Raw genomic sequence first — 230686 nt, 5'->3', positions numbered from 1 at the left:
GACCGGAAAACGCCACAGGCGGCTTTTTCACCACGCGCGACGGCAAGAAGATACGTTACGGCCTGTTCGCAGCGGTGGCGCGTCCAATGCGCGGCACCGTTGTGCTGCTTGGCGGCCGCAACGAGTGCATCGAGAAATATTTCGAGACCATCCGCGACCTTGCCGCGCGCGGCTTCGGTGTCGCCACCCTCGACTGGCGCGGCCAGGGCGATTCCGACCGGTTGATCCGCGATCGTCAGCGCGGCTATGTCAGGTCGTTCCGCGACTATACGGCCGACCTGGAGCAGTTCTTCGAGGAGATCGTGCTGCCGGACTGCCGCGGACCCTACTACATCCTTGCCCATTCCGCCGGCGCTGTGATCACGCTGCTTGCCGCGCCGTCGATGGTCAACCGCGTGCGGCGCATGGTGCTGATCGCGCCATTCCTGACATTGCCCGACCTGCCGGTCTCGATACGGACGGTGCGCCGGGTCTGTTCGCTTTTCTGCGCCCTGGGGCTCGGCAGGCTCTATGCCGCGTGGGGTCCACGGCCGAGACACACCCTACCCTTCGAAGTCAACAAGGTGACGTCGGATCCACAGCGCTATCGCCGCAACACGCGCATCTATGAAGAATATCCGCAACTGGCGCTTGGCGGGCCGACGATCCGCTGGCTGCAGGCGGCGGCGAAGGCCTCTGAAGCCATCAGCGACCCCGACTTCATGGCCCGCATCCAAGTGCCTCTGCTGATCATCGCCGCCGGCGCCGACCAGGTCGTCTCGACCAAGGCGGTGGAAAAATACGCCAGAAGCCTGAGGCTCGGTTCGCTGTTGATGATCGACGGCGCCAAGCACGAGATCCTGCAGGAAGTCGACCTCTACCGCGAACAATTCCTCGCCGCCTTCGACGCCTTCGTCCCCGGCTCGGACGATCCGACGGCCTGACCAGTGCCTTAGGTCTCTTCGAGATAGCCTAGCTGACACCCCGTTGTCAGGAGGAGCGCACAGGCCAGGTCCCCAGTAGGCAAACTGCTAAAGATTCTGACAGTCCGCGGCAGCTCCGGAATGCTCATCTGCATGCGTGGAATTGAACGCTATGGAGATGAGATCATGACCGAGAAAACCTGCGCCGCCTGCGATTGCCAACTGGACGCCAACCCGATCCGCGTGAAGGTCGGCGGCAAGACCGTCGAGGTCTGCTGCGAGGAATGCGCGCAGGCGCTGAACGAAGCCGGCGCCTCGGCGGCCGGCACGGGCGAGGATTGAGCGATGCGCCCCGACCACACAACCGTACACGGCCTTGCCGGCCGGGCGCCGGCAGTCCGCGCAGCGACCACCAAGCAGTCATTGCGTGCCCACTGTATTGCGGCGGCAAGATGGTTCGGCCGCCAGATGGAGAAACGAAGGAGCCGCCTTGCCTTGCTCGAAATGAGCGACGAACAGCTCAAGGACATCGGTCTTTCGCGTGGCCAGGCCTATGCGGAATTCAGGCGCCGCTAAGCGCCTGTCGAAAGTCTCCTGACAGGACTGGGCAGTCCGTCTGCGTAAAGTGGTCTCCGCAATTCCGGACTCGTTTCCGGCGCGAGGAAAGAGCGCAACGGACATGTCGCAATTCACGGTGCAGCCGCTTCTCGACACCGGCACCGTCAGGGTCAGGGACGTCGTCTGCGGCGGCGAGTGCCGGCACAGGAGCGATGAGGAATGCACCGCGGCCACGCATCTGGTGTTTCCCTATCGCGGTGTCTTCGTGCGCCATGTCGGCCGCAACGACGCGGTGGCGGAAGCCAATCAACTGCTGTTCTTCAATGAAGCCGAGCCTTATCAGGTCAGCCATCCCATCGAGGGCGGCGACGCCTGCCTCGACCTCGTCATCGAGGACGGTCAATTGCGGGAGCTGGCGCCGAAGGATCAGCTTCGCTCCGGCGGCACGCTGGCGTTTCGTCGTCAGCGCCGGCGCATCGACCCGCGCGCGCAGGCGCTGGTGGCGCTGCTGCGCCACAGCCTGAGCCGCAAGGTCGCCGAAACGCTGGAGGCCGAGACGCTCGCCCTGACACTGGTACGGCGCTCGCTTGGCGAGCGCACCTCGCATGTCGCGGGCGCCAGCCCTGGCCGGCAGAAACTGGTCGACCGCGCCAAGCTCGTGCTGTCGTCGGACCTGTCACGGCGCTGGACGCTGGCCGGGATTGCCGTCGAGGTCGGCGTTTCGCCGGTCTACCTGACGCAGGTGTTCCAGCAGGTCGAAGCCATGCCGCTCTACCGCTATCATCTGCGCCTGCGGCTGGCGCGTGCGCTTGACCTGCTTGGCCGTTACGACAATCTGACCACGCTGGGCATGGATCTCGGCTTCTCCAGCCACAGCCATTTCAGTGCCGCGTTCAAGCAGGTCTACGGGCGTACGCCGGCGGAATTCCAGCGTTCGATACGGTCGCGCTGACCGCAGGCGATGTCAGCCGCGCAGGGCAGCCATGGCGGCGGCATGAAGCTCCGGTGTCGCCGCCGCCAGCACATCGCCGCCATTCTCCGCCGGCCCGCCGTCGAAGGTGGTGACGACACCGCCGGCCTTCTCGATGATCGGGATGAGCGCGACGATGTCGTAAGGCTTCAGGCCGGGATCCGTGACGATGTCGACGCTGCCCGAGGCGATCATGGCGAAGGCATAGCAGTCGGCGCCGTAGCGGGCGAGTTGGACCTGTTTCTCGAACGCGTCATAGCGCGTGCGCGCTTCGCCCTTGAACAATGCCGGCGTGGTGGTGAACAGCGTCGCCTCATCGAGTTTTGTCGTCTTGCGGGTCGACAGTTTTCGCGGACCGCCCGGTCCCTCGTAATGCGAGCCGGATCCATTGGCGTAGAACAGCTCGCCGGTGAAGGGCTGCGCCATCATGCCGGCAACCGCGTCGCCGTCGACCGTCAACCCGACCAGCGTCCCCCACACCGGCAGGCCGGAGATGAAGGCGCGCGTGCCGTCGATCGGATCGATAACCCAGACATGCCGGCTGGAGATGTTCTCGCTGCCGTGCTCTTCGCCCAGGATACCGTGATCGGGATACTCGGCCGATATCAGCGCCCGGATGGCGCGCTCGGCCTCGCGGTCGGCCTCGGTGACCGGATCGAAACTGCCCTTTTCCTTGTTGGCGACCGCGCCTTGGGCGCGAAAGCGCGGCAAGGTCTCAGCCGCTGCCGCTTGCGCGATACGGCGCATGAAATCGACGCTGATGTCCAACTGATTCTCCCGCGTTGCAGCATGCCCAGACAGTCGTTTGCCGTCACTTTCGTGCCAAAACAAGGGTGTTCGAGAATTTTCCGGCAGCGACACCTGTTGCTGAAATGTCACGTTTCTGTCAACGAAACGCAATTTCCACATCACTCTGAATTAAAAAAGCCTGAACGTCGCTTGACATTTGTGCGCTGCACAATACCCTCATTCTCGGATAGGGTTTCCTGTCCATGCCCTCCTTGGGCGTTTCCTCCCTAGACTTCGACCGTATCGTGCAAACGATGCGGTCTTTTTTTCAGCCGCTCCCGAAGCGTACCGCCCAAAACCACACGAGGGATCTTCGGGCAGTCGCACGCATGGAACAAGGCGTGATCTTCACTCCGCGGCCAGCGGCAGGTCGATGAAATGGTGATCCGGCATCGCCATCAGGTCGGCCGAAAATCGCGTCAGATCGTCGGCCAGCGCGTCGAAGCCGGCGGCTTTCTCGAATGTCCGCTCATTCATGTAGAGCCCGCGATTGACCTCGATCTGCAGCGCATGCAGATGACGCGCCGGGCGGCCGTAATGTTCCGTGATGAAACCGCCGGCATAAGGCTTGTTGTGAGCAACGGTATAGCCCATCGCGGTCAATAGGCCGATCGCGGTTTCGGTCAGGGCCGCGGTGGCCGAGATGCCGAAACGGTCGCCGATGATGAAATCCGGCCGCAGCCCGTTGTCGCCGACACGGATGCTCGCCGGCATCGAATGGCAGTCGATCAGCACGGCAAAGCCGAAACGGGCGTGGGTCCGGGTCAAAAGCCGCTTCAGCGTTTCGTGATAAGGCTTGTAGACGGCTTCGATGCGGGCAACCGCCTCGGCGAGCGGCAAGCGGCCCGCATAGATGTCGAGCCCCTCGCCCACCAGCTTCGGCACGGTGCCGAGCCCGCCGGCCACGCGCGCGGAGCGGATGTTGCAGAAGGACGGCACCGGCTCGGCGAACATGCGCGGGTCGAGTTCCCATGGCTCGCGGTTGACATCGAGATAGGCACGCGGAAAATTTGCCGCCAACATCGGCGCACCCAGCGCCACGGCGCCGCCGAACAGCTCGTCGACATAGCAATCCTCCGAGCGGCGGATGGCGTTGCGATCGAGCCTTGCCATGGCAAGGAAGCGTTCAGGATAGTAGCGGCCGCTATGCGGTGAATTGAAGAGGAAGGGGACGCGCTGCTCGGCGCCCGACCGGATTTCGAAGGGTGGAAAGACCGAAAAATCCTCGGCTGCCGTCTTCAATTTGAACGAACCCGAAAACACCAGTGCATCATGGCATGAAACTGCCACCTTGCTGGCCGCATGTCCAGCATTTCAGCCGTCGTGCCGCTTGGCAAATGTGGGGCAAGCGCGTCGGTGTTCACTTGATGTTTACTCTCACCTCCTCATATACAGGATGGTTAACGGGCCTGCCCCTCGGCAGTCTCGGCGGGTGATTCGGACGGGACAACATGGCACGCATTCTTCTGGCGGAAGACGACGACGATATGCGTCGGTTCCTCGTCAAGGCGCTGGAGCGCGCCGGTTATCAGGTCAGCGATTTCGACAACGGCGCCAGCGCCTATGAGCGGCTGCGCGAAGAACCATTCTCGCTGCTTCTGACCGACATCGTCATGCCGGAGATGGACGGCATCGAATTGGCGCGCCGCGCCACCGAGATCGACCCCGACCTCAAGGTCATGTTCATCACCGGTTTCGCCGCCGTCGCGCTGAACCCGGATTCCAAGGCGCCGAAAGACGCCAAGGTGCTGTCCAAGCCCTTCCACCTGCGCGACCTCGTCAACGAGGTCGAGAAGATGCTGCACGCGGCCTGAGCCGCCTTCCGCAAGCCGCCGGGTCAGTCCACAGCCGCGGCGAGACGACGTGTTTTTCCTCTTTTCCTGCTATTGACGCGCCTGACCAAAAATGGTGTATGCGCGGCTTCGGATGGGCGTGTAGCTCAGCGGGAGAGCACTGCATTGACATTGCAGGGGTCACAGGTTCAATCCCTGTCACGCCCACCATCCAGATCCAAACCAGCTGAGTCGAAGAGATAGGGCGTAAGGCCTGGCCGCCGCTGCGTGCCCTGATTCCCCCACTGCCCTATTCCCTCATCGAATCATTGCGGTGTCGGGTCAGGCTATTCCCAGGCCTGTCAGCGAGTTTTGCGAAGGGGCAAGCCACAACACTCGAGTTGGCGGCCGCGGCCAACCTGTGTGCCACTCAGACGCCCGCGACGGCGCAGAGGCTCTTCATCCTGGCAACCGCCATCTCCGGGTCGGCCAGCAATCCAGCCTGATCGGCAAGGCGGAAGACTTCGGCATAATGGCGGATGCCGCGCGCCGACTGCATGCCACCGACCATCGCGAAATGGTCCTGGTGGCCGTTCAGCCAAGCCATGAAGACAATGCCGGCCTTGTAATATTCGGTCGGCGCCTCGAAGATTTTTCGCGACAGCGGCACGGTCGGCGCCATCAGCGCGTCGTAGCCGGCACGGTCGCCGTCAGCCAGCTTCGCCAGCGCCGCATTGGCAACCGGCGCGATCGCGTCGAAAATGCCGAGCAGCGCGTGCGAGTGGCGCTTGCCGTCTCCGGCGATCAGTTCGGGATAGTTGAAGTCGTCGCCGGTGAACATGACGACGCCGTCCGGCAGCCGGTTCCTAAGCGCCACCTCCTTGCCGGCGTCGAGCAGCGAAATTTTTATCCCTTCCACTTTTCCGGCGTGGCGTTCGATGATGGCGACGACGGTGTCGAGCGCGGCCTCGAAATTCCCGCTGCCCCAATAGCCTTTCAACGCCGGGTCGAACATGTCGCCCAGCCAGTGCAGGATGACCTTGCCGGAGGCCTGAGACAGGATGCGGTCGTAGACACGCGCATAGTCGTCCGGGCCCTTGGCGACGGCGGCCAGCGCGCGGCTGGCCATCATGATCGCCTTGCCGCCTTGCCCTTCGATGAAAGCGAACTGCTCCTCATAGGCGGCGATCACATCATCCAGTGTCCTGGCCGACGCCGGCGCCAGATGGTCGGTTCCGGCGCCCGAGGCGAGGTCGGCGTCAGCGACGGTCCTCGCCTCCGCGATTGATCGGCGGATCAATTCCCTCGCGCTCCGCCAATCGAAACCCATGCCGCGCTGCGACGTGTCCATCGCCTCGGCGATGCGGAAGCCGAGCCGCCAAAGATGATGGCGAAACGCCATCGTCCTATCCCAGTCGACAACCGGCCGCGACCATGGATCGGTCATTTCCAGGGGATCGGCGACGACATGCGCGGCGGCATAGGCGATGCGCGGGAACCGTGCGCCGATCACCGGCTGGACCGGCTGTCCGACAAGCGCGTAGCGTGTGCTGCGGCCACCCGCGCCGGGCAAGGCAATGTCCATCGATCTCTCCGTTTTCGGCATTTACTAAATGGAACGTTCCAATAAATCAAGAACCTTTAAGATTCGAAAGCGGCCGCCGACCAATGCTGCGTTGCAACACATGAAGCCTTGAATGGTATATCGTTGGACCACGTATGATCGCCTCGCTGGATCGAGAAAAAATCCCGATTGACTCATCCACGGAGCAGGGATTAGAACGTTCCAATAAATTCGATTGAGAAAACCGGGAGGAGACATCTGGATGGCCAGCCGCGCCAAGGCGACGATCTTCGACATCGCCCGCGAGGCAGGCGTGTCCAAATCGACGGTGTCGCTCGTGCTCCAGGGCAGCGGGCTGATCCGCCCCGAGACCGCGGTCAAGGTTCGCAAGGCGATCGAGGATGTCGGCTATGTCTACAATCGCGGCGCCGCCAATCTGCGCAAGGCCCATTCCAACGTCATCGGCATGGTCATCAACGATCTCACCAATCCGTTCTTCGCTGAACTGGCAGTGGGCATGGAGCGCGTCTTCCAGTCGGCCGGCATCGTGCCGTTCATCGCCAACACGGCGGAGAACCCGGTGCGCCAGGAAGAAGTGTTGAAATCGCTGATGGAGCAAGGCGTCGCCGGCCTCATCGTCTCGCCGGCGCGCGGCACCACGCCGGGTGCCTTCCGGCGGCTGGAGATGGCGGGCGTTCCGGTCGTCTTCGCCATGCGCCGCTTGCCGGAAAGCCGCATCCCGGTGATCACGCCCGATAATCATCGTGGCGCCTATCTCGCCACCGCTCATCTCGTCGGCAAGGGGCATCGCCGCCTGGCCTTCTTCGGCGGCTCGTCCGACCTCATCGTCTATCATGAGCGCTTGGGCGGCTTTCGCGAAGCCTGCGAAACGCTTGGCATAGACCCCCGCGACGCGCTCATCATCGAGGGCGAGACCAACCGCAAGGGCGGCATGGCCTGCCTGGAGACGTCGCTCGCAATGGCCGAGCCGCCAACGGCGGCGCTCTGCTTCAACGATGCCGTCGCCTTCGGTGTCATGCTGGCGCTGCGCAAACGCGGACTTGAGCCGGGCGCGGATTTCGCCGTCGTCGGCTTCGACGATGTGGTCGAGGCCGAACATTACATGCCGGCGCTAACCAGCGTCGCGGTGGACTCCGCCGGTCTCGGCGAACGCGCGGCCCACGTCATGATCAAGATGATCCAGTCGCGCACCACGCGCGCCGAGGACCATATCGGCGCCGTCAATCTCGTGGTCAGGGAAAGCTGCGGCCCAGATCGCCGCACGCGAAACAGGCCCGCGGCAACGGGAGCCGCAAGATGAGCATCAAATGGGGGCTGATCGGCGCCAGCACGATCGCCCGGCAATTCATGATCGACGCCGTTCGCGCGCAAGCCGATGGCGAGATCGCGGCTGTAATGAGCTCCAGCGAGGAACGCGCCGCGGCCTATGCAAGGGAAAATGGCATTCCGGCCGCCGTATCAAACCTCGATGCCTTGCTCGGATCCGACATCGACGCCGTCTACATCTCGACCACCAACGAACTGCACCTCGAACAGGCACTCGCCGCGATCGAGGCAGGAAAGCATGTGCTGTGCGAGAAGCCGCTGGCGCTGACCAGCGACGACGCGCGTAGAATGGTCGCCGCGGCCAAGGCCGCGGGCATTGTGCTCGGCACCAATCACCATCTGCGCAATGCCGGGGCTCACCGGGCGATGCGCGAGGCGATTGCCGCCGGCCGCATCGGCCAGCCCATTGCCGCGCGGGTCTTCCATTCCGTCTACCTGCCCGAGAACCTGCAGGGTTGGCGCATCGCCAGGCCCGAGGCCGGCGGCGGCGTGGTGCTCGACATCACCGTGCACGATGCCGACACGCTTCGCTTCGTGCTTGGCGACGATCCGGTCGAGGTTTCCGCGTTCACGCAATCGGCCGGCATGGCCGGCAGCGGGTTGGAAGACGGCGCCATGTGCATCTGGCGCTTCAAGTCGGGCCTCATCGCGCAATCGCATGAAGGCTTCACCACCAGATTTGCCGACACCGGTTTCGAGGTGCACGGCTCGCAGGGTTCGCTGATCGCCCGCAATGTCATGACGCAGAAACCGGTCGGCACGGTGACGCTGCGCACCGCGGGTGGCGAGGAAGAATTGAGCTTCGACCGCGACAACCTCTATGCCAGGTCGGTGGGCCGGTTCCATGCCGCGATCCGTGGCGAGGACCAGCCCTCCGCCACCGGCGAGGACGGCATCTGGTCGCTCACAGCGGCCGAGGCGGCATTGCAGTCGGCCAATTCCGGCAGAGCCGTCAAGATCGACCCGAAACTCGGGAGCATGAATTGAGCAAGGTCGTTTCATCGGCGCAGGCAGCCAGCCTGATCAAGGACGGCATGGTCGTCTCGGTGTCCTCGTCGAGCGGTCTTGGCTGTCCGGACGCCGTGCTCGCCGCCATCGGCGAACGCTTCGACAGCGAAGGCCATCCGAAGGACATCACCACCCTGCATCCCATCGCCGCCGGCGACATGTATGGCATCAAGGGCATCGATCATCTGGCCAAGCCCGGCCTGTTGAAGCGCACGCTGTGCGGCTCCTATCCGTCGGGGCCCTCCTCGGCCGAACCGCCGCAGATCTGGAAGATGATCGGCGACAATTCCGTCGCCGCCTATAACGTGCCGTCCGGCATCCTGTTCGACATGCACCGCGAGGCCGCCGCCAAGCGGCCGGGCGTGCTGACCAAGGTCGGCCTCGACACTTTCGCCGACCCGCGCCACCAGGGCTGCGCCATGAACGCCGCCGCCGGCGAACCGATCGTCTCGGTGCAGCAATTCGACGGCGAGGAATGGCTCTATTTCCGCGCCATCGTGCCGCAAGTCTCGATCATCCGCGCCACCACGGCGGACGAGCGCGGCAACCTGACCTACGAGCATGAGGGCGCCTATCTCGGTGGGCTGGAACAGGCGCTCGCCGCCCGCAACAATGGCGGCATCGTCATCGCGCAGGTCAAGCGCGTCGTCGAGAACGGCACGCTGAAGCCGCATGATGTGCGCGTGCCGGGCGTGCTGGTCGACCATATCGTCGTGGCGCCCGACCAGTTACAGACGACGCTGACGCCTTACGATCCGGCGATTTCGGGTGAGATCTTCCGGCCGCTGTCGACCTTCCGCAACGCGGAGATGAACGTCCAGAAGGTGATCGCGCGCCGCGTCGCCATGGAGCTGCGCGACGGCATGGCCGTCAACATAGGCTTCGGCATCTCGGCCAACGTGCCGCGCATCCTTCTGGAAGAAGGCCAGCACGGCAAGGTCACCTGGGTGATCGAACAGGGTGCCGTCGGTGGCGTGCCGCTGCTCGACTTCAAGTTCGGTTGCGCCTCCAATGCCGAGGCGATCATGCCCTCGCCGCACCAGTTCATCTATTTCCAGGCCGGCGGCTTCGACGCCTCGCTGCTCTCCTTCCTGCAGATCGACCGCCACGGCTCGGTCAATGTCTCGAAACTTTCGGCGCGGCCGCATGTCACCGCCGGCGCCGGCGGCTTCGTCGACATCACGTCACGGGCGAAGAAGATTGTTTTCTCTGGCTTCTTCAACGCCGGGGCAAAGCTCTCGCTGGCCGATGGCGGCATTCGCATCGATGCGGAGGGCAAGGTCAAGAAAGTCGTCAATGAGGTTGAGCATATCTCCTTCTCGGGCAAGCGTGCCGTCGCTCAAGGGCAGGACATCACCTATGTCACCGAGCGCTGCGTGATGAAGCTGACGCCCGATGGGCTGATGGTGACGGAACTGGCGCCCGGTATCGACCTCGAGCGCGATGTGCTGGCACAGGCCGAGATCCCGCTCAACGTGGCCAATGACCTCAAGGTGACGCCGGCCGCGCTCTACCAGGATCGGCCGATCGGCCTGTCACTCAATGGCGGCGCCTCGCTTGGAGGCGCGCATGGCTGAGCGCCTCGTCACCTTCGAGCGGGATGGCGCGATCGGCATCGTCACCTTGCGCCGGCCCGAAAAATTCAACGCGCTCGACATCCCGATGCTGCGCGCGCTGGAGGCGGCTCTCGATGAGGCGGAAAGCGCCGAAGATGTCCGCGCCGTCCTCATATGCGGCGAAGGCAAGGGATTTTGCGCCGGCGGCGATGTCGAGGCCTGGGGCGGCATGAGTGCCGCAGATTTCCAGGTGCAATGGGTGCGCTACGGCCACCGTGTCTTCGACCGGCTGGCACGGCTGCGGCAGCCGACCATCGCCGTTCTGTCCGGCCATGCTCTCGGCGGCGGGCTGGAACTGGCTGTCGCTTGCGATTTTCGCGTCGCCGAAACCCAGGTGAAGCTCGGCTTCCCCGAGACCTCGATCGGTGTCGTCCCCGGCTGGTCCGGCACGCAACGCGCGGTGCGCCGCTTCGGCGCCCAGACGGTGCGTCGCATGGCTGTCGGTGGCGAGATTTTTCTGGCGGCTGAAGCGCTCGTGCTTGCCATCGTCGACCGCGTCGTCGAAACCGGCAAGGCGTTAGACGAAGCCAAGGCCTGGGCTGGGAAAATCGCCGAACGCGGGCCGCTGGCGACCGAAGCCGCCAAGCTGATGATCGCCGTTGCCGAAGGCGAGGAAAGCGCTGCCGCGACCGAAGCCCTGGCCAGCGGTTTCATAGCGCTCACCGGCGATCTCAAGGCCGGCGTCGGCTCCTTCAAGACCAAGCAGAAGCCCGTGTTTTCGCGTTCCTAGGACAGAGTGGAAATCACATGAATGCACCTCTGAAGATTTCCATGCCCGCCGAGGCTTCCGCCGCGCCCAAGGCGTACAAGCTGCTGATCGACGGCAAGCATGTCGATGCCCGCGACGGCCGTATGCTGGAACGCAAGAGCCCCGGCCACGGCTTCACCGTTTCACACTATGCTCAGGCAGGGGCTGCCGAAGTGGAAGCCGCGATGCAGGCCGCGCACAGGGCGTTCGAGACCGGTCCTTGGCCGCGCATGAAGGCGGCCGAGCGCGCCGCGATCCTGCTCAAGGCGGCCGACCTGATCGAGGCCCGGCTGGAAGACATCGCCCGCCTCGATGCGCTGGAATCCGGCAAGCCGATTACCCAGGCGCGCGGCGAGATTGGCGGCGCCGTCGACATCTGGCGCTATGCCGCCTCGCTTGCCCGCACGCTGCATGGCGAGAGCTACGCCAATCTCGGCGACGCCATGCTGGGCGTCGTGCTGCGCGAGCCGATCGGTGTCGTCTCGATCATCACGCCGTGGAATTTCCCGTTCCTCATCGTCAGCCAGAAACTGCCTTTCGCGCTGGCCGCCGGCTGTACGGCCGTGGTCAAGCCGAGCGAGATGACGTCGGCCTCGACCTTCGTGCTCGGCGACATCCTGATGGAGGCTGGCCTGCCCGCCGGCGTCGTCAACATCCTCGCCGGTCTTGGCGCCGATGTCGGCGCGCCAATGGTCAGCCATCCCCTGGTCGAGATGGTGTCGTTCACCGGTTCCACCCGCGTCGGCAAGATGACCATGGCGGCGGCCGCGAATTCCCTGAAGAAGGTTTCGATGGAACTCGGCGGCAAGAACGGCCAGATCGTCTTCCCCGATGCCGATCTCGAGGCGGCCGCCGATGCAGCGGTGTTCGGCGGCTTCTTCAATGCCGGCGAATGCTGCAATGCCGGCAGCCGGTTGATCGTGCACGAAGCGATCGCCGACGATTTCCTGGCCGCCGTGAAGGCGTTGACCGCAAAGGTAGCCGTGGGCGATCCACTCGATATCAGGACCAAGGTCGGTGCGATGATTTCCTCCGACCATCTGGCCAAGGTCACCGATTACATCGCGGCCGCCGCGAGTGACGGGGTCCGCATCTACAGCGGCGGCGGGCAACTCCCTTCCAATGCCGGCCAATATCTCGATCCGACGATCTTACGCAACGTCACCGAAAACATGGCCGTCGCCCGCGAGGAAGTGTTCGGGCCGGTGCTCTCGGTGCTGACTTTTGAAACGATTGAAAAGGCGTTGCACATCGCCAACAACACGCCCTATGGTCTGTCGGCGGGTGTGTGGAGCGCCAGCATCGACACCTGCATGTCGGTGGCGCGGGGCGTGCGTTCGGGGACGGTCTGGGTGAACACGTTCATGGAAGGTTATCCAGAACTGCCGTTCGGCGGCTACAAGCAGTCGGGCCTGGGCCGCGAACTCGGCAAGCGCGCCGTCGAGGACTATACCGAGGAAAAGACAATCCAGTTTCATCGCGGCCAGCGCACCGGTTGGTGGGTCGGCTGAGTTGGGAGACCCCGGCGGCATCCGCCGGTCACGTGAGTTGCAACAAGGGAGGAAGTACATGTTGCGCAAACTGCTTATCGGAACGGCTCTCGCTTCGGGCCTGGCTTTCGCGGCCCATGCCGAGGACGTCAAGGAAGTGCAGATGCTGCATTGGTGGACGTCGGGCGGCGAAGCGGCTGCCCTCAACGTGCTCAAGCAGGATCTGGCCAAGGAAGGCTATGCCTGGAAGGACGTGCCGGTGGCCGGCGGCGGCGGCGATGCCGCCATGACCGCGCTGAAGGCGATGGTCGCGGCCGGCAACTATCCGACCGCCTCGCAGATGCTCGGCTATACCGTGCTCGACTATGCCGCGGCCGGCGTGATGGGCGACCTCACCGAGACGGCGAAGAAGGAAGGCTGGGACAAATCGGTTCCGGCCGCCCTGCAGAAATTCTCCGTCTATGACGGCAAGTGGGTTGCCGCTCCGGTCAACGTCCACTCGGTCAACTGGCTGTGGATCAACAAGGCGGTGATGGACAAGATCGGCGGCGCCGAGCCGAAGACCTTCGATGATTTCATCGCCCTGCTCGACAAGGCCAAGGCGGCCGGCGTCACGCCGCTCGCGCTTGGCGGCCAGAACTGGCAGGAAGCCACCATGTTCGATTCCGTCGTGCTGTCGACCGGCGGGCCGGAGTTCTACAAGAAGGCGATGAACGACCTCGACGACGCCTCGCTCAAGTCCGACACGATGAAGAAGTCGTTCGACAACCTCGCCAAGCTCGTCACCTATGTCGACCCGAACTTCTCGGGCCGCGACTGGAACCTCGCCACCGCCATGGTCATCAAGGGCGATGCGCTGGTGCAGGTCATGGGCGACTGGGCCAAGGGCGAGTTCCACGCCGCCAACAAGACCCCGGGCACCGACTTCCTCTGCTACCGCTTCCCGGGCACGGACGGCTCGGTGATCTACAACTCCGACATGTTCGGCATGTTCAACGTCCCCGACGACCGCAAGGCGGCCCAGGTCGCTCTGGCCACAGCCACGTTGTCGAAGAGCTTCCAGTCGGCCTTCAACGTCGTCAAGGGTTCGGTTCCGGCCCGCACCGACGTGCCTGACACCGACTTCGACGCTTGCGGCAAGAAGGGTATCGCCGACCTGAAGAAGGCCAATGAAGGCGGCACGCTGTTCGGCTCGCTGGCCCAGGGCTATGGCGCCCCTCCGGCTGTCGCCAATGCCTACAAGGACGTCGTCTCCAAATTCGTCCACGGTCAGATCAAGACCTCGGACGAGGCCGTGACCGAACTGGTCAAGGCAATCGACGACGCCAAGTAAGCACTAGGCACCCAACCACCTTCCCCGCTCCGGCGGGGGAGGTTCCCGGTCCGTGAGGCCGGTCGGCCGAACGCCGACGGGAGGAACCCCATGAGCACAGTTGCGACAACCCAGATCAAGCTGACGCCGGAGCATGCCCGCCCGCGGGCCTCGGTGCGCTCGCGGCTGCAGGACGCCTTGCCCAAGATCGTGCTGGCGCCGAGCTTCGCCGTCACCGTCGTCTTCGTCTACGGCTTCATCCTGTGGACGATCTACCTGTCCTTCACCAACTCCAAGACCTTTCCGTCCTACGCCATAACCGGCGCGCGCGCCTACCAGCGGCTGTGGAACTGGACCTTCGACACCGATCCGCCGTCGAGCTGGTACACATCGATCACCAATATGGGCATTTTCGGCTTTCTCTACATCTTGATCTGCCTGGCGCTCGGCCTGTTCCTGGCCATCCTGCTCGACCAGAAGATCCGCGGCGAAGGCGTCTTGCGTCCCATCTACCTCTACCCGATGGCGCTCTCCTTCATCGTCACCGGCGTCGCCTGGAAATGGTTCCTCGACCCTGGCCTCGGCCTCGAGCAGACGCTGCACCAATGGGGCTGGACGAGCTTCCATTTCGACTGGATCAAGAACAAGGATTTCGTCATCTACACCGTGGTCATCGCCGGCGTCTGGCAGGCCTCCGGCTTCATCATGGCGATGTTCCTGGCCGGCCTGCGCGGCATTGACGGCGAGATCATGAAGGCGGCGCAGATCGACGGCGCCACCACCTTCCAGCTCTATCGCCGCATCGTTATTCCGCTGCTGCGGCCGATCTTCCTGTCGGCCTTCATCGTGCTCGCGCACCTTGCCATCAAATCCTATGACTTGGTCGTCGCGCTGACCAGCGGTGGCCCCGGTGGCTCGGCATGGCTGCCTTCGAACTTCATGTATGAGTACACCTTCAAGCGCAACGAAATGGCCGTCGGTTCGGCAAGCGCCGTGATCATGCTGATGACCATCGTCGCCATCATCGTGCCCTATCTCTATTCGGAACTCAGGGAGAAGCCGCGATGAGCGCTATGACCACTCCCGCCCGCCAGGCCAGCGGCGGCATGAACGTCAAACTCGTCAACCGCATGGTCATCTACGGACTTCTGGCGCTGTTCGCCCTGTTCTATCTGATGCCGTTGTTCGTCATGCTGGTGACCTCGTTCAAGACCATGGACGAGATCCAGAACGGCAACATGCTTTCGCTGCCCAAGGCGCCGACCTTCGATCCCTGGCTGAAGGCCTGGGGCGAGACCTGCGTCGGCCTCACCTGCGCCGGCATCAAGGGCTATTTCTGGAACTCCATCAAGATGGTGGTTCCCGCCGTGCTGATCTCGACCATGCTCGGTGCGCTCAATGGCTACGTGCTGACCAAATGGCGTTTTCGCGGGGCGACGCTGGTGTTCGGGCTGATGCTGTTTGCCTGCTTCATTCCGTTCCAGTCCGTTCTGCTGCCGATGGCGACGATCCTGGGCAGCGTCGGCCGCTTCGGCGTGACGCTGCAAAACTCGATCGGCACCAGCTTCGGCCTCGGCAATTCGACGGTCAATCTGGTCTTCGTCCACGTCGTCTACGGCATCGGCTTCACCACGCTGTTCTTCCGCAACTATTACGAGGCGTTCCCGACCGAACTGGTCAAGGCCGCCCAGGTCGACGGCGCTTCGTTCTTCCAGATCTTCCGGCGCATCATGCTGCCGAACTCGATGCCGATCTTCGTCGTCACCGTCATCTACCAATTCACCAACATCTGGAACGACTTCCTGTTCGCCTCCGCCTATGCCGGCACCGGCGATGCGATGCCGATGACGGTGGCGCTCAACAACGTCGTCAACACCTCGACCGGCGTCGTCGAATACAACGTCAACATGGCGGCGGCGATGATCGCCGCACTCCCCACCCTTCTCGTCTATGTGCTCGCCGGCCGCTATTTCGTGCGTGGCCTGATGGCGGGCGCGGTCAAAGGATAACCCAATGGCTTTTCTGGAAATTGATGGTCTGAGGAAGCGTTTCGGCCAGGTCGAGATCCTGAAAGGGATTAACCTCGAGCTGGAAAAAGGCGGCTTCCTGGTGCTGGTCGGTCCTTCCGGCTGTGGCAAGTCAACCTTACTCAACACCATTGCCGGACTGGAGACGATCACCTCTGGCGATATCCGCGTCGACGGCCGCACCATCACCGATCTTCATCCGTCCAACCGCGATATCGCCATGGTGTTCCAGAGCTATGCGCTCTACCCCAACATGACGGTCGCCGGGAACATCTCCTTCGGCATGGAAATGCGCGGCGTGCCGGCCGACGAACGGCAGAAGGCGATCGACAAGGTGGCCAAGGTCCTGCAGATCGGCCATCTGCTGCAGCGCAAGCCGAGCCAGCTCTCCGGCGGCCAGCGCCAGCGCGTCGCCATGGGCCGGGCGCTGGTGCGGGACCCCAAGCTGTTCCTGTTCGACGAGCCGCTGTCCAACCTCGACGCCAAGCTGCGCGTCGACATGCGCATCGAGATCAAGCGCCTGCATGCCACCACGGGTACAACGATCGTCTATGTCACCCACGACCAGATCGAGGCGATGACGCTGGCTACCAAGATCGCCGTCATGCGTGACGGCGAGGTGCAGCAATTCGGCACGCCGGCCGAAATCTACAACAACCCCAGCAATGTCTTCGTCGCCGACTTCATGGGGTCACCGGCAATGAACCTGATCCCGGCCACCATCGGCGGCAATGGCGGCGATCTGGCCGTCGTGCTCGATCGCGAGGCACGCCAGCCGATCACCTTGCCGATGGCCAACGCGCCGGCCGGATTGTCGGCATTCAAGGGCAAGCCGATCATCTTCGGCGTCCGCCCGGAGGCGCTTACCGATCCCGAAGGCGCGGAACGCAACGCCTCGCAAATCGCCACCGCCGATTGCCATATCGAGGTGGTGGAACCGGCCGGTTCCGACACTTTCGCCGTCACCAATCTCGGCGGCAAGGGCGTGGTGGCACGGCTGCGCGCCGATGCCAACATCCAGCCGGGCACCAGCACGCCGCTGGCCTTCAACCTGACCAAGGCGGTGTTCTTCGATCCGGCGACCGAGAACCGTATTCGCTGATGCGTGTCGCCAAAAGTGGATCCGGTTTTGGGGCAACGACATGCATCAAAACAAAGGACCTGAAGCGCGTCGCATGTGTCAATTCAATCGCGGCGCGCTTTAGGTGATGGCAAACCCCGATATCGTCATCATCGGTTCCGGCATCGGCGGCGCCACGATCGCTGCCGGTCTGGCCGGCAGCGGCGCCTCCATCCTGATGCTGGAGCGCGGCGAACCCTTGCCGGCGACCCCGCATGCGCGCGACACGCGCTCGATCTTCGTCGACGGCCACTACCGGCCGAAGGAGATGTGGCGCGAGGCCGGCGGCGGCGCCTTCAACCCAGGCAATTACTACTATGTCGGCGGCAACTCGAAATTCTTCGGCGCGGTGCTGATCCGCTATCGCAAGCAAGACTTTTCCGACATGGAGCACTTTGGCGGCGTGTCGCCGGCCTGGCCGTTTTCCTATGACGAATTCGAGCCATGGTATTCGAAAGCAGAGCAGCTTTTCCGCGTGCGCGGCGCGCTGGGCGAGGATCCAACCGAGCCATTTCATTCGGTTCCCTATGCCTTCAAGCCGGTGCCCGACGAGGCGCCGATCGCGCGTGCCCGCGCCGAGCTCAAGGGACTGGGCCTGCATCCGGCCTCCCTGCCACTCGGCGTCGACATAGAGACATGGCTGAAGGAGGGCAGGACCGGCTGGGACGCCTTCCCAAACACGGGCCAGGGAAAGATGGACGCGCAGACCGCACCGCTGGCAGCGGCATTGACCGATCCGAACATCAAGCTCGAGACCGGCGCCTATGTCGAATATCTCGAGACTGCCCCGGACGGCAAATCCATATCCGCCATACATTATCGCCAGAACGGCGAGCTGAAAAAGCTGTCGCCGAAACTGGTCATCCTGTCGGCCGGCGCGGTCAATTCAGCGGTCATCCTGCTACGCTCGCCCTCACCCGGTAATGGCAAGGGGGGCGACAAGGGCCTGGCCAACCGCTCCGACCAGGTCGGGCGCAATTTCATGAACCACAATTCGAGCGCCATGCTGGCGATCGATCCGCGCCGCAGGAATGATGCCGTCTACCAGAAGACGCTGATGCTGAACGACTACTATTTGTCCGACGGCAAGGGCGGCAAACCGCTCGGCAATGTCCAGCTTCTCGGCAAGATCGACGGCAACATGCTAAGGGCCAATGTGAAGCGGGTGCCGAAATTCGCGCTCGATTACATGGCCAGCCATGCCGTCGACTGGTACCTGATGTGCGAGGACCTGCCCGATCCCGAAAGCCGCATCATGGTCGACGGGAAGGACATCGTCATGCAGTGGCGGCGCTCCAACATGCAGTCGCTCGATGGGCTGACCAAGGTGATGCGCGCGAATTTTCGCGCCTGCGGTTATCCCATCGTGCTGTCGCGCCCTTTCGACAAGCGTACGCCCTCGCACCAGTGCGGCACGGTGAAAATGGGCGACGACCCGGCGACATCGCCGCTCGACCCCTTTTGCCGCGCCTTCGATCACCAGAACCTGTTCGTCGTCGACGCCAGTTTTCTGCCGAACTCGGCGGCGGTCAATCCGGCGCTGTCGATCGCCGCCCAGGCGCTACGGGTGGCGGACCATATCCGCAAGAGCGAACTAGCATGACCGGTTTGCGCCGCCCCTCATCCGCCTGCCGGCACCTTCTCCCCGTGAAGGACGGGGAGAAGGGACCTGGCCGCAACGCCGGCGACCTTTTTGCAGCGCTGGCGATTGGCGAAAGCGGCGATGACAGCGTCCTTCTCCCCGTCACTATACGGGGAGAAGTGCCCGGCAGGGCGATGAGGGGCAGCGCTAGCATTCGCAAGGCTAGCGCCCCATGACGCGCCCTGCCGCCATAGTCACCGGCGGTGCACGCGGCATTGGATTGGCCTGTGCCGAGGCGCTCGCCGACGCAGGCTTCGATATTCTTGTCGCAGACCTAGCCGACCAAGCGCCGGCCAATCTCGCCGCCAATATCACCGCGCGGGCTGCAAAATTCGCCTATATCAGATGCGACATCGCCAATCTCGAAAGCCACGCCGACCTCGTCGATATCGCCATGCGTGCCTTCGGCCGCATCGACTGCCTGGTCAACAATGCCGGCATCGGCGCCGTCGTGCGTGGCGACCTGCTGGATCTCAAACCCGACAATTTCGACCGCGCGCTCGGCATCAACCTGCGAGGCACCGTCTTCCTCAGCCAAGCCGTCGCCAAGGCGATGCTCCGCCAGCCCGGCGATCATGCGAAATCGATCATCACCATCACATCGGTCAGCGCCGAGATGGCCTCTCCAGAACGCTCCGAATATTGCATGTCGAAGGCAGGGCTTTCCATGTGGGTGAAGAACCTCGCGCTCAGGCTCGCCTCGGAAAACATCGGCGTGTTCGAGCTGCGGCCGGGCATCATCCGCACCGACATGACGGCGGGCGTGACCGCCAAATATGACGCGCTGATCGAAGGTGGATTGGTGCCGGCGAAACGCTGGGGCGAAGCCTCCGACATCGGCGCCATGGTGGCGGCGCTCGCTGCCAGCAGACTGGGCTTTTCGACCGGCTCGATCATTAATGTCGACGGCGCGCTCTCGGTGCCGCGGCTGTGAACGGATGAGACAATGACCGACTATATCATCGTGGGCGCCGGTCCGGCCGGCTGCGTTCTGGCCAACCGGCTGAGCGAGGATCCCTCCAATTCCGTGCTGCTGCTCGAAGCCGGCGGCAAGTACTGGCACCCCTATATCCACATGCCGGCGGGTTTCGCCAAGATGACCAAGGGCATTGCCTCCTGGGGCTGGTCGACCGTGCCGCAGAAGCACATGAAGGATCGCGTCTTCTGGTACACGCAGGCCAAGGTGGTCGGCGGCGGCTCCTCCATCAATGCGCAGATCTACACGCGCGGCAATGCCCGCGATTACGACGCCTGGGAGAAGGAGGAAGGGCTGGCCGGCTGGGGCTACCGCGACGTGCTGCCCTATTTCAAGCGCGCCGAGAACAACCAGCGTTTCGCCAACGATTTCCACGGCGACCAGGGCCCGCTCGGCGTGTCGAACCCGATTTCGCCGCTGCCGATCTGCGAGGCCTATTTCCGCGCCGGCCAGGAGATGGGTATCCCTTTCAACCCGGATTTCAACGGCGCTGCCCAAGCAGGCGTCGGCTATTACCAGCTGACCCAGAAGGATGCCCGGCGCTCTTCCGCCTCGGTCGCTTACTTGAAGCCGATTCGCGCCCGCAAGAATCTCACCGTCAGGACCGACGTGTTGGTCACCCGCATCGTCGTCGAGAAAGCCCGCGCTGTTGGCGTCGAGGTTGTAGATAAGCCGGGGGGTGAGACAAAAATCCTGCGCGCCGACCGCGAGGTGATCGTCTCGTCCGGCGCCATCGGCTCGCCGAAGCTGTTGATGCAGTCGGGCATCGGCCCGGCCGACCATCTGAAATCGGTCGGCGTGACGCCGGTGCACGATCTGCCCGGCGTCGGCTCCAACATGCAGGACCATCTCGACCTGTTCGTCATCGCCGAATGCACCGGCGATCACACCTATGACAATTACGCCAAGCTGCACCGCACGGCCTGGGCCGGCCTGCAATATCTGCTGTTGAAGAAGGGTCCGGTGGCTTCCAGCCTGTTCGAGACCGGCGGCTTCTGGTACGCCGACCCGACCGCCGCCTCGCCCGACATCCAGTTCCACCTGGGTTTGGGATCCGGCATCGAGGCCGGCGTCGAGAAATTGAACAACCCGGGCGTCACCTTGAACTCGGCCTTCCTGCGCCCGCGCTCGCGCGGCACGGTGCGGCTGAAAAGCGCCAACCCCGCCGACCATCCGCTGATCGACCCCAACTACTGGTCCGATCCCTATGACCGCGCCATGTCGCTCAAGGGACTGCGGCTGGCCCGCGAAATCATGCGGCAGGAGGCGCTGGCCCCATACGTGCTGCGCGAGGTGCTGCCCGGCCCATCGCTCGCCGGCGACGATGAACTGATCGACTATGCCTGCCGCACGTCCAAGACCGACCACCATCCGGTCGGCACCTGCCGCATGGGCCATGACGAGATGGCGGTGGTGACGCCGGATCTCAGGCTGCGCGGCATCGACGGCTTGCGTGTCTGCGACGCATCGGTGATGCCGCGTGTGCCTTCTTCCAACACCAATGCGCCGACCATCATGGTTGGCGAAAAGGGTGCTGATCTGATCCTTGGCCGCGAGCCGCTGGCGCCGGCGGTGTTTTCCGGCAATCACGCTGCTTAGGGAGTGGTAAAATGATCAGACACTGTGTTTTCGCCAGATTTCGTAGCGATGTGTCCCCGACCGAGCGCACGGCCATCCACGCCGACCTCGAGGCCTTGCGACAGGTGATCGAAGGCATGGAGACGGTTCATTTCAGCGCCAATGCCAGTCCGGAGCCTTTCGCACGGGGTTTCACCCATGGCTTCACCATCGACTTCCGCGATGCCGCGGCGCGCGACGCCTATCTGGTGCATGAGGCTCATCAGCGTGCCGGCGCCCGGCTGGTCGCGGCCCTCGAAGGCGGCACGGACGGATTGATGGTCTTCGATCTCGACCTTACGAAAAAGTGACCGCCGACCTTTCGAAAGCCGGCTGATCGCTGTTCTCTTTTGCCGACAAGGCGACATATCGTTCCTTTGGGGGCACCAAAGGAGGATGCCTTGAATCTCACTGCCGAGCAGAAGAAAACCGTTCTGGCCTCGTTCCTGGGCTGGACGCTCGACGCTTTTGATTTCTTCCTTCTGACATTCCTGCTCACCGATATTGCGAGTGAATTCCAGACCGATGTCCCGGCAGTCTCGAAGGCACTGTTCCTGACCTTGGCGACGCGCTTCATCGGCGCGTTCTTCTTCGGCATGCTCGCGGACAGATACGGTCGCAAGCCGATCCTGATGCTCAACATCGTCAGCTACTCGGTGATCGGGGCGCTGGCCGCCTTCTCTCCCAATCTCGGCATTTTCCTGGCGTTGCGTGCCCTGTTCGGCATCGCCATGGGCGGCGAATGGGGGCTCGGCTCCTCGCTCGCCATGGAGTCCATTCCGCCGAGCGCGCGCGGCATGGTCTCGGGTATCCTGCAATGCGGCTATCCCGCCGGCTACCTGCTGGCGGCGGTAGTCTATGGCTTGCTCTACCAGCAGACGATCGGTGGCTATACGATCGGCTGGCGCTTCATGTTCCTGCTCTCCTTCATCCCGGCGCTGATCGTACTCTTCATCCGCTCGCACGTCCCGGAATCACCCGCCTTCGTCGAGGCGCAGAAATCCGTCAAGCCGGGGCTTCTGGAGACGCTGCAGAAGCACTGGGGCGTCGCGCTCTATGCCGTGGTGCTGATGATGTTCTTCAATTTCTTCAGCCATGGCACGCAGGATCTCTACCCGACCTTCCTGAAGAAGCAGCATGGCTTTGATCCGCATACGGTGAGTTGGATCACCATCGTCGCCAATATCGGCGCCATTGTCGGCGGCCTGGCGTTCGGCGCGCTGTCGGAGAAGATCGGCCGCATCAATGCCATTACTTTGGCCTGCATCATCGCCCTGCCGGCCATCCCGCTATGGGCCTACAGCTCAACGCCCTTCATGCTGGCCATCGGCGCCTTCATCATGCAGGTCGCGGTCCAGGGCGCCTGGGGCGTCATCCCGGTGCATCTCAACGAGCTTTCGCCCGGCGCGGTGCGCGCGACCTTGCCCGGCTTCATCTACCAGGCCGGCAATCTCGCCGCCTCTTATGGCGGTCCCTATCAGGCGGGGATCGCCGAGGCGCCCGGTGGCAGCTATGGCTACGCGCTGGCGCTGTTCGCCGGCGTGGTCGCCGTCTGCATCATCGTCGTCATCCGCTTCAGTCCGGAGCGGCGCGGCCAGGTGATGACCGTGCTGGGTTGAGGACGCTCACCCCAGCCGGAGCGCGATCACTCCGGCGACAATGCTGAGCGCGGCCGCACCGCGCCAGCCCGTCATCTTCTCGCCGAGCGCGTAGACCGAGATCATCATGGCGAACAGGATCGAGGTCTCGCGCAATGACGCCACCGAGGCGATCGGCGCCTTGGTCATGGCCCACATCACGATCCAGTAAGCCGCGCCGGAAAGCACGCCGGTGAACAGCCCGGTCTTCCAGTCGCGCGCCAACACCGGCAACGCCTTGGGCCCCCGGAAAACGAGGCACAGCACCAGCGCCCCAAGCGCATCGCAGATGAACAGCCAGGCGGCATAGCTTTGCGCGGTTGCCGCCAGCCGCGCGCCGCTGCCGTCGGACAGGGTGTAGCTGGCAATGAACACCGAGGTGCCGAAGGCGAAGCCGACCGCCCGCAGGTTCAGCTTCTCCAGATGCGCGCCGCCGCGAAACGACATCACCAGCGTGCCGGCCGACAACAGCAGGATGCCGACAATGGCGAGCGGCGCCGGCACCTCGGCGACGACGAACATGCCGCCGACCGCGGCCAGCAGAGGGGCCGTGCCGCGCGCCAGCGGATAGGTCTGGGCGAAATCGCCGGCCTGGTAGGCACCGATGAGGAAAGTGCGGTAGCCCATGTGGAAGATCACCGAGGCGATGATATAGGGCCAGACTTCCGCCTTCGGCACCTCGACAAAAGGCAGCACCACGAGGCCCGCGACCCCCATGCCGAGCGTCATCAGCGTGATCGACAGGAAGCGATCGAGATGCACCTTGACCAGCGCGTTCCAGATCGCATGCATGGCGGCGGCGGCAAGCACCGCGAAGAAGACGAAAAGCGTCATATGGGGCTCATCGACCTCCCGGGCCGAATGGCGTTTCGAGATCGATGTCGACCCGGACCGGGAAGTGATCGGACGCCACCTCGCCGATATCGGCGCCGATCGATTTCACCCGCCCGGCCAACATACCACCGACGAAGCAATGGTCCAGCCGGCGCTTTGCCAGCCTGCCGTCGATGATCTTCTCATGCGTGTGGAAATCACCAGCCGGTTCGACCGCCACGGCTGCGGCATCGACGAAGCCGCCAAGATAGGCAGCACCCCGATGGTAGGGCGTGCTGCCGACGATGCGGCGGTGTTCGGCGCTGCCCGGCTCCATGTTGAAATCGCCCAGCCAGATCGCCGCCGGTGGATTTTCCGGCTCTGATTCTCCATGCGTCCAGTTGCGCGAAGGCTCGTCATCGGTGCCGCTCCACGGACCGCCTTCCGATGGCGCCCGGCGGTGCTCGGCCAAGAGATAATCAATCTGCTCCAGCCGCTCTTCCGCCGCGATGTGCGCGAGATGCAGCGAAAGCACCCTGACCGGCCCTGCCGGCGTGCGGATCATGCATTCGAGCGCGGCGTTGCGCGTGTTGAGCGGACGCAACGTGCGGCGCATCGGCAGCGCGTGCAACCGCGACCAGACAATCGGCAGTTTCGACAGAACCATGGTGCCGAACTGCCGGCGCCGGTTGACCAAATGGCCGTCCCGCCATTCGCTGGCATCCATGTCGAAGGCCGGGCCATACACCCAGTGATAACCAGGCAAAAGGCGTGAAAGCATTTCCGCCTGGTCGTCGAAATTGCTGCGCTGCCAGTGCCGCTCGATCTCCTGCAAGGCGATGATGTCGGCGCCGGCGACAAGGCGCGCCGCGCGCGAAAGATCGTAGCGCGTGTCGCTGCCGAACCCGTACTGGATGTTGTAGCTGACCAGCTTCATTGCTTATCCGGCTCACTTCTCGGCGTTGGCAGTAACGGTTCGGTCGATTGCTTGCAATGTGCAGGAAGACGGACGGGGCTTGGGCCAGCAGGGCGGTTGAGACTCGGTATCTGCTAGTCGGTGGTCAGCGGCTGGAAGCGGCCGGCGGGCGACGCCGCCAATTCCGCCCAGTCGATCTCTTCCTCCAGCCGGTGATAGGCCTCGTCACCGATCGTGCCATTGCTGCGCAGTTCCTCCAGCGTGTCGCGCTGGCGGTTGATGGCATAAAGGCGCAGCCGGTCGTATTCGGTCGCGGCCTGCGCGTCGTCGGGGTTTTCAGCGATCACACGCTGAGCCTCATACTGCTCGCGCACGACGGCGGCCGCCGCCGAGGTCTTGCGGTTCAGCACGTCCAGCGCTGCCTGCATGATGGCGACGCGCGCCTTCGCCACCTCATTGTCGACGGTTCTGTCCTTGTCGAAGTTGATCCAGCGCAGCAGCGGCTTTAGCGTCATGCCCTGCAGCACCAGCGTGCCCAGAACCACCGCGAAGGCGGCGAGCACGATCGGATCGCGGCCGGGAAAATTGGCCGGCAGCGCAATGGCCACGACCAGCGTCACCAGCCCGCGCATGCCGCACCAGCCGACGAGAACGGCGCCTCCGAAAGTCGGCAACTCCCGCCTTGCCTCTTTGCCGCCGAAGCGGGCAATCCATCGGATGATCGCGACGTAACTCGCCACCCAGGCAAGACGTGCGACGATAACGACGACCAGCACCGTTGCGGCGAAAAGGAATGCTTCGCCTTGCCCGTCTCCGGCCAGCCTGCCGACGATCGTGCGTGCCTGCAGGCCCATCAGCACGAACGCCAGCACATTGAGCACGAACACCGCCGACTCCCAGACCGAATAGGTGCTGACGCGGCGTCTCGCCGACGAGTGGCGCGGTCCCCTGCGTGCAATGGTCATGGCATAGACGACAATGGTGATGATGGCGGAAAGACCGAGCTTGTCGGCGATGATCCAGACGGCAAAGGTTCCGGCAAACTGGACCACGGTGCTGCTCGCCGCATCCTCGATGCGGGTGAGCGCCAACAGCGACACGCGGCCAAACAGATAGCCCGCGACAAGACTGCCAATCGTCGCCAGCAGGATCACCGGAATGGCGTTGCTCAGCATGATCGATCCCAGCGCTGCCGAAACCGCCAGCCGATAGATCAGCAGCGCCGTGGCATCGTTGAGCAGGCTCTCGCCCTGCAGTATGGCGGTGATGCGGTGCGGCACCTTGAACTGCCCGAGCACCGCCGATGCCGCCACCGCATCCGGCGGCGCGACGATGGCGCCAAGCGCGACCGCCGCCGCGATCGGCAGTCCGGCCATCTTCCAGCCGACGAAGGCAACCACGACGGTGGTGAAGACCACAGCGCCGAGCGCCAGCAGCACCAGCGACAGCCGGTAGCGCTTCAGGTCGCGCAGCGACGTGTCAAAGGCGGCATCGAGCAGCACCGGCGCGATGAACAGGGCAAGCGCCAGTTCCGGGTCGATCTCGATCACTGGCGCGCCCGGCACGAAGGCAATCGCGACGCCGGCCAGGGCCAGCAGGGACGGATAGGGAATCTCCAGCCGTCGCGACAGCGCCGTCAGCGCGACGGCGGTCAAAAGCAGGACGAGGGTCAGTTCAAAAAGAGCCATGGGCGGTTACTTCTGGAGACCGGATTGCCGACGCGGATATTCCCGCAAGATGCGGTGGATTGGCCATCAAACTCAAGCCCTCTGGCCGCACGTCTCAAACCGCCTCCTGCCCCGCATGATCCTCGTCGGCTGCTCGGGATATCATGGACGCCGCGAAAGCCATCGTCGAAAAACATCGCCGGGCTGTAACACGCATGTAAACGGTGGCCCTCTGTGAGCGTGACGGGCCTCCATGAAAGGCCGCACGCCCATCAGAAAGCGTGGCACCCTGATCTGGATCGGTTCCGCTGGGGCGAAATGACGCCCTGAGAGAGGCGTTGGGACCCTTGCGGTGCGCTTGATGTTGTATCTGGGTACGAGCAGCGCACTCGTTGGCACGTTGTTTGGAGGGGTTGGAACTGTTATGATCCGTACCGAGGCTCGGCCCAGCGACCACACACAGCAAGGCAGCATGCAGACCGCCGGAAGGACCCTTACGCGGCGCACGCCGAAGCAGCAACGCTCGCGGCAGACCGTCGACGTCGTGCTAGAGGCGGTACAGCTTGTAGCCAAGCGCCACGGGACACTGGCGATTACCACCAATCGCATTGCCGAGGCCGCCGGCGTCAGTGTCGGATCGCTGTATCAGTACTTCCCCGACAAGCGCGCGATCTTCACAGCTCTTCACGACCGGCACGTCGATGAGGTGCGGCGGGTCATCAAGCAGACGATCACCGACTGCGCCTCGGCTTCGCTGGAGGAATTCGCGCGCGAACTCGTCCTGGGCCTGGTGAACGCGCACGCGGAAACTGCCGAACTGCACGACGTTGTCGCGTCCGCTGTTCCGCACAGCGCTCTCGGCTTCAAGAATGCGCTGCATCAGACCTTCGGACAAGTCCTGTCACGCGCCGAGGACCCGGAGCGGTACAGCCTCGACGAGACGGAGCGGATGCTTTTTGTCCTACCTCGCATGGTGGAAGCGCTCGTGCACGGAGGACAGCACGCGCCCCTCTCGCGCGATGGTGCAAGGAGCGAGGCAATCCGCACCGTACTGGTCTACGTGAATTCCTTTCAGGGCAGCGCTCCGAAAGACTACTGAAACGACGCGGTATTCTCGGTGGCCCACTGGTCGAACGGGATTGGTTCCCGTCCGGTTATCTCCTTTACGCCATCCGTCACTGTATCAAGCCGGCCCTCGCGCACCGCCCGCCAGATGTCCTCGAGCGCATCCGCATAGGCGCCTTTCCCGGCCCATTCGACCGTGCGTGCGTATGCCTGACCGTCCGTTATTTCCTCGAAGCGAACGGGCTTGCCGATGGCTCTACCGATCGTATCCGTCATCTCCCCATACGACAGCGCCTCAGGGCCGGTGATCACAAGTGCCTGGCCGTCGTAGTCGCGTGTGGTCAGGGAGGCTGTGGCGACGGCAGCGATGTCGTCTGGATGGATGAATGCGATCTTGCCCCCACCCGTGGATGAGCGCAGCACGCCCTCTCGGCGGATGGACTCCGACCAACCGAAGGCGTTGGACATGAATCCGGCTGCTTGAATGAATGTGAACGCCACCCCGCTCTCCCGAACGGCATTCTCGCCCCGTGCATGCCACGGACCGGTGCCGATTCCGGTTCGCACGTCTAGCGTGGAGAGCTTGACCACATGTCGGACGCCTGCGCGGTTGGCAGCGCAGGAGACCGCGCGATCTCGCTTCTCGAGATCCAATCCATCCGTGACGAGGAATATCCCGTCGACTCCAACCAGCGCCCTGCCCAACGAGGGACCTGGATTCTCGAGGTCTCCGACATGAATGTCGACCTGGTCGCAGAAAAGGGCTTTGGCCCTCTTCGTGGAGCGGACAAAAACGGACGGGCGTGCCCCCGCATTAATGAGGCGCTGAACTACCCGGGCGCCGATGTTTCCCGTAGCGCCGATGACCAGGTATTTCACTTGAGTTTGCTCCAGCCACGGATCACCTCGAACGCCATTTGCTTCTGGCCAGCCAGGGTGAAATGCAGACCGTCGCTTATGAGGAAGTCCGAAGGAGGCGGGCTCCCCAAAATAGAGAAGGCGTCGATGACGGGCCCGTCGCCGTCGCGAATAATCTTGGCGACTCGCTCAAGATCTTGGTTGCGGAACCGAACCCCGAACCTGGCAAGGCCCGGATGCGTCGCGACCTGCGCTTCGTTGACCGCTGGCGGGGTGATCCAAACGCAGCTCGCCTTGGTCTCTCGGGAAACGCGCTGGCGCAACTCCGCGATGTTGCGCGCGGTCTCCTCGTGATGGACGAGTGTCTTGGTGGGGTGCGGGCCCTGCGTGCGCGCATCATTGGTACCGAACAGGAAGAGGATCCAGTCGGGCCGGGCATCGGTAATCTCTCTGACACGCACAAGACCGTGCGTGGTCGTCTCGCCCGCCACCGCGCTGATGGTCAGCGAAATCTCCTCGGCACCTCGGCGCATCGTCAGCATTTCCCTCAGGATCACCGCCCAGGACTGGGGCTCGGATGTCAAGCTGTCGCCGAACACCACTACTTTGGCCCCTCTGCGAAGCGGAAGGCGATCGACCATCGATGCCACGGCCTGGTCCGCAAGCAGGGCGCTAGCCGCTTCCGAGGCCTCCTTTTGCATGCGGCCAAGTTCGGCCGCGTAAACCTCGACCGGAAGGCCAAGTAGCGCTGCATGAGCGTCCTGGCCGAAATTCGCACCTCCGGGGAGGGAGGCCAGACTCCGCTCGGGTTGGATGACCTTCAAAAGCCAGTTCACCTGTTCATTCGACATCGATTCACCTCGCACCTGAATTCATCCGCACAGGTGATAGATAGCCGCGTCCCAGGAACGCCGCTACTCGCGTTATCGGGTCGATAAGGATTTGAAAATACTGATAAATTTTGCAACATCCGGAGTCTTCATCAGGTTCCAGCTCCTGCGGACACCGCTCGCTTTCACCGCTGACAGCCGACAACCAGGGGGACTTCATCGACCCGTTGCACGACATCGCGTACTCACAAACGACATTCGCGCCCGCGAAGTAGAGACCTGGAAGTGTTGGCGAGCCAGGTGAACGGATCGACGCCGCTCATCTTGGCGGCCTGCAGGATCGTGGCGATCGTCGACCCTGTCTGCCACCGCCATCAGACCCGGCGAAGACCGCATTCTTGCGTTTGATTGTGTGGGGCCGAATGGCGCGATCCACCGTGTTCGAACCGATGTCGAGACAGCCGTCGGCGACGCTCATCTCGGGCTGGTTTCGCTGGCGGGCTCCTAGCGGGAGGCCGGCAATTGCAGGCCGGCTCACCTGAATATCCGCTGAGCTTAATGCAGCACCAGCATATCGCTCGACGAGAACGAAATCTCGGCCTTCTCGCCGACTGCGGGCGGCGGGGTGGCGGAGTTGTTGAACGTGTCGAGCGACACCATGTTGCCGCCGATGCCGACGCGGACCCGGATCACCGAGCCGAGAAAATGCACTTCGGAAATCTCCCCGGTCAGGCTGGCGTCGCGGCCAGGCTGGCGGCCGAGCGAAATTGCCTCGGGCCGCAGCGCCAGCGACAGCATGTCGCCGGACTTCGAGCCGTTGAGCTTGCCCTTCAGTTCGACTTCCTGGGTGTTGACCTGCACCTTGCCGGACGCGGCGTCGGTGACCTTGCCTTCGAGCACGTTGAGCGTGCCGACGAAATTGGCGACGAACTTGGTCGCCGGCCGGTTGTAGATCTCGAACGGCGTGCCGACCTGCTCGGCCTTGCCGCCATACATGACCGCGATGCGGTCGGAGATCGACAGCGCCTCTTCCTGGTCATGGGTGACGAAGATTGTGGTGATGCCGAGCCGCTTCTGGATCGAGCGGATTTCCTCGCGCAGCGACACGCGCACCTTGGCGTCGAGCGCCGACAGCGGCTCGTCGAGCAGAAGCAGCTTCGGCTTCGGCGCGATCGCGCGCGCCAGCGCGATGCGCTGCTGCTGGCCGCCCGAGAGCTGGTAGGGGTAGCGGTCCGCCATCTGCGGCAGCTTGATGATGCCGAGCATCTCGGCGACACGGGCATCGATGTCCGCCTTGGGCATGCCCGCGACCTTCAGCCCGAAGCCGATGTTCTGCGCCACGGTCAGGTTCGGGAACAGCGCATAGGCCTGGAACACCATGCCGACATTGCGCTGGTTGGGCTTCAGCCTTGTGATGTCCTTGCCGCCTACGACGATCTTGCCGGCGCTCGGCTCCTCGAAGCCGGCCACCATGCGCAGCACCGTAGTCTTGCCGCAGCCGGATGGCCCGAGGAAGGAGACGAATTCGCCGCGCTCGACGTCGAGATTGAAATCCTCCACGACCGTGGTGGCACCGAAGGATTTTCGAACGTGCTGGATGGAGAGGAACGGGTCGGCCATGGCTTTTTCTCTCAGGTCAATTCGGGCGGTTCGCCGATTTCGGCGCGAAGCGGGACAGGATCTGGATCAGCGACATGCAACCCCAGGTGATGGCGAAGGCAATGATGGCAAGGGCTGCCGGCTCATAGGCCCGGTTGGCGCCGATGTTCTGCAGATACGGGCCGAAGGCCGGCCGGTTGAGCAGGCTCGCCATGGTGAATTCGCCGATGACGATCGCGAACGTCAGGAACGCGCCCGACAACACGGCGATCAGCACGTTGGGCAGAATGACGCGGCTTATGATCGTACCCCAACCGGCGCCCAGGATCTGCGCCGCTTCCGTTAGTGTGCGCACATCGATGGTCCGGAGGCCCGTATCGACAGCTCGATACATATAGGGCAGCGCCAGCGTCGCATAGCCGATGACCAGCAAGGCATTGGTGCCCGTGTCGGTAGCCAGGAACGGCAGCGGTGAATTCGAGCCATACATCCTGATATAGCCGAAGACGATGACGATGGCCGGGATCACCAGCGGCAGCAGCGTGATGAATTCGACGATCGGCCGGAGCTGCGGCAGGCGAAGCCGTATCCAGTAGGCAGCCGGCACCACGATGAGCACGCCGAGGACGATGGTGAAGACGGCGGCAAGCACCGAATAGCCGAACGTCGCCTGGAAGCGTGCGTCGCCCAGTACAACCTTGTAGGCGTCAAAGGAATAAACGCCGCGCCGCATGCGCATGGAGAACTCCACCGTCGCGAACAGCGGAATGAAGAAATAGGCCGCGCCCAGCGCAAAGACGAGCCAGGCCCAGAACCTGCCAGCCTTCATTTGAGCCACCTCTCGGAGCGGGTGCGGAACCAGATGTAAAAGACATTGGCAAGACCGGTAATCAGGATCATGCCGAAGGCTATGGCATAGCCGAGATGGGCATTGTGCAGCACGTCGCCACGGATCTGGGCATAGAGCAGGATCGGCACGATGTTGAGCGACGAGCCGGTCAGCGCATAGGCGGTGGCTATGGCACCGAAGGCGTTGGCGAACAACAGGATCACGGTGCCGAGGAAACTCGGCCAGATCACCGGAATGACCACCATGCGCCAGTACTGCGACATGGTCGCGCCCAGCGTTGCGGCGGCTTCGCCCCATTCCTTCTTCAACCCATCTATGGCCGGCACGATGATGACCACCATCAGCGGAATCTGGAAATAGACATAGGTCAACGTCAAGCCCCAGAACGACAGGATGTTGAAGCCGTGTGCGTAGATGTTGAGGCCGAACAGGGTGTTCAGGATCACCGTCGCAAGGCCGAGCCGGCCAAGCGTGGCGAGGAAGGCGAAGGCCAGCGGCACGCCGGCAAAATTCGAGGCGACGCCGGAAAACGTGAGTGTCGCCGAGCGAATCCAGTCTGGCAGGCCGCCGCGCACGATGGCGATGGCAATCGCCAGCCCAGCAAAAGCGCCGATCAGCGACGAGGCCAGGCTGACCTTGATCGAAATCCAGTAGGCGGCGACGATCGACGGCTGCGCCAGTTCCGCAATATTCTCGAAGGTGAACTCACCTGCATCGTTCTGGAACGCGCCCAGCATCAGGTAGAGCGTGGGCAGGATCAGGAACATGATGGCGAAGATGAAGAACGGCGCGACGCCGAGCCATTGCGTCGGCAGCTTGAGGCTACGCGCCTCGGCGGGAGGCGCGGTCTTTCCGGCAACAGCGTGATCGGAAAATGAGAGATCGGTCATGCGCCGGCTACCGTCTTCAAGAGGAAAAACCGGGCAGCCGTGAAGCCGCCCGGTGGATTTCAAGTCTTACTTTACATTGGCGCCGACAACGGCGTCCCAGTTCTTGGTGATGGCTTCCTTGGCCTTGCCCTGCTCGTCGAGCGTCGGGAACACCGCGGCCGCATAGGACTCGGCCGGCGGCAACTTGGCCAACACGTCCGCCGGGATCTTGCCGTTCTTGGCAAGATCGTTGAAGCGGATCGGGTGGCAATAGCCCTTCAGCCAGGCGACCTGGCCTTCGTCGGAATAAAGGTATTCCAGCCAGAGCTTGGCCGCGTTCGGATGCGGCGCGAAGGCGCTGATCGCCTGCACGTAGACGCCGGCGACCACACCGGTCTTCGGCACGACGACGTCGACGGGCGGGTTGCCCTTCAGTGTGTCACGGCCGGCGAGCGCGTTGTAATCCCAGGTGATCAGGATCGGGGTCTGACCCTGGGCGAGCGTGGCGGCCTTGCCGATGACCGGCACGAAATTGCCGGCGGCGTTAAGCTTCTTGAAGAAGTCGAGGCCGGCGGTCCCGGCAGCTTCACCAGCGGCCGCACCAGACGACAGACCAGCGGCATACACCGCCTGGATGGCCTGGTTCGAGGCGCGCGGGTCACCGGCAAGGGCTACCGAGTTGGCGAATTCCGGCTTCAGGAGGTCGGCCCAGTCCTTCGGCGATTCCTTGATCAGATCCTTGTTCACCTGGAAGGACAGCACGCCGTAATAATCGCCGGTCCAGAACCCTTCCGCATCCTTGGCGCTGTCGGGGATCGAGTCCCAGGTCGACACCTTGTAAGCCTGGATCAGACCATCCTTCTTGGCCGACGGGCCGAAGGAGAGGCCGACGTCGATGACGTCGGGAGCCTGCGGGCCCTTGTTGTCCTTGTTGGCCTTGATCGCCTCGACTTCGTCGCCGGAACCGGCGTCCGGGTTGAGCTCGTTGATGGTGATTTCCGGATATTTCGCCTTGAAGCCGGCGATGACGTCGCCATAACCACACCAGTCATGCGGCAAAGCGATGGTGGTGAGCTGGCCTTCAGCCTTCGCGGCCTTGACGAGATCGTCCAGCGAAGCCGCGGACGAAATCACCGACGACACCATCAGGGTCGCGGCCGAAAGGGAAAGCACCTTCCCCGTGAATTTGAACATGTGTTCTCTCCGTTGAACTGGCGCCGTTGGACGCCTGCGATGCGGTATCGTTTTCGTGTGACAGCCAGATGAAAGCTTTGTGAAACCAGCCGTCAGCAGCGCGAAAAGTTAACTCTTTTTAACAGGCTGTAGCAATTAGCCATCACTTAATTTTCCGGCTAATCATTAATCCGCCCGTCTTTCGCCCTTCCCCTTTCCTTTCCCCTCGTTTCCCGATCAACTTCCGCCCCCCCGGAACCGGCCTCAGACCGTCCCGGCGATGGCGTTTTCGAGCAGTGTCAGCGCGGCCTTCTTGGTCAGCTTGACCGGGTTGCCGCCGGCCGTCGGATCGACCACCGCCATGTCGGCGATCAGTCCCTTGCGCTTCTTGTCCATGTCGAGCCCCTTGATCAGGCCCGGCAGTGCGTGCGGCACCTTCAATTCCTTGCGCAGCTTGATGACAGCCTTGGCGAAGCCGTCGAAACCGCCCTTGATGCCGCAATAGGCGGCGAGCCGGGCAATACGCTCCTCGATGGAGTCGCGGTTGAAGGCCAGCACATAGGGCATGAACACGGCGTTGGTCATGCCGTGGTGGGTGTCGTAGAGCGCGCCGATCGGATGAGACAGTGAGTGGATGGCGCCCAGCCCCTTCTGGAAGGCCGCGGCGCCCATGGCCGCCGCGCTCATCATATGGGCGCGGGCGACAAGGTCCTTGCCATTGGCATAGGCCTTCGGCAGGTTTTCGAAGACCAGGCGCACACCTTCGACCGCGATGCCGTCAGCCATTGGATGATAGCCCGGCGCGCAATAGGCCTCGAGGCAATGGGCGAGTGCATCCATGCCGGTGCCGGCGGTGATGAAAGAAGGCATGCCGACCGACAGCTCCGGATCGGCGATCACGATCGCCGGCAATAACTTCGGATGGAAGATGACCTTCTTGGTATGCGTCTCCTCGTTGGTGATGACACCAGCGCGTCCGACCTCCGAGCCGGTGCCAGCTGTGGTCGGCACCGCGATGATCGGAGCGATGGCGTCGGAATTGGCGCGCGTCCACCAGTCGCCGACATCCTCGAAATCCCAAACCGGCCTGACTTGACCGGCCTGAAAGGCGATCAGCTTGCCGAGGTCGAGCGCCGAGCCGCCGCCGAAAGCGATGACGCCGTCATGCTTGCCCTTTTTGAACACCGCAATGCCGGCGGTGAGGTTGGAGTCCACCGGGTTCGGCTTCACCTCGGAGAACACGCCATAGGGCACCTTGGCGTCGTCGAGAATCCTGAGCGTCGTGGCGACGACCGGCAGCTTGGCCAGCCCCGGATCGGTGACGAAGAGCGGCCGCTTGATGCCGGTGGCCGCCAGCACCTCCGGCAGTTCCTTGATGCGGCCAGCGCCGAAGCGGACTGTGGTGGGGTAGTTCCATTTGGAGATGAGCTTGGACATTTTTGTCTTTCGAAAATTAGATGGCTTCACGCAGATGAAATGATTTCGGCCTCGTCAGATTGTCGTAGCCGATGGCCGACAGCCCGGCACCCTTGCCGGTGTCCTTGACGCCGGTCCAGACCAGCGCCGGATCGAGATAGTCGCAGCGGTTCATGAACACCGTGCCGGTCTCGACCCGGTCGCCGATCGCCACCGCGTGCTCGGTGTCGCGTGTCCAGATCGAGGCGGTCAGCCCATAGGCGCTGTCGTTCATCAGCGCGATCGCCTCATCGTCGTTGCGCACTTTCATGATGCCGACGATCGGGCCAAAACTTTCCTCGCGCATGACGCTCATCTGGTGGTCGACTCCGGTCAGCACCTCGGGCGCCAGATAGGGCGAGCCGGGCTGGTCGTTGGCCACCTTCATGTTGATGTGCGCCACCGCACCCTTGCGCAGCGCCTCGGCCTTCTGCTCGCGGATCAGGTCGGCAAAACGCGCCTGCGCCATCGGCCCCATCGTCGTCGCCTGTTCCAGAGGATTGCCGACGACGTAGTTCTTCGTCTCGGCGATAAAGCCTTCGACGAATTCGTCATAGACCTTCTCGTGCACATATACGCGTTCGATGCCGCAGCAGCATTGGCCTGAGTTGTAGAAGGCGCCGTCGACCAGATTGGCCACGGCGTGGTCCATCTTGGCATCGGCCAGCACATAGGCCGGGTCCTTGCCGCCGAGCTCGAGGCCAAGCGTCATGAAGGTGCCTGCCGCCGCCGTTTCAATGGCGCGGCCGCCGGCGACCGATCCGGTGAAATTGACATGGTCGATCTTGCCCGAACCCAGCAGTTTTTCGGTCTGGGCGTGATTGAGAACGACGTTCTGGAACACGCCCTTGGGCAGCCCGGCCTTGTCGAAAGCCTGTTGGAAGCGCTCGCCGACCAGCAATGTCTGCGCCGCATGTTTCAGGATGACGGCATTGCCGGCCATCAGTGCCGGCACGATGGTGTTGACGGCTGTGAGATAGGGATAGTTCCATGGCGCGATCACCATGACCACGCCGAGCGGATCCTTCTTCACATAGCGGCGGAAGCCGTCCTTGGGATTGGAAGCCGGCACGGATTTCAGCGCCGCCTCGGCGATCTCGACCATATAGGTGGTGCGCTCCTTGACGCCGCCGAACTCGCCGCCATACCGAACCGGACGCCCCATCTGCCAGGCGATCTCCGGCACGATCTCGTCTGATTTCGCAACCAGCGCTTCGAGCATCGCCAGCATGTACTTGCCGCGCTCGACGATCGGCGTCTGCGCCCACTTCTCCTGCGCCGCCTTGGCACGCTCGACCGCGGCATTGATCGCCTGGTCCGTCGCGACCGGACGCTCGGCATAGATCGAGCCGTCGATGGGAGATTTCAGTTTGACCGTTTCGGTCATCGTTTAAGTCCTCGCACTTCTGTAACAATCGAAAAATCACATGGCTTGGCGCTGCCCCTCATCCGCCTGCCGGCACCCTTCTCCCCGTGTAGCGACGGGGAGAAGGGAAACGCTCCAGCGCTGGCATCCCTCTCTCACCGTTCTTCACGGGGAGAGGGTAAGGGTGAGGGACGGCGCTAACGTCGTGGCAATCTAGTACCGCTCGAACCCCCTGTGCAGTTCCCAATCCGTGATACGGCGGTCGTATTCGAACTGTTCCCACTTTGCCGTGTGGACATAGTGTTCGAGCACATCCTCGCCGAGCGCCTGCTTCAGCATCTTCGACTTGGCCAGCGTCTCGGTGGCATCGCGCAACGTCTTTGGGATCTCCGGCAGGCGCGAAGCCTGGTAGGCATCGCCGACGAAAGGTTTTTGCAGTTCAAGCTTCTCGTCGATGCCGGCCAGCCCGGCCGCGATCAGGGCTGCAAAGGCAAGATACGGATTGAGGTCGGCGCCGCCGATGCGGCATTCCATGCGGATGCCCTTGGTGCCTTCGCCGCACAGGCGGAAGCCGGCGGTGCGGTTGTCCTCGCTCCACATGATCTTGGTCGGCGCGAAGGTGCCGGCCTGGAAGCGTTTGTAGGAGTTGATGTAGGGCGCCAGGAACCAGGTGAATTCCTTGGCGTACTTCAACTGTCCCGCCGCCCATTGCTGACCGAGCGTGGACAGGGTCCAGTCGGCTTGTCTGTCGAAGAACAGCGGCGTCTTGCCGTCGGCGCTCCACAGCGAATTGTGGATGTGGCTGGAATTGCCGGCGAGCCCGTAATTGTACTTCGACATGAAGGAGATCGCCTTGCCTTCGGACTCCGCGATCTCCTTGGCGCCGTTCTTCAGGATGACGTGGCGGTCGGCCATGTCGAGCGCTTCGGCATAGCGCACGTTTATCTCTTCCTGGCCGGGGCCCCACTCGCCCTTGGAATTCTCGATCGGAATGCCGGCCGCTTCCATCTCGTTGCGAAGCCGGCGCATGACGCCTTCTTCCTTGGTGGTGATGCCTATCTGGTAGTCGCCGATATAGGGCGACGCGGTGTCGAGACTTTGCCAGTGCTTCTTGCGGGCGGAATCGTAGGTCTCGTTGAACAGGTAGAATTCGAGCTCGGAAGCGAAATAGCCGATATAGCCACGCTCCTGCAGCCGCTTCACCTGCTTCTTCAATATGGCGCGCGGCGAGTGCGGCAGGTCGTCATGGGTATGGTGGTCGAGCACGTCGCAGATCACCAGCGCCGTCTTTTCCAGCCAGGGAATACGCCGCAGCGTCGCAAGGTCCGGCTTCATGACGAAATCGCCATAGCCCTTCGACCAGCTTGCCGCCTTGTAGCCCGGCACCGGCTCCATATCGATATCGGCCGCCAGCAGGTAGTTGCAGCCATGCGTTTCGTCATGCGCGGAATCGACGAAGTACTGCGCTAGGAACCGTTTTCCCGCCAGTCGGCCCTGCATGTCGACGATGCATGCCAGCACCGTGTCGATCTCGCCATTGGAGACCGCTTTCTTCAACTGATCGAACGAGAAATTTCCGGCCATTCCTTTGGCACTCCAGCGCTTGGTCGTTTCGGGCTTGTCATATTGAACGGGAAAAAACCGTGGCGAGCGAACCCGCCACGGTTTGATTGGCTGTTTAGGCGGATTCGCCGACGGCCTTTTCGGCCGCTGCGATGGTCGCCCTGCGCTTGGCGATTGCCGCCTCGCCGATGGGAGGCCCCTGGAAGCGGCGGTTTTCAACGGCGAACCACAAAACGACGAGCAGAATGATCAATCCAATCGCATAGTTGATCAGAATGTCGAAGGGCGGCTGGATGCCGGCATACATCAACACCAGGACACCAAGCACGGTGATGATGGCGAACGGCTTTGACCAGATGCCGAGCCGGAACGGTCCGAATTCGGTCCAGCTCTTTCCTTCCGCAAGAAGTCCCGCTGCGATCGGCATGGCATAGGAGACGTAGAGGAAGAGAGCGCAGCCGGCTGCAAGCGCCGCGAAAGCCGGCGAATAGAGCGTGGCGGCGATCGACAGCACGACGCCGAGCCAGATAGCCGGAACTGGCGTGCGCCAGGTCGGCGAAACCTGCTTCCACAAAGACGACCCCGGCAGACCCCCGTCACGCGAAAAGGCGAAGATCATACGCGATGTCGAAGTGAGGCCGGCCAGCGCGCACAGATAGTTCGACAGCACGATGGCGATGCCGAGCAGAGCCTTGAGCCAGGTTGGCGCCGGCAGATTGTTGAACAGGTTGAACCAGGCATTGCCGCCGTCCTTGGCGGTCGCCACGAGATCGGGGCTCGCAAGGACGAAGGAGACCGCCATGACGAAACCGAAGACGAGAGACCAGAGGACCGCGTGGATCATGCCCCTGGGCACCGCAACGCGGGCATTGTGTGTCTCCTCGGCAGTGTGCGCCGAGGCGTCGAAGCCGGTGATCGTGTAAAGCGGGTAGAGAAGGCCGATCAGGAAGGCCACCAGCGCCGTGCGGGCCGTCGGAACATAGCCGCCCCCGAGATCGCCGGTCGTGTTGACGAAGGTCGTCAGTCGCGAAAGGTCGAAACCATGCGCGCCCCAGATCAGGAAGGTCAGCGTCAGCACGACCGCAACGACGAGGATGAGGTAGCCGGAAAAATCGGTCAATCTCGTTGTCGTCTTGATGCCGAGATGATTGAACAGACCTTGGGTGACGGTAATGATCACGACAGCCACCGTCTGCTGCCAGAAGCCCCAGGTCGATGTGTCCCAGCCGAAGATCGGACCTGCGACGAGCCCTTGAAACAGCAGGTAGACGCCGACATTCACCGAGGCGACCACGAAGATCAGGCCGAGCAGGTTGATCCAGGCCGTAGCCCAGCCCCAGCCGCGACCGCCCAGGATCGACGACCAGTGATAGAGGCCGCCGGCGGTAGGATAGGCCGAGCCGATCTGGCCCAGCGAAGCAGCGACGACAAGGGCGAAGACGCCCCCGATGAGCCAGCCGATGGTCGCCTCGAAACCACTGCCGGTGGCCATCGCCAGCGGGAAGGACGTAATGCCGCCCGCCAGGATGCAGATAATCGAGAAGGAAATGGCGAAGTTGGAGAAGCCGCTCATGCGGCGAGCCAATTCCTGGGCGTAACCCATACTGTGAAGGATATTTGTGTCCTCCGACTTGTCGGGTTGATCAGGTGTTGTCATGTCAGAATTCCCCTCTTGGTTCTTAGCTGGCCGATTGAACTGACTTTCCGACTGCGCTTCGTCGAGAGCCCTTGGCCTCCTCTGGCTCCAGATTCAAAAAAATGCCCGCAAGCAGATCCGCCCATTTCCGCTGCCCGGTCTCGCCGGAGATTTCATCGTTGCGGATTTCGATCATCGCGCAGGGTAGCCCGCGCGAGCGCGCATGCCGTTCCAGCGTGAAATAGACACGGTCGGCTGGGGAATAGGGTTCGTTGACGCCGACGGTGATGCCGGCAAGCCGCCTGAGCGCCGATATCAGCGGCGAGGCCAGCCGGCGGTCCTCATCGTGGATGATGCCGATATGCCAGGGCCGGTTGCGGCCCTTGTAGACGGGCGTGAAGGAATGCACGGAAACCAGCCGGGTCTCCTGGCCGCGCGCCAGCCGTTCCTCGACGATACGCTCGATGGCGTCGTGAAACGGCTGCCATGACAGGGCGACCCGCGCCGAGCGCTGCTTTTCGGTCAGGTCGGCATTGCCGGGAATGATCGTCGTCTCGCTGACCGGCGACACCAGGTCCGGCGCATCGAGCGGCCGGTTGCAGTCGATGATCAACCGCGAAATTCGGGTTTCGACCAGCGTCGCATCGAGGGTTTGCGCCATGCGTAGCGCAACCGGCAGCGCGCCGGGATCCCAGGCGATGTGGCGGGACAGATCCTCGGCGGCAAGGCCGAGCGTACCGAATTCGGCGGGCAGGAAATTGGAAGCGTGATCGCAGGTCAGCACGAAAGGGCTTGAGCCGCCAGGGTTGGTCACCCCAACGGTATCAGACGATGCAAGGCTGGCGGGCCGTGCTTTCTCCATAGTCTGCCGTCCCCGGGGAGCGCTGTATCGTATGTTACGTATTTTGCCTCATTGCGTCCCTATGGATGATTTCATACAGTTTGCCCGGCTTTGTCAAATGCGATCTCGTGGGCAGGGCCAGCGGGTGGGGGAAAACATGATTTCCAGCATTGCCGAACTGATCGCCGACCGCATTGGCGCGATGCCGGCCGGCGAACGGCGCGCGGCCCAGACGCTGATCGCGAGCTATCCGATGATCGGCCTGAAGACGGTCGCCGAATTCTCGGCCGCGGCCGGTGTCTCCTCGCCGACGATCCTGCGCTTCGTCGCCCGGCTCGGCTTCCAGAACTATCCGGAATTCCAGTCGACCCTGCAGGACGAACTGGCGGCGCAATTGCAATCGCCGGCGATACGGACCCTCAACCCGCCCTCGCCCGGCGGCGGCACGGTCTCTCCGATGCTGGAAGCGACGCTCGACAATATGCGCGAGACCTTCCGCCACCTCTCCGACAGGCAGCTTGCCGATATCGCGGCGCGGCTTGCCGACCGGCGTGGCAAGACATTTCTGATCGGCGGCCGCTTCACCGACCCGCTGGCACGTTACATGGCCGCCCATCTTGCCGTTATCCAGCCCGATGTTTTTCACCTCGCCGGCCAGGAGAGCATGTGGCGCGACCGGCTGATCGACATGGGCAAGCGCGATGTGCTGGTGATCTTCGACATCAGGCGCTACCAGGACAGCCTCGTCCGCTTCGCCGAGAAGGCACACCAGCGCGGCGTTCAGATCGTGCTGTTCACCGACCAGTGGCTGTCGCCGATCGCCCGCTTTGCCCGACACGTCATCGCCGGACGAACGGCCGTGCCCTCCGCATGGGATTCCTCGGCGGCGCTTTTCGTCGTCGCCGAAACGCTGATCGGCGCCGTCACAAGACAACTCGAGGCCGACGGCGCCCGGCGCATCCGCGAGATGGAAGGCCTGCGTTAGGCGGATCCCGGCCAAATCGCATCCGTCCCGACGGGGGTGTCCCGACTTCACGTTACCGAGATTTAATGTGCACGATCGCGTGATAATTGCCATAAACCGCTGATATGCGAGGTGTGGCGTGGCCGGATTTCGCCGCCCGCCCGTACCGTCGCTGTGCCGCTCCTTCGGGAAGGGGCTGACGATTCCTGGAAACCGGAGTGTCGATGCGCACCTCAAAGCAAATTGTCGTTGCGCTTGTGATCGTGGTCGTCGCTGCGGCTGCCTGGGCGCGCTTCTATCCCGGAGCTCCCGAAGTGCTGGCGCGTTGGGGGATAGACTGGGCCTATGCGGCGACGCCTCCGGCCGGAAACAGTGCGGCCGACGCGAGACAGGCCGGCAATCGCAATGGCCCCCGGCAGGTCGACGTCGTCGCCTTGCCTGCCGGCACGGCCACCATCAACGACCGCCTGCAGGCGATCGGCACCGGCCGCGCCAACGCCTCGGTGACCGTCAATCCCTATAGTTCGGGCCGCCTTGCCGAACTGCTGGTCGAATCCGGCAGCCATGTCGACAAGGGGCAGATCATCGCCACGCTCGATTCCGAGACGGAGATCATTGCCCAGAATCGGGCCAAGCTCGCCCTGCAGGACGCACAAGCCAAGCTCGACCGCGTCAAGTCGCTGCGCGCCTCCAACGCCGCCACGCCGGTCGCGGTCGCCGATGCCGAAGTGGTGCTGGCCGGCGCCAAGCTGGCGCTTCAGGATGCCGAGCTTGCGCTGCAGCGTCGCTCGATCCTGGCGCCGATATCGGGCACCGTCGGCATCCTGCCGATCTCGGCCGGCAACTACGTGACCAACCAGTCGGCGATCGCCACGCTGGACGACCGGTCCTCCATCCTGGTCGATTTCCAGGTGCCCGAACGCTTCGCCGCCGCCGTCAAGGTCGGCGCGCAATTGAAGGCGACGCCGATCGCCAATCAGAGCAACGCCTATACCGGCACGGTGTCGGCGATCGACAATCATATCGACGAAAAGAGCCGCACCCTCCTGGTCAAGGCCAAGATCGCCAACCCGGCCGACTCGCTGCGCGCCGGCATGTCGTTCTCCATCACCATGAAATTCCCCGGCGAGACCTATCCCGCCGTCAGCCCGCTGGCGATCCTGTGGGGATCGGACGGTGCTTATGTCTGGCAGGTCGAGGACGGCAAGGCCAGGCGGTTGCCGGTTCGCATCATCCAGCGCAACACCGAAACCGTGCTGATCGACGCGGAGATCAGCCGCGGCGACATGGTTGTCACCGAGGGCACCCAAAATGTCAGCGAAGGCGGCGAGGTTCGCATCGCCGGCCAGGAGCAGCGCGCCGCCACCGCCGCGGAAGGCTCATGACCGGACCCGTCAACGCCGGCAGCGATACCGGCTTCACCGCCCTGTTCATCCGCAGGCCGGTCATGGCCTTCGTGCTCAACGTCCTCATTGCGGTTGCCGGCCTCGCGGCCTTCTACGGCGTCGAGATCCGCGAATTGCCCGACGTCGATCGTGCCGTGGTCACGGTCTCCACCACCTTCGAGGGGGCGGCGGCCGAAACCGTCGACCGCGAATTGACCGACACGATCGAGGGCGCCGTCGCTCGCGTCTCCGGCGTCAAGTCGATTTCATCATCCTCCTCATTCGGATCGAGCCGTGTCACCATCGAGTTCAACGACGGTGTCGACCTCAACGTCGCCGCCTCGGATGTGCGCGATGCCGTCGGCCGCGTTGCAAACCAGATGCCGGATACGGCCGATCCACCGCGCATCGTCAAGGCCGACGCCAATTCCGACGCGGTGATGCGGCTGGCGGTGACTTCGGACACCATGTCGATCCAGGACATGACGGTGGTGGTACAGGACCAGATCGAGGACGAATTGGCCGCCGTCCCGGGCGTCGCCGACGTCCAGGTCTATGGCGACCGCGACAAGATCTTCCGCATCGACGTCGACCAGAACAAGCTCGCCAGCCTTGGCTTCACGGTCGCCGACCTCAGGGCGGTGCTCGCCTCCGTCGCCTTCGATTCCCCGGCGGGGTCGATCACCACGACCAACCAGGACCTGATCGTCCGCACCACGGCCGACGTGACGACGCCTGCGGAATTCGAAAACATCATCATCGGCGGCACCACGCGCATCCGCGATGTCGCGACCGTCACGCTCGGCCCCGATGTCGGCCAGACCACGCTGCGTTCGGACGGCAAGACCGGCATCGGCATCGGCATCATCCGGCAGGCGGAATCGAACACGCTGGACATTTCGACCGGCGTCCAGGCCGCCGTCGCCAAGCTGCAGGCGAACCTGCCCAACGGCATGTCGATCAAGATCACCAGCGACGACGCCGTCTTCGTCAAGGGTGCCGTGCACGAGGTCGAGATCGCGCTCGGCCTGTCGGTCACCATGGTGCTGATCGTCATCTACGTCTTCCTGCTCGACTGGCGCGCCACGCTCATCCCGGGCCTGTCGATGCCGGTCGCCATGATCGGCACCGTAGCCGCCATCTATCTGGCCGGCTTCTCGATCAACATCCTTACGCTGCTCGCTTTGGTGCTGGCCACCGGCCTTGTCGTCGATGACGCCATCGTGGTGCTGGAAAACATCGTGCGACGGCGCAATGAGGGCATGGGGCCGCGCGCGGCCGCCGTGCTCGGCGCACAGGAAGTGTTCTTCGCCGTCGTTGCCACCACGCTGACGCTGGTCGCGGTCTTCGTACCGATCTCGTTCCTGCCGGGACAGACCGGCGGCCTGTTCCGCGAATTCGGCTTCGTGCTTGCGATGTCGGTGCTTCTGTCCTGCGTGGTGGCGCTGACGCTTTGCCCGATGCTTGCCTCGCGCATGCTGACCAGCGCGTCGCTTCACCACGAAGGTGACCACGGCATCGGCGCGCGCATCGGCGGCGTCCTCAATGCCGGCTACAAGCGTGCGCTCCATGCATGTCTCGACGCGCCGTGGATCGTGGTTCTGGTCGCGGTGCTGTTTGCCGGCATCGCCTTCACGCTGTTCGGCACGATCCGCCAGGAACTGACGCCCACCGAGGATCGCGCCGCCGTGCTGTTGCGCATCAACGCCCCGCAAGGCGTCAGCCTCGACTACACCACGCAGCAGATGCAGAAGATCGAGCGGCTGATCCAGCCGATGCGCGATTCCGGCGAGATTCGCTCGACCTTCGAGAACGCCGGCCAGAACGGTTCCTACAACTCGGGCTTCATGGTGATGACGCTGGCGCCGTGGGACGAGCGAAGCCGCAGCCAGCAGGAGATCATGGCCGAGATCAGCCAGCTGACCAAACAGGTGCCCAGCGTGCGCATCTTCCCGGTCCAGCCCAACAGTCTCGGCATCCGCGGCGCCGGCAACGGCCTGCAGTTCGCTCTGGTCGGCAACGATCGCAAGGCGCTCGGCGATGCGGCGGTCAAGATCATCGCCGAGATGCAGAAGGATCAGCGCTTCCAGACGCCACGCCTGTCGATCGACCCGACGCAGCCGCAGCTGGCCGTGGCCATCGACCGTGAGCGCGCTTCCGACCTCGGCATCGACATATCCGGGCTCGCCAACACCATGCAAGCCATGCTCGACGGCAACGACGTCGTCGATGTCTACATCGCCGACCGCAGCTACGGCGTGAAGCTGGTCTCGACCACCAATCCGATCAACGACCCGACCGATCTGGAAAATGTCTTCCTCAAGACGGCGGATGGCCGCTTCGTGCCGATGTCGACCATCGCCACGCTGACCGAGCGCGCCGTGCCGCCGTCGCTGTCGCGCGAACAGCAGCAGCCTTCGGTGGCAATCACCTCCAACCTCTCAGGCAATTTCGCGCTTGGCGATGCGCTGACGCGTGCCGAGGAGATCGCCACGCCGCTCCTGCCGCCCGGCAGCCGCATCCTGCCGCTGGCCGAAGCCGCCACATTGGGCGAAACCAACAGCGCCATGGTCACCATCTTCGGCTTCGCCCTGATCATCATCCTTTTGGTGCTGGCCGCCCAATTCGAGAGTTTCGTCAGTGCCGTCATCATCATGGCGACAGTGCCGCTCGGCCTTGCCTGCGCCATTTTCGCGCTGCTGCTGTCGGGCACCAGCCTCAATGCCTACAGCCAGATCGGCCTGGTGCTTCTGGTCGGCGTCATGGCCAAGAACGGCATCCTGATCGTCGAATTCGCCAATCAGCTGCGTGATCGCGGCCTGGGCGTGCGCGAAGCGATCGAGCAGGCCTCCACCATTCGCCTGCGGCCGGTGATGATGACGATGATCTGCACCATACTTGGCGGTGTGCCGCTTGTGCTGGCCGCCGGCGCGGGCGCGGAGGCACGCGTGGCGCTCGGCTGGGTGATCGTCGGCGGGCTTGGCCTGGCCACCGTATCGACGCTGTTCCTGACACCGGTCGCCTATCTCCTGCTTGGCCGCTTCGTCACGCCGAAGACCCATGAGGAAGCGCGGCTGAAGCGCGAACTCGAGGAAGCCGCCTACACCAATGTGGAACCGGCGGAATAGAGATAGCTATTTCAGCAGCCGGCCTTCGATCGACCAGCGCGCGGCAAGGAAGTTCAGCACAGCCGCCACGATGACCCCGCCGATCTTTGCCGGCCACACGCCGGTGATGCCGGCGAAGAGTGCGATCGACAGGCTGGAGACGCCGAGCGAAATCAGCGCCCCGGCCGTGACAAACCGCAGGAAGGCGTCATGCAGCCGGATGGCGTGATTGCGCTCGAACGACCAGAAGCCATTGGCCACGAAAGAGAAGATGACGGCGATCGACCACGAGAGGACGTTGGCGGCAAGCGGTGGGACGTGCAGCTTGAGCAGCAGGGAAAAGCCGGCAAGGTCGATGGCCGTGTTCACCAGTCCGACAAGCGCAAAACGGGCGATCTTGCTGCCGGTTGAACGCTGGGGTCGATCGGCTCCGCTCATCCCTTGCCGTCCATGAACTCGACACCGGCGCGGGCCAGGCTCGCGCCGAACGCATCCGAGGCCAGCACCCCGAATTCCACTTCGCGCACGCCTTGCATCGGGTCGCGCGCGCGCAGTGTTTCGTCGACATGGCCGGGGTGGCACATGAACAGCCCATGGTCCGGCAACGCTTCGACCGCGGCCTTCAGCAATGGCGCAAATTTTTCGGGTTGCCGCCAGTCGTAGATGCCGGCGAGCGGCTTCCAAACGGCAAAGCCGGCGCGCTGCATCGATTGATTGAAGCCGGCGGCCACGGCAGCGATTGCCGCGATCTTCGGTGCGACGGCGGCATCGCCAAGCGCCGGAGCGCCGCGCAGCACCGGCCTGCCGGCGGCGTCGGGAAAATACGCCCGCAGCCATCCGCGCACGACGGGCAGGAAATGCACGTGCTGATGACCGTCGATGAAGTCGGGCTTGCGGCCGAGCGCCTCGACGAACCGACTGTACTGCGCGTCGAGTTCGGCATGGACATCGCGCTTGTCGATCCGGCCGCGCAGGACCGGCAGGGCGAGCGAACGAAGCGGCGGCAGCCGGCCCTCGGGCGCCAGGCTCGACTTGCCTGTGACGGCCGGCTGATCCGTAAGTGTCAGGTGCAGCCCGATCGCCGCATGGCCGCACAACGGCCTGATACGCGCCGCCGCCCCGGCCCATTCCGGAAAACCGGTCATGCAACTGGTGCCGGTCAGCCGTCGCCGGTCGAGCAGGTCTAGAATTCCGGCGCAAACCCCTGGCGCCAGGCCGTAGTCGTCGGCGATCAGGCGAATGCGCCGCGTCATATGCCGGACGCGCCTGGCGGCCTGTCCGAGACCTCGCTGCGCACGACATCGCGCACGATGTAGACCGGCCGGTCCTTGCTCTCCGACAGCGTGACCCAGACATATTCGCCGATCAAACCAAGCAAGGTCAGGTTGAGGCCACCCAGCAGGACGACGGCGACCATCAGGCTGGGATAGCCAGGCACGGCGATGCCGTAGAACATCACTTCGAAGAACACCTTGGCGCCGTAAACGATGCCCGCCAGCGCCGCCAGCATGCCGCTCAGGCTGATGATGCGCAGCGGGATGACGGAAAACGACGTAAAGCCTTCCAGCGAAAAGGCGATCAGGTTGAGCCGGCTCCATTTCGACGTGCCGACAGCCCGGTTTTCCGGCGAATAGGGTATGGCTTTCTGGCGGAAGCCTGCCCAGGCGAACAGGCCCTTGTTGAAGCGCCGCTTGTCGCGCAGGCTGGTCAGCGCGCGCGCGACGGTACCGCGCATGACGCGAAAATCTCCCGCGTTCTCGGGGATATCGAAACGCTGGCTGCTGTTGATCAGGCTATAGAACAGCTTCGCCAGCTGGCTGCGCCGCCAGCTGGCCTCGCGCCGGTCGTTCTGGGCGTAGACGACGTCGATATCGGGATGCTTCACCAACTCGGCAATCATCTGCAGGCTGATGTCCATGGAATGCTGCAGGTCCGAATCCATGATCAGCACCATGTCGCCGCGCGACTGGTCGAGGCCGGCGAGCACCGCGACCTCCTTGCCGAAATTGCGGCTGAGGCGAACGATCTCCCAGGAGCCCGACAGCGCCAGCGAAAACCGTTCGGCGCCATCGTCGCGACTGCCGTCGTCGACCAGGATCTTGTGGACGGCCATGCCGAAACGGCTTGATACCGCTTCCTCGAGCCTGTCGAGCAGCGCGGCAAAGGCCGACGCCGATTGCGCCTCGTTGAAGAAGGGCGCCACGATATCGAGTTTCTGACGCAACTCAGCCATGTGCGACGGGTCCGACATTCGCCATCTTTTCGCTCGCCTTGGCCCAGAACCACCAGATCAGCGGACAGACGATGAAGGTGACCGCGAGCGGCCGGAACCAGGGGAAGAAGAAATCATGCATGTGGCGCTCGACGCCCGTCAAACCTGTGACGAACAATACCATCGACAGCACCGAAGCCAGGACCCCGCCACGCTCGTCCCGCCACAGTGTGGCGATAGCGAGGCCGGCAGGCACCGCGATCATGGCGTAGGTATTTGGCTCGACGCGCGGATTGAAGACGCACATGTAGAAGGCGGCCGTCAGGAAGATGGCCAGTCCCGCCATTCCAGGCTGGAGCTTGCGGTCGAACCAGAGAACGGTCGATAGCGTAAGCAATGCCACGACGACACGCACGATCGTGGCGGCGAATTCAGGCATGGGTAGGCCTGCCGACGTGAAAGGCGCCGTGAAGTCGGTGGGCACAAAATGGCCGGACTTGTCGACCGCCATGGAGGTCAGCATGCTGGCGAAATCACCGTACTGCTCGTTGAGGTAGCCGGCAGGTGCGAAAGCATATGGAATGGCGAGCACGAACAGCACCGCCAGCACGAGCACGGGTATCAGCCGCAGGCGCAGGGCTCCCACCAACAAAAGCATGATGATCGCGGTCGGTTTGGCAATGATGGCGACCGATGCCCAGAAGAAGGTCTCGGCGCGCCGCCCTTCGAGCGCCGACAGGGTCAGGAGCCAGCAGGCGCCGGTCAGGAGGATCGTCGCCTGGCCGTTGCGGATCGCACCCAGCGCCATCGGCAAGGCAAGGAAGAGCCCGAAGGAAAGCAGCCACGTCAATTCCCCGCCACCGAGCTTGCGCACCTGGCGCATCGCGGCGAAGGTGAGCACCGCAAACCCCAGTACGTGCCACACCAGTCCGCCCAGATGCGGACCGAGCTTCAGCACCGGAACATAGAGCGCGGCAAAGGCCGGCGCGTAGAGATAGCCCATCTCGGACTGGAGATTGTACAGTGGCTGGCCGCTGAGGAACGCCTCGCTGCCAAATCCGTAGGCCTGCATCACCGTGCGCGTGTAGGGCGACCATAGCACCATCCCGAGGACGACCAGGAATGCCCCGACCCACAGGCTCAGCCCCAAACGGTCGAAAACCGGCTTGGAAATCGTCATCAATACACCCCGCACGCCATTGGGGGAGACGCCTTAGCCTGGCGTCGTCCCGGCATTCGATGGCGGCGGCATATCACGGACAAAGCGGCGCGGCATAGGGGGGTCGATGGCGCAAGCGGCGATCCGGCCGGTCCGATGGCAGCCGGACACGTGAATGTGTCGACCATCGAGAGCAAGGTCACCGTTTCAAGGCCGGATGAAGACCTTGCCGTTGGGCTTGGCCAGTTCCGCCGGCACGCGCGCCATTGCCTCTGCCAGCGGAATGACCGCCGTCACGTCGGTCGACCAGCGTCCATCGGAAAACCGCTTCTGCGCCTCGAGAACCGCCGGACCACGGCGGTCGCGGAACTGGCGCATCCATTCGCTCAGCCAGAAGCCCTCGATGTGCTTGTGCTGGAAGATCAGCTGGCCGGGCTCGCGGATGACCGTGGCCTCGGGATCGAGCCGGCCGTAGATGATCCAGCGCGCCCGCTTAGGCATCGCATTGAAGATCGCCGAAGCCAGTGGCCCGGTTACCGCATCGAGGAAGATACGCGGCTGTTCGGCCTTCATCACCTCGCGCAGGGTGGTCTCGAAATCCGGCGCCTTTTCGTTGAGGACACGCGCCGCGCCAAGCTCTTTCAGCAGCGCGATCTGCTCGTCGCGGCGCACGGTGACAACAGGCCGGAACCCCTCCTCCCTGGCCAGGCCGATGATCAGCTTGCAGAGCTGGCTGGCGCCTGCGGTCATGATGAAGGCCTTCTCGCCTTCCTGTTTGACGATGTCGAACATGGCGATCGCGGTCAGCGGATTGACGATCATCGCAGCGCCATCCTCGTCGCGCACCGTATCGACGAGCGGAATGCAGGCCGCCGCCTCGGCGACCGCATATTCAGCCCACGAGCCCCAATTGCTGAGACCGGTGGCGAAGGCGACCCGCTTGCCGATGAGGCTCCTGGGATAGGGCTCCTCCCCGCCCGCGACGACTGTGCCGACACCTTCGAAGCCCGCCGGCTGGCCCTTGGCGCGCGGCTGCCCGTACTGGCCCTTGATGAAGGCGACATCCGATGGATTGATCGAAGCCAGACTGACCTTGATCAGCACCTGGCTCGGTCCGGGCGCCGGCACGGCGATGCTTCCCGGCTCGAGATACGGCTCCATCGCCTCGAGCGCACTGCCGCTCGGTGTCCTGGTATAACCGTCGCCCACCAGGAGCAGCGCCTTCATTTCGGAGGGGATTGTCATCAGTGACACTCCTTGGTTGCCGCGGGAAGAACCGTATGTGGCCAGCCTAACTGCCGCTCAGACCTTCTCCTGCGTGTATTTCTTCAGCTCCGTCCGCGCCACCTGGCGGCGATGGACTGCGTCAGGCCCGTCGGCGAGGCGCAGCGTCCTCAGATGCGTCCACGAGCGCGCGAGCGGCGTGTCCTGGCTGATGCCTTTTGCGCCGAACATCTGCACCGCCTCGTCGGTGACCTTGAGCGCCACGCGCGGCGCGATGACCTTGATCTGGCTGATCCAGGGGGCCGCGGCCCGCGCGTCGCCCTGGTCGATCATCCACGCCGCCTTGAGGCAGAGCAGCCGGGCCATTTCGATCTCCATCCGGCATTCGGCGATGATGTCGAAATTGGCGCCGAGTTTCGCCAGCTTCTGGCCGAAGGCCTCGCGGCGCACGGAACGCTGGCACAGCATTTCCAGCGCCATCTCGGCCTGGCCGATGGCGCGCATGCAATGATGGATCCGGCCCGGCCCGAGCCGGCCTTGCGCGATCTCGAAACCCCTGCCCTCCCCGAGGATCAGATTCGACGCCGATACCCGCACATTGTCGAAGCGAAGATGCATGTGGCCGTGCGGCGCGTCATCGTCGCCATAGACCTGCATGGCGCGGACCTTGGTCACGCCTTTCGTGGCCGAGGGTACCAGGATCATCGAATGGCGGCGATGCCGCGGCTCTTCATCGCCGCCGGTCCGCACCATGACGATATAGATGGCGCAGCGCGGATCGCCGGCGCCCGACGCCCACCATTTCTCGCCGTTGAGCACATAGTCACCGCCCTGCCGCTCGCAGCGCATGGAAATGTTGGTGGCGTCGGAGGAGGCGACATCCGGCTCCGTCATCAGATAGGCCGAGCGGATTTTTCCGTCCAGCAGCGGCTCGAGCCATTCCCGCTTGTGCTCGGCCGAACCGTAGCGTTCCAGAACCTCCATATTGCCGGTGTCGGGCGCGGAGCAGTTGAAGGTTTCGGCGCCGAGATGTGCCTTGCCCATCTCCTCGGCCAGATAGGCGTATTCGACGGTGGACAGGCCGTAGCCGCGTTCCGAGCCGGTCAGCCAGAAGTTCCACAGGCCGCGTTCCCGGGCGGTCTTCTTCAACCCTTCGAGAATCTCGCTCTGGCGCTTGCTGTAGACCCAGCGGTCGCCCGCCTTGCCGACTTCGCCGAGGAACTCCTTGTCAAGCGGCATGATCTCGTCGCGCACCATGGCCGCGACGCGTGCGTGGATCGGCTTCAGCCGCTCGGTCATGCCGAGATTCATCTGCGTCATCGGTCGCTAACCCTTCATGCACGCCAGGCATTTTATCCGTGGCAAGGATGACCGTACTTCGGATAGCCTTGTCAACGCGAACTGTTTTGCCCGCGGGCGGGGCAACGGCGCGGAGAATTCGGATGAGCTACCTGGACGAGCTGTTTTCGGTTGCCGGCAAGACCGCGCTGGTAACGGGAGCGGCGACCGGCATCGGCCGCATGGCGGCAACAGCGCTGGTCAAGGCCGGCGCCAGCGTGATGATCGCCTCGCGCAAGGGCGAGGACTGCATCAAGGTGGCCGGCGAATTGAACGGACTTGGCGCCCCGGGCCGGGCGGAAGGCTTTGCCGGCGACGTTTCCAGCGAGGCTGGCATTGCCGCCCTGGTCGGTGAGGTCAGGGCGCGGACCGAAAGACTGCATATTCTGATCAACAATGCCGGCGTGTCCTGGGGCGCGCCGCTGGAAAGCTTTCCCTACCACGCCTGGGCCAAGGTGTTTGGCGTCAATGTCACCGCGGTCTTCCATCTGACCCGCGAATTGCTGCCGCTGCTCGATGCCGGTGCAAGCGACGCCGATCCGGCCCGGGTGATCAATCTGGGCTCGGTGATGGGCACGCAGCCGCTGGCCGACGACGCCTATTCCTACACCGCCTCCAAGGCTGCCGTGCATCACCTGACGCGCACGCTGGCACTCGAATTCGCCGGCCGCCGCATCACCGTCAACGCCTTTGCCCCAGGCCCCTTCCAGAGCCGCATGACGGCATTCGCCACCGGCACGGACGAACAGGCCAGGCATGTCGGCAGCCATGTCCCGATCGGCCGCATCGGCACACCGGATGACATTGCCGGCGCAACGCTCTATTTGTGCAGCCGTGCAGGCAGCTATGTCACCGGCGCCATTCTGCCGATTGACGGCGGACAGTCGGTGCAGCATGGGCTGACCTTGTTCAAGGAATGACATTTTCCGGCCGCAGAAGCCGGAGGTGAACTGGAGGACATGAGCGTGGAACCGATCAGTCTCGATGTGCTTCTGGCCAGTGTCGGCAAGGAGGTCGGCGTTTCGCCGTGGCGCGTGGTCACGCAGCGCATGATCGACCAGTTCGCCGACGCCACCGACGACCATCAGTTCATCCACTGCGATCCGGAGCGGGCCAAGCGCGAAACGCCGTTCGGCGGCACCATCGCGCATGGCTTCCTGTCGCTGTCGCTGCTTTCGGCGATGACGTTCGAGACCATGCCGCCGCTGGAAAACGGCAAGATGGGCGTCAACCATGGCTTCGATTCGCTGCGCTTCCTGGCGCCGGTGAAGACCGGCGCGCGCATCCGCACCCGTTTCGTGCTGGCCGACGTCAAGGTCAGGCCGTCGGGCTGGGTGCAAACGGCGCACGACGTGACCATCGAGATCGAAGGTTCGAAGAAACCGGCGCTGACCGCCCGCTGGCTGACGCTGACCTTGATTGAACGCCAGCCCGAGACGGCATGAGCGACCCGAACGCGCTCGACCAGGCGGCGCTTGCGCCCTACCTCGAGGCGCACATCCCGGGCTTTTCCGGGCTCGCGGCAATCGAGAAATTCAAATCCGGCCAATCCAACCCGACCTATCTCCTGACGGCTGAAAGCGGCCGTTACGTGCTGCGCGCCAAGCCGCCAGGCCAACTCTTGAAATCGGCGCACCAGGTCGACCGCGAATTCCGGGTGATGAAGGCGCTTTCGGGCACCGCCGTGCCGGTACCCGAAATGCTGCATCTGTCGGCCGAAGCCTCGCCGATCGGCCGCATGTTCTACGTGATGGATTTCCTTGAGGGCCGCATCTTCTGGGATCCGGCGCTGCCCGAGGCGCGCGGCAACGATGAGCGCGCCGCGATCTACGATGCCATGAACGCCACGCTTGCCGCCCTGCACGACGTCGACGTCGAGGCCGTGGGTCTCGGCGATTTCGGCCGCCCCGGCAATTACTTCAAGCGCCAGCTGGCACGCTGGACCAGCCAGTATCGCGCCTCGGAAACCAGCGCGATCGGCGACATGGACCGGCTGATTGCCTGGTTGGAAACCCATGTGCCAGCCGATGATGTCAGGGCTGCGCTGGTGCATGGCGATTACCGGTTGGACAATCTGATCTTCGCGCCGGACCAGCCTAAGGTGCTGGCGGTGCTCGACTGGGAACTGTCGACGTCAGGCCACCCCTTCGCCGACATCGCCTATCAATGCATGCAATGGCGCCTGCCGCATGCCTCGGGTTTTCGCGGCCTGGGCGGCATCGATCGCTCGGCACTCGGCCTGCCCTCCGAGAAGGACTATGTCGCCGCCTATTGCCGGCGGCGTGGGCTGACCGGCATCGGCAACTGGACGTTCTTCCTCGCCTTCTCTTTCTTCCGGCTGGCGGCAATCTGCCAGGGTGTCTACAAGCGCGCGCTCGACGGCAATGCTTCCAATCCGGAGAAGGCCAGAACCTACGGCGAGGCGGTGAAATTGCTCTCGCATCTCGCCGCCAAACTGATCCACAAGCAGGCGTAAGAGGGAGACGGGATGGGCCGCTTCGAAGGAGGAACGGTGCTGATCACGGGTGCCGCCGACCCGGCCACTCCCTCATGACCGGCATGACGCCTGCCGCTTGGGAACCCGTGGCGCCCTTGTTCGTTTCCGTACAGCGTATATAATTTAGCCAGGCACCAACCAGACAAGGGCAACAGACTTGCCGCTGAGCGTCCAGAAGCGCCGCGAGAAACAAAAGGCCGAACTGCGCTCGGAGCTTGTCGAGGCGGCACACAAGCTCGTCCAGGAAGAAGGCTATGAAGGCTTGACCATCCGCAAGCTGGCCAAGCGGGTCGGCTATGCGCCGATGTCTGTCTATTCCTACTTCGCCGACAAGCAGGACATCCTCTTCGCGCTGGCCGAGGACGCGTTCGAAACGCTCGCCCGGCGCATCGAGGAGCACCCGTCCGACGATCCGATCGAGGCCTTGCAGGCGGTGATGACCGAATACGCTGCCTTCGGGCTCGGCAATCCCAATGAGTACCGCACCGTCTTCATGACCGAAAAGACCAAGCTGCCGGAAGGCAGGAGCTACGAGGACATGGAGGAAGGCAATCCGGCGATGAAGGTGCTGATCAGCAGGGTCGAGGCCTGTGTCGCCGCCGGCAAATTGCACGGCGATCCGCGCGCCATTGCCACCATGCTGTGGGCGGTCGGCCATGGCACGATCTCGCTGTTGATCACTTTCCCCTTCTATCCCTTCGGCGACGCGCAGGCTTTCGTGAAGCGGATGTGCGACTTCACCCTTGCCACGCTCAGCACGCAAGACGTGCCGCCGTTGACCGAAAAACCGGTCAACTGCTGAGCGCCCGCCCTTTCGGTTTCGCAGATTTCCGCGCCGACCTGGCACCCAAATCGGGATCGAATTTCTTGGTTAACAAAAAACTACCGTACGTGTACGATTCTCCCTTGAACTTCGCGATCGACGGACGTATTTGTACGAAGTAACGTACATGTACGGAACAAATTCGCCCGTCGAACACGGAGACTGACCATGAAAAAGACACTCCTCACCCTCGCCGCCGTGCTGGCACTTTCGGGTTCGGCTTTCGCCGCCGGCACCAGCCAGCCGGTCAAGCACCCGACTGCGGCGACCTGCGTCGACACCAAGACCAATGTGAAGCTCGATTGCGCTTCGACCGGTTCGGTCGACAAGAAAGCTTCCACGGAAGCCACGACAAGCGGCAAGGGCCCGCGGCTCGGGATCACGGTGAACCCGTGGATCATGCCGAGCGCCTACTGAGATTTCGGCCTACCAAGATTTCGGAAGTCGGTTCTGGCCGGCTCAGCCGGCCAGACGGTGATTCAGGCGATCGAGACCGGCAGCTTGGTCGCTGAACTTTCGAAGGCCGCATCGATCAGCTTCTGCATCTCGGCGGCGCGCCGGAAAGACGGATCACCGTTCCGTCCCGTGTCCAGCGCATCGGCGAAGCGCTGGGCATTGTGCTTGACGTCAGGCGGCGTCAACGTCCGCCAACGGTGCAGATCGACGTCATCACCCAGGCAAGCGGACAGCCGCGAAACCTTGCCGTCGGTCTCGACCTTGATCGCGCCCTTGGTGCCGTGCAGGGCCAGCGACAAATCATTGCCATGGCCTGTCGTGTAGCGGCTGGCCATGATCGTGGCCAGCGCGCCTGAGCTGAGCCGCGCCGTTATCGCCAAGCTGTCATTGACGTCGAGCACATAGTCGCCGACGCGGTCGCCCTCGACCTTCGGAAACGTCACCAGATCGGCATGCAGGGAGACGATATCCTCGGCCGCCCCATAGGTCGCGAAGTCGAGGATATGGATGCCGACATCGCCCAGCACGCCTGTCGAACCGTGCCGGCTCGACAGGCGCCACAGCCATTTGTCGTCGACCCGCCAGTCGCCCCAGAACTTGCTGACCAGCCAGCTTTGCCTGTAGCTGGCCTCGACGTGGCGCAGCTCGCCGATCTCACCGGCCCGCACCATGCGCCGCGCCTCCTGGATCACCGGCGTGTTGCGATAGGTCAGGTTGACCATGTTGACGAGCCCGGCCGCCTCGGCGGCTTCGCTCATCGCAAGCGCATCGGCATGGTTCGGCGCCAGCGGCTTCTCGCAGAAGACATGTTTCCCGGCGGCCAGCAGGGCCAGTGTCGTCGCCTTGTGGACCTGGTCCGGCGTCGCGTTGATGGCGGCATCGAACTCGCCCCAGGCGATCGCCGCTTCGAGGCTCTCGAAGAAGGTGCCTATTTTGTTGGCGGCGGCGAACGCCGCAGCGCGGCCCGGCAGACGATCGACGCAAGCGACGATGGTGCAGCCAGGAACCTGACCGAACTCCTCGATATGGTGTGCCGCGATCCAGCCGGTGCCGAGCAAAAGCAGGCGGTGCATCAGCTCAACCCCTTGTCACCGTCGGCATGCAGGCGCAGGCCTTTTTGGACGATCTTCTCCTTGGCCTTGTCCGTCGGCACATTCGGCGCGTTGGTGATGCCGGCCCAAGCCGGGGCCGAATTGTGTGCCCAATGCACGGCGTTGCGCAGCACCTGCTGAACGCCTTCATTGTGATAGATCGGATAGGTCTCGTGGCCCGGCGAGAAGTAGAAGATCTTTCCGGCGCCGCGCTGATAGGTCAGGCCGGAGCGAAACACCTCGCCGCCCTCGTACCAGGAGATGAACACCGTCTCCAGCGGCTCGGGCACCGCGAACGGCTCGCCATACATTTCCGTCTCGCCGATCTCCAGGCACTCGCCGATGCCTTGCGCGATCGGATGGCCGCGATTGATCGCCCAGACCCGCTCGCGCTCGCCCGCCTCTCGCCATTTCAGCGAACAGGGCGTGCCCATCAGCCGCTTGAAGATCTTCGAGTAGTGGCCGGAATGAAGCACGATCAGCCCCATCCCTTCCCAGACCCGCTTCTGCACGCGTTCGACGATCTCGTCCTTGACCTCGCCATGGGCGGCATGGCCCCACCATATCAGCACGTCGGTGGCAGCCAGGCGCGGCTCGCTCAGGCCATGTTCGGGTTCCTGCAAGGTGGCGGTGGTCGCCTCGATGCGCTTGTCCTGGTTCAGCGCCGCGGCGATCGTGCCGTGCATGCCCAGCGGATAGAGGTCGCGCACGGCGGCATTGGTCTGTTCATGGACATTCTCGCCCCAGACAACAGCTTTTATCGGCATTTTTCCTCTCCAAAGCGCTTTGAATATCGCATCTTCGGAGGTGTTGGGAAGATGCCTTCAACCGGAATCTGCTAAAATCAGGGCTTGCGGGTTTTGCGTCCGGCCACCGTCTTGGCCTTGCCGGGCTTGGCGGGTGCACCGGGGATCGCCGAACTGGTGATGGACACCGGATCGCTGGCAGGGAACGTATCCTCGAGGCCTTCCTCGAGTTCCTCTTCGGTGTCGGCCTCTTGATGCCGCTCATGTTCGAGCGAACGGACCGCCGCGGTTTTCGGAGATTTCGGCGCGGACTTCGACGGCATCGGCATTTCTCCCTCGACTTGTCGCCGCACAACGGACGTGGGCGGCAAACGTTCCGAGGTCAGCCGGCGGCGTCGCGGGCTCCCTCGGACAGGAAAGTAAAGACATAGTCCGAGAAGGAACGCCAGCACTCGACCCTGAAGGCGTCCTCGGCCGTGCGCAACAGCACGATCTCGGCCTTGCCCAGGATGGTGCGCGAAGCGGCGCCCACCGGGAAGGCCTCGAGCGACAGATCCTGCGGGCAGCCCGAATTGATCGCGGCTTCCGCCGCCGGACCGGTGACGGATATCGCGATGTTGCGATGCGAGATACCGACCGACGAGTGCAAGGCGGAAACCTCCGCGCAATCGGCGAGCGGGTCCTTGCCGGCCTCGTCGATGACAAGCCACTCGTCCGGCCCAAGCCACAGCGCCGTACGCCCGCCTTTCGACGCCGAGGTTTTCGGCTGCTTCGGCAAGGTCACGCCGAGCGCCTTCGACAGGGCGGGGACCGAAGCCTCCGGCGCACGCAGCGAAATGCGCTCGGCCGGTGGCAGCACTTCGACCTTGGCACCTGTTGCGGAGACGGTGCGCCCGGCCAATGCCGAACGCCGCTCTGCCGAGGGCGAAGCCGTCGCGGCCGTCCTTGCAGCAGCCTTAGCCATTGAGGCGCCCTCCCGTCTCGTCAAAGAACACCATCCCGGTAACCTCCACTTCGATCACCCCGTTCGGCATCGGCACGTAGAGCGTATCGCCCATCCGGTGACGTCCGCCGGCGACCAGCGCCAGTGCGATGGAACGGCCGCAATTCTGCGACCAATAGCTCGAGGTGACGTGGCCGATCATCTTCATCGGAATCGCCTGCTTCGGGTCCTCGACGATCTGGGCACCCTCTTCCAGCACCACCTTGGGGTGCTTGGTCTTGAGGCCGACCAGTTGCTTGCGGCCCTTGGCCACCAGATCCGGCCGCGCCATGCCCCTGATGCCGACGAAGTCGGCCTTCTTCTTGCCGACCGCCCAGTCGAGACCGGCATCGTTTGGCGTGACCGTGCCGTCCGTATCCTGGCCGACGATGATGTAGCCCTTCTCGGCGCGCAGCACATGCATCGCCTCAGTGCCGTAAGCGGCGGCGTCATGCTTCTGGCCCTCGGCCCACAACGCTTCCCAGACCGCCTGGCCATAGTCGGCCGGCACGTTGACCTCGAAACCGCGCTCGCCGGTGAACGACATGCGGAACAGCCGTGTCGGCACGCCGCAGATCTTGCCTTCGCGCACCGACATATGCGGCAGCGCCTCGTCAGACATGTCGATGCCTTCGACCAAAGGCGCGATGATGTCGCGCGACTTCGGCCCTTGCACCGCAATCACCGCCCACTGTTCGGTGATCGAGGTCAGCCAGACATTGAGATGCGGGAACTCGGTCTGGAGGTAATCTTCCATGTGGTTCATGACACGCGGCGCGCCGCCGGTCGTCGTCGTCACATGGAAGCGGTCCGGCGCCAGCCGGCCGACGACACCGTCATCATAGATGAAGCCGTCCTCGCGCAGCATGATGCCATAGCGGCAGCGGCCTGGCTCCAGCTTCTCCCACGGGTTGGTGTAGAGCAGTTCCATGAACTTGGCCGCATCCGGGCCGACCACTTCGATCTTGCCGAGCGTCGAGGCATCGAACAGCCCGGCCTGGTTGCGGACGGCGACGCATTCGCGGTCGACCGCCGCATGCATGTCCTCGCCGGCTTTCGGGAAGTACCAGGCGCGCTTCCACTGGCCGACATCCTCGAACACCGCGCCCTGCGCCTCGGCCCAGGGATGGATCGCGGTCTTGCGGGTCGGGTCGAACAGCGGGCCGCGCGCATGGCTGACGATCGCGCCGAAGGTGACAGGTGTGTAGGGCGCGCGGAACGTGGTCAGCCCAACCTCGGGGATTGGCTTGCCCAGCGTCTCGGCGGCGATCGCCAGGCCGTGCATGTTGGAAGTCTTGCCCTGGTCGGTCGCCATGCCGTTGGTGGTGAAGCGCTTGACGTGCTCGATCGAGCGCATGCCCTCATGCACCGCCTGGCGGATGTCCTTGGCGGTGACGTCGTTCTGGAAATCGACGAAGGCCTTGACCGTCGTGTCCGGCCCGGCGCCGGGTGCCGCACCCAGCATGCCGCGCGACCAGTTCTCCGAGGCATCCACCTTCGGCTTGGTGCCCTTGGCTGTCTTGGCGCCGGCATCCTTGGCCGCCTTGGCGCCAGCCGCATAGGCCTCGTCGACCGTTGCCGACAGCCCGTCGGTGCCGTTGCAGGCGCCGACCGAAATGCAGTCCTGCGCGTAAGTGCCCGGCACGAAGCGCTTGGTCTCGTCATTGAAGGCGACCTTGCCGCGCGACTGCGAGAACAGATGCACAGACGGCGTCCAGCCCGCCGACATCAGGATCGCATCGACGGGAACAGTGCGTTCGCCGCCGCCATTCTTCGGCTGCACCGTCATCGACGACACGCGCAACTTGCCGCCGGCGCGGATCACCGCGCGACCGAAATTAATCTCGATGCCGAGCGCCCTCGCCTCGTCGATCACCGGGCCGGTCGGGTTGTCGCGCAAATCGACGATCGCCGCCACGTTGACGCCGGCCTTCTTCAGGTCGATCGCGGCCGCATAGGCCGAATCATTGGCGGTGTAGACGCCGACATTCCGTCCTACCGCGACACCGTAGTGGTTTAGGAAGGTGCGCGCCGCGCCCGCCAGCATGATGCCGGGCCGGTCGTTGTTGGCAAACACCATGTGGCGCTCGATGGCGCCGGAGGCCAGCACCACGCGCTTGGCGCGGACCTGCCAGAGCCGCTCGCGCGGCAGGTCGTGGCCGGGGGCCTTCAAATGATCGCTGACGCGCTCGACCAGGCCGACGAAATTCTGCGCGTAATAGCCGAACGCCGTCGTGCGCGGCAGCACGCGGACATTGTCCATGGCCCTCAGCCTGGCGATCGCCGCTTGCGCCCAGGCAAAGCCGTCCTGGCCGTCGATCTTGGCGCCGCTCTCGAAGCGCAGGCTGCCGCCGAATTCGGCCTGTTCGTCGGCGAGGATGACGCGCGCGCCGGTCTCTGCCGCGGCAAGTGCCGCCGCGATACCGGCCGCACCGCCGCCCAGCACCAGCACGTCACAATGCGCGTAGCGCGAGGAATAATGGTCGGGATCGGGCTTGTCGGGCGAAACGCCAAGGCCGGCGGCTTCGCGGATCTTCGGCTCGTAAAGGCTCTTCCAGGCGGCCTTCGGCCACATGAAGGTCTTGTAGTAGAAGCCGGCCGAAAACAGCGGCGATGCCAAGTCGTTGACGGCGCCGACATCGAAGGACAGCGACGGCCAGCGGTTTTGCGAATTGGCAGCGAGCCCGTCATAGAGCTCCTGCACGGTGGCGCGCACGTTAGGTGTCTTGCGCGCGTCATCACGCACGATCTGCACCAGCGCGTTGGGCTCTTCCGCGCCGGCCGACAGAATGCCGCGCGGGCGGTGATACTTGAACGAACGGCCGACCAGATGCACGCCGTTGGCCAGCAACGCCGAGGCCAGCGTGTCGCCCTCGATGCCGGTGTAGGACTGGCCGTCGAAGCTGAAGCGGGCGGTCTTGGCCTGGCTGAGGCGCCCGGCGCCGGAAATGCGCAACGCGCCGCTCATTTCGCAACTCCGGGCAGCTTGGAAGGCTTGGGCTCGCCGGCCTTGTAGGTCAGGACGAACTTGTCGGTGACGGTGTCACGCACCGCATTGAAGAAGCGCGCGCAGCCATGCATGTGCCGCCAGCGCTCATAGATGATGCCCTTGGGGTTCGAGCGGATGAAGAAGAACTTCTCGAAGTCGTCGTCGCTCTCGCCGGCCATGTTGGCCGAGCGCGCTATATGCGCCTCGCCGGCGTTGCGGAACTCGAGTTCCGGGCGCTCTTCCTCGCAATAGGGGCAGCGGATGAGAAGCATCGTGTTTGTTCCTACAATTCGCCGTGGCCGACGCGCGCGCCGGCGGGTTGATCGCAAAGCTTTTGGCCCATGGCCATGAACGGGGCGACGAGCCGCAGCCGCTCCTCGACGCTTGCCGCGGCACGAAACAGGTCGCGGTTGGCCATGTTGCCGAGCGTCAATTGCAGGGGGTCGGTGGTGACGATCACGCCACGCGGCGTGAAGTCCTCGTCCCCATCCAGCTCGGGCGGCCGGCCTTCGAAGAACATCACCACTTTCTGGCCGCCACTCCAGACGCAGGTGAGCGTCCCCTCATCGACCGAAAACGGCCATCCGGCTTCGTTGCCGGCGCGCGCAATCGGCTGCAGCCGCACCTCCGCCACCGTCGGAAAATGGAACATGCCTTGTTCCCCCGCCAGCATCAGCGGCATAGCGACAGCCATCTGCGCCATCATCAGTGCGCCACCGCCGCCGCCGCCGCCTCGTCGATGAGGCGGCCGGTGCGGAAGCGTTCGATGGTGAAGGGCGCATTGATCGGATGCGGATCGTCCTTGGCGATGGTGTGGGCAAAGACATGGCCCGAGCCCGGCGTCGCCTTGAAGCCGCCCGTGCCCCAGCCGCAATTGACATAGAGGCCCGGCACCGGCGTCTTGGCCAGGATCGGCGAGCGGTCGGGCGTGACGTCGACGATGCCGCCCCACGAGCGCAGCATCTTCATGCGCGTGAAGATCGGGAACATCTCGCAGATGGCGTCGAGCGTGTGCTGGAGAATGTGAAGCCCGCCGGTCTGCGAATAGGAGACATACTGATCGGTGCCGGCGCCGATCACCAGTTCGCCTTTGTCGGACTGCGAGATATAGGCGTGCACCGTGTTCGACATCACCACGCAAGGCACGACCGGCTTGATCGGCTCCGATACCAACGCCTGCAGCGGATAGCTTTCCAGCGGCATGCGCACGCCGGCCATGTTCATGATGACGGAGGAATGGCCGGCGGCGACGACGCCGACTTTCTTGGCGCCGATGAAGCCGCGCGTCGTATCGACGCCCATGACCGCGCCATTGGCGGCCCGCTTGACACCGGTGACCTCGCAGTTCTGGATGATATGGACGCCGCGCGCCGAAGCGCCGCGCGCATAGCCCCAGGCGACCGCGTCATGGCGCGCCGTTCCGCCGCGGCGCTGCAAGGCGGCCCCGACGACGGGATAGCGGGCGTCCCTGGAGGTGTTGAGCGGCGGGCAGAATTCCTTGGCCTGCTCCGGCGTCAGCCATTCATTGTCGATGCCGTTCAGCCGGTTGGCGTGGACATGGCGCTTCAGCACCTGAATGTCGTGCACATTGTGCGCCAGCATCATGACGCCGCGCGCCGAATACATGACGTTGTAGTTGAGCTCCTGGGAGAGCCCGTCCCACAGCTTCAGCGCATGGTCGTAAATGCCGGCGCTCTCGTCATAGAGATAGTTGGAACGGATGATGGTGGTGTTGCGCCCGGTGTTGCCGCCGCCCAGCCAACCCTTTTCCAGCACCGCGACATTGGTGATGCCATGTACCGTGGCAAGATAATAGGCGGTGGCCAGGCCATGGCCGCCGGCGCCGACGATGATGACGTCGTATTCCTTTTTAGGCTCAGGCGAGGACCATTGTTCCTCCCAGCCCTTGTGGCCGCGCATGGCCTCGCGGGCGATGGCGAATACAGAGTATTTCTTCACGGTCCAGCCTCGCAAATGGCAGCCGGGCGTTCATCATCAAGCCCCGGCGCGCGAGGTGTATCACTAGCGAAACAGCGCTGCTATCCTTGCGCTGTTTGCGACGGCGCTTGCCGTTTTGCGCCGCGCTGAAAAAGAGGTATCCCGCCTGGCTCTGTTGATTGCCTTCAGTCACACTTCTCCCTGCCGGGGATTCGGAGGATGATGATGGGCAACGCCTGGTGGAATCTCACATTGCGCTTCCTGCTGGAGCTTGCCGCTTTGCTTGGCCTCGGCATGGCAGGCTGGAGTCTCTCGGACGGAGCGTGGCGTTGGGTCCTCGCTATTGCCCTGCCGCTCGCCGCGGCCGCGGCATGGGGTACCTTCGCGGTCCTCAATGATCCGAGCCGTTCAGGCCGGGCACCGGTGCCTGTGCCGGGCGCAGTCAGGCTGGCGCTGGAATTCGTCGTCCTGTTCGGCGGCGCGGCGGGTTTCCATCTGGCAGGCCATGCCGCCACGGGCATCATCATGGCCGTGCTGATCGTCATCAGCTACGCGTTCTCGCTAGACCGTCTGGCATGGCTGCTGCGGCAATAGTTGGTACCAACCTCTGCAGGTATCGGGTGGCTGCTGTCCCGCCAACCTGCGATCAAGCATCCGATCGCCGGCAAGGCTGGCGCGAAGGACAGGGATGCCCAGACATGCTCGCACTTTCCAACAAGATCGCCATCGTCACCGGTGCCAGTTCCGGCATCGGCCGCGCCACCGCCAAACTGTTCGCCGAGGAGGGCGCCAGGCTCGTCATTTCCGCCCGCCGCCAAACCGAGCTTGATGCGATCGCCGCCGAAATCGAGGATGCCGGCGGCACGGCCGTCGCTCTCGCCGGGGATGTCACCGACGAGACCTACGCGAAAGCCCTCGTCGAGCTGGCGGTCGGCAGCTTCGGTGGACTCGACATCGCGTTGAACAATGCCGGCTCTGTCGGACTGATGGGACCAGTCCCCGACATGTCGGCACAGACATGGCACGGGACGATGGACACCAATCTGACCAGCGCCTTTCTCGGCGCGAAGTATCAGATACCAGCCATGCTGGAGCGCGGCGGCGGCTCACTGATCTTCACGTCGAGCTTTGTCGGTTACACCGCCGGCATGCCGGGCATGGCCGCCTACGCCGCCGCCAAGGCAGGTCTGATCGGATTGACGCAGGTGTTGGCCGCCGAATACGGACCGCAAGGACTGCGCGTCAACGCGCTGCTGCCGGGCGGCACCGACACACCAGGCGCGACGACGACCACGCCCGAGGCACGCGCCTTCGTCGAGGGCCTCCATGCCCTGAAGCGCATGGCGCAACCGCAAGAGATCGCCCGCTCCGCGCTTTACCTGGCCTCCGACGCCTCGAGTTTCACCACGGGAACCGCGCTTTTTGCCGATGGCGGCGTGTCGATCAACCGGACGTGAAGGATTTTTACGGCGAACAGGCCTGTTCGTCGTTGTGACGCAGGCCGCCGGTCTTGCTTTTTCGGCGCGATTTGGCGATTCCGTTTCCTGTCGAAACGGGTCTTCTTGCCAAGACGGGTCCTGGAACCATGATGCTGATCCGAACCTATGTCGCCCAGAGCGCAATCGAAGGCGTCGGCATGTTCGCCGCCGAGCCGATCCGCAAGGGCGCCTCGATCTGGCGCCTCGATCCGGATTTCGATCGGCTGATCCCGATGGAAAAATACGAGGCGGCCTCGCCGCCCCTGAAGGAACTGCTCGACCGTTACGCCTATCCGAGCCCGGACAAGCCCGGCTTCATGGTCTATGAGGTCGACAATGGCCGCTTCATGAACCATTCGGCGACCGCGAACACCGATTTTTCGCGCTATGGCGGCGCCACCGCGACTCGGGATATCGCCGTCGGCGAGGAGATCACCTGTGATTACGGTGAGTTCTTCGAGGATTTCGAGCGGTTGCACCTGGCCACGGCGTAACGGCGCCCTATCCCCAGGCGACCGTGGCAATTTGGCTGCCGTCCGTCATTTCGACTGTGGACAGCGAGGCTTGATTCTGCTATCAGCCGCCACAATTCGTGGTGTCGAGCGCCGCGGAGGCTTGTGGCTATGGCTGCTTGCCTGTTGATATCAAACCCGAAAGACAGGATTGCCCGTGCAGGTACTCGTCCGCGACAATAACGTTGATCAGGCGCTTCGCGCGCTGAAGAAGAAGATGCAGCGCGAAGGCATTTTCCGCGAAATGAAGATGCGCGGCCACTACGAGAAGCCTTCCGAGAAGCGCGCCCGTGAAAAGGCCGAAGCCGTTCGCCGCGCCCGCAAGCTGGCCCGCAAGCGCGCACAGCGCGAAGGCCTGCTGCCGATGACCCCGCGTCCGGTTGCTGCTGGCGGTGCCGCCGGCGCAGCGCGTCCGCCGCGCTGATTATCGCCAATATTTCGTCCTTTTCGAAGGATACCAGGGTGGCGCGATGCGGAATCGCCGCCACCCTTTTATTTTGATTGTGACCCGGCCCGGAGGGGGAACCGGACCTGAACGACGGCGCAAGTGAGGACAGGGCAGACATGAACGCAACAAGCGTGGAGCGCGGAACCGCATTGCGTGGTTTCGCCCTGACAGCGGCCCTGCTTTCCGGACTGGTACTTGCCGGCTGCCAGACATCGGGCCCGGCCGGCGAATTCAACAACATCGACAAGGCGCAAGGGTCGAGCGAGAACATCTCCTCGCTGTCCGCTGTCATCCAGCGCAATCCCCAGGATCCCGAAGGCTACAATGTTCGTGGTTCGGCCTATGGCCGCGGCGGCCAGTACCAGGCGGCGCTCAAGGACTTCAACCAGGCCATCCAGCTCAATCCGAATTTCTATCAGGCCTATTCGAACCGCGCGCTGATCCAGCGCTTCCTCGGCAACCAGGAAGCGGCGCTGGCGGACTACAACCGCTCGATCCAGATCAACGGCAATTACGACGCCGCCTATATCGGCCGCGGCAATCTCTACCGCAAGGCGGGCCGCACCCAGGATGCCTTCAACGACTTCCAGAAAGCGATCCAGCTCGACACGACGGACGCCCGTGCCTACCACAATCGCGGCCTGATCTATCAGAGCCAGGGCCAGCACAAATTCGCCATCGAGGATTTCTCGACCGCCATCTCGCTGGCGCCGGATGCCGCCGAGCCCTACAACGGCCGTGGCCTCTCCTATCTGGCGACCGGCGACGAGGACAATGCCTTCTCCGACTTCAACATGGCCATCAAGCTCGATGGCCAGAACGCCGAGGCCTGGGCCAACCAGGCGCTGATCTACGAACGGCGCGGCGACAAGGCCAAGGCGGCGAAGGCCTATCGCGAGGCCGTGCGCCTCAACCCCAGCTACCAGCCGGCCAAGGACGGCCTCGCCCGCGTCAGCTGACACTCCGCAGGCCCGCGCCAAGCGCCCCACTGCATCATGTGCGTGTCCGAAAGGACACGCGGCGCGTCGGATCGCCATCAAACCGGCAACCCTGTGTTAACCGCGGTGGCAAGCCGTTAACCTTTGCCTTGTTCGCGCCAAGTTTTCAGCGGAACGGTCGCGGGACCCGAGACGTTATTGAAGACTGACTGCGAAAGGACCCTCCCATGATCAAGAAACTCGTCTGCGCCGCCGCCCTTGCAACGACCGTATTCGCCGCCGCCCCGGCCAGCGCCGGCAGGCTGCAACTCGGCACGCTCGACTGCACCATCGATGGCGGCACCGGCTATATCGTTGCGTCCAACAAGGGCGTGTCCTGCGTCTTCCGGCCCCATCATCACGGGCCGTCGGAAATTTATACCGGCGTCATCTCGAAGCTCGGTGTCGATGTCGGCAAGACGCACCAGGGCCAGCTCGTCTGGGCGGTTTTTGCCGCGACGCGCGACCGTGACGCGGGCGACCTTGCCGGTAGCTACTACGGCGTCAACGCCGAGGCGAGCGTCGTGACCGGCGGCGGCGCCAACCTGCTGGTCGGCGGCTTCGACAGCGCCTTCATGCTGGAGCCGCTCAGCGTCCAGGCGCAGACCGGCGTCAACCTCGCCGTGGCGGTGACTTCGCTGGAACTGATCCACTCGCTCAAATAAGAGGTTTGGAGCCTCGGCTCCAGACCCTTCACTCTACGGCGCGGAACCGGATAGGATGGTTCCGCGCCGTTTGATTTTTGGGGGACGCCATGCCGAGGACAGCCATCGCCGCTGCCATGATCGCAACCATGCTTGCCGGCACGGCACAGGCGCAAGACCAGGGCGTGGAGCTCGGCACGCTTGAATGCGCCATATCAGGCGGCACCGGCTTCATCTTCGGCTCGAGCAAGGATCTGAGCTGCACCTTCACCCCGGCCGACAAGAGCTTCGCGCCGGAAGCCTATTTCGGCGCCGTCAACAAATATGGCCTCGACATCGGCACGACCAAGCAGGCGGTGATGCGCTGGCTGGTGCTGACGCCGCTGAAGAACATCTACGCGCCGGGCGCATTGGCGGGTGACTATGTCGGCGCCAGCGCCGAAGTGACCGCCGCCGTCGGCGCCGGCGCCAATCTGCTGGTCGGCGGCTCCTCGCAGGCCTTCACCCTGCAGCCGCTCAGCCTGCAGACGCAGACCGGCATCAACCTCGCCATCGGCGTCAGCCAGTTCCAGCTGCGCAGCACCGAGAACTGATCGCCAGCGATCCATCCAGGACGACACTGGCCCAAACATATCTCGAAAAATCGCTTGAGCTCAACTGAGGTTGAGGTTCTACAAGCCCGTCCCGTGCAAGGCCGCGTCTCGACGCGGCGCGCATGGTCCTGCCGGAAGCCTCGCGCTGGCCTCTGGCACCATGCGGCTGCAGCAAGGTATGCAAAGCAGGGGATGGACATGACTGAAATCAGCACAAAGAAGGTCGATTGGCGCGCCTTGTGGGCGAGCGGAGACCTCGCGCGCTTCTGCTTCATCAGCCTCGGCATCCTGCTGCACGCCACCAATGAGACGATGGTGGCGACGGTCATGCCGGCCATGGTCGGTGAACTGGCCGGCGTGCAACTCGTCGGCTGGTCGCTGGCGATCTACGAACTTGGCGCCATCGTCGCCGGTGCCGCGGCCGGACGGCTGGTCAGCTATGTGGCGCTGCGCACCAACATGGTGGTCGCTGCGCTACTTTACGCCGCCGGGGCGCTGATCTGCGCCGCCTCGCCTTCGATGCAATTGTTCCTGGCCGGCCGTCTGATCGAGGGGCTGGGCGGCGGCGCGCTGGTGTCGCTGGCCTTCGTCTCGGTCGAGCGGCTGTTTTCGCGTGCCATCTGGCCGCAGCTTTTCGGCATCATGTCGGCGATCTGGGGCGTCGCTGCCTTCAGCGGTCCCCTGCTCGGCGCTGTTATGACCGAATTGCTGTCGTGGCGCTGGGCCTTCGGCGTCTTCACTCTCGGCGGCACCGCCATGGCGCTGGCAAGCTTCCTCGTGCTCGACACACCGGAAGCGACAAGGCCCAGCACCGGAGCCGGCAAGGCGCCGCCCTTCCCGTTCATGGCGCTTGGCTGCCTTGCCATCGCCGTGGTGCTGATTGCCTCGGCCGGCGTCGACATCGCCCTGTTGCGTTCCTCGCTGCTGATCGTGCTGGGCCTCGCCGGGCTGGCGTTGTTCTTCTACATCGACGCGCTGAAGCCGCGCTCCCGGCTTTTCCCGGCGCGGCTGTTCTCGTGGCGCACGCCAGTGGGCGCCGGCATGACCATGGTCGCCGCCTTTTCCATCGCGACCTGCTCCTTCGGCGTCTACGGACCGCTGCTGCTGACCAGCCTGCACGACATTCCGCTGCTGACCACCGGCTACATCATCGCCGCCGAATCGATCGCCTGGTCGATCCTGTCGATCCTCGTCGCCAACGCGCCGCCGCGGCGCGAAAGGCTGATCATCGTCTGCGGCGCACTGATGATCGCGGCGGGCATCGCCGGCTTCGCCTACACGATACCGCTGGGCTCGATCCCGCTGATCCTGGTCTGCGCCCTGTTGCAGGGCGGCGGCTTCGGCATTTCCTGGCCGTTCCTGACCCGCGTCATCGTCGCCTCCGCCCCGAACGACGAGCAGACCATCGCCTCGGCCGCGGTGCCGACCATGCAGCGCATCGGCTATGCCGTGGGTGCAGCCCTTGCCGGCATCGTCGCCAATGCCAGCGGTTTTTCGCAAGGCCTGAGCCACGACGCGGCCGCTGATGTCGCGAGCTGGCTGTTCCTTGCCTTCGTGCCGCTCGGCATTCTTGGCTGTCTCGCCGCCTTGCGGACATCAGCGGCGGCAAATCGGCCGCTCGCGGTCATCGGCTGACGCCGGTTCCGGCGGACGGGTTGTTCACTCGACGCGCAGCCGATAGCCGACACCGGTTTCGGTGGTGATGTAGCGCGGCTGGTCGGGGGTTTTTTCGATCTTCTGCCTGAGCTGGCGCACATAGACCCTGAGATACTGCACGTCGGTCGAATCGTCCCAGATCTGCTTCAGGATGAAGTGGTGGGTGAGCACCTTGCCGGCGTGCTGCACCAGGATGCGCAGTATGTCGTACTCCTTCGGCGAGAGCTTCACCTCCCGGTCCTCGACCCTGACGATGCGCTTGACCAGATCGACGCTGAGGTCTCCACTCTGGAAAACGGGCTTCTCGCCCTGTTGCTGGAACTTGTGCCGCAACGCCACGCGGATGCGGGCCACCAGTTCGTTCATGCCGAACGGCTTGGTGACATAATCGTCGGCTCCGAGTTCGAGCGCGCTGACGATGCCGGCCTCGTCGGTGCGGCTGGAGAGGATGACGACAGGAATGTCGATGCCCCCGTCACGCCATTGGCGCAGGAGGTCATGCCCCCCCATGCCGGGCAGGCCGAGATCGAGCAACACCAGGTCGGGCTTTTCCTGTTCGATCAGCTCGATCGCCACCTTGGCGTTCGGCGCCTCGCTGACCGCGTAACCCTGGCTGGCGAGGCCGACCCGCAGCAGCTTGCGGATCGGCGGCTCGTCATCGACAACCAGTATCCTGACATTGGAATTGGTCATCGAGGCTGATCCTCGCCGGGCTCGTCGCCGCCATTGCCGACATCGGGCAATTCCGCCGGCACCGGCATCCGGATGGTGAAGGCGCCACCGGAGCGGTCGGTCCGGTTGGCGGCCGTGATCGTGCCGCCCATCGCCTCGACGAAGCCACGGCAGATCGACAGGCCGAGCCCGGTGCCGGCGCGCACCTGATCACCCTTGCGCACCCGGTAGAAAGTGTCGAACACGCGTTCCAGGTCCTGCGCCGGAATGCCCGGCCCCTCATCCATGATCTGCACGACGACGGAGCCATTGTCGGTCCATCCCTGGACGCGGATCGTCGAGCCGGGCGGCGAATATTTCGAGGCATTGTCGAGAAGGTTGAACAGGACCTGCTCGAACAGCACGGGATCAAGCCTAACCATCGGCAAGTCGGGCGGAATATCGACCTCGATCTTGTGTTCGCTGGTGATCTTGCGGGCGCGGTCGAGCGCCGTGCCGACGATATCGCCGAGATAGTGGAGGGCGTAGTTCGGCTCCATCGCACCGGACTCGATCTTGGTCATGTCGAGCAGGTTGGCGATGAAGCGGTTCAGCCGTTCCGATTCGTCGATCACCGCCGACAGAAGCTCCACCCTGTCCTGCTCGGGCAGATCAGGCGCGAACTCCTTGAGTGTGCCGGCCGCTCCCATGATGGCCGCGAGCGGCGTCTTCAGGTCATGCGAAATCGAGGTCAGCAGGGCCGAACGCAACCGGTCGGCTTCGGCGGCGAGCTTGGCGCGGTCGACATCGGCGACGAGCTGGACGCGTTCGATCGCCACCGCCGCCTGATCGGCCAGCGCGTCGAGCAGCCGCTGCTGTTCGGGCGTCAAAAGCGGACCTTGCTTGTCATTGTCGAGGCCGACGACACCGATTGCCGTGCGCCCCGTGCGCAAGGGGAGATAGAGGCGCTTGGCGCCGGGCAGCGTGTCGGCGCCGCGTCCCGCGGCACGGTTGTGCTCCCAGGCCCAGCGGGCGGCGGCGATGTCGGCCTCGGCCAGCGTGTCGTCGGGCGGATAGCCTGCCTTGACCGTGATCGTGCCGTCTTCCGGCAGCAGCAGCACCACGCGCAGCTTCAGCATCGAGGCGATCTGGAAGGCGGTGGCCCAGAGCACGTCGTCGAGCGTGCCGGCGCCGGCGAGCTTCTTGGAGAAGAGATAGATGTCCTCGGTTGCCCGCGCTCGCGAGCGGGCGGCGGCGGCCTGACGCTGCACGCGCGCGGTGAGATTGCTGGCGATCACCGCGACGGCAAGGAAGACGGCGAGCGCGACGATGCTCTCCGGATCCCGGATCGTCAGCGTGTAGCGCGGCTCGAGGAAGAAATAGTTGAAGGCCAGCGCGCTCAGGAAGCAGGCATAGAGCGCCGGCCACAGGCCGCCCGCCACCGCCGACGTCAGCACTCCGAGCAGGAAGACGATCGCCAGGTTGCGGACATCGAGAAACTGGTCGAGCGCCGTGGTGACCGCCAATGAACCGGCGACATAGGCGGTGGCGAGCAGATAGGGCCAGACCTGGAACTGCCTCTGCTCGGCCGCCGCCTTGACCCGCCTTGCCGACGCCTCGGTTTCGCGCTCGGTGCCCGAGATGACATGGACGCTGATGTCGCCGGCGTTGCGGATCAGATCATAGGTGAGCGACCCCTCGATAAGTTCCCGCCAGCGCGACCGGGTCGGCCTGCCGACCACGATGTGGGTGAAATTGTTCGCCGTCGCATGGCGCACGATGTCCTGCGCGACGCTCTGGCCCGGAATGGTCGTCACCTCGGCGCCGAGCTGCTCGGCGAGGCGCAGGAGCGTGGCGAGCCTGTCCTTGTCGTCCTCGGACATGCCGGCCGAGCGCGGCGTGTCGACATGAAGCGCCGTCCATGGCGCACGAAGCCTGTCGGCCAGCCTGCGTGCATAGCGAATGCGGGCTGCCCCGCCTGGACGCGCATCGACGCAGACGAGCACCCTTTCGCCCGCCGCCCACGGACCCTGGATGGCGTGGGACTGCATGTGGTTGAGCAACTGTTCGTCGACGCGCTGGGCGGTACGGCGCAGCGCCAGTTCCCGCAACGCCGTCAGATTGCCTGGCGAAAAATAGTTCTCGACGGCACGCTGCGCCGTGTTGGGGAAATAAACCTTCCCCTCCTCCAGCCGCTTGATCAGGTCGTCGGGCGTCAGATCGATGATTTCAACATCGTCGGCCCGGTCGATGATGGAATCGGGAACGGTCTCGCGCACCCGGACCCGGGTGATCTGGGCGACGACGTCGTTCAGGCTTTCGACATGCTGGATGTTGAGCGTCGTATAGACGTCTATGCCCCGCGCCAGGATTTCCTGGACGTCGAGGTAGCGCTTGGGGTGGCGGCTGCCGGGCGCATTGGTGTGGGCGAGTTCGTCGACCAGGACCAGCGCCGGACGCCGGGCAAGGATGGCGTCGATGTCCATCTCGTCGAGGACACGCCCCTTATAGTCGACCTTGCGGCGGGCAACGACCTCATACCCCTCGACCAGGGCCTGGGTTTCCTTGCGGCCATGCGTCTCGACCACGCCGATCACCACGTCGACGCCGTCGGCCAGCCTGGCACGGCCCGACATCAGCATCTCGTAAGTCTTGCCGACACCAGGTGCCGCGCCCAGGAATATGCGCAGACGGCCGCGCCCTTCCCGCTCGGCATGCTCGAGCAGCGCGTCGGGGGATGGTCTGTTTTCGACGTTGCTTCTGTCGTCCGGCATCGGGTCCGATCATGAATGGCGCCGGGGACCGTGTCGATCCCCGGCGCCTGCCATCAACTATTTCGCTGCATCCAGCGCCAGGTTGAGAGCCAGCACATTGACCGCCGGCTCGCCGAGCACGCCCAATTCCCGGTCCTCGACCTGGCCGTCGACGAGCGCCTTGACCTTGGCCTCGTCGATGCCCCTGGCCTTGGCCACGCGCGGAACCTGGAAATAAGCGGCCTGCGGGCTGATCTGCGGATCAAGGCCGCTGCCGGATGCGGTCACCAGGTCCATCGGCACCGGCGCGTTCGGATTTTCCGCCTTCAGCTTCTCGGCTTCGCCCTTGATGCGCTCGATGAGCTTCGGGTTGGTCGGGCCGAGATTGGAACCGCCTGAGGCGCCGGCATCATAGCCATTGCCCGCGGCCGAAGGCCGTCCGTGGAAATATTTGTCGCTGGCGAAGGCCTGGCCGATCAGGTCGGAGCCGATTACCTTGCCGTCCTTCTCGACCAGGCTGCCATTGGCCTGGCGCGGGAACAGCGCCTGGGCGATACCGGTCATGCCGATGGGATAGACGAGCCCGGTCAGCACGGTGAAGAAAACGATCATGATGATCGCGGGTCTGATTTGCTTGAGCATCGGAACGATCCTTATGCAAGGCCAAGGGCGGTGACCGCCATGTCGATTATCTTGATGCCGGCGAACGGCACGACGATGCCGCCGAGGCCGTAGACGAGAAGATTGCGGCTGAGCAGCGCACCGGCGCCGATCGCCCGGTACTTCACACCGCGCAGCGACAACGGGATCAGCGCGATGATGATCAGCGCGTTGAAGATGATGGCCGACAGGATGGCGCTCTGCGGCGTCGCCAGGTGCATGATGTTGAGCGCCTGCAGCGGGCCGGTCGTCTGGCCGGGCGCGACGTAGAAGACGGCGAACATGGCCGGGATGATGGCGAAGTACTTGGCGACGTCATTGGCGATGGAGAAGGTCGTCAGCGAACCGCGCGTCATCAACAGCGCCTTGCCGATTTCGACGATCTCGATCAGCTTGGTCGGATCGCTGTCCAGATCGACCATGTTGCCGGCCTCGCGGGCGGCGACCGTGCCGGTGTTCATGGCCACGCCGACATCGGCCTGCGCGAGTGCTGGCGCGTCGTTGGTGCCGTCACCGCACATGGCGACCAGCTTGCCCTTGGCCTGCTCGTCACGGATCAGCTTCAGCTTGTCCTCGGGCGTCGCCTGGGCGAGGAAGTCGTCGACGCCGGCTTCCGCCGCGATGGCTGCCGCCGTCATCGGATTGTCGCCGGTGATCATCACCGTGCGGATGCCCATGCTGCGCAGTTCGGCGAAGCGCTCGCGGATACCGCCCTTGACGATATCCTTCAGGTGGACGACGCCGAGCAGGCGCCCGTCCCGCTCGACCGCCAACGGCGTACCGCCCGATTTGGCGACCTCGTCGGCGATCACCTGCAGGTCGCGCACGGTATCGCTTCCGGGCCGTATGCCATGCGTGGCCGATGTCGGCTGGCTGACATAGGTCAGGATCGAATCGACCGCGCCCTTGCGTACCGAAGAGCCTTCTATGTCAACGCCGCTCATGCGGGTCTGCGCCGTGAAAGGCACGAACGTGGCATGCAACGTCGCCATGTCGCGGGCACGGATGGCATATTTCTCCTTGGCCAGCACCACGATCGAGCGGCCTTCCGGCGTCTCGTCGGCGAGCGAGGCAAGCTGTGCCGCGTCGGCCAGTTCCTGCTCGCTGACGCCTTTGACCGGGCGGAATTCCGTCGCCTGGCGATTGCCGAGCGTGATCGTGCCGGTCTTGTCGAGCAGCAGCGTATCGACATCACCGGCGGCTTCCACGGCGCGGCCCGACATGGCCAGCACATTGAAGCGCACCAGGCGGTCCATGCCGGCAATGCCGATGGCTGACAGCAGCGCGCCGATCGTGGTCGGGATCAGCGTCACGAACAGGGCGACGAGCACGGTCACCGAAATGTAGCCACCCGAGTAGGAGGCAAAGCTCGGGATCGTTGCGGTGGCCAGCACGAAGATCAGCGTCATGCCGACGAGCAGGATGTTGAGCGCGATCTCGTTCGGCGTCTTCTGGCGCTCGGCGCCTTCGACCAGCGAGATCATGCGATCAAGGAAAGTATGGCCGGCGGCGGCGGTGATGCGCACGCGGATCCAGTCGGACAGCACCTGCGTGCCGCCGGTGACCGCCGAGCGGTCGCCGCCGGATTCGCGGATCACCGGCGCGGACTCGCCTGTGATCGCCGCCTCGTTGACCGACGCGACGCCTTCCACCACCTCGCCGTCGGACGGGATGATGTCGCCGGCCTCGACCAGCACGATGTCGCCGACCTTCAGACCGGTGCCGGGCACCAGCTTGAACCTGGTGCGATCCTCGCCCGTCAAAAGCTTGGCCTGGGTTTCCGTGCGCGCCTTGCGCAGCGAATCCGCCTGCGCCTTGCCGCGCCCTTCGGCGACGGCCTCGGCGAAATTGGCAAACAGCACCGTGAACCACAGCCAGATGATGATCTGCAGCGTGAAGCGCAGATCGCCGCCGCCGGTGACGAGGTCCTTGACGAACAGCACCGATGTCAGCGCCGACACGACGGCGACGACGAACATCACCGGATTGCGGGCCAGCGTGCGCGGATCGAGTTTGCGGAAGGCACCGCCAATGGCAGGCCACAGGATGCGGGCATCCATGATGCTCGCTGATTTTGACTGGCTCATTTTGAAGCTCCGGCTTCAGTGTTGGTGTGCGGCGCCGATTGGTCGGATGCCGAAAAAAGATGGGGAAGCCCGTAGGCCAGCAGCCAAAGCGCGATCATGGCGCCGGCAAGTCCGAGAAAGGTCGACATGGTCGGGAAAGGAGGCGGCAGCCCCTCCTTCCCCGGTTCGGGCCGATGCCTGACATGGCGGCGCATGTTGCTGAACCAGGACATGGCCACCTCAGAATGTCTGTCCATGGATCATCGCCAGGTGCTCGACAACAGGTCCGACGGCAAGGGCCGGGAAGAAAGTCAGTCCGCCGACGATGACGATGACGCCGACCAGCAGCCCGACAAACAGCGGACTATCGGTCGGGAAGGTGCCGGCCGAGGCGGGCACGGTCTTCTTCGCCGCCAACGCGCCGGCGATGGCGAGCGCCGGGATGATGACCAGGAAACGGCCCATCAGCATGCCGATGCCGATGGTGATGTTGTACCAGGGGGTGTTGCCGGTGAGGCCGCCGAAGGCCGAACCGTTGTTCGCCGCCGCCGAGGTGTAGGCGTAGAGGATTTCGGAGAAGCCGTGCGGCCCGCCATTGGCGATCGACGCCACCGCGCTCGGCAGCACCACCGCGATGGCCGTGAAGACCAGCATCGCCAGCGGCAGGCACAGTATGGCCAGCATCGCCATCTTGACCTCCTTGGCCTCGATCTTCTTGCCGAGATATTCGGGCGTGCGGCCGACCATCAGGCCGGCGACGAAGACGGCGATCAGAATGAACATCAGCATGCCGTAGAAGCCGGCGCCGACACCGCCGACGATGACCTCACCGAGTTGCATGTTGATGAGCGGGATCATGCCGCCAAGCGCGGTGAACGAGTCATGCATGGCGTTGACCGCGCCGCAGGAGGCCGCCGTGGTGATGACCGCGAACAAAGCCGAGAGCGCGATGCCGAAACGGGTCTCCTTGCCTTCCATGTTGCCGCCGTCGATGCCGAGCGCATGCACCAGCGGATTGCCCGCGGCTTCCGCCCAGTAGCAGACGGCGACGCCGGCGATGAACAGCACGCCCATCGAGGCAAGGATCGCCCAGCCCTGGCGCTGGTTGCCGACCATGCGGCCGAAGACGTTGGTCAAGGCAGCGCCGACGACGAAGATCGACAGCATCTGGATCAGGTTGGAGATGGCGTCGGGGTTCTCGAAGGGATGTGCCGCATTGGCATTGAAGAACCCGCCGCCATTAGTGCCGAGCATCTTGATGGCGACCTGCGAGGCGACCGGGCCGAGCGCGATCGTCTGCCTGGCGCCTTCGAGCGTGGTGGCGTCGACATAAGGCCCGAGCGTCTGCGGCATGCCGAGCCAGACATAGACCAGGGTGAGCACGATGCAGAGCGGCAAAAGCACGTAGAGCGTGGCGCGCGTCATATCGACCCAGAAATTGCCGATCGATTTTCCCGAAGCGCGGGCAAATCCGCGGATCAGGGCAATCGCAATGGCGATGCCGGTGGCGGCCGAAACGAAATTCTGGACCGTCAGGCCGGCCATCTGCACGAGGTAGGACATCGTGCTTTCGCCGCCGTAGTTCTGCCAGTTGGTGTTGGTCATGAAGCTGGCGGCGGTGTTGAAGGCGAGCGCCGGGTCGACCGCGCTCATGCCGGCCGGATTGTAGGGCAGGCTGCCTTGCAGGCGCTGCAGGAAGTAGAGCACCAGGAAGCCTGCCAGATTGAACAGCAACAGGGCCATCGCATAGGTGGTCCAGTGCTGTTCCTCACGCTCGCTGGTTCCGCAAATGCGGTAAAGTCCGCGCTCGAGCGGGCCGAGGACCGGCGAAAGCGGCGTGCGATCGCCATTGAAGACGCGGTGCATGTAGCCGCCGAGCGGCTTCACCAGCAAAATGAGGATCCCGCAGAAGATGAGGATCTGTATCCATCCGTTCATGGTCATGATGTAGCTTCCGTGCACCGGTGGACTAGAAACGCTCTGGGCGAATGAGGGCGTAGGTCAGGTAAGCGAGCAGGAACAAGGTGACGCCGCCACCGAGGATGTAGTCGACAAGCATGGTTCGATCCTTCCGCTTAAATTCTATCGCAGGCTCTGACGTAGGCGAGGGACACGGCGAAGAACAAAACTCCGATCCCGAGCATGATAATGTCCATTCTGCCTGTTCCTTGTGCTTTGTACTTCGTGCCGTCCTGGAAAAGCTCGCAATACGATGACAACCCCCGCCGCATGTTCATTGACGTGGCACCAAATCTTGGTCGTGCGTATATGGACCCGATCGCCATAAAGGTTCGAGACGGCGCGGGGCGCAAAGAAATAGGAATTTTATAAAGGTTTCCCGCGCGGGCTCGATTGCCCGGCCGGGGTCTGTCGGCAGTGGGCGGCCTCAGCGAGAGCAGGCGCCCCGCGACCACGGCGCGCCCGGAAAGCTTGCCCTTGTTTGTTGGAACTCCTGACCGGCCCACATCAGGTTCCCGGTCCACCAGTCATGGCCGCCGGTCAGTGCTTTTGCCAACAACACCGTGGCTTCCTGTTTCAGCTCGGATCGTAAATTCTCCCAGCCTTGATGCCGATCAAGGGGGCTCGCGGCCTTCTCCGCTATCAGACCGTGATGATCGAGAACTCAACCTCTCCAACGTGGCGTGGCCGGGGCCAGCCCTACTGGTCGCGACCGGCTATCGAGGCGCTGCAGGAATGCCGCTCTCGGCCTGCCGGGCTGACTTCGACCGAGCCGCGCAACGAGGATGCCCGCTCGGTTGCTCACCGACAGGGTGCGTCGGCCTTATCGGCTGGGCCGGAGATGGAGGCGACGGAGGCGCACCGAAGGTGAGCGGCATTTTCACGACAATTGCGCGGCGCTTCACCCCGTTTAAGCCGATGGCCGACGCGATACGCGCTGGCGAGAAGTTTCCCAGTTTTGTCCGGCGCGCCAGCGGCATGCATCAGGTCTATGTCAGCGTGATCGCAATCTCGGTTGCCTTGGCTAACTTTATCCCCATCGACCTGCAGAGACGGGTCGTCGATGGGGCGATTGCCGACAAGAACGTACGGGCGCTCCTGATGCTCGGCGGCCTGTATCTAGCGGCTATACTCCTGCATGCGGGGTTGAAATACGCACTGATCGTCTATCAGGGCTGGCTCGGAGAGAGCGTGGTGAAGACGGCGCGCGATCAACTCGCTCTCGTCGCCACGCAAAGGTCAGCGCGCGAGCACGCAAGGAGCGGTCAGACCGCCAGCATCATCGGCAACGAGATCGACTATGTTGGCGGATTTGTCGGCACCAGCATCTCTGAATGCGTGGTCAACGTCACGATGATGATCTCCGTCGTATCTTACATGATCTACATGCAGCCGGTGATTGCTCTGGTCAGCGGCGTATCACTCCTGCCGCAGATCCTGCTTGCGCTTTACATGCAGAAGGACCTGAACACACTCGTGGAACGGCAGGTCGTGCTGGTCCGAAGGCTTGGCAACCAGGCAGTCAATTCCTTCGCCAGCCACTCGACGAAGCGCCGGGCAGCCTTTCGCACCATACGCACCATCTTCAGCAACCGCCTTGAATTCTATTTGTTGAGATTCGGGCTGAAGACGTTGCTGAACATAGCCAACGCGTCTGGGTCCCTGATGGTCCTGATCGTTGGCGGCTATCTTGTCATCCGCGGGCAGACGACGATCGGCACCGTCGTCGCCTTCATTTCGGGCTTCCAACGCTTGTCGGAACCCACGGGGGAACTTCTCGACTTCTATCGCGCGTATTGGCAAGCGAAAGTGCAATTCCGGATGATCGTCCAGTGGGTCGACGGCAATCATCCCTCGCAAACCGGACATTCCAGCGCACAGCCGGAATTGAATCGATGATCTAGTTAGCCTGGCCAGCGGCTGGTGCTCCGCAGCACAAGCCGAACGCATAGTGAACTTATTGGCGAAGCACCATATGAAGCACGTCTGAGCGCGCCGTGTAGGAGAGCCCATTCGGCATGTCGCAGGTGAAGCCGCCCTCCGCATCCGGGCGGCTATATCTTGACGGACGACCCAAATTTCAAGCGAAATACACCACGACGGTTTTCCCACAGACCAAAGGGGAATTTGTGGTCGACCTGGAAGGGACCTTCAAGGCGATGGCTGTGGGCCGCAAGGGCCTGTCCCGCAACTGACCTACAGCCCCCGGTGCAGCCGACCGGATAAGTCGCATCGACGGCAAGGTCTAAGCGTTCCTTGAAAGCCCCATCGAGGGCGACGCGATCGAACGCCGATTGATCTCGCGCAATTTGCGCTTAAGCCATACCTAATACAATCGTCCTGCTATCGACTTTGCGCAAAGGACGTATCTTTGACCGCCAGGCCTTCATCGCCTTCGTACAGAAATGGGCAACTTGGCCCTGACGACCTTCCCAGCGCCGCCTGTCGTCTGCCGGCGCAAGCGGACAGGCTCGCTCCCGGCTGGCTTCCCACGGGCAGCCGGAGCGTCCGATGAGCAAAGCACTGCGCACTCGAATTTGTATTCTGCTGTCGGCCGGCATTGCGATTTTCTTTTGGGCACTGCTTGGAACCTCCTTGGCACAGCAGTCTCCGGCCGGCTTGCCGCCTGAAAAGGCACGGCAGTTCCTCAACCTGCTGTCCGACCCTGAGGTGAAGCAATGGCTCGAAGGAAAGATACCGGCAGCCGCCGAGGAACCGCCTGCCGCATCGCTGGAAGACACGATCGCGAGTTGGGAGGGAGCCGTTCGCGCACGTCTCGCCGCGCTCGCGGATGCCATTCCCCGCATCCCGCAGGAGTTGTCCAACGCCGCCGGCTTCGTCTCGCGCGACGCGAATTCAGGCAGGCCCGGCCTGGTGGTCCTGATCCTGGCAGTTCTGATTGTCGTCGGCTTCGGCGCCGAGTGGCTGGTCCGCCGGGCTTTGGCGTCGGGCGCTTCCGAGGCAACGATTGACCCCGGAAAGGCGGTTCTGTCCGAGGTCGCTGCCTTGCTGACATTTGCCCTAGCCAGCATCGGCTCGTTCCTCGCGTTCGAATGGCCGCCGCTTCTGCGCAAGATCGTGCTGACGCTGCTGCTCGCCTTCATCATCTTTCGCGCTATCCGCGCGATAACAAAGTCTCTGCTGGCGTTGGGGTCTCCCATTGAGGGTGACCCTAGCGATCAGCGGGGCGGCAGCCGCGAGGCGGGTCAACGCTTCTGGCAGCAACGCGTGAGCGCGGTCGCCGGGTTTTTTTTCTTCGGCTGGGCGATTGTCAGCATCATGCCGGCCCTTGGCTTCTCGCCCGACATGCTGCGGCTCGTCGCGCTCTCGTTCGGGCTTGGCCTGCTGGCCGTCGGCTGCGACACCGTTTGGCGGCGGCCTAGCACGCCAGCCTCACCGATCAAGAATTGTCTGCTTACGCTCTATCTGGTTGTACTTTGGCTAGTCTGGGTCGCGGGGCTGCTCGCATTGCTGTGGATCGGTTTGTACGCGCTGCTCCTGCCTAGCGTGGTGCGCGGCGTCGGTAATGTCTCGCAAGCGGTCGCCGGCACCGCCAAGCGCAGTGGCGCCGTCGGCGTGGCGCTCAACGTATTTATCGTCAGAGGCGCTAGGGCGGGGGTCATTGCAGCGGCGATCGTTTGGCTCGCCTACGTCTGGCGTCTTAGAGCAGCGGCCTTTGCTCACGACGAGATGGGCGCTCGCATCATATCCGGATCGCTTAACGCCATTGTCATATTGATGGTCGCGGATCTGTTCTGGCAGCTCGCCAAGGCCCTAATCGCCTATAGAATTGAGGCATCGAGTCTGGCCAGTACGGATCCCCATCATGCGGCACCCCAGGCGGATCCGTACGATGCAGCACGTGCAGCCCGCCTGCGAACTCTCTTGCCGATCTTTCGCAACGCGCTCGCCGTCCTCATCGGCGTCGTGGCAGTACTAAGCATCCTGGCCGGGTTAGGCGTGCAGATCATGCCTCTGATCGCTGGCGCAGGTGTGTTCGGCGTGGCCATCGGCTTCGGCTCGCAGACGCTTGTGAAGGACATGCTGAGCGGAGTGTTCTACCTGATGGACGATGCGTTCCGGGTGGGGGAGTACATCCAGAGCGGGTCATACAAGGGGACGGTCGAGTCCTTCAGCCTGCGCTCGGTCAGGCTGCGCCACCACCGCGGCCCCGTCTATACCGTTCCGTTCGGCCAGCTCGGCGCGATCCAGAACATGAGTCGCGACTGGGTGATCGACAAGATAACGATCGGCGTGACCTACGATTCCGACGTCGAACTCGCGCGCAAGCTGGTCAAGAAGATCGGACAAGAGCTGGCGCAGGACCCCGAATTCGCGGCCGACACGATCGAGCCGCTGAAAATGCAGGGCATCGACGCGTTCGGCGATTTCGCCGTCCAGCTCAGTATGAAGATGACGACCAAACCGGGAACGCAGTTCCCGATCAAGCGCCGGGCCTTCATGATGATTAAGAAGGCCTTCGAGGACAACAACATCAAGATCGCGTTCCCGACGGTGCACGTCGAGGGCGGCGATGCCGCCACCGCTGCCGCCGCACAGCAGCAGATCGCCAAAATGAGCCAGGCTGAAGCAGCGGCCTGTCAGGCCTAGACCACGCACGGCATTGACTGTCGATCCTGAGGGTTAAGTCGGATCCCGAAACGAGGCCGGTTCATCTTTGCCCGGGCTCCAGGCAAGCCAGTGAGCAGGACGAATCTCGACGCGAGCTCCGGTCACCACATTCCTCCACCCCTTCTCACACGGAAACACAAGCGGATGCACGCCGTCCTTGTCCCTGTTTAACCTGCCTGGGTTTCTTCGCATCAAGATCACGACGGATCGCCGCAATCAGCTCGTCCAGTGTGAGGCGCACTTCATTTTTCGACAGCGTTGCTGCGTTTCTGCAGTATATCAACTCGGTGGATAGTCGGTTGTTCGAGGATTGATCCGGTGCCAGATGACGCTTGCAATCAAGGTGAGTATACCGGAAGCCGCATTGATCTCGCCAATATATTACAACATCGTCAATTGCCGTTATCCACTCCGGCGGCGTCAAAATGGTGGACGCGTCGCGCTATCTGCAAAGACGTCAGGTCTCTTTTTCTACGTCATTATTGGGAATGCTCTAATTTAGTATTTTCGCTGTTGGTCATCAGCCCCGCGGTCGTTGAAAAGCCCGAACTTCTGTTACGATCTTGGCTTGTGGGCGCCGACTGGCATTGGCCGCTCCGGCGGCGGCGATTTCACACGCTGGCGCTCTGCGTTAAAACTCTGTGGCTGCAGCCAATGGCCGAGATGGGGAATATTGCCCAGCGGGCGGTCACTGCGCGAGGCATTTACGGCCCATTGCCATTGCCTTGTAAGTCCCCTTCAGATCGACAACGAAGGTCCCCTTGGTTTCCGGAAACACGATCATTTCATATTGCTTCGCTACGTCGCGCTTGAAATTCGGGTCGTCTGTCAAGATGTAGCCACCAGAATATCCGCCCTTGAGTTCGCCGCTCGTGGTGATGGCCACACCACTATAAAGATGGCCAGCGATGGAGACGAAGATTTCCGACTGGGCCCCGTTCTGAAGGCCGATATCCGCCTTCGTGAACACGCCGAGATACCCGACCTCCTGATTTGCGGTAACGCCCATTTGCACCGAACTTGGCCCATCCTGGCGCACGATCAAGCAATCTCCGCGGGTTTGATTTGCATAGACCGTCCAGCCCTCCACGTCGTCCCCGTATCGGACAAGCACATCGCTGGCCTTGGGAAGGGGATTTTGTGTTTGTGCGTAGGCTGCCATCGCAGACAAAAGTGCTACTGAAGTTGCCGTGATAAGTGTCATTAAATTTCGCATGGAAGTGCCTTTCCTTTATCTGCCTTTATCTGCCTTTATCTGCCTTTATCTGCCTTTATCTGCCTTTATCTGCCTTTATCTGCCTTTATCTGCCGTTCTCTGCTCATGAACGTCCGCGCTGGCGTCTCAGCATGGGGCTTTTCCCTCGCGGACTGCAATTCGGCGGGTGTCTCAAAGGGCTTGTATATCGCGTGAGCCCAGAGGCAGTCGGTAAGTTACGTGGGCAAGCATGTAGATTAGCGGACCACTAGTTGGACAGGCCCGTTAGCTCGTTGGCTTAGATCGTGGTCCATTTTGGTCCTGCGCTGAGCAACCCCGGTTGAGCATGATCGCCTGTCCTCGACTATCGAAGCGTAGACCTTCTCCTAGTCATCGATCATGCGGGACGCGCTGAAGGCACATTGTTGTCGCTCCTCTGCACTGATTGACGCGAAGGTTAGCGGACGTGGCGCGTGCACGCGCGTAGCATCTGGTAACCTACTCCCGGAACAGCCACACCATGCACCATGGTGCCTTGAGACTTGCCGGTGATCAGACGAGTTCCATCGACATACTGCAAGACTTGTCTGCCGGGCCGAATAACAGTCTTTGCGAGTGCTGGCGTCAGGCGACGACAGCGTTTGATGAAAACGGTATCAAACTCGCGAAATCCGTACTGGCTCAGAGCTCTGCCGGACCGCAACAGGAAGCAGTGGTCAGTGCGGCTGCGACGCAACAGACCGTCACCGCGCAACGGAAGGAGGCGGCGGCGTGATACTTTGGATCGCCGCGCGATGTAGCATCTGGTATATTCGGTGCGGCCAAGGGCTGCTCCGCTTTGCGAGGCCCCAGCCAGCCATTGAGCAGCTTTCGTTCACTACTGACTTTTCGGCCGCTGGGCCGGGAGCGGGATACTGGCGGCTGTATCCAATATTGCTTCGATCTCCTTGGCCAGGTCGTTGACCAGCGCTAGGTATTCGGCGCGACGCTCATCACGCTTTGGTGTGTCGGAATTCTCCCAACGCAGGGCCGCTCTTTCGGCGTCAGCAAAATCGATACACAGCGAGCGGAAATCCTCATCGCGGACGGCGAGGTCCTCGATCGCGCGCTTTCGCAAGGGAAAGCGCCGTTGGGCCGCCTCGATTTTTTGATCCATATCAATGACGCCCATTCCGCCGTCGGTGCAATGGAGTATAGGCGTGCCGCAGCAGTTGCGGGCGTAGGTTACTGTAGCCGACGCCGGACCATATGGAATCGTACATAGTCTTGGACGGAATGGAATGCGGGGAGTACTCTACTTAAGCAGTTTCTAATTTACCTCCAAAGCCGATGCCCTACGGCAGGTCGGGACGGCCCTCAAGGTGGGGCAAGAGGGGTTCTGGAATGAACGTCTTTAATCCTGGGGTTGCAGCGCTAGCCCTGACTTCGGCACTCCGACTGCCACCCTCTCCGGAGGAGGTCCGCGCCGAGCTTGAGCGCATTCTCTCAAGTCCTGAGTTTTCGGTGCCGGCGCGCGCTTGTGCTTTCCTACGCTACGTCGTGGAAGAAACGCTCTCTGGGCGCGCTACGCGGCTCAAAGGTTATTCGATCGCCATCGAGGTTTTCGACCGGGACGAAAACTTCTCGCAGGACGATCCGGTGGTGCGGATCGAGGCGGGTCGGTTGCGCCGCGCGCTTGAGCGGTATTACCTGCTGTCCGGATGCACCGATCCGATCCGCATCGAAATCCCCAAGGGCGGGTACGTTCCCGTTTTCAGCTGGAACGTCTCGAACGCAGTCGAACTCACGCCCGTCGGGCCTGCAGCGGCTCCCGAGATTTCGAAAGCGGCTTCGTTTTCATGGGAACGCGTGCATTGGCTCGCCACGGCAACGCTCGCAGTCGTCGTCTGCCTCACCTTTGCATATTGGGCCTCCAGCCCGCTGGTGTCGCAGACCTCCCTGCCCTCGACGCGGGCGGCCGATCCCGAGGGACCAACGCTGGTGGTCGCGCCATTCGCCGATCTCGGCGGAGGACCGGAAGCCAAGCTATATGCGATGGGGCTTACCGAGGAATTGCTGAGCATCCTGCCGCACTTCAAAGAACTGACGGTGTATGGCCGCGAGACCTCAGAGGCTTTGCCACCGCAAGTCGCCCCCTCGCACATCCAGCAACTCGGAGCCAGTTACCTTCTGACCGGCGGGGTGCAAATCTCCGGCGCGCGAATCCGCGTCACAGCCCGTCTGATCGAAACCGAAAACGGCGCGATCCTGTGGTCTCAAACCTACGACGACGATTTTCGTTCCCGCGATATCTTCGCCATTCAATCCGATGTCGCCGCCCAGGTTGCAACAGTAGTAGCTCAGCCCTACGGCGTCATCTATCAGGCCGACATCGCGAACGGCCCGCCCGATGATCTCGATGCCTACCGTTGCACGCTTCAATTTTACGCCTATCGCACCGAGTTGAGTGTCGAACGGCATGCGGCCGTCCGCGACTGCCTTGAGAGCGCCGTCGCGCGCTTTCCATCCTACGCTACCGCCTGGGCGATGCTGTCGATTGCTTACGTCGACGAGGACCGGTTTGGCTTCAATGCACGAAAGGGCGCGCCCACATCGGCTGAACGTGCACTCGCTGCAGCGCGTCGGGCGGTCGAGCTGAACTCGGACAATATGCGCGCACTTCAGGCGTTGATGACGGCGTTGTTCTTCAATCAGCAATGGGCTGAGTCGATGGAGATCGGGGAACGGGCACTGGCACTCAATCCCAACGATACCGAGTTCCTCGGCGAATTCGGCACACGACTGGCACTTGGAGGGCAATGGCAGCGTGGGGCGGAGCTTGTGCAGCTAGCTCTTGACCGCAATCCGGGGGCCGGCGGGTACTACCACACGGTGCTCGCGCTCACAGCCTATATGCAGCATGACGACCAAAAAGCCGTGGCCGAGATCCGGCAGGCCGATCTCCAGAAACTCCCAATCTTCCATGTGGTAGCGACCGCCATCTATGCACAGGCGGGGATGATGGCGGAAGCAACCCGGGAGGGAGAAATATTTATGAAGATGAGCCCAGCGTTCATCCCCAACATCGAGGCCGAACTCATGAAGCGCAACATCCAGGCAGCGGATCGGGCGCGCATGATCGCGAGCCTTCGCAAGGCAGGCTTGCCCGTGCCGTCGGACGCGCCGTCAGGCTCCTCAGTGCCTGCCACAACATCTGATATGCCCTCGAGCGAGTAAGTGCGGGCTGAGCGTCGATCTGCGTTCTCGCGCTGGTAGGCCGCCGCGGCACAAAAGTAGCGACCATAACAGAACCTACCCGATGTTACGGGTGCTCCTCCGCTTCCTCAACTAATACTGAGGCACCTGGAAGGAGGCACTCACATGAAAAGAATACCACGAAAATCAAGGCGACTCGCCGCCGCATCTACAGCGGCGATGATCTTGGCGATTGGGTGGGGAGCGCCCGCGACAGCGGACGACGCAGAGGCCAAGAGCATGCTCAAGGCGATGTCCGATTACATGGCGGGCGAGAGTTCCATTTCCTTTGGATACGACACCAACTTCGAGGTCGTCACCAAGGACCACCAGAAGCTTCTGTTCGCGAGTTCGGGGATGGTCGACCTCAGCCGGCCCGACAGGATCCGCGCCACCCGCAGTGGCGGTTTCGCCAATGTCGAGATGATCTTCGACGGCAAGACGCTGACGCTGCTGGGCAAGAACGCCAACCTTTACACGCAGGCCGAGGTGCCTGGCACCCTGGATCATCTGGTCGATGAGTTGCGGGACAAGTTCCACCGGCCTGTTCCCGGCGCAGACCTGCTTATGTCGAACGTCTACGAGGAGCTGATGCGCGACGTAACCGACGTCAAGGACCTCGGCAGCGGCGTGATCGGCGGCACCGAATGCGATCATCTGGCGTTTCGGACCAAGGAAGTAGACTGGCAGATCTGGATCGCCCAGGGCGAGCATCCCTATCCCTGCCGATATGTCATTACCAGCAAGAAAGTCGATCAGGGGCCGCAATACAGTGTTCAGATCAGAGACTGGAAGACCGGCAGCGATGTCGCGGCCGATGACTTCGGCTTCAAGAACGGGACCAACGCCAAGAAGGTCGATGCGAAGGAACTGACCGACACTGATGAACTGCCCACACAGTTTTCACCAGAAGGGACCAAATAATCATGACAGCGAAACTGAAAAACATCCTGCTCGCTGCCACCTTCGGGCTGATCGGGCTCGGAGCCTCGGAACGGATGACAGTCACCGGTTCCCACCCCCTTATGTCGACGGCCGAGGCCATCGTTGGGCGTCCGCTCACGCCGGTCAGTGTTGCCGGGGTTGCGAGGCGTACGGTGCGGCGCTGCGCGGTTGGTATGTATTACTGTTAAGTCGCGCCTGCTGCGCAACCTGAGGGACAGATTTCCAAGCTGGTCTCATAAGGGCGAGTCCGCGCATAAGGGCGGAACAGGTTTATGACGTCCGCCGGTGCCAGATCATCACTTCATCGATCGGAGTTCGAGATGAAGGACGAGGCACCAACCCTCGCGTGCCGCAGGTCGCTTGGGCATGCTTCCCTCACAGAACCTACCCGATGCTACGGGTGTGTTCCCACTTACAGACTACGATGTGGTGACGAGCTTTAACCGGAGGAACCATAACATGCGCAGTTCTGCTTTCAGGTCCATTCTTCTGAGTGCGACCATCCTCGGCCTGGCGGCACCGGCATTTGCTGATGATGACATTGGGGCGCTATCACCGGAGAAGGCAGCGAAGGTCTTTGCCGCGAAGCCGATCTATTCGCCCTATGCTGGCCGAAATTTCCCTACCCGGCCGTTCTTCGGCGACACGCACCTTCACACCGGAGCATCTTTCGATGCGGGTGCGTTCGGCGCGCGGCTGACACCGCGTGATGCCTATCGCTTTGCGCGGGGCGAGGAAATTACGGCGTCGAGCGGTCAGCCGGCCAAGCTGTCGCGACCGCTGGACTTCCTGGTCGTTACCGACCACTCAGACAACATGGGCATGTTTCCGGACCTGTTTGCCGGCAAGCCGGAAGTCATTGCCGACCCGCAAGCCAAGACCTGGTACGATATGATCAAGTCAGGACAAGGCGGCGACGCTGCGATCCAGATCATCCAGGCCTTCAGCGCGGGAACGATTCCGAAGAGCATGATGTATGGACCTGAAACCCGCCCCTACAAAAATGCATGGCAGGATACGATAAAAGCGGCGGAGGAATACAACGATCCCGGCCGTTTCACTGCTGTCATCGGCTATGAATGGACGTCCAACACGGCGGGCAACAATCTGCACCGCAACGTGATCTTCCGGGATAACGGAGACAAGGCCGACCAGATCGTGCCCTACACGACTTTGAAGCCCCTCGGCAGCGATAATCCGCGCGATCTGTGGAAATGGATGCAGGCCTATGAGGACAAGACGGGCGGTAGCGTGCTGGCCATCGCCCACAACGGCAACCTTTCCAATGGCCGCATGTTCCCGCTGATCGAGTCCTTCACCAACAAGCCGGTGGACAAGGAGTATGTGGAGCAGCGTGCCAAATGGGAGCGGCTCTATGAGGCAACCCAGACCAAGGGCGACGGCGAAACCCACCCGACGCTTTCCCCCAATGACGAATTTGCCAATTTCGAACGGTGGGACTTTGGCAACCTTGATGGCAGCGTGGCGAAGACACCTGACATGCTGGAGTTCGAATATGCGCGCTCGGCACTGCGGAATGGTCTAAAGCTCGAGGCCGAGCTTGGCACCAACCCCTACAAGTTCGGCATGGTCGGCAGTTCCGATGCTCACACCGGCCTCTCCGCACTGGAAGAGGAAAACTTCTTCGGCAAGACCACGCCACAGGAGCCGAGCCCGGAGCGCATGTTGAGTACATTCTTCACTAATCCAAAAACGAAGATAAAGGTCATGGACTGGCAGGTCAGCGCCTCGGGCTATGCCGCGGTGTGGGCGACGGAAAATACCCGTGAAGCTCTTTGGGACGCCATGCAACGCAAGGAAACCTATGGCACCACGGGACCGCGCATGGTCGTGCGCTTCTTCGGCGGCTGGGACTTCGAGCAGGCAGATGCAGAGACCCGCAATCCGGGCGCTATCGGCTATGCCAAAGGCGTGCCCATGGGCGGCGACTTGACGGCAGCGCCAGAGGGCAAGGTGCCGACGTTCCTCGTCGCTGTACTTAAGGATCCGATCGGCGCCAATCTCGATCGTTACCAGATCGTCAAGGGATGGCTCGATGACAAGGATCAAACTCATGAGCAGGTCTATGACGTAGCTTGGGGTGGCGACCGCAAGTTAGGCGCAGATGGCAAGCTCCCGTCGGTTGGCAGCACGGTGGATGTCGAAAACGCTACGTGGAAGAACACCATAGGCGCCTCGGAACTGATTGCGGTCTGGAAGGACCCTGCATTTGATCCAAAGCAGAAGGCTTTCTACTACGGTCGCGTCATCGAGATCCCGACGCCGCGCTGGACCGCCTACGACGCCAAGCGCTTTGGCACGAAGCCACTGGAGGGGACACAGATGACTGTGACGGAGCGCGCCTACACGTCGCCGATCTGGTACACGCCTTGAATGTCACTCTGGAGTTGACCTGAAAGTTCGGTGCGGCCGCCTACCGCCGCACCACCCTGCTTGTCCTTTGCCAGCGGAGCCAATCATCTTGCTGAAACGTCTGCTGAGAGAGCCATTAGCGCACTTCATCATTTTGGCTCTGGCCATCTTCTCGGTGTATGGCCTGCTCAACCGCGGGGGAGCGCAAGCGCCGGATCGCATCATCGTCACGGCGCCCAAGATCGAACAACTGACTGCAATCTTCGGCAAGACCTGGCAGCGACCTCCGACGGCCGAGGAATTTAAGGGACTGGTCGACGACTACGTCAAGGAAGAGATCTACGTCCGCGAGGCATTAGCCTTGGGGCTCGACAAGGATGACGCTGTCATTCGCCGCCGCCTAAGCCTGAAGATGGGGTTTATGAACGACTCCATCGTCGATGCACAAACGCCGACTAGTGGTGAGCTTGATGCCTATCTGAAGGCTCACCCCACCGTATTCGAGATCGAACCGATGCTGGCCTTCCAACAGGTTTTCCTCAACCCGGACCAGCACGGCGACAAGACCGGGCAGGACGCGGCCTCCATATTGAAGACATTGGCGACAAATCCCGCGACCGATCCGACGATGTTGGGTGACGTGTCGTTGCTTCCCGTGGAGCTGCCCCTGACAGGCAAATCATCGATAGGCCAGACTTTTGGGACGGATTTCGCCGAAGCGCTCGACAAGGCAACGCTAGGCCAGTGGACGGGTCCCGTCATATCAAGTTTCGGACTTCATTTGATCAAGCTGTCAGAGCGTAGACCGGGCCGCTTGCCCGCGCTCAACGAGGTGCGCGATGACGTGGTGCGCGAGTGGGCGAATGACAAGCGCAAGGAATTCGAAGAGCGCCGACTTGAGGAATTGCTGAAGCGATATGCGGTAGTGATCGAGTACCCCGCAAAAACGAGCGCCATCCGATGATTCGCTTCGCAGCGCTATTGACGGTTCTTCTGCAGCTGTTCCAATCCGCACCCGCAGCAGCACACGAGATGCGCCCCGCTTATCTCGAGATGCGGGAGACGGAACCCGATGTATTTGTGGCGGTATGGAAAGTGCCGGCCCTGGGCGACAGGCGGCTCAGCCTCTACGCGCGTTTGCCGGAAACATGCAGGGCGGAGAACGAGCCGACGAGATCCATCGATGGCGGTGCCTACATTGAGCGATGGACCGCCGCATGCGACGGCGGTCTGAAGGGCCGTGAGATCACCATCGACGGCTTGCGCTCAACCCTGACCGACGCGCTGATCCATATTACCTACCGCGATGGGACGACGGAGATTGCCCGCCTCAAACCAGATATGCCGAGCACTGTCATCAAGGGCGCTCAGGCCAGCTTTGAGGTGGCGGAAACCTATTTCCGGTTGGGTGTTGATCACATCCTGTCCGGCATCGACCACCTTCTATTCGTGCTGGCTCTCATGCTGCTGATCCACAATCGATGGACGCTCGTGAAGACAATTACTGCCTTTACGATTGCCCACAGTATCACGCTTGCAGGGGCGGCTTTGGGTTACTTCAGCCTACCGCAGAAACCCGTGGAAGCCACCATTGCGCTTAGCATTGCCTTCGTGGCCAGCGAACTCACCAAGATCAAGCCAGCAGAAAGGCGGCTGTCCGAGACCTATCCCTGGATGGTGGCCTTCGCTTTCGGTCTTCTTCATGGCTTTGGCTTTGCTGGTGCGCTCAAGGAGATCGGACTTCCACAGGTGGATGTGCCGCTTGCTCTTCTCACCTTCAATCTGGGCGTCGAAGCAGGGCAAATGCTTTTTGTAGCGGCGGTAGTAATCGCCTTCAGAATTGTTACCACCCTGATCACCATTCCGATTGTAGCTGCGCGGAGCACTGCCGCCTATCTGATCGGCACAATGGCTGCAGGCTGGCTCATCACACGACTTGCCGGCTTTGTGGTCTAGATCGGATGACTGAAACTGGTTCCGAACTCGGGTTAAGCGTCGCGTTGATTGGCGAAAAACGTCGCGAGCCCTCGGGGATCGGAGCGATCTTGGTCATGGCGATGTCGCGTCTCGGTCGTCCTGTGGATTTCCCGGACCAGAATGAGATGGCGGCCACTCCATGTCGGCACCGCTGAGAACCCCAGTCGAGAATTCCAAACGGAACGCAGCAGTTGGAGAACAGAATGAAACAGAAACAAGTTGAATGGGCTTCATGCGGACGTTGCTCTATGTGGCTGCCCAAACGCAGATGACTCCGCCCCGAGGTGGGAAATGGACGTCTATGCAGGTCAGGCGAACGCTGGACCGTTGCGGCCGACCAAATCGGATGGCGTTTGGGGTCAAACCCAATCGCCTGAACTACCGAGTTCGACCCTAAACGGAAGCTCGTTCGCGCTCGGCCAGGAGCGAGAGTCCATCCGCTGAAGGCAGCCGGGCAGAGCCTCAGCCAGATCGCTGCTACCCTCACACGACAAGCGGACGCAGGACCGGCCTGCGCCCCGGCCGAAGCACTGCCCGGCCTATTTATTTGGAAACAGTAGTGTAATACCCGTGCGGAAGCCGAAACCATCTGGCCCATTGTCGGGGCTTTCCGCCCAGTAGCGCACACCGGCGAACAGGCTGATCGGCTGCTTGTCCATCACCACCAGCTTCGAGACTTGGAAGTTGATCGGGACCGACCATTGCTGCGCCTCCCAATTGTAGGTGCTCTCGGTGTTCAAGCTGAACGTCCAAGCGTCCTTCGTCGTGTAGGAGACGAAAGGCTGCAAGTAGGTGGCGTTGATGTCGCTGCGGTCGCCGTCGCCGGCAAACGACCAGATGTGGTTCGCCAACATACCCACCGTCCATCCGTCCTTTTGTTTCAACACGACGGCTGTCGGACCAGCTCCCCATTTTTGTCCACCAAGCAATTCGTCGGTCGCCGTCGGAAAGAGGAACACCGGGCCGACACCCCAGATGATCCCATTTGCGGTCGGTTTCTTGGGCGAGAAGAACAGGCTCTGGCTGATGTCGCCGAGCCCGAACTGATTGCCGGAAGGCCCGGCAATATCGTGCTGGTAGGCGACGGGCAGGATGGTGCGGGAGATGACGTTCCAATCGTCGTTGAGCGAGAACGGAATGACCGGCTGGATGTTGACATAGCCCTTGTCGCCATCGTTGGGACCATAGCCCTGGTCCCAATTGAATTGGAACGGCACGCTGACCAGCGAGGCGATCGGGTTAGACAGCTTCTTGGCGAGATCCTGGGTATCCTCGGCCCAAGCGGCACTGCAGACGAGCAAGCCTGAGGCGAGCGTAGCCGCCAGCCGAATGGCCCATTCGGACTTCATCGACATCGGCAACCCCCTCTTCGCATGCCGACCAGCCTAAGGGGACCGACCCCGGATAGACAGTACACCGTCAATGCTGGGTATGGTCCACACTTTTGTCGATGGGTGTGTTCTTCGAACGCCGCCCCGCAATCATTCGCTTGTCTTAGGTCGATGCAGGCGGCATGGAGCTTGCGACTGAAGCGCCGGTCATGAGAGCGGAACAGGGCGATCATGACCATGCTATGCGCTGGGCAAAGTTGGAACCAGATCGTTGAGGACATGGAGTGTTCCCGCGCCACGGTCAAGCCGGCCAAGCGGTTTAAGGAGGCCTCGGGGGCACAGTCTACCCCCCTCAGCCTCGCCACGTCACTCAGCTCACCTTCTTGACAGGCGGGATGGTCCACGAACCGTCAATGATCGAAGGGTCGCTCTCGTTTGGCCAGTAGGTCCGCATCATCAGGACGAACTTGCCCTTGGGCGCAGGCAGCCAGTTGGCCTCCTTGTCTGCTCCAGGGCTCTCGTTCTGGATCAGGATGTCAATGGAACCATCGTCATTGGCTTTCAGCGGCTGGCGGGCGCTGATAGAATAACGGTTGAGCGGGTTGTCGACGAAGAAGTAATCCGCGTCGTACATAGTCACTGACCAGAAGCCTGTTACCGGAGGGGTTAGACCCTTCTTGAAGGTCAGGACGTATTTGTCCGAACCCGAATAGGCCCTGTTGATCAAGTCGCCATGCGACGTCATGGAGGTCGGATAGATCGCGTCCTGCGGACGATTGGCGCCAAGGCCAATGGCGGTCACGAGCGCGCGCTGGATATAGTTCGTGCCGTAGATACCGGTCTTGGTTGTGAAGCCCCAGCCATTGATTTGCTTCACGTCGCCGTCACTGAACTTGAAGTGCAGCATGATGCGGTCGAAGGCGATCTGCGGGACGCGCGTGGCGAAGGCAGGATTGAACTTCGTCTTGTCGAAATCCTGCCCCGGCACGATGCCGATTTGTGCCATTTTTTCCACCATCGGTGCGTCAGCCTCCGTCGGCGGATTGGTCTTCATCAGTTCGGCGAGCAGCGTGAAATACTCGACCGCATCCATCTTGTTGACTTGATCGCGGACCGCCGTTTTCATGTCGATCGACTGGTCGACCTTGCCGGGAGGCGGCGTCCATTCCTTGCCGTGGGCGCTCAGCGGATAGAGCTTTACCTCGTCCTGCACCTTGTGAACTGCCGCATAGTCCTCGGGCGTGCCTGTGCAATAGATGCGGCCGAGCAGCCAGACGATGCTGGTCGGCGATTTGTACTGCTTGACCCCCTCCGGCAGCGTGCCTTCCCAGCCAGGGCCGGTAACGGCAAAGGTCTGCGCGCCTGTTCCGGTGGTCCGCTTTCCCGGCACGTCGAAGACCGTCGTCCAGCCGTCGAGCATGGGGAACAAGGCGTAGCGGTCCTGCAAGTCCGGCAGGCTGACGACCCAAGGCTCCTTGCCGACGTCCAAGAAGGCCGTGGTGTACAGCGTGTCGGCGTTGGGAGCTGTCACATCCCGGAACTGTGCATTAGGATATTCGCGCACCTTGATAAGATTCCCCATCGGAGCCTTGGTTCCCTTGGGTTTGGCAACATTTGTTATAACCCGGCGAGTCATCTCCATCGTGACCAGCGGATAGCCGTAAGTGTAAGCCTCGACCGCAAGGCCGAAATCATCCGATCCTTCCATCAGATCTCCAACCAGACCTTCTGCGTGGCCACTCGTGGGCCTCTGCGAAGTTGCAGCAAGCAGACCTAAGCCGCCAAGCGAGACGGCGCGACGCGATATGTTCATAGCTGGCACTCCGAGTTTTGACGTGTGTTTGACGCTACGGCACCATGCATCGAGAAACTAGGTACTGCATGTATCTTACGGGATCATACAGGCGTCGATTGTCGTGAAAGCAAACAAGGTCGCGCACCAGCACGTTAAGTGTCAAAAGCCGCGCAGGGAGAGTTCCCCGCCTGGCGCCGAAGCTCCTTGATGAGGCTGGCACAAGACCGTTGAATGCCGCTGGGGTCGCGCAGCTTACGCCTCGCGTACCAAGCGGTTGCTGAGGAAAGCCGGCTTCACGTCGACTGATCCACTGGCACGAGCTGCCCAGTCTGCACGTAGCATACAGTTAACTACCTTCCCCATAAGAGGGGAATGCTCCAGCATCGTGCCAAGGCAGAAGGTATTTGCCGGGACTGGCAGCACGACTCGCTGGCAGCCATCCTGAAATCGCTTGGAGGACGATAATGGAACGCAAGTTTCCGCGCTGGCGCGCCGGCGCCGGCATTGTGGCCGCTATTGCGCTTCTCGTCTGCTCCAGTCCCGCCTCCTTCGCGGCCGCCCAGAATAAGACAGTCGCCGCGGATAGCGGCACGGGCGCCCAATCTCCCGAACCGCTTGACGAGGATGAACTTGAAATCCTGGTAGCGCGCGTCGCACTCTACCCCGATGAACTTGTCGCACTTATTTGTGAGGCGTCGCTGTACAGGCTGCAGATTGTAGAGGCGAGCCGGTTCCTGGATCAGGTGGCCAAGAAATCGGACCTGAAACCCAAAGAAAGCTGGGACGGCAGTGTAATCTCGCTGCTCAACTATCCCGAGATCATTAAAATGATGAGTGACGATCTGGATTGGACCCAGACGTTTGGCGACGCGTTAACGTATCAGCAAAAAGACGTACTGGTCGCGATTCAGCAGTTGCGCGACAAGGCGGAGGCCAAGGGCCGACGACAAGGTCACGGTTGTCGAAGAGAACAACAATGTCGTTATCCGGTCCGCGAGTACGGACACGATCTATATCCCGCGGTATGAACCGGCCATGCCGTACGCTACCGCTTATCCCCTTGCGCCGATTGCCTACTGGGCTAAAAGTCCCGACAGCGGACCCGACGGCTTCGGCTTCCGCACGGGAATTACCCTGCTGTTCCCGAAGTAGGCTCAACACTGTCCGTGACAGCCACGAGCAATGGACCGCTACGAATGAAGAACGACCGGAAGCCGATATCCATTAGCTGAGCCGCGCGAATACGTATATGTTGTCACTGCGGCGCAAGACGTTCGCATCGGACAAGAAGTAAAAGACGGATTTTAGAGGGGACTTCGATATGGGAATCATCCGAGCTCTCGTGCCGGCTTTGGCGGGGATAGTGGCAGTGCTGGTTGCGGCGCCGGCGATCGCGGCAGACCTTGCACCTCCCGAACCCACGCCTGCACCCGCGCCGGTCTGGACCTTCACGGCAGAGCCCTATTTCTGGATGGCAGGCATGAACGGCAGGGTCGGCGTCAGGGGCCTGTCGCCGGCGGATGTCAATGTCGATTTCAGCCAGATTTTCAACCACATCGATTGGTCTCCCCCGCCGGTCATGCTTGCCGGTGAGGCGCGCAATGGCCGCTACGCTCTATTCACCGACTTCATATACCTGGGACTCGAGGCCGATGGCACATCGCCCGGCCCGTTGGCTGCTCTTTCGGCCGAAGCGAAGATGAACATGGTGCTGTGGACCTTCGGCGGCTCCTATCGGGTCGTCGACAATGGCACCGCGACCTTGGACGTTCTGGCCGGCGGACGGCTCTGGTACCTGGATACGGATTTGACCGTTACCGGCCCTCTCGCCACGAGGGAGGCCAGCGGTAGCAAGACTTGGGTCGACCCTCTGATTGGTGTGGCCGGCAATGTTGCTCTCGGCAACGGATTCGGCCTCCATGGCGAGGCGGATGTCGGTGGCTTCGGTGTCGGCGCCGACATCGATTGGCAGGTGCTGGGCACGCTTCAATACCGGTATAGCGATTCGGTCACGCTGGAAGCGGGCTATCGCTACCTTGCCGTAGACTACGACAACGACGGATTTGTATTTGACGTGGCAATGCAGGGACCAATCATCGGCGCCAAATTTCGGTTCTGATCGGATCGGTGATGGCAGGTCAAATAGATCGCGATCGCGTATTTGAGGTAAGGAAGCAAGAGCATCGCGAAGTTCGCTATGGCGGTTCCGTGCTGATCGTTTTCGCTCCCGGTAGCAGGGGCGGCCTTCTCGACCCGAGAACGCAATGTTCTGGTCGGTGGGAAGGAAGCTCCTCGTCTATGCGGGGCGCAAGATCACCACAAACTCCCTCGCGATGAAGTTTCATTTTAGCTAGGTGTGAGCTTTCAGGAGGTTGCTCATTCGGCCCCGACCGAGAAAGCGGAGATTGTCGAAGCTTCAGTGATTCTCGAAGGACGAATGAACATCCACAAGAATGCCCGTCTGACGCCGCTGCGTCGAGAGGAGATGGCCGCGACGTTGTTGAATGCCGTCTTTCCAAAGCCGATGCGGCGCAGACATACGGGGTGACGGCGAAGGTGGTGGCGCGCTGGGTGGAGTGCTTCCAGATCGGGGGAAGCGCCGGCATGCTCGACCATTCCTCGCGGCCCAAGACAAGTCCGAGGCGAGCCGTAGCCGCGGTGGCAGATGCGATTGTGCGCTGCGCGGGCAGCGCCTGACCGGCAAGCACATTGCTATGCAAACCGGCGTGTCCGAAGCGACGGTGGGGCGAGTGCTGGCACACGCCGGACTGTTACGGCTGAAAGACCTGGTACCGGCCGAGCCGGCGCGTCGCTATGAGGGCGAGCGTCAAGCCAATCAGCCTGTGCCCGGGAGTGGTGCTCTATTGGGCTGAGCGCTCGGGAGCGAGCCCTGACAGATTCAGTTTCCGCACCGTCGTTACACTCCTACTCGCAAAGAAATAAGTCCGAAGCCAACCAGCAGAGAATACCAGATGCTACGAGCGCCATGCATTTGCATCAAGTATCAAAGCGGGGCTGCTTTCGAGCCGTGCATTCGCTTGGGGACAACTTCGAAACGGGAGGGGAGTTTGGGAAATTGTTTTGTGAGCCTATCCAAAGTCAGGCATGTCAGCAGCGTTTTGTTGGCGTCGGCTTTGGCTGCCCTGTTGTGGGGGTGCGCGTCCCGTCCGACGAATGTGCTGTTGCCAGTGGCCGAAACGTCCCCTTCGGCTAGCAAGGTGGAGATGTTGGTGGCGACGACCCGCAGTCGTTCCTCGAATCCCGCTGAGATGTTTACGGGCGAGCGCGGATTGGCCCCCTCGTTCGCGGAAATTACAGTGTCGATCCCTCCGGCATCGGTTCGCAAGGTCGGCGAGGTCGCGTGGCCCAAGAAACTTCCATCAAACCCGGCAACCGATTTCGCGGTCGTTCAGACCGACGATTTGACCGTCCAGACAGCGAAGGGATGGCTCCACGCATCTGTCAGGAAAAGCCGGGACCATAGTGTTTTGGTCTTTATCCATGGTTTCAATAACCGATTCGAAGATTCGGTTTATCGTTTTGCGCAGATCGCTCACGATACAGGCACCGACAGCGTGCCGATCCTGGTCACCTGGCCCTCTCGTGGGAGCGCACTTGCCTATGGATATGACCGCGAAAGCACCAACTACACCCGTGATGGCCTCGAACTGTTGTTCCAGTTTCTCGCGCGCGATCCTGACATAAAGGAAGTCTCGATCCTCGCCCATTCAATGGGTAACTGGCTTGCGCTGGAAGCCTTGCGCCAGATGGCTATCCGCAACGGCGGCCTGCCGGCGAAATTCAAGAACGTCATGCTGGCTGCCCCTGACGTCGATGTCGACGTGTTTCGCACGCAAATTGCCGACATGGGCAAACCGCACCCCCAGTTCACCCTTTTTGTTTCGCAGGATGACCGCGCGCTGGCGATTTCAAAACGGGTCTGGGGCGATATCCCGCGGCTCGGTTCAATCAACCCGGAGCAGAGCCCATACAAAGAGGAATTCGCGAAAAACAATGTAGTGGTCATCGACCTGACCAAAGTCAAATCCGGAGACAAGTTGAACCATGGCAAGTTCGCCGAGTCACCCCAGACCGTCCAACTGATTGGGGCTCGAATTGCCGGCGGCCAGAATCTCACCGACAGTAGGGTTGGCCTGGGCGACACGATCATTCAGGCAACGACCGGAGCGGCAGCAGCGGCGGGCAGCGCGGCGGGGTTGGTGATCGCGGCACCCGTGGCAGTGATCGATCAGAACACCAGGGAGAACTACGGCCGTCAGGTCAACGCTCTCGCAGGTTCCCAGAACAGCCAGAAAGCGAAGGCTGGCAAGAATTGCGTTGTCTCCTCTCCGACTATCCAAGATTGCAGGAAATAGCCATTCGGCGAAGCCAAGTGGCAGTACTGAAGCCGATGAAGGACAGACCATACGCATCTGCAGGAACGGCGCTGCGTTCCGTCCGGCTGAAAAGGGGGGAATGAATGCGTGGCGTCGCGCGAATCTCAATTGCGATCATCCTTTCACTAGTCGTTACAATCTTGACCGCCTGGGCCGGCCTTGCGATGTGGTACCGCCTGCCTTTCGCGGAGCCCGGACGGGCAGTGGCCTGCATCCTGTTCATCTTGTTCGGCTTCACCATCATCATCGCGCTCTTCAGCCGGATCCGCTTCCGGGCGCTCGCAGTGTTTGTGGCTGCGTTTGCTGCGGTTCTGGTTTGGTGGAGCACCATCAAGCCTTTGGCCCACGCCGACTGGGCGCCCGATGTCGCCCGTCAGGTAACCGGCACCTACGACGGAAATCGGTTGACGTTAAAGGACGTGCGCGCCTTCGAATGGCGCAGCGACACCGATTTCACCGAACGCTGGACAACGCGGACGTACGATCTCTCCAGCATCCAGACCGTCGACCTCTTCATGTCTTATTGGTCTGGGACCAAAATCGCTCATGTCATCATGAGCTTCGGCTTTGCAGGAGGTGACTATCTTGCCTGGTCCATCGAGGTGCGGCGGCGTCGCGGTGGCGAGTTTTCGCCCATAGCAGACCTGTTCAAGAGCAATCCCCTGGTCATTATCGCGGCCGACGAGCGTGACGTGGTCGGCGTCAGGTCGAATGTACGGGGAGAGGACGTCCAAATCTATCGACTAAAGGCGTCGCCTGACGCAGCCCGGACGCTCCTTCTGGAATATCTCTCTGACGCAAATGCGCTTTCCGCGGCTCCAAAATTCTACAATTCCATCACGACGAACTGTACGACGACGATCGTCAAGATGATGCGAGCGGTCGGTGACGTGGTCCCCCTCGACTGGCGCCTAATCGTCAACGGCTATCTTCCCGATTATGCCTATGCACGGGGTGCACTCGACACCCGCATGCCATTGTCAGACTTGAGAGCACTAGCCCACATCGACGACCGTGCGCGGAAGTCAGGCCTTTCGCCAGACTTTTCAAGACTAATCCGTATTGGCGTACCGTCTCCGTCTCGAAGCGGGTACGCCCCTTGAAGTGCTATATCTCGATTGTCGAAACTGAATCAGTAGGCCAGATGTCGGCCTAAAGAAGCTGCTGAAGCGATGCGGAATCGCGTCCCCGCCGCAGGATACTGGAACAAAGTTCGTGTCGGAAAGAAGGTGCCCGCATTACCCAAGGCGCCACCGCGGCGGCCGCAAACGGGCGATCGGGACTAGAGCGCCGATGCTGGTGCCGCTGAGTGCCGACGAGCGCTGACTTCGTATCGGACCAGCCCACCGACGGGCGCCGCTTCCGCATCATGATCTCGATGAGTCCAAGATATCGTTTTATGATGGGAATGGCGCCCCGGCCGGATGTCTCATGCCGTCGCAGCTGCCTAAATCAATAGCATCCTAATGATGGGTTCTTTGGCGGGTAAATTCTGAAATTCACTATAAGTTGTTGATTTTTTTGAAGATATGGCGGAGAGAGCGGGATTCGAACCCGCGTTACGGTCTCCCGTAAACACACTTTCCAGGCGTGCGCCTTCAACCACTCGGCCACCTCTCCGTCCTTGCATTTTTCGCGACGGCCGGTTTCGCCGCGCGGGTTGGGGACAATGCAGTCCCTTCAGGGAGCCGGTACGCGATATCAGCGCCGTGGGTGCCGCCAACCAGCAAGCACCTTCCCCTCGCACCTGAGCCGTCAAAGCAACAGGCGCGGGGCTCATCTAGTCGATCCCGCGCCGAATGCCAAGCCATAACGGCAGTCTATTCGCTTTGCCGGCCACACAGTGCTTCGTGAGGCCGCCGCCGCATTCTTTTTCGAGGGTACCGACGTCCCGAATGATGTGCATAGGCGAGGCCGCAAGACCGGCCGCGCTTGACTTCGCCGCCGGCCACCTGTCGAGTGACGCTGAGGCTTTGCGGGGGCATCGTCCGGACATGACATCAAGCAGTGAACAACCGGGTAGCGGGCAGGCGCCAGTCGGGCGGCCAGGCAACGACCTGTCTTATGTCCCGGTGGGTTGGCTCATCTTCGTCATGGCGTGGTCGGTCTACGGCCTGGCCTCGGCCTGGTGGCTGACCGGCGACTCCGGCCTGCCGGACAGGATCTTCTATTTCCTCCTTGGCGGGCTTGCCGTCGACATCATCACCATCCTGTGGGGGCTTTACCTGCTCGGCCTTGCCTTTGGCCGCTCGGCGCGCTTCCCGCGCCAGTTCATCATCTGGCAGGCGGCGACCATCGTCTGGGTGCTGGCGAGGCAGGCCTATGTGCTTGCCGTGCCCGATTTCGTCTTCTCCGCCAGGAGCCAGTTCATCGGCGGCTCCGAAATCGCCATCGGCCTGCTCTGCATCTATCTGCTGCGCCGCGGCTCCGGCGCCGAAGGCGTCTATGCCAGGCCGCCGACCGAAGCGCCGTCGGTCTTCGTTTCCATCGTCGCTGCCTTGCTCGGCATCATCCTGGGCGCGGTCATCGGTGCGGTTGGCGGCTTCCTGGCTGGCTCGGTGATTGCCGATGTCGCCGAGGTCAGTTGCTTCGAGGGCGGCTGCGGCTACTTCGCCGCCTTCATCGGCTTGGCCGGGCTGGTGGTCGGCGCCATTGCCGGCGGCATCCTTGCCGTCTGGCTCGTTCACCGCCGCGGGCGCAAGCCAGCCGCGTAGGGTTCAGAAAGCGCCAGCCTTCAAATTCGCGTATCGCGATTGCGGACAAACCGAACGCATTCTATTTCTGGTTCGGGACACGTGCCGGAGGCTCCTGGTCTGTGTCCAGGATGAACCGGGGGAGAGCCTTGATGTTTCGCTTCGTCTTTCGTCTTGCGGCCATGGTCGCGCTGTCGGTTTCCGTCATCATGGCGGTGCTCGACACGACGCGCACGGTGGCGGCTTCGGCCCTTGTGCTGACCCCGCTCAACGCCAGCTGGCTGGCTGTCTCGCCGGACACGCGGGCGGCCTTCGAAACCTATGTCCGCGCCAAGGCCAGTCCGCTGCTGTGGGACGGCGCCATCGCCTGGGTGCTCAACCAGCCGGGCTTTGCCGTGTTCGCGGTGCTGGCCTTCCTGCTTTACGCCATCGGCTACCGGCGGCAGCGGCGCACGGGACAGTTCGCGGCGAACTGACCCACCGGCATCGCCCGCGCCATTCAGGCCACCTCCTGACGGCTTGCGCGCAAGGATCGGATCGCGGCGCGGCGTGCCCATGGCATGCTTTTCCAAAAGGTCAAAATTCCGCGTGAATTTTGTTTCGGGCCGTGCCAGATTGCCCGGGAGCGGGAGGGGAATACACTCCTGGCTAACGTCGTTTGCCTGCCGGAGAACCGGGCAGACAGGCGGTGCGTAACGGAAAAAATAACCGACAGGGTGTGGATCACATGAAACGTATCGTTCTCGGCCTCCTGGCCGCAACCGCAATGGTTCTTCCGGCTTTCGCCGCGGATGTCCAGCCGGCCATCCTCTATGATCTGGGCGGCAAGTTCGACAAATCCTTCAACGAGGCGGCCTACCACGGCGCCGAGAAATTCAAGACCGAGACCGGCGTTGCATATGTGGAGTTCGAAGTGTCGAACGCCTCGCAGCGCGAGCAGGCGCTGCGCCGCTTCGCCGAGGACGGCCGTAACCCGATCGTCATGGCCGGCTTTGCCTGGGAGGACGCCCTCAAAGCGGTCGCAAAAGATTATCCCGACCTGAACTTCGCCATCATCGACGATGCCGTCGACCTGCCCAACGTCCGTTCGCTGGTGTTCAAGGAGAATGAAGGCTCCTATCTCGTCGGCATCCTGGCGGGGATGGCCTCGAAATCCAAGAAGGTCTCCTTCATCGGCGGCATGGACATCCCGCTGATCCGCAAATTCGAATGCGGCTATGTCGGCGGCGCCAAGGCGGCAGGCGCGACCGATGTCATCCAGAACATGACCGGCGACACGCCGGCTGCCTGGAACGACCCGGCCAAGGGCGGCGAGATCGCCAAGACGCAGATCGACCAGGGCTCCGACGTGGTCTACGCCGCGGCCGGCGGCACCGGCGTCGGCGTGCTGCAGGCGGCGGCTGATGCCGGCAAGCTCGGCATCGGCGTCGATTCCAACCAGAACGGCCTGCAGCCCGGCAAGGTGCTGACCTCGATGATGAAGCGTGTGGACGTCGCCGTCTACAATGCCTTCATGGACGGCAAGAACGGCACCTTCAAAGGTGGCGTGCAAAATCTCGGCCTCAAGGAAGGCGGCGTCGACTACGCCATGGACGACAACAACAAGGCGCTGGTGACCGACGAAATGAAGGCGGCGGTCGAAAAGGCCAAGGCCGACATCATCGCCGGCAAGATCCAGGTGCACGACTACACAGCCGACAACGCCTGCCCCTATTGATCGGCGGCACCATACGGCAATGACTGGAACCGCCGGGCCACGCCCGGCGGTTTTGTGTCGGCCTACAGCTTGCCGGCGAGATAACCCAGCGCGAAGGCCGCGATCAGTGCCATAGCGACCACGTACCCACGCCGGCCGCCCAGCGCGTGCACGCCAACGCCGTACGGCTGTCGGGACAGGCTTCGGATCACTGTCGGCGGTTTGGCATCGTTGCCGCCCAGGCCAACGCTGCGCATTTGCGGCAATTCGGCGAGGCGTTGCGTGACTAGCGCCCAATGATTGGCGCCGGCTGGTTTTTCGGCACGGTCGAAAACATGCATGCGTTCGGCGAGTTGCACCACCGCGTCGCGGAAGGCAGGGTCGATCTCGAGATCGCGCTCGGCCCGCTCGCGCTCGGCATCGTTCATCAGGCCCAGCACATAATCGCCGGCCCTTGCGATGCGGTCGCTTTCACCGGCCATGGCCAGGACCCTCCCCTTCTCCTCACCAGTGTGGCGGTTTGGTCACCGGCACATCCGGTGCCGCCTGCTCTTCAAGGGCCAGGAAGCGGTCGGTCAACGCATCGAGCTTGCGCTGCATGCGTTCGATCACCTTCCACTGCTCGGCAATCTGGCCCGACAGTTCCTCGATGGTCTTCTCCTGCTCGGCGGCGCGGATTTCCAGCGTCGTCAGCCGGTCGGCGGGCATGATCATGCAAAGTCCCCAGTTCGTACCGCGACACCTTGCGCCGCAACGTCAAATCGACCTCGCCATATTAGCGAATGCGAGAGCTTCGGCCACGTTCGAAATTGACAAGCGCGCGCGGATTTGTCGAGAGTGGACGCTGCTCCGGACAATTGGCATGGGCGGAGCGTCATGCTAGGCATTTTGACCAAGCGATAAAAAAATAAGAGTGGGACAGGCTGCATGGCGCAAGCCGCAATCGAACTGACAGGCATCAACAAAAGTTTTGGCGCGGTGCGCGCCAACCGCGACATCAATCTGGAGATCGCGCGCGGCACTATTCACGGCATCGTCGGCGAGAACGGAGCCGGCAAGTCGACGCTGATGTCGATCCTCTACGGTTTCTACCAGGCCGACAGCGGCGAGATCCGTGTCGGCGGCAAGCCGGCGTCGATCAAGACCCCCAACGACGCGATCGCGCTCGGCATCGGCATGGTGCACCAGCATTTCATGCTGGTCGACAATTTCTCGGTGCTGGAGAACATCATCCTCGGCGCCGAAACCGATGCGCTTCTGAAGAGCAGCATCGCCAAGGCGCGCTCCGAGCTTGACCGGCTGGAACGCGAATACGGGCTGGAAGTCGATCCCGATGCGATCATCGAGGAACTGCCGGTCGGCCTGCAGCAGCGCGTCGAAATCCTGAAGGCGCTTTATCGCGGCGCCGAAATCCTGATCCTCGACGAGCCGACGGGCGTCTTGACCCCGGCCGAGGCCAACCACCTGTTCCGCATCCTCAGACAGTTGAAGGAACAGGGAAAGACGGTGGTATTGATCACCCACAAGCTGCGCGAGATCATGGCCATCACCGACACCGTGTCGGTCATGCGTCAGGGCACGATGGTGGCGACCCGGGAGACCAGGAAAACCACCGTCGAGGAGCTGGCCGAGCTGATGGTCGGGCGGCGCGTCTTGCTCCGGGTCGAAAAGGGCGACGCCGAGGCCGGTGCCGTCAAGCTCGCGGTCAAGAACCTGACGGTCAGGGATTCCCGCGGCGTCACCATGGTCGACGACGTCTCCTTCGACTTGCGCGCCGGCGAGATCGTCGGCATCGCCGGCGTCGCCGGCAACGGCCAATCCGAATTGCTCGAGGCGATTTCCGGCATCAGGCACGCCGTTTCCGGTTCCGTGATGCTCGAGGGCAAGCCAATCGATCTCACCGGCAAGGCCGATCCCGGCGAATTGCGCGACCGCGGGCTCGCCCACGTGCCGGAGGACCGCCACCATGTCGGTCTGGTGCTGGCCTTCGAGGAAAACGAGAATTCCATCCTCGGCTACCACGACGATCCCCGCTACCTCAGGGGACCGTTCCTCAACATCGACGCCATCATGGCCGATGCCAAGGACAAGATCGAGAAATACGACATTCGTCCCGGCAACCCGCGCCTGAAGACGGCCAATTTTTCCGGCGGCAACCAGCAGAAGATCGTGCTCGCGCGCGAAATCGAACAGGACCCCGGCGTGCTGATCGTCGGCCAGCCGACGCGCGGCGTCGATGTCGGCGCCATCGAATTCATCCACAAGCGCCTGATCGCCATGCGCGACCAGGGCAAGGCGGTGCTGGTGGTCTCGGTCGAACTCGACGAGATCCGTTCGCTCTCCGATCGCATCCTGGTGATGTTTGCCGGCCGCATCGTCGGCGAGCGCGGCCCCGAGGCGACCGAAGGCGAGCTTGGCCTGCTGATGGCCGGTGTCGAGCATCAGGAGGCCGCGCAATGAGCACGCCTTACGCCAAATTGCCGGCCTGGGCCGACTACGGGCTGATCCCGCTGATCAACCTGTCGGTCGCCTTCATCGTCGCCGGCTTCGTCGTCATGCTGGTCGGCGAAAACCCGTTCCGCGCCGCCGTCATCCTGGTCGAAGGCGCCTTCGGCAAGGGAACAGGCATCGCCTTCACCCTCTTCTATGCCACGACCTTCATATTCACCGGGCTTTCGGTGGCGGTGGCGGCACATTGCGGCCTGTTCAACATCGGCACCGAGGGCCAAGCCTACATCGCCGGCCTCGGCATCGCCATCGTCTGTCTTTCCTTCGACAGTACACTGCCCTGGTGGCTGACTTTTCCGCTGGCCATCGTGGCCTCGGCGCTCGTGGGCGCGTTGTGGGCGTTGATCCCCGCCTACCTGCAGGCCAAGCGCGGCTCGCACATCGTCATCACGACGATCATGTTCAACTTCATCGCCGCCTCGATCATGGTCTACCTGCTGGTCGGTCCGCTGAAACCGGCAGGGTCGCAGGCGCCGCAGACGCGCAACTTCCTCGCCGGCGCCGAACTGCCGAAGCTCAACTGGATCATCGAACTGTTCGGCGCCAAGATCCGCTCGGCCCCGCTCAATATCTGCTTCCTGCTGGCGCTGGCGATGGCCTTCCTGGTCTGGCTGCTGATCTGGCGCACCAGGCTCGGCTACGAGATGCGCACCTATGGCCACAGCCCGAAGGCGGCCCGCTATGCCGGCATTTCGGAAACGCGCATCATCATCACCGCCATGATGATCTCGGGCGCGCTGGCCGGCATGATGGCGCTCAACCCGGTGATGGGCGACCAGCACAATGTCGCGATCGACTTCGTCTCGGGCGCCGGCTTCGTCGGCATCGCGGTGGCGCTGATGGGCCGCCTGCATCCGGTCGGCATCGTGCTGGCGGCGATCCTGTTCGGCATGCTCTACCAGGGCGGCGCCGAACTCGCCTTCGAGATGCCGGCGATCAGCCGCGACATGATCGTCATCATTCAAGGCCTGGTCATCCTTTTCGCCGGCGCGCTGGAGCACATGTTCAGGCCCTATATCCAGGCTCTGTTCGCCTCGTTCAGCCCGAAATCGGTGGGCATGCAGGCTGTCAACGGGAAGGGCGCCTGAGATGGACATCTTCAACGCAATCATCCAGGTGCTGGACTCGACCATCCGCCTGTCGGTGCCGCTGCTGCTTGCCTGCCTCGCCGGCCTCTATTCGGAGCGGGCCGGCATTTTCGACATCGGCCTCGAAGGCAAGATGCTGGTCGGCGCCTTCGCGGGCGCTGCCGCGGCTTCCGTGTTCCACTCGGCGCTTATCGGTCTCGGCATGGCGGTCCTGATCTCTGTCGCTTTCGCGCTGGTGCACGGCTTTGCCTCGATCACCCATCGCGGCAACCAGATCGTTTCGGGCGTGGCGATCAACTTCGTCGCCGCCGGATCGACCATCATCCTCGGCCAGGCCTGGTTCCAGCAGGGTGGCCGCACGCCGGCGCTGCAACCCGGCGAGCGGTTCGAGGCGATCATCTGGCCTGGCGCCGACGCGGCCAGGGACGTGCCGATCATCGGCCCGATCTACGCCGAACTGATCTCCGGCCATTCGATCCTCGTCTATTTCGCCTTTGCGATGGTGCCGTTCACCTGGTGGGTGCTGTTTCGCACGCGCTTCGGCCTCAGGCTGCGCGCGGTCGGCGAAAATCCGGCCGCGGTCGACACGGCTGGCATCTCGGTCGCCTGGCTGCGCTATCGGGCGCTGATCTGCACCGGCATCCTGACCGGGTTCGCCGGCGCCTATCTTTCGATGGTGCAGAATGGCGGCTTCGTGAAGGACATGACGGCGGGCAAGGGCTACATCGCGCTGGCCGCGCTGATCTTCGCCAAATGGAAACCGGTCAACGCCATGTTCGCATGCCTGCTGTTCGGTTTCCTCGATGCGGCGTCGATCCGCCTGCAGGGGACACCGCTGCCCATTGTCGGCAAGGTGTCGGTGCAGTTCATGCAGGCGCTGCCTTATGTGCTGACCGTCATCTTGCTCGCCGGCTTCATCGGCAAGGCCATCCCGCCGCGCGCCGGCGGCGTGCCTTACGTCAAGGAACGCTAGGACAAGACTCCCCACGCCGGGTTTTGGACACGATCATCGGAGAGAACACCTGAATGTCGCATGATCTGTTCGAAGCGGCCAAGGCCGCCATGGCCAAGGCCTATGCGCCCTATTCGAAATTCCCGGTGGGTGCCGCCTTGCGCACCGAGGACGGGCGCGTCTTCACCGGCGCCAACATCGAGGTCGCCTCTTATCCCGAGGGCTGGTGCGCCGAGACCACCGCGCTTGGCCACTACATCATGGGCGGCGGCGGCAAGATCGTGGAAATCGCCGTCCTTGCCGAACGCATGGCCAAATGCTCGCCGTGTGGCGGCTGCCGTCAGCGGCTGGCCGAATTCTGCCGCCCGGAAACGAAACTCTACCTCTGCGACAACACCGGCGTGGCCGAGACCGTGACCATGGGCGACATGCTGCCCTATGGCTTTCGCGGCGATATCCTCAAATGACGCGTTGGCTCACATGCAAAGCTGGCTCAAATGAAGCGTAGGCCGAGATGACGGAAAAAGCGCTGGACCATCTTATCGAAAGGCTGGACGGCCTGGCGCCGTCGACCGCGCTGGTGCTGGGTTCGGGGCTGGGCGACCTTGTCGACCGGATCGAGGATCCCATCCGCGTCTCCTATGCCGCCCTGCCCGGCTTTCCCAGAAGCGGTGTCAGCGGCCATGCCGGCGAAGTGGTCGCCGGGCTGTTTGCCGGCGTTCCGGTGCTGATGTTGTCCGGCCGCGCCCACTACTATGAGCATGGCAACGCCGCGGCGATGCGGCCGGTGCTGGAAGTGCTTGCCGGCATCGGCATCACGAAACTGATCCTCACCAACGCAGCCGGCTCGGTCGATCCGGACATGCCGCCGGGCTCGGTGATGCTGCTCACCGATCACATCAACTTCTCCGGCACCAATCCGCTGATCGGCGAGCCGAGCGACCGCCGCTTCGTCAGCCTGACCGAAGCCTACGATGCCGGCATCCGCGACGCGATCGAACGCGCGGCCAAGGCGACAGGCACAGCGCTGCACAAGGGCGTCTATATGTGGTTCTCGGGGCCTTGCTTCGAGACGCCGGCCGAAATCCGCATGGCGCGCATCATGGGCGCCAACGCCGTCGGCATGTCGACCGTGCCGGAAGTCATTCTCGCCCGGTTCCTCGGTCTGCGCGTCGCCGCCTGCTCGGTCATCACCAATTTGGCCGCTGGCATGACCGGAGCCGAGCTTTCGCACCAGGAAACCAAGGACATGGCGCCGGTTGGCGGATCGCGGCTGGCAACGGTGCTGCAGCGCGTGTTCCGTGACGGGCTGCTGGAGAGCTGATGCTTCCACAGGAAATCATCCGTCACAAACGCGACGGCCACAGGCTGGCGCCTCACGAGATCGCCGCCTTCATCGACGGCGTGACGTCGGGCACCGTAACCGACGGCCAGGTCGCGGCCTTCGCCATGGCGGTGTTCTTCAACGGCATGAACCGCGACGAGGCCGTGGCGATGACGCTTGCCATGCGCGATTCCGGCGACGTGCTCGACTGGTCGGATTTGCCAGGCCCCGTCACCGACAAGCATTCGACGGGCGGCGTCGGCGACAATGTCTCGCTGATGCTGGCGCCGATCGTCGCCGCCTGCGGCGCCTATGTGCCGATGATCTCGGGCCGAGGCCTCGGCCATACCGGCGGCACGCTGGACAAGATGGATGCCATTCCCGGCTACACCAGCCAGCCCGACATCGCGCTGTTCCGCAAGGCGGTGCTGGAAACGGGCTGCGCCATCATCGGCCAGACCGCTGATCTGGCACCCGCCGATCGCCGGCTCTACGCTATCCGCGACGTGACCGGAACCGTGGAATCGGTGCCGCTGATCACGGCATCGATCCTGTCGAAGAAGCTCGCGGCGGGCCTGCAATCGCTGGTGCTCGACGTCAAGGTCGGCAACGGCGCCTTCATGGAGAAATCCCGTGATGCGACCGCGCTCGCCAACAGCCTGGTCGAGGTCGCCGGCGGGGCTGGGCTGAAGGTCTCGGCGCTGATCACCGGCATGAACGAACCGCTGGCCTCGGCCGCCGGCAATGCGGTCGAGGTGCGCAATGCCGTCGATTTTCTGACCGGCCGCTTGCGTGACCGGCGGCTGGAGGATGTGACGCTGGCGCTTGCCGCTGAAATGCTGCAGTCGGCGGGGCTGGTATCGTCCAACCAGGACGGCATGCGTCGCGCCACCGAGACGCTGGCCAGCGGCCGTGCCGCCGCCACCTTCGCGCGCATGGTGACCGTGCTTGGCGGTCCGGCCGATTTCATCGAGAAGCCGGAAAAATACCTGCCCGAGGCGGCAACGGAATTCGCCGTCAAGGCGACGACAGAGGGTTTCGTCACGAATATAGCCACCCGCGACATCGGCCTCGCCGTGGTCGGGCTGGGCGGCGGGCGCACCCGGCCCGACGACAAGATAGATCCCGCCGTCGGCATCACCAGGCTGCTGCCCATAGGCGCGGAAGTAAAAGCCGGAGACGCGCTAGCGCTGATCCATGCCCGCTCACCGTCCGATGCCGAAGCGGCAGCCGCGGCGGTGCTTTCAGCCTATGCGATCGGTGCTTCGAAGCCGTCCGCCGACAAGTCGGTCATCCGGCGGATTCTGCCGCGCGGCTGACTGCACCCTACTGAACCAACAGCAGCGTGCCGTTCTCGGCCTGGTATTTGCCGAGCCGATTGAGAAAACTCATACCGATCAGGTTGGTGCCCAGTGCCTTGTCGTCGAGCACGATCGCCTGCACTCCGTCGACGCTGATGCTGCCGATCTGCAGGCGGTCGATCATCACCACGGCTGCCTTGATGGTGCCGTTGGCGGTGTTGACCTCGTGGCTGAAATCGGAGGGATTGAGCGACAGCCCGATCCGGCGTGCCGTCGACATATTGACCGCCACCAGCGTCGCACCGGTGTCGATCATGCCGTCGACCTGACGGCCGTTGAGCCTGAAGGTGGACGAAAAGTGTCCGCGCCCGTCCGCCGCAACCACGACCTTGCGGCCGGTTGGCAGCGGCGCCACCGGCTTGTCGGGAGCGGACGCCAGGCTGACCTCGGGTTGCGTCTCGGCCCCAGGCTTGGCCGTTACCGTCGATCTCAGCAGGTTTTCGAATATTCGCGGATTCGACTGGTAGACAACCGGGATCGATGCCGACGCACCGGCAAAGAGGCTGAGGATAAGGAGCTTGCGCAGCATGGATCGGCCTCGCCGCATGACCCCGAAAATCGAGATCGATTTTCGGAAAGGCTCATGCGCAAAAACAAAGTGCTACAGCGTCCTTTTGTGCGTCCGAATGGACGCACGGCGCTGTAGTGAGAGCCGATTCATTAGCGCTGGATGGTGTTTGTCGCTTTAACGCGTGCCGAAACCGCGTCTTTGCGTAAACATTTGGTAAATCATACCAAGCACTTTGCTTGGTATTACTTCGTCCCGTACATGCGATCGCCGGCGTCGCCGAGACCAGGCATGATGTAGCCCTTCTCGTTGAGCTGGCGATCGATGGACGCGGTGAAGACCGGGACATCCGGATGTGCCTTGGTAAAGCGCTCGATGCCTTCGGGCGCCGCCAGCAGGCACAGGAAGCGGATGTTGGTGGCGCCGCGCCCCTTCAGCTTATCGATCGCCGCGATCGCCGAATTGGCGGTCGCCAGCATTGGGTCCACGACGATCACCAGTCGGTCGGCGAGATCGCTCGGCGCCTTGAAGAAATATTCCACCGCCTCCAGTGTTTCGTGATCGCGGTAGAGGCCGATATGCGCGACACGTGCCGCCGGCACCAGGTCGAGCAGACCTTCGAGCAGGCCGTTGCCGGCGCGCAGCACCGAGGCGAACACCAGCTTCTTGCCCTCCAGCGTCGGCGCTTCCATCTCCTCGATCGGGGTCTCGATGGTGGTGGTGGTCAGTTCGAGGTTGCGGGTCACCTCATAGCCGAGCAGCAGCGAAATCTCGCGCAGCAATCGCCGGAAGCCGGCGGTCGATGTCTCCTTCTTGCGCATGATGGTCAGCTTGTGCTGGACAAGCGGATGGTCGACGACGGTGACGCCCTTCATGATGTTCTCCTGATGCGGTGTCGCCCGAAACCGCGCGCATGGACCCTTTCGGACCTGTCGCGCTTCAAGCTGCTTGGGCGAACCCTAGCGGTATTGGACCGGCCAAGGAACCGCTTGGCCCGCATCGACCACAGCTTTGTCGGAAGAAATCAGCGAGCGGCGCTGTTCAGCCGGCCAAGAAGCGCTGCTTTGGTCTTGCGGTCGACGAAAGCCGCCTCGATAGCCGTCCTGGTGACCGCGGCGAGCGCTTTCTCATTCATCGCGAAATGCTCGGCGGCGATGTCGTATTCGCGCTTCAGCGAGGTCCAGAAATAGGGCGGGTCGTCGGAGTTGAGCGTCACCTTGCAGCCGGCCGCCTGCAGGGCCGGAAACGGATGATCGGCGAAACTGTCGAACACCTTGAGCGCTATGTTGGAACCGGGGCAGCACTCCAGCACGACGCCCTCGTCGGCGATGCGCCGGACAAGGTCGGGGTTTTCGATGGCGCGCACGCCATGGCCGATGCGCGATGGGCGGATATGGTCGAGTGCCGCCTGGACGGTCTCCCAGCCCGTCAGTTCGCCGGCATGGATGGTGATGCCGAGCCCCGCCTCGCGGGCGATCTCGAACGCCCTGACATAGTCTTCCATGTCGCCCATGCGCTCGTCGCCGGCGACGCCGAAGCCGGTGACCAGCGGATGGCCGCAGCGCGCCGCGAAGCGTGCCGCCCGCTCTATCGATTCAACGCCGACATGGCGCACGCCGGTGACGATCATGCGGCCCTCTATGCCGGTCTTGGCCTTGGCGCGCAGCATGCCTTCGCCGAGCGCGTCGGTGTAGGCCTTGGGTGACAGCCCGGCTTTCGTCGCGTGGTCCGGCGAGGTGAACACCTCGGAGTAGATTGCCCCGTCGCGGGCCAGGCTGGTCAGATAATGGTCGGCCAGCCGCGCATAATCCTCCTCGGTCCGGAACAGGTCGGCGGAAAAGTCGTAGGCCGCCAGAAAGGAGGTGAAATCGTGCCAGACGAAGGAACCGTTCTGGATATAAGGCGAGGTATCCTTGCCGTATTTCTGCGCCTGCCGGATGACGAGCTCGGGCGCCGCTGCCCCTTCAATGTGGCAGTGCAGTTCCGCTTTCAAAGGCATTCAAACATCCCGTCGGTCAGTCCAGGTCTTGAAAACCCACCACCTGGAAGCGCGGCTGAACACCGCGCCTTAAACAATAGCGCCCGCATCATCGATCGGCTATGGTCCCGCCGGTTTTATGACGGATCAAAAAAATGTCAGTTGAGAGAACCACGGCCGCCGGCGGCATGGAAACCTCCTATGGTTTCAAGCGTGTAGGGGAAGGCGAGAAGCAGTCCCTGGTCAACGATGTTTTCCACAAGGTCGCCAACCGCTACGACCTGATGAACGACCTGATGTCAGGCGGCCTGCACCGGCTGTGGAAGGACGCCATGGTCGCCTGGCTCAATCCGCCCAAGCGCGCCGGCTGGCGCGTGCTCGATGTTGCCGGCGGCACCGGCGACATCGCCTTCCGCATCGTCGATGCCAGCCATGGCCATGCGCATGCCACCGTGCTCGACATCAACGGCTCGATGCTCGCCGTCGGCCGCGACAGGGCTGAAAAGAAGAGATTGTCCGGCAACACCGACTTCGTCGAGGCCAACGCCGAGGAACTGCCGTTCCCTGACGCCAGTTTCGACGCCTACACCATCGCGTTCGGCATTCGCAACGTCCCGCATATCGACGTGGCCCTGGGTGAGGCGTTCCGTGTGCTGAAGCCCGGCGGCCGCCTCCTGTGCCTGGAGTTTTCCGAGGTCGAGATGCCGCTGCTCGACAAGGTCTACGAAGCCTGGTCGTTCAATGCCATTCCCAAGATCGGCAAGATGGTCACCGGCGACGGCGAGCCCTATTCCTATCTGGTCGAATCGATCGCGAAATTCCCCAATCAGCAAAACTTCGCGGCGATGATTTCCCGCGCCGGCTTCGAGCGCGTCTCCTTCCGCAACTATTCCGGCGGCATAGCGGCCCTGCATTCGGGCTGGAAGCTTTGAAGCCGTCGCCCATCTCCTGCACGCGACGCGCCTTGCGCCAGTTCGATGAACCGGTGGGGCGGACGCGGCCATGAGCACCGTCAGCGCGGGATTCCGGCTCATACGGGCCGGTTGGGTGCTGGTGCGCGAGGGCGTCGTCGCTGCTCTGCCCGGCGAGGAACTGTCCGGCCTGCCCAAATTCGGCTGGCGGCTGGCGCGGCTGTTCACCCGCCGCCGCGCGCTCGCCTATGAGCGCAGCGATCGGCTGGCGAAGGCGGTGGTCCGGCTCGGCCCTTCCTACGTCAAACTTGGCCAGTTCCTGGCGACGCGGCCCGATGTCGTCGGCAACGACATGGCGCTCGATCTCGCCATGCTGCAGGACAAAATGCACACCTTCCCGAAGGCCGAAGCGATCGCGGCCATCGAGGCCTCGCTCGGGCGCAAGGTGGGCGATCTCTATGCGCGGTTCGGCGATCCCGTTGCGGCCGCATCCATCGCCCAGGTGCATACCGCCGACACCATGCATGACGGCGTGGCCACCCAGGTGGCGGTGAAGGTGATCCGGCCGGGCGTTCGCCGCCGCTTCTTCCACGATCTCGAAAGCTATTTTCTCGCTGCTCGCCTGCAGGAAAAATACATCCCTTCCTCGCGCCGGCTGCGGCCGGTCGAAGTGACCGAGACGCTGGCCCAGACCACCAGGATCGAGATGGACCTGCGCCTCGAGGCGGCGGCACTCTCCGAACTCGGCGAGAACACCAGGGATGACCCCGGCTTCCGTGTCCCAACCGTCGACTGGGAGCGCACCGGCCGCGACGTGCTGACCATGGAATGGGTCGACGGCATCAAGATGAACAACATCGCCGGCCTCGAAGCCGCCGGCCATGACCTGAAGGCGATCGCCGCCAACCTCATCCAGTCCTTCTTGCGCCATACGCTGCGCGACGGCTTCTTCCATGCCGACATGCATCCGGGCAACTTATTCGTCGAGGCAAACGGCACCATCGTCGCCGTCGATCTCGGCATTGCCGGGCGCCTCGGGAAGAAGGAGCGCCGCTTCCTCGCCGAAATCCTCTACGGCTTCATCACACGCGATTATCTGCGCGTCGCCGAGGTGCATTTCGAGGCCGGCTATGTGCCGCGCCAGCACAATGTCTCTGCCTTCGCGCAGGCGATCCGTGCGATCGGCGAGCCGATCCACGGCCAGCCCGCCGAAACGATTTCGATGGCCAAGCTTTTGACGCTGCTGTTCGAGGTGACCGAACTCTTCGACATGGCGACGCGGCCTGAATTGATCCTGCTACAGAAGACCATGGTGGTGGTCGAGGGCGTGGCGCGCACGCTCGACCCGGCCTTCAACATGTGGAAGACCGCCGAACCGGTTGTCGGCGGCTGGATCGCCGGTAACCTCGGGCCGCGCGGTCTTATGGTGGATGCCCGCGACGGAACCAAGGCGCTGCTGGCGCTGGTGCGCCAGGCACCGGAGCTTGCGGCGCGCACTGACCGGCTGTCACGCGAAATCGACCTGATGGCGGAGCACGGGCTGCGCTTCGACGAGACCACCGCCCGCGCCATCGGCAAGGCCGAGGCGCGCTACAGCCGATCCGGCCGCGTGGCGCTGTGGGTGATCGCGCTGACGCTGGTCTATATTGCCTGGAAGCTACTTTAGGCCTCCGAGGGGGGCCGGCGGCTTGCGGCAGTTTGATTGCATTGCTATCATCGCTATCAGGCAAGATGAGTAGAGTGCAATCATATGGCCAGCATCACCATCCGCAACCTTGACGATGAGGTCAAGGAGCTGCTGCGCCGGCTGGCGGCGGAAAACGATCGCTCCATGGAAGAACAGGCGCGGGTGATGATCCGGGCCGCTGTCGACGGCCAGGTCGGCCCGGTAGGCCGTCTCGACCAGATCGAGAAAGCCCTCCACGAACTGGCCAATTCGCAAGGCACCCCGGCGTCAGCCTTGGCAGGCAAGAGTTTGCCGCGAGGCACGCTTTCCAACAAACGCATCCTGCTGATCATCGGCGGCGGCATCGCCGCCTACAAGGCGCTCGACCTGATCCGCAGGCTGCGCGAGCGTGGTGCGGCGGTGCGGGTGGTCATGACGTCGGCGGCGCGGGAATTCGTGACGACGCTGTCGGTCGGTGCGCTCTCCGCCGACCATGTCTTCACCGACCTGTTCGACCGCAACGATGAACACGATGTCGGCCACATCAGGCTGTCGCGCGAAGCGGACCTCCTGGTGGTGGCGCCCGCCACCGCCGACCTGATGGCCAAGCTCGCCAATGGCCACGCCAACGATCTGGCCTCGACCGTGCTCATCGCCACCGACAAGCCGGTGCTGATGGCCCCGGCGATGAACCCGAAGATGTGGTCGCATCCTGCCACCCGCCGCAACCGCGCGACATTGGGCAAGGACGGCATCGCCTTCGTCGGCCCCGCCAAGGGTGAGATGGCCGAGAGCAACGAGGCCGGCGAAGGCCGCATGGCCGAACCGCTGGAGATCGTCGCCGCGGTCGAGGCGCTGCTCGATGCCGGCCCCAAGCCGCTGGCGGGGCGCAAGATCATCGTCACGTCAGGCCCGACACACGAGCCGATCGATCCCGTGCGCTATATCGCCAACCGGTCGTCCGGCAAGCAGGGCCACGCCATCGCCGCGGCATTGGCGAGGCTCGGCGCCGACGTGCGCCTCGTCTCCGGTCCCGTAGGCATCGCCGATCCGGCCGAGGTGAAGACCGTCCATGTCGAACGGGCGCAGGAGATGCGCGACGCGGTGGAACAGCTTCTGCCCGCCGACGCCGCGGTGTTCGTCGCCGCAGTTGCCGACTGGCGCACCGAGAATTCGGCCGGCGAGAAGATCAAGAAGGTCGCGGGCGAAGGCCCGCCGGTGCTGCGCATGGTCGAGAACCCCGACATCTTGGCGGGCATCGGCCACCACAAGCAGCGACCAGGTCTGGTCGTCGGCTTTGCCGCCGAGACGCAGGATCTCTTGCGCAACGCCGAGGCCAAGCTCAGGAAGAAAGGCGCCGATCTCATCGTCGCCAACGATGTGTCGCAGGCCAGCGGTATCGGTCCTTCAGGCGTGATGGGCGGCGATCGCAACCGGGTGCGGATCGTGTCGAAGGCCGGCGTCGAGGAATGGCCTGAAATGACCAAGGACGAGGTGGCGGCGCGGCTCGCCGCGCTCATCGCCGAGCGGTTGAAAACGATCGTCGTCTGACAAGTGTCGGCGCAAGCATTTACCGCCAACCCCTGTCGCTTGCGGTGACGGTCCAAGCCGTCAATTGGCCAAAAGCTCCGCGGTGCGGGCAAGCGCCCCACCGAAGCCGTTGAGCGGAATGGAAAAGCTTACGACTTGCCCCGTATCCGCCGCGAACGCATCGATCTTGAGCGTGGTGCCGTTCTTGAGCAGCGGCGTGACATTTGCATCGAACGCCACCGGCACCAGGCAGCCGACCACCTGGCAGGTGTTGAACGGCAGGCTGCCGTCGAGCTTCTGGTCGTCGATGGTCAGCGTAACGCCCTTGGCAAGCGCCAGGCCAAACGGCAGCGCAAGGGTTCCGGTCGCATCCTCGCCGGTCTTGCTCGACAGCTCGATCGCCAGCAGCCGCTGGTTGCTTTGCTTGTTGAACTGCTGGTGCGACAGGCTACAGACCTTGTTGGTGCCCGATATCTGGCAATTGACCGTCCAGTCGCCATGGGTTTCGGACAAGGCCGAAGCGCCGCCGGGCAGCTGCGGCGCGTCAGCCGCGGCGGGCGGCGTTGCCGTCACCTTGTCGCTCTTGGTTTGCGCCGCCATGGCCGGCAGGCCTGCGATACAGGCAGCACCCAGCACGGCTGCGAAATACGCGTATTTCCTCATCAAGATCTCTCCCGCCGGGCTCCGCCTCGAGCCAGCCTAGAAACTGACCTTGAGAGACGCGCTGACTGCATTCTGTTTGACCGTTTCCCCGAAGGCGCCACTATACCTGACGGACATGCCGACGCCATTGACCCCATTCAACTCGAGGCCGGCGCCGACCCGATAGAGCGGCGAATCGATCGCCTCCGTCAAGTGCAATGCCGGGTTGCCGGGCAGATTCTCCGCAGCCGCGAAGCGTCCTTCGATCTCCCACTCCTTGGTTGAAAACTCCACCCCAGCCTTTCCATAGAGGCGAAGGCTGGCAATGTCGCTGAGTGCGATGTCGGTTCCAATTTCGAGCGCCGGCGTCGCCGCATAGAAGGTGTCCGCCGATCCGTCGAAGTTGAAACCGGCAGCCGACCCCTCTTCCTTTCCCGAAACACGCAGCCAGCGCGCGTCGAACTGCAAGGTCGGCTGCAGGTAGAACGCGCCCATCTGTTGCGTGAAGCCAAGCCGTGCCGAGCCACCGAACTGAGCGGTCTTCTGCGTGTAGGTGACGCTGTTGCCGATCCCGGGCAGCATTTCCTCGTCCAGATAATCGCCGATCAGCGTTTCGCCGGGAATGAAGAACGCCGGATCGATATGGGTATCGCGCTCGCCCTTGAAGGAACCGGTGCCGCCGCCGAGCGCGAAGTCGATGAAGTAATTCTTGTCGGCGTACTTCGCCAGCGCATAGGCCTGCCAGGCCTGACCGGTGGTTTGTGACAGCAGTTCGCCGTTGGCGTCGATCTTGGAGTCGAATTCCGTACGGCCGATGGTGGCGCCCAGCGACCAGTTCTGGCCGACCTCGCCGATGCCGCCAAGCGACATGGTCTTCAGGACGTCGTCGCGGCTGGTGGTCCCGGCACCCGCGTCGCGACTGTATTCGGCCTGCGGACTGATCGTCGCCCAGATGCAGGGGCCGTCGAGGTTCTTGTAGAACGGCACGCCGGTGCATTCGCGCGCCGTTTCCAACATGATGTCGGCCTCGCGGTTGATCATGTCGAAGGCATGCACCGCATAGCGCGGCGTCAGTCGCGTCAGCGCGGCACCCAGTTCCTGCTCGTTGGGCAGGAAGCGCAGCATGTTGATCAACCGGGCCATCGGGTTGTCCGGGGTCGAGGCCGCTTCGACGTCGTCGAGATACTGCGCCAATTGGAACACGCCCGGATCGGTGGTTCCGGAACCGGGATCCTGCGCCAGTTCGAGGAAGGTCGGATTGTCGGCGTAGAGAACGAGATCGGTGCCGTTATCCACCTTGAACTGGAAGTTGAAGCCCACCGCCGGATGCAGGGTTTTCGCGTCGATGCCGGAATCGGTCATCGCCGAGCCTTTGGCCACCACATATTCGGTGAACAGCTTGTCGATCGTGAGGAAGTTCAACGGAGCCTCGCCGTTGAAGTCGCCCGCGCCTGTCAGCGCCAGCGCATCGGTGATCTGGTTGTTGAGGTCCACGTCGGTGACGAAGTCGCCGGAGAGAACCTGCTTGAAGCCGCCGCCGACATCCACTTTCGCAACCACGCCGATGCCTTGGTTGGTATAGAGCCCATCATTGGTGAACAGCCCGCCGCCGAGATCGATGGTCTTGAGGCCGACCATCGAGGAATCGGCGAAATTGTGGAAGCTGTTGTTGCCGCCGCCGAGATCGATGTTGCCGATGACGCGTCCCAACGTGTCGGCCGCCTTGGAATTGTCGACATGGTCATCGCCCGATGTGCCGGTGATGGCGAGCGGACTGAAATCGTCCAGCAGCGATTCCAGGATCGCGTTTGTCGGCACCACCGGGCCGGGCGCCAGCAGGAAAGCCTGAAACGCCTGGAACTGCGCTGCCTGGATCTCGAAAGTCGGCGTCGCCCCCATCGCGTAGAGCAGGCTGTGGTTGGTCAGCGTGTTGTCGGCGCCGCCGACGAGCATCGCCGCGACACCGGTTCCGGCCCCACCGATCGTATATTGGCCATTGAGGTTGATGGTGATGTTGCCCTTGGCGCCCTTGGCCGTGCTCTCGCCATAGACAGCCACCGAATCCGCGCCTTGTGCCAACAGGCTGTCACCCGCCGTCAGGTCGACCGCATGGGCGTCGCCATTGCCTGTCGCGCTCTGCCCGAACATGGCATAGGCACTCGCGCCCTTCACCCAGACCTGGCTGTCGGTGCTGGCGGATGCCGCCGCGGCATCGCCGATGCCACCTTGCGAGCCGGCGGCCGACTGGCCCATGCCGAGCGAATCCGTGCCGCCGGCGCCACCGCCGCCACCAACCGCCTGGGCGACGATGCCGTGGCCACGGTCGCCATCGGTCTCGATCGCGCCCGACTGGATGATGGTTACCTTGCCGCCGGTGCCCTTGGTGCCGCCGGGCGTGTTGAAGCCGATGGCATTTGGCCCGCCGCCATCGTCGTCGGCGCCAAAGCGGCCGAAGCCAGCACCACCGATGCCGCCGCCGCCGCCCACTGATTGTGCGATAATGGCGATCGAATCCTTGCCGGTGGTGGTGATCGTGCCGGTGCGGATGACGGTGACGTCGCCGCCATCGCCGCCTTTGCCGCCGACACCACCAATGGCCAACGCGTTCGAACTCTTGCCCTTGGCGTCACCGCCATAGCCGCCACCGCCGCCGACCGATTGCGCGACCACGCCATGCGCGCGTTCGCCATGGGTGATGATGGTGCCGGAAACGGTGACATCCACTTGCCCGCCATTGCCGCCATTGCCGCCGAAGCCGCCAAGCTGCAGCGCGACCGATTCATCGCCTGCCGTGTCTGCCGACACCACGCCGCCATAACCGCCGCCGCCGCCGATGGACTGGGCGAAGATGCCGAGCGCGCCATCCTTCCAGGTCTCGATGGCGCCGTCATTGTTGACGATGACATGGCCGCCATTGGAGCCGTCGCCGCTTGGCAACGAGGCCGCGCCGCCAATCGTCATGTCGGCCTTCGAGGTGTTGGCGGCGGCACCCGATGCGCCGCCACCACCACCGACCGACTGCGCAAAAATGCCATGCGAGAGGTAACCCAGGGTGGTGATCTGGCCATGGTTGTCGACCGTGACGTCGCCACCGCGGCTGCCAACGCCACCCAGGCCGCCGATCGCCAGCGAGACGGAGGTCTCCGCGCTGCCCGTCTCGGTCGAACCGGCACCGGCGGCACCGCCGCCGCCGCCAATCGACTGCGCGAAGATGCCATAGGAATTGTCGCCCTTGGTCAGAATCTCGCCCGTGTCGAAGTTCGTGACATGAACGAAATCGCTCTTGCCGCCGTCGCCACCGGCTCCGCCGAGGCTGAGCGTAATGGCCACATTGGAGTCCTTGGCCGAAGTGCCGGAAGCGCCGCCGACGCCGCCGCTGCCGCCGATCGACTGCGCCATGATGCCGTGCGAATAGGCCGCCTCGGTGTGGATGTAGCCGCTGTTCTCGACGACGATCTTGCCGCCGTCGCCGCCGACCTTGCCCGATCCGCCGAGCGAGAGGTTGACGCTGACTTCCGAGTCATCGGTCTTTCCGGTGCTCTCGCCGGCACCGCCGGCGCCACCGCCGCCACCCACGGACTGTGCGAAGATGCCGATCGAGCGCTCCTGCTTGGTCCAGATTTCGGCCGTCCCAAGATTGAAAACGTCGACCTCGAAGCCACTGCCGCCGCCGCCGCCCGCCCCGCCGAGCGCGCCGCCGATGGCATATTTGCCGAGAACGCCCGATGTCGCCGAACCGCCGACGCCACCACCGCCGCCGATGGAGTTGGCTGAGATGCCGTAGGAATCGGCGCCGTCTGTGACGATCAGGCTCCGGTTGGTGACCGACACGGTGCCGCCATTGCCGGCGCCGCCGGCAGCAAGGCCGATGGCCGCGCCGATGCCCACGGATGTCTCGCCCTCGCTGCCGCCGCCGACGATCTCCTCGTCGGTCGAGGCCGCTCCGCCGCCGCCGCCGCCGCCGCCGACCGACATGGCTAGTATGCCTATCGAATTGAAACCCTGGGTCCGGATCACGCCGGAATTGTCGACATGCACGCCGGCGCCGATGACATTGCCGCCGCCATCAAGGCGGAACATCGCCGCATCGTTTCCGGACCCGCCTTTGCCGCCGATGCCGACATTGACGGTGACGCTCGTCTCGCTGGTGCCGCCCAGATGGAATGCCTTGGCGTTGCTCGCGCCGCCCATGCCGCCGCCGCCGCCCAGCGACTCCGCGACGATGCCCGAGGAGAAATCGCCCGTGGTCGTCAGGTTGCCGCTGTTGATCACGTCGACCGCGCCGGAAGTATTGCCTGTGCCGCCGCCGCCGCCGACACCGACATTGACCGCGACGTTGACCCCCTCGCCGCCGCCGAGATCGGCGGTCGCGCCATTGGTCGAGCCGCCATTGCCGCCGCCGCCGCCGATCGACTGAGCCATGATGGCCGCGCTCATGTCGCCGGCGGTTTGCACCGTCAAGGCGTTGTGGACGAGCACGTCATCGCTGACATTGCCGTCGCCGCCACCGCCGCCGATGCTGACCGTCGCATTGATGGCGACATCGTTGCCGTAACCGCCGGCCGCCCCCCAGGAATCGCCGCCATTGCCGCCGCTGCCGGCGACCGACTGGGCAAGAATGCCGACCGCCTGATAGCCACTGGTGACGATGCTGCCGCCACCGTTCAGGCCGGTGTCGACCGTCACCAGGTCGCTTCTGCCGCCATCGCCGCCCCAGCCGCCAACCGTAACACCCAGGCTGACACTGGCGTCGGTGCTGACAGCACCGGTGATTGTGGTCGCCCGCCCGCCATTGCCGCCGCCGCCGCCGATCGACTGCGCGACGATGCCGCCCGACCCGACCGCATCGGTATCGGCAATGATGTTGCCGTCCGCCTTGACCGTAACCTTGCCGCCAGGGCCGCCGTCGCCGCCGGTGCCGCCAATCGACACACCCACGGCGGCGGAGAAATAAAGACCGCCGCTGAAGGCGCCGGAATAGGCATTGCCGCCATTGCCGCCGCTACCGCCGACTGACTGAGCAAGAATGCCCTTGGAGCCGGCTCCCGCCACGTGAATGTCGCCCTTGTGGGTGACCGTGACCTCCTTGCTTAGATTCGCGTCGCCGCCACCGCCGCCAAGCGCCACGCCGGCCGCGCCGAACGCGCCAACGGCAACGGCCCCGGTGCTGCCGCCATTGCCGCCGCCGCCGCCGACCGACTGCGCCAGTATGCCATTCGAGAGCGCGCCCTTGGTTGTGATGTTGGCGTTGTTGATAACCTCGACGACGCCACCCGCGCCGCCACCGCCGCCCGCGCCGCCGATGCCGACGGCGGCGAAAAGCCCGCCGGCCACGGCAAAGCCGCCGTCGCCGCCGGACCCACCGACCGACTGCGCGAAGATGCCGTTGGACAGGTCGCCACCCGTATCGATCTTGCCGGAGTTGTTGACAAACACCTTTTCGCTCGTGCCCGCCGAGGCGCCGGTACCGCCCAGCGAGAAGGACGGGCCGCCCAAGGTGACGCTGAAGCCGCCAGACCCCCCACCGCCGCCGATCGATTGTGCCAGGATACCGTGCGACTGGTAGCCCCCGGTGCTGAGCGCGGCCGCGTTGATGACGTCGACCGTGCTGGAAACGCCGCCGCCTGCGCCCTTTCCGCCGATGCCGATGTTGACGCCGGCACCGAGCGCGACGACGCCGCCACCATTGCCGCCGCCACCACCGATCGACTGTGCCACCATGGCCGAAGACCGCTCGCGTGTCGTGGTGACGGAGCCGCCATTGTCGGTGATCTTGACCGCACTGGCGTCGCCCGCAACGCCGCCGCTGCCGCCGATGCCGACAGACGCGGCCAAGCCGAGGCCACCGACGAAGCTGCCATTGCCGCCACCGCCGCCGATCGACTGGACAAGGATACCGATCGAATCGGCACCCGCGGTTTTGACGACGGAATTGTCCGTAAAGAAGCTGGCGGCCATGCCTTTGCCGCCGCCCGCGCCGCTGCCGCCCACGCCGACATTCACGCCCAGGCTGCCGCTGATCACCGCGCCGGCATTGCCGCCGCCGCCGCCAATGGACTGCACGATGATGCCGGCCGACCGATCGTTGGACGTTGTCACGCTGCCATTGGAACGCGCATCGACAACGCCGCCATCGCCGGCGGCGCCGCCACTGCCGCCAACGCCCACGGAAACGATGGCCGAGACGGCGATCGAAAAGCCGCCATTGCCGCCGCCGCCGCCAACCGACTGCACGATGATGCCGGCCGAATCCGCGCCATGCGTCGTCACATCGGACTGGGTGCCGTTGAAGGTGACCGCATCGCCGGTGCCGCCGCCGGCGCCTTTCCTGCCGATGCCGACACTGACGCCGGCGCTGCCTGCGACGCTGCCGCCGCCATTGCCGCCACCGCCGCCGATCGACTGCGCGATGATGCCGGCGGAGCGATCCTGGAATGTTTCGACGCTGCCGCCGGTCGTCATGTTGACCGTGCCGCCCTTGCCGCCCGGGCCGCCTTCGCCTCCGACGCCGACCGAGATAAGCGCGGAGATCGACAACGCAAACCCGCCATTGCCGCCGCCGCCACCCACCGACTGGGTCAGGATGCCGGTCGAGTCGGTGCCATGCGTCGTCACATGCGAGGTGCCGACATTGTAGATGACGTTACCGCCGGCGCCGCCCGCGCCACCCTTGCCGCCAATCGAGGCCGAAACCGCTCCGCTGACCGTATAGCTGCCGCCGCCATTGCCGCCGCCGCCGCCCACCGATTGCGTCAGTATGCCGATGGCAGAGATTCCGCTCGTCTCGACCGTTGGACCGCCGGCGGCCTGCTGGACGTTGACGTCGCCGCCATTGCTGGCCGCACCGCCGGAACCGCCGACGCCGACCGCGACCACGGGGCCGCCGGCGATGGCGAAACCGCCATTGCCGCCACCACCGCCGATCGACTGGATGACGATGCCGATCGCGCCGTCGCCGCTGCCATCGGCGCCGGTCTTGATCGAGCCCCCGAGATTGCCGAAGACACTGCCGCCCTTGCCGCCGCCGCCGCCGGATCCGCCGAGTGCGATCGATCCGATCGCGCCGCCGCCGTCGCCGCCACCACCGCCGACCGATTCAACCAGCATGCCGATGGCGCCGACGCCGTTGGTGGTGATGGAACCCGTGTTGGTGCCGGTCGCTGTGCCGCCATTGTTTCCGTCTTGGCCCGAGCCGCCGCCGCCGAAGAAGCCGAAGGCTCCGCCGCCATCTCCGCCACCGCCGCCGACGGACTGGATGACCATACCGCTGGCGAAGTCGCCCATCGTGGTGATGTTTCCGGAATTCTTGCCATCCGCCAAGCCGCCGACGGTCGGCACGCCGCCATTGCCACCGCCACCGTTGATAATTCCGGTTCCCTGCGCTCCGTCGCCGCCGGAGCCACCGGCCGAGCGAACCAGGATGCCCTTTGAAAAGGTACCTTGCGTGTGAATGTCGCCTGCATTGTCCGCCGACGCCGAGCCACCATTGCCGCCGGAACCGCCATCACCACCTTTGCCGGATCCGATGCCGCCGACGGCGGTGCCGCCATTGCCGCCATTGCCGCCACTGGAGTTGACGGTGATACCGTTCGCCAGGTCCGCTGTCGTTGTGATGTTGCTGGTCGATGTGGTCGTCACGGTCGCGGTGCCGCCGTCGCCGCCTCTGCCACCGGTACCACCGTTGATCAGCAGCAGATGGAAGGCAAATCCGCCATCGCCGCCATCGCCGCCACTTGCATTTGCACTGATGCCGCTCGCGGAGGCGCCACTGGTCTGCAACTGGGCTGTATTCGTGATATCGACGACGCCACCCTTGGCCCCATTGCCGCCATCGCCGCCATCGACCTCGAAGAAGGGAGGGACAATGGTTGCCTCGACGGTCGAGCCGCCATTGCCGCCTCTGCCGCCAACGGCGCTGCCGACAAAGGCGCTGCCGACGCTCGATTGCGGATCATTATTTGTGTAGTTGACCGGTCCGGTGGGAGGATGGCCGTCATCCGCATCGGCATCGCCGATCACATTTGCGCCGTTGTCTCCGGGCGCACCGTCGTGATTGATCACGACCTGCGCATGGACTGGGCTTGTGTGCAGAAGGGCAAAACCGCTCAGAGCCGTGGCACCAAGCAACAGGGTCAGCCGCGCTGCCATGACTGCCAGACGAGGGTTTCCGGCCACCGGAGATTCTGCAACCCGGGGAAGTCGGCTCCCCGCCAGGAGCGGCATACAGGAGCGGCGTCCGACCGCTTCGCCGTCAAAATCCGCGCACTCAAAATCCGCGCACTCAAAAGAGCGCCTTGAGAACAACGCCATGCACTTAGCCCCCTTAGAGCAGGCGCTCCCAATCCCTCCTTGAGTTAGGCGCCCCCGCCACGGTCAGTCCACGCAATAAAATGCCGGCACTTTGCAATAAGGTTCAATACATTGAGGCCAGCAGTCCGCAGTCCCGCTTGTGAAGTACTGGCTCAATTAGAATACATAAACTTGCGCCAGAAGGAACCGAAAACTTACGTAAGGGACACTGACCAAGGCCATCTGCTTTTCATAGTCGTCATATGACGGCAATCTGCGTCCCGGGACTAGGTGGCAGTCAGTACTCGGGTGCGGTTGGTGTGAGGGCGATCACCATTCTCGCCATGGCATCGCCGGACAAACACCCTATATATCCGTCGTGATGAGATTTTTTGCAGGAATGGGCGGGTGTGCATGCGTCGTTCATCGATGATTTTCGCATTGGCGGTGCTGGCTGGGGCGGCTTCCGCTGGCTTTGCATCGCCCGCTTCCGCGCAGGTGATCAATCCAGCGGCCAGAAACAATGTGATCATCCAGCAGAATGATCTGCAGGCCTTGCAGAACCAGGTTCAGCGGCAGCAATTTCAGCAGCAGCAACAGCAGTATCGTGCCCAGGATCGCGTCATCGTCCAGCAGCCGCCGCCTGTCGTTCCGCAGGTCAGGCCGAGCTGCCAGACGCAGATAATCGGCAACACCGCCGTCAGCACCTGCCGCTGACAGACGGCACCTTCTTTTATTTAGCCGACTTACATGATAGGGCACTTTGGGTGCCCCCGCGGTCGTTTGGATTTTGCAAAGGCATCGCATCACGCTAAGGGGCATTGCAGCGACTGGATTGTTAAGATGGCAGCCACCAAGAAAAAGGCCGTACGCCAGGCCAAGAAAGGCGAAAGGATCCGCCAGGTGGCGGCGATTCCCTTTCGGCTGAACGCGCGCGGAGACATCGAGGTGATGCTGGTCACGTCGAGAACGACGAGACGCTTCATCGTGCCCAAGGGGTGGCCGATGAAAGGCAAGAGCGGGCGCAAGGCAGCCACTATCGAGGCGCTGGAGGAAGCCGGCGTGCGTGGCAAGACGCTGAAGCGGCCGGCGGGCACCTATTCCTACTGGAAACGCCTGGCCAACCGCTTTGTCCGCGTCGACGTCATCGTGTTTCTGCTGGAAGTGACGGAAGAGCTCGCCGACTGGCAGGAAGCCAAACGGCGGCAGCGGGCATGGCTGGCGCCGGCCGACGCCGCGATGCTCATCGACGAGCCCGATCTCTCGACGCTGGTGAGCACCTTGACGCTGCCCGAGCCCACGACGCTCGTGCGGCCATAAGCCTCAATTCTCGATGCCCTCGTCCCCAGGAGCCGGCCGCGCCGGCGGGCCACTATAGGCCCACAGCCATTCGCGCGGCAGCGGCCCCTTGTTCCGCTCGGCCTGCTGCGATTGCTCCCAGGCATGCGCCAGGATGCCGACAGACCGCGACAGCACGAAGAGGCCACGCGTCAGCGGCGGCGGAAAGCCGAGTTCGCCGTAGATGACGGCGGTGGCGCCATCGATGTTGAGCGGGATTTTTTTGCCCTTGCGCCGCGCGACATCGGCCTCGACCGCCTCGGCGATGTCGGCGTACCGTCCATTGACGACGCCATGCGCGGCAAAATCTTTGACCAGTTCCAGCAGGCGCGGCGCGCGTGGATCGACAGGATGGAAGCGATGGCCAAGCCCCGGCACGTAGCCCTCTTCCTCCGCGAAGAACCGGTCGAGGCGTGTCGAGACCGCTTCGTCGAGGGCAATCCCGCCCTCGAGCGCCACGGCAATATTGCCATAGAGGGAAAGCGCCTGCTCGCCGGCTCCACCATGCACGTCGCCAAGCACATTGATGGCAGAGGCCATGGCGCTGTTGATGCCGACGCCGCAGGTTGCCGCCATGCGGGCGATGGCGATCGACGGCGCCTGCGGCCCATGGTCGACGGCCGCCCCCAAAGCGATGCCGAGCAGTGCCGCCTGGTCCTCGCTGGGCAGTTCGCCACGCAGCATCAGCCAGATCATCGCGGGGAAGCTGACACGGCCGATCAGGTCCTGGATCTCGTAGCCGCGCAGCCGGATCATGCCGGGGCTCATCTCGATGATGCCGGTCCGCCACCATTCCTCGCCGCGCTCGCGGCCTGTTTTCTTCTCCACGCCGCTCATGCCCTGGCCTTTGCCTTGGCGCGCGGTGGCAGGCCGGCGAACACCTCGTCCATGTGCTCGCCCAGCACCGGCGGCGGCCGTGTCGGCAACGGTGCCGTGCCGTCGACCATGAACCCGCCGCGCAGGACGGTGAGTGGCCCGTCCATGCCGGCCACATCCTCGAAACGAGCCGTCACCTGGCGCTCGAGCACTTGTGGTTCGGTTAGCACTTGCGGGATCGTCAGGACCCTGCCCGCCGGCACGCCGGCTCGATTGAGCGCCTCTTCCCAAACCGCCGCCGGAGCGCTTGCCAGAGCGTCCTCGATCTCGACCTTGAGCGCCGCGCGGTTCTTCTTGCGCGTCTCGCGCTCGGCAAAGCGTGGGTCCGATGCCAGTTCCGGCCGTCCGATCAGCCGGCACAGCGTCACGAACTGCTCCTGCTTGTTGGCGGCGATGTTGATGAGCCCGTCGCCGGTGCGGAAGGCGCCGGAGGGAGCCGCGGTCATATTCTCATTGCCCATCGGCTTGGGATCGACCCCTGCCGTCAGATAGTTGGAGACAGGCCAGCCAAGTGCCGAAAGCGTACATTCGAGCATCGACACGTCGAGGAACGCGCCCTCGCCCGATGTCTTCTGCCGGACCAGTGCGGCGGCGATGGAGAACGCCCCGACCAACCCTCCCAGCGTGTCGGCAACGGGATAACCGACGCGCAGCGGCGCGGTTTCCGGCGTGCCGGTTATGCTCATGATCCCGGAAAGGCCCTGGACGATCTGGTCATAGGCGGGGTTGTCGCGCATCGGCCCGCTCTGTCCGAAACCCGATATCGCGCAATAGACGAGGCCGGGCCGCACAGCCTTCAACACATCGTAGCCGAGGCCGAGGCGCTTCATCACGCCGGGGCGAAAATTCTCGACCAGCGCGTCGGCGCTGGCGACCAGGTCGAGGAAGCGCTCGCGATCCGCCTCTTGCTTGAGGTCGAGCATGACGGACCGTTTGCCGGCGTTCTGCGCCAGGAACGACGCGCCCATGCCGGCGCCGTTGAGCTTTGGCGAACCGCCGAGCTGGCGCGCCAGGTCGCCGCCTTGCGGCCCTTCGACCTTGATCACGTCGGCTCCCAGCAAGGCCAGCTGATAGGCGCAGTAAGGCCCGGCGAGCACATTGGTGAGGTCGAGGACGCGGATACCGGAAAGCAGGTCTGTCATATCTTTTCAAATCGCTCAGGCATCGCCCGGCACATGTTCGGGCCCGCGCCGGCGCCGGTGCTCGATGAAGGCCCAGACATGCGGCCCGACAAGGCCGATGAAGGCGAGCGTCAGCAAGGTCAGCGACAGCGGATGCTTGTAGAACACCGACCAGTCGCCGTTCGATATGGTCATCGCGCGGCGGAACTGGGTTTCGGCGAGCGGCCCCAGGATCATGCCGATGATGACGGGCGCGGTCGGGAAATCGAAGCGCCGCATCAGGAAGCCCGCGGCCCCCAGGAGATAGAGGATGACGAGATCGATCGGCGACTGCGAGATGCCATAGGTGCCGACAGTGGCGAACACCAGAATCCCCGCATAAAGCTGCGGTGCCGGGATTTTCAGCAGCCGCACCCACAGCCCGATCAGCGGCAAATTGAGGATGACCAGGATGACGTTGGCGATGAACAGGCTGGCGATCAGGCCCCAGACAAGGTCGGCCTGTGTCGTCAGGAGCAACGGCCCGGGATTGATGCCGTAGCTCTGGAAGGCCGACAGCATGATCGCCGCCGTCGCCGAGGTCGGCAGACCGAGCGTCAGCATCGGCACCAGCACGCCTGCCGCGGACGCGTTGTTGGCGGCCTCGGGCCCGGCAACGCCTTCGATGGCGCCGACCGTTCCGAATTCCTCCTTGTGCTTCGACAGTTTCTTTTCGATCGCATAGGACAGGAAGGTCGGGATCTCTGCGCCGCCAGCCGGCATGGCGCCGATCGGAAAGCCGATCGCGGCGCCGCGCAGCCAGGCTTTCCACGAACGCCCCCATTCGGCCGCCGTCATGTAGAGCGAGCCTTTCAGCGGCACGATCTCGTCCTTGCCGGCATAGCGGCGCGAGGCCATGTAAAGTGTCTCGCCAACCGCGAACAGGCCGACGGCGGCGATGATGACGTCGACGCCGTCGAGCAGTTCGGTCATGCCGAAGGTGAAGCGCGGCTGGCCCGTCTGCAGATCGACGCCGATCATGCCGATTACGAAGCCGGCAAACAGGCTGGTCAAACCCCGCACCGACGATGAACCAAGCACCGCCGAAACGGTGATGAAGGCCAGCACCATCAGCGAGAAATATTCGGCCGGGCCGAAGGCCAGCGCGAACTTGACCACGACAGGCGCCAGGAAGGCGACGCCCAGCGTGCCGAGCGTGCCGGCGACGAAGGAGCCGATCGCCGAGGTGGCGAGCGCGGCGCCCCCGCGGCCGGAGCGGGCCATCTTGTTGCCTTCCAGCGCGGTGACGATGGTTGCGCTCTCGCCTGGCGTGTTGAGCAGGATCGACGTCGTCGAGCCGCCATACATGGCGCCGTAATAGATGCCGGCGAACAGGATGAAGGACGCCTCCGGCGCCACCTGGTAGGTGATCGGCAAGAGGAGCGCGATGGTCAGTGCCGGCCCGAGGCCAGGCAACACGCCGATGGCCGTGCCGAGCGTGGTGCCGAGCAGGCACCACAAAAGATTGGTCGGCGAGAATGCGACCGCAAAACCGTGTGCGAGATGGCCGAGCGTTTCCACGGTCTCAGCCTCCCAGCGTGCTGGTGAAGGCGTCGATCACCGTATTCAACTGGTTCTCGATGAAGCCGGCGCCGATGTTGACGCCGAGCGCCTTGGCGAAGCCGAAATAAGCCGCCAGCGCCAGCACCAGCCCGGTAAGTACATCGCGCAGCGTGTGCCTGCTGCCGAAGCCGTAACAGACCAGAACGAACATGATGACCGATGCGGCGGTGAAGCCAAGCGGCTGGATGAGCACCAGATTGGCCAGAAGACCGATGACGACGAAGCCCATCGCCTTCCAGTCGGTCGAAGTTTCCTTTTCCTCCTCCGGCTGCCAGCCGCCGCGAAGTGCGGCGAGGATGAGCAGCAGGGAGAGCACCACGAGGCCGACCATGGTGAGATAGGGAAAGACAGTCGGACCGACCTTGGAATAGAGCGGCGACACCGGGATCGCCAGCGTCTGCCAGGCGACAGCCCCGGCGCAGGCCAGAAGGCCGATGCCGATCGACAATTCCGGTACGGCAAGGCGTGGGGGCGCCGCCGGCTGGTTGATGGTGCTCATGAACGTCCTCCCCGTTATGGCCGAGACCGGCGGCAGCCCGCAGCCAGCCTGCACCGTACCTTCACCTTTAGACCGATCGCCTCCCTACGGTCGGCTGCGATTGAAAAATGAGGGGCGGAGCGAGCCGCCCCTTGGGGAAAAATCAGGCGAGACCGAGATCCTTGAGGATGGCCTCGATGCGAGCCGAATCCTCGGCGACGAATTTCGCATAATCGTCGCCGGTGAGCAGGATGGACGTCCAGTTGCGGTTCTTGCATTCGCTCGCCCATGCATCGCTCTTGGCCATGGTCTCGACCAGCGTGATCATCGCCGCCTTGTCGGCATCGGAAACGCCGGGTGGCGCGAAGACGCCGCGCCAGTTGAACAGTTCCACATCAATGCCGGCTTCCTTCAGCGTCGGCGCGTCGATGCCGTCCTGGCGCTTGTCGGCCGAAATGGCGAGCAGCCTGAGCGCGCCGGCCTTGACCTGCTCGGAGAACTCGCCGAAGCCGGAAATGCCGGCCGCGACCTGGTTACCGAGCAACGCCGACAAGGCCTCGCCGCCGCCCGCGAACGGCACGTAGGAAAGGCTGGGGGCCGGAACGCCGACCGTCTTGGCGATCAGGCCGAACAGGATGTGGTCTGAGCCTCCGGCGGAACCGCCCGCGACTGGAACCTTCGTCGGATCGGCCTTGAGAGCCGCGACGAAATCGGCGGCCGTCTTGAACGGCGAGTCCGCCGGCACCACCAGCGCCTCGAACTCACCGGTGAGACGGGCGATGGGGGTAACTTGGGTCAGGTTGTTGGCTGCCTTGTTGGCGATGATGGCACCCACCATGACCATGCCCGCGACCATCAGCGAATTGCCCTTGCCGCCCCACTGATTGATGAACTGCGGCAGCCCGACCGTGCCGCCGGCGCCCCCGACATTGGTGATCTGCGAGCCCGAGATGAGCTTCTCGCTGCGCAGCACCTGGTCCATCGTGCGCGCCGTCTGGTCCCAGCCGCCGCCGGGTGCCGCCGGCACGAAGACCTGGATTTGCGGTGCACCTTCTGCGAAGGCGGGTGAGAAATGCGATGCCACCAGCCCGGCCGCGCCTGCCGCCGCCGTACTCATCAAAAATCTGCGTCTGTTCAGCATGGGATTCCTCCAGATCACGACACCTCCTCCGGTGCCTGCCAAAACGCGCCTGTTCACAGACCCGTGATCGAGTTCAAGCAGATTTTACCTCGTTCCGTCAACAGGAACGATATTCTGCTGGACAGAACGCTCCAGCGGCGCGACAGAGTGGTTCCGCTCGGGCTTCTCCGATTTGGAACCGCAATGGACTTACCAGCCAACTCAGCCGATGTGGAAATCCGCCGAGCGTCCGCCGACGGTGTTGCCGCACTCGATCGGGCGATCGCCATCCTCGATGCTTTCACCACGGTCGACCGCTCGCTTAGCCTGGCTGAAATCGCGGGGCGCACCGGCCTCTACAAAAGCACGATCCTGCGGCTCGCCAATTCGCTGTTGCGCGGCCACCTGCTCGAGCGCCTCGACGATGGGCGCTACCGTGTCGGGCCCGCCGCCTTTCGGCTGGGCGCGCTTTACCAGCGCTCGGTCGTGGCGGTCGACATACTGTTGCCGATCATGCGCGAGCTCTCAGAACGAAGCTGGGAGAGCGTTGCCTTCTACGTCCGCTCGGGAGACGTGCGCACCTGTCTCTATCGGGTCGAATCCAAGCATCCGATCCGCTACACGATACGCGAAGGCGACGTATTGCCTCTGCTGGCCGGCTCCGGCGGCCGCGTGCTGGCAGCGTTTTCCGGCCAGCAGGGCGAACCCTACGAAACCATCCGCAAAACCTACAACTGTCTCGCCGTGGGCGATCGCGACCCCGAGACTGCTGGCGTGTCGGCGCCGGTTTTCGGGCCGGGACATGTGCTGCTTGGCGCGTTGACGCTGGCTGGTCCAAGCACGCGCGTCGACGCAGCCTTCCTGCAGCGCATGAAACGTCCGCTGCTCGAGGCGGCGGCTCGTGCCACCCGTGCCTTCGGTGAGGATGCCTCCATGCTGGAGCAGGCGAGCCTAGCGGCGGACGCTCTGCCGTAGCCGCGCGGCTACGGCCGGAAGAGGGCCGCCAGGTTTCGAATACAAACTGATTCAACTTGAAGCTGTTACTTGACGCAGCGTAATATTCGGTCATTCCCGGCAGCCGGAAACTATTTATTTGCTGTTAAGCCCCTCATGATACCCGGATTGGTGTCGCCATCTGAGCGACATGAGGGAGCAACATCGTCTCAACCGGCGGATGAAACAGCCGGACGGACGCGCTGACAGGATCATGGCACGTCCATGAATTCGATGAAGCTGTCATCGATCGACGCAAGCCCCCGCCTTCTCGGGCTTGTGTGGCCGTTCGTCGCCGTCGTTCTCATTCAGGCGCTGGTCGCCAGCCTGAGCCTCTATACGCTTTCGGCGGTTCGCGCCTATGTCGGCGGCGAAAGCCAGTGGTCCAAGGGGCAAAAGCACGCCATCTATTTCCTCAGCCTCTACGCCGATACCGGCAATGAGGAATTCTTCAGCGAGTATCGTGCCGCGATCGCCGTTCCACTGGCCGATCGCTCGGCCCGTCTGGCCCTCGAGCAGTCCGAGCCCGACACCCAGGCTGCACGCGCGGGCTTTCTGCACGGCAGGAACCACCCGGACGACGTTGCGGGGATGATCTGGCTGTTCCAGAATTTCCGTAGCTTCAGCTATCTCGACGCCGCCGTGCGGCACTGGACGGCGGCCGATGTCATGATCCTCGCCATCCGGCAGCTCGGCGACGAGATGCACGACAAACTGAGCAAGGCCCCGGCATCCCTGGCCCAGATCAGCGCCTGGAAGACGCAAATCCATCAACTCGATCGAGAGATCAGCCCGCTCTCCAAGGCCTTCTCGGACAGCCTCGGCGAAGGATCGCGCTTCATCAAGATGCTGCTCACCTTTGCCAATCTCGTCACCGCCGCCTTGCTGATACTGCTCGCCGTCTGGCGCACCCGCAAACTTCTGGCGCAGCGCCAGGCCTTCCAGCTGGCGCTCAACGCCGAGCGCGAGCGCGCCCAGGTCACGCTGGCTTCGATCGGCCAGGCCGTCATCAGCACCGGCCCCGATGGGCGGCTGGACTACATGAACGCGGTTGCCGAGAAATTGCTGGCATGCCCGTTCGGCTCCGCCAGAGGCAAGCCGTTGGCGTCGCTGTTTCGGCTGGTGGACAAGGACACCAGCGTCGAAGAGCCTCAATTGATCGAACGCCTGCTGGCCGGCGAGCCACGCCGCTCCAGCGCCCGTCCGCAATTGCTGCAGCGGCCGGACGGCTCCGTTGTTCCGGTCGCGCTGACCGGCGCGCCGCTGCTCGTTTCCGGTGGGATCGTCGGCGCCGTGCTGGCCTTCCACGACATGACCCGGGAAGAGGATTATATCGAGCGGCTTTCCTGGCAGGCTTCGCATGACGCGCTGACCGGGCTCGCCAACCGGCGTGATTTCGAAAGCCGGCTGGAACGGACGATCGTCGAATTGCAGGACGGGGCCCGCCAGCATGCGCTGATGTATCTCGATCTCGACCAGTTCAAGCTGGTCAACGATACGTGCGGCCATGCCGCTGGCGACCAGTTGCTGCGCCAGATCTCCTCGCTGCTGATCAACGAGCTGGGGCCGGGCGACGTGCTGGCCCGGTTGGGCGGGGATGAATTCGGCGTGCTGCTGATCGATTGCGAGGCGGACAATGCGGCCGACATCGCCGAACGGCTGCGCGCCGCCGTGCAGGAGCTGCATTTCGCCTGGGATGGCCGGCCTTTCAACACCAGCGTCAGTGTCGGCATGGTGCAGATCGCCAATACGCATGTGACGATCGAGGAGGCACTGCGTGCCGCCGACGTCGCCTGTTACATGGCCAAGGAGAAAGGCCGCAACCGCGTCCAGATCCATAGCGACGGCGACGTCGCCTTGCGCGAGCGCTTCGGCGAGATGGCCTGGGTGCAGCGCCTGCACGCCGCGCTCGAAGAAGATCGCTTCAGGCTTCATGCCCAGGAAATCTGGCCGCTCAACGACGACGTCGCCGAGGCTGGAGCGCATATCGAGATTCTCTTGCGGCTGACCGATGAAGACGGCGGCTTCGTTACCCCGCAGAGCTTCATTCCCGCCGCCGAGCGCTACGGCCTGATGCCGTCGATCGACCGTTGGGTGGTGCGCAATACATTCCGCATCCTGGCGGCGCGGCAAGCCGATCAGCGCATGCCGCCGATTGCCACATGCGCCATCAATCTTTCCGGAGCGACGTTCGGCGACGAGACGTTTCTCGGCTTCCTGCGCGAGCAGTTCCTCGTCCATGGCATTTCGCCGGCCATGATCTGCCTGGAGATCACCGAAACCAGCGCCATCGCCAATCTTACCAGTGCCATGCGCTTCATGGCCGACCTGCGCGGGTTGGGCTGCCGTTTCGCGCTCGACGATTTCGGCTCCGGCATGTCGTCCTTCGCCTATCTGAAGCACCTGCCGGTCGACTACCTCAAGATCGACGGCAGCTTCGTCAAGGACATGCTGGATGACCGCATCGACCGCGCCATGGTCGAGATGATCCACCATATCGGCAAGGTCATGGGCAAGCGCACCATCGCCGAATTCGTCGAAAGCGACGACATCGCCGCCGCTCTGAAGACCATCGGCGTCGACTATGCCCAGGGCTACGGGATCGCCAGGCCGACGCCGTTCGATGCCTCGACGGTGCTGCTGGGCCGGAGCGTCACGCCGGCCGCGCCGAGCGCCGATCCATGGGCCGACCTTGCTCGGAAACTGGGTCGCAAGGCCGGCTAAACGATCAGTTCAGTTTCACCAGAACCACCCGGCGGTTCTTGGCACGGCCCGCCTCGTCATCATTGCTGGCGACGGGCGCCATCATGCCGGCGCCGGCGGCGGTCAGCCGCTTGCCGTCGATGCCATATTTCGACACCAGCACCTTCTTGACCGCTTGCGCACGCCGCGACGACAGATCGATATTATAGTCGAAGGCGCCCTGATTGTCGGTGTGACCGACGACGATGACCGCCATATCGGGTTCGTTTGCCAGCAGCGTCGAAATCTCCTTAAGCGTTGGTTCCGATTCCGGCTTGATGACCGCCTTGCCGGTGTCGAAGAAGATGCCGTAGAGTGAAATGCTGCCGGTGGCGGAAATCGAATCCGCCATCTTGGCCGCCTCGACGACCACCATTTTCTTGTCGCGCGCCTTGGGTTCCAGCACCTGCACAACGGCAACGGTGCGGCCGTTGAGTTCCTTGCAGTAGAGATCGTCGGTCAACGAATAGGTCTGTACCGTGATATAGGCGTCGCCGCCGTCCTGTGGCACCTTGGCCGAGAAATAGCGCTGGTCGTTGATGCCGGAAGCCAACGCGCAAGCGCCATTGGAGAATGCCGCGTCCTTGAGATCGCTTTCGTGGAAGGAATACATCGTCAGGCTCATGTCGCCGCCGCCGCCGCTCGACGAGCGGTCGGCAGCGCCGCCACATTCCTCCTTCTTGCATTCGAACAGGACTTCGCCGCCTGCTGCCTTGATCACATCCTGATAATTGCGCAGCACCTCGAGCGGCGAGCGCTCGGCCGGCAGCACATAGGCGATACGGGTCAGGGCACCCTCCACCTCGGCCTTCTTGTCCGGCGCGAAAACGCGATTGTTCATGGCGTCGCGCGCGTCCGGATCTGCGCTTGGCTTCAGGGGCGACAGCGGTACGCTGAAGTCGGTAAAGGCAAGCTTTGCGTAGGACACGATGAAAGAGCCTTCGTAGCGCTTGGCCAGTTGATTGTCGGCGGCGCCCCCGATATCGGCGGTCGGCACCGTCGCGTCGGCTGCCGCGAGCCGCAGTGTCAGCGCGAGAACAAGCCCCGCCCAGAAAAACCTCATGATTGTCGACTTTAATGCATGCATCGATCGATCCCCTCGCTTGATGATCGATGCTAGCAGAGCGGGTATGTCCAGTCGATGACGCCACTCAGGGCAGCCGCTCCAGCAGGATGGTCGGCGCATCGTGATAGAGGGTCTGCGTCAGCTCGGTATAGCCGCACTTCCTGGCGACGTTCAACGAGGCCGTATTTTCGGGATCGATGATGCAGACGGTTCTGGCACGTCCGAACGTCTGGTCGCCCCAGCCATGCACACGGCTGACGATCTCCGTGGCAAGGCCAGCGCCATGCGCGGCCGGAGCGAGCGCCCACCCCGCCTCGGGGATGCCTTCGATCGACGGCTCCATGTCGCGCTTCAGATCGTGGAACCCGGCCTCCCCGACGAAGCGGCCAGTCGCTTTCTCCTCGATGGCCCAGAACCCATAGCCCAACAGCGACCACAGGCCGGCGTGACGCAGGAAGCGCATCCAGCTTTCCTCACGCGTACGCGGCTTGCCGCCGATGAAACGGGTGACGACCGGATCGGCCCACATCGTGGCATAGGCATCGAAGTCGCCGAGCTGGTGTGGCCGCAGGATGGTTCGTGGCGTCTCGATGACGGGGGCGACAGTCGCTTGCGTCGGATTCATTGGATTTGCCTCGCGTTACGGCCTGCGGGTTAGCAAATCGACGGCGCCGTGCAAGAGCCAGGGAACCCAGGGACCGTCATCCAGGACGAAAGCGCGACGTCCGGCTGCCTTCACGACATCCGGGCAGCGCTTTGGGATTTTTGCGCGGCGGTGTTATTTTCGACGCGGGCTGATTCAGCAGCCCAAATTTTGAGGCGCCCAGTGCCGCCGATCCGAGGGAAACGAGCATGGACACCACCGACCTCGTGCTCGCCATCATCCACCATCTGCTGGTGTTCTCGCTGGCGGGGATCATCGGCGCCGAATTCGTGCTGATCCGTGGCGACCTGCCCGCCGCGACGCTCAAGCGGCTCGCCGGCATCGACCGCCACTACGGCATCATCGCCGCGCTCATCATCATCGTCGGCATCGGCCGTGTCGTCTGGGGGCTCAAGGGCTGGGAGTTCTACGTCCACAATTGGGTGTTCTGGGCCAAGATGGCGGCGTTCGGCATCGTCGGCCTGCTGTCGATCGTCCCGACCGTGCGTTTCATTTCCTGGAGCCGGCAGGCGAGTACCAATCCTTCCTTCGCCGTGCCTGTCGGCGAACTGGCCTCGGTGAAGACCTATATCCGCGCCGAGGCGTTCGTCTTCCTGCTGATCCCGGTCTTCGCGGCGGCGATGGCGCGTGGCTACGGCTACTGATCGTCGGCGGAAACCGTTTCAAGTGGAGCGATCGGCACCAGGGGTGCCGGAATGCTGGTCGTCTTCACCTCCGCCTTGCAGATATCGGCGATGACGCAGGCCGGACAATCCGGCTTGCGCGCCTTGCAGACATAGCGGCCATGCAGGATCAGCCAGTGATGGGCGTGGCGCATATATTCGTCCGGGATGATCCTCAACAATCCCTGCTCGACCTGTTCCGGGGTCTTGCCGGGCGCCAGGCCAAGCCGGTTGCCGATGCGCAGGATGTGCGTGTCGACCGCCATCGTATGTTGGCCGAAGGCCATGTTGAGCACGACATTGGCGGTCTTGCGCCCGACACCGGGCAGCTTGACCAGCTCATCGCGGTCGTCAGGCACCTCGCCGCCATGGTCGCGGATCAGCGCCTCCGACAGGGCGATGACGTTCTTGGCCTTGTTGCGCCAGAGACCGATGGTCCTGATAAAGTCGCCGACCCTGGCTTCACCGAGCGCCAGCATCTTTTGTGGCGTATCGGCAACCTTGAACAGGGCGCGCGTCGCCTTGTTGACGCCCGTATCGGTCGCTTGCGCCGAAAGCACCACGGCCACCAGCAGCGTGAAGGCGTTGACATGTTCGAGCTCGCCCTTGGGCTCCGGTCGCTGCACCGAAAAGCGCCTGAATATCTCGTGCACTTCCGTCGGGCTGTAGATCGATCTGGACCGCGCGGGCCTGGGGCGCGGTTTGGCGTTCGCGCCGACGCGCCGTCCGGGCAACAGTTCACTTTTGGGCAGGGACGAATCTTTGGACTTGGGGCGCGCCATTTCCCTCCTATAATAGTCTGTCATGAGCGACACAAACGCCTCGTTTCAGGCTGATGAGCCCTTTTTTCATGCATTGCTGACCCCACACCGGTCGCTGGGCAGGACGGGCTTCCTGATCCTGATGGGCGCGCTGACGTTCGGCTGGCTGGTGACGGGCGCGTTCTTCCTGTCCCGCGGCGCCTGGCCGGTGTTCGGCTTCTTCGGCCTCGACGTGATCGCCGTTTACATCGCCTTCCGCGTCAACTATCGGGCCGCCCGCGCCCGCGAGGAAGTGTCGGTCTCGCGAACCAGCCTCGATATCCGCAAGACGGCCCCCTCGGGAAAGTCGGAAGCGCACCGCTTCAATCCGTTTTGGGCTCGGTTTTCGATCGCCCGGCACGCCGAGATCGGCATCACCAGAATGACCGTGGAAGCACAGGGCCAGAACGTGCCGATCGGCGGCTTCCTCGATCCCGATTCCCGCGAGAGCTTCGCCACCGCCTTCGCGCGCGCTCTGGCGACCGCCAAGGCGCGCTAAGCAATTCCCAGAAAAGTGTGAAGCGGTTTTCCGTCCGCAATTGCGGCAAACAATGTGCTTCAGAAGCGATACCGCAGCAGCCTGCCGACCTTGCGCAGCGCCGGAATGTGTTTCCAAAGGCGGACGAACAGCTTGGCGGACCAGCCCATGCGGGCAGCGTGCTCGGGCTTGTAGGCCGAAATATCCTCGATGAACCGCAGCTTCGGAACCGCTAGTTCCAGCTCGTGCGGGTCGTCGATCGCCCAGTGGACCTCGGCGCCCGTCGCCTTGATCGTCGGATTGAGGCGAAGCAGCGTCAGGCCGAAACGGCTGTAGGCGTCGAAGATCAGTTCGCCGCCGGCAAGATGCGAGACAAGCCGTGAAAGCAGGCGCAGCCCTTCGTCGGCGGGGAGATAGGGCGTCAATCCCTCCGCCACCACGATGGCCAGGCGGTTGCGAGGCACGTCGGCCAACCAGCCGGGCTCGGTCACCGACGAAGCGATGAGGTGGTAATGGTCGCGGGACGGGTAGAGCTTGCGCCTGAGTTCGATCACTTCGGGATAGTCGATATCGAACCAGTCCACCCACGGTGGAGGATCGACCCGGAAGATGCGGGTATCAAGCCCGCAACCCAGATGCAGCACGATGGCGCCAGGATTTCTGGCCAGAAAATCCTCGACGCGGACGTCCAATGTCTTGGCTCGGATCGCCAGGCCGATGCCGAGATTCTCGTCGACCTTGAGCCTGGCGAAATCATAGTCGATCTTGCGCAGCGCCGCGTCGGCGAAATGGTCCCCGAGCAGCGACTGGGGCATCCTGCTCTCCAGCGCCTTGCCGTACAGGGTCATGAGCAAGGTCTCTTTTGCTCCCGTCAAATGTACTTTTTCGCCAACCATGAGCGGCTCCCGGGCTCGAATCCCCAGTCTATCTGGGCAGGTGCTGCAAGAAGGCAAGTTTCGGGTGGCGATCGGCGCCCCAAGGGGCGATATTCCCGCCCAAGGAGACAGGTCCATGAGCACACACACGGCAGTCCTCAAGAGGGACATCACGCCCAAGGGCAGCGACTACGAAATCGTGCGCCGCGCCATCGAGAAGATCAGCCTCGACTATCGCGACCAGCCATCGCTGGAAGAACTGGCCGAAGAGGTCGGCGAGACGCCGACCGGCTTGCAAAAACTCTTCACCCGCTGGGCCGGTCTGTCGCCCAAGGCCTTCCTGCAGGCGGTGACGCTGGACCATGCGCGCAAGCTGCTCGATTCCGGCATGCCGCTGCTCGAAACCTCTTTTGAACTGGGCATGTCCGGTCCCGGCCGGCTGCACGACCTGTTCGTCACCCATGAGGCGATGTCGCCTGGCGACTACAAGACGCGCGGCGCCGGCCTCACCATCCGCTACGGCTATCACCCCTCCCCATTCGGCACCGCCTTGATCATGGCCACGGACCGCGGGCTTGCCGGCCTCGCGTTCTCCGACGCCGGCGAGGAGCGCACCGCCTTCGCCGACATGTCGGGGCGCTGGCCCAACGCCCTCTATGTCGAGGACCGGGAAGCGACAGGCCCTTATGCCGCGCGCATCTTCGAGCCGACGTTGTGGCGCGCCGACCAGCCGCTGCACGTCGTCATGATCGGCACCGACTTCCAGGTCCGCGTCTGGGAAGCCTTGCTGCGGATCCCGATGGGCAAGGCCCGCACCTATTCCTCGATCGCCGCCAGCATCGGCGCGCCGAGCGCCAGCCGCGCGGTCGGCGCCGCCAACGGCGCCAACCCGCTCTCTTTCGTGGTGCCTTGCCACCGCGCCATCGGCAAATCAGGCGATCTTACCGGCTATCACTGGGGCCTGACCCGCAAGCGCGCCATCCTGGGCTGGGAGGCGGGGCAGATTTCGTCCTGAAATGTCGATTTTTAATTCCGGTTCCAAGGAATATATGAATATTCGGATTTTAAAGTATTAGTGCGAATCTTTTCGGAATCGCTGGATACAACCGGTGACAACCATCGGTTTCTTCATGACTGTTGTTTCGACACTTTATTTGAGTTTACGCTAAATTAACCATGCTAAAGCGATGATGACCCATATTAATTCGGGCGGTCCGACTTAATAGGAGGGTCTCTATGACGTTGTTTCGCACCACTGTCGGTGCAGCCTTGCTTTTCGCGTGCCTGGACCACGCCGCGATGGCCACAACGCAGAATGTCATTTTCAACGGCACGGTAACCGCGACCTGCACGCTCGTTGTCGGCTCCAACGGCACGATGACGGTGAGCCCCGACCTCCAGTCGCTGAGCTCGCACAACAGCGGCGGTTCGGCTGGAACAGTCACGCTCACCACCACCGGAGGTGTTTCGCTGAGCGTCGATCCGGTGACCCTCACCACCGTGCCGGCCGCCGACAGCACGGCCACCACCTGGACACCGACCTATTTGTCCAGCGGCGCCCACACGATCGCGGAAACGGGTTCCTCCACCGCCCTGACCGCCCCCGGCGCCGACCTTGTCTCGGTCCATCTCGCCGGCACCAAGGGTGGCAGCAACCGCTTCGCGAACGGCAACTATCAGGCAACCGTAACACTGCGCTGCGAATAGGCCGTCGCGAAGGAGGGATCCTTGAAACATGCTCTGAACCTGGCGGCGGCATTGGCCGCCGGATTGATGCCCATTGCCGCGGGCGCCCAGTCGATGTCGCCGATGCGGGGTGAGGTCAACAGTTTCACCGACGCCTTCGCGGTCCGCGTGTTCCCCGCCAATCCCTACGACCGGAAGATCAAGGTCGAAATCCACGTCTACGATCAGGATTTTCAGCCGGTGGACGCCAAGATCTCTCCAAGTGTCTTCCAATTGGGCTCGCAGGCTTCCCGCCCTGTCCTTGTGGTCGTGCCCTTCGGCGGCGCTGCCGAGCGTAAAGTGCGTATCTGTACCGAGAGCATCCCCTTTCCCAATCAACAGACGCAGATAAGGGCACAGATATGCGGAAAGTTTTTTGGGCACCGCAAGTCCTGACGCTGGCGCTCGCGGTTGCTGTGACCAGCACCGCTCCAACCCAGGCCCAGGAACAGATTTACAATCTCAACCAGAACGAGAACGGCTTCAACTTGCCCGGTGTCACTCTACCCCAGGGCCAGGACGAGGTTCACGCCGCGGATGGCACCACTTGCCGTTCCGCCGTTTCCGGTTCCGGTGCCTATGTCGATCTCGGCGTTATCAGAGGCAACAGCCAGACGAACAATGGCGTCGCCACCTATGGCCGGGTGGTGATCCCGATCGGCCGGACGCCGAAGCGTCTCGACTGCAGCCGGCTCTATGAACTCGAGGTGCAGCGCCTTCAGATGGAGCTAAAGCTGTTGAAGATGGGCGTCAATGTCGACGGCGGCACGACCGCGAGCGTGGCCGCAAGCGCTCCCGCCACCGCTGCCGCATCACCTGGATGGGCCAACGAAGGCTGGAGCATCAGGACCGGAAACAGCGATGGCAAGAAAAAGAAGAAGAAATAACCGGGCGCTGCTTGCGATGGCCGCACTCGCCGGTTTCTGCCTTCCGGCGCAGGCGGCGATCATCGGCACCTGCACCATCATGGTCGGGGCATCGGGCACGATGACCGCAAATCCGGCCATCGGCATACTGGGCTCCAAGCAGGCAGGCGGATCGAGCGCCAATGCCACCGTGGTGGCTAGCTCCCTGCTGTGCTCGATACTTAACCTGCTTGACTGTTATTCTGTTTCAGCGCCCGCGCCTGCCGCGTTCTCGTCGGCGCCGAGCGGCGGCGGCACCAACGTGACCTTCGCCTCGGTCTACCGCCTCGATGGCTCGGGGGTCGACAACAATGGGGGCGTGCCGCAAAGGGTCGTCAACGGCACCCACGCCATGCAGATCGACCTCACCGCCACCAAATCGAGCGGTATCTTCCCCGCCGGCAACTATCAGGGCATCGTCACCGTGCGATGCGAGTGAGGCAGCAAATCGCGCTGGACCATTCGCGTGGTCTGGCATCGAACGGCCTGGCAGGGTAGCTTCCCGTGCGTTCAGCAGGAGGCACTTTCTTGATAGTCGTTGTCGGCTCGATCAACCTCGACCTTATCGCCAACGTCGACCGCTTGCCGAGCCCCGGTGAGACGGTAAGCGGTTCCAGTTTCTCGACGGCGCCTGGCGGCAAAGGGGCCAACCAGGCATTGGCCGCCGCGCGTGCCGGCGCTCAGGTGCGCATGGTCGGCGCCGTTGGCAAGGACAATTTCGCACCCGAAGCACTGGCGTTGCTGCGCGAGGCCAAGGTCGACCTGTCTGGCGTGGGAGAGACCTTTGCCTCGACCGGCACGGCGCTGATCATGGTCGGCGACGACGGCGAGAACATCATCGCCGTGGTGCCCGGCGCCAATGCTTCCGTGGTGCCCGGCGACCTCTCCAAGGCTTTTCTGAAGAAGGGCGACGTCGTGCTGCTGCAGCATGAGATTCCGCTCGCGACGATCGATGCGGCACTCGACCAGGCAAGGACGGCCGGCGCGGTCACTGTCCTCAACACCGCCCCTTTTCATGGCGAGGCAGCCGCCTTCCTCGGCAAGGCCGACTACGCGGTCGCCAATGAGACCGAGTTCGACCTCTATGGTGAAGCGCTGGCCTTGAAGGGTCGCGATCGTGCGGCCCGCATGCGCGATTTTGCCGGGAAAACCGGACGCACCATCGTCGTCACCCTCGGCGGCGATGGCGTGATGGCGGCGACACCGAGCGATTTCCTGACTGTTCCCGCGCTGAAGATCACGCCGGTCGACACGGTTGGGGCCGGCGACACGTTCTGCGGCTATTTCGCCGCCGGCCTGTCGTCGGGCCTCACGCTCGAACAGGCACTTGCGCGTGCCGGCGCTGCCGGCTCGCTCGCTTGCCTCAAGCCCGGCGCCCAGCCGGCGATCCCGCTGGCGAAAGACGTCGACCAGGCCTTGCAAGAGGCCCGTTGAAATGATGCGCCCCCGCACGAAGCATGCCGTACCCGCGGCCAGCGACATCTGTCGCCTGTCGGCTGTCAAACTCGTCGACGCGATCCGCCGAAAGAAACTCTCCGTGCGCGAGGTGGTGACGGCTTTCCTGGACCGCATCGATGCGGTCAACCCGCAGGTCAACGCCATCGTCTCGCTGCGAGACCGCGCCGATATCCTGCGCGAGGCCGACGCCGCCGATATCAGGCGGACGGATGGAACCGGCGCGCTCTTTGGCCTTCCCATCGCCATCAAGGACCTTGCCTCCACAACGGGCCTCAGAACCTCGTTCGGCTCGCCGATCTTCGCCGATTTCGTGCCGCAAGAAGACGATTTCTTCGTCGAACGCATCCGCGACGCTGGCGCCATCATCATCGGCAAGACCAATGTTCCCGAATTCGGGCTCGGCTCCAACACCTACAACAACGTCTTCGGGCCAACGCTGAACGCCTTCGATCCGGCGCTGACCGCCGGCGGCTCGAGCGGCGGCGCGGCGGTGGCGCTGGCGCTGGACATGGTGCCGGTCGCCGATGGCAGCGATTTCGGCGGTTCGCTGCGCAACCCGGCTGCCTGGAACAATGTCTACGGCTTTCGGCCATCGCAGGGGCTCGTGCCCGGCGGTCCCGACTTCGAGGTTTTTCACGCGCAGATGGGCGTCGAGGGGCCGATGGGCCGCAACGTCGCCGACATGGCGCTGTTGCTCGACGTGCAGGCCGGTTACCATCCGCAAGCGCCTCTCTCCTATGAAAAGCCGGGATCCTTCCTCGAAGGGCTCGCGCCACCGGCGACCGGCGGCCGCGTCGCCTGGCTCGGCGATCTCGGCGGCCATCTGCCGGTCGAGCCCGGCATCCTCGACCTGTGCGAGGCAGCGCTGGCACGGTTCACGGATGCATCCTTCCGGACCGAGCCCTTGCGTCCGGATTTCGATTTCGAGGCACTCTGGCAGGCCTTCGTGACGCTGCGCCAGGCCAGCAGCGGCTGCGCGCTGAAAGTGCACTATGACGATCCCGCTAGGCGCAGGCTGCTGAAGCCGGAAGCCGTCTGGGAGGTGGAAAACGCCATGCGGCTGACGGCGCCGCAGATTCGCGCGGCCTCGGTCATGCGCACGTCCTGGCACCGGATGCTACTATCGATCTTCGAACGCTTCGACCTCATCGCGCTGCCGACCGCGCAGGTCTTTCCCTTCGATGTCGGCACCCATTGGCCGCGCGAGGTCGCCGGGCGGGCAATGGACAGCTACCATCGCTGGATGCAGGTTTCGGCCTTCGCCACCTTGGGCGGTTGCCCGGCGGTCAATGTCCCGGTCGGCTTCGACGACAGGGCCCGGCCCATGGGCATGCAGTTGATCGGCCGGCCACGCGGCGACCTCGCCGTGCTGAAGGCCGCGGTCGCCTATGAGACGACCCTGCCCTGGCCGGCCGGCGCCTGAGCCACGTACGACGCGCGCCAGCTTGCTTCGCCCTCGCCGTCATGCATTGATTGTCGCCTAACAGGCCGCGACAGCGGCATTGCGAGGAAAAATCATGTCGCTGGAACTCTACGCCGCCTATGTTCTTGCTTGCATCGTCATCATCCTGGTGCCTGGGCCGACGGTCACGCTGATCATCGCCAACAGCATCCGCCACGGAACCCGTGCCGGCCTCGCCAACGTCGCCGGCACGCAGGCTGGCCTTGCCGTCATGATCGCCATCGTCGGCATTGGGCTCAACACGCTGATCGCGGGCATGGGCCACTGGTTCGAATGGGTCAGGCTGATCGGTGCGGCCTATCTGATCTGGATGGGCGTGCAGATGTTCCGCTCAAAGGGCACGCTGAACGCCGACGGAACCGCTCGGAAACCCCGCGGTGGCTTCTTCCTGCAGGGCTTGGCTGTGGCGCTCAGCAATCCAAAGACGCTGGTCTTCTTCGGCGCCTTCTTTCCGCAGTTCATCTCTCCCGCCGGCAACTACCCGCTGCAGATCGTCATCATGGGCCTCACCGCCATGATCTTCGCCGCCATGTCGGATTCGACCTATGCGCTGGCCGCCGGCCGCGCCGGGCGCATGCTCTCGGCCAGCCGCATCAAGCTCCTGTCGAGGATCAGCGGCAGCTTCATGGTCGGCGGCGGCCTGTGGCTGGCGTTTTCAAGGTCGAAGTAACGGCAGCCGAGGCCGGCGCCGCGTTAAAGCTGCGTCGGCGGCTGATTGAAAGTCTACTTTCCAGCTACCACATGAATCGACATTGAGGGATTCATGTTTTCACCGTCGACTTATGAGAGTTTGAAGAGGAACGCGCCAAGCGTGGTCTTCTTCTCCGGTTTTTTTGCGATAATGTTCATATTGGCCCAGAATAAGTGGGAGAATGACGCAACGCCGATTCGATCAGTTGACCCGATCAACGCGACGATCGAAGGCGTTTACTGGCACTGGACCAGCACGTCTCAATATGGATTGTTCCTGGAGAACAACGCTCTGGTTTTCGTTGACGACGATCGACCCCGCCTGATTGGCTCCCGTGTCAAAATTGAGCGCGTTACCCGCGACAATGGCTCCGTCTTCTACCGGTTTGCCGATTGAGGGGCTGTTCGTCGTGTGCCGACACGCCATGAACTATCAGGTCAGACTGCTCAATCTAAAGCCGCCCCAACCTCTCCACCAGCAGCGCGAAAAACCCATCATGGTCGATGTCGCGCATGACCATGGCGTTCTTTTCCCGCTTGGTGACACCCCACCAGTCGACCACGGTCATGCCCATGGTCAGTTCTGAGGCGGTCTCCACGCTGACGTTGCAGTGGCGGCCCTTGAACAGCTCCGGCTTCAAGAGATAGGCGATGACGCAGGGGTCGTGCAGCGGCCCGCCGTCAGTGCCGTATTTGCCCTCGTCGTAGCGTTCGAAGAACTCCAGCATCTCGGCGGTCGCGGTGCCGACCTTGGTGCCCAGTGCGCGAAAAGCCTGTATGCGCTTGGTGGTGGTCAGCGCCTTGTGGGTGACGTCGAGCGGCATCATCACGATCGGGATGCCGGACTTGAACACCAGGTCGGCGGCCTGCGGATCGACATAGATGTTGAATTCGGCCGCGGGCGTAACGTTGCCGCCCTCGAAGAAGCCGCCGCCCATAAGCACGATTTCCTTGATGCGCGGTGCGATGCGCGGTTCGCGGATCAATGCCAGCGCTATGTTGGTGAGCGGCCCGAGCGGGCAGAGCGTGATGGTGCCGCTCTCTTCCCGCATCAGCGTCTCGACGATGAAATCGACGGCATACTGCGCCTGCAGTTGCATCGTCGGTTCGGGCAGCTGCGGCCCGTTGAGGCCGGTCTTGCCATGCACTTCCTCGGCGGTGACCAATTCGCGCGCCAACGGACGGATGGCGCCGGCATAGACCTTGACGTCCGGCCGACCGGCCAGTTCGCAGATCTTGCGGGCGTTCTTTTCGGTCAGTTTCAGCGGGACGTTGCCGGCAACGGCGGTGACGCCGACGATGTCCAGTTCGCTACTGCCGAGCGCCAGCAGAATGGCGACGGCATCATCCTGGCCGGGATCGGTGTCGATGATGATCTTGCGTGGTTGGGGCATTTGAATTCCTTGTTTAGCGGGCCATCAGCTCACCGGGCCGATCGTGCGCCCGAAAGACGCCAACCGGCTGCAAGCTGCCGAGCCGCTTGACGGGGAACGGTCCCGGCCTGCGCGCTTCTCGTTGCATCCGCGCGTCGTTTCAAGCGCCATGGCGATTATTCCTGTGAGTCCACGACCTGGTCTTTTTGGGCGGGTCTTTTGGTGGCTTGAACTTGGCCGCGGGGCGGACCATATCAAGACCATCGGGAAAAATGCCATCCGGGTTTTTCCAGTTTATGTCGCTCTTGAGAGGACAGTGTAACATGAGCCGAATGACGCCTTTCTCCAGCCCGCTTCTCCTGGGTTTCGACGCCATGGAAAAGACGCTGGAGCGCCTGGCGAAGTCCGGCGACAGCTACCCTCCCTACAATATCGAGCGCCTCAGCGGTGCCGACGGCAAGGCCGAAAGGCTGCGCATTACACTCGCCGTCGCCGGTTTCGCCGAAAGCGATCTCGATGTGACAACGGAGGAAAACCAGCTGGTCGTGCGCGGCCGTCAAACCGACGACACCGAGCGCGAATTCCTTCATCGCGGCATTGCCGCGCGCCAGTTCCAGCGCTGTTTCGTGCTGGCCGACGGCATGCGGGTGATCGCGGCGGAACTGAAGAACGGCCTTTTGTCGATCGACCTCGATCGGCCGGAGTCCGAACGGCTGGTACGGAAAATAAATATATCGGTGAAAGACTGATCTTCACTGATGGCTCTCATGCGGGATGGCCTTGAGCGGCGTCCTCGCGCCAAGGAGGCTTGAAATGACCAGAACTGACGAAATCATCACCATGACCAGCGGCGAGTTCGCCCATCTCGGCGAAGGCTCGGTCGCCTATCTGCGCAAGGTCTCGAGCGACGAACTGCTCGGCCGCTTCCCCAACATCGGTGAAATCGCACCCGGCATGGAGCTGTGGGCCCTGTTTGGCGCCAACGGCCAGCCGATCCTGCTTTCCGATGCGCGTGACCGTGCTCTGGCCGGCGCCATGGAAAACGATTTGACCACCGTCGCCATTCATTAAGGCGGGACGGAAACGAAAGGGCCGCTCACGGCGGCCCTTGGGGTGATATCTTAAAGAAGATGACTTCAGGCCGCGTGCGAGGCCTGCGTGTCCGACAAAAGCGCATGGATCGCCGTGGCGTCACGCGTTCCCCTGATCTTGGCCACCGTGTCGGCATCGCGCAGCACGCGCGCGATGCGCGACAGCGCCTTGAGGTGATCGGCACCCGCCCCTTCAGGCGCCAGCAGCAGAAACACCAGATCGACCGGTTGGTCATCCAGCGATTCGAAATCGACGGGCGTTTCCAGCCGGGCGAAAACGCCGGCGATGCGCTTCACGCCGGCAAGCTTGCCGTGCGGGATGGCGATGCCGTTGCCGACGCCGGTCGAACCCAGGCGCTCACGCTGCAGGATGGTGTCGAACACCTCCCGTTCCGGAATGCCCGAAATCGCCGCCGCCCGCTCGGACAGCAATTGCAGAAGCTGCTTCTTGGAGTTCGCCTTCAACGCCGGCAAAATCGCCGGAACGCTGATAAGATCGCTCAGATCCATACTTGAAAATCCTTGTTCGCCTGCCGCGCCAGTCCCCACCCCTCGTGCGGCTGGCTTTTATCCCTGTGCGACTTTGGTCGTGGACGGATCGATCCAGCCGATGTTTCCGTCGGGCCGGCGATAGACGATGTTGAGATGGTCGGTTCCGGCATTGCGGAAAACAACCACCGGACTGTCCTTGGTATCGAGCTCGATGACGGCCGAGGCCACCGACATGGTCTTCAGCGTCATGGTTGATTCGGCGACGATGGCCGGTGCGAAATCCTCCGGGATTTCCTCATCGTCATCGGCAAGCGGTGCCATCACGGTATAGGCAATGTCGGTCAATTCGCCGTTGCCATTGCCCGAATTGTGCGATTTCAGACGGCGCTTGTATCGCCGAAGCCGGGTCTCCAGCCGATCGGCTGCGGCCTCGAAGGCCAGCGTCGGATCCTGGGCATCGCCGGTGGCTTGCAGCGAGGCGCCTGAATCCAGCCGGATCATGCAATCCGCCGAATAGCGCGAACCCGATTTGATGACGGTGACGTGTCCCGCGAAGCCGCGATCGAAATATTTGCCGATCGCTTCACCGACCCGATCGTTGATGCGTGTGCGGAACGCATCGCCGATATCCATGTGCTTTCCCGATATGCGCAGATTCATCTGAAAACTGACCTTCCTTGCTCAGGCTTCAAACTGGCCCGAGTTTATACTCGTGATCCGTGCGCACAAGCTTTGCGGCGTCACTCGCGCCGATTTAAATCCGAACTTTCCGGTTGATCACAAGCCGCCTTCTTGACCGTCCCGGGGTCATGTCGTGACGGACCATCCGCTAGCGGGCATCAGGCCCGTCTCATGCGGGCGGGCTTCTAGCCACTTCACCGTGGCTTGTCAATGAAACTCGAAAACTGTGGAAATCGTGAGCGCATGGAGCTGTCCATCATTTCACGGAAACGCCGCTCCATCTCTTTGCCTTGGCGCAATTGCCAAGGGAAGCGCTATGCGCTTTTCCCGGGAAACCGCTTTACAATTTTCCTGGACTTGCTCTAGCGGCCGGCGCTGGCGAGCGCCCGTTTCTCGCGCCGGCGCTGCACCGACGAGGGAATATTCATGCCTTCCCGGTATTTGGCGACCGTGCGCCGGGCGATATCGACGCCGCTTTCCCTGAGCATGTCGACGATAGCATCGTCCGACAGCACATCGACGGGCTTCTCCTCGTCGATCATTTGCTTGATGCGATCACGCACCGCTTCGGAGGAATGCGCTTCGCCACCGCCCGATGCCGCGATCGAGGCGGTGAAGAAATAGCGCAGCTCGAACACGCCGCGCGGGGTCAGCATGTATTTGTTCGCTGTGACCCGGCTGACGGTCGATTCGTGCATGCCGATGGCGTCGGCCACCGTGCGCAGGTTGAGCGGCTTCAGATGGCGTACGCCATGGACGAGGAAGGCGTCCTGCTGGCGCACGATTTCCGAGGCCACTTTGAGGATCGTCTTTGCCCGCTGGTCGAGGCTGCGCGTCAGCCAATTGGCGTTCTGCAGGCACTCGGCCAGGAAGTCCTTCTCCGCCTGGTTCTTCGCGTGCGGCGACACCTGGGCGAAATAAATATGGTCGACCAGCACGCGCGGCAGCGTTTCGGCATTGAGTTCGACGGTCCAGCTGCCGTCATTGGCCGCCCGCACCTCGACATCGGCGACGATGGCGTCGCTGGCGCCGCCCGAAAAAGCCATGCCGGGCCGCGGGTCGAGCGCCCGGATTTCGGCCAGCATGTCGAGCAAATCCTCCTCGTCGACGCCGCAGACCCGCTTCAGCGTCTGGAAATCGCGCCGTGCCAGCAGTTCGAGATTGGCGACCAGGGCCTTCATCGCCGGATCGAGCCGGTCACGCACGGCAAGCTGCAGGGAAAGGCATTCCGCGAGATCGCGGGCGAACAGGCCGGCCGGCTCGAAGGTCTGGCATACGGCCAGCACCTTGCCCACCGCCAGGCTGTCGATGCCGAGCCGCGCGGCGATCTCCGCCAGATCGGCCCTGACATAGCCGGTCTCGTCGAGCCCATCGGAAAGTTCTCCGGCGATCAGCCGCGCTACGGGATCGGTGAAGGCAAGTGCGATCTGCTCGCCGACATGGTCGCGCAGCGTGATCGCGCTCGCCGCCATGTCGCCGGCATCGAGCCCCTCGGACGAGGAGCCGCCGCCGCTGCCCGAAGCCGATTTCCATTGCGCCGTCAGGTCGGGCCCGAGCCGTTCGCTGGTGCCGGGATCATCGGGAAACAGGTTTTCCAGGGACGTATCGAGCTTTTCCGAGATCGCCTCGGCGCTCCATGCCGTTTCGTTCTCGAACCAGTCGCCGTCGGGGGCGGCTTGCGGCTCGGCCTCGAGCTTCTGCGCCTGATCGCTCGCGGCATCGTCCTGCGGCTCGGCGCGCTCCAGGAGCGGATTGCGCTCGATCTCCTCGTCGATGAAATGCTCAAGCTCGGCATGGGTGAACTGCAGCAGCCGAATCGACTGCATCAGCTGCGGCGTCATCACCAGCGACTGCGACTGTCGGAGCTGTAGTTTCGCCGCCAACGCCATGGCTCGGTTTCAAACGCCTCCTGAACGCGTCCGGACTTCCGGAATGAATTTCACGGCGGGCATAGAAACTGGCCCGGCTTTTGCTTGTCAAGGCAAAGCCTAGCGAAACCCGATTACCGGAGCGTTATCCCGCGGCAAAACCGCGAAAAAACAGGCCGCACCGCCCGAAAAATCGTGTCAGGAAACAAATTTCACGCTCAGAGCAATTCCAAGAGCCGGGGAAAAAACAGCTTCCTGGCCGGAACTTCGTAAAAACAGACGCAGCGAAGCGGCGTGTAGGACAAGGAATTGCTCAGAGGGTAAAACCCTCGCCGAGATAAAGCCGCCGCACGTCGGGATTTGCCACCACTTCGTCGGCGCGGCCATGGGTCAGCACCTGGCCGGCGTGGATGATATAGGCACGGTCGATCAGGCCGAGCGTCTCACGCACATTGTGGTCGGTGATGAGGACACCGATGCCGCGCGCCGTCAGGTGACGCACCAATTGCTGGATGTCGGCGACCGCGATCGGATCGATGCCGGCGAAGGGTTCGTCGAGCAACATGTAGGCCGGACGCGTCGCCAGCGCGCGCGCGATTTCCAGGCGCCGCCTTTCGCCGCCCGAGAGCGACATGGACGGCGCCTTGCGCAGATGGCTGATGTGGAATTCCTCGAGCAGTTCGTCGAGGTTGCGCTCGCGGACCTTGCGGTCTTTTTCCACCACTTCGAGCACGGCGCGGATGTTCTGTTCGACATTGAGGCCGCGGAAGATCGAGGCCTCCTGGGGCAGATAGCCGATGCCGAGGCGCGCGCGGCGATACATCGGCATCGAGGTGACGTCGAAGCCGTCGATCTCGATCGTGCCTTCATCCACCGGCACCAGGCCGGTAACCATGTAGAAGCAGGTCGTCTTGCCGGCGCCGTTGGGGCCGAGCAGCCCGACGGCCTCGCCGGCGCGTACGCCCAGCGTGACGCCGCTGACGACCTTGCGGCCCTTGTAGCTCTTGGTCAGGCCCTTGGCGATCAAGGTTCCCTTGAACTTCGCCTTGTCGGCGGTGACCGTGGCCGGAGCCGAAAGCTTGCCTGCGGCCCGTCCCGGAAGACGCGCCGTCAGCGACGACAGGCTGGCCATCAGGGGTTCGTCGCTCCCGATTTCGACGCATCCGATTTCGGCGGCGGCGTGATCGACATCTGCACGCGCTGCCCAGCGCATGGATCGACCTGGGCCAGTCCGCTTTTCATCTGCACGGTAAGCTTGCAGCCGACCAGCACATTGTCGTTTTGCGACAGGACGACCTTTTTGCCCGAAAGCACCAGCACCTGGCTCTTCATGTCGAAACTGCCCTGATCGCCGGTAGCGACCTGCTGATCCGACTTGATGTACACCTTGTCGGAGATTTCGAGATGGTCGATGTTGGCCGAGCCGGTCATCGCAGCGCCCGCGGCTTCCGTGCCCTTGGCCGCGGCATTGGCATCCTTGATGTAATAGACCATCATCTTGCCGGCCTTCATCAGCGTCGGCCCCTGGACGACGGTGACATTGCCCGTGAAGATGGCGACATTCTCGGCTTGACGCACTTCCAGCTTGTCGCTTTCGATCTGGATCGGCTTGTCACCGGCCAGTTTGAGGCCTGACACCTGACTGGCGGCAGACGACTGCGCCAGCGACGGCGCCAGGCTGAGCAGGAGCAGCGCCGAAGTTGCGGCCGCAAGCCGTGTCGAACTATTGAGCCACATTCGCTTCTTCGCCCTTTGCCTCAGCCGCCTTCAGACTGGCGGCATCAATGTTGACGCGCACCCTATTCTCGAACACCAGGATCTTGCCATTGTCCTGGACCGACAGGGAATTCGCTGTGATCTGCGACCCGCCACGGCTGACATCGACGGGATCATCCGTCTTCATAGTGCCTTTGCCCATGTCGAGGAAGACCGATTTGAACTTGGCCTGCATGCCGTCGGTCGTGGTGATGGTGACGTCGCTGTCCAGTTTCATCGTATTGCCGTCGCGATCATAGGTGCCACGCGAGGCTTTTACCGCCGCGACATTGTCGGGAGCGATCGGCACCTTGGCGTCGATGCCCTCGAGCTCGATGATGCCTTGCGTGCTCACATCCTGTATCGCCCGCAGCGCCGTCATCGAGTAGGGCTGCTTCTGCTTGGTGAAGCCATTGAGTTTGGGATTGGCCATCACCAGCTTGCCGTTGGAGAAGGCGGTGCCTTCCGCCTGCACCGCGACGGAAACGGGGGCGGCGAGATACGAATAGATCGGGAAGGCGACGGCGATCAGCGCCGCGGCCAAGGGCACGGCGAATTTGAGCACGCGCACGCGGCGCGAGTGACGCTGAGCGCGGTCGAAGGCCTCGTCCCGCGTCCAGCCATCCTCCGGGGGAGCCAACTCCGTCTCCGGGCTGGCCGGTTCATTCGGTCGCGCTAACATGACTGCTTTCTTCTAAAACCCGCCCCCGGGGAGCACCGCCTATAGGTGGGACGCCAGCGTCCTCACGCAAGCACAAGCCGACGAAAACCGCAAAAATGTGACAGCTGCCATTGCACAAACGAAACCCGGGTCAGCGCAATAGCCAGTGCTTCATAGCAGAAATAGTCGCCCTTGCGTCTTTTTTCATCACCGAAGTTCTTCCCACTTACCTTGCGTCCCCCGCACAGACCAGTCACAAAACAGACAGCATAAGGACCGTCGCGCGCGGATTGCCGCGCCATGTGCGGGATGGAACTGCTTCCCGATGGAGACATCATGGTCTAAAAGCGTCTCTTCCCGCTGACTGTGAGGCTGACGATGGCATTGAGAGCCGACGACCTGATCGACCGCCGCCGCTTGCGGCGCAAGCTGACTTTCTGGCGTGTCGCGGCCTTTGGCATCGTGGCGCTCGGGGTGATTGCGCTGTCGGCCTGGTTCTATGGCGACGATTTCGGCGGCTCCACCGTCGACCACATCGCCAAGGTCAGGATCGAAGGCACCATCACCGAGGACGACGAACTGATCAAGCGGCTGGAGACCATCCGCCAGTCGTCGAAAGTAAAAGGCGTGATCCTAGTGATCGATTCTCCCGGCGGCACCACCGTCGGCGGGGAATCGATCTACGAGGAGGTGCGCAAGCTCGCCGCCGACAAGCCGGTCGTGGCCGAGGTCGGCACGCTCGCCGCGTCGGCGGGCTACATGATCGCAAGCGCCGCCGACCATATTGTCGCCCGCAAGACCTCGATCGTCGGCTCCATCGGCGTGCTGATCCAGTATCCTGACGTCAGCGGCCTGATGGACAAGCTCGGCGTCAAGCTGGAGGAGGTGAAATCCTCGCCTCTGAAAGCCTCGCCCTCGCCCTTCAAGCCGACCAATGACGACGAACGCGCCATGGTCCGCAAGCTCATCCTCGACAGCTACGACTGGTTCGTCGGCATCGTCGCGGAACGCCGCAAGATGACGCACGAACAAGCACTGGCGCTCGCCGACGGTTCGATCTTCACCGGCCGCCAGGGTGTTGCCAACGGGTTGATCGACGCCGTCGGCGGCGAGTCCGTGGCCATCGACTGGCTGGCGACCAAGGGTGTCGATGCCAAGCTCAAGGTGGTCGAATGGAAGGACACGGAACGGCGCGGCGGCTTCCTGTTCTCGAAGGCGATGGCACGCACGATCGCCGGCGCGCTCGGCTTGCCGGATTCCGGCGGCGACGTCATCCATGAACTTGGCGCCAACCGCTTGTTTCTTGACGGTCTCGTTTCCGTCTGGCACCCTTGAGACGCGTTGGGACAGCTGAAAAAGCAAATAAAATCATCCTGATAATTTTGGCCGAACTGCTTTCACGGGGACCCGTCTGATGATCAAGTCCGAGCTTGTGCAGATTATTGCCACGCGCAATCCGCATCTTTTCCTGCGCGACGTCGAAAACATCGTCGGCGCGATCTTCGATGAAATCACCGACGCGCTTGCCGAGGGCAACCGGGTCGAATTGCGCGGCTTCGGCGCTTTTTCGGTGAAGAATCGACCCGCCCGCACCGGCCGCAACCCGCGCACCGGCGAGTCCGTCGAGGTCGAGGAGAAATGGGTGCCGTTCTTCAAGACCGGCAAGGAACTGCGTGAAAGGCTGAACGGCGGCAAGTAGCCGGACTGCCTTGTCCGGCCGCTTGCAACGGAAAACATTATGCTCAATCGCTTCATGCTCATCGTGGTCTTCGTGCCCCTGGCGATCATCCTGATCGCCTTGGCCGTTGCAAACCGCGAACTCGTCGCCTTCACGCTGGATCCATTCAATCCCGGCAATCCCAAGCTGACGCTGACCTTGCCGCTGTTCATCTTCCTGTTCCTGGCGCTCGCCATCGGCATGATCGTCGGCAGCCTGGCGACCTGGGTAAAGCAAGGCCGCTACCGCAAGCTGGCGCGCCAGCGCGGCGCCGAGGCGGAAAACCTGCGCCAGGCGGTCAGCCGCGCGCCCTCAGTGCCCCAGGGGCCAGTCCAAGGGTCGGTCCAAGGGTCGGCCCAAGGACCGGCATTGCCGAAGCCGACCACTTGAACCGCAGGCCGGCGCATTTCTTTTCACGGAGCTTTTCATGCTGACCATTTCGGCCGCGGAGGTCGATCGTGCGCTGACCTTTCCTGGACTGGTCGAGACGCTGCGCACTGCTTTTCGCGAGGGCGCGGTGCAGCCGGTCAGGCATCATCACGCGGTGGAAAGGCCTGATGGCGCGGCGTCGACCCTGCTTCTGATGCCGGCCTGGACCGATTTTCACGCCGCCGGCGGTTCGGCCGGCGGCCATATCGGCGTCAAGATCGTCACCGTCTCGCCCGACAACAACGCCATCGGCAAGCCAGCCGTGATGGGGCTCTATCTCCTGCTCGATGGCGGCACCGGCGAACCGGAAGCCCTGATCGACGGCCAGCGGCTGACGCAGTGGCGAACGGCCTGCGCCTCGGCGCTCGCGGCGTCCTATCTCGCCCGCGACGACGCCTCGCGGCTGCTGGTGGTCGGCGCCGGCGCGCTCTCACCCTTCCTCGCCAAGGCGCACAGCGCCGTGCGGCCAATCAAGACAATCCGCATCTGGAACCGTACCCCGGCCAACGCCGAGAAAGTCGCGGCCGATCTGTGCGCCGAGGGCTTCGCGGCCAGCGCCGCGACCGATCTCGATGCCGAGCTTGGCCAGGCCGACATCGTCTCCTCGGCGACAATCACCACCAAGCCGCTGGTCAAGGGTACGCTGCTGCGGCCGGGAACCCATGTCGATCTGGTTGGCGGCTTCACCCCGACGATGCGCGAAAGCGATGACGACGCGATCATGCGCGCCCGCGTCTATGTCGACACCCGCGCCGGCGCCACCAAGGAGGCCGGCGACATCGTCCAGCCACTGGCCTCCGGCGTGCTGAAGCCGGAAGCCATCGTCGCCGACCTGCACGAACTGGCGCGCGGCCAGAAGCAAGGCCGCGGCAGCCCCGACGAGATTACGCTTTTCAAATCGGTTGGCGCAGCACTCGAGGATCTTGCCGCCGGCATTGCCGTCTACAAGGCACTCAGGGGCTAGTCGAAGCCAGTTTGGCGCCCATTGCCCGTGCGATCAGGGCGAAATCGGCCGCGCTGATCGGAAACAGGCCAAAGCGCAGCTGGTAACCCCAGTTCGATTTGCCTGCGGTGAATTCCAGCCTCTCAAGCAATGGCTTGATCGGCGTTTCCCCGGCCTGCGCCCAGCCGACATCACGGCGGAACGGCGTGAAGCCGCCGCCCATCTCGCCTTGATAAGGTTCTCCTTCCCGCACCGTGCCGATCGCCGTGAACGCCTGCAGACCGTCTTTCTCCCCCGAAACGGTGGTTGGCGAGTAATAGACGATGCCGTCGCCGGGCCTGACGCGGCGCAGAGGTGCAGCCTTGCCGTGGTTAACCTGCATGAAGCCGCCCTGCCGGCCGCGCCGGACATGCTGCGCCGACGCCACCGCGATCCAATACGCGCTCATTTCTGTTCCCCATTGGCCTGTTCTCCATCGGCCAATGCTTGCCCTCTGACCGGCCGGTGGAGCCGGCGCAGCAACTGGATGAGGTCGAGCAGGCATTCGGAGCGGGACATGGATGATTATCCGGGAGTGGTAGACGATAGGGTCAAGGCTGCGGCAACGGCAAGTGGCGCGCCTGTTCGGAACGGCTTCGGTTCGGAACCGTTGTTGCGTCATGCGAATATACGGCCTCCTGCTATTCTGGTCTGTCTTGACCGCCACGATCGCTGCGCTCAGCCTCGGACCGTCCTTCGCTCATGTCCTGGAATCGGTGCCCCGGCTCATCCGATGGTCCCCGGCGCTTTGGCGCGAGGCCACCGTTTTCAACGGCCAGTTCCTGCTCTTCGCAATCATTGGCGCGCCGCTGGATGTCGCCGCGGTCGCCTGCCCGGGACTGCTGGCATGGCTGTTGCGCGAGGATCGGCCGGCGTTCTGGTTCGCACTCGCCGCCACCTTGCTCTATGCGCTATCCCTGGTGCTTTGGTTCGTTCTCGTCAAACCGGCCAACAATGTTCTCGCCACCTGGATGCCAGGCCCGATTCCGGACGATTTCGAAGCCATGCGGCTGCGCTGGGAGACCGGCCACATGGCTGTCACGGCCGCCAAGGCTGCCGGCTTCGTTTCGTTGGTTGTCGCCCTGCTTTCGATCGGGCGCGGCTGAGCCATCGGCAATCGCAATGTCGCGCGGGTTTGTTGCGCCGGAGGGCATAGCTGTGGCAGAAGCGGGCCGAACCGCCGGAGAAGCTGCCTCTTGAAGTCTTTTCGCGACAAACGCCGCGACGGCCGCCCACACCCAGCGAAGAGCGGGGCCGGACAGCCGCGCCCGCCCGAGAATCGTTCCGCGGTCAAGCCAGATGCCAGGCCGCGCGAACAGCACAATGTGAAAGCGGACAGCCAGCCCGCGCCGAAATCCGCGCCGCGCAACCTCGCCCGTCGCGAAGGCGCCCTGCCCGCAGAACATTTGCCGTTGGTTCTCGAAGTGGCGCCGAATGCCGATTATGCGTTGCTCGACAGCGGCGCGGGACAAAAACTCGAACAATACGGTCCCTACCGCATCGTCCGGCCCGAGGGCCAGGCGATCTGGCAGAAGGCCCTGCCGGCAAGGGACTGGGAGCGCGCCGACGCCATCTTCACCGGCGACACCGACGAGGAAGGCATCGGCCGCTGGCGCTTCCCCAAGACGCCGCTCGGCGAAACCTGGCCGATGAAGCATGACGGCATCGACTATCTCGGCCGTTTCACCTCGTTTCGCCATGTCGGCGTCTTTCCCGAGCAGGCTTCGCACTGGGATCATATGGCAGGGCTGATCGCTGCGGCCAGGCGCCCCGTCAAGGTGCTCAACCTGTTCGGTTATACCGGCCTTGCCTCGCTGGTGGCGGCGCGCGCGGGCGCCGAGGTCACCCATGTCGACGCCTCGAAGAAGGCGATCGGCTGGGCGCGCGAAAACCAGGAGATGGCCGGCCTTGGCGGCAAGCCGATCCGCTGGATCGTCGATGACGCGGTGAAGTTCGCCGAGCGCGAGGAGCGTCGCGGCAGCCGCTACGACATCATCCTGTTCGATCCGCCGGCCTATGGCCGCGGCCCCAAGGGCGAGGTCTGGCAATTGTTCGAGGACCTGCCTGATTTGACGGACCTCTGTCGCTCGATCCTGACCCCAAAACCGCTCGCCGTGGTGCTGACCGCCTATTCGATCCGTGCCTCCTTCTTCGCGATCCACGCCCTGATGCGCGACACCTTCGCCGGCATGGGCGGCAAGGTTGAATCGGGCGAGTTGATCATCCGTGAAAAGTCCGCCGGCCGGGCGCTTTCGACTTCACTGTTTTCGCGCTGGGTGGCCTGACATGAACGAACGGCACGCCGGCGCACCCGGCCAGGTGAAGGAAGTCACCAGTCTTGCCAATCCGCTGGTCAAGGACATCAAGGCACTCGCCTTGAAGAAATTCCGCGACCAGCAGAACGCCTTCATGGCCGAAGGGCTGAAGCTGATCATCGATGCGCTCGATCTGGGCTGGCAGATCAGGACGCTTGTTTTCGCCAAGGCCGGACGCGGCAACGCGGCCGTGGAAAAGGTCGCGGCGCGCACGGTTGCCGCCGGCGGCACCGTGCTCGAAGTATCGGAAAAAGTGCTTGTCGCCATCACCCGCCGTGACAATCCGCAAATGGTGGTCGGCGTCTTCTCGCAGAAATTCCTGGCCCTGAAGGACATCAGTGCCGACAATGGCGATGTCTGGGTCGCGCTCGACCGGGTGCGCGATCCCGGCAATCTCGGCACCGTCATCCGCACCGTCGATGCCGTCGGCGCCAAGGGCGTCATTCTGGTCGGCGACACAACCGATCCGTTTTCGGTGGAAACGGTGCGCGCCACCATGGGTTCCATTTTCGCCGTGCCAGTGGCGAAGGCAACGACCGAGGCATTCCTTGCCTGGCGCGGCGGCTTTTCAGGTCTCGTCGCGGGCACCCATCTGAAAGGCGCGGTCGACTACCGCTCGGTCGATTTTTCCCGCGGGCCGGTGTTGCTGATGATGGGCAACGAGCAGCAGGGCCTGCCCGAAAGCCTGGCGGCGAGCTGCGACAGGCTGCTCAGGATTCCGCAGGCAGGCCGTGCCGATTCGCTCAATCTCGCGGTCGCCACCGGCATCATGCTGTTCGAGATCAGGCGCGGCGCGCTGAAACTCGAACCAATCCCGGACCAGCAATGAAGGTTGTCCAATCGTGAAATCATGGTCTGCCTACGCGCTGCTCGTCATCGTGGCCATCGCGCTCGACCAATGGATAAAGACACTGGTCGAGGCCGGCCTGCCCTTCCAGGAAAAGCTCGACCTGCTGCCCTTCCTGGCGTTGTTTCGCACCTACAACACCGGCATCGCCTTCTCGATGTTCTCCTCCTTCGGCGACACCGGCCTCGTGGTCATCGCCGTGCTGGTCGTCGCTTTCGTGCTTTACCTCGCCACGCGCACGCCATCGGGCCATGTCATCGCCCGTACCGGCTTTGCCCTGATCATCGGCGGCGCGCTGGGCAATCTGATCGACCGTGCCGTCTACGGCCACGTCATCGATTACATCCTGTTCCACACGCCGGTCTGGTCCTTCGCCGTCTTCAACCTTGCGGACGCCTTCATTTCCGTGGGTGCGGCACTGGTCGTGTTCGACGAACTCATCGGCTGGCGGCGTGAACCCAAACCTTCGAACGCCAAGCCTTCCAAAGATTGACCCCGCGCGGCCATCGCCGCACAGTCAGACGCCAAGCAAGTTCGCGGAGAGAAAGATGACCGAAACGTTCAAAGCCATCCTCGTTTCGCGCGACGCCGAGAAAAAACAGTCGGTCGCCGTGACTGATCTCACCGACGCCGATCTGATGGAGGGCGACGTCACCATCGCGGTCGAGGCGACGACGGTGAACTACAAGGATGGACTGGCCATATCGGGCAAGGCGCCGGTGATCCGCCGATGGCCGCTGGTGCCGGGCATCGACCTTGCCGGCACTGTCATCTCCTCTTCCAATCCCGACTGGCGCAAGGGTGACAAGGTCATCCTGAACGGCTGGGGCGTTGGCGAAACCCATTTCGGCGCCTATGCCGGGCGCGCCCGCGTGAAGGGTGACTGGCTGGTGCCGTTGCCGGAGGGCATGAGCGCGCATGATGCCATGGCTGTCGGCACCGCCGGCTACACGGCCATGCTCTGCGTCATGGCATTGGAACGGCACGGCATCCTGCCTGATCGCGGCCCTGTCGTGGTGACGGGCGCTGCCGGCGGCGTCGGTTCGGTCGCGGTCTCCATCCTGTCCAGCCTCGGCTACCATGTCGTCGCCTCGACCGGCCGCAATGCCGAAAGCCCTTATCTGATCAATCTTGGCGCGGCCGAAGTGATATCGCGCGACGAGCTCAACCAGCCCGCCAAGCCGCTGGCCAAGGAGCGCTGGGCCGGTGGTATCGATTCGGTCGGCAGCCACACATTGGCCAACGTGCTGTCAATGACCTCCTATGGCGGGGCGGTCGCGGCCTGCGGCCTCGCCGGTGGCATGGATCTGCCATCGAGCGTGGCGCCCTTCATCCTGCGCGGCGTCTCCCTGCTCGGCATCGATTCAGTGATGGCGCCGAAGGCCGTGCGCCTCGAAGCCTGGCGGCGCATCGGCTCCGATCTCGATGTGGACAAGCTCGCCAGCCTGTCCACGACCATCGGCTTCGACGGCATCATCGGTGCGGCACACGACATCGTCGATGGCAAGATCCGCGGTCGCGTCGTCGTCGACATGTGACCGGACTGAGGGATCGCAGGCCGGACGGAATTGCCACATCGGGCGGCAAATCGGTCTTCGCCGGGGCAAAAACCCCGATCCGCTAAAATTCGAACGATCCCCCGCAATTTTCCATAATGTCTGTCTGGCAAGGATTTCGCATGATCGCGGAATCCGACAGCCAACGGGCCGACCCTGGCGACGACATCGTTGCGGCGCAAGCGCCGGCAATGGCGCGGCGGTTTATCGCCGCGCCGCCGCTGGTGCCCGATCAGCAACCGGCCAAGCGCGAAGGCCTGCCGATCCTGACCTTCGTTGTCATGGTGCTGGCCGGCCTCTCCTACCTGACCGGAGCGCCGGTCTTCATCAGCCTTGCGTTGCTGGCAACAGGCCTTGCCGGCCTGGCCATGCACCTGCACGCCAGGCGCAGCGTACGCCGCAGTACGGTCCTGCTCGACGAAACCACCGCCCGCAACCGCGCCGAGATCGAGACGCTGGCCGACCGCATGTGGGAGATGCAGGAAAGCGAGGAGCGCTTTCGCGGTCTCATCGACGCGCTCGGCGATCTCGTCATCCATCGCGACCGCGACGGTTACATCGTCTATGCCAACAAGGTGTTCGCCGACCTTGTCGAAACCGATCAGCGCGACCTTGCCGGCAAGACGCTGGCCGAACTCGGCATCGAGGTCGGCATCGTTCCCGATGCCGCTTTCTCCGACCATGAATGCCTGAGTTCCACCGACGTCGCCATCCGCACGCCATCCGGGCCGCGCTGGTTCTCCTGGATCGAGCTGTCCGTGCGCGACAAGGACAGCGATGCCGTCTCGCATCGCGCCATCGCGCGCGACATCACCGCCCGCAAGCGCGCCGAATCGTCCATGATCACGGCGCGCGAGCGGGCCGAGTTCGCAAGCCAGGCCAAGTCGCGTTTCCTCGCCACTGTCAGCCATGAGATCCGCACGCCGATGAACGGCATCATGGGCATGGCCAAGCTGCTCGCCGACACCAGCCTGTCGCCGGAACAGCAGACCTATGTCGGCGCCATCTCGACCTCGGCCAGCGCCTTGCTTGCCCTGATCGAGGATCTGCTCGACTATTCCAAGATCGAGGCCGGACGCTTCGATCCCGAACCGCAGCCCATGTCCGTGCGCGAGATCGCCGACAACATCATCGAATTGATGGCCGCGCGCGCCTTCGCCAAGAATATCGGCCTCGGCTGCCATGTCGAACCGGATGTGCCGCAATTGATCACCGCCGATCCGGGCCGGGTCAGGCAGGTGCTGCTCAACCTCATCGGCAACGCCATCAAGTTCACCGACAGCGGCGGCGTGCTGGTCAGCGTCGCGCGCGCCCGCACCGAGACCAGCGACCGCATCTGCTTCACCATCGCCGATACCGGCCCCGGCCTGCGCGACGAGGACATGGAGCGCATCTTCGAGGAGTTCGAGCAGGCCGACGGCACCTCGACGCGCACGCATGGCGGTGCCGGACTGGGGCTTGCCATCTCCAAGCGTCTGGTCACCGCCATGGGCGGCACGATTTCGGTATCCAGCCGGCTCGGCCAGGGATCGGAATTCGTCTTCGAGATTCCGGCCATATCGGCTACCGAGCCGCCGCAGGGCCGGCTGAACGCGCTTGCCGGCCGACGCGCCGTGATCCTGTCCAAGAACACCGTCGAGGCCGACGCCATCGCCCGCACCATCCGCGCCAATGGCGGCGCGGCCGGCATCGCCACCACCGTGGCCCAGGCCGCATCCTTTGCCGACGGCTGTGACGTGCTTCTGGTCGACGCGGCCCTGGAAGAGAGTGACGGGAAGCTGCTCAAGCGGCTTCGCCAGCATGGGTTCACCGATTGCGAAGCCGTCACGCTGATCGCACCCACCGACCGCGGCATGCTTGGCGAGTTTCGTGCCAGCGGCTACGCGACATTCCTTGCCCGGCCGGTGCGCGGAGGAACACTTTTGCGTGTCCTTTTGAGCAGCCAGACGCCGGTCCTCGCCCCGCCGCGGCCGGAAAAACGCCGCGCACCGGCGCTTCGTGCCTCAGGCGAACGCCAACAGGGCCTGTCCGTGCTGATCGCCGAGGACAACGACATCAATGCCATGCTGGCCCGCGCAACGCTGTTGAAGGCCGGGCATCGCGTCAAGGTGGTCGGCAACGGCAAGGCTGCCGTCGAGGCGGTCACCGCCGGCGGGCACAAGCACCGCTTCGACGTGGTGCTGATGGATCTGCATATGCCGGTCATGGACGGATTGGACGCCATTGCCGCGATCCGCCGCCACGAGGAGGAAGCCTCCGTACCGCCGGTGCCGATCATGGTGCTGTCGGCCGACAGCCAGGAAAAGACCCGCCATGCGGTGCTCGCCCACGGCGCCAGCGGCTTCGTCACCAAGCCGCTCGACCCCGACGCGCTGGTCAGCGCCGTCGAGGGCCAGGTCGCCGCTTGAGCCGCCTTTTCCCGGTGCATGGCTGACGAAGCCCGCCAAAAAAAGCAGCCCGGTTTCGGGCGCCCGCGAAGCCAACGCGCGTAGGCTCTTGTGCCGCAACATAGCCGGTTGACCGTTTTCGCCAGCCGACGAAGTATTGCCCGCGACGCCGTATCACGGTACTGTCACAATCCTGTTGCACCTACACCGTATCCCCGTGCCAAGAGGGATGGCTCGAAGGAGAATCACTCGTGCATACAGTTATGCCGGAATGTGACACTCGGCCGAACGCCAGCAGCGCCTTGCTCGCCGGACGTAATGTCGATTCCGTCATAAAAGGCGCAGCGCTCGGCCGTATCGGCAATCTCGAAGTGCGGCTCGCCCGCAACGAGGCCGAGATCGCGGCCGCGCAGGAAGTGCGCTACCGTGTATTTTATGACGAGCTTGGCGCCAGGAAGGATCTGTTCCAGGCGCAGGACCGCCGCGACGCCGATCGCTTCGACCCGCTCTGCGACCATCTCCTCGTCCTCGATACCTCGCTTTCCGGCCCTGAGCACCGCCGCATCGTCGGCACCTATCGCTTGCTGCGGCAAGAAATCGCGGCAACCGCCGGAGGCTTCTATTCCGAAGGCGAATTCGAGCTGACCAAGCTCATCGCCCGCCATCCCGGCCAGCGTTTCCTGGAACTCGGCCGCTCCTGCGTCTTGCCGGAATACCGTTCGAAGCGCACCATCGAGGCGCTGTGGCAAGGCATCTGGGCTTACATCAATCACTACGAGATCGGCGTGATGACCGGCTGTGCCTCCTTCCACGGCACCGTGCCGGCCGCGCACGCCGAGGCGCTCACCTATCTCGCCCATCACTGCCGCACCAACTCGGCCTGGGACGTGCGCGCTGTGTCCGGACGCTACTGCTCCATGGACCTGATGCCGATCGAGGCGGTCAACACCAAGGCGGCGATCGCGGCGATGCCACCACTGGTCAAGGGCTATCTGCGGGTCGGCGCCCGCATCGGCGATGGTTGCGTCATCGACCGCGAATTCTCGACCGTCGACATTTTCGTGGTGATGCCGGTCAAGGAGATCGGGGCCCGCTACGTCAACTATTATGGCGGCGAAGCGCAGCGCTTCGCGGCGTGAGCGAGTAGGCAGTGGTGAAGACGCCACGATTCACGCTTCGGCGACTACTGACAATTTCCCTACTCCCTCTCTTCAGGGAATGTCTTCAGGCCGCCGGCCGGGCCGGCTTTTGTAGGCTGGAAACGTCCAGCCGAAACGGAGCGCACCGCCGCGCACCGCGAACGCCGCGGCGAAGCCGGCCAGTTCTGAAACGATCGGCGGCAATCCTGTGACGTCGCCAGCCGTGAAGATTGCAGCACCTGCGAGAGCGGCCGTAACGTAGATTTCCGGCCTCAGCAGCACCGAGGGCTCGCCGGCCAGCAGATCACGCAGGATGCCGCCTGACGTGGCGGTGAGCACGCCGGTGATGACGGAAACGACCGGCGAACCGGTAATGGCCAGCCCCTTGGCCGCCCCCATCACCGAAAAAGCGGCCAACCCGATGGCGTCGAGCCAGAGCAGCCATTTCCAGCGGGATTCGACACGGTGCGCACCAAAGAACACCAGCACCGCAACCGCCGCGCAGATCAGCACATAGCTGGAGTTGGCGACCCAGAAAACCGGCAGATTGAGGATAACGTCGCGAAGCGTGCCGCCGCCGATACCGGTGACGCTGGCCAGGAACAGAAAGCCGATAATGTCGAGCTGCTTGCGCGACGCCGCCAACGCCCCGGTCGCCGCGAAGACGGCAACGCCGGCATAGTCGAGGAGGGCGATGGGGTTCATGAATTATGCGGTTAAGGGAGCAGGGGAGTAGGGGAGTATGTTAGCACGAAGCCGCATGATTCATACGGCTTCCTGTTTTCCTGCCCTACTCCCCTATTCCCTAATCACGCATCCTTTTCGGCCTGCTCATTGACCGGCCCTGGCTCGACCGGCGCGTCGGCGGCAATTTTCGGGCCGCCCTTGGCGACGCCGACCATGGCCGGGCGCAGCACCCGCTCGCCGATCGAATAGCCCGGCTGCACGACCTGGACCACGGTGTTGGCCGGCACATCGGGATTGGGCACTTCGAACATTGCCTGGTGGAAATTGGGATCGAACTTTTCGCCTTCCGGCGCGAGTTTCTTGACCCCGTGCCGTTCCAGCGCCGACAGCATGGCGCGCTCGGTCAGGTCGACGCCTTCGATCAGTGCCTTGAAGCCGGCGTCCCCCGACGCCTTGGCCTCGGCGGGAATGGCATCCAGCGCGCGGCGCAGATTGTCCGACACCGACAGCATGTCGCGGGCGAAATTCGCCACCGCATAGGTTCGCGCGTCATGCACGTCGCGCGCGGTGCGGCGGCGCAGGTTCTCCATCTCGGCCGCGACGCGCAGCGCGCGGTCCTTCAGTTCTTCGTTTTCCTTCAGCAGTCGTACAAGCGCTTCATAGTCGCCATCGATGCTGCCTTCCGTGCGCTCGGCATTGGCCTCGGCCGCCTCGGCTTCACTGGGCGCGCGTTCGTCTTTTGCCTGGTCGCTCATCGCCGTTTCCCGTCATCTTGAATGGTGTGGATTTTGTGCCCGATATCGAGGTTCGCAGGCCAAAAATCAAGGGGAAAGCAACCGCAAGGCCCTTTGAAGACGCCGGGACGATGCTGCGATTTTAATTCAAATTTTACCGTACTTGCCGGCTTTGCTTGCCTCAGGGGCGTGATGGGGGAACCATTCCCTTGCTGGAGGAGTTTCGGAGCCGACGCAGGATTTTTGAGATGATGACCCGCAAAAAGCTTGAAAAGGGCGAGAGGCTCGCCGCGGAGGTCCGGCGCCAGCTCGGTGCCGAGACGATGGCGCGCTTTCTGCGCACCTTGCCAGCCTTCCACACGGAGACCGACATCCCCGATCGTTTCAGGCAATTGCTCGACCGCCTTGACCGGGTCGAGAATGGCGACGCCTGGCGGCGGCAGTAGGCGCCTCGTCCGGCCTTACGCGACAATTACGCACAGTAACTTTACGTGAAGGCCGGCTTGCGGCGGCGGCGCACCCTGCCTATGCTTCCTGATGAACATGATTTCCCCCGAAATGGCGGCCAGTAGCAAGCGCGCCTGGCTCAAGATTCTGGCACGCTACAAGAAGCCCGACAGGCGGCGCAGCGCACTCGAACTCGCCATTACCCTCATTCCTTTCGCCTCGCTGTGGGCTCTGTCTTCCGCCGCCTATGCCTACGGCCATTGGTGGGGGCTGATCCTCATCCTGCCCGCGGCCGGGTTCCTGGTGCGGATCTTCATGATCCAGCACGATTGCGGCCATGGCTCGTTCTTCGCCAATCGCATTGCCGACGACTGGATCGGCCGAGCGCTCGGTGTCCTGACGCTGACGCCCTACGATTGCTGGCGGCGTGCCCACGCCGTGCATCATGCCAGCGCCGGCAATCTCGATGAGCGCGGCATGGGTGACATCAGGACGTTGACCGTCGCCGAGTACCGGCGCCTGTCCTGGCGCGGGCGCCTGGCCTATCGCCTCTATCGCCATCCGCTGGTGATGTTCGGGCTCGGGCCGATCTGGTTGTTCATCTTCTCGCAAAGGCTGCCCATCGGCATGATGCGCGGCGGCTTTACGCCCTGGGTGTCGTCGATGACCACCAATCTCGCCATTGCGCTTGCGGCGGCATTGCTTATCTGGGCCGTCGGTCCCGGCGCGTTCCTGATTGTCCATCTGCCGATCGTCATCCTCGCCGGTTCGGCCGGCATCTGGCTGTTCTACGTCCAGCATCAGTTCGAGGAGACCGAATGGGCGAAGGACGAGGAATGGCAGTTCCAGCATGCCGCCCTGCACGGCTCGTCCTACTACGACCTGCCGCCGGTTCTGAACTGGTTCACCGGCAATATCGGCGTCCACCACGTCCACCACCTCTCCGCCAAGGTGCCCGGCTACCGGTTGCAGGAAGTGCTGCGAGACTATCCGGAACTGCGCGGTATCGGCCGCGTCACGCTGCTCGACAGCCTGCGCTGCGTCAAACTGGCCTTGTGGGACGAAAGCCGCAGCAAGCTGATATCGTTCCGAGAGGCACACGCGGCGCTGTAGCGCTTGTCTTGCTTCCCATCAACGGAGAGGTGAAGTGCGGTCCGCGCAGCGGACGAAAAGCCAATTGCCTGGCTTTTCGAACAATGCCCAAGGGCCGCATGAGGAAGCAGCGCAAAGCTTTCCAACCTGAGTTGAAAGCGTAGAAGAGCAGCCGGTTCTCAGAGCCTCAGGCCGCCTGCCGCTCGTCGCGCATCAGGATCTCGCCATGGCGGATCTCCGTGCCCAGCACCTTCAGGCATTCGCGAATGAAATTGGACAGGCCCGGCCAGCCCTTGGCAGATACGAGATTGCCGTCGACATGGGCTCCGTTCGGCGCGACGTCGATATAGATACCGCCGGCCAGCGTCACTTCCGGCTCGCAATAGTGAAGCGCCGCCACTTCCCTGCCCCGCACCACGCCGTCGACCGCGATCAGGATCTGCACGCCGTGGCAGATGGTGAAGATCGGCTTGCCGGTCTCATGGAAGTGCCGCACCAGCGCCTGCACGCGCTTGTCGATGCGGATGTATTCGGGACCGCGCCCGCCCGCCGCGTAGACGGCATCGTACTGGCCCGGATCCACCTCGGAAAACGTCTTGTTGAGGATGTAATCGTGGCCGAGCTTTTCGGTGTAGGTCTGGTCGCCCTCGAAATCGTGCAGCGATGTCTTCAGCACATCGCCCGCCTTCTTGTCCGGGCACACGACATGCACGGTGTGGCCGACGGCATGCATGGCCTGCTCAAAGACGAAAATCTCATATTCCTCGCTGAACTCGCCAACGAGCATCAATATTTTCTTACCAGCCATTCCCGGTTCCTCCCTTTGTGGCCATTTATTTCGGATGACGAAATAATCGACTTATCGTAAGGGCAGGACGGTGAAAGGGGAAGCGGAAATCGCCCTATTGGTAAGACCAGTTTTCGGAGACGGGCACGATCACCAGCAAATTCGAGTCGTTAAAAAGGCCAAAATGGAATCATTGGTTCGACCAGACTACGGTCAGGCAACCGCCTTGATCATGCCCGCGGCCTTCTCGGCGATCATGATGGTCGGCGCATTGGTGTTGCCGCCGATCAGCCTCGGCATCACCGAGGCGTCGACGACGCGCAAGGCTTGCATGCCGTGGACACGCAGTTCCGGATCAACCACCGCCATATCGTCGATGCCCATCTTGCAGGTGCCGGCCGGGTGATAAATCGTGTCGGCGCGGGCACGGATATGGGACATAAGCTCCGCGTCGCTCGACACGCCGGCAGTGTAGATTTCCTTGTGGCGGTATTTGGCCAGTGCCGGCGCCTCCAGGACACCGCGCATCATTCGAACACCCCTCAGCAGAAGCTCGCCGTCACGTTCGTCCGATAGAAAGCGCGGGTCGATGCGCGGTGCCGCCAGCGGATCCGCGCTCGACAGCCCGACCTCGCCCCGCGAATATGGCCGCAGCACGCAGACGTGGCAGGAAAAACCGTAACCCATATGCAGCTTGCGGCCGTGATCGTCGACGATGGCGATGCAGAAATGCAGTTGCAGGTCGGGCCGGTCGATCGCTGGGTCGGATTTGAGGAAGGCGCCGCCTTCCGCGTAGGGCGTAGCGATCATGCCGCCGCCATCCCTGCGCCAGCGCAGCATATGCCGCAGCAGGCCAGGCAGACCGCGCACACCGATGCCCATCATGTCGGCGTCCTTCGACGTCCAGCCCAGGATGAAATCGAGATGATCCTGCAGGTTCTTGCCCACTCCGGGCAGTTCGTGAGCAACCGGAATACCGTGCACGGCAAGTTCGGCGGCGGGGCCAATGCCCGATAGCAACAGCAGTTGCGGCGAACCGAAAGCGCCGCCGCAGACAATGACCTCGCGCCCGGCTTGTGCAATCGCTTCGCTGTTGCCCTTGCGATAGCGAACGCCGGTCGACCGCTTGCCGTCAAGCACGATGCCCGTGGCTTGTGCTCCGGTGATGACGGTAAGGTTGGGCCGGCTCATGACCGGATGCAGATATGCGGCAGCCGCCGAGCATCGTTCGCCATTGCGGCGCTCGTCCCAGAATTGCGTCACCTGATAGAGCCCCGCCCCTTCCTGCTCCGGTCCGTTGAAATCGTCGTTGCGGCGTATCTGGTTTTCGCCGCAGGCCTCGACAAAGGCCCTTGAGAGCGCACGCGGCTCCTGCTGTTCGCCGACCCGCAGCGGTCCTTCGCTGCCATGTAGTGCGTCTGCACCGCGCTGATTGCCTTCGGCGCGCCGGAAATAGGGCAGCACGTCGTCCCACGACCAGCCCTGGCAGCCGAGATCGGCCCATTCGTCATAGTCGCCACGGTGCCCGCGCGTGTAAAGCATGGCGTTGATGGCACTGGAGCCGCCGAGCGTCTTGCCGCGCGGCTGGTAACCCTTGCGGCCGCCAAGCCCAGGCTGCGGCACCGTCTCGAACGCCCAGTTGTTGATCTTCGGCCGGCCCGGCAGCAGCGCGATGACGCCGGCGGGTGCGCGGATCAGCAGATCCTTGCCGGCTCCTCCCGCCTCGATCAGGCAAACTGTTTTCGAGGTATCTTCGGAGAGCCGCGCGGCAAGCGTGCAGCCGGCGGACCCGCCACCGGCGATGACATAGTCGTAGCGCATGAGACCCCTCCCAGATCGTCAGGCGGATATTTCTATCCGGACGATCAGAGAAGGCCCGATCGCGGGCGATGTAAAGACGCGTGGACCTACCGCCGCGTCAGTTGCCGCGGGCCCGCCGCCAGGAATATCTCGGACCCTTGGGCTCCGATATGGCGGCCGGCTGGTAGTAAAGCCCCAACCCGCCGGTACGGCCCTCCTCCAGGCGTTTCAAGAGCACTGGATTCGAGATCTCGAACTCGTCGAAGCCAAGCCGCAGCATGTGCGGCAACGGGTCGACCAGGATCTGTCCGGTGGCACGCAGCGCGCCCGTGAAATGATAGCGGTTGCGCAGCAGTTCGCCCTTGGTGAAAGACCGGCCGTCGCCGAAAGCCGGGAAGGCCAGCGCCACCAGCGACAGCTGGTCGAGCAGGTCGGCGATCTTCTCGAGCTGATCGCCGGGCTGCAGCACGACGCCGAGCCGCTCCTTCGCCGAGCGGCGCACCTCCGGGTCAAGATCGAGGAATGCCTGCAACGGCAGGATGAAGCGGCCGTTGCCTGCCAGCGCGTCGGCGCTTTCGGCATGGGTCCACTCGTCCTCGCGAAACCCTTCAGGGGTCCAGAGCCGGGTCTCCGGTGTCGTCGGTTCAGTCATCAAAATTCCTAAAAATTCAAAGAGCTCAAGGGTGTGCTGAAATTCAGGTCAGGCCGCTTCGAAAACGGCTGCTTCCGAGAACCGGAGCGGAGCGTACTTGAAGTACGTGAGCCCCGGAAGCGCAGGAAGCTGCCGTTTGCAGGCCGGCCTCACCTGAATTGCAACATACCCTATAGTGATGCGTCGGTCAGCGACACTTCCAGTCCCGACAGGTGAATGCCGCACTCGGTCTTGGCGTGACCGGCCCAGCGGCCGCTGCGCGCGTCCTCGCCCGGCTGCACCGGCTGCGTGCACGGAAAGCAGCCGATCGACAGATAGCCATAGGCGACCAGTGGATTTTCGCGCAGCGCATGCGAACGCATGTAGTCGGCCTGATCCGACGTCGTCCAGTGCGCCAGCGGATTGATGCGGATGCGCGGGCCGACCGCCTCGAACACCGGAAGTGCGGCCCGTGTCGAGGCCTGGAAGCGCTTGCGACCTGTGAACCAGGCACGGAAGGGGGCGACGCCACGTGCCAGCGGCTCGACCTTGCGCACGTCGCAGCAGGCATCGGTGTTGTTCTGATGCAGATTGCCGGTCGGGTCGATCCGTTCGAGCGCCGCCTCGTCGGGCTTGATCACCCGGATGTTGGTCAGCCCGAAATCGGCGACCAGCGCGTCGCGATAGCCGAGCGTCTCCTCGAAATGCTTGCCGGTATCGAGGAAGATGACCGGTAGCGTGCGGTCGATCTCCGCGATCATGTGCAGCAGCACCGCCGAATCCGCGCCGAACGAAGACACGGCGGCGATCTCGTCGTGGAACAGGTCCCTGGCCGCACGTTCGATGATCTCAAGCGGCTTCAAATGGCCATAGAGCGCATCGAGGCCCGCCGCCTTGGCGGCGGCGCCGTCCTCGACGTCGGCAACACGGTCAAGCGGCCTTGGCTTCGCCAGCATAGAGCGCCTCCTTGAACGGCGCGGGACCGACACGGCGGTAGGCGTCGATGAATATTTCCTGTGGGTTGAGCCGAAGGCCGAGATAGGTATCGACGATCGTCTCGATGGCGTCGGTGATCTCTTCCGACGAGAAGCCGCGGCCGATGATCTCGCCGACGGAGGTGTTTTCGTCGGCCGAACCGCCGAGCGTCACCTGGTAGAGCTCGGAGCCTTTCTTCTCGACACCGAGGATGCCGATATGGCCGACATGGTGGTGGCCGCAGGCATTGATGCAGCCGGAGATCTTGAGCTTCAATTCGCCGATCTCGCGCTGCCGCTCCAGCGAGGCGAAGCGTTGCGAGATTTCCTGCGCGATCGGGATCGAGCGCGCCGTCGCAAGCGCGCAATAATCGAGGCCCGGGCACGAGATGATGTCCGAGATCAGGTTGGAATTGGCCGTCGCCAGCCCGATGTCGACCAGCGCGTCATAGACCGCCTTGAGGTCGGCGCGCGCCACATGTGGCAGGATCAGGTTCTGCTCATGGCTGACGCGCAACTCGTCGAAGGCGTATCTTTCGGCGATATCGGCGACGGCTTCCATCTGGCTGTCCGATGCGTCGCCCGGTACCTCGCCGATGCCCTTGAGCGAAATCGTCACCGCGGCATAATCGGGATGGCGATGCGTCACCACGTTCTGGTCGAGCCAGTCCGAGAAGCCCTTGGAATCCAACCGCGCCACCTTGACGGCCGCGTCGCCTTCCGGACGCCCGGCCAGCGCCGGCGGCGCGAAATAGGCCTCGATGGCGCGGATGTCCGCCTCAGGCAGCTTCAGTTCCGCATCCTTCAACTCCTGCCACTCGGCCTCGACCTGGCGGGTGATTTCCTCGGCGCCGGTCTCGTGCACCAGGATCTTGATGCGCGCCTTGTACTTGTTGTCGCGGCGCCCATAGAGATTGTAAACGCGCAGGATCGCCGTGCAGTAGGACAGAAGGTCGGCCTCCGGCAGAAAGTCGCGAATCTTCCTCGCCACCATCGGCGTGCGGCCCTGGCCACCGCCGACATAGACGGCGAAGCCGAGTTCGCCGGCGGCGTTCTTCTTCAGGTGCAGGCCGATGTCATGCGTCTGGATGGCGGCGCGGTCACGCTCGGCTCCCGTCACCGCGATCTTGAACTTACGCGGCAGGAACGAGAATTCCGGATGCACCGACGACCACTGCCGCAGGATTTCCGCATAGGGGCGCGGATCGGCGACCTCGTCGGCGGCAGCGCCGGCAAAATGGTCCGCGGTGACATTGCGGATGCAGTTGCCGCTGGTCTGGATGGCGTGCATCTCGACGCTGGCCAGGTCCGCCAGGATCGCCGGAATGTCCGACAGCGCCGGCCAGTTGAACTGGATGTTCTGGCGCGTGGTGAAATGGCCGTAGCCCTTGTCGTATTTGCGGGCGATGTGGCCGAGCATGCGCAACTGCTTGCCGTTCAGCGTGCCGTAGGGCACGGCGATGCGAAGCATATAGGCGTGCAGCTGCAGGTAAACGCCGTTCATCAGCCTGAGCGGCCGGAACTGGTCCTCGGTGATCTCGCCGGACAGCCGGCGCTGGACCTGGTCGCTGAACTCGGCGACGCGGGCCTGGACAAAATCGTGGTCGAACTCATCGTAACGGTACATGCTTCGTCTTTCAGGGCGCGTCCGCCCACTTTCACTTTCAGTCTGGCTTACGCCGCCCGTATAGCCTGCTTGCCGAGATCGCCACGAATAGTGGGACCGGCGGCGCGGATCTTCTCGCGCAACCGCACCGGCTCGACGACGCCGTCGACGACTTCCGCGTCGATCAGATTGACGTCGACCACTTCATTGTCGGCATAGGCCTTGGCGCCGATCGCCTCCAGCCGATCCTCGGCCGCCTTGTCATGGGCAAGGTCTGCATGGTCCACCGTCTCGGCCCAGCCGCCATCGGCGTACCAGACGGCGATGCCGTCGCCGAGGCGATTGGCGGTCAGTATCTTCATGGCTGAACTCCCTCGGTGGCCGCTACGGGCGCATGCCTGTGAGCCGCGAGCGGCTCGGACCGCTCGAAATTGGCCCCGGCGACAGCGTCGCCGATGATGGTCATGACCGGTCCCGACAGATCGGCGCGCGCTTCCAGCGACGGCAGGTCGGCGAGTGTGCCGTGGAAGCGTCGGCGATTGGTCAGGCTGGCATTCTCGACCACGGCGACCGCCGTGTCCGGCGATAGGCCGGCCTCGATCAGCCGGCCGGCAACTTCGGCCGCGACCGAGCGGCCCATATAGACGGCGACGGTAGCACCGGAAATGGCGAGCTTGGCCCAGTCTGGCAATGAATTGCCCTTGAGATCGTGGCCGGTGGTGAACACCATCGAGGAGGAAACGCCGCGCAGCGTCAGCGGCAGCTCGAAATCGGCGGCAGCGGCGAAGGCCGCGGTGACACCCGGAACCACCTCATAGGCGATGCCGGCATCGCGCAGCGCCGCCATCTCCTCGCCGGCGCGCCCGAACACCAGCGGATCACCCGACTTCAGCCGCACGACGCGCTTGCCCGCACGGCCGAGCTCCACCAGCAATGCATTGATTTCGGCCTGGCTCTTGGTGTGGCAGCCCTTGCGCTTTCCCACCGGCAGACGCTCGGCATCGCGGCGCCCCATGGCGACGACCGCCTCCGGCACCAGCGCGTCATGGACGATGACGTCGGCTTCCATCAGGAGACGATGCGCCCGCAGGGTCAGGAGATCCTCGGCGCCGGGACCGGCGCCCACCAGGGCGATGTGGCCGCGAACGGGCGCGTCGGACGTCAGCAGATCGGCGGCGGCTTCGCGCGCCCGCGAAAATTCGCCAGCCTCGACCGCGCGCGCCGGCGCTCCACCGAAGAAGTCGCTCCAGAAACGGCGACGTATATTGCCCCTGGGCAATCTCTCGGCGGCATTGCGGAACGAGGCGGCAAGCGCCGCCAGCGCGCCAAGCGACGGCGACAGCATGCGGTCGATGCGGCCGCGCAGCATCTGCGCCAGCACCGGGCCTGTGCCTTCGGTGCCGATGGCAATGGCGACCGGCGCGCGGTTGACCAGCGCAGGCGTGAAGAAATCGCAGAGGTCCGGCCGGTCGACCGCATTGACCGGAATGCCCAGCCGGCGCGCGTCGGCGGCCACGCGACGATCGAGCGTCTCGTCGCCGCTGGCGGCAAACACCATCACGGCGCCTTCGAGCCGTGAGGCGTCATACCCGGCGGCCACATGGTTCGCGCCGGTCTCGGCGATGAAGGCCAACAGCTCCGGTTCGGCATTTGCGGCGATGATGTACAGAACCGCGCTCGACTGGGCGATCAGCCGCGCCTTGGCCAGCGCCTGCTCGCCGCCGCCGACAATGGCCACGGCTTCGCCCTCGACCCGCACGAAGACGGGAAAGGCATTGAGCTTGGTGGTGGCTTGCGGCATCAGAAAAGCAATCCGGGAACAGTTTCGCAGTTTTACGCCCAGGCATAAAAAAGCAGAAGCAAAGCACTCGCTCATCCGGTGATGGCAGGCAATCGCTTTTTCGCAACCGCGAAGAGCAGGAGAAAAATATTCCACGCCCATGCCCTGAGCACACCGGGGCCGTCGAAACAGGCCTTGATTTCAGGCACTTTTAGCTGCCGGCGACTTATCTCGCAAAATAGTTTTTTCTAAATTCTACCAATTCAGTAGATTAAAGTCGTGCAGAGGCGATTTCATGTTCGCCGCCCGTCTTCGCGACCGCTCGGTCCGCCGTTTCAGTTGGAACGTGACCGGCCAGAACGCGTTCCCGGAATAGCCACCACTCAACGAGGAGCGTTTTCATGAACACGATCAATTTGAAGCATGGCATTTGGGTTCTGGTGGCCGACGGTGAAAAGGCGCTCCTGCTCAAGAATGCCGGCGACACCAAATTTCCCAACCTTGAAGTGGTGCAGGTGATGGAACAGGAAAACCCGCCCACCCGCGAACAGGGAAGCGACAGCCCGGGCCGATACAATGATGGCCCATCCGTACACCGCAGCGCGGTCGAGGAGACCGACTGGCACCGTATCGGCAAGGAACGCTTCGCCCAGGAGATTGCCGCCCGGCTCTACAAGCTTGCCCATGACGGCGAGTTCGACAGCATCGTGCTTGTCGCCCCACCGGTGGTGCTCGGTGCCATGCGCAAGAAGCTGCATAAGGAGGTTGGTGACAAGGTGACGGCCGAGATCCCGAAGACCATGACAAATCACGGCATCTCCGAGATCGAGGCCTTGCTGCAGGCAGCCTGATCGCCGGCAACAGGACGAATACCATCGCGAGCTGGAACAAATCGGCGGCATCCGTTCGCCGGTCCGGCATTTTGTCGCCGCGGCGTCGCTTTTCGTACCCTTGCGGGTTGCATCATCGTTACCGCTTCCACCATATTGCAAGCCAGGCGACGGCTTCGGGCGGCGCATATCCGACATCGCTAGCTTGAAAGGCGCTCCATAGACAATGCCGCATGACACGCCCCTTATCGCCACCATCGTCGCCGGTCTGGGGCTGGCTTTCGTCTTCGGCGCTCTCGCCAATCGTTTCCGCATTCCGCCACTGGTCGGCTATCTCGTAGCCGGCGTGCTGGTCGGGCCGAACACGCCCGGTTTCGTCGCCGACGCCGGGCTTGCCAACGAATTGGCCGAAATCGGCGTCATCCTCCTGATGTTCGGCGTTGGCCTGCATTTTTCGCTCAAGGACCTGCTGTCGGTCCGCGCCATCGCCGTGCCTGGCGCCATCGTCCAGATCGGCTTTGCCACCGCACTCGGCGCCGGGCTGTCCTGGATGCTCGGCTGGTCGATGGGCGCGGGCCTGGTGTTCGGCCTGGCGCTGTCGGTCGCCTCGACCGTGGTGCTGCTGCGCGCACTTCAGGAACGCCGGCTGATCGAGACCGAGCGCGGCCGCATCGCCGTCGGCTGGCTGATCGTCGAGGACCTGGCCATGGTGCTGGCGCTGGTGCTGCTGCCGGCGCTTGCCGGCGTGCTCGGCGGCCAGGAACAGGCCGATGCCCATTCGAGCGGCCTGCTGACGCTGCCGGCCAGCTATGGCATCTGGGGTGTCGTCGGCATCACGCTGGCCAAGGTTGCCGCCTTCGTCGTCGTCATGCTGGTGGTCGGCCGCCGGGTCATTCCGTGGATCCTGCACTACGTCGCCCATACCGGGTCGCGCGAGCTGTTCCGTCTCTCGGTGCTCGCCATTGCCCTCGGCGTCGCCTTCGGCGCGGCAAAAATGTTCGGCGTCTCGCTGGCGCTGGGCGCCTTCTTCGCCGGCATGATCATGAGCGAATCCGAGCTCAGCCACCGAGCGGCGGAAGAATCGCTGCCGCTGCGCGATGCCTTCTCGGTGCTGTTCTTTGTCTCCGTCGGCATGCTGTTCGACCCGTTCAGCCTGATCAGCAACGGCCTGCCGATCCTGGCGACGCTGGCCATCATCGTCATCGGCAAGTCGCTGGCGGCGTTCGTCATCGTCGTCGCCTTCGGCTATCCCCTGGCCACGGCCTTGATGATTTCGGCCAGCCTTGCCCAGATCGGCGAATTCTCCTTCATCCTGGCCGAACTCGGCGTCGGGCTGAAACTTCTGCCCGAACAGGGCCGCGACCTCATCCTTGCGGGGGCCATCCTGTCGATCGTGCTCAACCCGCTGATGTTCCTGGTCATCGACTGGATGAAGCCTTGGCTGGAGGCCCGCGCCACCAGGACGGCACCGCCGGTGGACGCCAAGCCGGTTGGTCCGGCGACGGAACCGGGTCAGGTGGCCTCCGTTGCCGCAATGGCGAAAGCCGAAGACGGTCCGCCGCCGAAGACGAGCCTCACCAACCACACAATCCTGATCGGCTACGGACGGGTCGGCGGCCTTGTTGGTGCCGCACTGAAACAAGCCTCCCTGCCCTTCCTCGCCATCGAGGATGCCGACAAGACGCTGGCCAGACTGAAAGCCGACGGCATCGAAACCATCGCCGGCAATGCCGCCAATGCCGAAGTGTTCGCCGCCGCCAATCCTGAAGGTGCAAAGCGGTTGATCCTTGCCATCCCCAATGCCTTCGAGGCCGGCCAGATCGTGCTGCGGGCACGCACCGCCAATCCCAACATCAACGTCGTCGCCCGCGCCCATTCCGATGCCGAGGTCGAGCATCTGAAGGGATTAGGCGCCGACACGGTGATCATGGGCGAACGCGAGATCGCGCGCGGCATTGTCGAAGAGGTGCTTGGCCACAAGCCGCGGGCCGCTGAACCGTCCGCTGCCTGAACCGACGTGCCACAGGCGCGCTGATCATGCCACGAATGCCGAACCGCCGTTTTGCGCGACGCTGCCGAGGTATTTTGCCGGAGGCTTGCCAAGCGCCTTCTTGAACATGGTGATGAAGGCGGTGACCGAGCCATAGCCGAGATCGCCCGAGACCTGCTGCACACTCGCACCCGAGGCCAGCTCCCGAATGGCGACGATCAGGTGCAATTGCTGGCGCCAGCGCCCGAAGCTCAAGCCAGTCTCCTTGACGACGAGACGCGCCAGACTGCTTTCGCTGAGCGCAACGCGGCTGGCCCATTGTGCCAGCGTGCTGCGATCGGCGGGGTCCTGCGCCAACGCCTCGGCGATCCGCCTCAATCGCGGCTCGGCTGAAATCGGCAGATGCAGTTGCTGGACAGGCATGCGCGGCAGTTCGGCAAGCAGGGTCCTGGTCAGGAGGTCATCCCTTGCCTTGTCGTCCTGCACGCTGTCGGACAGCTCGACGATCAGTTCGCGCAGCAGCGGCGAAATTGAAAGCGTGCAGCACCGGTCCGGCAATTCGGCGGCTCCCGGCTCGATATAGACGAAGAAGATCCGGGCATTGGCCGTCGCGATGTTGCTGTGCTCCATGGAACCGGGGATCCATACCCCGCAATGCGGCGGCACCATCCACAGGCCGCTCGGAACGCGGCATGTGACGCCGCCTCCGAGCGCAAAGACGAGCTGGCCCTTGCGATGCCAATGAGCGGGAACCTCTGCACTGGGTTCGGTGACGTCGACACGAACGGCGATGGCTGGCGCCAGCACGTCATCGACATCGAAATTGAGCCATGGGTAGCGAAGAGGCTGTCTCATGATCGATTGCTTTTAGCGATTAAATGCCATGATAGCTAAATTCCTCGAGCTGCGAAGCCGGTAAGGTCCGGCGTCCAGCAAGAAGGGTGCGTAGCCATGCTCGCCTTAGTCATATCTTCCGACAGCGCCACGCGGCTCAGGCTGGCCGAGGTGGAAGAACCTCGGCCCCTCGCGGACGAAGCGCTCGTCTCCGTCCACGCAACCTCGTTGAACCGGGGTGAATTGCGCCTGCTCACCATCCGTCCGAACGGCTGGAGACCCGGCCAGGACATCGTTGGAATTGTCGAGCGCGCGGCCGCCGATGGCTCCGGGCCGGCTGCGGGCACCCGGGTCGCGGCCTTGGTCGACCAGGCCGGCTGGGCCGAACGGGTCGCCGTTTCAACCGACCGTCTCGCCGTCCTGCCGGATGAGGTCGGCTTCGTCTCGGCAGCCACGCTCCCCGTGGCGGGCACGACGGCGCTCAGGACTTTGCGCCATGGCGGTGACCTGGCCGGCCTACAGGTCCTGGTCACCGGTGCAAGCGGTGCCGTCGGTCGCTTCCAGATCCAGATCGCCCGCGAGCAGGGTGCTTCAGTGACCGCCATCGCCGCCGGCCGGCACCACGAGGATCTGCGTGGGCTGGGAGCCGAGCAGATCGTCGAGTCGATCGAGCAGGCCAAGGGGCCGTTTTCGCTGATCACCGAGTCGGTCGGCGGCAAAAGCCTCGCACATGCGATCGAACGCGTCGCGCCCGGTGGGACAATCGTCATCTTCGGTTCGAGCAGCGGCGAACTCACGCCGGTTGGATTCCGCCAGTTCGTTCCGGGTCACGAAGGGGCGAGGCTTCAGACGTTCGCCTACTACACGTCCGGTTCCGCCATCGGCGCTGACATCGCCGCGCTGCTCGCCCTGGTCGCCGCCGGACGGCTGGAAACCCGCGTGGCTATGACCGCGCGGTGGACGGAGATCGGACAAGCCCTGGACGCGCTGCGCCAGCGCAGCTTCAGCGGCAAGGCCGTTCTCACCCTGGCCGGATGAGCAGGCCTTGGCTCGACCAGTTCAAACGTGCTGGCCGCCATTGATGTGGATTTCCGAGCCGGACACATAGGAGGACTGGGCCGAGCACAGGAAGAAGATGATGTCGGCGACTTCCGCCGTGGTACCCAGGCGCCTGAGCGGGATGGTCTCGACGATCTTGTCCGTGCCCGGCGACAGGATCGCCGTGTCGATCTCGCCCGGTGCGATGGCGTTGACGCGGATGCCGTGCGGGCCGAAATCATGCGCCATCTCGCGCGTCAGCGAGCCAAGTGCGGCCTTCGACGTCGCGTAGGCGGTGCCGGCGAAGGGATGCACGCGGGTGCCGGCGATCGAGGTGACGTTGACGATCGAGCCTTTTGCGGCCGCCAGTTCCTTGAACAGGCCGCGCGCCAGCATGATCGGCGCGAAGAAATTGACCTGGAACACGTCGCGCCAGACATGCATCGGCGTGTCGATCGAGTTCATGCGGCTGTTGCCATCCCTGAGCTTGGGCGAAATCCCGGCATTGTTGACCAGCGCATTGAGCTGGCCGCCATGCGCTTCGAGCCGATGACGGATCTCCGACACGGCAATACCGACATCTTCCTGATCGGCGAGATCGACCTTGATGTGGTCCTCGGGACCGGCAGGCCACGGGCAATCCTCGGCGAAGGCCTGGCGCGAGCAGGTGATGACGCGCCAGCCCTCGCGCGAAAAGCGCTTGACCGTGGCATGGCCGATGCCTCGGCTGGCGCCGGTCAGCACGATGGTTTTTCTGGTGTCGAGTTCAGCCATGTCGCGGTCTCCGGCCGGAGGTGTAGCCGAACACCGTGGCGCTGGCGAGAGGCGGATTGACGCTCAGCCGCCACCGAGAATGTCGAGGATCGAGGTCCGCTTCTTCTTCAACGGACCGCCAACGCTGCCCGGAGGGACCGGATGCCCGACCGAGGCGGTCGTGCCATTGTCAGCCGGCATGTCAAAACCATCGGCATCGACGGTCTGGGCGGGTCGCGCCGCGCGGACCGGCGCTGGCCTGGCCGGTGCCGTCGCCTGCGCGATCGGCGCTTGCTGTCCGACCGAAGCCGACGGAACCGGTGCCGGCTGGTTGTTGTCGGCCGAGGGAATGTCGTCGGGCACAATGGTATCCGGCGGCGTCGACTTCCAGGTGCCGGGCAGCGGCCGCACCGGCACGCCCTCATGCGCCGCGACCATGAATTCGTGCCAGGCCTGCGCCGGCAGCGCGCCGCCGGTGACCTTCTTCATCGCCGTGCCGTCATCATTGCCGAACCACACGCCGGTGGTGAGATTGGCGGTGTAGCCGACGAACCAGGCGTCGCGCGAATTCTGGCTGGTGCCGGTCTTGCCGGCCGACGGCCAGGCGAAGGCCGCCTTCTTGGCGGTGCCGACCTCGACCGTACCGGTCATCATCGAGTTCATCATGCCGACGATCTCGGGCTTGATCACACGCGGCGCGCTGCCGCCGGCGCTGTCATAGAGCACCTTGCCGTCGGCTGTCGTCACGCGGCGGATGAAGTGGATGTCGGGCTTGTAGCCGCCATTGGCGAAGGGCACATAGGCCGAGGTCAGCTCCAGCGGCGTCACTTCCGAGGTGCCAAGCGCGATCGAGGTGTTGGCCAGCAGATCGGACTGGATGCCCATGCGGTGCGCGGCTTCCACCACCGCGTTCGGCCCGACCTCCATGGTCAGCTGCGCCGCCACCGAGTTCAGCGACTTGGCCAGCGCCGTCGCCAAGGTGACTTTGCCAAAGTACTTGCCGCCGTAATTGTCGGGCGTCCAGTTGCCGATCTTGATCGGCGCGTCGTTGCGCACGCTGTCGGGCGTACGGCCGGCCTCGAGCGCCGCCATGTAGACGAACGGCTTGAACGCCGAGCCAGGCTGCCGGCGCGCCTCGGAGGCGCGGTCGAACTGGCTGGTCGAATAGTCATAGCCGCCGACCATGGCGCGCACCGCGCCGGAATCGTCGATCGATACCAGCGCGCCCTGGGTGACGTTGAGCTTCTTGCCGCTGTCGTCGATCAGCCGGCGGATCGACTGTTCGGCAAGCTTCTGCAGGTTCAGGTCGACGGTGGAGTCGATGACGATATCGCCGCGCACGTCGCCGATCAGGTCGGGCAGTTCTTCCATGATGGTGTCGGCGACATAGTTTTCCGAGCCGGTCCAGTAGGACGGCGAGCGCGTCGCCGGCGCGCTCAGCGCCGTCTTCAGCTCCTTCTCGCTGATCTTGCCCTCCTCGCGCATGGCGGCGAGCACCAGTTGCGAGCGCTCCTCGGCGGCCTTGGGATCGCGCGCCGGCGACAGCCGCGAGGGCGCCTTCAGCAGGCCAGCCAGGAGTGCGGCTTCCGACAGGGTGACGTCGCGCGCGCTCTTGCCGAAATAACGCCGCGAGGCCGCCTCGACACCAAAGGCACCGGAGCCGAAATAGACCCGGTTGAGGTACATTTCGAGGATCTGGTCCTTGGTGTGTTTGTGCTCCAGCCACAGCGCCAGCAGCACTTCCTGCACCTTGCGTTCCAGCGTGCGGTCGGGCTTCAGGAACAGGTTCTTGGCCAATTGCTGCGTCAGCGTCGAACCACCTTGCGAGAAGTGCCCGCCGGCGAGATTGGTGACCATGGCGCGCGACAGGCCGATCGGATCGACGCCGAAATGCGAATAGAAACGGCGGTCCTCGATGGCGATCACCGCCTCGGGAATATAGGGCGACATTTCGTGCAGGCCGACCGCTTCGCCGCCACTCATGCCGCGATTGGCCAGCAGCTGCCCGTCGGCCGAGACGATCTTGATATTGGGCGCGCGGTCCGGGATCGACCAGGTCGTGGCCGCGGGCATCTTGGCGCCGTAGTAGACAACGACGCCCGCGACCGCGATGCCGCCCCATATGGCGAGCACGAAGCACCAGTAGACCAGCCGGCCGAGCACGCCGAACAGGCCGCGCCCGCTTCCACCGCGCCTCCCCCGGGCCGATTTCCCCTTCGATGATTTGCGTTTGGCGGAGGCTTTGCGGTTGCTCGGCACGACGCGGTCCTCCTCGCTCACCGAAAGACCCGTCTGGGATTTCGCCCGTGGCGGTCCCTCGAAGCTGGGCTCGATGCGGCTGTCTCTGCGGTTCGCCATGCGCTGCGCTGATATCCCCGGTGCCAATGGCGCTCGGGTTGAAGAGTAGATGCGGCGATTTAAGGGCGGGTTAAGCAGGCCTTCGGCCAAGCCTTTGAATTTCGTTAGGAATTTGTTAATCCTGTTGCCGCCGGTCTTGGTGGCCGGATGACAGCCGGCTTATGCGATGCGAAGCCTCTGCTGGACCTCTTGGCCGCAACGCGCGCCTTATTTGCCTTCCCTACGTTTTTCGATCTCATAGGTCAGCCATCGGCAGAACATGCCGGCAATCGAAGCCGCCGCGCCGACAAGCAGACATGTGGTCAGCAGCGGGCTTTTGGAAGCGCTCGACCAACTGACGATGGCCAGCAGCACAACGCTCAGGGTTGAGATCAGATAACCCACGCCCTTGAGCAAGTGCAAAGAAGCTTTTGTCATGCCCTGAAATCTCCTCGGCCTGCTCTTGGGAACATTCATTGCGCCTTGGAGTTCCATCCCGGATCAACCCGGAACGCGACAGAGGCGCCTCATGCCCGACTACCTCAAGCTGCCGACGACGACGAAGGGCCTTGTCAGGGTCGTCATCGAAACTCCGCGCGGTGCCGCGGCCAAGGTAGCCTATGAGCCGGCTATCCAGGTATTCGGCTATGTCCGCCCTTTACCGGTCGGAATGACCTACCCCTACGATTGGGGTTTTATTCCCTCCACATTGGGGGACGATGGCGATCCCCTGGATGGGCTAGTCATCCATCAGGCCGCCACGGGTCCCGGCACCGTCATCAAATGCAACCTCTTGGGTGCGCTGCGGGTCAAGCAGAAGGATCACGGCGGCGAGGCCCTGCGCAACGACCGTTACGTCTTCTGTCCTCACAAGGAGGACGCTGAGGACGAGCCCGTGGCCGCCGACCGCGTGCCCGAGCATCTCAGGCGCGAGATCGAACAGTTCTTTCTGTCGTCGGTGCTTGGCACCGGCAAAACCATCAAGTTCAAAGGCTGGCAGGATGCCGGTGAAGCGCGCAGGGCAATCAAGAAGGGCATGAAGGCCTTTGCCGCCAGGCTACGCAAGTAAGCATGGCCATTTTCCGGTGCGTTGTTCCGATCGATCAGGCGCTTAACGGCGCGCCACGCCCGGCTCGATCCCCGACCTTGTTGTTCCGATAATCGACGCCAGCGGATAGAAGGCCAGCGCCTGCTCCTCGCAAGTGACCGCAACGACGTTGTTCGAGCGGTCGATGTCGAGACCCTTCGGGCCGCCTTCCTCGGCACTGGCCCTGCCTCGCAGAAAGGTCTCCTCGTCGAGCACGGTCACCGAGGCCGCGGGTGCTCGCTGGCCCCTCCAATCGCCGTCGCCGCCATAGACATGCACCATACGGCTGCCCGCGTCGGCGACGAGGATGTGCCGATCATCCGCTGTAAAGCGCACGCCGTGCGGATAGCCGGCGTGCTGCAGGACGCCGGCGGGTTCGCTGTCAGGCCCAAGCGAGGAGGACATGCGGTAGAGTTTTACATCCTGGGTGCCGTGGCTGCTGACGGCGATCCAGCCTCCGTCATGGCTGAGCGCAATGCCGTCGGGTATGTCGAGACCACGTTCGAGCAGCCGCTGGTTGCTCGTCGTGCGATAGCCGAGCCACCGGTTGACCACATGCCGGGTGACCAGATGCGTATAGTTGTTGCAGACCAGCAGGCTGACGCGGCCGCGCGACTCCGGCCTGACGGCAATCGAGCCCGGCGAATTCAGTTTGCAAGGCCGCCGGCCCTTTACCCGCCGAATGGCCGATATCTCGCGACTCTGGCCGGCTGGTTGCTCTCGAGGCAGGTTGAATATGGCGACCAGTCCATCGCGGTTGCCAATCGCCAGGGTGCGGTCATCGATGAAATCCAGGCCATGGATTTCGCCCATGTCGCCTGATGTCAGCTCCATGAAACCATGGATCGTGACATCGGGACCATCCGATCCGGCCTCGACGTCGATGCGCAGGACCAGCAGGCGCTTGCGCGCATAGCCGGCGATTGCCAGCAATCGATTGTCCGGTGAAAAGCGCAGGTCCTCCGTACGTCCGATCGCCGAAAGCGCCGCCCTCACCGCCGCGCTGGCCTTGAAAGCGATCCCCGGGATCATTTGCGACCCGCCCAGCGGATCGAACGCTGGAAGGGATCGAGAACCGTCCAACTGCTCGCTGTCCATTGACGACTGTCTGCCCCGCTTTGATGTCGCCGACTAAGCCCGATCGCGCGCTCGACGGTCAAGCGCAATGCAGGGGTTCCAGGCCATAACGGTTGGATATCCGCCGCCTTTGCGCTGACGCTGGTGCCCGATCCGCCATATGGTTGATGTCGCCGCCCAATCGGCGGCAGGCTCAGTTCTGCTGGATCGAAATGCCCTTGTCGTCGATCTTGAGTTCGACGCCTTTCGGCCTGGTCTGCTCGCGGTAGACGTAGACGCCCAGCGCGACGACCACGACGATGAGCGCGCCAATGATGAGATAGAGTGTGTTCTGCTTCATGGCGCGCCCTTTGTCGTGCCGAGCCTCATGCTCGTTTCAGGACCTTGACCAGAACCAGAAGGATGATGGCGCCGATCGTGGCGTGGATGATGGAGGCGATGATGCCGCCGCCGATCGAGAAGCCGATCCGTGGGAACAGCCAGCCGGCGATGAACGCGCCGACGATGCCAATGATGATGTTGCCGATCAGGCCGAAGCCGAAACCCGAAACGATGAGACCGGCGAGCCAGCCGGCGATGGCACCAATGATGATGAAGACGAGAAGGCTTTCGACACCCATAGCGGTTTCCTCCGAGCAAGAGGGCGAGCGCGGAGCGGAAGGCTCCGAATCGGCCTCGATATCAACGGCTTCAGGCTATGCGAAAGCACCCGGCCTAGCCAGCGGCGCGCTCACTGGTCGTCGTCGTCGCCGGCAGTAGGCCGCCAGCTGGTCGGCTCGACCTTCTTCTGGGTGTAGCTGTCGGTGTAGACCCACCAGCCGCCGTCGCGGTATTGCGCTATGGATTCATTGAGGACGCCGTCGCTGTCCTTCCAGGTGACGGTGACCTTGGAGCCGTCGGTCGGCGCGGTCGATATCGGCTTTCTGTCAGCCATCTCATCCCTTTTTCAGCTGTGGGCGAAGATATCCTCTTCGGCCCAGCCCATCAGGTCAAGCTTGGACCGGGTCGGCAGAAAGCGGAAACAGGCGTCCGCCTCCTTCGTGCGCCCCTCGCGCGCCAGCCGTCCGGCCAGCACGTCGCGCAACCGATGCAGATAGAGGACGTCCGAGGCGGCGTATTCGAGTTGCTCGGGCGACAGCGTTTCGGCCGCCCAATCCGACGATTGCTGCGCCTTGGACAAGCCTACGCCGAGAAGCTCGAAGCAGATGTCCTTCAGCCCGTGCCGGTCGGTGTAGGTGCGCGTCAGCCGCGAGGCGATCTTGGTGCAGAAAACCGGCTCGGGCATTACGCCAAACGCATTGTAGAGCACGGCGAGATCGAAGCGACCGTAGTGGAACAGCTTGGTGATGGTGCGGTTTCTCAACAGGCTGACAAGGTTCGGCGCCTTCTTCTGGCCCGGCGCGATCTGGATGACATCGGCGCTGCCGTCGCCAGGCGAAATCTGCACCACGCAGAGCCGATCGCGGTGCGGGTTGAGGCCGAGCGTTTCCGTATCGATGGCCACCGCCGCGACATTGTAGTGGGAGAGGTCAGGCAGATCGTTTTTATGGAAGCGGATATCGCTCATCGTCTTCTCCGGGTCGCGGCCTTCGGCGTCGCGCCTCCATCGAAGAAGCGCACACGCGCTCCAACACATTGCGCTGTCGACCCGTCCTCGCCGTGATCGGCGGAAAAATCAACAGAAAGTTGATTTTTCCGCTGTCCAGGGTTGTCCGCCTTACCGTGTCAGAGCATCCAGAATGCGCGCCCATGAGCGCTGCCCCTTGTGGAAGGAGCTGAGCTCGTATTTCTCGTTGGGCGAATGGATGCGGTCGTCATCGAGGCCGAAGCCGACCAGCAGCGATTCCATGCCGAGATAGGTCTGGAAGTCGCCCACCACCGGAATGGAGCCGCCGCTGCCGGTCGTCACCGCGGGCTTTGGCCATTCGTCCGAGAGCGCGATCTTGGCCTTGGCCAGGAAAGGCGAGTCATAGGAAAGCTGGATTGCCGGTGAACCGCCATGGGCGTGGAATTCGACCGAACAATCGGCCGGGATACGCTCCTCGACGAATTTCTGGAAAGCCGCGCGGATCTTCTTTGGATCCTGCTTGTGAACGAGGCGGAACGAAACCTTGGCCGAGGCTTCCGCCGCGATGACAGTCTTGAACCCCTTGCCGGTATAGCCGCCGATGATGCCGTTGAACTCGGCGGTCGGCCGTGCCCAGGTCAGTTCCAGCACCGAGCGACCTTTTTCGCCCGACGGGATCGACAGGCCGACAGGTCCGAGGAATGTCTCGGCCGTCTCGCCCAGTGTCTCCCATGATTTCAGCACCTGCGAGGGCGTTTCCTCGACACCGTCATAAAAACCCGGAATGGTGATATGACCGTCCTTGTCGTGGATGTCGGCCAACACCTTGGCCAGGATGCGGATCGGGTTGGCTGCAGCCCCGCCATAGAGGCCCGAATGCAGGTCGCGGTCGGCGGCCTTCACCGTGATCTCCTCGCCGACCAGACCGCGCAGCCCGACGCAGATCGACGGCGTGTCTCGGTCCCACATGCTGGTATCGCAGACCAGCGCGAAGTCGGCCTTGAGTTCCTCGGCATTGGCCTCGAGGAACGGCTTCAGCGAGGGCGACCCGGATTCCTCCTCGCCTTCGAACAGGATGGTGACGCGGCACGGCAGACTGCCGTGCACCTGTTTCCACGCACGGCAGGCTTCGACGAAGGTCATCAGCTGGCCCTTGTCGTCGGCCGAGCCGCGCCCGGTGATGACCTTGTGACCAGGTCCGATCTCCTTGATCGCGGGGGCGAAGGGGTCGTTTTCCCACAGTTCGATCGGGTCGACCGGCTGCACGTCATAATGGCCGTAGAACAGCACATGCGGCGCGCCCGCCGGCCCGTCATGATGCGCAACCACCATCGGGTGTCCAGGCGTGTCGCGCACGCTGGCGTCGAAGCCGATCAGCTTGAGTTCCGCCACCAGCCATTCCGCCGCCTTGCGGCAGTCGGCGGCATAGGCTGGATCGGTGGAGATCGACTTGATCCCGAGCAGGCCGAAGAGCCGTTCCAGGCTTTGATCGAGATTCTTGTCGAGGCGGTCGAGGACAGGGGAAACTGCGGACATGTGCATAGCCTTTCGATTCAGTGCCGGAACCGTAAAGGCAGAGCGGCGAAACGAAAAGCCCGGGACAATTGGACCACGGCCCGCGCCGGCGGCCGCGGGCAAAAAAAGACCGCCGTGGTGGAGGGGGAACCACGGCGGTCTTGTACTCGAAACGATGCGGCAGCCCGGAGAGGGGGGATAGGCTGCCGCAGTTGTCCGGTATAGGCGGGGGACGGGCCTTGCTCCGGACTTCGGCGAAAACTGCCGATGACGTGTATTTGGGTCTCTGAACATGGCGATTCAAGGGCGTTAACGTTACACTTTTGTAACGTACCCGTGAGCGGCCCTGTATAACCCCGATCTGTCAGGGTTCCCGATCTGTCAGGGTGTTGACGGAACCTATGTCTGGCGATGTCTTTGGCATGGACCAAGCCATCGCGCCGCGCTATCCCTGCCGGCATGAAAAAAGGCGATCATCTCTTCCTCATTGACGGCTCTGGCTACATCTTCCGGGCCTATCACGCACTGCCGCCGCTGACCCGCAAGTCCGACGGCCTGCCGGTCGGTGCCGTTTCCGGCTTCTGCAACATGCTGTGGAAGCTGATGCAGGATGCCCGCAACACCGATGTGGGCATTGTGCCGACGCATTTCGCAGTCATCTTCGATTATTCCTCGAAAACCTTCCGCAACGACCTCTATCCCGAATACAAGGCCAACCGTTCGGCGCCGCCCGAGGATCTGATCCCGCAATTCGGCCTGATCCGCCAGGCAACCAGGGCGTTCAACCTGCCTTGCGTCGAGATGGAAGGCTTCGAGGCCGACGATCTTATCGCCACCTATTGCCGGCTGGCCTGCGAGGCCGGCGGCGACACCACCATCATCTCCTCCGACAAGGACCTGATGCAACTGGTTGGCGACACGGTGGGCATGTACGACCCGATGAAGGATCGCCAGATCGGCATCCCCGAAGTCATCGAGAAATGGGGGGTGCCACCCGAAAAGATGATCGACATGCAGGCGCTGACCGGCGACTCCGTCGACAATGTGCCTGGCGTGCCCGGCATCGGGCCAAAGACCGCGGCGCAACTGCTCGAGCAGTTCGGCGATCTCGATGGATTGCTCGCCCGAGCCGGCGAGATCAAGCAGGAGAAAAGGCGGGAATCGATCATCGCCAACGCTGACAAGGCACGCATCTCGCGCCAGTTGGTGACGCTGAAGAACGACGTGCCGGTGGCCGAGGGACTGGACGATTTCGTGCTGCATGCTCCCGACGGGCCGAAGCTGATCGGCTTCCTCAAGACCATGGAATTCACCTCGCTGACCCGCCGCGTGGCGGAAGCGACCGGCACCGAGGCCGGCGACGTCCAGGCCGTCGCGGTGACCGTCGAACGCGCCGACAACGCACATGGCCCCGACGTCGGGGCCGGAACGCCGCCCGTCGCCCGAAACGGGGCGGCCACCGAGCCGGGCCAGGCCGCTGAAGCCGAGACGGAGACGCCAAAAAAAGGTGACACCCCTTCCCTCCTGGCCGCATTGCGGCTGGAGGGCGCGGCGACCGCCAAGATCGATACTTCGGCCTATCAGTGCATCCGCGATATCGCGACGCTGAAAGCCTGGGTCGCCGAGGCGCGGGAGGCCGGTATCGCGGCCTTCGACGTCAGGGCCACCTCGACCGATCCGATGCAGGCCTCACTGATCGGCATGGCAATGGCCACGGCGCCCGGCCGCGCCGCCTACATCCCCTTCGCCCACAAGAGCGGCAATGGCGACCTGCTCGGCGGCGGCATGCTCGAAAACCAGATCCCGCTTCGCGAGGCGCTGGCGGTGCTCAAACCACTGCTTGAGGACGGATCGGTCCTCAAGATCGCACAGAACCTGAAATATGACCTGGTCATCATGAGCCGCTACGGCGTCGATGTCGCACCCTTCGACGACACCATGCTGATCTCCTACGTGCTCGACGCCGGCACCCCCCATGGCCACGGCATGGATGCCCTTGCCGACAAATGGCTTGGCCATACCCCCCTTCAACTCAAGGACGTGACCGGTTCCGGCAAGAGCTCTGTCGGTTTCGACCAGGTCGACATCGACAGGGCGACCGCTCACGCCGCCGAGGATGCCGACGTGACGTTGCGGCTGTGGCTGGTGCTGAAGCCGCGGCTTGCCGCCAAGGGACTGGTCTCGGTCTATGAACGCCTGGAGCGGCCGCTGGTGCCGGTGCTGGCGCGCATGGAACAGCGCGGTATCTCGGTCGACCGGCAGATCCTGTCCCGGCTGTCGGGGGAACTGGCGCAAGGTGCGGCCCGGCTGGAAGAGGAAATCTACCAGCTCATCGGCGAGCGCATCAACATCGGCTCGCCCAAGCAGCTCGGCGACATCCTGTTCGGCCGCATGGGGCTGCCCGGCGGCTCCAAGACCAAGACCGGCCAGTGGTCGACCTCGGCGCAGCTGCTCGAAGATCTCGCCGCCGAAGGTCACGAACTGCCGCGCAAGATCGTCGACTGGCGCCAGCTGACCAAGCTGAAATCGACCTACACCGATGCGCTGCCCGGCTTCGTCAATCCTGACACCAAGCGCGTCCACACCTCCTACGCGCTTGCCGCAACGACGACCGGCCGTCTGTCGTCCTCCGACCCGAACCTGCAGAACATTCCGGTGCGCACGGCTGAAGGGCGCAAGATCAGGACCGCCTTCATCACCGACAAGAGCCACCGGCTGGTTTCAGCCGACTACAGCCAGATCGAACTGCGCGTGCTCGCCCACGTCGCCGAAATCCCGCAATTGCGCCAGGCCTTTGCGGATGGCGCGGACATCCATGCCATCACCGCGTCTGAAATGTTCAACGTGCCCGTGGAGGGCATGCCATCGGAAGTGCGCCGCCGCGCCAAGGCGATCAATTTCGGCATTATCTACGGCATCTCGGCCTTTGGCCTCGCCAACCAGCTGTCGATCCCGCGCGAGGAGGCGAGCGCCTATATCAAGAAATATTTCGAGCGCTTCCCCGGCATCCGCGACTATATCGAGGAGACCAAGGCCTATGCCCGCGAGCACGGCTTTGTCGAAACGATCTTCGGCCGCCGCATCCACTATCCCGACATCAGGTCGTCGAACCCGTCACTGCGCGCCTTCAACGAGCGCGCCTCCATCAATGCCCGCCTGCAGGGCACCGCCGCCGACATCATCCGCCGCGCCATGATCCGCATGGAGGAAGCCTTGGACAAGGCCAAGCTGTCCGCCCGCATGCTCCTGCAGGTGCATGACGAACTGATCTTCGAGACGGTCGAGGCGGAAGTCGAGGCGACGATCCCGGTCGTGCGCCACGTCATGGAAAACGCCGCGATGCCCGCGGTCTCGATGTCGGTGCCGCTGCATGTCGACGCCCGTGCCGCCAACAACTGGGACGAGGCGCATTGAGGTGGACATATACCTCACCTATCGCGGCCAAATCCCCTCGAAAGCAAGCAGTCTTGATGCGGTCTGGAACATGCGAAAGAGCTTTCACCGGCAATTGGAGACACTATGGGGCAAAGAGCCATTTGCGGTTCTGAAAAGATGGGAAGATTCAAATTTCGCAGCACAGGCACCAAATTTTTTACGCTCGATCGGTGACCAGGTATTCGTCCCATTTTATGGGGAGGCGGTCGGCGTAGGTGTAAGATTGGAGATCAAACTACTGACAGGCTTGCCCCAGCAGGCAGTCATAAGCAGCGGCGATTTGGACAATCGGGTAAAGCGAATAATCGACGCATTACGCGCACCCACTCAAAAAGGTGAGATTGTAGCGAACCTGGAACCAAATTCGCGATGGTACTGCGTTATGGATGATGACAGCTCTGTAAAAGAAGTAACTGCGTCGCTGGCACCATACTTGGACTCCAACGACCCGAGCGAATCTTTCGTGTTCGTTAGAGTGAGAACCTCTCCGACTGCCGTCACATTTGCAAACGTAGCTATGCTGTTTTAGCAAGTATACGCGGCGCTCTAGGCGGCCTCAGCGCGGCATTTCGCGCACGTCCCGCGAAATTCGATCACCGCCTTCCTGGCGGCGAAGCCGGTCGAGTTGACCCATTCGTTCAGCCGGTGGTCGACGTCGTGGTCCGACATCTCCGTCACCTGCCCGCAGCTGTCGCAAATGGCGAAGGCGGTCATCGAGTGGCTGTGGTCGTGCGGCTCGGCGCAGGCGACGAAGGAGTTGATGCTCTCCAGCCGATGCACGAAGCCTGACTTCACCAGCGTGTCGAGCGCCCGATAGACCTGCAGCGGCGCCCGAAAACCGCGCTCGCGCAGCTGATCAAGCAAGGTGTAGGCGCTGAGCGGCCCGCTGGCGGTCTCGAGTTTCTCGAGCACGCACAACTGGTTTTTCGTCAGCACATCCCTTGCCGCCATGGTTCTGTTCCAGCCTGCCCTGCGCCATCCCAAGGCTGTTTGCTCACGCAAACGGCCTGATCCCATTCAGATAGCGACGAACCGCCTTCTTTGCTACTCTTCTGTTGCTGTCCCGAGCCGATCGATGACATGCCGACACATTGGTGATGGCAGGCTTGATGACGGAGCGACATTCAAAATACTGCCAAAATCCTCGACGAGGATGGTCTCGCTTGGGAAATTCGATCGGGCTTGGGGAAGCGACATGATCAAATTGACACGCCGGAGGCTGCTTGTCGGCACGTCCGCGCTGGTGGCTGCCGGCACGGTTTCGTTCCGGGCTTTGGCCGCGTCGCGCACCTACCATGCGCTGCTCGTCGCCTGCACCGAATATCCGGCCTTGCCGCAGAGAAACTGGCTGATCGGGCCGAAGAACGATGCCGGCCTGGTGCACGAATACCTTCTGAAGAACGTCCCCGATCCGGTGCGCTTCGCGCCGGAAAACGTCACGCTGTTGGCCAAGGACGTGCCCGGCGCCAAGGGTTTGCCGACCCATGCCGCGATCAAGACGGCACTGGCCGATCTCGCCGCCAAGGTTCGGCGCGACGACTTCGTCTACCTGCATCTGTCCGGCCACGGCGCCCAGCAGCCCGAGAGGGTCAAGGGCGACGAGACCGACGGACTCGACGAAATTTTCCTGCCCGTCGACATCGAGAAGTGGATCAACAGGGATGCCGGCGTTCCGAACGCGCTGGTCGACAACGAGATCGGCGATGCGCTCGATGCCATCCGCGACAAGGGCGCCTTCGTCTGGGCGGTGTTCGACTGCTGCCATTCCGGCACCGCCACCCGCGCCGTCGATGTCGATGACGAGCTGGAACGCAAGGTCGAGTTCGCCGACCTGGTCGGTGGCGACGAGGCGGCCAGGGCGGCAGCCGTCAAGGCGTATGACAACACCGTTGCAAGCGCATCGCGCGGCCTCGACGAGAATGGCCAGCGCAAACCGGCCTTCAACCTGACGCCGACTGGCGGCGAGCCAATCACCAAGGGCAAACTGGTCGCCTTCTATGCCGCGCAGACAGTCGAGACGACACCGGAGATGCCGCTGCCCAAGGGCACGGCCGACGCGCCACGCTTCGGCCTCTTCACGTTCACCATCCTGTCGAAGCTCGCCGAAAATCCCAATGTCACCTATCGCCAGCTTGGCCAGGCCGTGCTGCAGCAATATTCGGCCGACAGCCGTACCCGGCCGACGCCGCTGTTCGAAGGCGAACTCGACGCGCGCGTCTTCGGCACCGACAAGACGGATGCGGTCATGCAATGGCCCATTATCGTCAAGGACGGCGAGGCGACGATCGGCGCCGGCCTGCTGCATCGCCTCACGCCGGGCAGCAAGCTCGCCATCCTGCCGTCGGCGCTGTCGTCGCTATCCGACGCCGTCGGCTATCTCGAAGTGGAATCGGCCAAGAACCTGGAGAGCCGGGTCAAGCCGGTCGATTTCGACAAGAAGCCCGCACTCAAGGTTGCCGATATCCCCGCCAATGCGTATGCCCGGGTGGCGGAGATCGCCGTCGACTACATGCTCGCCGTTGCACGGCCGGCCGCGACCAAGGGATTGGAGACGGAAACGGCACTCGTCAATTCGGTTCTCGACGAACTTGCAGCGGCCAAGGAGACCGGCTTCAACATCGAACTGGTCGATCCGGGCAAGAGCGCCGAACTTCGCTTCGCGGTGATGCGCGAGAATGCCATTGCCGGCGCCGACGGGAACGCGACCGACAAGCCGGCCCTGTGGTTCCTGCCGGCTTCGGGCGACGTGACCTTGAAGGATGGCGGTAGGCCGCCGCTGATCATCATCCACCCCGACGACCGCCAGAAGCTTGTCGATGCGACGGTAAGGAATTTGCGCACCATCTTCCGGGCCACCGGTCTTTCCAGGCTGGCGGCCGCCTCCGACTACAAGCCAGAGGACGTCGACGTGCAATTCCAGGTCAAGCGTCGTGACAAGGACGGGCTGGAGCCGTTGCAGGCCTCGGTGGTGCCACGCGTCTCGCCCGGCGACGAGGTGCATGTGCTGGCGAAGAACAGGTCGGACCAGCTGGTCGACATCAATGTGCTCTATGTCGGCAGCGATTATTCGATCACTCACATCGTTGCCGAGCGCCTCGCCCCGCAGGCTACCGTCGAGGAAGGGTTGCTCGCCTTCACCGACACCAGCTTCGGCATGGAGCGGATGATCGCGGTGCTGACCGAGGCGCCGCCGGAAAGCGAAAAGGAGGATCTGAGCTTTCTGGCGCAGGACGGTGTCGCGTCGATGACGCGCGGGATAGGCTCCGCCAGCTTCTCCGACATGCTTGCCGATATCGGCGTGGCGCCGTCGACCCGATCGGTGATGCGGCTTGCCGACAAGAGCGGCCCGAGGGGAGCGGTGATGATCTTCCCGATGGAGACGGTGCCGCGCGCCTGAGAATCCAGGCGGGGGTGTTCATGGCCAGGCCTTGCACTGCCGGCACGATGGGGTGAAAACTTTTAGCCGCAGCGTCGGGAGATGACACGGCCGGCGCAATGGATGGGGTGGTTCGTGAGCTATAGCCTATTTTCCTGGAGTGCCACGGTTGGCGGCATCGCCGCCGGCCTGCTGCTGGTTGCCGACGCGTCGGCACAGGACGCCTGCGGCCTCTGCGCCAAGCAGGTGGTCATCAATTCGGAACTGGCGACCTGCTTTCTCGACCAGTACGACCAGATCGCCAAGGCCAGCAGCGACGCGATCGTCGTCGATCTCTCGGGCTGCGCCTCGCGCGGCATCGTCGAGGCCTTGCCGTCGCCGAACAAGGCCCCGGCGGAACCGGACGTGCAGTTCATTGTCTCGCGCCCGCAACTGGCGTGCCTGAAGAAGCAGCTCGAAGCGCCGGGCGTCGTGCTCGATCCCTCCGCCACCATCGAACTGGATAGCTGCAAATGAAGAAGCCGGGGGGCACGACGAAGCAGGCAGCAGCAGTGACACCGGCAAAGGACGCGGCTGCGAAGCAGGCGCTGCCGGAAACCACCGAAGGCTTCCCGTGGCCGAGCAGCCATGAGATCAAGAAGGAAAGCAACCCCTTCACCGACCGCGACTGGCGCATGCTGGTCTATGCCTGGTCGGGCATGCTGGTGCGCTTCGCCATCATCTTCACCTTGGCATTCTCGGTCTATCAGTTCCTGGCCAATCAGGAGCAGAAGCGCGTGGAGCAGACCATGTCCCTGGTCGAGCTTTGGGAGACAAAGGATTATCAGCAGGCGCAACGAGCGCTCAAGGATCGCCTCGCGGCCCTCAATTCCAAATACGACAATCTGCTCAGCGCCAACCCTTCGCCGACCGAGGAGCAGGTATTCCGGCAACGTATCGGCATCGAGGCGATGAGCGCTTCCGGTGGCGACATGCCGCTCGCCGACTTCGGCGAGAATTTCGACCGCATCGTCTATTTCCTCAACCGGCTGTCCTTCTGCGTCGATGGCGACCTGTGTTCGCGCAAGGTGACCGACGCCTATTTCCGCGACTATGCCGTCTCCTTCTGGAGTTACTTTGCCGGCTATGTCGACAAACAGCGCAAGGCCGGCTCCCCCACTTTCGCCACGGCGATCGAAGCCTATGTGCGCAGCGGGCGACCGTCGGCTGAAGCCAAATAACGATGACAAGGATGAGCCTCCGCCTCATGCGTGCCTTCCGCTGGCTCGCCATGGCTGGAGCCTTGGTCGCCGCGTCGGTCGCCCGTGCCGAGGACGCCCCGGATTTCCACCTCGATCTCGACACTGGCGGCCACAGCGCGCGGGTCACCGATCTCGCCTTCACGCCCGATGGCGAGAATCTCGTCTCGGCCTCCGACGACAAGACCATCCGTATCTGGGACTGGCAAAACGGCGTCAGCCTGCGCACCATCCGTGGCTATCTCGGCAACGGCAACGACGGCAAGATCTTCGCGGTCGCGGTCTCGCCGGACGGCAAGACGATCGCCGCCGGCGGCTATTTCGGCGCTGGTCTCGGCGACAGGCCGCCCTATGGCGACATCAGGCTGTTCGACTTCGCCACCGGCAAGATGAAGGCCGTACTCAAGGCAGCCGACTACGCGACCTATGACCTTGCCTTCTCTCCCGATGGAAAGATGCTGGCCGGCGGTGGCGCCGATGGCGTCGTCTATCTCTGGAGGCTGGACGACAAATCCACGGCCGGATGGACGCTGGACAAAAAGCTCGACGCCGATTCCTGGCATATCGACAAACTGGCTTTCGCCGCGGTGGGAACCCGACTGGCGGCGACAACGACGGACAATGGCATCCGGCTCTGGGACATCACGAAGGGCGAGCAGATCGCCTTACCGGCCGAAGCGGAGCAGCTGCGGGACGTCAGCGTCATGGCGCTGGCCGTTTCGCAGGACGGCAGCCAGTTTGGCACCGGCAGCAAGGACGGGCAGGTCCAAATCTGGCGTGCGGCTGACGGCACTCTGGTGCGCGCCATGCCGAAGCAGGATTTCCTCATCGGTTCGCTGACCTTCGCCAAGGGGTCACGTCTGATCGCTTCCTGCGGCTACCGCTGCGCCAACAAGCACCGCTCCATCGTCTGGAACACCGACACTGGAGACAAGCTGCTCGACTATGCCGGCCATGACGGCACAGTCTACGCCAGCGCCGCCAATGCCGACGGGTCGCTGGTGGCGACGGCCGGCGGTACCCGCAACGCCATCCAGGTCTGGGACCCGGCGACGGGTGAACGCAAGGCCCTGCTGCAAGGATCGGGGGAGCCGGTGACCGCGGTCGGCATCGACGCGGCGAACGGCATCATCGGCTGGGGCGATGCCAACCCCTGCCCCGAGCGCGTCGCCTGCCCGGAACAAATGGGCGCGCTGGAAAAGAAGCTGGAACTGCCGACCGCCGAGCGGTTCTTCGACGACCCCCAGCTGCTGACGGAGCAAAACTCGTTTGCCCGCGCCACACTGACCAGCGGCCAGTGGTCGCTGCACGCCACGGTCGGCGGCAAGGACGCGCTGGAAAACGCAGTGCTGGAAATCGCCAATGGCGGTAAGGTCGTGCGCACGATCGAGAACGACGCCACCAACGGCTTTGCCCATTCCGCCTTCACGCTGATCGACAACGGGCTTGGCCTGATCACCGGCGGCAATGACGGCACGCTGCTGGAGTACAAATCCGCGACCGCCAGGGTATCAGGTGAATTCACCGGCCACACCGGCGAGGTCAACGCTATGGTCGCCTCCGAAAAGGCCAGCCTGCTGGTCACCGGCAGTGCCGACCAGACGCTCCGGCTCTGGAACCTGAAGACGCACGAACTGATCGTGTCGATGTTTTTTGCCGGGTCGCAATGGATCGCCTGGATGCCGCAGGGCTATTACTATTCCTCCGACGAGGGCGACAAGCTGATCGGCTGGCACGTCAACCAGGGTCGCGACCATGAAGGCCGCTTCATCCGCGCCGGCCAGCTGAAGAAATACCTCTGGAGCCCGGAAATGGTGCGCCGCGCCATCATCCTGCGCAGCGCCAGGCAGGCGGTCAAGGAGATGCGGCCCGGCGTCGACGACGAGTTGCAGAAGCTTCTCCAGCGCAAGCCGCCGGAGTTCGGCATCCGCCTCGCCGGCGATCAGAGCAAGGTGCGAGACGGCTACGTCGCGGTCGAAATCACGGGCGCCAGGGAGGCTGGCGCTGATGCCGCCGGCTTCTCGATCCTTTCGAACAGCCGCAATGTCGGCGACGTCACCGCCCGCTCGGTGGACGGCAACAACACCATCGTCGAGGTTCCGGTCGAGGATGGCCAAAACACCATTCGCATCACCGGCACCAATGAATACGGCTATCTGACCGAGCGCAGCGTGACGACGCTGGCAAGGAAGGCCGAGAAGGCCCAAGCCAAGGGCAAGCTCTATGTCGCGGTCATCGGTGTCGACAAATACCCGTTCCTGACCGATGCCTGTTCCGGCCACGCCTGCGACCTGCGCTACCCCGTCGACGATGCCACCGAGTTTCTCAAGGTGGTTGCGCAGAAGTCGGCGCCGCTGTTCTCGTCGATGGAATCGCTGGTGCTGGTCAACCGCCAAGCGCTCGACGAGAGCCCCGACAAGGCGCAGCAGACCTACACCGTCGCCAGTGCCGGCAGCATCATGGAACCGGACTCGCACACGATCGATGACCAGCTCGCCGATTTCCTCGACCGGCCTGGCGAGCACGACACCACCATCATCTTCGTAGCCGGCCACGGCATCAACATCGACGAGGATTACTATTTCATCCCGACCGATGGCCGCAAACAGGACGCCGAGCGCTGGAAGCGCTCTTCGCTGGTGGATTGGTCCGACATCCAGAAATCGGTCGAGCGGGCCAAAGGCATGCGCTTCATGCTGCTCGACACCTGCCACGCCGCCAACGCCTTCAATCCGCGGCTGGAAAAGGATGCGCAGGACGCGCGCATCGTCGTCTTCTCGGCCACCGCCGCCAACAACACCGCCGCCGAATTGCCCGAACTCGGCCACGGCGTCTTCACCTATTCGATCCTCGAGGGCCTGCGCGGCAAGGCGAGAACCCCGGATGGCGGCGTCACGCTGTTCGGGCTGGCCGATTTCATTTCGCACGAGGTGGTGCGGCTGACCGCTTCGAAGCAGAAGCCGTTCTATTATGTCGGCGGCGTGGAAAACATCGTGCTGGCCGAGCCGTGACCATCAAACGTCGGCGCCAAGGGACCCCCCTCTGTCCTGCCGGACACCTCCCCCTCAAGGGTGGAGATCAGCTGTTTCCTGGCTTTCGCCAATCCCTGACGTTGAGAAAGAGAGCGCCGCCAATGAAGCTGCCAATCTCCCCCCTTGAGGGGGAGATGTCCGGCAGGACAGAGGGGGGCCGACTGGGCGCCGACATTTTGCAGATCTTGGCAGCCCTCCTGTTCACCCTCCTCCCCCTGCCCGCCTTCACCGCACCCGTCATCTGCCCGTCCGGCAGCTCAAACTTCCCGCCCTTCTACGACGACGCCAAGCTGTTCGAGAATGCCATCGCCAGCGCGGCCGAGGTCCAGCCATCCAATCAGCGACTGACCGGCATCACCGTGCCGCATCATCTCCTGGCCGCCGACCTGGTGGCGCTGGGTTTTCATGCCGCCTCGGGCTTCCGCTACAAACGCATCGTCATCCTGTCGCCGGACCATTTCCACAAGACGCACAAGCTCTACGCCACCACGGCGCGCGGCTTCGATACCGTGCTTGGTCCGGTCAAGGCCGACACCGATGCCGTGCGGCTTCTGGAGAAGAACAGCGACATGGTCGAGGAGTCCTGCCTGTTCGACAAGGAGCATGGCGTACGTGCCATGCTGCCTTTCCTGCACCACTATTTCCCCGAGGCGAAAATCGTGCCGGTGGCGATGTCGGTGAAGGCGCGGCGCCGCGACTGGGACAGGCTTGCCGAGGCACTTAAGACAATTGTCGACCACGACACGCTGATCGTCGAATCCACCGACTTCTCGCACTATCTGCCGCAGCATGAGGCACACCGTTTCGACCAGCAGTCGCTCAACATGCTGGCCGCCAGCTCGCTCGACGGCATCGCGGCACTGCGCCAGCCCGATCATGCCGATTCGGTCGGCGCGCTCTACATCCAGACCAGGCTGCAGCGCGAATTGTTCGGCGCCCTGCCGCTGGTCGTCGCCAATGAGAACTCGCAGGAACACACATCGGATTATGTCGAGCGCACCACCAGCTATGTGGTGGCGCTGTTCGGCGCTTTCGGCCCCGACTTCAACAACCCCACACGGCCCAAGGACAAAATCTATTATCTCGCCGGCGACGTGAATTTCGGCCGCGCCATGAAGAAGATTTTGGTCCGCGACGGTGTTGCCGACCGCATCGTCGACAGCATCCTGTCGCTGACCAACTCGCGGCCGCTGATCGTCAATCTCGAAGGCGTCATCCTGCCCAACGTGCCGGAGGCGATCGACGATATGACGCTGGCGATGCCGGAGGGCCTCGCTGTCGACATGCTGAAGCGGCTGCATGTCGCCGGCGTGAGCCTCGCCAACAACCATGCCTACGATCTCGGCCCGTCCGGCTATGCCGAGACGCTGCAGGCGCTGGACGAAGCCGGCATCCCCCATGTCGCCCAGGGCGAGACGCTGGCGCTCGCCGATCTCGACCTGGTCGGCCTGACCGACATCGACACCAACGGCTCGAAGAACACCGACCTGCTCACCCCTGCCTTGCTCGACCGCCTGCTGCACGAAAATGCCGAACGCCCGGTGGTCGCCTTCGTCCATTGGGGCCGCGAATACAAGACCGAGCCGTCGGCGCGCGAAGAGATGCTCGCCGACCAGATGCGGCTGCGCGGTGTGTCGGCCATCGTCGGCGGCCATCCGCATGTGTCGAGCGAGGCAATCGTGCCGCTCGGCGGCGGCGATGTGGCTGAAGTCTATTCGCTCGGCAATTTCCTATTTGACCAGAAGGCGGAACGCTCGTCCGGATCGATGCTGGAACTGCGCGTCTTTCCCCAGGGCACGATCTTCGCCCGGCTCATTCCCCTGCCCAACTATTTCGAGATGGGCCGCAAATAGCCGTTCCTGGATCAGGATGCGCCAGGCTTAAGATCGGGCCGGCATCACCTGAATATCGATACGTCCTAACCGCTGCAGCCGACCATGTCGCGTGGCAGATAACACGCCGCCGGCTCGGTCTTGGTCTCGAACAGCGACCGCTTTGGCTTGAAATAGAAGAAGGTCACCGGCTTGCTCTCGCGAACGCTGCCATCGGCGAAATGCGCGGCGATGCTGAAGTTGTGGATGGACGACATCGACGACCACATCTTCAGCCGCGCCGTATAGGCGCTGATGTTCTTGTTGCCGCGCACCGGCATGGCGATCGTGTAGTCGTGCTTGCCGATTGGAAACTCGATGTTCTGGTAGCGCATCGCTTCCGGTGTGCCGCCACCGCCATCGCCGCATTCGGCCATCGATTCCGGGGTCTCGAAAACCGCCACGGTCACCGAGGTGCGAAACGGCTCGCTGTTCTGATTGATATGACCTTCGTCATCTGTCCAGGAATAATCGAGCTTGCCGATCGCATTCAGTGTCATCGCCTGCTGCATATTGCCGAGATAGTCGGCGACCTCGCCGAACTTGATCTTGTTGGCCAACTGACTGCGGCAGACATTGAGACTGTCCACCGACGGACAGGGAAACCGCCCCGTCTCCAGGCTGGCGGTGTCGACGCCGGCTTCAGTGAGCACGCTCTTGATCGACACGTCGACGCCCTCGCCGAAACTGCCAATGTCCTTGCTGAACATACGGCTTGGCTGGCCGCTGGGATTGCCATCCTCGTCCACGGTCGTGAACTGGATGGACATTTTCATGTCCTTGGCGTCGCCCCAGCCATTGTTGATGATCGAGAAATCCGGCCGGAAGCCGACACAGCCGAAATGCTCCGATATCGACAGCATCGGCTTGCGGTAGGCATCGCTCGAGGCGACCTTCATTTCCAGGCGGTCGAGCCTGACTTTGGATTGGTCCGTCGTTTTGAGGTCGACCTCGGCGAAGGCCGGCGCTTCGTCCCAGTCCTTGCGGCCAAAGACATTGCTGGTCGTAACCTGCCCGGTGCCGTTCCAGCTGTCATTGTCCTCATCCGCCTGCGGATAGATCGCGATGTCCTCGTCGCGCACCAGGTGCTGGTACTGCATGTCGGATTGCTGCGTCATACGTTGATCCACCACGACCCCGATCTCGACCTTGTCGGCGTCGCCGCCGCCGGTCTGCGCCTTCAAAAGGCCGCCGACCCGGGCATCGGCCAGCACGTCTGGACGCGAGCTGCCGACCTCCTTGCCCATCACCCATTGCGATTGATAGACCGTGCCGCCGGCGAGCCGGGTCCGACCCTTGCCGTTCTTCAATCCGTCGACAAAGGAGCCGGCGAATATTTCGCCGGTCTTCGACATGAGCCGGCCTTCGCCATTCGCGACGCCAGCGACGAACTGGCCTTCATAGCGGTTGCCCTCGGCATCGATATGGATGCCCTTTCCGTTGAATTCTCCCTCAAGCCACAGCCCGTCGAAGACCTCGCCCGAACGAAGCTCGAGCCGCCCTTGCCCATCCAGCCGGCCGTTCCTGACGGAGCCAAAATAACTGGAATAGACGGTCTTCGGGTCATAGTTCGCAGAGCCGCGCACGCGCCAGACCAGGCGGCCCTTGCCGTTGACGGTGCCGTCTTCGGCGATCGTCCGATCGGGAGACTGGCCAGCGGCCGGCTCCCAGGTGAAGTCGAGATTTTTTTCCGGTTGGAAATCCCACACCCGCACCATCCTGCGCAGCACCGAACGCGTCCGGCTCTGATAGAGGACCTGCACGCGCTCCGCCCAGGCGCCGGCTGGCTGCGAACTGCCTCCGTTGGCGAAGGCCTGTCCGGTAAGAGATGCCGACAACATCAACGCCGCCAGCAGGGGAGCGGCAGCCATTGCCCTCATTGCGAAGATTCCTGGCCTTGCCATATCCCACCCCTCAACGCCCAACCCCTTGGATGACCAAGCGTAATCGTGGCGGTGGGCTGGCGCAAGTGACGGCTCCGACCGTGCACGCCATCGCATAGAAAACCGGCGGCGGGAACGTCCCGCCGCCGGTTCTTTGTTTCTCTGTCGCGGCACGCGCCGCGACCGTCGGCAGCCGTCATTTGTAGAGGCTGTTGATCCACTGGACGTTGGCGGCGTTCAGGCGCACGGCGGTGTTGGCCTCAGGGCTTTCCGCCACGTTGACGCCGGTAATGATGCGCTGCTTGGACTTGGTGTCATAGGCATAGACCGAGCTGCCGCTCGACCCCGGGAAAGTATCGCAGTCATACTGGAAATACTCCGGAGCGATGTTTTCGGCATGGACTTCGCAGCTCGCCTTCCACATCGTACCCATCGGCTTGTCGCCGGGATAGCCGACGAGGTTGGCGGTGAAGTCGCCGAGATCGTCATAGTTGGCGTAGCCCAGCCAGCCGAGATTGGTGCCGACATCCTGCTTCAGCGTGATGATGCCGAGATCCCACGGGATCACCGAACCGTAATAGCCCTGGTAGTTGTCGATGAAGCCCTGCAGCACATAGGCGCTTTCGTATTCGAAGGCGCCGAACGGAGCGTCATCGGCGGTGCTGCCATTGAGGCCCGGCACGAACAGGTAGTCGGACAGCCAGTCCTTGTCCTCGTGGCTGTAGAGACAGTGCGCGGCGGTGAGCACGGTGCGCGGGCCGATCAACGTTGCCGAACAGCTGCCATAGCCGGTCTTCGACTTGGCTTCGAGATAGCCGATTGCCGAGAACGGATAGGTCTTGGTGTTCTTGACCTGCTCACGATCGTCGGTGCCGAAAACCTGACGTCCGGCTTCGCCTTCGCCAAGGTCAGGATCCTCGGTCTTGCGCGGGTCGCCCTCGGCGCCATTGGCCGGCGCATTCAGTTCCTTGATGATGATCTCCCGCAGCGCTTCGCTCGGTTCGATCTTGATCTCCTTGCCATCGGCTGAACGTCCGACGATGCCATAGGATTTGACAGCCGCTTTCTCGTCGGTGATCGGCGCGGCGCGGTTGTCTTCGTCAGTCAGCGTCGGCGGCGCGATCGGCTTGGCCCGCCCGGGCTTGTAGTCGCCCGAAGTCACGTCCCGCATGCTTTCGCCATTGCCGGCACTGGCGGAGCCAGGATCGGCGGCGAAAGCAGGGACTGCCGACATTGCGGTGGAAAGCAATGCGGAAGCAATCATAAGCTTTGTCAGTTTTGTCATGGTGAGACTCTCCCAAAAGTCAGCAAGGACTGGATCAAAATACAGAAATATTGTCGAGATCGTGGTGGTGCTGAAAAATCGGCAAAGGCTATCGGCGAACGTACCGGATCGTTGTTTGCCTCGGTCAATCTAAAGCCCCCGCCTAAGACCCTGCCGCGACATACTGCCTAAAATAATCCAAAATTGGCAATGATAAATCGCTTCCACGTAGCCCGTGGGGGGCTATAGAGTTTTGTGCGGGTTCTGCTCGCGGGCACGGTTAGCAAAAGTGGGATTCGGTTTTGTGACCGATCGCGCGCCGTTCGATAGGGTGCGTGTCCGGATCGCCGAACCGGCGGCCTCTGGTTGCACAATGCCCGGCGTCGATCCGCGCGGGAGAATTGTCTCAGGAGGGGGTTCGGGTGCACATCACAAATCGGTTCGGGCAGGTCGTTGCCGCATCGCTGCTTGGCATCGCCGCTGCCGTTGCATTCATCAACGCCGGCCAGGCGGACGAGGCCGCCGTCAGGCCGGAAGCGGCCGTTTCGCCGATGCAGCGGGTGACCGATGCCAGGGCCAAGGCAGCGGCGGAGAACCCCGACGGCACCGATCGCGTCTATGGCGGCAATCAGGCTGAAAAGGGCGCCTATCCTTTCCAGGTGGCACTCCTCACCACCGCCAGGCTGGACGAGAATCCGGCCTCTCAGGCCAACGCGCAGTTTTGCGGCGGCAGCCTGATCGCGCCGCAATGGGTGCTGACGGCTGCGCACTGCCTCAACGACAAGGGCCGCCCGATCTCGCCCGATTCCGTCACCGTGCTGACCGGTGCCACGGATCTCAGCGAAGGCAAGCGGCACAAGGTTGTCGAAGTCATCGTCAACGAGGGCTACAGCGAACAGACGCTCGACAACGATCTCGGCCTGCTCCGGCTCGCCGACCCGGCCGATGCGCCGACCATCAAGCTTACCCATGACGCGACACCAGACACCGGCAAGACCACCGTCACCGGCTGGGGCAAGATGCAGGACGGCACCTTCCCGACCACGCTGATGGTCGCCGATCTCGACCTGCAGCCAAACAGCGCCTGCAACAGCGGCATCAAGGCCATCTATGCCCATGACCTGAAAGCGGCTCTCGGAGACCTGTCGCACCGCATGCGCTATTCGGAAAAGGGCATCGATGCCGCGGCCAATGCGATTGCCGCCGACATGACCGATCCGCTGACCAGCAACATGATCTGCGCCGGCACCACGAGCGGCGTGCGTGACGCCTGCAATGGCGACAGCGGCGGACCGCTGTTCATGACCGGCGCCGGCGGCCCGATCCAGGTCGGCGTCGTCAGTTGGGGCGAAGGCCCGGCCGATGGCAGCGCTGCCTGCGGCCACAAGGACGCCTATGGCATCTACACGCGGCTGGCCAACTACACCGGCTGGATCGAGGCCAAGATGAAGACATCCGCCCCGGCGCCCGAAAAGCCCAAGGCTGGGCTCGGTACCGCCCAGAAGCCAAAGTCGCCCTGAAGCGACCGCTTCGGATTGCCACGGGAAACGGTGGGAACATCCCGCCGTTTTTGTTTGCCGGCTTACCGAGCGAGCCTATTTCCTTGGCGGACCTTTGCGCTCGGCGGAGGCCGCCCACAGATTGATGTCGGACTCGCGCGCGTAAGTATCGATCTCGGCCAATTCGGCGTCGCTGAAATCGAGCACCTTGAGCGCGCCGACGCAATCCTCGACCTGCTCGGGCCGGCTGGCGCCTATCAGCGCCGACGTCACCTTGCCCTTGCGCAACACCCATGCCAGCGCCATCTGCGCCAGCGTCTGGCCGCGTTTGCCGGCAATCGCGTTGAGCGACTTGATGTTGGCAATGGTGCGATCGTTGATGAAAGCCGTCTTCAGCGACTTGCCCTGGGAGGCCCGGCTGCCATCGGGAATGCCGCCGAGATATTTATCGGTCAGCATGCCTTGCGCCAGCGGCGAAAACACGATGGAGCCGACGCCGAGCCCTTCGAGCGTGTCGAGCAGCCCGTCCTCCTCGACCCAGCGGTTCAACATCGAATAGCTCGGCTGGTGGATGACACAGGGCGTGCCCAATTGCCTCAATATGTCGGCGGCCTCGCGGGTGCGCTGCGAATTGTAGGACGAGATGCCGGCATAGAGCGCCTTGCCCGAACGCACCGCATGGTCGAGCGCGCCCATGGTTTCTTCGAGTGGCGTGTCGGGATCGAAACGGTGCGAATAGAAGATGTCGACATAGTCGAGCCCCATCCGCTTCAAGCTCTGGTCGAGGCTGGCCAGCACGTATTTGCGCCCGCCCCATTCGCCGTACGGACCGGCCCACATCTCGTAACCGGCCTTGGTCGAGATGATCAGCTCGTCGCGATAGGCGGAAAAATCGGTGCGCAGGATCTCGCCGAAAGCGGTCTCCGCCGAGCCGGGCGGCGGACCATAATTGTTGGCGAGGTCGAAATGGGTGATGCCGAGGTCGAAAGCCTTGCGGACGATGGCCTGCTTGGTCCGATGCGGCGTGTCGTTCCCGAAATTGTGCCACAGCCCGAGCGAGATCGCCGGCAGCTTGAGGCCGGACCGCCCGCAGCGGTTGTAGATCATGTTTTCGTAGCGGTTTTCAGCGGCGATATAGGGCATGGGAAATCCTCGGATCTGAACGGACAGGGCACCGTCATCGCAGAGGCGATGAACGTGCCCGTACGCCATCCTTTACCCCCTCCCCGGAGGAACGGGGAGAGGGCAAGCAAAATTATCGATAATCTCCGCGACTACTTCTTCTTGGCCAGGAGATCCTTGGCTTGCTTGACGCCAAGCGCGGCCGGACGCTCGCATGTGGTCTGCATGGCGACGAACTTGCCGGTTTCGCCGGAGCGCAGGAGGCCAGTCATGACATCGACGGCATGCAGCGCGAGTTCCATCGAGCAGCGGTGCGGCCGCCCCTCGGCGATCGCCAGCGCCATGTCGGCCAGGCCCGCCGTGCGGTAATTGGCCATCATGCCTTGGCCGTGCATCTCATTGGGGATGCCCAGCGGATGCTTCCATTTCGGCTGCTTCTTGACCGGTTTTCCCTCTTCGGTGAAGCGAACGTCGCCGCCGAAGAAGTTCGGATCCGGCACGAACACCGTTCCGGCCTCGCCATAAAGCTCCATCGGCGCGTGGCCGTGAGCCCAGACGTCCCAGCTTGTGTTCAGCGTCACCACGGCGCCGTTCTCGAATTCCAGCAGGCCGTGAATGGTGGTCGGCGTGTTGACCGGGATTTTTTCACCCGCTCGCGGCTTGGAACTGATTGTCCGTTCCTTGGCGGGGGTCGTCGCGAAAGCCGCCACCTGCTTCACCGGCCCGATCAGCTGGATGAGATTGGTGATGTAGTACGGTCCGATGTCGAGCACCGGCCCGGCGCCCGGCTGGAAAAAGAAGTCCGGATTGGGGTGCCAGTGTTCCATGCCATGGCCCATGACATGGCAGGTGCCGCTGGTGATCCGGCCGAGCTTTCCCTCGTCGATCAGTTCACGCACCAACTGGTGCGCGCCGCCGAGAAACGTGTCCGGCGCCGAGCCGATGCGCAGCCCCTTCTTCTCGGCCCGCGTCTTGAGGTCCTGGCCCTCCTTGAGCGACAGCACGAACGGCTTTTCCGAATAGACGTGCTTGCCGGCATCGAGCACCTGCTTCGACACCTCGTAGTGCACGGCCGGAATGGTCAGGTTGACGATGATGTCGATATCGTCGGCCTTGAGCAGATCCTCGACGGTTTCGGCACGGAGCTTGAATTCCTTCGCCCGTGCCCTGGCCGCGTCCATGTTGATGTCGGCGCAGGCGCGCATCTCGATGCCGCGAAACAGCGGCGCCAGCGAGAAATACGCCTTCGAGATGTTGCCGCAGCCGATGACGCCAATACCCAGTTTCTTTGCCATGGTGGTTGTTCCTAGTAGCTCTTGACGGTTGCGATCGAGCGGCGGGCGAAGCGCTCGATGTCGTTGGGATTGTCCTGTTCCATGACAAAGTATTTCGCCGCGCTCTTGGCCCGCAACACCTTGATCAGGTCCGCCCAGTCGATCGTGCCGTGGCCGACATCCGACCAGCCATCCTCATCCAGCCCCTCACCCGGCTTCGCCATGTCCTTGACATGCACGGCGACGATGCGCTTGCCGTGCTTTTCGATCCAGGGCAGCGGGTCGGCGCCGCCGCGCACCACCCAGGCAACGTCCATTTCCCAGCCAATGTCGGGGGCGGAGGACAGGATATGATCCTGCGGCAGCGAGCCGTCGGCGAGCGCCTTGAACTCGAAATCATGGTTGTGCCAGGCAAAACCATAGCCGGCCTTCGAGGCCACCTCGCCGACCTTGGCCAGGCGCTCGCCGAAGCCGCGCCAGCCGGCGGTATCGGATGGCCTGTCCTCCGCCATCAGATAGGGGCAGATCAAGAGCTTGACGCCGAGCGTTTCGGCGATCCGGCGCACGCCGTCGAAATCCTTCTCCAGCGCATCGATGGAAAAATGCCCGGTCGGCATGGCAAGGCCGTTCTTGTCGAGTTCGGCGCGGAAGGCCTTGGGATCGTCATAGACGCCGCCGAAGCCTTCGACCTCGGCGTAACCGAGCTTGCCGAGCATTTCGAGCACATCGGTCCAAGGCAAGAAATTGCGGGCGCTATAAAGTTGGAATGACCAGTTCATCGTCTCTGTCCGTTCTGCTTGGGGATTGTCTTTGGGAGGATGGTCTTCTTGGGAGCTACATGCGGTTGCCGGATGGGGTATCGAACAGCGAGGCGCGAGCGGGATCAAAGCCGATCCGGATCGGATCGCCGTTGCGCAGCGTCTTTTCCGCCTCGACCCGGAAGGAGAAATTGCGCCCGCCGAGTTTCGTCCACACCAGCGTATCGGAGCCCATCGGCTCGACGATTTCCACGGCGGCATCGGTGGCAAAGGGCATGGAGTTCGCGGCCTCGCCAAAGGCAACGTGCTCCGGCCGGATCCCGAACACGCAAGGCCCGCTCTTGGTGCCGGCGCCGTCGAAGCCGTAGCGATCGAGCGGTATGGTCAAATCCCCGGTCTTGAACACCGCCGTCGTGCCAGCCTCCAGCTGCCCCTCGACGAAATTCATCGCCGGCGAGCCGAGGAACCCTGCAACGAACCGGTTGACCGGACGGTTGTAGATGGTCTGCGGCGCGTCGAGCTGCTGGATGACACCGCCCTTCATCACCGCGATGCGATCGGCCAGCGTCATCGCCTCGATCTGGTCGTGGGTGACGTAGATCATCGTGTTCTGCAGCTTGCGGTGCAGAAGCTTGATCTCGACGCGCAACTCCGAACGCAGCTTGGCATCGAGATTGGACAGCGGTTCGTCGAACAGGAAGACATCGACATCGCGCACCAGCGCCCGCCCGATCGCCACGCGCTGGCGCTGGCCGCCCGAGAGTGCCGCCGGCTTGCGCTGCAAAAGCGGCTCGATCTGCAGGATCTCGGCGGCACGCGCGATGCGCTTGGCGATTTCGTCCTTGGCGATGCCGGCGACACGCAGCCCGAAGGACAGGTTCTTCTCCACCGTCATCTGCGGATAGAGCGCATAGGACTGGAAAACCATGCCGATGCCGCGGTCCTTGGGCTCTTCCCAGGTGACGTTCTTGCCCTTGATGAAGATGCGGCCTTCCGAAATGTCGAGCAGGCCGGCAATGCAGTTGAGCAAGGTCGACTTGCCGCAGCCGGAAGGTCCGAGCAGCACGATGAACTCGCCTTCGGCGACATCGAGGTTGAGCGTCTGCAGCACCGAGACCGCGCCGAAGTTCAGCGACAAGTCCTGGATCGAAACGCTGGTGCCGTTCGCCGCCATCGCCATCACCCTTTCACCGCGCCGGCGGCAATGCCGCGCACGAACAATTTGCCGGAAATGAAATAGACGACCAGCGGCACCAGGCCGGTCAGGATGGTGGCGGCCATGTTGACGTTGTATTCCTTCACGCCCTGCACCGAGTTGACGATGTTGTTGAGCTGCACCGTCATCGGATAGGTGTCGGGACGGGTGTAGACGACGCCGAACAGGAAGTCGTTCCAGATGCCGGTTACCTGCAGGATGATGGCGACGACGAAGATCGGCAGCGACATCGGCAGCATGATGCGCAGGTAGATGCCCCAGAAGCCGGCGCCGTCGACGCGCGCCGCCCGGAACAGCTCCTCCGGCATCGAGGTGAAATAATTGCGGAACAGAAGCGTCAGGATCGGCATGCCGAAAATGGAATGCACGATCACCAGGCCTGTAAGGCTGCCATAGAGGCCGATCTCGCGCAGGATGATGACGATCGGATAGATCATCACCTGATAGGGAATGAAGGCGCCGACGATCAGGATGACGAAGAATGTGTCGGCGCCCTTGAAGCGCCAGTTGGCCAGCGCGTAGCCGTTCACCGAGGCGATGGCGATCGACAGGATCACCGAGGGAACGGTGATGCGCACCGAGTTCCAGAAACCGCGCGAAAGCCCGTCGCAATTGAGGCCGGTGCAGGCCTGCGACCACGCCTTGACCCAGGGCTCGAAGGTGATCTCGAGCGGCGGCGAGAAGATGTTGCCGAGGCGGATTTCCGGCATGCCCTTGAGCGAGGTGACGACCATCACATAGAGCGGCAGGAGGTAGTAGAGCGCCACGACGATGAGCGTACCGTAGAGGAAAATGTTGCGGCGCGAGAACACGTGTCGCGGCTTCGGTCCGCTCGGTCCGGAGACGCCGGCTTGCGGGTTTGACGACGTGGCGGACAAGGAGACGGCATGGTCAGACACGCTTGCGGCCTCCGAATTCGAGATAGGCCCACGGCACGATGACGATCATCACCGACAGCAGCATCATGGTCGAGGCGGCAAAGCCCTGGCCGAGATTCTGGGCGAAGAACATGTAGTCGTAGACATATTTTGCCGGCACTTCGGAGGCGATGCCGGGACCGCCGCTGGTCTGCGCAACGACGAGGTCGTAGACCTTGACGATGCCGGACGCGATGATCACCAGCGTGGTGATGAAAACCGGCCGCATCATCGGGATGATGATGAAGAGATAGGTCTTCCACATGGGTATCCCGTCCACCCGTGCGGCCTTCCAGATATCCTCGTCGATGCCGCGCAGGCCCGCCAGCATCAGGCACATGATCAGTCCCGTGCCTTGCCAAAGCGCGGCGATCGATATGCCGTAGATGACGATGCTGGAATTGTAGAGCGGATTGAAGTCGAAGCTGGTCCAGCCCAGGCTTCGCACCACTCCCTGGACGCCGAAATCCGGATTGAGCAGCCACTGCCAGACAAGGCCGGTGACGATGAAAGACAGTGCGAAGGGGTAGAGGAAGATGGTGCGGAACGTGTCCTCGAAACGGATCTTCTGGTCGAGCAGGGCTGCCAGCAGAAACCCGATCACCAGCGAGAACACCAGTGAGATCACGCCGTAGATCAAGAGATTCTCGATCGAGATCAGCCAGCGCGGCGTCGCCCACAGCCGGTAATACTGGTCGAGCCCGACGAAATTCAGCCGCGGCAGGAGCTTCGAATTGGTGAAGGAATAAAGCACCGTCCACGCCGTGCCGCCGACGAACACCACCCCGGCGGTGAGCACCATCGGGATCGAGGCGATTTTCGCGTTGAGATTGCGGAAAAGCCGGTTGGGGCGTTCGCTGTTGCTCATCTCGGCAGCCTCGCTGGGACAATAAGAGCCTCACGCTCCCGACCCTCGATGGACAAGGGCCGGGAGCTGGCGGGGGCGCCTGAGATCAATCGGCGGAAGCGATGATGTCGGCGAAGCGCTTCTGCGCCTCTTCGAGGGTCATGTCGGGCTTGGCGAAGAACTCCGAGAACAGGTCCTCCTTCTGCTTCTGGCTGTCCTGCGAGAGCAGTTGGTCCGTCCACGGGATGACCGCGCCCTTGGCCAGGATGGCGAGGCCCTTCTTCATGCAGTCATTGGCCGCGGCGAGGTCGACGTCGCCGCGCACCGGCAGCGAACCCTTCTTGAGGTTGAAGGCGACCTGGGTCTTGGGATCGAGCAGGGTTTCGGCCAGTACTTCCTGCGCCTTGGCCTTGTCGGCATCCTTGAGCAGCGGGAAATAGAAGGCGTCGCCGCCCGTGGCGATGACCTCGTTCAGGCCAAGGCCGGGAAGACAGGTATAGTCCTTGCCGGCGGTCTTGCCGGCGACCTGGAACTCGCCTTGCGCCCAGTCGCCCATGATCTGGCCGCCGGCCTTGCCGGTGATGACCATGTTGGTGGCCTGGTTCCAGTCCTGCACATTGGTGTTCTTGGCCATCTTGCGCGCATCGTCGGCCGCCTTGAAGACCTTGGCGACTTCGGGACCGGCTGCGAACTTGGCGTCCTTGTCCTTGTAGACCTTGAGGAAGGTGTCGGTTCCGCCGACCGCGGCAAGCAGCACGTCGAAGGCGCCCGATGCCTGCCAGGCCTGCCCACCGACCGCGAGCGGCACGATGCCTGCCTTCTCCAGCGCCGGGGCCGCGGCCACATATTCATTCCAGTTCTTCGGCACCGGCACGCCGGCCTTCTCGAAGGCCGCGTTCGACAGCCACAGCCATTGCCAGGAATGGATGTTGACCGGCACGCAATAGATCTTGCCGCCGATCGTGCAACTGTCGAGCAGGCTCTTGGGCCGCACCACTTCCGTCCATTTGCCCTTGGTGGCGACATCGGTGAGGTCGCGCATCAGGCCGGCCTGCACCAGTTCTTCCGCCTGCCGGCCATGATTGAATTGGGTGGCTCCCATCGGATCGCCGCCCGTGATGCGGCTGATCATGATCGGCCGCGCCGTACCGCCGGACCCGGCGATGGCACCGTCGACCCAGTGATTGCCTGTGGCGTCGAATGCCTTGGCGAGTTCGGCGACCGCCGCCGCCTCGCCACCGGAGGTCCACCAATGGGTGACTTCCAGATCGGTCGCGGCCGCCGGCCCGGCAACGTTGAGCGCAACTGTCGCGGCAAAGGCAGCGGTCAGGAATTTGTATCGCATTTCGGCTTCCTCCCAGAAATCTGAAACGTTACAGATTTTCGATACGGCAATTGCGCCGATGGTGCAACCCCGGTCGTGCCGGTGACCTTACATTTTTTCGAAGCGCGAATAAATTCCTGGAGCTCACGGGCGTGCTGCACCGCAACACGTAGCGATTGCAGTGCAAAACGGTCAATTTGCCTGTAAAACTCGGCAAAGTCGCCGCCAGGACAGCCTTCACCTTGGATTCCCGGAGGAATCTGCCCGCCAGACATCCGTGACCATATTGGCGCACGACAAGCCGAGATTGGCAATCTGTAACGTTTCAGTATATTGCAACCACACAAGGCCTGAAATCACGCCGGATTGCGGATTGCGGCGATTGCCGACCCGGCCTGCGGCTGCTATGCGCCTGACGGGCGGGAAGAATGGACAAACAGCGGACGAAAAAAACCGAAGAGGCGTCGGCGCAAAAGCGGCCGACGCTGAAGACGCTTGCCTTCATGACCGGGCTCGGCGTCACCACCGTATCGCGCGCCCTGAAGGATGCCCCGGAGATCGGCGCCGAGACCAGGCGCCGCGTCCAGCTCGTCGCCAAGCAGATCGGCTACCGGCCCAACCGCGCCGGCGTGCGCCTCAGGACCGGCAAGACCAATGTCATCAGCCTCGTGCTCAACACCGAGCAGGAGATCATGAGCTTCGTCTCCGACATCATCTATGGCGTCACCGAAGTCATCGCCGACACGCCCTACCACCTGATCGTCACACCCTATTCGCGCTCGCAGGATCCGCTGGATCCGGTGCGCTATCTCGTGGAGACCGGTTCGGCCGACGGTGTCATCATCTCGCGCACGCAGCCGAACGATCCCCGCGCCCGCTACATGCTGGAGCGCGGCATTCCCTTTGCCACGCATGGCCGCACCGATATGGGGCTGGTTCATCCCTACCATGATTTCGACAACTACGCCTTCGCTGCCGAGGCCGTGCGCCATCTCGCCGGCATGGGCCGCCGCCGGCTCGCTTTGGTGACGCCGCCGGCCGGTTTGAGCTACTACCGCCATACGGTCGACGGCTTTGCCGACGCGCTGAGCGAAGTCGGCGCCAGCGAGGTGCCGTTCAACACCATCTCGATCGACCATTCGATCGAACAGATCAGGATGAGGACCGCGCAGCTGATGCGGCGCGATATCAGACCGGACGGCATTATCAGCAGCGCCGCCGCCGCGACGCTCGCCATCGTCGCCGGTATAGAGGATGCCGGCTTCAAGCTCGGCCGCGACGTCGACGTGGTGTCGAAGCAGTCGTCGGATCTGCTGCATCTGTTCCGGCATGAATTGCTGGTCGTCAACGAAGATTTCCGGCTGGCCGGCTCCGAGCTTGCGCGCTCGGTGCTCGGCTGGATCGGCGGCACCGCGCCCGGCTCGCTGCAGAGCCTGAGCGAGCCGAAGGGCGTTGTGGCCTATCGGCGCTCAGGCGACTAACGCGCCGCGCCGCTGCCCCAAGGGCCGTGGAACGCACCCTGCTCGCCGATGCGCTCGAAACCATGCGCACCGAAGAAGTCGCGCTGCGCCTGGATCAGGTTCGAGGTGCCGCGGCCCTGGCGATAGCTGTCGAAATAGGCAAGCGCCGAAGACAGCGCCGGCACCGGCGTCCCGGCTTCGGAAGCCCTCGCCACGATGCGCCGCAGCGACGGATGCGCCTCCTGCATCAAGCTGATGAAAGCCGGCGCCATCAGCAGGTTGGTCGAAGCGCCGCCACTGCTGAAGGCCTCGGCCATTGTGTCGAGCATTTGCGAGCGGATGATGCAGCCGGCGCGCCAGATCTTGGCGATGGTCGGCATCGGCAGGTTCCAGTTGAACTCCTTCGAGGCGCCGGCCATCACGGCAAAGCCCTGCGCGTAAGCAGCAATCTTGCCGGCGAACAGCGCCAGTTCGAGGTCTTTCAGCAGCGTATCCTTGTCGCCAGAAATTTTCGTCACGCCGATATTGCCATAGGCCTTTTCGGCTGCCTGCCGTTCGTCCTTGATCGACGACAGCACGCGCGCCGCCACCGCCGCCTCGATCGCGGTCGCCGGAATGCCGAGCTGCTGCGCCTCGATGACGGACCATTTGCCGGTGCCCTTCTGGCCGGCGCGATCGAGGATGATGTCGACCACCGGCTTGCCGGTCTTCGGATCGTCGGCGGCGAGCACCTTGGCGGTGATCTCGATCAGGTAGGAATTGAGCCGGCCCTTGTTCCAGTTGGAAAATACCGTGCCGATCTCCTTCGGCCCCATGCCCAGGCCATCGCGCAGGATACCGTAGATCTCGGCAATCATCTGCATGTCGGCATATTCAATGCCGTTGTGGATGGTCTTGACGAAATGCCCGGCGCCGTCCGTACCGAGCCAGGCGGCACACGGCTCGTCCTTGAACTTGGCGGAGATGGCGGTCAGCACCTTCTCGACACGCTTCCAGGAGTCTTCGGTGCCGCCGACCATGATCGACGGCCCATGGCGCGCGCCTTCCTCGCCGCCCGAGACGCCCATGCCGATAAAGGTCAAACCCGAGCCGGAGAGCTCGGAGAAGCGCCGCATCGTGTCGCGGAAATTGGCATTGCCGGCATCGATGACGATGTCGTTGGCCGACAGCACGCCGCGCAGCGCTTCGATCTGCTCGTCCACCGGCTTGCCGGCCAGCACCATGATGATGATCGGGCGGGGTGGCCGGATCGCCGCGGCAAGCTCTTCCAGGCTGTAACAGGGGACGACCATGTCCCTGAGCGCACCGGCATTCTCGACGAAGGCGTCCGTGCGTGCTTTGGTGCGGTTGAAGACGGCGATGCGGTGTCCGTGTTCGGCGATGTTCAGCGCCAGGTTGGAGCCCATCGTGCCAAGGCCGATCAGGCCGATTTCGGCTTTTTCCATCGTTTCTTCCCTGCTTTCGGATCGCTTTGTTGAGGCCGTGTTTTGCGGGCGATGATTGACGAGCGTTTCGGGCCGCGTCAACCGCCTCGCCGAATTGTGTTACAGCCGTACGCAGACGTTTCCCGTTCGACAATGGTATCACATCCGTGAGTTACGGCCTGATGTCGATCGGCGCCTCGATCTTCACCACGTCGAAGTCCGAGACCAATATGTCTATGCGCACCGTCCAGCGGCCGGGAACCGGGATGACGAGGTTGCCGACACGCCAGCTGCCGTCGCCTGGCTTGGTTGCCGCGCGCTTCAGCGGCTCGATGCCGGAGTCGCGCTTCGACAGCACCAGCGTCACTTCCTTGGCATCGAGCGGTCCGAAATCCCCGGTCATGATGATCATCGAGACGGAAACCGGCCCGGCATGGCCAGGCGTGATGCTGAGATCGGCCATCGCCTGCAGCGCGTGGATGTGGACCGAAACCGGTTGCGCCGCCGCGATCGCCAACGCCCGTGGCGGCGGTGTGAAGCGCCAGCCCGCGGCGACACCGAAGATCGCCAACACGATCAGCACTTCGACGCCGACCGAGCGGGTGAGCCTGCGTTGCACCTCGGTCGCGCCCGCCTCGGCCGAAGCGGTGAGCTTCCAGCGATTGACGGCGGCCAGCGTGAACAGGAAGACCAGCAGCGCGAGCTTGACCAGCAGCAGCCGGCCATAGGCAGTGTCGACCAGCGCCGAGGGCGTCCGCACCTGGATCACGGCCAACACGATGCCCGCCGCGGCAAGCAAGGCGACCACGGGCAGGATGGCCCATGAGAAGCGACGCAGGAATTCGACGGCGCCGGCCGCTTGACGCTTCAGCGCGAGACCGAGCGGCACCAGAGCGCCCGCCCAGAACGCGATACCGGCGCCATGCACGAAAACCAGCGGCCGTGTCAGCCATTGCGGCTCGGCCGCACTTGCGTGGCCGCTTGCGGCAAGTGCCGCGCCCACACCCGCCAGCCCGGCAAGGGCAAGCGGCCTGGCCGCCGCGCGCGGTGCGGCCAGCGACAGCAGGCCAAGCCCCAGCGCGATGAGGGCGATCAGCACCGTCCAGCCGAAGCTGGTGCCGAGACCGGTGCGCCAGACGACCGGCTGCGCCAGATGGGAGAGCGGCGCGCCGAGCGCATCGAGGCCTTGCAAGCCCAGCGACAGCGGCGCCGCCACCAGTCCGCACAGGATCGTCCCGGCAACAAAGCGCTGACCGGCACGGCCATCCCCGGCCAGCCAGGCAAGGGCGAAAGCGCCGCCAATGCCGAAGAAAAGACCTGCATAGAGAAGGACCTTGCCGATCCAGATCGCCGACCACCGCAGCGGCCAGCCGATCGCTTCGGAGACGGCCGGCGGCTCGCTTGGCGCACCTATGGAAAACAAGAGCGAGCCGCCGACCGGATGGCCGTCGGCGGAAATGACACGCCAGCTCAGCACATGCGTGCCCGATTTGAGCGCCCGCGGATTGTCGATCTCGACCGTCTGCTCGCTGAGGCGGAAGGATGTCAGCGCAACCGGCGTGCCGTCGGGCCTCACCAGCGTCAGCACCAGCGGCGAGACCGGCTCGCTGAAGGTCAGCGAGAACCGCGCCGGCGCCTGTGCCAGCACGGCGCCGTCGGCCGGGTCGGTCTTGATCAGCGCCGCATGGGCAAGGGCCTGGCTTGTCGAGGCCATGACGATGAACGCGATGACCATCGCGAAAAGCCCACAGGGCCAGCCGAATCGCTTGCTGGTCGTTGCGGGCCTTTGAAGTGGGGATCTCTCGTTCATGCTGTCGCCATGGAATTGGCGGCGCACCTTGCCGACAGGCGCGCCGCCAGAAAATCATTTCTTCGGCGTGAGCTTGATGCCGGGCGCCGGGTTCTCAAGCGCGTCCTCATCCTGTCCGGCCGCCGGAACCTCTATCCAGCGGGCGGCGGCATCGCCGCATTCCTGCACCACCGGGAAGTAGAGTTTCTGGCCGGCGGGCAAATCCGCCGTCAGCGTCGCCCGGAAGACGAACTCGTCGTAGAATTCATCCGGCAGATTGCCGCCGCTCCAGTCGATTTCCTTCACCCCGTCGGCCACCGCCTGGCCGTAGAGCTGGTACGACTTCTCGTACTTGCCCTTCTTGGTCTGCAGCGTCCAGCCAGGCTTGGGCATCGGCTTGACCGCGATCACCCCTTCCGGAATCTGCACGCGTACGGCGGTCGTCGCCTTGCCGTCGCAACCATGCGGCCGCGCAGCACTGCCTTGTAGGTCGAGCCGACCGCCGCCTCCTGGGTCTCGAGCGTGATGTGCGGGAAGGCGGCATTTGTCCCCAGCACGAGAAACGCGCCGGCCGCCAAAAGATATCTGATCATGATGGTCCCTCTAGAATCCTGATCGGTACGACGGTCGGTTCAATCATTGTCTTCTTGAGGCGCCGCGCTGCCCATGGCTTGCACGGCGAATTTGATCGTCACCGTCCCGGCCTTTTCGAAGGTCAGCGTGGCGGCGAACATCTCGCCTTGCTTGGGTGGCTGCTTCAAATCCATGAACATCACATGATAGCTGCCGGGACCCAAAACGACCTTGCCGCCGGCCGGAATTTCGAGACCACCGGTGACCGGCCGCATAGTCATCACGCCGTCCTTGACGCCCATCTCGTGCAGTTCGGCCTTTTCCGAGATGTCGGAGGTAATCGACAGCAACCGGTCCGGCGTGCTGCCATTGTTGGTGATGGTGAAATAGCCGCCGGCCACCTTGGCGCCGGTCGGCGTGGCACGCGACCACGGATGCCCGATCTCGAGATCACCGAGTTTGAATTCATGCGCCAGGACAGTCTGGACGCCGCCGAGCATGATCACGAAAGCCAGGGCGGCAACGCCGAAACGTTCCTGGACGCGAGACAGAATGCGGCTGAACAAAGTGCCCGCCGCTATACGGAAAGAATGGGACATGGTTGCTCCATGACGTGATGATCGCGCCGTCGCCGGTCGCGAATGGTTTTGATCTTGGATGAGTACGCTCGCGAAAGGTACCGCAAGCAAGCAGGCTCAACCCGCCAGCGGCGGCGCGCGCGGGTTCGACGGGGAGCGTTCGCGGGCGAAGTCGAGATGCGTGGCCGCCGGGAAGACAAAGGCGACGGTCTCGAAGGAAAAGGACGCAAGTGCAAGCCCGGCATCGGGCGGCGGCGCATAGGCCGGCGAAAACATGCTGCAGCCAAGTGTGCAGCAGGCCGGCAGGTGGGACGGATGCTGGTCGCCGCCGGGAAGCTGGGAGGCGCCGTCGTGGGTACAGATGACGTTGCCGAAGGCGTCGAGCTGCGCGGCACTCGACACGGTGCTGAAGGCGAACGCACCAAGTGTCGACTGGAGCAACAGCAAATAGGCCGCGACAAGCGCGACCGGAATGCTCCACCGTCTCCCCGGGCCGATCAAGCCATCTGCCTCTTCAAACAATCGATGACGATACCTAGCACGGCCGAGACAGGTCGAAAATCGCCAATTCGCTGCTGCGGCAACGCGGCAGGATCAGCTCTTTTGGGGTTGCCGGCTTTCCGGGATCGAGGTCAGCAATGTCTGGCGTGCCGACTTCAGATGCTTGCGGCAGGCTGCATCGACCTTGCCGAGGTCGCGCGACTTGAGTGCCTCGATATAGAATAGATGCTCGCCGATCGCGACTTCGTTGCGCTCGCGTTCCTGCGCCTTGTTCCACTGGTAATGGTAATGGAAGATCATGGCGATGACGTCGTAGAAATCAACGATGAAGCGGTTGTGCGATGCGCGATGGATGAGCCGGTGGAAGCGCTCGTCCAGCTCCGAGAACTCATTGAAGCGCGTTGCAATCTCGCGCGCCAGAGCGCGGTGTTCCTCCTCCAGCCGGTCGAGATCCCCCCAGACCGGACTATCCCGCGGCAGCGCGGTGAACGCGGCGGCCGAGCGCAATTCGAATATCTCGCGGATCTCGGTCAGTTCCAGCGCGAAGGCGCGTGTAAAACCTTTCAGCACCCAATGGCTGTTGCGGCGTTTCTCGATCAGGCCGAAACGGGAGAAGCGGATCAGGAACTCGCGCACGCTGGTGGTGCCGACACCGATCTCACGCGCCAGTTCGAGCTCGTTGATCTGCATGCCGGCCTCGGCGCCGCCGGCAAGCAGCCTCCGCATGAACGACCGCTCGATGATCTCGGCCAGTGTGTCGGTCTCTTCCTCGGGGAAGAAATCGTCGGGATGCGGGTCGCGCAGCACCGTCTTGGCGCGCTTGTTCCAGGCGATCAGCCCGGTTTCCTCCATACGCGCCAGGATGCTGCGCACGGTCGTGCGGCTGACGCCGAGCAGCGCGCCCAGCTCGGGTTCCGACGGCAGGCTGCGCGTCTCGTCGAGCAGCCTGAGGCACCGGTTGTAGGCATCCTTGTAGACGTTGTTGCTCTTCGACATCCCTGACCCATTCATCCCCGCGCTTGCGGCGGCCGGCTTGAAGCGCAATATGATCTTCCCAGGACCCTGAAAGCAGGAATCGCTTTCACTGGGCCAGGCTCATTGTTTCCAGCGCCACCAAGGGCCGACCCGAGCGAAAAAACAATTGACGCAAAACTGTTTTTTCACGATAAAAGACATTATCTCTTAACAGGCGCGTGTCAATCCGCGCATCCCAGGATCACCCAGGAAACGCCCGTGAACGCCTCGAACACCATTCTTCTATCTCCCGCCGACAATGTCGCCGTTGCCAATGGCCGTATCGAGATCGGCACCACGCTGCCGGGCGGCGCGCTCGCTGCCGCCGTCATCGAGCCTGGCCACAAGGTGGCGATCAAGCCGATCGCCGCGGGTGAAGCCGTGGTCAAATACGCCCAGGCGATCGGCCGCGCCACACAGGACATCGCGCCGGGCGAGCACGTCCATTCGCACAATCTGGTTTTCGAGGCCGGCCGGCTGCCGGTGGTGCCGCCGAGCGAAGCCGAGCACGCAACCGAAGCTGACCGCGCCCGCACTTTCATGGGCTATCGCCGAGCCGATGGCCGCGCCGGCACGCGCAACTTCATCGGCATCATCGCCAGCGTCAATTGTTCGGCCACCGTCTGCCATTCGATCGCCGACACGGCCAACAGGACCTTGCTGCCGAAATATCCCGGCATCGATGGCTTCGTGCCGATCGTCCATGGCCAGGGTTGTGGCATGAGCGGTACCGGCGACGGCATGATGGTGCTGCACCGGACCTTGGCCGGCTATGCCCGCCATCCGAATTTCGGCGGCGTGCTGATGGTCGGCCTCGGCTGCGAGGTCAACCAGCTCACCCTCTACGGCCAGAAGGGTGCCGCCGCCGGCAAGCGCCACTTCAACATCCAGGATGCCGGCGGGTCGCGCAAATCGGTGGAAAAGGCGATGGGCGTGCTGGCCGAGATATCAGAGGAAGTCGGCCAGTTGAAGCGCGAGCCGATTCCGGTCAGCGAGATCGTCGTCGGCCTGCAATGCGGCGGCTCCGACGGCATGTCTGGCATCACGGCCAATCCGGCGCTGGGCGCGGCGGTCGACATTCTCGCTGGCGTCGGCGGCATCGGCATCCTCTCCGAGACGACGGAGATTTATGGCGCCGAGCATCTGCTCGCCTATCGTGCGGCGACGCCCGAGGTCGCCAAGAAGCTCGATGGCTATGTGAAATGGTGGGAAGATCACGTCGCCAAGCATGGCGCCTCGATCGACAACAACCCCTCGCCCGGCAACAAGCGCGGCGGCCTCACCACCATCCTGGAAAAGTCGCTCGGTGCCGTCGCCAAGGGCGGCCAGACGCCGCTCAACGGCGTGTTCGGCTACGCCGAGAAGGTCACCGGCAACGGGCTGGTGTTCATGGACACGCCCGGGTACGACCCGGTCTCGGCCACGGGACAGGTCGCGGGCGGCGCCAATGTCATCGTCTTTACCACCGGCCGCGGCTCCTGCTTCGGCTGCCGGCCGACACCCTCGATCAAGGTCGCCACCAACTCGACCATGTATCACCAGATGGAAGAGGACATGGACGTCAATTGCGGCGTCATCGCCTCCGGCGAAAAGACCATCGCCGGCATGGGCCGCGAGATCTTCGAACTCATCGTCGAGACGGCTTCGGGCCGCAAGACCAAGAGCGAGGATTTCGGCTATGGCGACAACGAGTTCGTGCCCTGGCATCTCGGCGCGACACTCTGAAATTCAAGCAATATCTGATAAACTTGCCGGGCTGGACAACGGCCGGGAACGGGGAGGTTGTGCATGGAAAGACGCCGCATCGGCCAGACAGCGCTGGAGGTCACAGAGATCAGCTTTGGCGGCGCCGCGATCGGCGGCCTCTACCGCGCCTGTTCGCGCGAGGCGGCGATGGAAACGCTGCAAGGCGCCTGGGAGGCGGGCTTGCGCTATTTCGACACCGCGCCCTTCTACGGCTTCGGCCTGTCGGAGCGTCGCTTCGGCGACTTCCTGCGCTACAAGCCACGCGATTCCTACGTGCTTTCGACCAAGGTCGGCCGCCTGTTCCGCCCGGTGCCGGAAGACCAGGTTCCCGACCACTCCTATGTCGATCCGCTGCCCTTCGCGCTGGATTACGACTATTCCTATGACGGCATCATGCGGTCGGTAGACTTCAGCTATGCGCGCCTCGGGCTAAACAGGATAGACATCCTGTATGTGCACGACATCGGCGTCTACACGCATGGTGTGGAGAAGACCAAGCTGCATTTCCGCCAGCTGATGGATGGCGGGCTCAAGGCGCTTGAGGAGTTGAAGCGGGCCGGTACGATTTCCGCCTATGGGCTCGGCGTCAACGAAGTCCCAATCTGCCTTGACGTGATGCGCCGGGCGCCGCTCGACTGCATCCTGCTCGCCAGCCGTTATTCCTTGCTCGACCGCAGCGCGGAAGCCGAACTGCTGCCGCTGTGCCGTGCGCAACAGACGTCGCTGGTGATCGGTGGCGTTTTCAACTCGGGCATATTGGCGACCGGGCCGGTGCAAGGCGCCCATTTCGACTACCAGCCCGCCAGCCACGATGTGCTCGACCGTGTCGACGCCATGGAGAAGATCGCCGGTGAAGGCGGTTATCCGCTGCCGGCGGCCGCGTTTCAGTTTCCCTTGCACGAGCCAGCCGTCGCCACCGTGCTGACCGGCACGGCAAAATTGGCGAACCTGACGCGCAACCTCGAACTGCTCGATATCGACGTGCCGGAGACGGAATATGCCAAGTATCGTCCCTACACGGTGGTGCAGGAACTGGCTTGAGGCCCCGTACTTCGCGATGTCCATAGGGTCAGGGGCCGACTTCACAATGTCGCGATCCAGAAAAGAACGAACATTCCATATTGACTGGCATATGGAATTAATATTCCATACGTTCTCGGAACGGAAACGGGAGCGCCTGACTACGACAAGGGAAGGAGCCGCGCTGGTAGGCGAGGCATTGTCAGGCCTTTGGAGGACTGACTGGAAACACCGCTTGCATCGGCTGGATCGATGCACTATCAAAACAGTGCAACTGTTTTTTATTGATAAAGTTCCGTTTGGGCCACGCCTATCCGAACGGAGCTAAACCTTCACCAGGCGACTTAGGGAGGAACCTAATGAAATTCGTGACCAGCCTTCTCAACCGCCGCGCTTTCGTGGCCCTGGCAGCAGCGTCGATGCTTGCCGGCGCGATGCATTCCGCGCCCGCCTCGGCGGCCGACGTGACCATTCCGATCATCGTCAAGGATACGACCTCTTTCTACTGGCAGATCGTTCTGGCCGGCGCCCGCAAGGCCGGCAAGGATCTCGGCGTCAATGTGCCGGAGCTCGGCGCCCAGGCTGAAACCGACGTCAACGGCCAGATCTCGATCCTCGAAAACGCCGTCGCCAGCAACCCGGCCGCCGTCGTCATCTCGCCGACCGAGTTCAAGGCGCTGGGCAAGCCGATCGACGAGGCGGCCTCCAAGGTCAAGGTCATCGGCATCGACTCTGGCGCCGACTCCAAGGCCTTCACCTCCTTCCTGACCACCGACAACGTGCAGGGCGGCCGCGTCGCCGCTGACGGTCTCGCCGCCGCCATCGGTGCCGCCAATGGGGGCAAGGTCGAAGGCAAGGTCGCGCTGATCACGGCGCTTCCCGGCGCTGGTTCGCTCGAGCAGCGCAAGCAAGGCTTCATCGAACAGATCAAGGCCAAGTATCCGGGCCTCGAGCTTATCGCCGACAAATACGCCGACGGTCAGGCCACCACCGGCCTCAACATCGCCACCGACCTGATCACCGCTAATCCCGACCTCAAGGGCATCTTTGCCTCCAATCTGATCATGGCGCAGGGCGTCGGCCAGGCGATCGCCGAGAACAACCTTGCCGGCAAGGTCGGGCTGATCGGCTTCGACAGCGACGAGAAGCTGATCAAGTTCTTGAATGATGGCGTCATCTCCGGCCTCGTCGTCCAGGACCCGTACCGGATGGGCTATGACGGCATCAAGACCGCACTCGCCGCGTCGAAGGGCGAGAAGGTCGAGGCGAATGTCGACACCGGCGCGAACCTCGTTACCAAGGCCAATATGAAGGATCCCAAGATCGACGCGCTGCTCAACCCGAAGCTCAAATAAGCAGCGTCGCGACAATCGTTTCCGGGGCGGCGTCGCCCCGGAAACATCCATCGGACGATTTGGAAATTCGCCTGCGTGCTTTAGGCTCCGCCTTCAAGATGCGTGTTCAAGACGCATCGCTGCGTACCCAACGATTGAGACCAATCTGGGAGGATTGTTATGACGTCGACGGCGCAGGAACTGCACCCGGCACCTACGCTGCAGCCGGGCAGGACGATCCTCGAACTCAACGGCCTCGAAAAGCGCTACCCCGGCACCCATGCGCTGAAGCCGGTGCACCTTGCCTTCAAAGCGGGCGAGATCCACGCCATTGTCGGCGAGAACGGCGCCGGCAAATCGACCCTCATAAAACTTCTGACCGGCGTCATGCCGCGTACCTCCGGCGAGGTCATCTGGGAGGGCAAGCCGGCGGCTTTGGCCACCCCGCACGAGGCGATGGCGCTGGGCATTAACGCCGTCCACCAGGAGGTGGTGCTGTGCCGCCATCTCACCGTCGCCGCCAACATGTTCTTAGGCGAGGAGGAGTCCCGCTTCGGCCTCCTGCAACAGCGCGCCATGGTCAAAGACGCGCAGAGGATCATCAACGGCCTCGGCTTCGACCTACCGGCGCATGTCATGCTCGGTGACCTCACCATCGGCCAGCAGCAGCTGATCGCGGCCGCCCGCGCCACCGTGCGCGGCACCAAGTTCCTGATCTTCGACGAGCCGACCGCCTACCTGACCCGCAAGGAGGCCGACCAGCTCTTCACCTTGATCCGCCGGCTGAAGTCGGAGGGCGTGACGATCATCTATATCAGCCATCGCATGGAGGAAGTGTTCGAGCTCGCCGATCGTGTTTCGGTGCTGCGCGACGGCACGCTGGTCGGCACCAGGAACATCAGCGAGACCAATGACGCCGAACTCGTCAAGCTGATGATCAACCGCTCGATCGAACAAATCTACCACAAGGATCATTTCACTCCGGGTGCCGCGATCGTCGAGGCCAAGAACCTCTCGGGCAAGGGCTTCGAAAACGTGTCGATGACAGTCCGTGCCGGCGAGATCGTCGGGCTCTACGGCCTGATCGGCGCCGGACGCAGCGAATTCGTCACCACGCTCTACGGCCGGCACAAGAAGTCGGCCGGCCAGGTCCTGTGGGAAGGCAAGGATGTCCAGATCAACTCCGAGCATGACGCGATCAAGCTCGGCATGGCGCTGGCGCCGGAAAGCCGCCGCGACCAGGGCCTTTGTCTCAACCTGCCGGTTGGCCTCAACCTCAATTTGCCGATCTACAAGCGCATCTCCCGCAACCTGTTGATCTCGAGCGCGAAAGAGAAGGCCGAGGCCGACCGCCAAATCGCCGGCCTCAGGATCAAGACCCCGACGCGCCATGCGTTGGCTTCCAGCCTTTCGGGCGGCAATCAGCAGAAGATCGTCATCGGCAAATGGCTGGCCCATGGCGCCAAGCTGTTCATCTTCGACGAGCCGACGGTTGGCGTCGATGTCGGCACCAAGGCCGAAATCTACCGCCTGTTCAGCGCGCTCTTGTCAAAGGGCGCCGGCATCATCCTGATCTCATCCTATTTGCCGGAAGTCTATGAACTGGCCGACACGCTGCACGTGTTCCGCCGCGGCAAGCTGGTGGCCACGCACGGCTTCCACACCGCCGATCACGAGGACATCCTCACACAGGCGCTCGCCGAGAAACAAGAAAAGTTGGGAGGAAAGACATGAGCACCGAGGCGATCCCTGCCGAAAAACCGAAGCGCAATTACAACGCCCTGTTCGGACTGACGCTGCTGGCGCTGCTGGTGCTGCTGTGGGTCATCCTGTCGTTATCCACATCGAGCTTCGCGTCGGCCAACAACATCTCGAATCTGCTGCGCCAGGGTTCGATGATCGCCATTTTGGCTGTCGGCCAGACCTTCGTCATCATCACCGGCGGCATCGATCTGTCCGTGGGCGCGGTGGTTGGCTTCGCAACCGTCATCGCCGCGATGTTGATCAACGCCGGCGTCCCGGTCTTCCTCGCCATCCTGCTCACCTTGCTGGTCGGCGTCGCCATCGGCCTCTTCCATGGTTTTGGCATCGTCAAGATGGGCCTGCCGCCTTTCATCATCACGCTGGCGACCCTGACGTCGCTGCGCGGCATTGGCCTCTTGATGACCAACGGCAATTCGATTTCGATCAACAATGATGCTTTCCAGGAATTCTCGCGCAACTCCTTCCTCGGCGTCCCTAATCTGTTCTGGATGGTCCTGCTGGTCGGCATACCCGCCTATGTCTTCCTGCATCACAGCCGCTGGGGCCGGTATCTGTTCTCGGTTGGGTCGAACGCCGAGGCCTCGCGCCTGTCCGGCGTTAACGTCCAGCGCACCATCTTCATGGCCTACACGCTGTCGGGTCTGTGCGCGGCGTTCGTCGGCGTGCTCTTGGCTTCGCGCATCGGCATCGGCAACCCGACCCAGGCCGAAGGGTGGGAACTGCAGGCGATCGCCTCGTCGGTGATCGGCGGCACCTCACTGTTCGGCGCGGTCGGCTCGGTGCACGGGCCACTGCTCGGCGCCTTCATCCTGGCGACCATCAACAACGGCGCCAACCTGCTCAACGTCAACGCCTTCTGGCAGCGTGTCATCACCGGCGTGCTGATCATCGTCATCGTCTATTTCGATGGCCTGCGCCGCCGCGGCGGCAAGTAGTCAACGAACCGAAAATCGAACTCCGGCCCAGTATCAAAACGGGCCGGAGTTTTCGTAAACCCAAATTGGACCGAACCATGAAAGCCGTCGTCTGCCGCTCGCCCGGCGAACTCATTCTGGAAGACCGTCCCGCTCCCGGCTCGCCGCCTCCCGGCTGGGCACTGGTGGCGGTCAGCCATGTCGGCATCTGCGGCACCGACTATCACATCTTCGAGGGCAAGCACCCGTTCCTCGCCTACCCCCGCATCATGGGCCACGAAGTGTCTGGCACCGTCGTCGAAGTCGGCGAAGGAGCCGGTCTTGCGGTCGGCGAACCGGTGATCATCAACCCCTATCTCTCCTGCGGCAAATGCATCGCCTGCCGCCACGGCAAGCCCAATTGCTGTGTGCGCATCGAAGTGCTCGGCGTGCATCGCGATGGCGCCATGTGCGAACAGATCCTGGTGCCGACGCAGAACCTCTATCCCACCAACGGCCTGTCGCTCGCCGACGCCGCCGCCGTCGAATTCCTGGCCATCGGCGCCCATGCCGTGCGCCGCGCGCGTTCCGAGCCCGGTGCACGCACGCTGGTCATCGGCGCCGGTCCGATCGGCCTCGGCACCGCCATCTTCGCCCGCATCGCCAGGCTCGACGTCAGCTTGCTCGACAT

The 230686-nt window shown here is 63.3% G+C and carries 211 protein-coding genes, 2 tRNA genes and 5 pseudogenes (2 of these 218 cut by a window edge); 115 read left to right on the top strand and 103 right to left on the bottom strand.

The annotated features are described in order from the left end of the window. The 4 genes from EN824_RS14310 to EN824_RS14300 form a co-directional block, all read left to right on the top strand. Nucleotides 1-923, top strand: partial view of an alpha/beta hydrolase gene (locus tag EN824_RS14310; RefSeq protein WP_127278508.1) — the 3' portion only. It extends 55 nt beyond the left edge of the window; only the last 923 of its 978 coding nucleotides appear in the window; the start codon falls outside the window, past its left edge; the stop codon is at nt 921-923. A 165-nt stretch (nt 924-1088) separates the two neighbouring features. Beyond that, entirely contained in the window at nt 1089-1244 is a 156-nt protein-coding gene (locus tag EN824_RS35240) for a hypothetical protein (RefSeq protein WP_167531297.1), read from the top strand. 3 nt (nt 1245-1247) lie between these two features. Beyond that, on the top strand, nt 1248-1478 hold the full coding sequence (locus EN824_RS14305; protein WP_127278507.1) for a DUF1127 domain-containing protein: 231 nt from the start codon (nt 1248-1250) through the stop codon (nt 1476-1478). Between the two features lie 103 nt (nt 1479-1581). Then, nucleotides 1582-2412 carry an AraC family transcriptional regulator gene (locus EN824_RS14300; RefSeq protein ID WP_127278506.1) on the top strand — a complete coding sequence of 277 codons (831 nt, stop codon included), beginning with the start codon at nt 1582-1584 and terminating at the stop codon, nt 2410-2412. A gap of 12 nt (nt 2413-2424) precedes the next feature. Here EN824_RS14300 and hisN read toward each other — a convergent pair whose 3' ends face one another. Both hisN and EN824_RS14290 read right to left on the bottom strand, forming a co-directional pair. Then, nucleotides 2425-3198 carry a histidinol-phosphatase gene (gene hisN / locus EN824_RS14295; protein WP_127869909.1) on the bottom strand — a complete coding sequence of 258 codons (774 nt, stop codon included), beginning with the start codon at nt 3196-3198 and terminating at the stop codon, nt 2425-2427. Between the two features lie 369 nt (nt 3199-3567). Next, on the bottom strand, nt 3568-4509 hold the full coding sequence (locus EN824_RS14290; protein ID WP_127869910.1) for an N-formylglutamate amidohydrolase: 942 nt from the start codon (nt 4507-4509) through the stop codon (nt 3568-3570). A 161-nt stretch (nt 4510-4670) separates the two neighbouring features. Here EN824_RS14290 and EN824_RS14285 point away from each other — a divergent pair, with 161 nt between their 5' ends. Together EN824_RS14285 and EN824_RS14280 are read left to right on the top strand one after the other, a co-directional pair. Then, nucleotides 4671-5033, top strand: coding sequence for a response regulator (locus EN824_RS14285; protein WP_010911372.1), 363 nt, complete (start codon nt 4671-4673; stop codon nt 5031-5033). Between the two features lie 114 nt (nt 5034-5147). Further along, nucleotides 5148-5222 (top strand) — tRNA-Val (locus EN824_RS14280). A gap of 199 nt (nt 5223-5421) precedes the next feature. On the opposite strand, the gene EN824_RS14275 is transcribed toward EN824_RS14280, so the two are convergent. Next, nucleotides 5422-6576 carry a dihydrodipicolinate synthase family protein gene (locus EN824_RS14275; RefSeq protein WP_127280118.1) on the bottom strand — a complete coding sequence of 385 codons (1155 nt, stop codon included), beginning with the start codon at nt 6574-6576 and terminating at the stop codon, nt 5422-5424. A gap of 241 nt (nt 6577-6817) precedes the next feature. On the opposite strand from EN824_RS14275, the gene EN824_RS14270 reads away from it, so the two are divergent. The 14 genes from EN824_RS14270 to EN824_RS14200 all read left to right on the top strand — a co-directional run bounded on the left by EN824_RS14270 (nt 6818) and on the right by EN824_RS14200 (nt 23077). Continuing rightward, entirely contained in the window at nt 6818-7876 is a 1059-nt protein-coding gene (locus tag EN824_RS14270) for a LacI family DNA-binding transcriptional regulator (protein ID WP_127869911.1), read from the top strand. After that, on the top strand, nt 7873-8889 hold the full coding sequence (locus EN824_RS14265) for a Gfo/Idh/MocA family oxidoreductase (RefSeq protein WP_127279787.1): 1017 nt from the start codon (nt 7873-7875) through the stop codon (nt 8887-8889). The genes EN824_RS14270 and EN824_RS14265 overlap by 4 nt, the downstream gene beginning before the upstream one ends. Next, complete coding sequence (locus EN824_RS14260) at nt 8886-10487, top strand: acyl CoA:acetate/3-ketoacid CoA transferase (RefSeq protein WP_127279786.1); 1602 nt, start codon at nt 8886-8888, stop codon at nt 10485-10487. Before EN824_RS14265 ends, EN824_RS14260 begins: the two co-directional genes overlap by 4 nt. Further along, nucleotides 10480-11256, top strand: a complete 777-nt coding sequence (locus tag EN824_RS14255; RefSeq protein WP_127279785.1) for an enoyl-CoA hydratase/isomerase family protein — start codon at nt 10480-10482, stop codon at nt 11254-11256. Before EN824_RS14260 ends, EN824_RS14255 begins: the two co-directional genes overlap by 8 nt. 17 nt (nt 11257-11273) lie before the next feature. Further along, nucleotides 11274-12785, top strand: a complete 1512-nt coding sequence (locus tag EN824_RS14250) for an aldehyde dehydrogenase family protein (protein WP_127279784.1) — start codon at nt 11274-11276, stop codon at nt 12783-12785. Between the two features lie 58 nt (nt 12786-12843). Beyond that, entirely contained in the window at nt 12844-14097 is a 1254-nt protein-coding gene (locus tag EN824_RS14245; protein WP_127869913.1) for an ABC transporter substrate-binding protein, read from the top strand. Between the two features lie 90 nt (nt 14098-14187). Next, complete coding sequence (locus EN824_RS14240; RefSeq protein ID WP_127279210.1) at nt 14188-15144, top strand: sugar ABC transporter permease; 957 nt, start codon at nt 14188-14190, stop codon at nt 15142-15144. Next, nucleotides 15141-16085: a carbohydrate ABC transporter permease gene (locus tag EN824_RS14235; RefSeq protein ID WP_127279211.1), complete on the top strand. Its 945-nt coding sequence runs from the start codon at nt 15141-15143 to the stop codon at nt 16083-16085. The genes EN824_RS14240 and EN824_RS14235 overlap by 4 nt, the downstream gene beginning before the upstream one ends. A gap of 4 nt (nt 16086-16089) precedes the next feature. Further along, nucleotides 16090-17205 carry an ABC transporter ATP-binding protein gene (locus EN824_RS14230; protein ID WP_135932408.1) on the top strand — a complete coding sequence of 372 codons (1116 nt, stop codon included), beginning with the start codon at nt 16090-16092 and terminating at the stop codon, nt 17203-17205. 106 nt (nt 17206-17311) lie between these two features. Then, nucleotides 17312-18826, top strand: a complete 1515-nt coding sequence (locus tag EN824_RS14225; RefSeq protein WP_127279213.1) for a GMC family oxidoreductase — start codon at nt 17312-17314, stop codon at nt 18824-18826. A gap of 211 nt (nt 18827-19037) precedes the next feature. Beyond that, on the top strand, nt 19038-19799 hold the full coding sequence (locus tag EN824_RS14215) for a 3-ketoacyl-ACP reductase (protein WP_127279214.1): 762 nt from the start codon (nt 19038-19040) through the stop codon (nt 19797-19799). Between the two features lie 12 nt (nt 19800-19811). Next, nucleotides 19812-21440 (top strand): GMC family oxidoreductase N-terminal domain-containing protein, encoded by a 1629-nt coding sequence (locus EN824_RS14210; RefSeq protein ID WP_135932407.1) that lies wholly within the window; start codon nt 19812-19814, stop codon nt 21438-21440. Nucleotides 21441-21451: 11 nt separating this feature from the next. Beyond that, nucleotides 21452-21769, top strand: a complete 318-nt coding sequence (locus tag EN824_RS14205; protein WP_127281047.1) for a Dabb family protein — start codon at nt 21452-21454, stop codon at nt 21767-21769. A gap of 90 nt (nt 21770-21859) precedes the next feature. Further along, complete coding sequence (locus EN824_RS14200; protein ID WP_189343705.1) at nt 21860-23077, top strand: MFS transporter; 1218 nt, start codon at nt 21860-21862, stop codon at nt 23075-23077. A 6-nt stretch (nt 23078-23083) separates the two neighbouring features. Here the strand turns inward: EN824_RS14200 and EN824_RS14195 are convergent, their stop codons facing one another. The 3 genes from EN824_RS14195 to EN824_RS14185 form a co-directional block, all read right to left on the bottom strand. After that, nucleotides 23084-23929 carry an EamA family transporter gene (locus EN824_RS14195; RefSeq protein ID WP_127869919.1) on the bottom strand — a complete coding sequence of 282 codons (846 nt, stop codon included), beginning with the start codon at nt 23927-23929 and terminating at the stop codon, nt 23084-23086. A gap of 7 nt (nt 23930-23936) precedes the next feature. Beyond that, nucleotides 23937-24845 (bottom strand): endonuclease/exonuclease/phosphatase family protein, encoded by a 909-nt coding sequence (locus EN824_RS14190; protein ID WP_127280172.1) that lies wholly within the window; start codon nt 24843-24845, stop codon nt 23937-23939. A gap of 113 nt (nt 24846-24958) precedes the next feature. Beyond that, nucleotides 24959-26512 carry a sodium:proton antiporter gene (locus EN824_RS14185; RefSeq protein ID WP_127280171.1) on the bottom strand — a complete coding sequence of 518 codons (1554 nt, stop codon included), beginning with the start codon at nt 26510-26512 and terminating at the stop codon, nt 24959-24961. Nucleotides 26513-26915: 403 nt separating this feature from the next. Here EN824_RS14185 and EN824_RS14180 point away from each other — a divergent pair, with 403 nt between their 5' ends. Continuing rightward, nucleotides 26916-27590: a TetR/AcrR family transcriptional regulator gene (locus EN824_RS14180; protein ID WP_135915025.1), complete on the top strand. Its 675-nt coding sequence runs from the start codon at nt 26916-26918 to the stop codon at nt 27588-27590. Here the strand turns inward: EN824_RS14180 and EN824_RS14175 are convergent. The 12 genes from EN824_RS14175 to EN824_RS14120 form a co-directional block, all read right to left on the bottom strand. Then, nucleotides 27584-28435, bottom strand: coding sequence for an SDR family oxidoreductase (locus EN824_RS14175; protein WP_127280169.1), 852 nt, complete (start codon nt 28433-28435; stop codon nt 27584-27586). The two genes, EN824_RS14180 and EN824_RS14175, sit on opposite strands and share 7 nt — an antisense overlap. Beyond that, entirely contained in the window at nt 28432-29265 is an 834-nt protein-coding gene (locus EN824_RS14170; RefSeq protein ID WP_127869921.1) for an SGNH/GDSL hydrolase family protein, read from the bottom strand. The genes EN824_RS14175 and EN824_RS14170 overlap by 4 nt, the downstream gene beginning before the upstream one ends. A 298-nt stretch (nt 29266-29563) precedes the next feature. Next, nucleotides 29564-29722 carry a transposase gene (locus EN824_RS14165; protein ID WP_127280627.1) on the bottom strand — a complete coding sequence of 53 codons (159 nt, stop codon included), beginning with the start codon at nt 29720-29722 and terminating at the stop codon, nt 29564-29566. Between the two features lie 77 nt (nt 29723-29799). Next, nucleotides 29800-30864: an ABC transporter ATP-binding protein gene (locus EN824_RS14160; RefSeq protein ID WP_135929326.1), complete on the bottom strand. Its 1065-nt coding sequence runs from the start codon at nt 30862-30864 to the stop codon at nt 29800-29802. Nucleotides 30865-30880: 16 nt separating this feature from the next. After that, nucleotides 30881-31672 (bottom strand): ABC transporter permease, encoded by a 792-nt coding sequence (locus EN824_RS14155; protein ID WP_135929327.1) that lies wholly within the window; start codon nt 31670-31672, stop codon nt 30881-30883. Continuing rightward, nucleotides 31669-32583 carry an ABC transporter permease subunit gene (locus EN824_RS14150; protein WP_127869924.1) on the bottom strand — a complete coding sequence of 305 codons (915 nt, stop codon included), beginning with the start codon at nt 32581-32583 and terminating at the stop codon, nt 31669-31671. The genes EN824_RS14155 and EN824_RS14150 overlap by 4 nt, the downstream gene beginning before the upstream one ends. Nucleotides 32584-32649: 66 nt before the next feature. Continuing rightward, nucleotides 32650-33756, bottom strand: coding sequence for an ABC transporter substrate-binding protein (locus EN824_RS14145; RefSeq protein ID WP_127869925.1), 1107 nt, complete (start codon nt 33754-33756; stop codon nt 32650-32652). A gap of 243 nt (nt 33757-33999) precedes the next feature. After that, complete coding sequence (locus tag EN824_RS14140) at nt 34000-35172, bottom strand: iron-containing alcohol dehydrogenase (RefSeq protein WP_127279063.1); 1173 nt, start codon at nt 35170-35172, stop codon at nt 34000-34002. A 16-nt stretch (nt 35173-35188) separates the two neighbouring features. Then, nucleotides 35189-36577 carry an aldehyde dehydrogenase family protein gene (locus tag EN824_RS14135; RefSeq protein WP_135919006.1) on the bottom strand — a complete coding sequence of 463 codons (1389 nt, stop codon included), beginning with the start codon at nt 36575-36577 and terminating at the stop codon, nt 35189-35191. Between the two features lie 192 nt (nt 36578-36769). Then, a complete protein-coding gene (locus EN824_RS14130) occupies nt 36770-38140 on the bottom strand; it encodes a glutamine synthetase family protein (RefSeq protein WP_135919007.1) in 1371 nt (456 codons plus the stop codon). 94 nt (nt 38141-38234) lie between these two features. Beyond that, a complete protein-coding gene (locus EN824_RS14125; protein WP_135919008.1) occupies nt 38235-39776 on the bottom strand; it encodes an amino acid permease in 1542 nt (513 codons plus the stop codon). Between the two features lie 22 nt (nt 39777-39798). After that, complete coding sequence (locus EN824_RS14120; RefSeq protein ID WP_135881355.1) at nt 39799-40617, bottom strand: N-formylglutamate amidohydrolase; 819 nt, start codon at nt 40615-40617, stop codon at nt 39799-39801. Between the two features lie 136 nt (nt 40618-40753). Between EN824_RS14120 and EN824_RS14115 the strand changes: the two genes are divergently transcribed. The 3 genes from EN824_RS14115 (at nt 40754) to EN824_RS14105 (ending at nt 46073) form a co-directional block, all read left to right on the top strand. Beyond that, nucleotides 40754-41581: a MurR/RpiR family transcriptional regulator gene (locus tag EN824_RS14115; protein WP_135881356.1), complete on the top strand. Its 828-nt coding sequence runs from the start codon at nt 40754-40756 to the stop codon at nt 41579-41581. Between the two features lie 203 nt (nt 41582-41784). Further along, nucleotides 41785-42945: an efflux RND transporter periplasmic adaptor subunit gene (locus EN824_RS14110; RefSeq protein ID WP_135881357.1), complete on the top strand. Its 1161-nt coding sequence runs from the start codon at nt 41785-41787 to the stop codon at nt 42943-42945. Then, nucleotides 42942-46073 (top strand): efflux RND transporter permease subunit, encoded by a 3132-nt coding sequence (locus EN824_RS14105; protein ID WP_135932406.1) that lies wholly within the window; start codon nt 42942-42944, stop codon nt 46071-46073. The genes EN824_RS14110 and EN824_RS14105 overlap by 4 nt, the downstream gene beginning before the upstream one ends. A 6-nt stretch (nt 46074-46079) precedes the next feature. Here the strand turns inward: EN824_RS14105 and EN824_RS14100 are convergent, their stop codons facing one another. From EN824_RS14100 to EN824_RS14075, 6 genes are all read right to left on the bottom strand, one after another. Next, nucleotides 46080-46490 carry a GtrA family protein gene (locus EN824_RS14100; protein ID WP_127869933.1) on the bottom strand — a complete coding sequence of 137 codons (411 nt, stop codon included), beginning with the start codon at nt 46488-46490 and terminating at the stop codon, nt 46080-46082. After that, complete coding sequence (locus EN824_RS14095; protein ID WP_135932405.1) at nt 46487-47305, bottom strand: ChbG/HpnK family deacetylase; 819 nt, start codon at nt 47303-47305, stop codon at nt 46487-46489. Before EN824_RS14095 ends, EN824_RS14100 begins: the two co-directional genes overlap by 4 nt. Further along, on the bottom strand, nt 47302-48285 hold the full coding sequence (locus EN824_RS14090; protein ID WP_135932404.1) for a glycosyltransferase family 2 protein: 984 nt from the start codon (nt 48283-48285) through the stop codon (nt 47302-47304). The genes EN824_RS14095 and EN824_RS14090 overlap by 4 nt, the downstream gene beginning before the upstream one ends. Next, entirely contained in the window at nt 48278-49444 is a 1167-nt protein-coding gene (locus tag EN824_RS14085) for a glycosyltransferase 87 family protein (RefSeq protein WP_127279543.1), read from the bottom strand. Before EN824_RS14085 ends, EN824_RS14090 begins: the two co-directional genes overlap by 8 nt. 186 nt (nt 49445-49630) lie before the next feature. Then, the gene (locus tag EN824_RS14080) at nt 49631-50668 is read right to left on the bottom strand and encodes a zinc-binding dehydrogenase (protein WP_135932403.1); all 1038 of its coding nucleotides are present in this window, start codon (nt 50666-50668) and stop codon (nt 49631-49633) included. 57 nt (nt 50669-50725) lie between these two features. Further along, nucleotides 50726-51967 (bottom strand): acyl-CoA dehydrogenase family protein, encoded by a 1242-nt coding sequence (locus EN824_RS14075; RefSeq protein ID WP_135929335.1) that lies wholly within the window; start codon nt 51965-51967, stop codon nt 50726-50728. Between the two features lie 122 nt (nt 51968-52089). Between EN824_RS14075 and EN824_RS14070 the strand changes: the two genes are divergently transcribed. From EN824_RS14070 to EN824_RS14050, 5 genes are all read left to right on the top strand, one after another. Continuing rightward, entirely contained in the window at nt 52090-52905 is an 816-nt protein-coding gene (locus tag EN824_RS14070; protein WP_135929336.1) for an SDR family oxidoreductase, read from the top strand. 39 nt (nt 52906-52944) lie between these two features. Further along, nucleotides 52945-53430 (top strand): MaoC family dehydratase, encoded by a 486-nt coding sequence (locus tag EN824_RS14065; RefSeq protein ID WP_019861112.1) that lies wholly within the window; start codon nt 52945-52947, stop codon nt 53428-53430. After that, nucleotides 53427-54461 carry a phosphotransferase gene (locus tag EN824_RS14060; protein WP_135929337.1) on the top strand — a complete coding sequence of 345 codons (1035 nt, stop codon included), beginning with the start codon at nt 53427-53429 and terminating at the stop codon, nt 54459-54461. Before EN824_RS14065 ends, EN824_RS14060 begins: the two co-directional genes overlap by 4 nt. 178 nt (nt 54462-54639) lie before the next feature. After that, nucleotides 54640-55284 (top strand): TetR/AcrR family transcriptional regulator, encoded by a 645-nt coding sequence (locus tag EN824_RS14055; RefSeq protein ID WP_127869939.1) that lies wholly within the window; start codon nt 54640-54642, stop codon nt 55282-55284. A 189-nt stretch (nt 55285-55473) separates the two neighbouring features. Continuing rightward, nucleotides 55474-55722 carry a DUF680 domain-containing protein gene (locus EN824_RS14050; protein WP_127869940.1) on the top strand — a complete coding sequence of 83 codons (249 nt, stop codon included), beginning with the start codon at nt 55474-55476 and terminating at the stop codon, nt 55720-55722. 62 nt (nt 55723-55784) lie between these two features. Here EN824_RS14050 and EN824_RS14045 read toward each other — a convergent pair whose 3' ends face one another. The 8 genes from EN824_RS14045 to EN824_RS14010 form a co-directional block, all read right to left on the bottom strand. Next, a complete protein-coding gene (locus EN824_RS14045) occupies nt 55785-56834 on the bottom strand; it encodes a Gfo/Idh/MocA family oxidoreductase (RefSeq protein ID WP_135865667.1) in 1050 nt (349 codons plus the stop codon). Next, nucleotides 56834-57619 carry a ThuA domain-containing protein gene (locus tag EN824_RS14040; protein WP_135865669.1) on the bottom strand — a complete coding sequence of 262 codons (786 nt, stop codon included), beginning with the start codon at nt 57617-57619 and terminating at the stop codon, nt 56834-56836. The genes EN824_RS14045 and EN824_RS14040 overlap by 1 nt, the downstream gene beginning before the upstream one ends. 77 nt (nt 57620-57696) lie before the next feature. Then, on the bottom strand, nt 57697-57921 hold the full coding sequence (locus EN824_RS14035) for a hypothetical protein (RefSeq protein WP_127279071.1): 225 nt from the start codon (nt 57919-57921) through the stop codon (nt 57697-57699). A gap of 59 nt (nt 57922-57980) precedes the next feature. Continuing rightward, nucleotides 57981-58562, bottom strand: a complete 582-nt coding sequence (locus tag EN824_RS14030; protein ID WP_127279072.1) for a sarcosine oxidase subunit gamma — start codon at nt 58560-58562, stop codon at nt 57981-57983. Further along, nucleotides 58555-61548 carry a sarcosine oxidase subunit alpha gene (locus EN824_RS14025; RefSeq protein WP_135932402.1) on the bottom strand — a complete coding sequence of 998 codons (2994 nt, stop codon included), beginning with the start codon at nt 61546-61548 and terminating at the stop codon, nt 58555-58557. The genes EN824_RS14030 and EN824_RS14025 overlap by 8 nt, the downstream gene beginning before the upstream one ends. Next, entirely contained in the window at nt 61545-61841 is a 297-nt protein-coding gene (locus tag EN824_RS14020) for a sarcosine oxidase subunit delta (RefSeq protein WP_135932401.1), read from the bottom strand. Before EN824_RS14020 ends, EN824_RS14025 begins: the two co-directional genes overlap by 4 nt. 11 nt (nt 61842-61852) lie before the next feature. After that, complete coding sequence (locus EN824_RS14015; protein WP_135932400.1) at nt 61853-62275, bottom strand: hypothetical protein; 423 nt, start codon at nt 62273-62275, stop codon at nt 61853-61855. After that, nucleotides 62275-63528 carry a sarcosine oxidase subunit beta gene (locus EN824_RS14010; RefSeq protein WP_135881368.1) on the bottom strand — a complete coding sequence of 418 codons (1254 nt, stop codon included), beginning with the start codon at nt 63526-63528 and terminating at the stop codon, nt 62275-62277. Before EN824_RS14010 ends, EN824_RS14015 begins: the two co-directional genes overlap by 1 nt. Nucleotides 63529-63726: 198 nt before the next feature. Here EN824_RS14010 and EN824_RS14005 point away from each other — a divergent pair, with 198 nt between their 5' ends. The 8 genes from EN824_RS14005 (at nt 63727) to EN824_RS13970 (ending at nt 69794) form a co-directional block, all read left to right on the top strand. Next, on the top strand, nt 63727-64101 hold the full coding sequence (locus EN824_RS14005) for a DUF2568 domain-containing protein (protein WP_245464231.1): 375 nt from the start codon (nt 63727-63729) through the stop codon (nt 64099-64101). A gap of 104 nt (nt 64102-64205) precedes the next feature. Continuing rightward, nucleotides 64206-64964, top strand: a complete 759-nt coding sequence (locus tag EN824_RS14000; RefSeq protein ID WP_127275459.1) for an SDR family oxidoreductase — start codon at nt 64206-64208, stop codon at nt 64962-64964. A gap of 128 nt (nt 64965-65092) precedes the next feature. Continuing rightward, on the top strand, nt 65093-65479 hold the full coding sequence (locus EN824_RS13995) for an SET domain-containing protein-lysine N-methyltransferase (protein ID WP_135932399.1): 387 nt from the start codon (nt 65093-65095) through the stop codon (nt 65477-65479). A gap of 175 nt (nt 65480-65654) precedes the next feature. Then, nucleotides 65655-65921, top strand: coding sequence for a 30S ribosomal protein S21 (gene rpsU / locus EN824_RS13990; RefSeq protein ID WP_010911429.1), 267 nt, complete (start codon nt 65655-65657; stop codon nt 65919-65921). 140 nt (nt 65922-66061) lie between these two features. Continuing rightward, nucleotides 66062-66904: a tetratricopeptide repeat protein gene (locus EN824_RS13985; RefSeq protein WP_127275461.1), complete on the top strand. Its 843-nt coding sequence runs from the start codon at nt 66062-66064 to the stop codon at nt 66902-66904. A 206-nt stretch (nt 66905-67110) separates the two neighbouring features. Beyond that, on the top strand, nt 67111-67587 hold the full coding sequence (locus EN824_RS13980) for a DUF992 domain-containing protein (RefSeq protein ID WP_127275462.1): 477 nt from the start codon (nt 67111-67113) through the stop codon (nt 67585-67587). A gap of 89 nt (nt 67588-67676) precedes the next feature. Then, complete coding sequence (locus tag EN824_RS13975; protein ID WP_127275463.1) at nt 67677-68159, top strand: DUF992 domain-containing protein; 483 nt, start codon at nt 67677-67679, stop codon at nt 68157-68159. Between the two features lie 198 nt (nt 68160-68357). Then, entirely contained in the window at nt 68358-69794 is a 1437-nt protein-coding gene (locus tag EN824_RS13970) for an MFS transporter (RefSeq protein WP_127275464.1), read from the top strand. A 24-nt stretch (nt 69795-69818) separates the two neighbouring features. Here EN824_RS13970 and EN824_RS13965 read toward each other — a convergent pair whose 3' ends face one another. From EN824_RS13965 to kdpF, 7 genes are read right to left on the bottom strand one after another with little or no spacing between them, the layout of a single operon-like run. Further along, nucleotides 69819-70508 carry a response regulator transcription factor gene (locus EN824_RS13965; RefSeq protein ID WP_127869947.1) on the bottom strand — a complete coding sequence of 230 codons (690 nt, stop codon included), beginning with the start codon at nt 70506-70508 and terminating at the stop codon, nt 69819-69821. Further along, nucleotides 70505-73240 (bottom strand): sensor histidine kinase KdpD, encoded by a 2736-nt coding sequence (locus tag EN824_RS13960; protein ID WP_135932398.1) that lies wholly within the window; start codon nt 73238-73240, stop codon nt 70505-70507. Before EN824_RS13960 ends, EN824_RS13965 begins: the two co-directional genes overlap by 4 nt. A 57-nt stretch (nt 73241-73297) precedes the next feature. After that, nucleotides 73298-73861: a potassium-transporting ATPase subunit KdpC gene (kdpC, locus tag EN824_RS13955; RefSeq protein WP_127275467.1), complete on the bottom strand. Its 564-nt coding sequence runs from the start codon at nt 73859-73861 to the stop codon at nt 73298-73300. Nucleotides 73862-73872: 11 nt separating this feature from the next. After that, entirely contained in the window at nt 73873-75966 is a 2094-nt protein-coding gene (gene kdpB / locus EN824_RS13950; protein WP_127869950.1) for a potassium-transporting ATPase subunit KdpB, read from the bottom strand. Beyond that, nucleotides 75963-76202 carry a hypothetical protein gene (locus EN824_RS13945; RefSeq protein WP_245464232.1) on the bottom strand — a complete coding sequence of 80 codons (240 nt, stop codon included), beginning with the start codon at nt 76200-76202 and terminating at the stop codon, nt 75963-75965. Before EN824_RS13945 ends, kdpB begins: the two co-directional genes overlap by 4 nt. Further along, nucleotides 76186-77889, bottom strand: coding sequence for a potassium-transporting ATPase subunit KdpA (gene kdpA, locus EN824_RS13940; RefSeq protein WP_135932397.1), 1704 nt, complete (start codon nt 77887-77889; stop codon nt 76186-76188). Before kdpA ends, EN824_RS13945 begins: the two co-directional genes overlap by 17 nt. A 25-nt stretch (nt 77890-77914) precedes the next feature. Next, nucleotides 77915-78004, bottom strand: coding sequence for a K(+)-transporting ATPase subunit F (kdpF, locus tag EN824_RS13935; RefSeq protein ID WP_015315765.1), 90 nt, complete (start codon nt 78002-78004; stop codon nt 77915-77917). Between the two features lie 767 nt (nt 78005-78771). On the opposite strand from kdpF, the gene EN824_RS13930 reads away from it, so the two are divergent. From EN824_RS13930 to EN824_RS13925, 3 genes are all read left to right on the top strand, one after another. Next, nucleotides 78772-79803 carry an ABC transporter ATP-binding protein gene (locus EN824_RS13930; protein ID WP_189521840.1) on the top strand — a complete coding sequence of 344 codons (1032 nt, stop codon included), beginning with the start codon at nt 78772-78774 and terminating at the stop codon, nt 79801-79803. Nucleotides 79804-79922: 119 nt separating this feature from the next. Then, the gene (locus EN824_RS35235; protein ID WP_189522181.1) at nt 79923-80099 is read left to right on the top strand and encodes a hypothetical protein; all 177 of its coding nucleotides are present in this window, start codon (nt 79923-79925) and stop codon (nt 80097-80099) included. A gap of 316 nt (nt 80100-80415) precedes the next feature. Then, nucleotides 80416-82515, top strand: coding sequence for a mechanosensitive ion channel family protein (locus tag EN824_RS13925; protein WP_135929344.1), 2100 nt, complete (start codon nt 80416-80418; stop codon nt 82513-82515). A gap of 709 nt (nt 82516-83224) precedes the next feature. On the opposite strand, the gene EN824_RS13915 is transcribed toward EN824_RS13925, so the two are convergent. Continuing rightward, nucleotides 83225-83752: a hypothetical protein gene (locus tag EN824_RS13915; RefSeq protein ID WP_127275473.1), complete on the bottom strand. Its 528-nt coding sequence runs from the start codon at nt 83750-83752 to the stop codon at nt 83225-83227. A gap of 499 nt (nt 83753-84251) precedes the next feature. Between EN824_RS13915 and EN824_RS13910 the strand changes: the two genes are divergently transcribed. Beyond that, entirely contained in the window at nt 84252-84506 is a 255-nt protein-coding gene (locus EN824_RS13910) for a hypothetical protein (RefSeq protein ID WP_127869954.1), read from the top strand. A gap of 102 nt (nt 84507-84608) precedes the next feature. Here the strand turns inward: EN824_RS13910 and EN824_RS13905 are convergent, their stop codons facing one another. Continuing rightward, a complete protein-coding gene (locus EN824_RS13905; RefSeq protein WP_335930832.1) occupies nt 84609-84902 on the bottom strand; it encodes a hypothetical protein in 294 nt (97 codons plus the stop codon). A gap of 212 nt (nt 84903-85114) precedes the next feature. Here EN824_RS13905 and EN824_RS13900 point away from each other — a divergent pair, with 212 nt between their 5' ends. The 6 genes from EN824_RS13900 to EN824_RS13875 all read left to right on the top strand — a co-directional run bounded on the left by EN824_RS13900 (nt 85115) and on the right by EN824_RS13875 (nt 92239). Beyond that, nucleotides 85115-86947, top strand: a complete 1833-nt coding sequence (locus tag EN824_RS13900) for an adenylate cyclase (RefSeq protein WP_127275475.1) — start codon at nt 85115-85117, stop codon at nt 86945-86947. Between the two features lie 144 nt (nt 86948-87091). Continuing rightward, the gene (locus tag EN824_RS13895; RefSeq protein ID WP_135881380.1) at nt 87092-87889 is read left to right on the top strand and encodes a DUF2092 domain-containing protein; all 798 of its coding nucleotides are present in this window, start codon (nt 87092-87094) and stop codon (nt 87887-87889) included. Between the two features lie 2 nt (nt 87890-87891). Continuing rightward, nucleotides 87892-88098 (top strand): hypothetical protein, encoded by a 207-nt coding sequence (locus EN824_RS13890; protein ID WP_135881381.1) that lies wholly within the window; start codon nt 87892-87894, stop codon nt 88096-88098. A 271-nt stretch (nt 88099-88369) separates the two neighbouring features. After that, the gene (locus EN824_RS13885) at nt 88370-90304 is read left to right on the top strand and encodes a DUF3604 domain-containing protein (RefSeq protein ID WP_135932396.1); all 1935 of its coding nucleotides are present in this window, start codon (nt 88370-88372) and stop codon (nt 90302-90304) included. An 88-nt stretch (nt 90305-90392) separates the two neighbouring features. Continuing rightward, nucleotides 90393-91247 carry a peptidylprolyl isomerase gene (locus EN824_RS13880; RefSeq protein ID WP_245520982.1) on the top strand — a complete coding sequence of 285 codons (855 nt, stop codon included), beginning with the start codon at nt 90393-90395 and terminating at the stop codon, nt 91245-91247. Further along, a complete protein-coding gene (locus EN824_RS13875; RefSeq protein WP_135932395.1) occupies nt 91244-92239 on the top strand; it encodes a HupE/UreJ family protein in 996 nt (331 codons plus the stop codon). The genes EN824_RS13880 and EN824_RS13875 overlap by 4 nt, the downstream gene beginning before the upstream one ends. Before the next feature lie 560 nt (nt 92240-92799). On the opposite strand, the gene EN824_RS13870 is transcribed toward EN824_RS13875, so the two are convergent. After that, nucleotides 92800-93615, bottom strand: coding sequence for a transporter (locus EN824_RS13870; RefSeq protein WP_135932475.1), 816 nt, complete (start codon nt 93613-93615; stop codon nt 92800-92802). Between the two features lie 201 nt (nt 93616-93816). Here EN824_RS13870 and EN824_RS36655 point away from each other — a divergent pair. Continuing rightward, nucleotides 93817-93978: pseudogene (locus tag EN824_RS36655) on the top strand (hypothetical protein); the annotation flags it as partial. Here EN824_RS36655 and EN824_RS13860 read toward each other — a convergent pair. Beyond that, nucleotides 93962-95404 carry a DUF1254 domain-containing protein gene (locus EN824_RS13860; RefSeq protein ID WP_135932394.1) on the bottom strand — a complete coding sequence of 481 codons (1443 nt, stop codon included), beginning with the start codon at nt 95402-95404 and terminating at the stop codon, nt 93962-93964. The pseudogene EN824_RS36655 and the gene EN824_RS13860 sit on opposite strands and share 17 nt — an antisense overlap. 446 nt (nt 95405-95850) lie before the next feature. On the opposite strand from EN824_RS13860, the pseudogene EN824_RS13855 reads away from it, so the two are divergent. The 6 genes and pseudogenes from EN824_RS13855 to EN824_RS13830 form a co-directional block, all read left to right on the top strand. Continuing rightward, nucleotides 95851-96538, top strand: a pseudogene (locus tag EN824_RS13855) (DUF3300 domain-containing protein). 169 nt (nt 96539-96707) lie between these two features. After that, nucleotides 96708-97505: a hypothetical protein gene (locus EN824_RS13850; RefSeq protein ID WP_189522175.1), complete on the top strand. Its 798-nt coding sequence runs from the start codon at nt 96708-96710 to the stop codon at nt 97503-97505. Between the two features lie 318 nt (nt 97506-97823). Then, nucleotides 97824-98217: pseudogene (locus EN824_RS13845) on the top strand (leucine zipper domain-containing protein); the annotation flags it as partial. Nucleotides 98218-98508: 291 nt separating this feature from the next. Further along, nucleotides 98509-99762, top strand: coding sequence for an alpha/beta hydrolase (locus tag EN824_RS13840; protein WP_245520989.1), 1254 nt, complete (start codon nt 98509-98511; stop codon nt 99760-99762). Nucleotides 99763-99866: 104 nt separating this feature from the next. After that, entirely contained in the window at nt 99867-100886 is a 1020-nt protein-coding gene (locus tag EN824_RS13835; RefSeq protein WP_135932392.1) for a DUF4105 domain-containing protein, read from the top strand. A gap of 145 nt (nt 100887-101031) precedes the next feature. Then, nucleotides 101032-101155 (top strand): annotated as a pseudogene (locus EN824_RS13830) (IS3 family transposase); the annotation flags it as partial. Nucleotides 101156-101313: 158 nt separating this feature from the next. Here EN824_RS13830 and EN824_RS13825 read toward each other — a convergent pair. Next, nucleotides 101314-101403, bottom strand: a tRNA-Ser gene (locus EN824_RS13825). 374 nt (nt 101404-101777) lie between these two features. On the opposite strand from EN824_RS13825, the gene EN824_RS13820 reads away from it, so the two are divergent. From EN824_RS13820 to EN824_RS13810, 3 genes are all read left to right on the top strand, one after another. Further along, entirely contained in the window at nt 101778-102497 is a 720-nt protein-coding gene (locus EN824_RS13820) for a DUF2569 domain-containing protein (RefSeq protein WP_245520981.1), read from the top strand. Nucleotides 102498-102628: 131 nt separating this feature from the next. Further along, nucleotides 102629-102952: a hypothetical protein gene (locus EN824_RS13815; RefSeq protein WP_127869964.1), complete on the top strand. Its 324-nt coding sequence runs from the start codon at nt 102629-102631 to the stop codon at nt 102950-102952. Nucleotides 102953-103203: 251 nt separating this feature from the next. Next, on the top strand, nt 103204-104193 hold the full coding sequence (locus EN824_RS13810; RefSeq protein WP_127280664.1) for a BMP family ABC transporter substrate-binding protein: 990 nt from the start codon (nt 103204-103206) through the stop codon (nt 104191-104193). Between the two features lie 62 nt (nt 104194-104255). On the opposite strand, the gene EN824_RS13805 is transcribed toward EN824_RS13810, so the two are convergent. Beyond that, on the bottom strand, nt 104256-104654 hold the full coding sequence (locus tag EN824_RS13805) for a hypothetical protein (protein WP_135865700.1): 399 nt from the start codon (nt 104652-104654) through the stop codon (nt 104256-104258). A 22-nt stretch (nt 104655-104676) separates the two neighbouring features. Further along, nucleotides 104677-104883 carry a SlyX family protein gene (locus EN824_RS13800; RefSeq protein ID WP_123151274.1) on the bottom strand — a complete coding sequence of 69 codons (207 nt, stop codon included), beginning with the start codon at nt 104881-104883 and terminating at the stop codon, nt 104677-104679. 216 nt (nt 104884-105099) lie between these two features. Between EN824_RS13800 and EN824_RS13795 the strand changes: the two genes are divergently transcribed. The 6 genes from EN824_RS13795 to deoA are packed head-to-tail and all read left to right on the top strand — an operon-like array spanning nt 105100 to nt 111363. Then, complete coding sequence (locus EN824_RS13795; RefSeq protein ID WP_135932390.1) at nt 105100-106632, top strand: ABC transporter ATP-binding protein; 1533 nt, start codon at nt 105100-105102, stop codon at nt 106630-106632. Beyond that, complete coding sequence (locus tag EN824_RS13790; RefSeq protein ID WP_127280035.1) at nt 106629-107768, top strand: ABC transporter permease; 1140 nt, start codon at nt 106629-106631, stop codon at nt 107766-107768. The genes EN824_RS13795 and EN824_RS13790 overlap by 4 nt, the downstream gene beginning before the upstream one ends. Nucleotide 107769: 1 nt before the next feature. Next, entirely contained in the window at nt 107770-108741 is a 972-nt protein-coding gene (locus EN824_RS13785) for an ABC transporter permease (RefSeq protein ID WP_127280034.1), read from the top strand. Between the two features lie 53 nt (nt 108742-108794). Continuing rightward, nucleotides 108795-109187: a cytidine deaminase gene (gene cdd / locus EN824_RS13780; RefSeq protein WP_127280033.1), complete on the top strand. Its 393-nt coding sequence runs from the start codon at nt 108795-108797 to the stop codon at nt 109185-109187. Between the two features lie 47 nt (nt 109188-109234). Continuing rightward, nucleotides 109235-110044, top strand: a complete 810-nt coding sequence (locus EN824_RS13775) for a purine-nucleoside phosphorylase (RefSeq protein WP_127280032.1) — start codon at nt 109235-109237, stop codon at nt 110042-110044. Continuing rightward, entirely contained in the window at nt 110044-111363 is a 1320-nt protein-coding gene (gene deoA, locus EN824_RS13770; RefSeq protein ID WP_127280031.1) for a thymidine phosphorylase, read from the top strand. Before EN824_RS13775 ends, deoA begins: the two co-directional genes overlap by 1 nt. A 7-nt stretch (nt 111364-111370) precedes the next feature. On the opposite strand, the gene EN824_RS13765 is transcribed toward deoA, so the two are convergent. The 3 genes from EN824_RS13765 to EN824_RS13755 all read right to left on the bottom strand — a co-directional run bounded on the left by EN824_RS13765 (nt 111371) and on the right by EN824_RS13755 (nt 113912). Beyond that, the gene (locus EN824_RS13765; protein ID WP_127869968.1) at nt 111371-111934 is read right to left on the bottom strand and encodes a TIGR02281 family clan AA aspartic protease; all 564 of its coding nucleotides are present in this window, start codon (nt 111932-111934) and stop codon (nt 111371-111373) included. A 224-nt stretch (nt 111935-112158) separates the two neighbouring features. Beyond that, nucleotides 112159-112788 (bottom strand): uracil phosphoribosyltransferase, encoded by a 630-nt coding sequence (gene upp / locus EN824_RS13760; RefSeq protein ID WP_095199484.1) that lies wholly within the window; start codon nt 112786-112788, stop codon nt 112159-112161. 149 nt (nt 112789-112937) lie between these two features. Further along, a complete protein-coding gene (locus EN824_RS13755; protein ID WP_127280962.1) occupies nt 112938-113912 on the bottom strand; it encodes an adenosine deaminase in 975 nt (324 codons plus the stop codon). Nucleotides 113913-114046: 134 nt separating this feature from the next. Here EN824_RS13755 and ubiE point away from each other — a divergent pair, with 134 nt between their 5' ends. The 3 genes from ubiE to coaBC all read left to right on the top strand — a co-directional run bounded on the left by ubiE (nt 114047) and on the right by coaBC (nt 118019). Continuing rightward, nucleotides 114047-114823 (top strand): bifunctional demethylmenaquinone methyltransferase/2-methoxy-6-polyprenyl-1,4-benzoquinol methylase UbiE, encoded by a 777-nt coding sequence (gene ubiE, locus EN824_RS13750; RefSeq protein WP_127280961.1) that lies wholly within the window; start codon nt 114047-114049, stop codon nt 114821-114823. A gap of 70 nt (nt 114824-114893) precedes the next feature. Continuing rightward, entirely contained in the window at nt 114894-116468 is a 1575-nt protein-coding gene (gene ubiB, locus EN824_RS13745) for a 2-polyprenylphenol 6-hydroxylase (RefSeq protein ID WP_135865708.1), read from the top strand. A gap of 84 nt (nt 116469-116552) precedes the next feature. After that, on the top strand, nt 116553-118019 hold the full coding sequence (gene coaBC / locus EN824_RS13740) for a bifunctional phosphopantothenoylcysteine decarboxylase/phosphopantothenate--cysteine ligase CoaBC (RefSeq protein WP_210236363.1): 1467 nt from the start codon (nt 116553-116555) through the stop codon (nt 118017-118019). Nucleotides 118020-118079: 60 nt separating this feature from the next. Here the strand turns inward: coaBC and EN824_RS13735 are convergent, their stop codons facing one another. Both EN824_RS13735 and EN824_RS13730 read right to left on the bottom strand, forming a co-directional pair. Further along, nucleotides 118080-118661, bottom strand: coding sequence for an invasion associated locus B family protein (locus tag EN824_RS13735; protein WP_127869972.1), 582 nt, complete (start codon nt 118659-118661; stop codon nt 118080-118082). Nucleotides 118662-118697: 36 nt separating this feature from the next. After that, complete coding sequence (locus EN824_RS13730) at nt 118698-126701, bottom strand: autotransporter outer membrane beta-barrel domain-containing protein (protein ID WP_272483018.1); 8004 nt, start codon at nt 126699-126701, stop codon at nt 118698-118700. Between the two features lie 657 nt (nt 126702-127358). On the opposite strand from EN824_RS13730, the gene EN824_RS13720 reads away from it, so the two are divergent. Then, nucleotides 127359-127646: a hypothetical protein gene (locus tag EN824_RS13720; protein WP_245511698.1), complete on the top strand. Its 288-nt coding sequence runs from the start codon at nt 127359-127361 to the stop codon at nt 127644-127646. A 126-nt stretch (nt 127647-127772) separates the two neighbouring features. Then, on the top strand, nt 127773-128249 hold the full coding sequence (locus EN824_RS13715) for an NUDIX hydrolase (protein WP_127869974.1): 477 nt from the start codon (nt 127773-127775) through the stop codon (nt 128247-128249). A gap of 3 nt (nt 128250-128252) precedes the next feature. Here EN824_RS13715 and EN824_RS13710 read toward each other — a convergent pair whose 3' ends face one another. The 5 genes from EN824_RS13710 to EN824_RS13690 form a co-directional block, all read right to left on the bottom strand. Then, entirely contained in the window at nt 128253-129104 is an 852-nt protein-coding gene (locus tag EN824_RS13710) for a citryl-CoA lyase (protein WP_135932389.1), read from the bottom strand. Beyond that, the gene (locus tag EN824_RS13705) at nt 129101-130285 is read right to left on the bottom strand and encodes a CoA transferase (protein WP_135865712.1); all 1185 of its coding nucleotides are present in this window, start codon (nt 130283-130285) and stop codon (nt 129101-129103) included. The genes EN824_RS13710 and EN824_RS13705 overlap by 4 nt, the downstream gene beginning before the upstream one ends. 15 nt (nt 130286-130300) lie before the next feature. Next, complete coding sequence (locus EN824_RS13700) at nt 130301-131824, bottom strand: tripartite tricarboxylate transporter permease (RefSeq protein ID WP_127277132.1); 1524 nt, start codon at nt 131822-131824, stop codon at nt 130301-130303. A 4-nt stretch (nt 131825-131828) separates the two neighbouring features. Further along, the gene (locus EN824_RS13695) at nt 131829-132365 is read right to left on the bottom strand and encodes a tripartite tricarboxylate transporter TctB family protein (RefSeq protein WP_135865714.1); all 537 of its coding nucleotides are present in this window, start codon (nt 132363-132365) and stop codon (nt 131829-131831) included. A gap of 142 nt (nt 132366-132507) precedes the next feature. After that, a complete protein-coding gene (locus EN824_RS13690) occupies nt 132508-133485 on the bottom strand; it encodes a tripartite tricarboxylate transporter substrate-binding protein (protein WP_127277127.1) in 978 nt (325 codons plus the stop codon). Nucleotides 133486-133668: 183 nt separating this feature from the next. On the opposite strand from EN824_RS13690, the gene EN824_RS13685 reads away from it, so the two are divergent. Further along, a complete protein-coding gene (locus EN824_RS13685; RefSeq protein ID WP_135865716.1) occupies nt 133669-134439 on the top strand; it encodes an IclR family transcriptional regulator in 771 nt (256 codons plus the stop codon). Between the two features lie 243 nt (nt 134440-134682). Beyond that, nucleotides 134683-137181 carry an EAL domain-containing protein gene (locus EN824_RS13680; RefSeq protein ID WP_135914994.1) on the top strand — a complete coding sequence of 833 codons (2499 nt, stop codon included), beginning with the start codon at nt 134683-134685 and terminating at the stop codon, nt 137179-137181. 4 nt (nt 137182-137185) lie between these two features. On the opposite strand, the gene EN824_RS13675 is transcribed toward EN824_RS13680, so the two are convergent. Next, nucleotides 137186-138262 carry an OmpA family protein gene (locus EN824_RS13675; protein WP_127277118.1) on the bottom strand — a complete coding sequence of 359 codons (1077 nt, stop codon included), beginning with the start codon at nt 138260-138262 and terminating at the stop codon, nt 137186-137188. Between the two features lie 88 nt (nt 138263-138350). Then, entirely contained in the window at nt 138351-138890 is a 540-nt protein-coding gene (locus EN824_RS13670) for a GNAT family N-acetyltransferase (protein ID WP_127277115.1), read from the bottom strand. Nucleotides 138891-139117: 227 nt separating this feature from the next. On the opposite strand from EN824_RS13670, the gene EN824_RS13665 reads away from it, so the two are divergent. After that, the gene (locus EN824_RS13665; RefSeq protein ID WP_127277113.1) at nt 139118-139573 is read left to right on the top strand and encodes a DUF2214 family protein; all 456 of its coding nucleotides are present in this window, start codon (nt 139118-139120) and stop codon (nt 139571-139573) included. On the opposite strand, the gene nth is transcribed toward EN824_RS13665, so the two are convergent. Then, on the bottom strand, nt 139567-140373 hold the full coding sequence (nth, locus tag EN824_RS13660) for an endonuclease III (protein WP_127277110.1): 807 nt from the start codon (nt 140371-140373) through the stop codon (nt 139567-139569). The genes EN824_RS13665 and nth overlap by 7 nt on opposite strands. 22 nt (nt 140374-140395) lie before the next feature. Here nth and EN824_RS13655 point away from each other — a divergent pair, with 22 nt between their 5' ends. Further along, nucleotides 140396-140890, top strand: a complete 495-nt coding sequence (locus tag EN824_RS13655; RefSeq protein ID WP_127277108.1) for a DUF2244 domain-containing protein — start codon at nt 140396-140398, stop codon at nt 140888-140890. 59 nt (nt 140891-140949) lie between these two features. Here EN824_RS13655 and EN824_RS13650 read toward each other — a convergent pair whose 3' ends face one another. After that, nucleotides 140950-141765: a class I SAM-dependent methyltransferase gene (locus EN824_RS13650; protein ID WP_127869982.1), complete on the bottom strand. Its 816-nt coding sequence runs from the start codon at nt 141763-141765 to the stop codon at nt 140950-140952. Nucleotides 141766-141880: 115 nt separating this feature from the next. Between EN824_RS13650 and EN824_RS13645 the strand changes: the two genes are divergently transcribed. The 9 genes from EN824_RS13645 (at nt 141881) to EN824_RS13605 (ending at nt 148381) form a co-directional block, all read left to right on the top strand. Further along, complete coding sequence (locus tag EN824_RS13645; protein WP_127277104.1) at nt 141881-142759, top strand: bifunctional helix-turn-helix domain-containing protein/methylated-DNA--[protein]-cysteine S-methyltransferase; 879 nt, start codon at nt 141881-141883, stop codon at nt 142757-142759. Nucleotides 142760-142980: 221 nt separating this feature from the next. Then, nucleotides 142981-143451, top strand: coding sequence for a hypothetical protein (locus EN824_RS13640; RefSeq protein ID WP_127277102.1), 471 nt, complete (start codon nt 142981-142983; stop codon nt 143449-143451). A 21-nt stretch (nt 143452-143472) separates the two neighbouring features. After that, nucleotides 143473-143865: a hypothetical protein gene (locus tag EN824_RS13635; protein WP_127277100.1), complete on the top strand. Its 393-nt coding sequence runs from the start codon at nt 143473-143475 to the stop codon at nt 143863-143865. After that, nucleotides 143832-144356, top strand: a complete 525-nt coding sequence (locus EN824_RS13630; RefSeq protein WP_127277098.1) for a hypothetical protein — start codon at nt 143832-143834, stop codon at nt 144354-144356. The genes EN824_RS13635 and EN824_RS13630 overlap by 34 nt, the downstream gene beginning before the upstream one ends. Then, nucleotides 144331-144813 (top strand): hypothetical protein, encoded by a 483-nt coding sequence (locus EN824_RS13625; protein ID WP_127277096.1) that lies wholly within the window; start codon nt 144331-144333, stop codon nt 144811-144813. Before EN824_RS13630 ends, EN824_RS13625 begins: the two co-directional genes overlap by 26 nt. 89 nt (nt 144814-144902) lie before the next feature. After that, nucleotides 144903-145808 (top strand): ribokinase, encoded by a 906-nt coding sequence (locus EN824_RS13620; RefSeq protein ID WP_135914992.1) that lies wholly within the window; start codon nt 144903-144905, stop codon nt 145806-145808. A 1-nt stretch (nt 145809) separates the two neighbouring features. Next, entirely contained in the window at nt 145810-147255 is a 1446-nt protein-coding gene (locus EN824_RS13615) for an amidase (protein WP_127281086.1), read from the top strand. Between the two features lie 94 nt (nt 147256-147349). After that, entirely contained in the window at nt 147350-147964 is a 615-nt protein-coding gene (locus EN824_RS13610; protein ID WP_127869987.1) for a LysE family translocator, read from the top strand. A gap of 93 nt (nt 147965-148057) precedes the next feature. Further along, nucleotides 148058-148381, top strand: a complete 324-nt coding sequence (locus EN824_RS13605; protein ID WP_135914991.1) for a hypothetical protein — start codon at nt 148058-148060, stop codon at nt 148379-148381. Between the two features lie 55 nt (nt 148382-148436). On the opposite strand, the gene EN824_RS13600 is transcribed toward EN824_RS13605, so the two are convergent. Continuing rightward, complete coding sequence (locus tag EN824_RS13600) at nt 148437-149378, bottom strand: nucleoside hydrolase (RefSeq protein WP_127280991.1); 942 nt, start codon at nt 149376-149378, stop codon at nt 148437-148439. A 302-nt stretch (nt 149379-149680) separates the two neighbouring features. Here EN824_RS13600 and EN824_RS13595 point away from each other — a divergent pair, with 302 nt between their 5' ends. Next, on the top strand, nt 149681-150106 hold the full coding sequence (locus EN824_RS13595; protein ID WP_013893014.1) for an Hsp20 family protein: 426 nt from the start codon (nt 149681-149683) through the stop codon (nt 150104-150106). A gap of 64 nt (nt 150107-150170) precedes the next feature. Further along, a complete protein-coding gene (locus EN824_RS13590) occupies nt 150171-150428 on the top strand; it encodes a DUF1150 family protein (protein ID WP_127869990.1) in 258 nt (85 codons plus the stop codon). Nucleotides 150429-150493: 65 nt separating this feature from the next. On the opposite strand, the gene ptsN is transcribed toward EN824_RS13590, so the two are convergent. The 6 genes from ptsN to lptC all read right to left on the bottom strand — a co-directional run bounded on the left by ptsN (nt 150494) and on the right by lptC (nt 155926). Continuing rightward, nucleotides 150494-150958: a PTS IIA-like nitrogen regulatory protein PtsN gene (gene ptsN, locus EN824_RS13585; protein WP_010911486.1), complete on the bottom strand. Its 465-nt coding sequence runs from the start codon at nt 150956-150958 to the stop codon at nt 150494-150496. Between the two features lie 57 nt (nt 150959-151015). Then, nucleotides 151016-151600: a ribosome-associated translation inhibitor RaiA gene (gene raiA / locus EN824_RS13580; RefSeq protein ID WP_127279801.1), complete on the bottom strand. Its 585-nt coding sequence runs from the start codon at nt 151598-151600 to the stop codon at nt 151016-151018. Between the two features lie 383 nt (nt 151601-151983). Further along, entirely contained in the window at nt 151984-153510 is a 1527-nt protein-coding gene (rpoN, locus tag EN824_RS13575) for an RNA polymerase factor sigma-54 (protein WP_127279800.1), read from the bottom strand. Between the two features lie 292 nt (nt 153511-153802). Next, nucleotides 153803-154621 (bottom strand): LPS export ABC transporter ATP-binding protein, encoded by an 819-nt coding sequence (gene lptB / locus EN824_RS13570; protein ID WP_127279799.1) that lies wholly within the window; start codon nt 154619-154621, stop codon nt 153803-153805. Then, nucleotides 154621-155226, bottom strand: coding sequence for an LptA/OstA family protein (locus EN824_RS13565; RefSeq protein ID WP_127279798.1), 606 nt, complete (start codon nt 155224-155226; stop codon nt 154621-154623). Before EN824_RS13565 ends, lptB begins: the two co-directional genes overlap by 1 nt. Beyond that, nucleotides 155213-155926, bottom strand: a complete 714-nt coding sequence (gene lptC / locus EN824_RS13560; protein WP_127279797.1) for an LPS export ABC transporter periplasmic protein LptC — start codon at nt 155924-155926, stop codon at nt 155213-155215. The genes EN824_RS13565 and lptC overlap by 14 nt, the downstream gene beginning before the upstream one ends. 357 nt (nt 155927-156283) lie before the next feature. Between lptC and sppA the strand changes: the two genes are divergently transcribed. From sppA to EN824_RS13540, 4 genes are all read left to right on the top strand, one after another. After that, a complete protein-coding gene (gene sppA, locus EN824_RS13555) occupies nt 156284-157240 on the top strand; it encodes a signal peptide peptidase SppA (RefSeq protein ID WP_127869992.1) in 957 nt (318 codons plus the stop codon). A gap of 79 nt (nt 157241-157319) precedes the next feature. Next, nucleotides 157320-157604, top strand: coding sequence for an integration host factor subunit beta (locus EN824_RS13550; RefSeq protein ID WP_006200394.1), 285 nt, complete (start codon nt 157320-157322; stop codon nt 157602-157604). A gap of 39 nt (nt 157605-157643) precedes the next feature. Next, a complete protein-coding gene (locus EN824_RS13545; RefSeq protein ID WP_135932388.1) occupies nt 157644-158012 on the top strand; it encodes a LapA family protein in 369 nt (122 codons plus the stop codon). A gap of 37 nt (nt 158013-158049) precedes the next feature. Further along, a complete protein-coding gene (locus tag EN824_RS13540; RefSeq protein WP_127279748.1) occupies nt 158050-159015 on the top strand; it encodes an ornithine cyclodeaminase family protein in 966 nt (321 codons plus the stop codon). Here the strand turns inward: EN824_RS13540 and EN824_RS13535 are convergent. Next, nucleotides 159005-159442 (bottom strand): EVE domain-containing protein, encoded by a 438-nt coding sequence (locus tag EN824_RS13535; protein WP_127279747.1) that lies wholly within the window; start codon nt 159440-159442, stop codon nt 159005-159007. The genes EN824_RS13540 and EN824_RS13535 overlap by 11 nt on opposite strands. Before the next feature lie 211 nt (nt 159443-159653). Here EN824_RS13535 and EN824_RS13525 point away from each other — a divergent pair, with 211 nt between their 5' ends. From EN824_RS13525 to EN824_RS13495, 7 genes are all read left to right on the top strand, one after another. Next, nucleotides 159654-160139 (top strand): DUF1772 domain-containing protein, encoded by a 486-nt coding sequence (locus tag EN824_RS13525; protein ID WP_127279746.1) that lies wholly within the window; start codon nt 159654-159656, stop codon nt 160137-160139. Nucleotides 160140-160229: 90 nt separating this feature from the next. Continuing rightward, nucleotides 160230-161318, top strand: coding sequence for a class I SAM-dependent rRNA methyltransferase (locus tag EN824_RS13520; protein WP_135914990.1), 1089 nt, complete (start codon nt 160230-160232; stop codon nt 161316-161318). A gap of 1 nt (nt 161319) precedes the next feature. After that, nucleotides 161320-162177, top strand: a complete 858-nt coding sequence (locus EN824_RS13515; RefSeq protein ID WP_135914989.1) for an RNA methyltransferase — start codon at nt 161320-161322, stop codon at nt 162175-162177. A 13-nt stretch (nt 162178-162190) separates the two neighbouring features. Further along, nucleotides 162191-162688: a signal peptidase II gene (gene lspA, locus EN824_RS13510; protein ID WP_135865748.1), complete on the top strand. Its 498-nt coding sequence runs from the start codon at nt 162191-162193 to the stop codon at nt 162686-162688. A 55-nt stretch (nt 162689-162743) separates the two neighbouring features. Next, a complete protein-coding gene (locus EN824_RS13505) occupies nt 162744-163733 on the top strand; it encodes an MDR family oxidoreductase (protein ID WP_135914988.1) in 990 nt (329 codons plus the stop codon). A 140-nt stretch (nt 163734-163873) separates the two neighbouring features. Then, nucleotides 163874-166159 carry a PAS domain-containing hybrid sensor histidine kinase/response regulator gene (locus EN824_RS13500; RefSeq protein WP_135932387.1) on the top strand — a complete coding sequence of 762 codons (2286 nt, stop codon included), beginning with the start codon at nt 163874-163876 and terminating at the stop codon, nt 166157-166159. A gap of 242 nt (nt 166160-166401) precedes the next feature. Next, on the top strand, nt 166402-167277 hold the full coding sequence (locus EN824_RS13495; RefSeq protein WP_167531310.1) for a GNAT family N-acetyltransferase: 876 nt from the start codon (nt 166402-166404) through the stop codon (nt 167275-167277). A 72-nt stretch (nt 167278-167349) separates the two neighbouring features. Here EN824_RS13495 and EN824_RS13490 read toward each other — a convergent pair whose 3' ends face one another. Together EN824_RS13490 and grpE are read right to left on the bottom strand one after the other, a co-directional pair. Beyond that, nucleotides 167350-167982, bottom strand: a complete 633-nt coding sequence (locus EN824_RS13490; RefSeq protein ID WP_127870002.1) for a trimeric intracellular cation channel family protein — start codon at nt 167980-167982, stop codon at nt 167350-167352. Nucleotides 167983-168086: 104 nt separating this feature from the next. Next, entirely contained in the window at nt 168087-168719 is a 633-nt protein-coding gene (gene grpE / locus EN824_RS13485; protein ID WP_127280462.1) for a nucleotide exchange factor GrpE, read from the bottom strand. Nucleotides 168720-168946: 227 nt separating this feature from the next. Between grpE and EN824_RS13480 the strand changes: the two genes are divergently transcribed. Together EN824_RS13480 and EN824_RS13475 are read left to right on the top strand one after the other, a co-directional pair. Further along, the gene (locus tag EN824_RS13480) at nt 168947-169144 is read left to right on the top strand and encodes a hypothetical protein (protein WP_127280461.1); all 198 of its coding nucleotides are present in this window, start codon (nt 168947-168949) and stop codon (nt 169142-169144) included. A 91-nt stretch (nt 169145-169235) separates the two neighbouring features. Beyond that, the gene (locus EN824_RS13475) at nt 169236-170258 is read left to right on the top strand and encodes a fatty acid desaturase (RefSeq protein WP_127870004.1); all 1023 of its coding nucleotides are present in this window, start codon (nt 169236-169238) and stop codon (nt 170256-170258) included. 166 nt (nt 170259-170424) lie between these two features. Here EN824_RS13475 and EN824_RS13470 read toward each other — a convergent pair whose 3' ends face one another. From EN824_RS13470 to cysG, 7 genes are all read right to left on the bottom strand, one after another. Continuing rightward, a complete protein-coding gene (locus EN824_RS13470; RefSeq protein WP_135932386.1) occupies nt 170425-171045 on the bottom strand; it encodes a DJ-1/PfpI family protein in 621 nt (206 codons plus the stop codon). Between the two features lie 192 nt (nt 171046-171237). After that, nucleotides 171238-172845 (bottom strand): GMC family oxidoreductase N-terminal domain-containing protein, encoded by a 1608-nt coding sequence (locus EN824_RS13465; protein ID WP_135865758.1) that lies wholly within the window; start codon nt 172843-172845, stop codon nt 171238-171240. Between the two features lie 97 nt (nt 172846-172942). Next, nucleotides 172943-173476 carry a DUF934 domain-containing protein gene (locus EN824_RS13460; protein ID WP_135865762.1) on the bottom strand — a complete coding sequence of 178 codons (534 nt, stop codon included), beginning with the start codon at nt 173474-173476 and terminating at the stop codon, nt 172943-172945. 170 nt (nt 173477-173646) lie between these two features. After that, nucleotides 173647-174411, bottom strand: a complete 765-nt coding sequence (locus EN824_RS13455) for a phosphoadenylyl-sulfate reductase (protein ID WP_135865764.1) — start codon at nt 174409-174411, stop codon at nt 173647-173649. Further along, a complete protein-coding gene (locus EN824_RS13450) occupies nt 174386-176056 on the bottom strand; it encodes a nitrite/sulfite reductase (protein ID WP_135914986.1) in 1671 nt (556 codons plus the stop codon). Before EN824_RS13450 ends, EN824_RS13455 begins: the two co-directional genes overlap by 26 nt. Nucleotides 176057-176103: 47 nt before the next feature. Next, the gene (locus EN824_RS13445; RefSeq protein WP_127281321.1) at nt 176104-176397 is read right to left on the bottom strand and encodes a DUF2849 domain-containing protein; all 294 of its coding nucleotides are present in this window, start codon (nt 176395-176397) and stop codon (nt 176104-176106) included. Next, nucleotides 176394-177836, bottom strand: a complete 1443-nt coding sequence (gene cysG, locus EN824_RS13440; RefSeq protein ID WP_135932385.1) for a siroheme synthase CysG — start codon at nt 177834-177836, stop codon at nt 176394-176396. Before cysG ends, EN824_RS13445 begins: the two co-directional genes overlap by 4 nt. 380 nt (nt 177837-178216) lie before the next feature. Between cysG and EN824_RS13435 the strand changes: the two genes are divergently transcribed. Both EN824_RS13435 and EN824_RS13430 read left to right on the top strand, forming a co-directional pair. Beyond that, nucleotides 178217-178666, top strand: a complete 450-nt coding sequence (locus EN824_RS13435) for a host attachment protein (RefSeq protein WP_135865771.1) — start codon at nt 178217-178219, stop codon at nt 178664-178666. 205 nt (nt 178667-178871) lie between these two features. Beyond that, the gene (locus EN824_RS13430) at nt 178872-180656 is read left to right on the top strand and encodes a cation:proton antiporter (protein WP_135932384.1); all 1785 of its coding nucleotides are present in this window, start codon (nt 178872-178874) and stop codon (nt 180654-180656) included. Nucleotides 180657-180680: 24 nt separating this feature from the next. On the opposite strand, the gene EN824_RS13425 is transcribed toward EN824_RS13430, so the two are convergent. After that, nucleotides 180681-181490, bottom strand: a complete 810-nt coding sequence (locus EN824_RS13425) for a helix-turn-helix transcriptional regulator (protein ID WP_135929374.1) — start codon at nt 181488-181490, stop codon at nt 180681-180683. Between the two features lie 96 nt (nt 181491-181586). On the opposite strand from EN824_RS13425, the gene EN824_RS13420 reads away from it, so the two are divergent. After that, on the top strand, nt 181587-182507 hold the full coding sequence (locus EN824_RS13420; RefSeq protein ID WP_127870013.1) for a zinc-binding dehydrogenase: 921 nt from the start codon (nt 181587-181589) through the stop codon (nt 182505-182507). Nucleotides 182508-182528: 21 nt separating this feature from the next. Here the strand turns inward: EN824_RS13420 and EN824_RS13415 are convergent, their stop codons facing one another. The 3 genes from EN824_RS13415 to EN824_RS13405 form a co-directional block, all read right to left on the bottom strand. Further along, nucleotides 182529-183281: an SDR family oxidoreductase gene (locus EN824_RS13415; RefSeq protein ID WP_127870014.1), complete on the bottom strand. Its 753-nt coding sequence runs from the start codon at nt 183279-183281 to the stop codon at nt 182529-182531. Nucleotides 183282-183344: 63 nt separating this feature from the next. Further along, a complete protein-coding gene (locus tag EN824_RS13410; RefSeq protein WP_127870015.1) occupies nt 183345-185618 on the bottom strand; it encodes a transglycosylase domain-containing protein in 2274 nt (757 codons plus the stop codon). Nucleotides 185619-185825: 207 nt separating this feature from the next. Then, entirely contained in the window at nt 185826-186035 is a 210-nt protein-coding gene (locus EN824_RS13405) for a hypothetical protein (protein ID WP_127277475.1), read from the bottom strand. 91 nt (nt 186036-186126) lie between these two features. Between EN824_RS13405 and EN824_RS13400 the strand changes: the two genes are divergently transcribed. Beyond that, entirely contained in the window at nt 186127-186666 is a 540-nt protein-coding gene (locus tag EN824_RS13400) for an inorganic diphosphatase (protein WP_127277477.1), read from the top strand. Between the two features lie 42 nt (nt 186667-186708). Here the strand turns inward: EN824_RS13400 and EN824_RS13395 are convergent, their stop codons facing one another. From EN824_RS13395 to EN824_RS13370, 6 genes are all read right to left on the bottom strand, one after another. Beyond that, complete coding sequence (locus EN824_RS13395) at nt 186709-187716, bottom strand: hypothetical protein (RefSeq protein ID WP_127870016.1); 1008 nt, start codon at nt 187714-187716, stop codon at nt 186709-186711. A 238-nt stretch (nt 187717-187954) separates the two neighbouring features. After that, the gene (locus EN824_RS13390; protein WP_127277481.1) at nt 187955-188101 is read right to left on the bottom strand and encodes a hypothetical protein; all 147 of its coding nucleotides are present in this window, start codon (nt 188099-188101) and stop codon (nt 187955-187957) included. A 25-nt stretch (nt 188102-188126) separates the two neighbouring features. After that, the gene (locus EN824_RS13385; RefSeq protein ID WP_127277483.1) at nt 188127-188381 is read right to left on the bottom strand and encodes a GlsB/YeaQ/YmgE family stress response membrane protein; all 255 of its coding nucleotides are present in this window, start codon (nt 188379-188381) and stop codon (nt 188127-188129) included. Nucleotides 188382-188491: 110 nt separating this feature from the next. Next, a complete protein-coding gene (locus EN824_RS13380) occupies nt 188492-188695 on the bottom strand; it encodes a hypothetical protein (protein WP_127277485.1) in 204 nt (67 codons plus the stop codon). A 12-nt stretch (nt 188696-188707) separates the two neighbouring features. Continuing rightward, entirely contained in the window at nt 188708-189328 is a 621-nt protein-coding gene (locus tag EN824_RS13375) for a ribonuclease D (protein WP_127277487.1), read from the bottom strand. 150 nt (nt 189329-189478) lie between these two features. Continuing rightward, nucleotides 189479-190870: a M20/M25/M40 family metallo-hydrolase gene (locus EN824_RS13370; RefSeq protein ID WP_189522174.1), complete on the bottom strand. Its 1392-nt coding sequence runs from the start codon at nt 190868-190870 to the stop codon at nt 189479-189481. Nucleotides 190871-191302: 432 nt separating this feature from the next. On the opposite strand from EN824_RS13370, the gene polA reads away from it, so the two are divergent. Continuing rightward, nucleotides 191303-194257, top strand: a complete 2955-nt coding sequence (gene polA, locus EN824_RS13365) for a DNA polymerase I (RefSeq protein ID WP_167531309.1) — start codon at nt 191303-191305, stop codon at nt 194255-194257. Nucleotide 194258: 1 nt separating this feature from the next. Beyond that, nucleotides 194259-194807 carry a hypothetical protein gene (locus EN824_RS13360; RefSeq protein WP_127277492.1) on the top strand — a complete coding sequence of 183 codons (549 nt, stop codon included), beginning with the start codon at nt 194259-194261 and terminating at the stop codon, nt 194805-194807. 17 nt (nt 194808-194824) lie between these two features. Here EN824_RS13360 and EN824_RS13355 read toward each other — a convergent pair whose 3' ends face one another. Next, complete coding sequence (locus EN824_RS13355) at nt 194825-195229, bottom strand: Fur family transcriptional regulator (RefSeq protein WP_127277494.1); 405 nt, start codon at nt 195227-195229, stop codon at nt 194825-194827. Nucleotides 195230-195473: 244 nt separating this feature from the next. Here EN824_RS13355 and EN824_RS13350 point away from each other — a divergent pair, with 244 nt between their 5' ends. The 5 genes from EN824_RS13350 (at nt 195474) to amrB (ending at nt 203777) form a co-directional block, all read left to right on the top strand. Next, complete coding sequence (locus EN824_RS13350; protein ID WP_245464313.1) at nt 195474-197675, top strand: caspase family protein; 2202 nt, start codon at nt 195474-195476, stop codon at nt 197673-197675. Nucleotides 197676-197789: 114 nt separating this feature from the next. After that, nucleotides 197790-198170, top strand: coding sequence for a hypothetical protein (locus EN824_RS13345; protein ID WP_127872351.1), 381 nt, complete (start codon nt 197790-197792; stop codon nt 198168-198170). After that, nucleotides 198167-198874, top strand: a complete 708-nt coding sequence (locus EN824_RS13340) for a hypothetical protein (RefSeq protein WP_127281257.1) — start codon at nt 198167-198169, stop codon at nt 198872-198874. The genes EN824_RS13345 and EN824_RS13340 overlap by 4 nt, the downstream gene beginning before the upstream one ends. Before the next feature lie 11 nt (nt 198875-198885). Then, a complete protein-coding gene (locus EN824_RS13335) occupies nt 198886-201903 on the top strand; it encodes a caspase family protein (protein WP_245511770.1) in 3018 nt (1005 codons plus the stop codon). Between the two features lie 155 nt (nt 201904-202058). After that, nucleotides 202059-203777, top strand: coding sequence for an AmmeMemoRadiSam system protein B (gene amrB / locus EN824_RS13325; RefSeq protein WP_135865785.1), 1719 nt, complete (start codon nt 202059-202061; stop codon nt 203775-203777). Between the two features lie 65 nt (nt 203778-203842). On the opposite strand, the gene EN824_RS13320 is transcribed toward amrB, so the two are convergent. Next, complete coding sequence (locus tag EN824_RS13320) at nt 203843-205675, bottom strand: hypothetical protein (RefSeq protein WP_245511771.1); 1833 nt, start codon at nt 205673-205675, stop codon at nt 203843-203845. Nucleotides 205676-205874: 199 nt separating this feature from the next. Then, nucleotides 205875-206963, bottom strand: a complete 1089-nt coding sequence (locus tag EN824_RS13315) for a serine protease (RefSeq protein ID WP_127872349.1) — start codon at nt 206961-206963, stop codon at nt 205875-205877. A gap of 401 nt (nt 206964-207364) precedes the next feature. Here EN824_RS13315 and EN824_RS13310 point away from each other — a divergent pair, with 401 nt between their 5' ends. Beyond that, nucleotides 207365-208462: a trypsin-like serine protease gene (locus EN824_RS13310; RefSeq protein WP_127280604.1), complete on the top strand. Its 1098-nt coding sequence runs from the start codon at nt 207365-207367 to the stop codon at nt 208460-208462. Nucleotides 208463-208537: 75 nt separating this feature from the next. On the opposite strand, the gene mgrA is transcribed toward EN824_RS13310, so the two are convergent. The 7 genes from mgrA to EN824_RS13275 form a co-directional block, all read right to left on the bottom strand. Continuing rightward, complete coding sequence (gene mgrA, locus EN824_RS13305) at nt 208538-209584, bottom strand: L-glyceraldehyde 3-phosphate reductase (protein WP_127280603.1); 1047 nt, start codon at nt 209582-209584, stop codon at nt 208538-208540. 131 nt (nt 209585-209715) lie between these two features. After that, a complete protein-coding gene (locus EN824_RS13300) occupies nt 209716-210858 on the bottom strand; it encodes a Gfo/Idh/MocA family oxidoreductase (protein WP_127872346.1) in 1143 nt (380 codons plus the stop codon). An 11-nt stretch (nt 210859-210869) separates the two neighbouring features. Then, complete coding sequence (locus EN824_RS13295; RefSeq protein WP_127277060.1) at nt 210870-211616, bottom strand: sugar phosphate isomerase/epimerase; 747 nt, start codon at nt 211614-211616, stop codon at nt 210870-210872. Between the two features lie 55 nt (nt 211617-211671). After that, nucleotides 211672-212769 carry an ABC transporter ATP-binding protein gene (locus EN824_RS13290; RefSeq protein ID WP_127277064.1) on the bottom strand — a complete coding sequence of 366 codons (1098 nt, stop codon included), beginning with the start codon at nt 212767-212769 and terminating at the stop codon, nt 211672-211674. 5 nt (nt 212770-212774) lie between these two features. After that, on the bottom strand, nt 212775-213710 hold the full coding sequence (locus tag EN824_RS13285; RefSeq protein WP_127277058.1) for a carbohydrate ABC transporter permease: 936 nt from the start codon (nt 213708-213710) through the stop codon (nt 212775-212777). Continuing rightward, nucleotides 213703-214596 carry a sugar ABC transporter permease gene (locus EN824_RS13280; RefSeq protein ID WP_127277056.1) on the bottom strand — a complete coding sequence of 298 codons (894 nt, stop codon included), beginning with the start codon at nt 214594-214596 and terminating at the stop codon, nt 213703-213705. Before EN824_RS13280 ends, EN824_RS13285 begins: the two co-directional genes overlap by 8 nt. 85 nt (nt 214597-214681) lie before the next feature. Beyond that, nucleotides 214682-215920: an ABC transporter substrate-binding protein gene (locus EN824_RS13275; RefSeq protein WP_135865786.1), complete on the bottom strand. Its 1239-nt coding sequence runs from the start codon at nt 215918-215920 to the stop codon at nt 214682-214684. Between the two features lie 407 nt (nt 215921-216327). On the opposite strand from EN824_RS13275, the gene EN824_RS13270 reads away from it, so the two are divergent. Then, the gene (locus EN824_RS13270; RefSeq protein WP_127277052.1) at nt 216328-217380 is read left to right on the top strand and encodes a LacI family transcriptional regulator; all 1053 of its coding nucleotides are present in this window, start codon (nt 216328-216330) and stop codon (nt 217378-217380) included. On the opposite strand, the gene gndA is transcribed toward EN824_RS13270, so the two are convergent. The 6 genes and pseudogenes from gndA to EN824_RS13240 all read right to left on the bottom strand — a co-directional run bounded on the left by gndA (nt 217377) and on the right by EN824_RS13240 (nt 223220). Then, complete coding sequence (gene gndA, locus EN824_RS13265) at nt 217377-218804, bottom strand: NADP-dependent phosphogluconate dehydrogenase (protein WP_127277050.1); 1428 nt, start codon at nt 218802-218804, stop codon at nt 217377-217379. The two genes, EN824_RS13270 and gndA, sit on opposite strands and share 4 nt — an antisense overlap. Nucleotides 218805-218955: 151 nt before the next feature. Further along, entirely contained in the window at nt 218956-220518 is a 1563-nt protein-coding gene (locus EN824_RS13260) for a copper resistance CopC/CopD family protein (protein WP_135932383.1), read from the bottom strand. Between the two features lie 129 nt (nt 220519-220647). Beyond that, nucleotides 220648-221165: pseudogene (locus EN824_RS13255) on the bottom strand (YcnI family protein). 39 nt (nt 221166-221204) lie between these two features. Then, complete coding sequence (locus tag EN824_RS13250; RefSeq protein WP_127277046.1) at nt 221205-221744, bottom strand: copper chaperone PCu(A)C; 540 nt, start codon at nt 221742-221744, stop codon at nt 221205-221207. 96 nt (nt 221745-221840) lie between these two features. Next, complete coding sequence (locus EN824_RS13245; protein ID WP_127277062.1) at nt 221841-222197, bottom strand: DUF2946 family protein; 357 nt, start codon at nt 222195-222197, stop codon at nt 221841-221843. Nucleotides 222198-222317: 120 nt separating this feature from the next. Then, nucleotides 222318-223220 carry a GntR family transcriptional regulator gene (locus EN824_RS13240; protein WP_127277044.1) on the bottom strand — a complete coding sequence of 301 codons (903 nt, stop codon included), beginning with the start codon at nt 223218-223220 and terminating at the stop codon, nt 222318-222320. Between the two features lie 237 nt (nt 223221-223457). Between EN824_RS13240 and EN824_RS13235 the strand changes: the two genes are divergently transcribed. From EN824_RS13235 to EN824_RS13210, 6 genes are all read left to right on the top strand, one after another. Continuing rightward, a complete protein-coding gene (locus EN824_RS13235) occupies nt 223458-224963 on the top strand; it encodes an altronate dehydratase family protein (protein WP_127872338.1) in 1506 nt (501 codons plus the stop codon). 63 nt (nt 224964-225026) lie between these two features. Next, a complete protein-coding gene (locus tag EN824_RS13230; protein WP_127277040.1) occupies nt 225027-226025 on the top strand; it encodes an aldo/keto reductase in 999 nt (332 codons plus the stop codon). A 338-nt stretch (nt 226026-226363) separates the two neighbouring features. Beyond that, nucleotides 226364-227359, top strand: coding sequence for an ABC transporter substrate-binding protein (locus tag EN824_RS13225; RefSeq protein WP_127872337.1), 996 nt, complete (start codon nt 226364-226366; stop codon nt 227357-227359). A 159-nt stretch (nt 227360-227518) separates the two neighbouring features. After that, nucleotides 227519-229072: a sugar ABC transporter ATP-binding protein gene (locus EN824_RS13220; protein WP_135932382.1), complete on the top strand. Its 1554-nt coding sequence runs from the start codon at nt 227519-227521 to the stop codon at nt 229070-229072. Continuing rightward, nucleotides 229069-230037, top strand: coding sequence for an ABC transporter permease (locus tag EN824_RS13215; protein WP_027144667.1), 969 nt, complete (start codon nt 229069-229071; stop codon nt 230035-230037). The genes EN824_RS13220 and EN824_RS13215 overlap by 4 nt, the downstream gene beginning before the upstream one ends. A gap of 77 nt (nt 230038-230114) precedes the next feature. After that, nucleotides 230115-230686, top strand: partial view of a zinc-binding alcohol dehydrogenase family protein gene (locus EN824_RS13210; protein WP_127279886.1) — the 5' portion only. Its footprint extends 445 nt past the window's final position; 572 of the gene's 1017 nt are visible here — the first part of the coding sequence; the start codon lies at nt 230115-230117; its stop codon lies beyond the right edge, outside the window.

It is taken from the genome of Mesorhizobium sp. M8A.F.Ca.ET.181.01.1.1 (assembly GCF_004792025.1).
Taxonomy (GTDB): Bacteria; Pseudomonadota; Alphaproteobacteria; order Rhizobiales; family Rhizobiaceae; genus Mesorhizobium.
This window is presented reverse-complemented; position numbering and strand designations above follow the sequence as displayed.

Coding starts and splice junctions, on each gene's coding strand:
- EN824_RS35240 (WP_167531297.1), top strand. CDS start 1,089: ATGACCGAGAAAACCTGCGCCGCCTGCGATTGCCAACTGGACGCCAAC.
- EN824_RS14305 (WP_127278507.1), top strand. CDS start 1,248: ATGCGCCCCGACCACACAACCGTACACGGCCTTGCCGGCCGGGCGCCG.
- EN824_RS14300 (WP_127278506.1), top strand. CDS start 1,582: ATGTCGCAATTCACGGTGCAGCCGCTTCTCGACACCGGCACCGTCAGG.
- EN824_RS14285 (WP_010911372.1), top strand. CDS start 4,671: ATGGCACGCATTCTTCTGGCGGAAGACGACGACGATATGCGTCGGTTC.
- EN824_RS14275 (WP_127280118.1), bottom strand. CDS start 6,576: ATGGACATTGCCTTGCCCGGCGCGGGTGGCCGCAGCACACGCTACGCG.
- EN824_RS14270 (WP_127869911.1), top strand. CDS start 6,818: ATGGCCAGCCGCGCCAAGGCGACGATCTTCGACATCGCCCGCGAGGCA.
- EN824_RS14265 (WP_127279787.1), top strand. CDS start 7,873: ATGAGCATCAAATGGGGGCTGATCGGCGCCAGCACGATCGCCCGGCAA.
- EN824_RS14255 (WP_127279785.1), top strand. CDS start 10,480: ATGGCTGAGCGCCTCGTCACCTTCGAGCGGGATGGCGCGATCGGCATC.
- EN824_RS14250 (WP_127279784.1), top strand. CDS start 11,274: ATGAATGCACCTCTGAAGATTTCCATGCCCGCCGAGGCTTCCGCCGCG.
- EN824_RS14245 (WP_127869913.1), top strand. CDS start 12,844: ATGTTGCGCAAACTGCTTATCGGAACGGCTCTCGCTTCGGGCCTGGCT.
- EN824_RS14240 (WP_127279210.1), top strand. CDS start 14,188: ATGAGCACAGTTGCGACAACCCAGATCAAGCTGACGCCGGAGCATGCC.
- EN824_RS14235 (WP_127279211.1), top strand. CDS start 15,141: ATGAGCGCTATGACCACTCCCGCCCGCCAGGCCAGCGGCGGCATGAAC.
- EN824_RS14230 (WP_135932408.1), top strand. CDS start 16,090: ATGGCTTTTCTGGAAATTGATGGTCTGAGGAAGCGTTTCGGCCAGGTC.
- EN824_RS14225 (WP_127279213.1), top strand. CDS start 17,312: ATGGCAAACCCCGATATCGTCATCATCGGTTCCGGCATCGGCGGCGCC.
- EN824_RS14215 (WP_127279214.1), top strand. CDS start 19,038: ATGACGCGCCCTGCCGCCATAGTCACCGGCGGTGCACGCGGCATTGGA.
- EN824_RS14210 (WP_135932407.1), top strand. CDS start 19,812: ATGACCGACTATATCATCGTGGGCGCCGGTCCGGCCGGCTGCGTTCTG.
- EN824_RS14205 (WP_127281047.1), top strand. CDS start 21,452: ATGATCAGACACTGTGTTTTCGCCAGATTTCGTAGCGATGTGTCCCCG.
- EN824_RS14195 (WP_127869919.1), bottom strand. CDS start 23,929: ATGACGCTTTTCGTCTTCTTCGCGGTGCTTGCCGCCGCCGCCATGCAT.
- EN824_RS14190 (WP_127280172.1), bottom strand. CDS start 24,845: ATGAAGCTGGTCAGCTACAACATCCAGTACGGGTTCGGCAGCGACACG.
- EN824_RS14185 (WP_127280171.1), bottom strand. CDS start 26,512: ATGGCTCTTTTTGAACTGACCCTCGTCCTGCTTTTGACCGCCGTCGCG.
- EN824_RS14180 (WP_135915025.1), top strand. CDS start 26,916: ATGATCCGTACCGAGGCTCGGCCCAGCGACCACACACAGCAAGGCAGC.
- EN824_RS14170 (WP_127869921.1), bottom strand. CDS start 29,265: ATGTCGAATGAACAGGTGAACTGGCTTTTGAAGGTCATCCAACCCGAG.
- EN824_RS14165 (WP_127280627.1), bottom strand. CDS start 29,722: ATGAGCGTCGCCGACGGCTGTCTCGACATCGGTTCGAACACGGTGGAT.
- EN824_RS14160 (WP_135929326.1), bottom strand. CDS start 30,864: ATGGCCGACCCGTTCCTCTCCATCCAGCACGTTCGAAAATCCTTCGGT.
- EN824_RS14155 (WP_135929327.1), bottom strand. CDS start 31,672: ATGAAGGCTGGCAGGTTCTGGGCCTGGCTCGTCTTTGCGCTGGGCGCG.
- EN824_RS14150 (WP_127869924.1), bottom strand. CDS start 32,583: ATGACCGATCTCTCATTTTCCGATCACGCTGTTGCCGGAAAGACCGCG.
- EN824_RS14145 (WP_127869925.1), bottom strand. CDS start 33,756: ATGTTCAAATTCACGGGGAAGGTGCTTTCCCTTTCGGCCGCGACCCTG.
- EN824_RS14140 (WP_127279063.1), bottom strand. CDS start 35,172: ATGTCCAAGCTCATCTCCAAATGGAACTACCCCACCACAGTCCGCTTC.
- EN824_RS14135 (WP_135919006.1), bottom strand. CDS start 36,577: ATGACCGAAACGGTCAAACTGAAATCTCCCATCGACGGCTCGATCTAT.
- EN824_RS14130 (WP_135919007.1), bottom strand. CDS start 38,140: ATGGCCGGAAATTTCTCGTTCGATCAGTTGAAGAAAGCGGTCTCCAAT.
- EN824_RS14125 (WP_135919008.1), bottom strand. CDS start 39,776: ATGACAACACCTGATCAACCCGACAAGTCGGAGGACACAAATATCCTT.
- EN824_RS14120 (WP_135881355.1), bottom strand. CDS start 40,617: ATGGAGAAAGCACGGCCCGCCAGCCTTGCATCGTCTGATACCGTTGGG.
- EN824_RS14115 (WP_135881356.1), top strand. CDS start 40,754: ATGATTTCCAGCATTGCCGAACTGATCGCCGACCGCATTGGCGCGATG.
- EN824_RS14110 (WP_135881357.1), top strand. CDS start 41,785: ATGCGCACCTCAAAGCAAATTGTCGTTGCGCTTGTGATCGTGGTCGTC.
- EN824_RS14105 (WP_135932406.1), top strand. CDS start 42,942: ATGACCGGACCCGTCAACGCCGGCAGCGATACCGGCTTCACCGCCCTG.
- EN824_RS14100 (WP_127869933.1), bottom strand. CDS start 46,490: ATGAGCGGAGCCGATCGACCCCAGCGTTCAACCGGCAGCAAGATCGCC.
- EN824_RS14095 (WP_135932405.1), bottom strand. CDS start 47,305: ATGACGCGGCGCATTCGCCTGATCGCCGACGACTACGGCCTGGCGCCA.
- EN824_RS14090 (WP_135932404.1), bottom strand. CDS start 48,285: ATGGCTGAGTTGCGTCAGAAACTCGATATCGTGGCGCCCTTCTTCAAC.
- EN824_RS14085 (WP_127279543.1), bottom strand. CDS start 49,444: ATGACGATTTCCAAGCCGGTTTTCGACCGTTTGGGGCTGAGCCTGTGG.
- EN824_RS14080 (WP_135932403.1), bottom strand. CDS start 50,668: ATGACAATCCCCTCCGAAATGAAGGCGCTGCTCCTGGTGGGCGACGGT.
- EN824_RS14075 (WP_135929335.1), bottom strand. CDS start 51,967: ATGACGCAGATGAATCTCGGCATGACCGAGCGGCTGAAGCCGATCCAC.
- EN824_RS14070 (WP_135929336.1), top strand. CDS start 52,090: ATGAGCTACCTGGACGAGCTGTTTTCGGTTGCCGGCAAGACCGCGCTG.
- EN824_RS14065 (WP_019861112.1), top strand. CDS start 52,945: ATGAGCGTGGAACCGATCAGTCTCGATGTGCTTCTGGCCAGTGTCGGC.
- EN824_RS14060 (WP_135929337.1), top strand. CDS start 53,427: ATGAGCGACCCGAACGCGCTCGACCAGGCGGCGCTTGCGCCCTACCTC.
- EN824_RS14050 (WP_127869940.1), top strand. CDS start 55,474: ATGAAAAAGACACTCCTCACCCTCGCCGCCGTGCTGGCACTTTCGGGT.
- EN824_RS14045 (WP_135865667.1), bottom strand. CDS start 56,834: ATGCACCGCCTGCTTTTGCTCGGCACCGGCTGGATCGCGGCACACCAT.
- EN824_RS14040 (WP_135865669.1), bottom strand. CDS start 57,619: ATGCCGATAAAAGCTGTTGTCTGGGGCGAGAATGTCCATGAACAGACC.
- EN824_RS14035 (WP_127279071.1), bottom strand. CDS start 57,921: ATGCCGTCGAAGTCCGCGCCGAAATCTCCGAAAACCGCGGCGGTCCGT.
- EN824_RS14030 (WP_127279072.1), bottom strand. CDS start 58,562: ATGGCTAAGGCTGCTGCAAGGACGGCCGCGACGGCTTCGCCCTCGGCA.
- EN824_RS14025 (WP_135932402.1), bottom strand. CDS start 61,548: ATGAGCGGCGCGTTGCGCATTTCCGGCGCCGGGCGCCTCAGCCAGGCC.
- EN824_RS14020 (WP_135932401.1), bottom strand. CDS start 61,841: ATGCTTCTCATCCGCTGCCCCTATTGCGAGGAAGAGCGCCCGGAACTC.
- EN824_RS14015 (WP_135932400.1), bottom strand. CDS start 62,275: ATGATGGCGCAGATGGCTGTCGCTATGCCGCTGATGCTGGCGGGGGAA.
- EN824_RS14005 (WP_245464231.1), top strand. CDS start 63,727: ATGATGATGGGCAACGCCTGGTGGAATCTCACATTGCGCTTCCTGCTG.
- EN824_RS14000 (WP_127275459.1), top strand. CDS start 64,206: ATGCTCGCACTTTCCAACAAGATCGCCATCGTCACCGGTGCCAGTTCC.
- EN824_RS13995 (WP_135932399.1), top strand. CDS start 65,093: ATGATGCTGATCCGAACCTATGTCGCCCAGAGCGCAATCGAAGGCGTC.
- EN824_RS13985 (WP_127275461.1), top strand. CDS start 66,062: ATGAACGCAACAAGCGTGGAGCGCGGAACCGCATTGCGTGGTTTCGCC.
- EN824_RS13980 (WP_127275462.1), top strand. CDS start 67,111: ATGATCAAGAAACTCGTCTGCGCCGCCGCCCTTGCAACGACCGTATTC.
- EN824_RS13975 (WP_127275463.1), top strand. CDS start 67,677: ATGCCGAGGACAGCCATCGCCGCTGCCATGATCGCAACCATGCTTGCC.
- EN824_RS13970 (WP_127275464.1), top strand. CDS start 68,358: ATGACTGAAATCAGCACAAAGAAGGTCGATTGGCGCGCCTTGTGGGCG.
- EN824_RS13965 (WP_127869947.1), bottom strand. CDS start 70,508: ATGACCAATTCCAATGTCAGGATACTGGTTGTCGATGACGAGCCGCCG.
- EN824_RS13960 (WP_135932398.1), bottom strand. CDS start 73,240: ATGCCGGACGACAGAAGCAACGTCGAAAACAGACCATCCCCCGACGCG.
- kdpC (WP_127275467.1), bottom strand. CDS start 73,861: ATGCTCAAGCAAATCAGACCCGCGATCATCATGATCGTTTTCTTCACC.
- kdpB (WP_127869950.1), bottom strand. CDS start 75,966: ATGAGCCAGTCAAAATCAGCGAGCATCATGGATGCCCGCATCCTGTGG.
- EN824_RS13945 (WP_245464232.1), bottom strand. CDS start 76,202: ATGGACAGACATTCTGAGGTGGCCATGTCCTGGTTCAGCAACATGCGC.
- kdpA (WP_135932397.1), bottom strand. CDS start 77,889: ATGACCATGAACGGATGGATACAGATCCTCATCTTCTGCGGGATCCTC.
- kdpF (WP_015315765.1), bottom strand. CDS start 78,004: ATGCTTGTCGACTACATCCTCGGTGGCGGCGTCACCTTGTTCCTGCTC.
- EN824_RS35235 (WP_189522181.1), top strand. CDS start 79,923: ATGTCGCAGGTGAAGCCGCCCTCCGCATCCGGGCGGCTATATCTTGAC.
- EN824_RS13925 (WP_135929344.1), top strand. CDS start 80,416: ATGAGCAAAGCACTGCGCACTCGAATTTGTATTCTGCTGTCGGCCGGC.
- EN824_RS13915 (WP_127275473.1), bottom strand. CDS start 83,752: ATGCGAAATTTAATGACACTTATCACGGCAACTTCAGTAGCACTTTTG.
- EN824_RS13910 (WP_127869954.1), top strand. CDS start 84,252: ATGCACCATGGTGCCTTGAGACTTGCCGGTGATCAGACGAGTTCCATC.
- EN824_RS13905 (WP_335930832.1), bottom strand. CDS start 84,902: ATGGGCGTCATTGATATGGATCAAAAAATCGAGGCGGCCCAACGGCGC.
- EN824_RS13900 (WP_127275475.1), top strand. CDS start 85,115: ATGAACGTCTTTAATCCTGGGGTTGCAGCGCTAGCCCTGACTTCGGCA.
- EN824_RS13895 (WP_135881380.1), top strand. CDS start 87,092: ATGAAAAGAATACCACGAAAATCAAGGCGACTCGCCGCCGCATCTACA.
- EN824_RS13890 (WP_135881381.1), top strand. CDS start 87,892: ATGACAGCGAAACTGAAAAACATCCTGCTCGCTGCCACCTTCGGGCTG.
- EN824_RS13885 (WP_135932396.1), top strand. CDS start 88,370: ATGCGCAGTTCTGCTTTCAGGTCCATTCTTCTGAGTGCGACCATCCTC.
- EN824_RS13875 (WP_135932395.1), top strand. CDS start 91,244: ATGATTCGCTTCGCAGCGCTATTGACGGTTCTTCTGCAGCTGTTCCAA.
- EN824_RS13870 (WP_135932475.1), bottom strand. CDS start 93,615: ATGTCGATGAAGTCCGAATGGGCCATTCGGCTGGCGGCTACGCTCGCC.
- EN824_RS13860 (WP_135932394.1), bottom strand. CDS start 95,404: ATGAACATATCGCGTCGCGCCGTCTCGCTTGGCGGCTTAGGTCTGCTT.
- EN824_RS13850 (WP_189522175.1), top strand. CDS start 96,708: ATGGGAATCATCCGAGCTCTCGTGCCGGCTTTGGCGGGGATAGTGGCA.
- EN824_RS13835 (WP_135932392.1), top strand. CDS start 99,867: ATGCGTGGCGTCGCGCGAATCTCAATTGCGATCATCCTTTCACTAGTC.
- EN824_RS13820 (WP_245520981.1), top strand. CDS start 101,778: ATGACATCAAGCAGTGAACAACCGGGTAGCGGGCAGGCGCCAGTCGGG.
- EN824_RS13815 (WP_127869964.1), top strand. CDS start 102,629: ATGTTTCGCTTCGTCTTTCGTCTTGCGGCCATGGTCGCGCTGTCGGTT.
- EN824_RS13810 (WP_127280664.1), top strand. CDS start 103,204: ATGAAACGTATCGTTCTCGGCCTCCTGGCCGCAACCGCAATGGTTCTT.
- EN824_RS13805 (WP_135865700.1), bottom strand. CDS start 104,654: ATGGCCGGTGAAAGCGACCGCATCGCAAGGGCCGGCGATTATGTGCTG.
- EN824_RS13795 (WP_135932390.1), top strand. CDS start 105,100: ATGGCGCAAGCCGCAATCGAACTGACAGGCATCAACAAAAGTTTTGGC.
- EN824_RS13790 (WP_127280035.1), top strand. CDS start 106,629: ATGAGCACGCCTTACGCCAAATTGCCGGCCTGGGCCGACTACGGGCTG.
- EN824_RS13785 (WP_127280034.1), top strand. CDS start 107,770: ATGGACATCTTCAACGCAATCATCCAGGTGCTGGACTCGACCATCCGC.
- cdd (WP_127280033.1), top strand. CDS start 108,795: ATGTCGCATGATCTGTTCGAAGCGGCCAAGGCCGCCATGGCCAAGGCC.
- EN824_RS13775 (WP_127280032.1), top strand. CDS start 109,235: ATGACGGAAAAAGCGCTGGACCATCTTATCGAAAGGCTGGACGGCCTG.
- deoA (WP_127280031.1), top strand. CDS start 110,044: ATGCTTCCACAGGAAATCATCCGTCACAAACGCGACGGCCACAGGCTG.
- EN824_RS13765 (WP_127869968.1), bottom strand. CDS start 111,934: ATGCTGCGCAAGCTCCTTATCCTCAGCCTCTTTGCCGGTGCGTCGGCA.
- upp (WP_095199484.1), bottom strand. CDS start 112,788: ATGAAGGGCGTCACCGTCGTCGACCATCCGCTTGTCCAGCACAAGCTG.
- EN824_RS13755 (WP_127280962.1), bottom strand. CDS start 113,912: ATGCCTTTGAAAGCGGAACTGCACTGCCACATTGAAGGGGCAGCGGCG.
- ubiE (WP_127280961.1), top strand. CDS start 114,047: ATGTCAGTTGAGAGAACCACGGCCGCCGGCGGCATGGAAACCTCCTAT.
- ubiB (WP_135865708.1), top strand. CDS start 114,894: ATGAGCACCGTCAGCGCGGGATTCCGGCTCATACGGGCCGGTTGGGTG.
- coaBC (WP_210236363.1), top strand. CDS start 116,553: ATGGCCAGCATCACCATCCGCAACCTTGACGATGAGGTCAAGGAGCTG.
- EN824_RS13735 (WP_127869972.1), bottom strand. CDS start 118,661: ATGAGGAAATACGCGTATTTCGCAGCCGTGCTGGGTGCTGCCTGTATC.
- EN824_RS13720 (WP_245511698.1), top strand. CDS start 127,359: ATGATTTTCGCATTGGCGGTGCTGGCTGGGGCGGCTTCCGCTGGCTTT.
- EN824_RS13715 (WP_127869974.1), top strand. CDS start 127,773: ATGGCAGCCACCAAGAAAAAGGCCGTACGCCAGGCCAAGAAAGGCGAA.
- EN824_RS13710 (WP_135932389.1), bottom strand. CDS start 129,104: ATGAGCGGCGTGGAGAAGAAAACAGGCCGCGAGCGCGGCGAGGAATGG.
- EN824_RS13705 (WP_135865712.1), bottom strand. CDS start 130,285: ATGACAGACCTGCTTTCCGGTATCCGCGTCCTCGACCTCACCAATGTG.
- EN824_RS13695 (WP_135865714.1), bottom strand. CDS start 132,365: ATGAGCACCATCAACCAGCCGGCGGCGCCCCCACGCCTTGCCGTACCG.
- EN824_RS13690 (WP_127277127.1), bottom strand. CDS start 133,485: ATGCTGAACAGACGCAGATTTTTGATGAGTACGGCGGCGGCAGGCGCG.
- EN824_RS13685 (WP_135865716.1), top strand. CDS start 133,669: ATGGACTTACCAGCCAACTCAGCCGATGTGGAAATCCGCCGAGCGTCC.
- EN824_RS13680 (WP_135914994.1), top strand. CDS start 134,683: ATGAATTCGATGAAGCTGTCATCGATCGACGCAAGCCCCCGCCTTCTC.
- EN824_RS13675 (WP_127277118.1), bottom strand. CDS start 138,262: ATGAGGTTTTTCTGGGCGGGGCTTGTTCTCGCGCTGACACTGCGGCTC.
- EN824_RS13670 (WP_127277115.1), bottom strand. CDS start 138,890: ATGAATCCGACGCAAGCGACTGTCGCCCCCGTCATCGAGACGCCACGA.
- EN824_RS13665 (WP_127277113.1), top strand. CDS start 139,118: ATGGACACCACCGACCTCGTGCTCGCCATCATCCACCATCTGCTGGTG.
- nth (WP_127277110.1), bottom strand. CDS start 140,373: ATGGCGCGCCCCAAGTCCAAAGATTCGTCCCTGCCCAAAAGTGAACTG.
- EN824_RS13655 (WP_127277108.1), top strand. CDS start 140,396: ATGAGCGACACAAACGCCTCGTTTCAGGCTGATGAGCCCTTTTTTCAT.
- EN824_RS13650 (WP_127869982.1), bottom strand. CDS start 141,765: ATGGTTGGCGAAAAAGTACATTTGACGGGAGCAAAAGAGACCTTGCTC.
- EN824_RS13645 (WP_127277104.1), top strand. CDS start 141,881: ATGAGCACACACACGGCAGTCCTCAAGAGGGACATCACGCCCAAGGGC.
- EN824_RS13640 (WP_127277102.1), top strand. CDS start 142,981: ATGACGTTGTTTCGCACCACTGTCGGTGCAGCCTTGCTTTTCGCGTGC.
- EN824_RS13630 (WP_127277098.1), top strand. CDS start 143,832: ATGCGGAAAGTTTTTTGGGCACCGCAAGTCCTGACGCTGGCGCTCGCG.
- EN824_RS13625 (WP_127277096.1), top strand. CDS start 144,331: ATGGCAAGAAAAAGAAGAAGAAATAACCGGGCGCTGCTTGCGATGGCC.
- EN824_RS13615 (WP_127281086.1), top strand. CDS start 145,810: ATGATGCGCCCCCGCACGAAGCATGCCGTACCCGCGGCCAGCGACATC.
- EN824_RS13610 (WP_127869987.1), top strand. CDS start 147,350: ATGTCGCTGGAACTCTACGCCGCCTATGTTCTTGCTTGCATCGTCATC.
- EN824_RS13605 (WP_135914991.1), top strand. CDS start 148,058: ATGTTTTCACCGTCGACTTATGAGAGTTTGAAGAGGAACGCGCCAAGC.
- EN824_RS13600 (WP_127280991.1), bottom strand. CDS start 149,378: ATGCCCCAACCACGCAAGATCATCATCGACACCGATCCCGGCCAGGAT.
- EN824_RS13595 (WP_013893014.1), top strand. CDS start 149,681: ATGAGCCGAATGACGCCTTTCTCCAGCCCGCTTCTCCTGGGTTTCGAC.
- EN824_RS13590 (WP_127869990.1), top strand. CDS start 150,171: ATGACCAGAACTGACGAAATCATCACCATGACCAGCGGCGAGTTCGCC.
- ptsN (WP_010911486.1), bottom strand. CDS start 150,958: ATGGATCTGAGCGATCTTATCAGCGTTCCGGCGATTTTGCCGGCGTTG.
- raiA (WP_127279801.1), bottom strand. CDS start 151,600: ATGAATCTGCGCATATCGGGAAAGCACATGGATATCGGCGATGCGTTC.
- rpoN (WP_127279800.1), bottom strand. CDS start 153,510: ATGGCGTTGGCGGCGAAACTACAGCTCCGACAGTCGCAGTCGCTGGTG.
- lptB (WP_127279799.1), bottom strand. CDS start 154,621: ATGGCCAGCCTGTCGTCGCTGACGGCGCGTCTTCCGGGACGGGCCGCA.
- EN824_RS13565 (WP_127279798.1), bottom strand. CDS start 155,226: ATGTGGCTCAATAGTTCGACACGGCTTGCGGCCGCAACTTCGGCGCTG.
- lptC (WP_127279797.1), bottom strand. CDS start 155,926: ATGTTAGCGCGACCGAATGAACCGGCCAGCCCGGAGACGGAGTTGGCT.
- sppA (WP_127869992.1), top strand. CDS start 156,284: ATGGCATTGAGAGCCGACGACCTGATCGACCGCCGCCGCTTGCGGCGC.
- EN824_RS13550 (WP_006200394.1), top strand. CDS start 157,320: ATGATCAAGTCCGAGCTTGTGCAGATTATTGCCACGCGCAATCCGCAT.
- EN824_RS13545 (WP_135932388.1), top strand. CDS start 157,644: ATGCTCAATCGCTTCATGCTCATCGTGGTCTTCGTGCCCCTGGCGATC.
- EN824_RS13540 (WP_127279748.1), top strand. CDS start 158,050: ATGCTGACCATTTCGGCCGCGGAGGTCGATCGTGCGCTGACCTTTCCT.
- EN824_RS13535 (WP_127279747.1), bottom strand. CDS start 159,442: ATGAGCGCGTATTGGATCGCGGTGGCGTCGGCGCAGCATGTCCGGCGC.
- EN824_RS13525 (WP_127279746.1), top strand. CDS start 159,654: ATGCGAATATACGGCCTCCTGCTATTCTGGTCTGTCTTGACCGCCACG.
- EN824_RS13515 (WP_135914989.1), top strand. CDS start 161,320: ATGAACGAACGGCACGCCGGCGCACCCGGCCAGGTGAAGGAAGTCACC.
- EN824_RS13505 (WP_135914988.1), top strand. CDS start 162,744: ATGACCGAAACGTTCAAAGCCATCCTCGTTTCGCGCGACGCCGAGAAA.
- EN824_RS13500 (WP_135932387.1), top strand. CDS start 163,874: ATGATCGCGGAATCCGACAGCCAACGGGCCGACCCTGGCGACGACATC.
- EN824_RS13495 (WP_167531310.1), top strand. CDS start 166,402: ATGCCGGAATGTGACACTCGGCCGAACGCCAGCAGCGCCTTGCTCGCC.
- EN824_RS13490 (WP_127870002.1), bottom strand. CDS start 167,982: ATGAACCCCATCGCCCTCCTCGACTATGCCGGCGTTGCCGTCTTCGCG.
- grpE (WP_127280462.1), bottom strand. CDS start 168,719: ATGAGCGACCAGGCAAAAGACGAACGCGCGCCCAGTGAAGCCGAGGCG.
- EN824_RS13480 (WP_127280461.1), top strand. CDS start 168,947: ATGATGACCCGCAAAAAGCTTGAAAAGGGCGAGAGGCTCGCCGCGGAG.
- EN824_RS13475 (WP_127870004.1), top strand. CDS start 169,236: ATGAACATGATTTCCCCCGAAATGGCGGCCAGTAGCAAGCGCGCCTGG.
- EN824_RS13470 (WP_135932386.1), bottom strand. CDS start 171,045: ATGGCTGGTAAGAAAATATTGATGCTCGTTGGCGAGTTCAGCGAGGAA.
- EN824_RS13465 (WP_135865758.1), bottom strand. CDS start 172,845: ATGCGCTACGACTATGTCATCGCCGGTGGCGGGTCCGCCGGCTGCACG.
- EN824_RS13460 (WP_135865762.1), bottom strand. CDS start 173,476: ATGACTGAACCGACGACACCGGAGACCCGGCTCTGGACCCCTGAAGGG.
- EN824_RS13455 (WP_135865764.1), bottom strand. CDS start 174,411: ATGCTGGCGAAGCCAAGGCCGCTTGACCGTGTTGCCGACGTCGAGGAC.
- EN824_RS13450 (WP_135914986.1), bottom strand. CDS start 176,056: ATGTACCGTTACGATGAGTTCGACCACGATTTTGTCCAGGCCCGCGTC.
- EN824_RS13445 (WP_127281321.1), bottom strand. CDS start 176,397: ATGAAGATACTGACCGCCAATCGCCTCGGCGACGGCATCGCCGTCTGG.
- cysG (WP_135932385.1), bottom strand. CDS start 177,836: ATGCCGCAAGCCACCACCAAGCTCAATGCCTTTCCCGTCTTCGTGCGG.
- EN824_RS13435 (WP_135865771.1), top strand. CDS start 178,217: ATGAACACGATCAATTTGAAGCATGGCATTTGGGTTCTGGTGGCCGAC.
- EN824_RS13430 (WP_135932384.1), top strand. CDS start 178,872: ATGCCGCATGACACGCCCCTTATCGCCACCATCGTCGCCGGTCTGGGG.
- EN824_RS13425 (WP_135929374.1), bottom strand. CDS start 181,490: ATGAGACAGCCTCTTCGCTACCCATGGCTCAATTTCGATGTCGATGAC.
- EN824_RS13420 (WP_127870013.1), top strand. CDS start 181,587: ATGCTCGCCTTAGTCATATCTTCCGACAGCGCCACGCGGCTCAGGCTG.
- EN824_RS13415 (WP_127870014.1), bottom strand. CDS start 183,281: ATGGCTGAACTCGACACCAGAAAAACCATCGTGCTGACCGGCGCCAGC.
- EN824_RS13410 (WP_127870015.1), bottom strand. CDS start 185,618: ATGGCGAACCGCAGAGACAGCCGCATCGAGCCCAGCTTCGAGGGACCG.
- EN824_RS13405 (WP_127277475.1), bottom strand. CDS start 186,035: ATGACAAAAGCTTCTTTGCACTTGCTCAAGGGCGTGGGTTATCTGATC.
- EN824_RS13400 (WP_127277477.1), top strand. CDS start 186,127: ATGCCCGACTACCTCAAGCTGCCGACGACGACGAAGGGCCTTGTCAGG.
- EN824_RS13395 (WP_127870016.1), bottom strand. CDS start 187,716: ATGATCCCGGGGATCGCTTTCAAGGCCAGCGCGGCGGTGAGGGCGGCG.
- EN824_RS13390 (WP_127277481.1), bottom strand. CDS start 188,101: ATGAAGCAGAACACACTCTATCTCATCATTGGCGCGCTCATCGTCGTG.
- EN824_RS13385 (WP_127277483.1), bottom strand. CDS start 188,381: ATGGGTGTCGAAAGCCTTCTCGTCTTCATCATCATTGGTGCCATCGCC.
- EN824_RS13380 (WP_127277485.1), bottom strand. CDS start 188,695: ATGGCTGACAGAAAGCCGATATCGACCGCGCCGACCGACGGCTCCAAG.
- EN824_RS13375 (WP_127277487.1), bottom strand. CDS start 189,328: ATGAGCGATATCCGCTTCCATAAAAACGATCTGCCTGACCTCTCCCAC.
- EN824_RS13370 (WP_189522174.1), bottom strand. CDS start 190,870: ATGCACATGTCCGCAGTTTCCCCTGTCCTCGACCGCCTCGACAAGAAT.
- polA (WP_167531309.1), top strand. CDS start 191,303: ATGAAAAAAGGCGATCATCTCTTCCTCATTGACGGCTCTGGCTACATC.
- EN824_RS13355 (WP_127277494.1), bottom strand. CDS start 195,229: ATGGCGGCAAGGGATGTGCTGACGAAAAACCAGTTGTGCGTGCTCGAG.
- EN824_RS13350 (WP_245464313.1), top strand. CDS start 195,474: ATGATCAAATTGACACGCCGGAGGCTGCTTGTCGGCACGTCCGCGCTG.
- EN824_RS13340 (WP_127281257.1), top strand. CDS start 198,167: ATGAAGAAGCCGGGGGGCACGACGAAGCAGGCAGCAGCAGTGACACCG.
- EN824_RS13335 (WP_245511770.1), top strand. CDS start 198,886: ATGAGCCTCCGCCTCATGCGTGCCTTCCGCTGGCTCGCCATGGCTGGA.
- amrB (WP_135865785.1), top strand. CDS start 202,059: ATGTCCGGCAGGACAGAGGGGGGCCGACTGGGCGCCGACATTTTGCAG.
- EN824_RS13320 (WP_245511771.1), bottom strand. CDS start 205,675: ATGAGGGCAATGGCTGCCGCTCCCCTGCTGGCGGCGTTGATGTTGTCG.
- EN824_RS13315 (WP_127872349.1), bottom strand. CDS start 206,963: ATGACAAAACTGACAAAGCTTATGATTGCTTCCGCATTGCTTTCCACC.
- mgrA (WP_127280603.1), bottom strand. CDS start 209,584: ATGCCCTATATCGCCGCTGAAAACCGCTACGAAAACATGATCTACAAC.
- EN824_RS13300 (WP_127872346.1), bottom strand. CDS start 210,858: ATGGCAAAGAAACTGGGTATTGGCGTCATCGGCTGCGGCAACATCTCG.
- EN824_RS13295 (WP_127277060.1), bottom strand. CDS start 211,616: ATGAACTGGTCATTCCAACTTTATAGCGCCCGCAATTTCTTGCCTTGG.
- EN824_RS13290 (WP_127277064.1), bottom strand. CDS start 212,769: ATGGCGGCGAACGGCACCAGCGTTTCGATCCAGGACTTGTCGCTGAAC.
- EN824_RS13280 (WP_127277056.1), bottom strand. CDS start 214,596: ATGAGCAACAGCGAACGCCCCAACCGGCTTTTCCGCAATCTCAACGCG.
- EN824_RS13275 (WP_135865786.1), bottom strand. CDS start 215,920: ATGCGATACAAATTCCTGACCGCTGCCTTTGCCGCGACAGTTGCGCTC.
- EN824_RS13270 (WP_127277052.1), top strand. CDS start 216,328: ATGGACAAACAGCGGACGAAAAAAACCGAAGAGGCGTCGGCGCAAAAG.
- gndA (WP_127277050.1), bottom strand. CDS start 218,804: ATGGAAAAAGCCGAAATCGGCCTGATCGGCCTTGGCACGATGGGCTCC.
- EN824_RS13260 (WP_135932383.1), bottom strand. CDS start 220,518: ATGGTCATCGCGTTCATCGTCATGGCCTCGACAAGCCAGGCCCTTGCC.
- EN824_RS13250 (WP_127277046.1), bottom strand. CDS start 221,744: ATGTCCCATTCTTTCCGTATAGCGGCGGGCACTTTGTTCAGCCGCATT.
- EN824_RS13240 (WP_127277044.1), bottom strand. CDS start 223,220: ATGTCGAAGAGCAACAACGTCTACAAGGATGCCTACAACCGGTGCCTC.
- EN824_RS13230 (WP_127277040.1), top strand. CDS start 225,027: ATGGAAAGACGCCGCATCGGCCAGACAGCGCTGGAGGTCACAGAGATC.
- EN824_RS13225 (WP_127872337.1), top strand. CDS start 226,364: ATGAAATTCGTGACCAGCCTTCTCAACCGCCGCGCTTTCGTGGCCCTG.
- EN824_RS13220 (WP_135932382.1), top strand. CDS start 227,519: ATGACGTCGACGGCGCAGGAACTGCACCCGGCACCTACGCTGCAGCCG.
- EN824_RS13215 (WP_027144667.1), top strand. CDS start 229,069: ATGAGCACCGAGGCGATCCCTGCCGAAAAACCGAAGCGCAATTACAAC.